Raw genomic sequence first — 227484 nt, 5'->3', positions numbered from 1 at the left:
AGCAACATGGTCGTCTCGACGGCCGAGGACGTGGCGAGCGCGGGCCTGTTGTGGCTCGCCTATGCGCACCCGTATGTGGCGGGGGGCATCGCGCTGGTGCTCCTGGCGCTCACCGCCTGGCTGTTGCTGATCGCGCGGCGGATGCTGCGGCGGCTGCTGGGCCGCCGCAGGTCCGAACCGCTGCCACCGGGCGGCTAGGCCGCCGCGGCCATCCCCGGCTTGAGGACGATCTTGGTGTAGGTGTCCTGCTCGTCGTGGAACTTCTGATAGCCTTCGGGCCCCGCTTCCAGCGGCATCCGGTGACTGATCAGGAAGGTGGTGTCGATCTTGTCCTCGACGATGGCGGCGTAAAGCGGCTCGGTGTATTTCTGGACGTGAGTCTGGCCAGTCTTCACCGTCAGGCCCTTTTCCATCATCGCGCCGAGTGGGAACTTGTCCAGGAACCCGCCATAGACGCCGGGGATCGACACGTTGCCGCCCTTGCGGGTGGCCATGATGATCTGGCGGATCACATGCCCGCGATCGGTGCCAAGGAAGGTCGACACCTTGATCTGATCGAGGACATTGTCGAGGTACAGCCCGTGCGCCTCCAGCCCGACACAGTCGATCGACGCGTCAGGGCCCACCCCGCCGGTCATGTCCTGCAGCGCTTCGTACACCTTGGAATGTTCGAAATTGATCGTCTCGGCGCCGAACTTGGCGGCAAGCTCCAGCCGGGCGGGGAAGTGATCGATCGCGATCACGCGCTTGGCGCCCATCAGGAAGGCCGACTGGACCGCGAATAGCCCGACCGGGCCGCAGCCCCACACCGCGACCGTATCGCCCGGCTCGATGTCGCAGTTTTCCGCCGCCATCCAGCCGGTCGGCAGGATGTCGGTCATGAACAGCACCTTGTCATCGTCGATGCTGTCATCGGGGATCACGAACGGGCCGACATCGCTGTAGGGGACGCGGACGTATTCCGCCTGGCCGCCCGAATAGCCGCCGGTCATGTGGCTGTAGCCGAAGATGCCCGCCATCGGCTGGCCCAGCTGCTCGCGCCCGATGTCCTGCTTGTCGGCCGGGTTGCTGTTGTCGCAGCAGGAGAACTGCTGCTTCTTGCAATGGAAGCACTGCCCGCACGAGATCGGGAACGGCACGATCACGCGCTGCCCTTTCTTGAGCGTGCTCTTGGCGCCGATTTCCACCACTTCGCCCATGAACTCGTGCCCCAGGATGTCGCCCGGCATCATCTGCGGAACGTAGCCATCATAGAGGTGCAGGTCGGAGCCGCAGATCGCGGTCGAGGTGATGCGGATGATCGCATCGCGCGGGTTGAGGATCTCGGGATCGTCGACGGTATCGCAGCGGACGTCATGCTTGCCGTGCCAGGTGATCGCTTTCATGCCTGGTTCTCCTGGTAAACGGGGGTGGTGGCCTCGCGGGTGATGGTCTGGTTTTCGTCACGCTCCTCGCGCTCGCGCTGGTTGCGCGCCGAGGTGCTGATCTCGCCTGTTTCCATCAGTTGCTTGAAACGGTGCAGGTCACGCCGCGACTGGATGCGCGGTTCGCGCTGGAACAGCTTGGCGACCAGCTGGCCGACCACGCCGGCCGGCGGATCGTAGGCGATGGTCGCGCGCACCACGGTGCCGCGTTCGCCCGCATCCTCGAACCGCACGCGGCCTGAATTGTCGATGTCGCCGCCGTCTTCCGACTGCCAGGTCAGTTCGCGGTCGGTCAGATCGTTGGTGATCGCCGCGACCCAGCTCACTTCCTTGCCGCCCGGTGCCTTGACCGTCCAGCGATAGCGCTTGTCGTCGACCTTCTCGATCGAGACGACGTTCTCCATCACCCCGGCCAGGTTTTCCTGCTGGCGCCAGAATTGATAGAGCTCGCTGGGCGGGCGGTTGATGGTAACCGCCTCCTCCACCAGCGCGTGGTCGGACTTCAGGTTCTTGGAATAGGCGATCGGCGCGTCGTCAGCCGGAACGGATGGGTCGGGCAAGGGAGCGGTCCTCGGGTTGCGAAAGGTACGCCCGGCCAATCCCCCGTCGCGGGGTTAAGTTCCTGCTTTGACTTGGGTTAGGCGACCGCTTTCAGGCCGACCCGCCCGTGCGCTGCGACGAACGCTTCGACCACCGGGGCGATCTTGTCGCGCCAGCGGCTGCCATTGAAGATGCCGTAGTGGCCGGCACCTTCAGCAAGGAAGTAAAGCTTCTTCCCGTCGGCCAGCCCGGTCGCGAGATCCAGCGCCGCCCTGGTCTGGCCGAGGCCGGAAATATCGTCGCGCTCACCCTCCACCGCCAGCAGGGCGGTGTCGCGGATTGCGCCCAGGTCGACCGGCTCCCCGCGGTGCATGAACGTGCCGTTGGGCAAGGAATGCTTCTGGAATACCTCTTCGACCGTCTGGAGGTAGAACTCGGCGGTCATGTCGCACACGCTGCGGTAGTCGTCGTAGAACGCCTTGGTCGCATCGGCGCTGGCGTCGTCTCCGGCGGTGAGATGCTTGAACATCTCGTAATGGCTCATCAGGTGATTGCCGAGGTTCATGCTCATGAACCCGGCCAGCTGCAGGAACCCCGGATAGACCTGCCGGCCGTGCCCGCGGTACTGCCCCGGAACGGTGGCGATCACCGACTGCCGGAACCACTCGATCGGGCGCTCCATCGCCAGGTCGTTGACCGTGGTGGGGGAGCAGCGGGTATCGATCGGACCGCCCATCATGGTCAGCGTGGCGGGCCGTGCCGGGTGCAGCCCGGCGTTCATCACCGCGGTCGCCGCCAGCGCGGGGACCGATGGCTGGCACACGGCGATCACGTGCGTATGCGGACCGATGAAGGCGAGGAAGTCGATCAGGTAATCGATGTAATCGTCTAGGTCGAACCGGCCCGCTGCCGCCGGCACGTCGCGCGCATCGGCCCAGTCGGTGATGAACACCTCGGCATTCTCGACCATCCGTTCGACTGTGCCGCGCAGCAGCGTGGCGTAGTGGCCGCTCATCGGCGCGACGATCAACACCTTGGGCGCGTCGGCAGGGAGGCCGTCGCGCGTGAACCGGCGCAAGTCCCCGAATGGCTTGTTGTAGACGATCGCCTCGGTCACCGGGTGCGCGGTTCCGCCGATCGTGACATGGTCGATCTCAAACGCCGGCTTGCCGCGCGACTGGGTCGCGTGCGCGAACACTTCCAGCGCGCTGGCGGCGCTGGGCGCCACGCCGAGGTACGCCGCGGGATAGCTGGGATTGCTCATCAATTCGGCGCCGATCGAGGCCCAGGCGCTTGCTCCGTTGAGCCAGGCGCGCTGCATTTCATAAGCGTGGTAGAGCAATCATATTCCCCTGCTGGGCCCCGCTTTCGAGTGCCGGGTATGGCATCGTGACGCGGTTTGGGTTCTTGTGCAACGCACAAACCAGGGCCGGGGTCCGCCGTGCGGTGGATTTCGCCCGCCACCGGGTTTAAGGGCGCGGCGATGGACGACAGCGAGCAAGCTTCGGGCGAGGCAACTCAGACCGGGGACGGGCAGGGGCGGCGCGGCATGCTGCGCCGCAAGCCCCGCGACCCGCAAGCCGCGCGCAGCGTCCGCCCGCTGCTGATGATCTGGCGCCAGGCGCTGCAGTATCCCGGCCGGGTGGTGCTTGCGCTGATCGCGCTGACGATCACCGCCGGTGCCACGCTGGCGATCCCGTCGGGGTTCAAACTGATCATCGACCGCGGTTTTGCCGCTGGCGGCGATCCTGCGGATATCGCCCGCTGGTTCCGCTATCTGTTCGTGATCGTCGGCGTGCTGGCATTCGGCACCGCGATGCGGTTCTACTTCGTGAGCTGGCTGGGGGAGCGGGTGGTCGCCGATATCCGCCGCAAGGTGCAGGACAACCTGCTGCGCCTGGCGCCGGGCTTTTACGAAGAGAACAGCCCCAAGGAAATCTCCAGCCGGATGACCAGCGACACCACGCTGATCGAACAGGTCGTCGGCACCACCGTCTCGGTCGCCCTGCGCAACCTGCTGATGGGGATCGGCGGGACTGCCTACCTGTTCTACCTGGTTCCGCAGCTGACGATGTGGATGGTGCTGGTGATCCCCGCCGTGGTCATCCCGATCGCGGTGTTCGGGCGGCGTCTGCGCAACGTGTCGCGCACCAGCCAGGACCGGGTGGCCGATATCGGCGCGATGACCTCCGAAGTGCTGGGCGCGATGAAGATCGTCCAGGCGTTCAACCAGGAGGGGCGGGAGCGCGACCGGTTCCACGCCGCGGTGGAAAGCAGCTTCAACACCGCGCGGCGGCGGATCATGATCCGCGCGGCGATGACCGCGCTCATCATCCTGATCGTGTTCGGCGCGATCGTGCTGCTGATGTGGCGCGGTGCGGTCGGCGTCGCGAGCGGCGCGATCTCGGGCGGGACCATCGCCGCGGTGGTGATCACCGCCGGTCTGGTCGCGGGCGCGCTCGGCGCGCTAACCGAGGTCTATGGCGACCTGCTGCGCGGCGCGGGCGCGGCGAGCCGGCTGGCAGAGCTGCTGGAAGAACAGCCGACCATCGCGCCGCCCGCCCGGCCCGAGGCCCTGCCCCAGCCGCCGCGCGGTTCGCTGTCGTTCCGCAACGTCAGTTTCCGCTATCCCACGCGGCTCGACAGCCCGGCGCTCAAGGATTTCACGCTGGAAGTGCAGCCGGGGGAAACGGTCGCGATCGTCGGCCCGTCGGGCGCGGGCAAGAGCACGATCTTCCAGCTGGTCGAACGGTTCTACGATCCGCAGGCCGGCACCATCCGGCTGGACGGCGTGCCGCTGACCAGCGCCGACCCGGCCGAGATCCGCAAGCGGATCGCCTTCGTGCCGCAGGAAGGCGTGCTGTTCAGCGCCAACGCACGCGACAACCTGCGTTATGGCAACTGGGACGCGAGCGACGACGACATCTGGGAAGCCGCCCGCGCCGCCAATGCCGAGGCGTTTCTGCGCGCCCTGCCGCAGGGGCTCGACACCTTCCTGGGGGAGAACGGCACCCAGCTGTCCGGTGGCCAACGCCAGCGCGTCGCCATCGCGCGGGCGATCCTGCGGGCCGCACCCATCCTGCTGCTGGACGAGGCCACCAGCGCGCTCGACGCCGAGAGCGAGCGGCTGGTGCAGGACGCGCTCGACCGGCTGATGCAGGATCGCACCACGCTGGTGATCGCGCACCGCCTCGCCACCGTGCGCGCGGCGGACCGGATCGTCGTGATGGACGATGGCCGCATCGTCGAACAGGGCAGCCACGGGGTGCTGGCCGAAAGCGGCGGGCTGTATGCGCGGCTGGCCCGGCTGCAGTTCGGCGGAGCGGAGGCGGCGTAGACCGCCCCTTCGTTCCAAGCCAATCGACCAACCACATACGCCCGTCTGCCAGCGCGCTTGCGCGCAGCCGCCGCTCCGCGCCACAGGTGCGCCAGCCATCTGATCAAGATGCTCTGGTTTGGGGATGCCTTCATGAATCGTTTGCTTGTCAAGCTGGCCGCGGCCGCTTCGCTCGGTGCCATCGCCATCGCCGCTCCGGCCGCTGCCGAAGATGCGCCCGCCGCCGCCGCCGCAACGCCGGTCGCGGCGCAGGAATACCGCTCGGGTACCTACGGCGGGTGGGGCTTCAACCCCGCCGACCTCGACAAGACCGTCAAGCCGGGGGACGACTTCTTCCGCTACGTCAACGGCAAGTGGGACGCGGCCGAGGTGATCCCGCCGCAGTATCCCTATAGCGGCGTGGCGCTGGGACTGCGGCTGCAGGCCGAGCGCGACGTCAAGGCAATCGTCGACGAGATGGCGGCGGGATCGTATCCCGCAGGCTCGCTCGAGCAGCGCGTGAGCGATCTTTACAAGGCCTACCTCGATACCGCCGCGATCAACGCCGCGGGCCTCGCGCCCGCCAAGCCGTTCCTTGACCGGATCGCCGGGGTCCAGACGCGCGCGGACCTCGCCCATGCGTTCGCCGCCACCGGCATTCCCGCGCCGCTTGGGATGTACGTGTCGATCGACACCGCCAGCCCGAACAACAATGCGCTCTACACCGGCGTTGGCGGGATCGGCCTGCCCGACCGCGATTACTACCTCGTCGACAGCGAAGCGAACCAGGCGATCCGCGCCAAGTACAAGGAATACCTCGCGTTCCTGCTCGGCAAGGCGGGCTATGCCGATCCGGCGGCAACCGCCGAGCGGGTCTACGGTCTCGAAAAGCAGTTCGCCGCGCTCGGCTGGGACCGCGCGCTGTCGCGCAACCCGGAACTCACCACCAACCGCGTGACGATCGACGAATTGAAAGCGATGTCGGGCGGCTTTCCGGTCGAACTGATGCTGCAGGACCGCAAGGTCGCGAACGTGCCCGCGCTGTATGTGGCGCAGCTGCCGCCCACGCCGGAAGAGATCGCGAAGCTCGGCCTGACGCCCGAACAGCTCGGCAAGCTGGGCGGCGGGATGCCGGCGATGCTGTCGCTGCTCAACACCGCGCCGCTCGACGACATCAAGGCGTGGATGGCGGCGCGCTTCCTGTCCGGCGCGTCGCAGGTTCTCCCCAGCGACATCGACGACGCGAACTTCGAATTCTACGGCAAGACCCTGCAGGGCAAGACCCAGCAGCGCGAACGCTGGCAGCGCGGGCTCGACTTCGTGCAGGGCGCGATGGGTGAGGGGCTGGGCAAGATCTACGCCGAGCGGCACTTCCCCGCCTCCAGCAAGGCGGAGATGGAAAAGCTGGTCGGCAACCTGCGCCTGGCGCTGGCGTCCAACCTCAAGGAGCTTGAGTGGATGACCCCCGCCACCCGCGTCGCGGCGCAGCGCAAGCTCGACGCGTTCGGGGTGAAAATCGGCTACCCGGAGAAGTTCGAAACCTATGAGGGCCTGAACGTGGTGCCCGGGCAAGCGCTCGCCAGCGCGATCGCGGTAAGTGACTGGAGCTGGCAGGAACAGCTCGAGGATCTGGCCGAACCCGTCGACAAGACCAAGTGGCTGATGACCCCGCAGACGGTGAACGCATACTACATGCCGCCGGCGAACGAGATCGTGTTCCCCGCGGCCTACCTCCAGCCGCCGTACTTCAACCCCAAGGCGGACGCGGCGGTGAATTATGGCGCGGTGGGCGCGACCATCGGCCACGAGATCGGCCACGGGTTCGACGATTCAGGGGCCAAGTACGGGCCCACCGGCGCGCTCGAAAACTGGTGGACCGACGAGGACCGCAAGACCTTCGAAGCGCTCGGCAACAAGCTCGTCGCGCAATACGACAAGCAGTGCCCGTTCGATGACGGCACGACGTGCCACAACGGCCGGCTGACGCTGGGCGAGAACATCGGCGATCTCGGCGGCCTGTCGATGGCGTACAACGCCTACAAGCTGTCGCTCGGCGGCAAGCCCGCGCCGGTGATCGACGGGCTGACCGGCGACCAGCGGTTCTTCCTCTCCTATGCCCAGGCATGGCGCTGGAAGTACCGCGAGGCGTTCGCCAAGCAGCTGCTCAAGACCGACAGCCACAGCCTGGCCGAAGCGCGGGTCAACGCGGTCCTGCGCAACTTCGACCCGTGGTATGCGGCGTTTGGCGTCAAGCCGGGCGATGCGCTGTACCTCGCCCCGGCGGACCGCGTGCGCATCTGGTGATCCGCGCGAAGGGGGCGCGGGCTTCCGGGCCAATCGCGTCCCCCCGCCTATTCACGGCGCGGTCAGGGCCAAGGACATATAAACGCTGCACTTCATGACCACGGGCGGCTAGTGTCGCCCGCTGCGCATGCCGGTCTCACCGCATGCGCGCTTAATTTCCAGCGGCGGGCCGCACGGGCCGTTCGCTCAACAATCGGGGATCGCATGACCTTAAAGACTATCGCCACGCTGGGCATCAGTGCCTTGGCCTTGACCGTTGCCGCTCCCGCGCTGGCGCAGACCGCGCCCAAGCCCGCGCCGGCCGCCGCGACGCCTGCCGCGCAGGCGGTGCCGCTGCCGACCATGTCCTTCGGCGAATGGGGCTACGATCCCGCCGATCTCGACACCTCGATCGATCCGGGCGACGACTTCTTCGCTTATGCCAACAACAAGTGGCTGCAGGCGAACCCGCTGCCGCCTGAATTCAGCCGCTTCGGCGCGTTCAACCTGCTGCGCGAGAAATCGACCAGCGACGTGAAGGCGCTGGTCGACGAACTGGTCGCCAAGGACGCCGCCACGCTGACCGCCGACGAACGGCGTATCGTGGAAAGCTACAAATCCTATCTCGATACCGCGGCGATCGATGCCGCCGGCATGGCGCCCGCGCAGCCCTACCTCGACAAGATCCGCTCGGCCGATACGCTCGCCAAGATGGCCACGCTGTGGGGCGAAGTCGGCTACCCCTCGCCGATCGGCGGCGGGGTGTCGGTCGATGCCAAGGAGCCGACGCGCTATTCGGTCTATGTCGGGTCGGGCGGGCTGGGCCTGCCGGACCGCGATTACTACCTCGACGAGACCGAGAAGGGTAAGGCGATCCAGGCCAAGTACCGCGATTACCTCGCGTTCCTGCTGGGCAAGGGCGGGTACGCAGACGCCGCCGGCATGGCCGCGCAGGTCTATCAGTTCGAAGAAAGCATCGCCCGCAAGGTCAGCTGGGACCGCGCGACTCGCCGCAACCGCGACCTCACCTACAACGCGCTGACGCCGGCTCAGCTCGCCGCGCTCGACCCGGCGTTCCCGGTGGCGGCGCTGATGGAAGCCTCGGGCTTCGGCGAAACCGACCGGTTCGTCGTCGGCGACTTGCCGCCGACCCCGGAACGCGCGGCGGAACTGAAGCTGGACGCCGCGACCCTCGCCAAGATCGGCGGCGGCACCCCGGCGATGATGAAGCTGGTCGCCGGCACCCCGATCGAGGTGCTGCAGGCGTGGATGGTCAAGAGCTTCCTCAGCTCCAACGCCGCCGTGCTGCCGAGCGACATCGACGCCGCGCAGTTCGCCTTCTACGGCAACACGCTGAACGGCACGCCCGAGCAGCGCCCGCGGTGGAAGCGGTCGATCGACGAGACCGAAGGGCTGCTGGGCGAACTGGTCGGCGCGTCGTACGTGACGCGCTACTTCCCGCCCGCCAACAAGGCCGCGATGGTCGACCTGGTCGAGAACCTGCGCAAGTCGCTGGGCGTCAGCATCCAGGAAAACGACTGGATGAGCGCCGCGACCAAGAAGGAGGCGATGGCCAAGCTCGCCGCGTTCGATCCCAAGATCGGGTACCGCGACGAACTGGAGACCTATCCGGGCCTCGCGATCACCGCCGGCCAGCCGCTCGCCAACCGCATGGCGGCGGGCAAGTGGCAGTACCAGGACATGCTGTCCAAGCTGGGCGGTCCGATCGACCGCACCGAGTGGGGCATGCTGCCGCAGACGGTGAACGCGTATTATAACTCGACCAAGAACGAGATCGTGTTCCCCGCCGGCATCCTGCAGCAGCCGTTCTTCGGGCTGACGGCCGATCCGGCGGTCAATTATGGCGGGATCGGCGCGGTCATCGGTCACGAGATGGGGCACGGGTTCGACGACCAGGGATCGAAGTCCGACGGCACCGGCATGCTGCGCAACTGGTGGACCGACGGTGACCGCGCCGCGTTCGACAAGCTCGGCAACGCGCTGGTGGAACAGTACAACGCGTTCTGCCCACTGGGCGAGACCCAGCCGTGCGTGAACGGCCGGCTGACGCTGGGCGAGAACATCGGCGACCTTGGCGGCCTGTCGATCGCCTACCGCGCGTACAAGATGTCGCTGAACGGCAAGGAAGCGCCGGTGATCGACGGTCTGACCGGCGACCAGCGGTTCTTCCTCGGCTGGGCGCAGGTGTGGCGTTCGCAGCAGCGCGACGAGGCGGCGCTGCAGCGGCTGCGCACCGATCCGCACAGCCCGGAGGAATTCCGGGTGAACGGCGTCGTCCGCAACTTCGACGAATGGTACAAGGCGTTCAACGTCACCGCCGATGACGAGCTGTACCTCGCGCCGGAGCAGCGCATCCGCATCTGGTAAGCAGCTCTCGCATCTGTCTGAAACAAGCCGGGCGGCGCAAGCGATTGACTTGCGCCGCCCGTGCTTCATGAGCGCGACCCGATGGACCTGATCCTTACTGCTATCCTGCTGGGCGTCCTTGAGGGGCTGGCCGAGTTCCTGCCGGTATCCTCCACCGGGCACCTGATCCTGGCGCAGGCGCTGTTCGGTTACGACCCGAAGGAATGGGCCCAGTTCAACGTCGTGATCCAGCTAGGCGCGATCGCCGCGGTGATCGTCACCTATCGCAAACTGTTCTGGTTCACCGCGGTCGGGCTGCTGCGCGGCAAGGGGGAATCGGTCCGGTTCGTGCGCAACGTGGCGCTGGGCTTCATGCCGGCCGCGGTCATTGGCCTGCTGGCCAAGGATGCGATCGACGCCATGCTGGGCAGCCCGATGGTGGTCGCGGTGGCGCTGGTGATCGGCGGAGTGGCGATGCTGGTGCTCGAACGCCGGGTCGCCCCGCGCGAGGATAACGGGGTCGCGGAGCTGCCGATGCGCACCGCGTTCCTGATCGGACTGGCGCAATGCCTGGCCATGATCCCGGGAACCAGCCGGTCCGGCGCGACCATCCTCGGCGGGCTGGCGCTGGGCGTGGGCCGGCGCACGGCGGCCGAATTCTCGTTCTTCCTGGCGGTGCCCACGATGCTGGGCGCGGCCACGGTGAAAATCCTCGATGATCCCTCGGTATTCACCGGCGGAACCACGATCGGCTTGGCGGAGATCGCGGCCGGGTTCCTGTCCTCGTTCGTGGTGGCGATGATCATCATCCGCGCGTTTGTCGCCTATGTCTCCAAGCGGGGGTTCGCGCCGTTCGCCTGGTATCGCATCGTGGTCGGCCTCGCGGCTGTGGCATGGTTGACACTACGCTAACTTAAGTTGGTATTTATGCCGCGGGCGCGGAACCCGCGTTGGGTTCGGCGCTTTCGTTGCCAAAGCTGACATCAGAGTTTGAAATGGGTTTCCTGGTTCTTATCGCGGTAGGCGGCATCCTTGGATGGCTCGCCGCCATCCTCAGCCGCAGCGACGATCGCCGCGACATGATCTTCAATGTCGCCGTCGGAGTGATCGGCGCAGTCGCGGCCGGTGCGCTGGGCAGCAGCGCGCCGCTCGCGGCGGGCCTGTCGGCGACGGCGCTGCTGCTGGGCATCGTGGCCGCAAGCGCGCTGCTGTGTGCGGTCAACGTCGCCTGCTCCTCGCGCGTCAATTAATCCACGATACATTTTCGCTTACCACCGGGCGGCGGGCTTGATATGCAGGCCGCCCATCCAAGAAGGGGATTACTGAAATGAAGAAGATCATTGCTCTCTCGTCGGCGCTCGCGCTGGGCCTCACCGTCGCTGCCTGCGACGGCCCGAAGGAAAACGCGATGGAAGACGCTGGTGAGCAGAACGCCGAAGTCGTGAACGAGCAGGCTGAAGCCATGGAAGACGCCGGCACCATGACCGACGAGCAGGCTGACGCCGTGACCGACCAGGCCGAAGACAAGGCCGATGCGATGGAAGAAGTTGGCGAAGCTGCCGACGAAGGCACCGTCCCGGCTGCGACCGCGACCACCAACTAAGGTCCGCATCGTACCAGATCGACCGGCTCGGGAGCGATCCCGGGCCGGTTTTTCTTTGCCTGCGCGCCGCGCGGGGGCGGCACCGCTGCTAGACCGGAATAGCCCCGCTGCCGCGCCCGCCGCGCAGCAGGTATTCCTGCGTGCCGACGTGCACCGCATGATCGAGATCGATCACCGCGCTGTTGGCGTAGGTGAAGCCGGGGTGGAGGCTGCGATAGAGCCGGTCGAAGTCGCGCTCCACCGTCTGGCGGTACAGGTCCTCGAAGCTCTCGATCACGAAATAGGTCGGCTGCAGGTCGCTGATCACATAATCGGTGCGCATCACCCGATCGACGTTGAGCATGATCCGGTTGGGACTCTGCGCTTCGGTCGCATAGACGATCTCGGTCGGGCCTGAGAGGATGCCCGCGCCGTATGCCTTGATGCCGCCCGCCTCCTCGATCAGCCCGAACTCGACCGTGTACCAGTAGAGCGCGCCCAGCGCCTTCAAGCGGTTGTAGCGCATCGCCTTCCACCCGGCGCGGCCGTATTCCTGCATGTAATCGGCATAGACCGGATCGGTCAGCATCGGCACGTGCCCGAACACGTCGTGAAACACATCGGGTTCTTCGATGTAGTCGAACGTCTCGCGGGTGCGGATGAAGTTGCCGGCCGGAAAGCGGCGATTGGCCAGGTGCCAGAAGAACACGTGGTCCGGGATGAGCATCGGCACCGGCACCACCGACCACCCGGTCAGGGCCGACAGGTCTTCCGACAGCTTGCCGAATTCGGGCACCCCGCCGCGGTTGAGGTTGAGCTTCTGCAAGCCCGCCATGAACGCGCCTGCCGCGCGGCCGGGCAGGACCTCCATCTGGCGCGCGAACAGGTCGTTCCAGATCGCGTCGTCGTCGCTGGAATAATCGGCTTGGCGTGGTTCGAGCCAGTCGTCGCCGACATGCGCCGGCTTTTGCAGCGGCGCGGTGAACACGTCCCCCGGCATGTCGGGCAAGGCGCTGAAATCGCGGTCGGCGGGCGGGAGCGTGGTCATGGTTGCAACTGAAACCGTATCACTCGCGGCACCGGCGGGCAAACGGTCAAACTGCGCCCTCTGCCTGGACGACCTGGCGGCCGTCGCCGGCGAACGCGCCTAGGGTCAGGGTGCTGTCTTCCTGGCGCAGGACCAGGTGCAGCGGTTCCCCGACAATCGCCGGGCTGACCGCGCGGAAGGCGAAGCGCTTCAGCGGTCCCACCCGTTCTTCCGCCAGCTGGAGCAGCAGGCTCGCCATCAGCGGCCCGTGCACCACCAGCCCGCGGTAACGCTCGACATCCCGGGCATACGGCAGGTCGTAGTGGATGCGGTGGCTGTTGAAGGTGAGGGCGGAGAAGCGGAACAGCAGCGATTCGGTCGGGGTCAGCACCCGGTGCGCGTGCCAGGCGGCGGGATCGAAGCGCGCGTCGCCCGCCGCCGCGGGCTGCAGCGGCGCATCGGGCGCGGCGGCTTCGAGGTACACCAGGGCCTGCACCTCGCGCACCGCAAGCACCCCGTCCGCGAACGTGTCGTGTTCGACCGAAGCGAACACCATCGCGCCGCTCTTGCCGGATTTGGGCGTGATCGAGGCGACGCGTGACACCCGCTCCACCGCCGCGCCGATGGAGATGGGCGCATGGAAGGCGATCTCGCTCGCCGCCCACATCCGCCGGGGCAGGGGGACAGGCGGCAGGAAGCTGCCGGCGCTGTCGTCGCGCCGGGGGTGGCCGTCCTCGCCCAATGCGCCCGTCGGCGCGTCGGGGGTGCAGAGGCAGAAGTGAATGCCCTGCGGCATCGCCCCGGCGCCCTGCGCAGGCAGGTCGAAGGTCGCCAACCACCGGCCGGCGAGCGCCTCGTCCAGCCGGTCGATGCGCCGCTCCTCGCGGCCGACCCACGCCGACCAGTCGCCGGCAGTCTCTGGCATCAGGCCGCGCGCTCGAAAATCGCGGCGATGCCCTGCCCGCCGCCGATGCACATCGTTTCAAGGCCATAGCGCGCGCCGCGCCGGTGCATCTCGTGCGCCATGTCGGCGAGAATCCGCCCGCCGGTCGCTCCGATCGGATGGCCCAGGCTGATGCCCGAACCGTTGACATTGAGCAGCTCGCGCCGGCTGTCGTCCGCCGACCAGCCCCAGCCCTTCAGCACGGCGAGCACTTGCGGCGCGAACGCTTCGTTGAGTTCGATCAGGCCGATGTCGTTCCAGCCCATGCCGGTGCGCGCAAACAACCGCTCGACCGCCGGGACCGGGCCAATGCCCATCCGGCTGGGATCGCACCCAGCCGCGGCGTAGCCGGTGAACCACAGCAGCGGTTCGAGGCCGAGTTCTTCCAGCTTGTCCTCCGCCACTACCAGGCACGCGGCGGCGGCATCGTTCTGCTGGCTGGCGTTGCCGGCGGTGACGACACCGTTCTCCAGCGCCCGCAGCTTGCCGAGGCTCTCCATGCTGGCATCGGCGCGGAATCCTTCGTCGCGGTCGAACATCACCGGCTCGCCCTTGCGCTGCGGCACCGGCACCGGGACGAGCTGCGCGTCGAACTTGCCCTCGTCCCACGCGGCAGCCGCGTTCCGGTGGCTGCGAACCGCGAAGGCGTCGGCCTCCTCGCGGGTGATGCCATAGTCCTTGGCCAGGTTCTCGGCGGTCTCGATCATCCCGCTGATGACGCCGAAGCGCTCGACCGGCTGGCTGAGCAGCCGCCCGCGGGTGAGGCGGTCCCACAGCTCGACGTTGCCCGCCTTGACCCCGCCCCTCAGCGCGGTGGTGTAGTGTTCGACGTTGGACATGCTCTCGCACCCGCCGGCGACGACCACGTCGGCATGGCCGCTCTCGACCATCATCGCCGCGTTGACCACCGCCTGCACGCCCGATCCGCAGCGCCGGTCGAGCTGGTAGCCCGGCACCTCGAGCGGGAGGCCAGCGGCCAGCCAGCTCCAGTGGCCGATCGCGGGCGCCTCGGCGTTGCCGTAGCCCTGGCTGAACACCACGTCGTCGACGCGTTCGGGATCGATCCCGCTGCGCTCCACCAGCGCCTTCAGGATCACCGCGCCCAGCGCGCCCGCGTCGAGCGGGGCCAGCGTGCCGAGGAACTTGCCCACCGGGGTGCGCAGGGGGCTGACGATGGCGGCGCGGCGTTTTGTCATGATGTCTTCCTCAATCCGTCCCGGTCACTCGGCGCGACCACGCCGCGGTCGATAAGCGCGTGGATCGCGCCCGACGACAAACCGACTCTTGTGGCGAGCACTTCCTCGCTATGTTGGCCAAGATAGGGCGCAGGCGCCGGATCGGCGGGCGCCGCTCCGCCCAGATGCGCGAAGCTGCGCGGCGCGGGGTAGGCGAACCCGCTGGGGTTGGCGGGCGAGGGGCCGAACAGCGGGTTGTCTGTCACCAGCACCGGATCGTTCGCCGCCTCGAACATCGTGCGGTAACGTTCGAACGTCGCGCCGGCCCGGGTCAGCCGCTCGGCCAGCTCGGCATAGTCCAGCTTGCCCGCGGCTTCCTGCACGATGGCGAACAGCGCTTCGCGGTGGACGAAGCGGTTGTGGTCCGACTTCGCAAACTCCACCCCGGCCTGCGCCTCAAGCGCGGCGATCGGCTCCGCGATCTCCAGCGCGGCCACCATCGCGTTCCACTGGTTGGGGGTGAGCACCGCGACCATGAACCGCTGACCGTCGCGGCTGGCGAAATCGCGCCCCAGCGCGCCCCAGATCGCATTGCCCAGCCGGGGGCGGTCGCCGCCGCGATAGAGCATTTCCGCCAGCGCGCCCGAATTGGCGACGGTACCGATCGCCACGTCGCCCAGCGGCACGCGCACCTCGTTGCCCTCGCCCGTCGCGGCGCGGTGATGCAGCGCGGCCATCAGCGTGAACGCGCAGTACGCGCCGGTGATGAAGTCCCACGCGGGCAGCACCTGGTTGACCGGAGGCGCGGTGTCCTGGTCCCATTCGGCGGGGCCGGTCATCAGCGGATAGCCGCTCGCGGCGTTGACGGTGAAATCCATCGCCTGGCGCCCGTCGTGCCAGCCCATGATGCGGACCGAGATCATGTCCGGCCGCCCCGCGCTGACCGCCGCATGGCTGAGGAAGGACTTCTCGGGCAGGTTGGTGATGAGCTGGCCGGTCTTGCGCGCCAGTTCGACGCACAGCTCACGCCCTTCGGCGGACTTCAGATCGAGCGCGACCGACTTCTTCGCCCGGTTGAGGTTCTCCCATGCCAAGCTCCGGCCCTCGCTCGTTTGCATGTAACGGTCGTAGTCGAGCCCGCCGCCGATCTGGTCGACGCGGATCACCTCCGCCCCCATCTGCGCGCAGTACAAGCCGGCGGTAGGCGAGGCGACGAAGCTGGAGACCTCGACGATCGAGAGGTCGGAGAGGAGCTGGTACATCAGCCGTGCGCGGCGAAATCGCGCAGCATGTGCTTGGCGATCTGCAGCTGGAGGATCTGCGTAGTGCCTTCATAGATGCGGTAGATCCGCGCATCGCGGAAGAACCGCTCGGCGTCGTATTCGGCCAGATAGCCGGCCCCGCCATAGATCTGCACCACCCGGTCGACCACCCGGCCGCACATTTCCGAAGCGAAGACCTTGAACGCCGCCGCTTTGCGCAGGATGTTCTCGCCCGCGTCGGCGCGCGCGGTGACATCCGCCATCATGCACTCGGCGGCGTAGATCTCTGTCTCGCTTTCGGCGAGCATCTGCTGGATCAGCTGGAAGTTGGCGATCGGTTCGCCGAATGCTTTCCGCTCCGTGGCATAGCGCAGCGCGCTGTCGAGCGCGCGGCGGGCATAGCCGGTCGCCGCCGCGCCGACCGAGATGCGCCCGTTGTCGAGGCTGCGCATCGCGAACACGAAGCCCTTGCCGGTCTCCCCGCCGAGCAGCGCCTCGCCCGGAACGTGGACGTCTTCCAGGATCACGTCGGCGATGTGGCTGCCCGACTGGCCCATCTTGTGATCGGGGCTGCCGACGGTGACGCCGGGCGTGTCCATCGGCACGATGAAGGCGGAAACGTGCGCGTTCTTGGGCAACGCCTCCTTTTCGGTGCGCGCCATGATCAGGCCGACCGCGGCGTGCGGGGCGTTGGTGATGTAGCGCTTGGTCCCGTTGAGGATCCACCCGTTGCCGCTGGGGTCGGGGCGGGCGGTGGTCGCCATCGCCGCGCTGTCGGAGCCACTGCCCGGCTCGGTCAGCCCGAAGCAGGCGATCTCGCCCCCGGCGATGCGCGGCCACCATTCGGCCTTTTGCGCGTCCGTGCCGCCGTTCTTGATCGCGCTGTTGAACATGCCGACGTTGATCGAGAAGATCGACCGGTAAGCGGGCGCGGCATAGGCCATCGTCTTGACCACCCGCGCGTATTGCGAGGTGGATAGGCCCGCGCCGCCGTATTTCTCCGGCACGGTCAGCCCGAACAATCCCATGTCGCGCATTTCCTGCACGATTTCGTCGGGGATGCGGTCCGCCTCGATCACTTCGCGTTCGGCGGGGAGCAGCCGTTCGCGCACGTAGCGTTCAAGCTGGTCGATGAACTGTTCGAACAGTTCGGGGTCCATACCGTTCATAGTGCCGCTCATCGTGTTGGCGCCTCGCTGATTGGGGTGGCCGACGGGGCCGGGCTGGGACTGGTGGCGGGGCCGGGGAGGGCTTCGGGCGGCAGGCGCCGCTGTTCGAGCATCTCGGCCGCTTCATCGAGCGCCCTGGCTTCGCCCACCGTCACGCCGCCCGGGCCGGGGTCACTGTCTGACGGACCGCAGGCGGCCAACAGGGGTAGGATAAGGAGGGACATGATCGCGGGAGCGGACAGGCGCATGGCGCATGCCATACCGCGATCGCGCAAAAGGAAAAGCGGGCGAATCGCTGCTGCGATTCGCCCGCTCATCGGGTCACGTGGTTTGCGCCAGGCTGGCGCAAGCCGCAGGTTACTGCGGCGCGGTCTCGGTTGCCGCGTCGGCAGCGGCCGCGGCGGCCTGGGCGCGGGCGGCCACATCGGCGGCATTGGCGCCAGCTTCCTCGGCGGTCGCCGGGGTGGTTGCCTCGGCGGATGCGGCCGGGGTGGCAGCGGCATCGACGGTCGCGTTGGCGCTCGGGTCCACGGCGGGCTCGGCAGTCACGCCGGTCATCGCCGCATCGGCGGGCATTTCCACGGTGTCGGGCTGGGCTTCGGTCGAGGCGTCGTCGGCTCCGCCGCACGCGGCCAGCGCGAAGGTGAGCGGGGCAAGGACGAGGGCGAACTTCTTCATGATGCATATCTCCACAGTTTGGGGTTGCCGCGTCTGTAGCCGTGCCACAATCGCGCCGCAATCTTCGCTGTCCACACTCCGGCATTTTCCTCCGCCGGCCGGCTGTGCCAAGGCGCCCCGCATGGCCACGGTCGCGCCCGCATCCCTCGATCTTCCCGCTGCCCGCGCGCGGTTGCGCGAGCTGTTCGGGTTCGACGATTTTCGCGGGGTGCAGCCCCAGGTGATCGATCGCGTGCTCGGCGGGCGTTCGACGCTTGCGGTCATGCCGACCGGCGCGGGCAAGTCGCTGACTTACCAGCTGCCCGCCACCATGCTGCCGGGCACGTGCGTGGTGGTCAGCCCGCTGATCGCGCTGATGCACGACCAGCTGCGGTCGGCGCGGGCAAATGGCATCGCCGCCGCCACCCTCACCAGCGCCGATGCTGACTGGCGTGAAACGCTGGACGCGTTCCGCGCGGGCACCCTCGACCTGCTGTATGTCGCGCCCGAGCGGGCGAGCCAGCCGGGGTTTCGCGACCTGCTGTCGTCCTCGCAGGTGGCGCTGTTCGCGATCGACGAGGCGCACTGCGTGTCGGAATGGGGGCATGACTTCCGCCCCGACTACCGCCTGTTGCGCCCGCTGATGGACGCCTTCCCGGGCGTGCCGCGCCTGGCGCTGACCGCGACCGCCGATGCGCACACCCGCGGCGACATCCTCCGCCAGCTGGGCATCCCGGAAGAAGGGATGATCGTCGCCGGGTTCGATCGGCCGAACATCCGCTATCGCATCACGCACCGGGACAATCCGGTGCGCCAGGTGGCCGACCTCATGCGCAGCGAACCCGGGCCGGGGATCGTCTACGCCCCGACTCGCGCGAAGGTGGAAAAGCTGGCCGAACAGATCGCCGCCGCCAGCGGGCGCGAGGTGCGCCCCTACCATGCCGGGCTTGAGCCGGACGTGCGCGCCGCCAACCAGGCGGCGTTCGTTGCCTCCGAGGATATGGTGATCGTCGCCACGATCGCGTTCGGCATGGGGATCGACAAGCCCGACGTGCGCTTCGTCGCCCATGCCGGCGTGCCGAAGTCGATCGAGGCGTTCTATCAGGAAACGGGCCGCGCCGGGCGCGACGGCGATCCGGCGCAGACGCTGATGCTGTGGGGCGCGGGCGACTTCGCGCAGGCCCGCCAGCGGCTCTCCGAAGTGCCCGAGGATCGCCGCGCTTCGGAACGCACCCGGCTCGATGCCCTCGCCGGGCTGGTCGAGACCGCCGGCTGCCGCCGCGCCGTGCTGCTGCGCCATTTCGGAGAGGACCCTCCGGCCCAGTGCGGCAACTGCGACAACTGCCTGGAAGCGCCCGGCGTGACCGACGTCACCCAGGTGGCGCAGAAGGTGCTGAGCGCCGCCTACCGCACGGGGCAGAGCTTCGGCTTCGGGCACTTGCAGAAAGTGCTCACCGGGGTGGCCGACGACCGGATCGTGCAGCGCGGTCACGACCGGCTCAGCGTGTTCGGCATTGTCGGGGAGGACGAGGCGCGCCTGCTCCAGCCGGTCGCCCGCGCCCTGCAGGCCCGCGGGACGCTGGTCGCGACCGATCACGGCGGGCTGCAACTCGGCGGCGACGCCAAGGCGATCCTGAAAGGCGATCAGAGCGTCGAGATCGTCGTCCCACCACCCTCCGCCCGCAAGGCCCGCCGCCGCGGCAGCGAATCGAACCCGGTCGGCGATCCTCTGTTCGAGCGTCTGCGCGAAGTGCGCCGCGATCTTGCCCGCACCGCCGGGTTGCCACCCTATGTGATCTTCCACGATGCCACCTTGCGCGAGATGGCGTCCCTGAAGCCGCTGACCTTGTCGCAGCTCGCCGAAATCGGCGGGGTCGGGGCGCGCAAGCTGGAGGCTTACGGCCAGGAGTTCGTCGACGCGATCCGCGCGCACGATCACTGACGGGCAAAGGGGCAGGTTGCACCTGTTGTGCGCCGACTTGGCCCGCCGTTCGCGCTGGGTATTAGGCCGGTATTAACCCTTTTTCCGTACGCCGGATGACATGGACAGCTTCGCCCGCGCCTTGCCCGCCCGCCCTTCGGTCCTGGCGTTGTGCGCCATCGGCGCGCTGGCAGTGACCGCGATCCCCGTTGCCGCCGTGCTGGCGCAGACTGGCGGAGAGGACTTCACCGTCGGGGAGACGGGGCGCAGCTATGCGCGCTTGCAGGATGCGGTGAACGCCATCGGCACCGGGCAGGGCACGATCGCCATCGCGCCCGGCACGTACCGCCAGTGCGCGGTGCAGGAAGGCGGCACGGTGACCTATGCCGCCAGCCAGCCGGGGACCGCGATCTTCGATGGCACGGCCTGCGAAGGCAAGGCGGCGCTGGTGCTGCGCGGTCAGGCGGCGCGCATTTCGGGGCTCACGTTCCGCGGAATCTCCGTGCCCGACCACAACGGCGCCGGCATCCGGCTGGAACAGGGCGACCTGACGGTGGCGCAGTCGTGGTTCACCGACAGCGAGCAGGGCATCCTGACCGCCAACGATCCCGGCGGAACGATCGTGATCGACGAGAGCACCTTCTCAGGCCTGGGCAACTGCGACGATTCGTCCGGGTGCGCGCATTCGGTCTATGTCGGCGACTATGGCCTGCTGCGGGTCACGCGCAGCCGGTTCGAGCGCGGGACCGGCGGGCATTATCTCAAGTCCCGCTCGGGACAGGTGCAGGTGGCGGCCAACAGCTTCGACGATTCGGCGGGCCGGGCGACCAATTACATGATCGACCTGCCCGCAGGCTCACGCGGCCAGATCACCAACAACTGGTTCGTCCAGGGACGCGACAAGGAGAACTATTCCGCCTTCATCGCCGTCGCAGCCGAAGACCAGACGCACCCCGCCGATGGGCTGACCATCGCCGGCAACGACGCGCGGTTCGCACCGGATGTGCGCCGGTCGAGCACTTTCGTGGCCGACTGGTCGGGCGATAAACTGGCCCTTGGCCCCAACGCCCTGGGCGTCGGTCTCAAGCCGTTCGAGAAACGCTGACGGAACCCGCGGTGCGCCTCGCCGGTTTCATGGGCCGAGGAGTATGCGATGGCAGGCGGTTGGACGCGCGATGGCGCGGTGCAGGACCAGATCGACGACACGGTCAAGGATGCGGTGGAGGCTGCCCGGTCCCGCATGGCGCGCGGGCCGAGCGCGGAGTTCTGCGACGATTGCGGAGAGCCGATCCCGCAGCGCCGCCGCGAAGCCCTGTCCGGCGTGCGCACTTGCGTGGCGTGCCAAGCGGAGCGGGACAGCGAAGTGCGCCACTCTGCAATCAACCGCCGGGGCAGCAAGGACAGCCAGTTGCGCTGACCGCGCGCGCGGCATAACCGGCTGGCCTCAGGCAACGGAGTTCGCCCCATCTCCTTCTTCGTCCGCGCGCAGCATCTGGCGCCCCAGCATGGCCTGTCGCGCCTGGCCGGACGGCTGGCCGACAGCACCGTTCCCTGGCTCAAGAACGCGCTGATCCGCCGGTTCATCGCCGCGTACGACGTCGACATGAGCGAAGCGGCCGAGCCCGCCGAGGCCTATCCCAGCTTCAATGCCTTTTTCACCCGGCCCCTGAAACCTGGCGCGCGCCCGCTCGCCGATGCCAATGACCAAGTTCTGAGCCCCGCCGATGGCGCCATCAGCGAGATCGGGGCGATCGCCAACGGGCGGATGGTGCAGGCCAAGGGGCGCGACTACACCGTGGCCGCGTTGCTGGCCGGCAATGCCGAGGCCGCCGACCGTTTCGAAGGCGGGCGGTTTGTGACCATCTACCTCTCGCCCAAGGATTATCACCGCGTCCACATGCCGGCGGACGGCACCTTGTGCAGCGCCCGCTACGTCCCCGGTGACCTGTTCTCGGTCAACGCAGTGACTGCTGGCGGGGTCGACGGGCTGTTCGCGCGCAACGAACGGCTTGCCTGCCTGTTCGACACCCCGCTGGGCACGATGGCGAGCGTCATGGTGGGGGCGATGATCGTGGCCGGGGTGGAAACCGTCTGGAGCGGGCGGGTTGCGCCCCACGGCAGATCGGTCATCGAGGAGGCGATTCCTCAAAACTTGCGGCTATCGGCCGGGGACGAGATGGGCCGGTTCTATCTTGGTTCGACCGTGATACTCTTGTTCGAACCCGGGCGGGTGGAGTGGCTCCCGGACCTTAAGCCGGGCGGCACCGTCCGCATGGGGCAGGCGCTCGCCCGCAGGCTGTGATTTCTCACCCCAACAGGTGACCCGAACGATCGCGCTTCGTCGCAAGGTAACGGGCGTTGTGCGGATTGTCGGGCAGCTGGTGCGGCACCCGCTCGGTTACTGAAACGCCGGCGGCCTCCAGCGCGGCGACCTTGGCCGGATTGTTCGTCATCAGCCGGATCGAGCGCGCGCCGAGCAGGTCGAGCATCCGGGCCGCGACGGGAAAGTCGCGCGCGTCATCCGGCAGGCCGAGCCGCTGATTCGCGTCCACCGTATCGAACCCCTGGTCCTGCAGGCGATAGGCGCGCAGCTTGTTGATGAGGCCGATGCCGCGCCCTTCCTGGCGCAAGTACAGCACCACCCCCCAGCCGCCGCTCCGCGCCTCGCCGGCGGCGGCATGTAGCGCTGCGTCGAGCTGCGGTCCGCAATCGCATTTGAGGCTCCCCAGAACGTCGCCGGTCAGGCATTCGGAATGCAGGCGCACCAGCGGCGCGCGGTCTGACCGGGCCCGGCCGAACACCAGCGCAACGTGCTCGCGCAGATCGTCGGCACTGCGGAACGCGACGATCTCACACTCCTCGCTGGCACTCACGGGAAGACGCGCACGGGCAGCGACGGTCAGCCGGGCCGGATCGGCAAGGGCGCGCAGATCGTCAGGGGCGAACGGCTGCGCTTCGCCGGCATGACGCGGATCGACCAGGAAAGCCGGCAGGATGCCCGCGATCCGCGCGAGTTCCAGGGCGGCGCTTGCGCCGCTTATCCAGTCGAGCGGCTCCGCCTTGAACGGACCTTTCAGCGGGGTGGCGAGGTCGAGCGCGGGATCCGCCAACGCGCGCGCGGCGCTCAGGTCGAACGGTTCGGCGCCGCGCACCAGCACCGGCGCATGGGGTTCGGCCGCCTCGCGCTGGTTGACCAGCTTGAGTGTCTCGGCGCGCGCGGCGGAGATCAGCATCTGCACCGCTGCGGCGTCTGCGGCGACCGCGGTCTCCGCCGGCAGCAGTACCGGGCCACAGGCCAGCGCGATCGGCCAGCCGTGGCGCAGCGCGTCCACCGCCTGTGCCGCCCGGCGTGACGCGCTCGGCTGGCTCAGAGGTCGAACTCCGTGACCAGCGGCACGTGATCGCTGGGCGCGTCCCAATGGCGGGTCTCCTCGACCAGGCGGTGGCTGCGCGCCTGACGCGCCAGGTCGGGGCTGGCCCACATGTGATCGAGCCGCCGTCCCTGGTCGCGCTGCCGCCACCATGAGCGGTAGGACCACCAGGAGTAGTTGCGCTCGGGCGCCGGAATGAACTGGCGTCCGATATCGACCCATCCGTGCGCATCGCCGAAGCGGGTCAGGGCTTCCACCTCGATCGGCGTATGGCTGACCACTTTGATCAATGCTTTGTGATCGTAAACGTCGCAGTCGAGCGGGGCGACGTTGAAATCGCCCACGATCAGCGTCGGCCGATCGAGACCATCCGCCCAGCAGGTCATCCGTTCGAGGAAATCGAGCTTCTGGCCAAACTTCTCGTTCACATCCCGGTCCGGCACATCGCCCCCGGCCGGAATATAGACGTTCTCGATGATCAGGCCCTTGCCCGCGCCGGTCAGTTCGACCCCTACGTGACGCGCCTCGCCATTGTCCTGCCAGTCATGGCGGCCCAGTTCCCGGAGCGGCAGCCTGCTGACTGTGGCGACGCCGTGGTATCCTTTTTGCCCGTGTACCGCCTGGTGGACATAACCGAGGTCGGCGAGCGCTTGCGCAGGAAACTGGTGCTCCTGGCATTTGATCTCCTGCAGGCACAGCACGTCCACGGTCTGCTCGCTCAGCATGCGAATGACCTGATCGATTCGCAGGCGAACCGAATTGATGTTCCAGGTGGCGACGGAGATCATGCAATGCGGGATAGGGAGCGTGCCCGCTCGCTGCAACCGCGGTGCAGGCAAAGAAAAACCCCCGCGCCGGGGGCATTGGCGCGAGGGTCCTCTTGAGCGTTCGTCACGCTGTGCAGTCGGGTCGCTTACGAGGCTGGGGCAACAGGGGGGAAACCCGCCTCCAACCGTCCTGCAAGCACTGGTGTAGTCGGTACCGGCTTTCCGCTCGATGAACGCCGCCTTGCGGCTCGTCGCAGAGCTCCCACGCAGAAAAGCCGAGCCGTTGCCTAGCGACGACCAGTCGAGCGGCGCGGATCCTTGAAGGTGAATGCGCTGTCAGCAACCGCCACTCCGTAACGCTGGTTGGTCAGTCGTACGGTGGTCCGACCGTTCTGCGCATCGAGCGCGACCCAGTTGGTCAGCTGCCAGCCGCCGGGCGCGTTGGCGTTGCGGGTGAAGATCAGGGTGATCACGCCATATTCGGGATGTTTGCTGTCGCGCACCTCGACCGAAAGGACGTTGTCGCTGCCCGACGGAACCAGCTTGCCGTACTTCTTCACGTCACGATTGGGGTCGAGCAATGCGCCAAGCGGCGAATTGCCGATCGGCCAGCGCTGCACCTGGTTGACCTCGTAATCGATCAGGTAGAGCGACTTGCCGTTCGCGACCACCAGCATCTTGGCGCTCTTCTGGTAATCGAAGCGGATCTTGCCCGGGCGCTTCAGCGTCAGCACACCGGACAGGGACTGGCCCTTGCGGTCGGTCTGCGTGAAATTCGCCGTCATCGTCGAGATGCCGCGCAGCGCGGCGACGGCCTGGTCGAGTTGGCCCGCCTGCGCCGCTACAGGGGCGGCCGGCATCGCCAGCATCGCGGCAGGGACAGACAGGGACAGCGCGCCGGCAATCGCGGCGCGCAGGGTGGTGTGGGGAAATCTGTTCAAGGTAATCATGCTCCGGTCGTTAGGCACGGAGCGTTGAACTGCCCGTGAACCTGCGCGGTTCCGGGCGTTCAGGATCACTTGATCTTGGCTTCCTTGAACTCGACGTGCTTGCGCGCGACGGGATCGTACTTACGGAAGGTGAACTTTTCCGAATGGTTGCGCGGATTCTTCTTGGTCACGTAGAAGAAGCCGGTGTCGGCGGTCGACACCAGCCGGATCTTGACGGTTGCGGACTTCGCCATCGCGGTTTCCTGATTCGCTTGCTCGGGCGCTAGGCCCAGAAATACCAAAGGCGGCACACGTGCGCCGCCCGTCGGGCGCGGCCATTGGTGCAAGCGGCGTGCAAAGTCAATCCTTACCAGTCGATCTTGCCGCGGTTCGCCTTGACCGTCCCGCGCGATTTCTTCTCCTTGATGCGCGCCTCCTTGCCCACCCGGTTGAGCCGGCTCTTGGCCCGCGGGCGCGGTGCGTCGTGGGCGTCACGCAACAGTTCGGCCAGGCGCTCGCGCGCATCGGCGCGGTTGGCTTCTTGGGTGCGGAAGCGGCGCGCGGTCAGGACGATCTCCCCCGCCGCCGTCATGCGGCTGCCGGCCAGGGTCTTCAACCGCGTGAACACTGTCGGCGTCAGGCGCAAAGCGAACACGTTGAACCGCAGCTGCACCGCTGTCGCCACCTTGTTGACGTTTTGCCCGCCCGGCCCGCTCGCGGCGATGAAGCTTTCGCTGACCAGCTCGAGCGCCCGCGCCACGACCGCGTCGACTTCAGCCATCGCTGAACCCGAGTTGCGCGAAGTCGGGCGGCAGCGGCGAGCGCGCCTCGATCGGCGTCTTGGCGGCACGCGGGACGATCAGGCCGGCGGCGTGAAGCATCGTGCGCGGACCACTGCGCCGGTCGCCATATACCGGATCGCCGGCGAGCGGTACGCCCAGACCCGCGAGGGCATGGATGCGGATCTGGTGCGTGCGGCCCGTTTCCGGCCGGAATTCGACCAACGTTCGGCCCCCTGCCACCACCAGGCGCCGCCAATGGGTGACCGCCGGCTTGCCCTTCTTCGCCGCGATCATCCGCCAGCCCTTCTCCGCCGAGCTGATCTTGGACAGCGACAGCGCGACCGTGCCTTCATCCTCAGTCACTTCGCCGGCCAGAATACCGAGATAGCGCTTCTCCACGCTGCGTTCCTCGAACGCACGCGAGAAGCGCACCAGTGCCTTGGGATTGCGCGCCAGGAGAAGGCAGCCCGAGGTGTCGGTATCGAGCCGGTGGACCGCCGCCGGATCGCGCTGGAAGCCAAGGCGCAAATCCTCCAGGTGGTCGGCAAGCGACTGCCCGCCAGCTCGCGGCCGATCGACCGGCAGGCCCGCGGGCTTGTCGATCACCAGGGCTTCGCCGTCTTCGAATAGAAGCGGAATCATAGCAGTCTGGCCTCCATCAGGCCGCGCAGCGCGTTGCCGAGCAGAAACCCGCCTTCGAGATCGCTCAAAGTCAGGTCAGCCTCCCTCGCGCGGCCCTCGTCGATCAGTGAGCGGCGCAATACACCCGGCAGCAGACCCGAGGCGAGCGACGGAGTGAGCAGCATCCCGTCGCGCTCGACGAACACGCTGGTGAAACTGCCCCCCGTCACCAGCCCGTCGTCGCGCACCAGCAGTGCCTCTGCCGCCCCCGCCTCGTGCGCTGCGTCGCGCGCGGCGTCGTAGAAATCGCGGTCAGTGGTCTTGTGCCGCAAGCGCCAGTCGCCGGGTTCCACCGGCAGCGGCAGCGCGATGCACGCCAGCGGCTCCGCCAGGTCTGGAGGCAGGGGTGCCGCCTCAAGCGCCAGCTCTCCACCGCGCGACGCCAGCAGCCGCAACCGGGCGGGACCGTCGAGATCGAAGCACAGCGCCTGGATCCGGTTGCGAGCGGCGTGCCGGTCGAATGCGAAACCGAGCTCGGCCGCGCTCGCCTTGATCCGTTCAAGGTGCAGTTCGAGCAGCCGCACACCTTCTTCCGGATGAAAGCGCATCGTTTCGATCAGGTCGCACCCCGGGGCGGCCCGGCGTGCGAAGTCGGCCTTAAGCAGGCTTTCACGCCATTCCGGCAAGGCTTCGCTGTCGGTGACGATGGCCGATCCCACGCCGAGGACCGCCGTGCCCTGACCGTTCTCAATCTCGGTCAGCCGCAGGGTTCGGATCGCTACATTGAACGCCGCGTCCCCGCGCGCGTCGATGCGCCCGATCGCCCCGCAATAGGGGCCGCGGGCGTCCCGCTCGACTTGGCCGATGAGTTCCATCGCGCGAACCTTGGGCGCGCCGGTGATCGATCCGCAGGGAAACAGCGCGCGCACCAGATCCATCGCGCCCTGCCCCTCCGCTAGCCGCGCGCGGACGGTGGTGACCATCTGATGGACCGTTGGATAGCTTTCGACCGCGAACGGCGCGTCGACGTGCACACTGCCCGGTTCGGCCACCCGCGACAGATCGTTGCGCATCAGATCGACGATCATCAGGTTCTCGGCCTTGTCCTTGGCCGAGGTGGCGAGTTCCGCCGCCAGCGCCTGGTCGGCTTGCGGATCGGGCGAGCGCGGCCGCGTACCCTTCATCGGCTTCGCCTTGGCCGCGCCATCGTGAAGGCTGACAAACAGTTCCGGCGAAAGGCTCAGCAGCCAATGCTGGCCGTCGAACACCACACCGCCGTATCCAGCCCGGGCCTGGCTCCGCAGTGCGGCATAGATCGCCAGCGGATCGCCGCGAAAACTGCCCGCGAGCGGAAAGGTGAGGTTCGCCTGATAGATGTCACCCGCGCGGATCGCCTCCTGCAACACGGCAAATGCTGCCCCATAGCCGCCGGCCGACAGCTGCGGCACAAGGGGGCCAAGCGAGGCGGTGCCTTGCGCGCGCTCGGCCAGCCACGCCGGTACCTCTTCGGGGGCCATGCTCTGGGGATCGTCGAACAGTCCCAGCCATACCAGCGGCCCGGCGGCGCCGGTGCGCTTGAGCGCGAGCGCAGCAAGCTTCGGCTCCAGCGCCAGACCAGCTTCGTAGGCAATGGTGCCGGCCAGCGTTCCGCCCTGCCGCCGCGCATGATCGGCGGCTTCGAGAACTGCCGCAACGTCTTCCGGGCGGTGCGCGACGAACACCGCGCGCGGGTTCTCGAACAGTTGTGCGTCGGCCGCGCCGCCGGTCCGTGCGTCATCAAGCAAAACGAAAGGAGCGTGCCCCGCCATGCCATACGCCTTAGCGCGTCGTGCCCGGCTGTCGAGGGAGCTTGACCGCGCCGCGGCGCGCTGCGCAGACAGCGCATGCAGGCATAGCGGGAGTGCAACCGGAGTATGGGCCAGATTTTCCTCGGGCTTGCCGACAACGGTGGACGGCAGGTGCTGGAGCTGTCGCGCGCCAATCGGCACGGGCTGATCGCCGGCGCCACCGGCACTGGCAAGACGGTGACGCTACAGGGATTGGCGGAAAGCTTCTCGGCCGAGGGCGTCCCGGTGTTCCTGGCGGATGTGAAGGGCGATCTGGCGGGCATCGCCCTGCCCGGGTCGCCGAGCTTCAAGAACGCCGCCGTGCTGGAGGGCCGCGCGCGCGACCTGGGCATGAGCGATTATGCCTATGCCGATAATCCGGTGGTGTTCTGGGATCTCTTCGGCCGGCAGGGCCATCCGATCCGCACGACGATCTCGGAAATGGGGCCGCTGCTGCTCGGCCGGCTGCTCGGCCTCAACGACACCCAGCAGGGCGTGCTCGACATCGTCTTTCGGTACGCCGACGAGCAGGGCCTGCTGCTGCTCGACCTGCCCGACCTGCAGGCGATGCTGGCACACACCAGCGAAAATGCCAGCGAGTTGTCCGCGCGATACGGCAACATCACCAAGCCGAGCGTCGGCACGATCCAGCGCCAGGTTCTGAGCCTCGATAGCCAGGGCGGAGCAGAGTTTTTCGGCGAACCGGCGCTGGAGATCGTCGACTTCATCCGCACTGACGACCGCGGTCGGGGGGTCATCAATGTGCTCGCCGCTGACCAACTGATGCAGAGCCCCAAGCTCTACGCCACGTTCCTGCTGTGGCTGCTGGCCGAACTGTTCGAGACACTGCCCGAGGTGGGCGACCTCGAAAAGCCGCGGCTGGTGTTCTTCTTTGACGAGGCGCACCTGCTGTTCGACGAGGCGCCCGCAGCGTTGCAGGACAAGGTCGAACAGGTGGTGCGCCTGGTCCGGTCAAAGGGTGTCGGCGTCTATTTCGTCACTCAGAACCCGGTCGATATTCCAGAGAAAGTCGCCGGGCAGCTGGGCAACCGGGTGCAACATGCCCTGCGCGCCTATACCCCGCGCGACCAGAAGGCGATCCGCGCGGCCGCCGAGACCTTTCGCATCAATCCGGCGCTCGATGTGGCGCAGGCGATCACCGAACTGAAAACGGGCGAGGCGCTAGTTTCCACGCTGCTGGAGGACGGCGCGCCGTCCGTCGTGCAGCGCACGCTGATCAAGCCGCCACACAGCCGGCTGGGGTCCCTGGAGCCGAAAGAGCGGGCGATCATCCAGGCGGTCAGTCCCTTTGCAGGCAAGTACGACGAGCGGGTGGACCGCGAAAGCGCGGCCGAAGTGCTCGCGCAGAAAGCGCAGGATGCCGCCGAAACCGCGCACGAGGTCGATCGGGTCGGCCGCGAAAAAGTCGGCCAGCGCGAACGGCTTCACACAGGCATCTGGGGCAAGGCGGCCAAGCGCGCGGCGGGCGCGGCGATGGGATCGGGCGCGTCGATCGCTGCCGGCGCGATCCTCGGGAAAAAATCGCGCGCCAGCCCTATGAAGACTGCTGCCAGCTCGGCCGCCGGGTCGATCGCGACCGACCTTGCCGGGCCGTACGTCGGACGGTTCGTGCGCAATCTCATCGGCGGGCTGATGCGCTGACGGGACCGATCCCGGCATCGCGGCGTTCCATCCGACACGTGCAGCTGACATTCGCCAGTTACAATATCCACAAGGGCGTGGGGAAGGACGGGCGGCGTGATGCCGACCGCATCCTGGCCGTGCTGCGCGAACTCGATGCTGACGTGATCGCCCTGCAGGAATGTGATCGCCGCTTCGGCGCTCGCACCAGCGTGATCGAACGCACCGCGCTTGACGACACCCCGTGGCAGGCCCTGCCGGTGGCGCAGCGCCCGCAAAGCCTAGGCTGGCACGGCAACGCCTTGCTGGTGCGGCGCAAGTTCCAGGCGCTGGAAGCCCATGCGGTCGAACTGCCGCGGCTCGAGCCGCGCGGTGCCGTGCGCGGCGACTTCATGGTCGAAGGCGTGCGCCTGCGGGCGGTGGGCGTGCACCTCGACCTGTCAGGCCTGCGCCGGCGCGACCAGATTCGCGCGGTGCTGAAGCACGTGGATGGCTGCGCTGAGGCGTGCCCGACAGTGCTGATGGGGGACTTCAATCAGTGGGGTGCAGGCACTGGCGCCATGCGAGAGTTGACGCATGGCTGGCACTCGCTGGTGCCCGGCCGCAGCTTTCCAGCTCATAACCCGGTCGCGCAGCTCGACCGGATCGTCGCCTGCACCCGGTGGCGCGTGATCGCGCAAGGCGTGCATCATAGCGCTTTGGCGGCGAAGGCATCGGACCACTTGCCGGTGTGGGCCACGCTGGAATTGCCCGACAAATAGGCGCCTGCCCGTTTTACGGGCATTTTGGGTGCTGCTGACAACCTTCTCTGTCTAGCTCAGCAAACTGGCACGGCTTTTGCTGAGCTAGCAATGCCGGACTTTCGCGTCCGGCGGCAGCAGGGAGGCAAGGCGTGAAATACATCATCGCCGTGATCAAGCCGTTCAAGCTCGACGAGGTGCGCGAGGCGCTCTCCGCGATCGGGATTGCGGGAATGACCGTGTCGGAGGTCAAGGGCTTCGGCCGGCAAAAGGGGCAGACCGAGATTTACCGGGGCGCCGAATATTCGACCAACATGCTGCCCAAGGTGAAGATCGAGGTCGCGACAAGTGATGCGCTCGCGCCTCAGGTGGTCGAGACCATCCAGCAGGTCGCCCGCACAGAGGCGATCGGCGACGGCAAGATCTTCGTGCTCGACTTGGCCTCCGCCACCCGCATCCGCACCGGCGAAACCGGCGACACCGCGCTGTGACCGGCGCCTCACCCGATCTTTCGACCTGGACCATGAGGGGAACCCAGATGATCCGTAGATTTCTGACCGGCGCGCTCGTGACGGGCGGTTCGCTGGTCGCCGCTACCGCCGCCTTCGCGCAAGACGCGGCGCCCGCCGCTGCGGAAGCGGCCGCCGCAGTGCCCAATCCGGGCAACAATGCCTGGATGATGATTTCCACCGTGCTGGTGCTGATGATGATCCTGCCGGGCCTCGCGCTGTTTTACGGCGGCCTGACGCGGTCGAAGAACATGCTTTCGACGATGACCCAGATCGGCGCGGCAGCCTGTCTGGCGATGCTGATCTGGGTGATGTGGGGCTATGGCATGGCCTTTGGGCCGGAAGGCAACGCGTTCATCTCGTGGGGCAAGTTCTTCCTCGCCGGTGTCACCTCGGACAGCACCGCCGCGACGTTTTCGGACGAGGTGATCAGCGAGTACGTCTTCATCAGTTTCCAGATGACCTTTGCCGCGATCACCGCTGCGCTGGTGCTGGGCGCGACCGTCGAGCGGATCAAGTTTTCGGCGGTGATGGTCTTCACCGCGATCTGGCTCACCATCGTCTATTTCCCGATCGCGCACATGGTGTGGGCGGGCGGCGGCCTGTTCTTCGAGATGGGCGCGCTCGATTTCGCTGGCGGCACCGTGGTGCACATCAACGCCGGCGTCTCGGCGCTGGTGGCCGCGATGATGCTGGGGAAGCGCAAGGGCTATCCGGCCGAGCCTATGCCGCCGCACTCGCTGACCCTTACGATGGTCGGCACCGGGCTGCTGTGGGTGGGCTGGTTCGGCTTCAATGCCGGCTCGGAACTGGAAGCGGACGGCACCGCCGGCCTGGCGATGATCAACACCTTCGTCGCCACCGCTTCGGCCGCGCTGTTCTGGATGCTGACCGAGCGGGCAGTGGGCCACAAGGGATCGACCCTGGGCTTCTGCTCGGGCGTCATCGCCGGGCTGGTCGCAGTCACGCCCGCCGCCGGCAATGTCGGGGTGTTCGGAGCGATCGTGCTCGGCGCCGTCGCCTCGGTGATCTGCTTCTTCGCGGTGTCCAGGCTCAAGCCGATGTTCGGATACGACGACGCGCTGGACGCTTTCGGCATCCATGGGGTCGGCGGGATCATCGGCGCGATCGGCACCGGCATCCTCCACGATCCGCTGTTCGGCGGACCGGGCGACGGTTCGGTCGGCATCGGCGCGCAGACGCTGGTGCAGGTGCAGGCGGTCGGCATGACCATCGTCTGGGCGGCGATTGGCACCGTGATCGCGCTGACCATCGCCAAGCTGGTCACCGGCCTCAGGGTATCGCCCGAAGTCGAATATGACGGCCTCGACATCGGCGAGCATGGAGAGCGCGCCTACAACTAATCCACCAGTTTGGCGAAGCCGGGGCTTCCTCTCCTTTACTCCGGCTTCGCCATCCGATGTTCCTCCTGCGAACACCGCCTTCACACGGGCCGGAGCTTATCCTCCGGCCCATTTTTTGTCCGCGATGCCAGGGGGCGTCGGGCTGGCTTCAGGCTGCGAGCGCGGTCTTCACGAAGTCGGCACAGCGTTCGCCGATCATGATGCTTGGCGCATTGGTGTTGCCCGATACCAGCTGCGGCATGATCGAAGCGTCCGCAATCCACAGCCCGTCGATCCCGCGCGCTTTCAGCGTGGGGTCGACCACCGCCTCGTCGTCGGCACCCATGCGGCAGGTGCCGACCGGGTGATAGACGGTATCGGCGCGATTGCGGATCAGCGTGTCGAGCGCCGCATCATCGTTCAGGTCGATCGGGTAGCGATCGCGCGGCTGGAAAGCCTGCATCGCCGGCGCCTCCACGATGCGGTGCGACACCCGTACGCCTGCCCGCAGCACCTCCATGTCGCGTTCGCTGTCCAGGAAATTCGGATCGATGACCGGCGCCGCGCGCGGATCGCCGCTGCCTAGGCGCACGGTCCCGCGGCTTTCCGGACGCAGGACACAGGCATGCAGCGAAAAGCCGTGTCCCTTGACCTTGGTGCGGCCGTGATCTTCCAGCATGGCCGGGACGAAGTGCCACTGCACGTCGGGCGCGGGCGCGTCGGGCATGACCTTCCAGAATCCGCCGGCTTCCGCGAACGGCGTGGTCAGGATCCCGGTGCGCTTGCGGCGATGTTCGAGCACCGCCTTGGCCATGCGGATAGTGCCTTCGAGGCTGTCGCCGAAGAATCCGCGGTCGTGGCTTTCCCAGCTCGACACGTAGTCGATATGATCCTGCAGGTTGCCGCCCACCGCGGGGCGGTCTGCCACCACCTCGATGCCGTGTTCGGCCAGGTGAGCAGCCGGGCCAATGCCCGAAAGCATCAGGATCTGCGGACTGTTGAACGCGCCGGCAGAGAGCACGACTCCGCCCCGTGCGTGGATCGTGCGCTCCTTGTCTCCGACCAGATAGGTCGCGCCGGTCACCCGGCCGTCGGCGATTTCAAGCCGCTTGACCGTCACCCCGATGCGGACATCCAGATTGCGGTTCTTGCGCAGCGGCTCGACATAGGCGCGGGCGGCCGACCAGCGTTCGCCGTCCTTTTGCGTCACCTGGTAAAGGCCGAACCCTTCCTGCTTCGACCCGTTGAAATCGTCATTGCGCGGCAGCTGCAGTTGCGTGGCAGCCTCGACGAAGGCCACGCTGCCCGCATTGACATGGTGCTGGTCGCTCACGCTAAGCGGTCCGTCCCCGCCGTGGAAAGCATCGGCCCCGCGTTCGTTTTTTTCGGCACGCCGGAAATACGGCAGGACGTCATCGTATGCCCAGCCGGTGCATCCCTGCGCGGCCCAGTTGTCATAGTCCCACGCGTTGCCGCGAACATAGAGCATCGCGTTGATCGCGCTCGACCCGCCGAGCCCGCGCCCGCGCGGCTGGTAGCCCGTCCGCCCGTTGAGCCCCTTTTGCGGCACGGTATCGTAACGGTAGTTCGATCCTTGCGGGATGAACGGCATGAACCCCGGCGTCTTGACGCGCACCGAATTGTTGCGGCCGCCAGCCTCCAGCAAGCACACGGTCTTGCCGCTTTCGGCCAGCCGCCCGGCAACCGCGCTGCCGCCGCTGCCCCCGCCGATCACGATGACGTCGAATTCCTGCATTCACCCTCTCCCTCAAGCGCAAGGGTTAGGCAGCCTCGTGGTGTTCCGCAATCGGGTTTTGGGGCGCAACCGATCGGCGGCGGGATTCCCACCGTGCGCGGATCATGCCGCTGGTCTCGCGGCTGCCATCGTGGCTCCAGCCCGGTTCGCGGATCAGATAAGAGAGCTTGTGCCGCCACGGCGCGCGGCGAACATCGCGGACGATGCCAATCCATTCGTGAAACACGGCGTTCAGCAGATTGAAGCTGCCGAGCTGCCGGACGATGCCGTACCGGATGCGCTCGTCATCGGTTTCGGGCTCGAAAGTGCCGAACAGCTTGTCCCAGACGATGAACACGCCGGCATAGTTGCGGTCGAGATAACGCGGGTTGGTCGCATGGTGCACCCGGTGGTGCGACGGCGTGTTCATCACCGCCTCGAACCAGCGAGGCATCCGGCCGATCGCCTCGGTATGAATCCAGAACTGGTAGATCAGGTTGAACCCTCCGACGATCGCGATCATCCCGGGGTGAAAGCCCAGCAGCACCAGCGGCAGCTTGAAGGCGAAGCCAAGCGTCAGGAACCCGGTCCAGGTCTGCCGGAGCGCGGTCGACAGGTTGTAGTGCTGGCTGGAATGATGGTTCACATGGCTCGCCCAGAACCACCGCACGCGGTGACCCGCGCGGTGGATCCAGTAATAGGCCAGGTCATCGAGCACGAAGCACACCGGCCATGCCCACCACTGCCAGCCGATGTCGAACAGGCGGAACTGCCAGGCCCACAGGAACAGCGCCAGAAACGCGCCGCCGGTCAGCAATCCTGCCACCGTGCTGCCCAGTCCGAAGGCCAGGCTGGTCAGGGTATCGCGCGGTTCGTACGCCTCTCGCCGCAGCCGCCGCGCCCAGATCATCTCGATCACGACCAGCAGGACAAAGCCCGGCACTGCATATTCGGTGGGTGAGAAGTCGGGCATGAGAACGCCCTTATAGCCGCCTCAGGCTCGCAGCCCAAGCCGGAGCCTGATCCCCCAGATTCAGTATCACGCGACCAAAGCGCTGTTCGCCGGTACCGACTTCGAGCAGATGGCGATCAAGCCGGACGTGGAGGTGGTTGTCGAGCAACCGCGAAGCAAAGTGTGCTCCGTGTCGCCGCAGCAGCATGACGCGCCCTTGCGCGTCGCGGGCAAGCCCGCCCACTCCCGCTCGGTCCAGCGCGATCTCGACGGGATCGAAACCACACAGCGCCTCCTCGGCGAGTTCGCGCAAGTGCGCCTCGTCGCGGATACGGGTGTCGCCGCCCAGGCCCAGTCGGTGCGCCAGCCAGGCGAGTGCAAGGATCGCCAGCAGCGAGCCGCCGAACTGCAGCAGCTGGCCGCTCATCGCCGGGCGGTAAGAGCGTCCATTGCGGGGCGCACCGGGGAGACGTCATAGCCGGCTTCGGCGGCTACCGCGGCCAGCGTTTCGGGATCGTCGCCAAGGCTCGCGCGTGCCAGAGCCCACAGCAAGGTGGAGCGGGTGCCCGAACGGCAGTAGCCCAGCACTGGGCCGTCCGCTCGCTCCAGAGCTTCGGCCAGTTGCGCGACCTGCGGATGGCTGAAGCCAGCGTGGGTGATCGGGATTTCCAGGTAATCGATGCCCGCTGCCAGCGCGGCAGCCTTGATCTCGGTTCCAGGAGTCTGGTCATCACCTTCGCCTTCGGGGCGGTTGTTGACGATCAGCTTCACGCCCTGTTCCTTGGCCGCGGCCACATCGGCGACGGTGATCTGGGGGCTGGCGAGCATCGTATCGGACAGGCGGCGGAACTGGTTCATGCCTGTGCCTTCCGCTCACGCCGGCGCCGCTGGAATATGTTGAGCATCTCGACACCGACCGAGAAGCCCATGGCAGCGTAGATGTACCCCTTGGGAACATGGAAGCCGAACCCATCGGCGATCAGCACCAGACCGATCATCACCAGGAACGCGAGCGCCAGCATGACCAGGGTCGGATTGTGTTCGATGAACCGGGCGAGCGGGTCGGCGGCGACCATCATGATGGCGACGGTGATCACTACCGCGGTCACCATGATCGGCACTTCGTCTGTCATGCCCACGGCGGTCAGGATCGAATCGACCGAGAACACGAGGTCGATGGCGATGATCTGGATGATCACGGCACCGAACGTCGCCTTGGCGGCCGTGGCGATCCCCGGCGTCTTGTCGAGGAGGTCGCCCGAGTTGTCTTCCGGCTCCATCGAGTGGTGGATTTCCTTGGTCGCCTTCCACAGCAGGAACAGTCCGCCCGCCAGGAGGATCAGGTCGCGCCCGGAGAACGCGGTTTCGAAGGTCGCCTCGCCGTATTCGTTCGCGGCGCCGACCAGGCCCAGATCGAGCAGTGGCTGGGTGAGCGTCACCAGCCAGCCGATCAGCATCAGCAATCCGATGCGCATGATCAGCGCCAGCGCCAGGCCGATCCGGCGCGCCTTGGACTGCAAATGCTCCGGCAGCTTGTTCGACAGGATCGCGATGAAGATCAGGTTGTCGATCCCGAGCACGACTTCGAGCGCGATCAGGGTCAGCAGGGCCAGCCAAGCGGCCGGGTCGGAGAGTAGTGCCATCAGGTCCATGGATTGGGTTCATGGCGGCAGGCCGGGCTCTGCGCAAGCGTCGCGGTTTGGCCGAATTGACACAATTATGCGGCATCGGGGCGGCGCGCGGTTAAAATGTTCGCGTGAGAGAGACTCTTGCGCTATGCAGACCGCTTGATCGACGGGGAGGTCGGCCGCCTTGGTAGCCGCCCGATCCGGCCCGGCGCGCTCCGTCCGCGCCTGCCGGGTATAGGCGAAACGGGCGGCGAGGCAGGCGAAGGTACGTTTCAAGACATGGGTTATGATAAAGGGCGGCGCCGCGGCAAGGACAAGCGCGACGGGTTTGGCGAAGACAGCTTCGATCCGTTCGGCGGCGGTGGCGGCGGTGATTTCGGCGGCGGAGACCGGGGCGGTTTCGGCGGCGGTGATCGCGGCGGCTTCGGCGGCGGTGGCAGCAGCTATGGCGGCGGAGACCGGGGCGGCTTCGGCGGCGGCCAGCGCAGCGGCGGCTTCGGCGGCGGTGGCGGCGGTGGTCGCAGCTTCGGCGGCGGCGGCGGCGGCGGTGGCGGTGGTGGCGGCTTTGGCGGCGGCAACCGGATGCCTCCGCAGGTCGTCGGCACCGGTAAGGGCACCGTAAAGTTCTTCAACAGCCAGAAAGGCTTCGGCTTCGTGGCCCAGGAAGGCGGTGGCGAGGATGTGTTCGTGCACATCAGCGCAGTCGAGCGGGCCGGGCTTGCCGGTCTTGGCGAGGGCCAGGAACTGGCGTTCAACCTGGTCGATCGCGGCGGCAAGATCTCCGCGCAGGACCTCCAGATCGTCGGCGATGTCGTTCCGGTGACGGACCGTGGTCCGCCGCGCGAAGACCGCGGTGACCGTGGCGGCGACCGGGGCGGCGATCGCGGCGGTTTCGGTGGTGGCGCGGGCGCAGGTGCCCCGCGGCGCGAGTTGACCGGCGAAAAGGCGACCGGCACGGTCAAGTTCTTCAATTCGATGAAGGGCTTCGGCTTCCTGGTGCGCGACGACGGCCAGCCGGACGCGTTCGTGCACATCAGCGCGGTCGAACGTTCGGGCCTCTCGGGCCTTAACGAAGGCGAAAAGTACGAATTCGATCTCGAGGTCGATCGACGAGGCAAGCACTCGGCGGTCAACCTGGTGCCCGTCCAGGGCTGATCGTCGGCGGACCCCTGGTCGTTTGACCAGGATCTCGCCCACCTCTAACGGTGCAAATGGCGGCCCCCACCACAGCGGCGGGGCCGCCATTTGTCGTTTTGCTTGCTTATTCGAAGGAACGCCCACGCGATGTCGATCACCCCGCTGATGCCCGTTTACCCCCGGAGCGGTGTGCGGCCCGTGCGCGGCGAGCACTGCCACCTGATCGACGAGGACGGCACCCGCTATCTCGACTTCGCCAGTGGCATCGCGGTCAACCTGCTGGGCCACAGCCACGAAGGTCTGATCGGCGCGATCCAGCGCCAGGCGGCAACGCTGATGCACGTATCGAACCTCTATGGCAGCCCGCAGGGGGAGGCGCTGGCGCAGCGGCTGGTCGACCTTACCTTTGCCGACACGGTGTTCTTCACCAACTCGGGCGCCGAGGCGGTCGAGTGCGCGATCAAGACCGCGCGCGCGTATCACCAACACGTCGGCAACGATGACAAGTACGAACTCATCACCTTCAAGAACGCGTTCCATGGACGCACGATGGCGACGATCAGTGCGTCCAATCAGGACAAGATGCACAAGGGTTTCCTGCCGCTGCTGGCCGGGTTCAAATATGCGGAGTTCGACGACCTGGAGAGCGCCAAGGCGTTGTTGGGCCCGCACACCGCCGGCTTCCTGGTCGAACCGATCCAGGGCGAGGGCGGCATCCGCCCGGCGTCCGACGCGTTTCTGCGGGGCTTGCGCAAGCTGGCGGACGACAACGATCTGATGCTGGTCCTCGACGAGGTGCAGTGCGGCGTGGCCCGCGCAGGCACGCTCTACGCCTACGAGCAATATGGCATCGAACCCGATATCCTTGCCACCGCGAAGGGCATAGGCGGTGGTTTCCCGCTGGGCGCGTGCCTGGCGACCGAGAAGGCCGCGCGCGGAATGGTCATCGGCAGCCACGGGTCCACCTATGGCGGCAATCCGCTGGCCATGGCGGCAGGCAACGCGGTGCTGGATGTCGTGGGTGACGAGGCGTTCCTCGCCGAGGTACGGGAGAAGGGGGAGCGGCTGCGCGGCCGGCTCGAACAATTCATCGGCAACTATCCTGAACTGTTCGACTGCGTGCGCGGCAGGGGGCTGATGCTCGGCCTGCGGATGAAGGTCGAAAGCCGCCCGTTCTACATGCACCTGCGCGATCGCCACCAATTGCTGACCGTGGCGGCCGGCGACAACACGCTGCGCATTCTCCCGCCGCTGGTGGCAGGGGAAGCGGAGTTCGACGAATTCTTCGACAAGCTCTCTGCCGGCGCGGCGAGCTATCATCCGCCGCAAGCGGCGTGATGACCGTGCGGCACTTGCTCGACCTCGGCGATGCCGGGGCGGATGCGATCGGAACGATGCTGGCCGATGCGCACGCGCGCAAGGCTGCCCGGGCAGGGTGGCCCAAGGGCAGGGCTGACGCCGATGCCCCGCTCGCCGGTCACGTGCTGGCGATGATCTTCGAGAAGAACTCCACCCGCACGCGCGTCAGTTTTGACGTGGCGATGCGCCAGCTGGGCGGCAGCGCGCTGATCCTCGATTCCGGCACGACTCAACTCGGCCGCGGCGAATCGCTGGCGGACACTGCGCGGGTGTTGAGCCGGATGGTCGATGCGATCATGATCCGCACCGATGACCATGCCAAGATCGAGGAGCTGGCCCGCCACGCCTCCGTGCCGGTGATCAACGGGCTCACCGACCGGTCGCACCCATGCCAGATCATGGCCGATCTTCTCACCATCGAGGAGCAGGGCAAGCCACTCCGCGGTCTGGAGCTCGCCTGGCTGGGCGACGGCAACAACGTGCTGCACTCGATACTGGAGGCGGCGGGACTGGTCGGGTTCAACGTCAGGGTGGGTACGCCGGTAGGCTACGACCCGGACAGTGCGTTCATCGAACAGGCTCGCGCGGCAGGCGCGGTGATCACCCTCACGCGCGATCCCGCCGAGGCCGCGCGCGGGGCGGACGTCGTGGTGACCGACACCTGGGTGTCGATGGGACAAAATTCGGCGGCGGACAGGCTGGCCGCGATGACGCCGTATCAGGTCAACTCTGCGCTGATGGCCTGCGCCAAGGCCGATGCGAAATTCCTCCACTGTCTGCCCGCGCATGTCGGCGAGGAAGTGTCAGCCGACGTGTTCGACGGACCCGCTTCGGTGGTGTTCGACGAGGCCGAAAATCGCATCCACGCGCAGAAGTCCGTCCTGCTATGGTGTGCTGGCAAGCTGTAGGGCTACGGATTGCGCCGCGGCTGACCGCCCCCATATGGCGGCGATGACTGAAGCCCCGGAAACGTTCGCCGATCAGCTGCTCGGCTTCTCGCTCCCGTCGCGCCACGCGCGCGGACGGGCGGTGCGGCTCGATGGCGCGCTGCAGGAAATCCTGTCCGCGCACGCCTATCCACCCGCGATCACGCACTTGCTGGCCGAAGCACTGGTGATCACCACGCTCGTCGGAGGCCTGCTCAAGGACGGAGGCGAGGACGGCGACGGCGGCCAGCTGACGATGCAGGCCCAGACCGACGGCGGCGTCGTGCGGCTGCTCGTCTGCGACTGGCAGGGTGGAAGCCTGCGCGGCTATGTCGATTTCGATGCCGAACGCCTGGACGCACTCGGCGCCAACCCGTCGCTCACCGCCCTGTTCGGAAAGGGCTATCTCGCGGTCACGTTCGATTTGCCCAAGGCCGGCGGTCGGTATCAGGGGATCGTTCCGCTTGAAGGAGCGACGCTGGGCGAAGCGGTCGAAAGCTACTTCAGTCAGTCCGAACAATTGCCGACACTGATCCGCACCGCGGTGCGTTCGGGAACCGCGGGCACGGTGGCTGGCGGCCTGCTGGTGCAGCATCTGGCGGAGGGCGAGGAAGGGCGCGAGCGGTTGCACGTGCGCCTGGACCATCCTGAGTGGGAGCACGTCGCTGTACTCGCCGGCAGCACCCGGCACGACGAACTGATCGACCGCGATCTGTCGCTCGAGGCGCTTGTCTGGCGGTTGTTCCATGAAGAGCAGCAGGTGCGCGTCGAGGTGGGCGCGCACGTGTCCCGCGGATGCCGCTGCTCGACCGAACACTATCGCGCCGTCCTTTCGCGCTTTCCCGAGGACGAGCAGCTAGCCATGGGAGACGAGAACGGGGTCATTGTGGTGGACTGCGCGTTCTGCTCGCGTGCGTTTCCGATCGATCTTGCGCCAACGCAGGGCTAACGGTTCGTCGATGCGGCGGAACGTCTTAACGCAGATGCGGTTCTGTGATACAACTGCGCGAGTCGGCAGACTCTCGGGCGCATGATGGAGTTTTTTCAATGCGACTGAAGACCGTGACCGGTCTGCGATCCGCCGCGATCGCCGCGGGGATCGTCTATGCCAGCGGCTTGATCACGCCCGCGATCGCACAAGCGCCGTCCCTGGCGATGTTGAGCGCGCTCAACGACGGGCAGTGGGAAATTCGTTTCCGGGACGGCGCGCCGGCGCGCCGCGTATGCGTGCGCACCGGGCGTGAACTGATCCAGCTTCAGCACGGGCAAAGCGGGTGCAGCCGGTTCGTAGTGGAAGACGGCGCGAAAGTGGTGACGGTGCAATACACCTGCCGCGGGAATGGCTACGGGCGCACCAGCGTGCGGCAGGAAACGACCAGCCTGGTGCAGATCGACAGTCAGGGCATCGCCGATGGGCTGCCGTTCCAGTTTTCTGCCGAGGCGCGCAGGGTCGGCGCCTGCCGTTGAGCGGTTGCAGAGCCGTGCGGCTGCGACTAGCGGCCCGGAATGAACCTGCACAACAAGAACGCGGTGGTCCTGCTGTCGGGCGGGCTCGATTCGATGGTGGCAGCCGGCCTTGCGCGTGAGCAAGGCTTTGCCATCCACGCTCTGACGATCGACTACGGGCAGCGCCACCGGCGCGAACTGTCGTCAGCAGAGGCGATCGCTACCGCGCTCGGCGTGGACGCCCATGTGGTCCTGCCGCTCGATCTGCGCCGGTTCGGGGGTTCGGCGCTGACTGCCGATATCGCCGTGCCCAAGCAGGGCGTGGGTGACGACATTCCGATAACCTATGTGCCTGCCCGGAACCTGGTGTTTCTGGCGCTGACCATCGCCTTTGCCGAAGCAAGCGGTGCGCACGATGTGTTCATCGGGGTCAATGCGCTCGATTACTCGGGATACCCGGACTGTCGCCCCGAATTCATCGCGAGCTTCGCCGAGACCGCTCGACTGGGCACCAAGGAGGGCGTCGAGGGGCGTCCGTTCACCATCCACGCTCCGCTTCAGCACATGAGCAAGGCCGATATCGCGCGTGAGGCCGATCGGCTTGGCCTCGATTGGGGGCTGTCGTGGTCGTGTTATGACCCCACTCCCTCCGGAGACGCCTGCGGCTCATGCGACAGCTGCAGGCTGCGGCGAAAGGGCTTCGCGGACGCGGGTTTGATGGATAGGGTCGATTATGTCGGCGAATAACCGGCCGTGTGGGGGAGAGACATCTTGAGCGAGCCGAACGCAACCGCCGCTGTTGAGGCCGACGACAGCACGGTCCCGGCCTACAGCTGGTACGCGCTCGGCGTGCTGGTGCTGATCTACGTGCTCAATTTCGTGGACCGTCAGATCCTTTCGATCCTGGCCAACGACATCAAGGCCGACCTCGAGGTCGACGACGCGTTTCTGGGCTTCCTCTACGGCACCGCGTTCGCGATCTTTTACGCGCTGTTCGGTATCCCGCTCGGCAAGCTGGCTGACAGCTGGCACCGCGTCCGGTTGATGAGCATCGGCCTCGCCCTTTGGTCGCTGATGACCGCCGTATCGGGGTTTGCGAAAAACGCGGGAGTTCTGACCGGGGCCCGGATCGGGGTCGGCATCGGTGAAGCGACCGCCGGCCCATCGGCCTATTCGCTGATCTCCGACTGGTTTCCCGCTCGCCTGCGCGCCACCGCGCTCGCGATCTACTCTTCGGGCCTGTACATCGGGGGCGGGGTGTCACTGCTCATCGGCGGCCTGATCGTCGAAGGCTGGAACGATGCCTTTCCCGTGGGCAGCCGACCCTTTGGCCTCGCCGGCTGGCAAGCGGCGTTCATTGCCGTTGGTCTTCCCGGCTTGCTGCTGGCCGCGTGGGTGCTGACGTTGCGAGAGCCCGCGCGCGGCGCGATCGATGGCATCCCCACCCCGCCGCACCCCGCGCCGTTCCGCGAGTTCTTCGATGAGCTGGTGCAGATCATCCCGCCGTTCACCTTGGTCGGGGCGTTGCGGCGCGGGCCGGCCGCGCTGGCTCTCAACCTGCTCGCCGCTGCGGGTTTTGCGGTGGCGGCGGTGCTGCTGACGCGGTGGGTCTACGCCGGACCGGGCAAGATCATTCCCGCCGTTTCCGACCAGTGGCTGTTCCTGGGGGTCGGTTATTACGCAGTGTTCAGCTGGGCGAGCGGGCAGCGTGCGCGCGATTTGCCGACCTATCGTCTCACCTGGGGGTCGCCCGCTTTCCTCGCCACGATCCTCGGCTACGGCACGGTATCGTTCGTGTCGTACGCGGCGTCGTTCTTCGCCGCGCCGTATGGGGAGGTCGCTTTCGCGATCCCGAAGACGCAGCTGGGCTGGCTGGTTGGCGCACCTGCGGCGGTTGCCGGGCTGCTCGGGGTCATTCTAGGCGGGCGCATCGCCGATTGGCTCTTCGTGCGCAATCCGGCAGGACGTCTGTACGTGGTCGTGTTCGGCCTGCTGTCGCCCGTTCCCGCGATCTGGATCACGTTCACGACGACCAGCGAGACCGTATTCTACGTCACCGCCGCGTTGTCTCAGTTCTTCGCCGCGAGCGCACTGGGCGCAGCGGCGGCGACCAGCCAGTCACTGGTCCTCCCACGCATGCGGGGAGTGGCGACGGCCACGTTTTTCCTCGCGACTACGCTTGTCGGGCTGGCCTTGGGACCGTTCCTTGCAGGGTGGGTTTCGGCATCGAACGGCGGGAATATCTCGCTCGGGGTGCGCTCGACCTTATGGGCAGTGCCGGTTGGTCTGGCATGCCTGATCGTCGCAATCCGCCTCGTTCCCGCCGCAGCCACCGGCATGCTGGCGCGTGCCGGGGCGGCGGGGGAGAGTACGATCAGCCCGGCGTGACGACGCCGCAGGCGATGCGGCCGCCTGAGTTACCCGACGGGTCTGTGCGATAGTCGTCGGGATCGGCGTGGATCACGACGGCGGTCCCATCGCTGTCGAATAGCCATGCGCGCACCTGATCGGGGGTGCCTGCAAGATCGGCGGTAAGCGTCCCGCTGCCGCCCGCCTGCACGACGATGTTGGGCAAGTCGCCAACATGCTGCCCGCCAGGCGCTAGCGAGCCATGCGCGCGGTTCAGGGGATTGAGATGTCCGCCCGCCGAAGTGAAATCGGGTCCTCGGCACGCGCCGGTGGTGTGCAGGTGGATGCCATGGGTTCCGGGGGAGATTCCGGTCGCTCCTGCCAGCAGTGACACCTGACCCCCGGTGGCTACCACGCGCACGGTTCCGGCGGGGCGGCCATCGGCGGTGGTCAAGGACGCCCGAGCCAACTGCTCCTGCGGGAGGCCAGCCATCGTGCTGCACCCTGCGAGAGCGAGCATACCGGCTCCCGCGACTAGAACCTTGAGCGAGACCATTCGTCCATTCTCCTGCGCTTGTGCTTATGGAACCAACGAAAAAGGGGCCGGATTGCTCCGGCCCCCCAATCTTTTCGGCTGATGCCGAAGCTTACATGCCCGAACCCGGACCGTAGGTGACTTCCACCCGACGGTTCTGAAGCTCGCGCACGCCATCCGCGGTCGGAACGCGCGGCTGCGACTCGCCGAACGCTTCGGTAGCGATCCGCGTGTCGGGAACGCCACGACCCGAAAGATACGACCGGACAGTCGCGGCACGACGCTGCGAAAGGCCGACGTTGTACTGGGCCGAACCCGAACGGTCCGCGTGACCGGCGAGCATGACCGAAGCCGAACCGCAGTTGGCGTACGCCGAAGCAGCGTTGTTCAGGATGGTCGCGGCTTCCGGAGTGATGTCCGAACGGTCCCACTCGAAGAACACGATGTACGGGCCCTTGTTGCAGACCGGCGTAACCACGGCCGGCGGCGGCGGCGGCGGAGGCGTCACGGGCGCCGGGCGAGCCGGGCACGTTGCATCCATCGGCAGCTGCGTGCCATCCCAGCAGGTCTGCATCGGGGCAGGAGCGCCGCCGAAGTTGAACCCGATGGTGCCGAGCAGCGAGTGCGAACGCCACTTGCCGCTTACGTCACGGCCGGCGCTGTCGACCATGTCGAGTTCAGCGGTGTTGAAGAAGCGATACTTCAGACCAACGTCGATGGTTTCGGTCAGCGGAGCGCGAACGCCAGCGAGGAGCTGCCAGGCAAAACCGCTGTCGGAATCGTCGAGGAAGCCGGCGCCGCTGCGCTGGCCCGAGACACCGTCGAACTTGGTGCGAGCAACGCCGACACCGCCGCCGACGAAGCCCTGAAGGCCATCGTCCGGACCGAAATCGGCCAGGGCATTGACCATGAAGCTCAGCGCGCTCGAATCACCATCCGAACCGATGGAGGTGTTGGTGAACGTGCGGCCCGGTCCGGCTGCGATCGGAGTGCTGCCGACGGTCAGAGTCGAAATGTCGGCTGCACGGTAGCTGCCTTCCGCCTCAAGCCGCACGAAGCCGAAATCGTAACCGACGATGCCGCCGAAGTCGTAACCCTTGTGGTGGTCGACGCGAACGGCGTTCGGAGCAGCACCGATGTCGAGATCGATGTCTTCGACGATCATGGGACCGCCGTCGAGTTCGACGTACCACGCACCGTCACGCGCGAGTGAAGGCGACGCAATGGCAGTAGATGCCAGAGCCAAGCCAATGACGAGTTTCCGCATTATGTAATTCCCCTTTTTAGCGAATTTTGAGCCATCGAGCGGCCCGATTTCTAACTTTTCCCCACCGATGAGGCAAGCGGGCATTGAGGCCAAACTGTTGCAGTTGCGCATCGGTTTAGTCTCAACCATCTTAATTATCAGGTGTTCATGCCCTCCTGGTTCCGCCCGAACGCCCCTTTTTGATATCTGTTCCCGTCAGTTTGACGGAAGGATTGCGGACCGTTGCAGCAAGGCAACAATCGCCCCAATCGCCAGGCGCGCCTCGACGTCGATTATCGATCCTCCCGAAGGCAGATCCGGGATCGGCTCGCGGCGCCAGGCGTCGCGGAACAGCAACAGTTGCCCGGTCGATCGGTCGAAGGCGCGCATGCCATCGCGCGGCGCCGCAAATGCCCATGCGCCGCCGGCAAAACAGGCGATGCTTCCCGCGCGTCCTGCAAACGCCCCCTGTGGCGCCGCGCCGACGAGCCAGCAATCCCCGTCCTCCGCGGGTTCCGGGGGCGGGGCTGCGGCTTCCCCCAAGACTGCGCAGTGCATCAGGATATCGATCAACGCATGGGCGGCGTTGACCGATACCTCTCTCTGCGACTGCCCGGCGAACAGAAGAGGCAGCTGGTACCGCGGGGTAAGCGCGGGAAACGCGAGCGGTTCGGTCATGGAATTCTCTCCGGCAACGGGGATGATCAGTTCTGGTGAGTGAGGAGAAGTGATCGAGCAGCGCGCGGTTCCACAGCGCACCGTCGGCCTCCTCCAGCATCTCGCCGTCCAGCTCCTGCCGGCCGAGCGACGAACCGGCGAACTGATCGAGCATCGACGCGAAGTACGCGCCCGGCAGCACGCCGGCGTTGTCCACGGTGCGCCCTTGCGCCACCACCACCGCGCCGCCGCGCGCCTCGGCCAGCAGCCGCAGCATCAGTGGCACCCGGCGCGGGGTGCTGGTGGCGAGCACGCGCGGATGCTCGCCCAGCCGCATGCCGAGCTGCAGGTTGTCCCACGCATCGCGGGCGCGGTCGCCGGCATTGTCCCATTTGGCGATCTCGTCGCACCAGGCGTGCGTATGTTGCGGTCCGCGCAGGCTTTCAGGCTCGCCGGCGGAATAAGATACGCCTGCGCGCCATTGGGCCAGGTCAGCCGCTTGAGCGAGGGTTCGAACTCGGGCGCCAGCGCGCCGGGGGAGGCGGCGAGGATGCCGCTTTCGCCTTCCACCATCACGCTGCGCACTTCGCCCAGCGACGCCCCGACCAACGCGATCCGCGCGGCGGGATCGTGGCGGGCCAGGTTGCGGACCCATTCGGCGCCCGCGCGGGTCTTGCCGAACCCGCGCCCGGCGCAGATCAGCCACACCCGCCACGGCCCCTGCGGCGGCAGTTGTTCGTCGCGCGCCCAGATTTCCCAGTGCCAGCTGCCCAGGGCGGCCAGCTCGTGCGGCTTCAGTTCCTTGTCGAGCACCAGCCGGTCCTGCAGCCCGGCATCGTCCGCCCGCCGGAACCAGGTGCCGCGGCTGGCGCGGGCGTTACTCGCCATCGCTAGCCTGCGCGTCTTCAGGCTGGGGAACGACGATCCCGGCGCGCTTGGCGGCGAGTTCGATGGCATGTTCCTGCCGCGCGCGCATCTTGTCGATCTTGGCGTTGATCGAGGCCATCGTGGTGACCTCGTCCGACAGCGACCGGCGCGCCTTTTCGCGCAGGACAGTGTCGCGGTGAGCGGAAATGCACTTGAACGCGGTGCCGATGTCGAATTTGCGCTTGCTTCCGTCGGGCAGCTCGTCCTCCAGCCGCCCGGTGCGCAGCCGCTCGAGCAGTTCCATCTCCAGCGTGTCGTACCCTTCAGCGAGCGCGGCGTACCACCGCTGGGCGAACTCCGGATCGGCCCGGCGCTTCTTGTACACCATCGTCTGGCTGACGTTGGCGGCATCGGCCGACGCCCTGATGTTCGACGTTTCCGCCAGATGGTTGATGAAAATGTCCGGCCAGTTCTTGGGTGCATTGTAGAGCCGTCTGCCGGTGCTGTCGGTTGCCATGTGCTAAATCCCCGTCCCGCGCGGCAGCGCAACGCGAAACGGGCGGTCTCCTTGGAAAGGGCCGCCCGTTCGAATCACACTATCGCGATGTTCCTTGTCACTAACCAAAGAGCGTAACGATGTCAACAATAAAGTGCCAGATAGGTTCTAATGCCGATGCGATTGTGCCGTCCCGCCGCATGGCCTAGAGGCGCGCGACACTCGGGCAAGAGAGACCCCCATGCTGCGCAGCCTCTATAACTGGACGATGGAAAAGGCCGCGCATCGCCACGCGGTATGGTGGCTGGCGATGTTCGCGTTCGTGGAGGCGAGCTTCTTTCCGATCCCGCCGCATCCGCTGCTGGGGCTGATGTGCCTCGCCGAGCCCAAGAAGGCGCTGCGCTTTGCCGGGGTAGCGACGATCGCCTCGGTGTTGGGGGGCCTGCTCGGTTATGCGATCGGCTGGGGACTGTACGACACGCTGGGCACGCAGATCCTCGACTGGCTGGGCCTCACGGAAAGCTTCCCGGTCGCAGTCTGTTACCTCAACGAATACGGGTTCTGGCTGTTCGTCGCCAAGGGTGCGACGCCGATCCCGTTCAAGCTGCTGACGATCACCGCCGGGTTCATGGGCATGCACCTGGCGCTGTTCCTGGCCGCCAGCCTGGTCAGCCGCGCGATCAGCTTCATGATCGTGGGGGTGCTGTTCCGGTTCTTCGGTGCGCCGATCAAGCGCTTCATCGACAAGTACCTGGGCGCGGTGACCGCCGCGTTCGTGGCGCTGGTGATCGCCGGGTTCCTGGCGGTGACGATGCTGGGGGGCGAGGGCGAGGCGAAGGCCGACAAGTGTTCGGGGGCAGTCACGGTCCCCAACCGCTAGAGCGCCCCGGCCGTGACGAACGCGCCCACTGCGATGACCACCGCGGCGAAGCCTCGATCAAGGAGGTTCTTGCGGGCTGCCAGGCGCTTGCCCGCGATACGCCCGGCGATGGTGCCCGCGATCCCCCCGGCGACCAGCCAGGCGACCAGTATCCAGTCGACATAACCCGACAGGGCATACGATGTGGCGGTCGTCGCGCCGAGCGCGGTGACGACCACCAACGAGGTGCCGACCGCGATCCCGATGGGCATCGCGGTCGCCGCGATCAGGCCCGGGACGATCAGGAATCCGCCGCCGATGCCGAAAAAGCCCGCCAGCAATCCCACCGCCAGGCCGTAACCTGCCAGCCGGGGCATGAGGTGGCCGGCGCTGGCAGCTGACAGCCGGACGTCGGGGTTCGCGCCGCCCTTGCGGCCGCGCAGCATCAACCCGCCGACCACGATCATCAGCGCGCCGAACGTCGCCAGCAGCGCATCGCCGTCGATCGCCTTGCCGAGTTCCGCGCCCAGCGCCGCGCCGATCATGCCCGCACCCGCGAACACGACCGCGCAGGGCCACTTGACGTTGGCCGCGCGTGCGTGACCGGCAAGCCCCGCCGCGGCATTCAGCGCGACCGCGACCGCGGCGGTGCCGATCGCCGCATGAGGGCTGTCCACCCCGACCACGTGGATCAGCAACGGCACCGCGAGGATCGATCCGCCGCCGCCGACCAGCGCCAGGACCAGCCCGATCAGCGCGCCGCTGAGCAGCGCGAGCCCGATGGTCGCCGGGTCCATCGGATCAGGCTTTGACCGGAGAGCGCCGGTTCCACGGCATCATGGCGAGCAGGTTTGCCATGCCGCACCAGCCGGTCAGTCCCGCGAAGGTCAGCCCCGCGCCGACGAAGGCCGACAGGGCCAACCATGCCGGGGCGACGATGAGGCCGAGGATCACGCCGGCCAGCACCAGCAAGCCCGCGGTGATCTGCACCTGGCGCATGATCTCCAGCGGCGCGCCCGCGGTCTCCTCGACCGGAAGCCCGGCCTTGCGCCAGCCATCGAGGCCGCCTTCCACGATGAAGGCTTCGCCCGGTGCCGCGGCCGCCAGCCGGTCGCTGTTGGCCGTCGTGCGCATGCCCGACCGGCAATGGAACACCACCGGTCCATCGTGAGTGACCGTGGTGAGCTGGTCAAGCGGGCGGTTCTCGGCGCCCGGCAGGCGAGCGCGAGCGAACTCGTCGGCACTGCGGATGTCGATCAGCCGCGCGCCGCGTGCCACCGCATCGCGCGCCTGGGCCGGGGTCAAAGTCTGGCAGGTCATGGCATCAATCCTTGTCTGAGCAGTACAGGCGGTACAGCGTCGCCATCAGGTCCTCGCAGCGCGGATCGGCAATGCGGTACCACGCCGCCTGCGCCTCGCGCCGGAACGCCACCAGTCCCTCGTCGCGAAGACGGGCCAGGTGCTGCGACAGCGCCGACTGCGACAGGCCGACCTCTTCCGCCAGCGCGCCGACAGTCATCTCACCGTGTTCGGCAAGCTTGCACATAATCATCAGCCGCCGCCGGTTTCCCAGCGCGCGCAACAGATCGGCAACTCCGGCCGCGTGACGTTCGAAGCTGACGAGATCGAGAGGGGGATGAACGAGCTTTTCCATTAGGACTTGCTAAATAAGCAAATGCTTATATATGTCAAGGGCAATGGGGCCTGCATGACCAAACCCCGGATCGCCGCATTTTTCGATGAACCCACCAACACGGTAAGCTATCTCGTGTCCGACCCCGCGACGGGGCGGGCCGCGGTGATCGATCCCGTGCTCGATTTCGACCTGGCGAGCGGAGAGGCCGACGTGCGTTCGGCCGACGCGATCCTCGCCGCCGCCAGCGAAGGCGGGCTGGCGATCGACTGGGTGCTGGAAACCCACGCCCATGCCGATCACCTGTCGGCCGCACCGTATATCAAGGCCCGCACGGGCGCCGCGATCGGGATCGGCGAGCACATCAAGGACGTGCAGAAGATCTTCCGGCCGATGTTCCAGGCGGATGACCTCAAAACCGATGGATCAGATTTCGACCGCTTGTTCCGCGACGGCGAACGGTTCGCGATCGGCGGCGTGGAGGTGGAGGTGCTGCACGTCCCCGGCCATACGCCCGCCGATGTCGCATACCGGATGGGCGACGCGGTGTTCGTCGGCGATACGCTGTTCATGCCGGACTACGGCACCGCGCGGGCGGACTTCCCCGGCGGGGATGCGCGCCAGCTATACCGCTCGATCCGCCGGCTGCTCGACCTGCCGGGGGACACCCGCCTGTTCCTGTGCCACGACTACAAGGCGCCCGAGCGCGACCAATACGCCTGGGAAACCACCGTCGCCGATCAGCGCGCCCGTTCGGTCCATGTCGGCGAGGCGGTCAGCGAGGACGAGTTCGTCGCGATGCGCGAGGCGCGCGATGCGACGCTCAGCGTGCCGCGCCTCCTGCTTCCGTCGGTGCAGGTCAACATCCGCGCGGGGCGCCTGCCGCCAGCCGAAGACAACGGGGTGAGCTACCTGCGCATCCCGGTCAAACCCGTCAGCCGGTCAATCGCGGACTCGCTGGCGACCGGTGAAGCACCAGCGGCCAGCTAACGCTCCCTTGTCGCTGGCGATCCGGGCTCAGATGATCCCGACCGCCTTGCCCGCGCGCTCGAACATGCCGAGGATCGTCTCGACCTCCTCGGCGGTGTGTTCGGCACACAGCGAACAGCGCAGCAAGGTCATGTTGGCGGGTGTGGCCGGCGGGCGCGCGAGATTGACGTAGAGGCCTTCCTTGAGGAGCGCCTCCCACATCATCGCGCCGCGTTCCAGGTCGGGCATGATGACCGCGACGATCGCGCTCTGCGGCTCCGTGGTGCCGAGCTGGAAGCCGAGCGCGGTCAGCCCGCCGTGGAGGCGCTTGGAGTTCTCCCACAGGTGCGCGCGCTTGTTGCCGCCGTGCATCAGCTTGCGGATCGAAGTGGCGGCGGTCGCCACCACGCTGGGCGGCAGCGAGGCGGTGAACACGTAGGGCCGGCACACCAGCCGCATGATCTCGAACTTGGGGTGATTGGACACGCAGAACCCGCCGACCGTGCCGACACTCTTGGAAAAAGTGCCGATGACGAAATCGACGTCGTCCAGCACGCCTTGCGCTTCGGCCACGCCGCGGCCGTGCTCGCCGATGAAGCCCATCGAATGCGCCTCGTCCACCAGCACCATCGCGCCGTGCTTCCTGGCGACCGCGACCATCTCCTTCAGCGGGGCGATGTCGCCGAGCATCGAATAGACGCCCTCAAGGATCACCAGCTTGCCCGCGCCGGCGGGGATGCGGCCCAGCCGCTTGTCCATCGCCTCGATGTCGTTGTGCTTGAACGGCACCACTTCGGCATCGCCCAGCTTGCACCCGTCCCAGATCGACGCGTGGCTGTCGATGTCGAGGACGATGTAATCGCCCTTGCCCGCGATCGTGCTGATGATGCCCAGGTTCGCCTGGTACCCGGTCGAGAAGACCATCGCGTGGTCCATCCCGTAGAATTCCTTGAGCGCGTCCTCGCACTCGCGGTGGCCGCGATAGGTCCCGTTGAGCACACGGCTACCCGTGGTGCCCGAACCGAATTCGTCGAGCGCCTGCTTGCCCGCGGCGATGACATCCTCGTCGAACGTCATGCCCATGTAGTTGTACGTGCCGAGCAGGATCGTATCGCGCCCGTTGCAGATCGCGCGGGTGGGGGAGAGCACCTGCTCCATCACCAGGTTGAACGGATCTTCCTGACCCGTCGCCAGCAGCCCTTCACGCATCGCGATCAGGGGGTCGAACTTCGAGAACAGGTCGCGCGCGCCCCCGTCCAGCCCGCCGCCCTGAAGCACGCCCGGCTGGTCGGGCTGCGAGACGCCCTCGCTCATCGGTCCTGCATCTCGGCGACGGCATCGACCAGGTTGCCCCAGCTCTCGATCTCGGCCTGCTGGTTCATCGAGATGATGATGTCGAATTCGTCCTCGATCGCGGCGACAAAATCCATCACCGTCAGGCTGTCGAATTCCAGGTCGCCGGCAAAGGTCGTGTCCTCGTCGATCTCGACGTTCTTCTTGTTGAACGGTTCGACAATGGCGCGGATGCGGGCGTCGACTTCGGCTCGGTCCATGGGTGGGGTCATATCCTGTATAACGGCGCGCAGCGCGTGCCACTGCACTGCGGCGGGAAAAAGGCCCCCCGCTACTGCGATATGGGCCACGCTTGTCAAGCTTCGCGGCCCCTGGCGCTCGCTGCCCCGCCGGCTAGCCTGGCGGACGAGAACCCCGGCCTTACAAAAAAAACGGGGCCCCGCAGGGCCCCGCTTCATATCAGTGCGGTCGAAAGCGCTCAGGCGCTGACCGAATCGTCGTCGCCGCCGATCCCGACAATCCCGATGACCACGGCGACCAGCGCAAGGACGACGAACAGTGCGGTCCGGCCTTCGCTGGCGCCTTCGGCCTCGACGGCAGAGTCGGACGACTGGGCCATCACTGGCGCAGCCGAGAGTGAAAGCGCTGCAGCCGCGGCCGCAACTTTAACAAGACGCATTTTTGAATTCTCCGGTTTTTCGAGGGGCCGCGCATAGTCGATTTCCCTCGCAAAGCCAACTCATTAGCGATGCAAATGAGCCACACCTCCCGGCTGACAAGTACCGACGTCCCCGCGCGCCATTTCCGACGTGATGACCAGCACGCGCCGGTCTTGGCGCTCTACCCTTCGACCAGCCCCCGCACCGCCGCCATGAACGGCCCGATCGACACTGGTTTCGACAGGTATCCACTGGCGCCCGCGTCGCGGATGCGGTCCTCGTCACCCTTGCCGGCGTAGGCGGTCACGGCGAGTACCGGCGTGGCGTGCAGCCCGGCATCCCGCCGCATCGCGGTGATCAGGTCGACGCCCGAAACATTGGGCAGCTGGATGTCCATGATGACGAGATCGGGCGCGAATGCGCGCGCGGCGTTCAGCACCAGCTCGCCGTCGGCCACCGGCTCGACCTCGAACCCGCTCGCCCGCAGCACGTCGCAGAACAGCTTCCGGTTGAGGTCGTTGTCCTCGACAACCAGAATTCTCTTTGCCACTGCGGGCGCTCTCCCCATCTACCGGTGCGCGTTGCACGTGCCGCGCTTAGGTCGCATCGAGGATACTGACAATCACCGCCGAAGCTTCGCATCACGCAGGAGACGCCGACACCCTGGCCCTCTCGGCGCTCGCCTGGGTGCTCGCCGACCAGGACCGCGCCGACCGCCTGCTGGCGCTGACCGGCCTCACGCCCGAGGTGCTGCGCGAGCGGCTGACCGATCGCGCGGTGCTGGCCGCGGTGCTCGAATACCTCGCCGGGCACGAACCCGACCTGGTGCTGGCCGCCGACGCGCTCAACGTCACGCCTGACCGGCTGGTGCGCGCGAGCCAGGAACTGTCGGGCCATGGCCTGTCCAATGATGGATTCGCCCGATGAGCCGCCCGCTGGTGATCTCCGACTGCGACGAAGTGCTCCTCTACATGGTGACGCACTTCAAGGACTGGCTGGAGGAAGGGCAGGGCGTCACCTTCGACATGATCGGCAACGATTTCGCCGGCGCGATGCGCTGGCAGAAGACCGGTGAGGTGGTCGAGCCGACCGAGGTGTGGGGTTTCCTGCGCGGGTTCTTCGACACCGAGATGCACCGCCAGAAAGCGATCCCCGGCGCGGTCGAGGGGATCAACGCGCTCAGCCAGCAGGCCGACGTGGTGATCCTGACCAACCTGACCGACCGCCACCGCGAAATGCGCGCCGAGCAGCTCGCCAACGTCGGGATCAACGCCCGGGTGTTCACCAACCAGGGGCCGAAGGGCCCGGCGCTGAAAGCCATCATGGACGAATACGCGCCCAGCCGCGCGGTATTCATCGACGACCTGGCGCAGCACCATAAATCCGCCGCCGACACCGTGCCGCACCTGCGCCGCCTGCACCTGTGCGGGGAGCCGACGCTGGCGGGGCGCATCGCCTGCGCGCATGCAGCCGGCGACGCCCACGCCCGGATCGACACCTGGGACCAGGCGCTGCCTTGGCTGCTGGGCGAACTGACCGATCAAACAACCGAGGAAGCGGAACCCGCATGAGCATTGAAGACCGTCTGGCCGAACTGAAGATCACCCTGCCGCAGGCCGCCGCGCCGGTGGCGGCCTATGTCCCCGTCGTGATCTCCGGCAACGTGGCGTACGTTTCGGGCCAGCTCCCGTTCGTAAATGGCGAACTGGTCAAGGGCCGGCTAGGCGAAAGCGTGCCGTTGGATGATGGGGTCGCGGCGGCGCGCGCCTGCGGGCTGATGATCTTGGCGCAGCTCAAGGCGGCGCTCGGCTCGCTCGACCGGGTGGAACAGGTGATCAAGCTGGGCGCGTTCATCAGCTCCACGGCTGATTTCCAGGACCAGCCGCGCATCGCCAACGGCGCCAGCGAACTGATGGCGGACGTGTTCGGTGACGCCGGCAAGCACGCCCGCAGCGCGGTCGGGGTCCCGGTGCTGCCGCTGGGTGCCGCGGTCGAGGTCGATGCGATTGTCGCTATCCGCGATTGACGCCGTGCTGGCGCCCGCGCCCGATCCGGCGCGGGTCCGCTGGCTGGGCGCACACGAATACGCGCACCGCGGGGTCCACTCCGCGCCGGCGGTGGAGAATTCCCCCTCCGCGTTTGCCGAGGCGATCTGCCGCGGCCTGGGCATCGAGTGCGACGTCCAGGTCAGCCGGGATGGCGAGGCGCTGGTGTTCCACGACTGGGAGCTGGACCGGCTGACCGGCGAAAGCGGGCCGGTCGCCGCGCGCGATGCGGCCGAACTCGAAACCATCGCGCTGCGAGGAAGTCCCGACAGCATCCCCACGCTCACCCGGCTGCTCGCGCAAGTCGGCGGACAGGTGCCGCTGCTGGTCGAGATCAAGTCGAAGCGCAGCCGCGATCCGGTGCCGCTGTGCGCTGCGGTGCGGCGCGCGCTCGATGGGTATCGCGGTGACGTGGCGGTGATGAGCTTCGATCCGCGTGTGCCAAAATGGTTCAAGGATCACGCCCCCCTCACCGTGCGGGGGCTGGTGGTGACGGAGGAGGACAATCGAGGGGTGCGTGGGCGCCTCGGCCGGCACCTGGCCCTGTGGCACTGCCGACCCGATTTCCTCGCCTACGATGTGCGCGATCTGCCCAGCCGCTTTGCCGCCGCCCAGCGCGCCCGCGGCCTGCCGCTGCTCGCCTGGACAGTCCGCTCGCCCGAATTGCGGACGCGGGCCGCGCTTCATGCCGATGCGCCGATCGCCGAAGGCGCGGGGCTGGAATGAGCGAATTGATCGCGCGGATGGCGGGCTCGGTCGGTGAATTGCCGGCCGCCCAGTGGGACGCGCTGACGGATGGCGGCAATCCGTTCATGTCCCACGCCTTCCTCTCCGCGCTCGAGGATTCGGGCAGCGTGGGCGAGGGGACCGGCTGGCTCCCCGCCCCGCTGGTGATCGAGGACGGGGTCCAATTGGTCGCGGCGCTGCCGGCCTATCTCAAGGGGCACAGCCAGGGCGAATACGTGTTCGACCATTCGTGGGCCGATGCGTGGGAGCGCGCCGGCGGGCGCTATTATCCCAAGCTGCAGATCGCCGCGCCCTTCACGCCGGCCACCGGCCCCCGCGTGCTGACGCGCGATCCCGCGCTTGCCGGGCCGCTGCTCGGCTTCGCTGCGAAGTTCATCGAGGGGAACCATCTCTCAACCGGGCACGCTACCTTCATCGAACCGGCGCAGACCGCGCTGTTCGAACAGGCCGGCTGGCTGCTGCGGCGCGATATCCAGTTCCACTGGCACAATCGGGGCTATGCCAGCTTCGACGATTTCCTCGGAGCGCTTGCCAGCCGCAAGCGCAAGGCGATCCGCAAGGAACGCGAAGCGGCGCAGGACGGGGTGACGATCCGCCGCCTGACCGGCAGCGACCTGCGCGCCGAACACTGGGATGCGTTCTGGCTGTTCTATCAGGACACCGGCGCCCGCAAGTGGGGGCAGCCGTACCTGACGCGCGCGGCCTTCGACCTCATCGGCGAACGGATGGCGGACCGGATCCTGCTGGTGCTGGCGTTCGATGGCGACCAGCCGATTGCGGGTGCGCTCAACTTCATCGGTTCAGAGGCGCTCTATGGCCGTTACTGGGGGGCTACCCAGGACCGGCGCTTCCTCCATTTCGAGCTGTGCTATTACCAGGCGATCGACGCCGCGATCGAACTCGGCCTCGCTCGAGTGGAGGCCGGCGCGCAAGGCCAGCACAAGATCGCCCGCGGATATGAGCCTGAGGAAACCACCTCGGCGCACTGGATCGCCGATCCGGGGTTCCGGTCGGCTGTCGCCGATTTCCTCGAACGGGAACGGCAGGGCGTCGCGGTCGATGCCGAATGGCTCGCCGGGACAACGCCGTTCCGCAAGGGTCCCGTGCCCAACCGTTAGGCAGCCCGGCGCTGGCCCGCGCTGAGCCACTGGCGGGCGCGGCGTTGCGCTTCGGCAATTTCGCGAGCGGTCATTTCGTCGGACACGTCGGCCCGGCACCAGGCGGCTTCCTCGTGACCACGCGATGCGGCGAGGTTGAACCACTTGTGCGCCTCGATCAGGTCGCAGGTGACGCCGTGGCTGCCGGTCGAGAACGCGACGCCGAGGTCGTAGTACGCCGACGTGTCGCCCTGTGCCGCGGCAGCCAGGCAGTGTGCCACCAGAGCGTCCACCGGCGGCGCGGCGATGCTGGCGGCACCTTCGATCTTGATCAGTTCCATGATTTCGTCCCCCAAACCGGCAGGCTCCCCAGCCGCCGTGTCCGCAATTTCATCCGCGCATGGTCAACAAATCGTTAACGGCGCGGCGGGAAAAGCGGCCGGTGATGCCCGGGACGTTATGCGCGGCTTAAGCTTGCCCGCATTAGGAGGCATCCATCCGAAAGCGTGCTTGTGCGCGTTCGGACGCATCCCTATAGGCGCGCCAACGCCACGGGGGTGGCTTCTAGCGACCGGCACGTCCGGTGCCTTGCGGAGCAGGACGGCGAACGGAGAGGACATCGATGGCCACTGCGGCGAACGACATCGACGTACTGGAAAAAGCGCGTCGCGCGCTCGCGCCCGACTATGCGCCGTCAGACGACGAACCTTACATGGGGCCCGCGCAGCAGGATTACTTCCGGTTGCTGCTGCTCGAATGGAAACGCTCGATCCTGTCCGCGTCGACTGCGACGCTGCAGTCGCTACAGGATGGCCCTCTGCGCGAGGCCGACCTTAACGACCGGGCCTCCAGCGAAACCGACTGGGGCATCGAGTTGCGCACCCGCGATCGCCAGCGAAAATTGATCGCCAAGATCGATGCCGCGCTGCGCCGGATCGACGAGGGCGAATACGGATACTGCGAGGTCACAGGCGATCCGATCGGTCTCAAGCGACTGATCGCACGTCCGGTCGCGACCATGACGGTCGAAGCACAGGAAGCGCACGAGCGGCGCGAAAAAATCTCGCGCGACGACTGACCTGACCCAGTCGACACGGGCTGCCGCTTAAACTTTCCTTAGCCGGTCGCGGTTAACCCACCGGCAGGACAATGCCGTGGTCGCGGCGGCGCGGCCAACACTTGCGAAGGAAACAGCCCTCCCGATGTCCGGCGTCGACACCCGTCATATCAACCGGGACAGCTTGTTCCTGATGGCCGACGTGCGGGTTGACGGGGACCATGCGAGTCACCGGGTCAAGGTCCGCAACCTGTCCGCTGGCGGCATGATGGCCGAAGGCGAGTTGGCGGTGGTGCGCGGCGCCCGCGTGACGATCGAACTGCGCAACCTGCCGGTGATCGAAGGCAGCATCGCGTGGGTGCAGGACAACCGGTTCGGCATCGCGTTCGCGCACGAGATCGATCCCAAGGCTCCGCGGACCGCGGTGAACGCCAGCGGCGACCTCAGTACGCCGCGCTACGTGCGGCCCGCTTCCATCTTCCCCAACGGGATCCCGATCACCGACCCGGGCCCCTTGCGTAAAATCTGATCCGCCGGCCAACGGCGCTGACGCAGCCGCCCGGACCTGCTACCCCCCCGCCGATGCGTGTTCGGGTGCGATTGGCGATACTTGCGGGGCTTGGGCTGCTCGGCGCTTGCGGGGCGTCCGACGACGGTGAGATGCTGCAGATCGCGTTCATCGGCGAGCCCGGCGATCTGCGCGACACGGGCTTGCGCCTGTCTCCGCCCGCGCAGCAACTCCGCGCCGCCACGGCCGAAGGGCTGGTTTCCCTCGACGCCGCCGGCGAAGTGATCCCCGCGCTCGCGGAGCGCTGGATCGTGACCGAGGACGGGCTCAGTTACATCTTCCGGTTGCGCAATTCCGATTGGCGCGACGGTAGCCCGATCCTTGCCGAGGATGTGCGCGACTCGCTGAACCGGACGATCCGTGCCCTGCGCGGAACCTCGCTCGGGCTCGATCTCGCGCCCGTATCCGAAGTGCGCGCTATGACCGGGCGGGTGATCGAGATCCGGCTGTCCAGTCCGGTGCCTGACTTCCTCCAGCTTCTGGCGCAGCCTGAGCTGGGCGTGCTGCACAAGGGAGCGGGCGCCGGCCCGATGACGCTGGAGCGCAAGGGGGCATTCGCGCAACTGGAATTGCTGCCGCCCGAGGCGCGGGGCCTGCCGATGCGGGAAAACTGGCGTCGCGGTACGCGCGAACTGACCGTGCGGGCGCTGCCCGCCGAAGATGCGGTCGCGGCATTTCGCGACGGCACGGTCGAGCTGGTGCTCGGCGGCCGCCTGGCAACCCTGCCGCTGGCCGATGTCGGGCCACTGTCTCGCGGGACGGTGCGGCTGGATGCGGCGCAGGGCGTCATGGGGCTACAGGTCGTGCGGCCCGCGGGGCTGCTCGCTGACCCCGCCCGCCGCGAGGCGCTGTCGATGGCGCTCGATCGTGAAACCCTGCTGGCGCCGTTCAACGTGGCGGGCTGGCTGTCCAGCACTAGGATTGCGCCGGCGGCGACGGCGGGCAACGCCCCCGAGCGGTGGGCGGGACTGACTCTTGAGCAGCGCCAGGCGATCGCCCGCCAGCGGATCGCCGCCGTCCGCGGATCGGACTCCGCGACCGTTCGCGTCGCCCTGCCGCCGGGACCGGGATCGTGGCTCTTGTTTGGCCAGATCGCCGAGGATTGGGCCGCGATCGGGGTAACGGCGATGCTGGCGCAGGAGGGACAAGCGGCTGACGTCGAGTTCGTCGACACGGTCGCGCGCATGGGCGGGCGCGCCTGGTATCTCAACCAGTTCGCCTGCCGAGTGCGGCGCGCGCTCTGCTCTGCCGAGGCAGACCAGTTGGTCGCCGCCGCCGCGGCAGAGCCCGACCCCGTTGCGCGCGGGACCATGCTGGCCGAGGCGGAGGAGCGGCTGACCGCCCTCAACGCTTTCATCCCACTGGGCGCGCCGGTGCGCTGGTCGCTGGTGCGCGGTGACATCGACGGGTTCGTGGACAACCGCTGGGGCCTGCATCCCTTGTCGCCGCTCGCCTTCGGGGCCACATGATCCAGGCAAAGGAACCGCCGATGGACCAACCGAACCGCACGAAAGCTCGCCCGATGGGCATCGACCTGCCGATCGGCAGCGATCCCGCATCGGTGCGCCGGCGGATCGAGGCGATGGAGCAGTTGCTGGAGAGCAGCTTCGCTCTCCCGGGGGTCGACCGCCGCATCGGGCTCGATTCGCTCGTCGGACTGGTGCCGGTGGTGGGCGATTTCGTGACCGCCGCCATGGGCATGTGGATCGTGTGGGAGGCGAAGAACCTGGGGCTGCCCAAGTGGAAGCTGATGCGGATGACCGGCAACGTCGCGTTCGATACGGCAGTGGGTGCGATCCCGGTGCTGGGGGACGCGTTCGACTTCCTGTTCCGGTCCAACAGTCGCAACCTCAAGATGGTCCGCCGCCATCTGGACAAGCATCACCCGGCGCTGCGCACGATCGACGGGTAGTTCCGCGGCGCGTCGCTTTCGCGTAGGCGGCGTCGATGGCCAGCGAAGTCACGTATTCGAGCTACCTCGACCTCGACCGCATCCTGTCGGCGCAGCATCCCAGCTCGGGCGCGCATGACGAGCTGCTGTTCATCATCGTCCACCAGGCCAGCGAGCTGTGGCTCAAACTGTGCCTGCATGAACTGAACGCCGCCCGGGCGGAGATTGCCGCCGATGACCTGCGGCCGGCGTTCAAGATGCTGTCGCGCGTGGCGCGGGCGCAGAACCAGCTGATCTCGTCGTGGGATGTGCTGAGCACGATGACCCCGGCCGATTACTCCCAGATACGCCCCCACCTCGCAAGCTCCAGCGGGTTCCAGAGCGCGCAGTACCGGCTGATGGAGTTCCTCCTCGGCGGGCGAAACCCCGACATGGTGACGATGCACGAGGCGACGCCGGGCGTTGCGGCAGCCTTGCGAGCCGAACTCGCCCGTCCGAGCCTGTATGACGAGGCCGTCCGCCTGCTCGCCAGGCGCGGCTTCGCTATCCCCGAGCCCGTGCTTGTGCGTGAGCATCAGCGCGGCTGGACGCCGTCGCCCGAAGTCGAGGCGGCCTGGGCGGCGATTTACCGCGATCCGGAACAGTACTGGGATCTCTATGAACTGGCTGAAAAGCTGGTCGACCTGGAATACCACTTTCAGCGCTGGCGCTTCGGGCACCTGAAGACGGTCGAACGGATTATCGGCTTCAAGCGTGGCACCGGCGGGACGGCGGGGGTGGCCTATCTCGAAGGCGTGCTCAAGCAGGTGTTTTTTCCTGAACTGCTGAGCGTGAGAACCGCGATCTGACCGGGCGGCCGCGTGGCAGGGCCGGGCGGAGCGCTGCTCAGCGCTTGGGTTTGCCTTCCTGTTTTTCGTCCTCTCGCGCGTGCATGTCGGCCCACAGCTTGCCGGTGCCGGCCTCCAACGAACGGTTCACGAACTGGGATGCGACCAGCCATCCCTTGATCGGGCGCAAGGGGAGCAAGCATCCCAGACTCATCAGGGGGATCGCGATAGCCGCCAGGATCGGGACGGGAACCTCGTGCGCGACCTGCAGCCAGACGATGAAGAACAGCAGCGGGAACGCGACGAAGGTCAGCGAGAAGAACGCGGGTCCATCGTCGGGTGACGCGAAGCGGTAGTCCAGGCCGCAGACTTCGCACCGGTCGCTGATCTTGAGCCATGACTTGAACATGTGGCCGGTGCCGCATCGCGGGCACAGACCCTTCCAGCCCGACTTGAAAACCCAGGCCCAGTCGACCTTGTCATGTTCATCCAAAACGCGGCTCCGTCATCCTGTCCGCTGCACATGGGCACGGTGTGCTGCGGCTGCCAGTGGACAAATCGTCCATGGCGGCGGCTGATAGGGGGTGAATGAACCGGGGCCGGGCGACAGGCTGGGCAAATACTTGGACCAGCCCGTGCTGCACGTCGCTCAGGCTTCCAGTTCGATGTCCCAGTAAAGCCAGTCGCGCCAGGTTTCGTGCAGGTATCCGGGCGGAAACGCCTTGCCATGCTGGTGGAGTTGCCAGCTGGTCGGGCGGATTGGCGGAACGCGGGGGTGCATCTGCGCCTGGGCGGGGGTGCGGCCGCCCTTGCGCATGTTGCACGGGGCGCAGGCGGTGATGATGTTCTCCCACGTGGTGCGCCCGCCCAGCCGGCGCGGGACTACATGGTCAAAGGTCAGGTCGCGCTCGCTGCCGCAGTATTGGCACGCGAACCGGTCCCGCAGGAACAGATTGAAGCGGGTGAAGGCGGGAAACTCGCTCGGCCGCACGTACTGCCTGAGCGCGATTACACTCGGGATCTGCATGTCCAGGTTGGGTGAGTGGACGCAGCGTTCATAGGCGGCGACGATGTCCACCCGTTCCAGGAACACTGCCTTGATCGCGGTCTGCCACGGCCACAGGCTGAGCGGATAGTACGACAGCGGGGTGTAGTCCGCGTTGAGCACCAGCGCCGGACAGCTATCCAGAGCGCGCGCAGGGTCTTCCTCGACGCTGCGGAAGCGGGCTGCTCGCTCGATCAGTTGGGCATTGAACACGTGGGTGCTGCGCCTCCGATTGACCCATCGGAGCATTTGCCCGCGAATGCGTCAACCCGGTGAAGGTTCGCCCATCCACAAGCACGTCCGCCGGTCGTTGGGCATCGCGCGCCACTGCGCTAACAACGGCCCTACGATGGAGATCACCCGGTTTGCGCCCAGTCCCAATGGCCCGCTGCACCTGGGCCATGCCTATTCGGCGATTGTCGCGCATGATCTCGCGCGGGCGCGCGGCGGGCGGTTCCTGCTGCGGATCGAGGATATCGACGGCGCCCGCAGCCGGCCCGAGCTGGCCGCTGAATTCCGCGCCGATCTCGCCTGGCTGGGGCTGGAATGGGAGGAGACGCCGGCGCAGTCGGCGCGGCTGCCACGCTATGAAGCGGCGGCGGAGCGCTTGCGGGAGATGGGGCTTCTCTATCCCTGCACCTGCACACGAGCCGAGGTTGCGGCTGCGGCCCGCGAGTCCGGGCCGGAGGGGCCGGTCTATCCCGGCACCTGCCGCAACGGCTCGGCCGTTCCGACCGGCGCCGCCTGGCGGCTCGACGTGGCGCGGGCAATGAAGCGGACCGGGCCGCTGGAGTGGGAAGACGAACTCGCCGGCCCGCAGCAGGCGCGGCCCGAATTGCTTGGAGACGTGGTGCTGATGCGCAAGGATGCCCCGGCGAGTTATCACTTGGCGGCGACGGTCGATGATGCGGCCGATGGCGTGACCCTCGTCACCCGGGGGCGGGACCTGTTCGCGGCGACCCATGTCCACCGTTTGCTGCAAGCACTGCTCGGTCTACCGGTGCCGCGGTGGCATCATCACGCCTTGCTGGTGGAGCCGGATGGCCGCAAGCTCGCCAAGCGGCGCGGCTCACCGGGACTTGATCAGCTACGGCGTGCCGGCAGAGATGGCATGGTCCTCGCAAATAGCCTGCGCAATCACCGTTTCCCCGCTGGCATTTCGCTCGATCGCGCCTAGATTGGACCCATGAACACGCTCCTCATCATCATCCTCGTCGTCCTCATGGGTCTGGTGGTGGTTTCGCTGGTGCGGGGGATCGTGGCGTTCCTGCAATCGCACAAGGCGGACATCGACGCAGGCGGGCAGCGGCAGCAGGACATGCAGCTGTTGCAGAACAAGATGATGTTCAACCGGATCAAGTATCAGGCGCTGGCCATCGTCGTGGTGGCGATCATCATCTCAATCGCTCGCTGACCACCCAACTCCGCCGCACATGGTCAAGCTCAACAAGATCTACACCCGCACCGGTGACGATGGGGCGACCGGCCTCGTCGATGGCTCGCGCACGGCCAAGCACTCCGCGCGGATCGAGGCGATCGGCGCTGTGGACGAGGCAAATTCCGCGATCGGTCTTGTCGCGGCTGCCGTGGCGGCAGAGGATCGCGGGGACTTGTCCCGGATTCAGAACGACCTGTTCGATCTCGGCGCGGACCTCGCAACGCCGGGCGACGATTTCACTCCGTCCGATATGGTACTGCGGATCGTGCCCGGCCAGTCCGAATGGCTCGAGACCCGCATCGACGCCGCGACTGAGCGGCTGGCTCCGCTGACCAGTTTCGTCCTGCCTGGCGGTAGCGAGGCGGCAGCGCGGACTCACGTGGCGCGGGCGGCCGTGCGCCGGGCCGAGCGGGCGATGACCGCGCTGGCCGATCATGAGCCGGTGAACCCCGCTGCACTTGCGTACATTAACCGGCTGTCCGATTATCTCTTCCAGTTGGCGCGGCTGTTCAACGATGATGGGCGCGCCGACATCACCTGGATTCCCGGCGCAAACCGCTAGCCAAGCATTCGGGCCGCCGCTAACCCCCCGCCTTTGCTGCAAGTGCGAAGGAGTTTCAGGCGGTGCAAACGATCGGTGTTATCGGCGCGGGGCAGATGGGTTCCGGCATCGCCCAGACGATCGCGCAGCACGGCATGAAGGTGCTGCTATCCGACATTGACCGGCCCGCCGCAGAGCGCGGTAAAGGGGCGATCGACAAGGCCCTGACCCGGCTGGTAGGACGCGGAAAACTTCAGGCGAACGAGGCCGAAGCGATCCTGGCTCGGATCGAGCCCGTTGCCGATCTCGCTCCCATGGCGGCGGCGAGCTTTGTGATCGAAGCGGCCACCGAGAACGAAAGCGTCAAGCAGGCCATCTTCGAACGCGCCGGCAAGATTCTGGGCGCCGATGCGATCATGGCGAGCAACACCAGTTCCATCCCGATCACCCGCATGGCCAACTGGACGCCCGACCCGGCTCGCTTCATCGGTCTGCATTTCTTCAACCCGGTGCCGGTGATGGGCCTGATCGAGGTCATCCCCGGCCTCGCGACCTCCTCCGATACGATCGCCAGGACCCGCGCCCTGGCAGAGGAGCTGGGCAAGGAAGTGGTCGAAGTGCAGGACGAGCCCGGCTTCGTGGTCAATCGGATCCTGGTGCCGATGCTCAACGAGGCGGTCTTTGTCCTGGGGCAGGGCACCGCGAGCATCGAGGACATCGACAAAGGCTGCCGGATCGGCCTCAACCACCCGATGGGGCCACTCGAACTGGCAGACTTCATCGGCCTCGACACCTGCCTCGACATCGTGCGGGTGCTGTACACCACCACCGGCGACAGCAAGTATCGGCCCGCGCCGTTGCTGATGAAATACGTCGAGGCGGGGTGGCTCGGGCGCAAGACGGGCAAGGGGTTCTACGACTATTCGGGTGAAGCGCCGGTACCGACGCGCTGAGCGGGAACGGCGGGGCTTCATCGACGGTTGAACGGCCAAAGGAGTATCACCCAGATGGCCACCGATCCCAACCTCGCCCCCGAAACCCACAATTCCGAACAGGATGACGAACAGGAACAGGCTCAGACCGTTGCCGACCAGGCGAACGCGCTGCGCAAGGGCGATCCCACGTCCAGCATCAAGGTAGGCGGCGGCGACGTCCAGGATCTGGTCGACCACATGCGCGATATGGAAAGCTCGGGCCGAATCGACATGGGCGCCTATGAAGGCGAAGAAAACATGGACGATAACGAGGACAAGTACGGCGAAGACAAGAAGCCTGACCCGGACCTTCCGTCAGACGGCACGTACTAAAAACTTTAATCCCTACGGTTCAGCCGCAGGGACTTCGTTGGAAACGATCACCACCTCGTCAGACGGTTCCTCGGCACTCATGTCGTCGGGGATGAAATCGTCCGCCGGGGTGGGGTCCTCCCCCACGGCGGGGTCGATCAGGTCCTCGTCTGACGCAAGCTCCATCCCGTCCGGTTCGTCCGTAATCTCGGCAGCTGGCTCCTGTGTAGCAGAGGAAAACTGCTCCGCTTGAGCGCGCGTTTCGGCCAGTTGACCGGCCCCTTCCTGGATGGCGCCGCTTTCGCGGTCGGTGCCTACCAGCTTGGTCACGCCCGCCAGGGTCAGGCAGACGAACAGCAAAGCGAACCAACGGTTGCGAAACATGTACCCGCGCATGAACAGTCGGTTACGCGCAACAGGTTAAGCTTCGCTTGCGCCGGCTTCCCGTTTGAGATCGTACAGCAATTCAAGCGCTTCGCGCGGCGTCAGCGCATCGAGGTCGAGGGCCTGAAGTCGATCGCGCAGCGCGTCGCATTGCTCTTCGGCGGCTTCCGCAGCCGCAGCGAACAAGGGCAGGTCTCCCAGCCCGGCGGCGAGGCCCCCGGTCTGCGCACGACCTTTCTCCAGCTTGTCGAGCACCGCCTTGGCCCGTGACACCACCGCCGGCGGCACCCCGGCAAGGCGCGCGACCGCCAGGCCATAGCTGCGATCGGCTGGACCCGTCGACAGCTCATGCAACAACACCAGGTCACCCTTCCACTCGCGCGCGCGGACGTGGTGCAGCGACAGCGCATCGCAGCTGTCAGCGAGGCGCGAAAGTTCGTGATAGTGCGTGGCAAACAGGCAGCGGCTGCGATTGCTCTCATGCACCGCTTCGGCAACCGCCCAGGCGAGGGCGAGTCCATCGTACGTCGAGGTGCCGCGACCGACTTCATCGAGGATCACGAATGACCGCTCGGTCGCTTGGGCAAGAATGGCGGCCGTTTCGACCATTTCGACCATGAAGGTCGATCGTCCGCGCGCGAGGTTGTCGCTCGCCCCCACCCGGCTGAACAGGCGGTCGGTCAGCCCCACGGTCGCACTCGTGGCCGGGACGAAGCTGCCGGCCTGCGCGAGCAGTACGATCAGCGCGTTCTGGCGCAGGAAGGTGGATTTGCCGCCCATGTTCGGCCCGCCGATCAACCAAAGCCGGTCCGACTGCGACATCAGGCAATCGTTCGCGACGAACCGTTCCCCGCGCGCTGCCAGTGCGGCCTCGACAACCGGGTGGCGCCCGCCTTCCACGCGGAGCACCGGCTCATCATCCAGCTGCGGGCGGGCCCAGCCGCCTTCGGCGGCCCGTTCGGCATGGCTCGCCGCCACGTCGATCCGCGCCACCGCAGCGGCGGTGCCGGCGATCGTTTCGCGCGCGGCGGTGACCTCTGCCACCAGTTCCTCGAAGTGCGCGTCTTCCGCAGCCAGCGCATGTCCGCCCGCCTCGGCGATTCGGCTCGCTTCCTCATGAAGGCTCAATGAGTTGAACCGCACCGCGCCCGCCATTGTCTGGCGATGGGTGAACCCGCTGTCGGCCGCCATCAACGCATCTGCGGCGCGCGCGGGCACCTCGATGAAATAGCCGAGCACTCCATTATGCCGGATCTTGAGCGCGGCGATGCCCGTCTCCGCGCGGTACTTGCCTTCCAGCGTGGCGATCGCCCGGCGAGCATTGCCAGAGGTGCGGCGCAGATCGTCGAGCGACGCGTCGTAGCCTTCGGCGATATAGCCGCCTTGGCCACGCTCGGTGGGCGGCGCGGGGACCAGCGCGCGGTCGAGCAGATCCGTCAGCGCGCCGTGCCCACCAAGCTTGGGAAGCAGCGCCTCCAGTAGAGACGGACGGTCGGCCTGGCGCGTGAGATGATCACGGATTCTGCGCGCCTCGTTCAGCCCGTCGCGCACCTGGCCCAGATCGCGAGGGCTGCCCCGGCCGGCGACGACCCGCCCGAGTGCGCGGCCGATGTCGGGCAAGGCCCGCAGGGCGGCACGCAAGTCGGCGCGCAGCAACGGGTCGGCCTGCAGCCATGCGGCGAACGCCAACCGTTCCTCGATCGCATTCCGCGCTGTGAGCGGTGCTGAAAGATCGTCCGCGAGCTGACGGGCGCCGGCTCCGGTGACGCATCGGTCGACCGCGGCTAACAGCGAGCCGGCGCGGCCGCCTTGGGTGCTCTCGGTAATCTCCAGGCTCGCCCGGGTTGCCGCGTCCATCGCCAGGGTGGTGCCGTTCTCGCGCGCGACTGGCGGCAACAGCAGTGGCAACTTTCCGCGACCGGCATGTTCCAAGTAAGCGATTAATCCTCCCGCCGCGGCCAGCATCGCTCGGGAAAACTGGCCGAAACCATCCAGCGTCCCGACGCCGTGCACGCGGCGCAGCGAGGCGGCCCCCCGGTCGCTTGAAAAGCCCTCCCGCGAACACGCGATGACCCCTTCGGGCGGCCCGTCCCACCCTTCGGGCGCGACCGTTTCGCTTGGAGAGAGCCGCGCGAGCGACGCGCCCAGATCGCTCGCCGCGCACTCTTCCAGCGCCATCATGCCGGTGGAGATATCGACGTGCGCGATGCCGCAGGTGCCGCGCAATTCGCACACCGCCGCCAGTACGTTTGCGCGGCGCGGCTCCAGCAGCGCCTCTTCCGTCAGCGTCCCCGCTGTCACGAAGCGAACGATGTCCCGGTTGACCAGCGCCTTCGATCCACGCGCCTTGCGGGCTTCTTCCGGGCTCTCGGTCTGCTCGGCGATGGCAACCCGGCAACCCGCCTTGATCAACCGCGCCAGATAGCCTTCCGCCGCGTGCACCGGCACCCCGCACATCGGGACCGGCGCGCCGTCATGTTCGCCGCGGCTCGTCAACGCGATGTCGAGCACGCCCGCGGCGGTCCGGGCATCGTCGAAAAACAACTCGAAGAAATCGCCCATACGGTAGAACAGCAGGCAGCCGTCCGCCTGCGCCTTCAGCGCCTGGTACTGCGCCATCATCGGAGTTGAACCGCCCGCCACCGGGCCGCGTTAGCCCGAGGCAGCGCGATTCGAAACGGGGCTATCCCCGGTTGCCCCCTGTTGCGGGTGCCCGAGTTCCGTTACGGCGCGGACGAGCGACAATGAAAGGTGCCACCTTGGCCGACGAGAAGCCCACCGCCTTCACCGCGCGCGAGGCGCTGTTCTACCACGAGACGATCCGCCCGGGTAAGATCGAGATCGTCGCGTCGAAGCCGATGGCGACCCAGCGCGACCTCAGTCTGGCATATTCCCCTGGTGTGGCAGCACCCGTGCAGGCGATCGCCGACGATCCGGCGAATGCAGCCAGGTACACCGCGCGATCGAACCTGGTGGCGGTCATCTCCAACGGCACGGCCATCCTGGGCATGGGTAACCTGGGCGCGCTGGCGTCGAAGCCGGTGATGGAAGGCAAGGCGGTGCTGTTCAAGCGCTTCGCCGATGTCGACTCCATCGACATCGAACTCGATACCGAAGACCCCGACAAGTTCATCGAGGCGGTCGCACTGATGGAGCCGACCTTCGGCGGCATCAACCTGGAGGACATCGCCGCCCCCGAATGCTTCATCATCGAGCAGGCCTTGCGCGAACGGATGAACATTCCGGTCATGCACGACGACCAGCACGGCACGGCGATCATCGCCGCCGCCGGCCTGATCAACGCCTGCTACCTGACCGGGCGCGATCTCAAAGACGTACGCATGGTGGTGAACGGCGCCGGCGCGTCCGCGCTTGCTTGCACCGCGCTTATCAAGGCGTTGGGAGTCCCGAGTGATCAGGTGATCGTGTGCGACCGTTCGGGCCCGATCTATCCGGGTCGCGACGGCGTCGATCAATGGAAGAGCGCGCACGCCACGGCGACCGAAGCTCGCAGCCTGGCCGAAGCGCTGGTCGGGGCAGACGTGTTTCTCGGCCTGTCGGCCGCAGGCGCGCTCAAGCCCCAGTGGGTCGAGAAGATGGCCGACCGGCCGATCATCTTCGCCATGGCCAACCCGGATCCCGAGATTCTGCCCGAGGATGCCAAAGCCGTGCGTCCGGACGCGATCATCGCGACCGGGCGGTCGGATTACCCCAATCAGGTCAACAATGTCCTCGGCTTCCCGTTCATCTTCCGCGGCGCGCTCGATGTGCAGGCGACCGCGATCAATGAAGAGATGAAGATCGCCGCCGCCGAAGCGATCGCCAGCCTGGCGCGCGAGCGGGTGCCGGACGAGGTTGCCGCCGCGTACGGGGTGAACCACAAGTTCGGTACCGACTACATCATCCCGGCCCCGTTCGATCCGCGATTGATGGAGGTGGTTTCATCCGCAGTGGCACAAGCGGCGATGGATACCGGCGTTGCCCGGGCCCCGATCACTGACATGGCGGTCTATCGCCAGAGCCTGAAGGCGAGGCTCAACCCGACGACCTCGGTTCTCACGCGGGTGTACGAGAACGCCAAGGCCAATCCCAAACGGGTGGTCTTCGCCGAGGCCGAGGAGGATGTCGTGCTGCGCGCCGCGATCCAGTTCCGCGATTTCGGCTACGGCACCCCGATTCTGGTCGGCCGGACCAAGGCGGTGGTCGACAAGCTGCACATGCTGGGTGCGAGTGATCCCGGAAGTTTCGAGATCCAGAATTCGGCCGACAGTCACCTCGTGCCGCAAATGGTGGATTACCTCTACGAGCGGCTTCAGCGCCGGGGCCGCACGGAGCGCGATGTGCGGCGTCTCGTGAACCAGGAACGCAATGTGTTCGCCGCGCTGTTGGTTGCGCTGGGTCATGGCGATGCGGTGATCACCGGGCTGACCCGCACCTTCGCCCAGAGCATGCGCGAGATCGGCATGGTCCTGAATGCCAAGGAAGGCGCGGTGCCCTTCGGCGTGCATCTGATGATCGGCAAGAGCTACACCGTGTTCCTCGCCGACACGACGATCAACGAACGCCCCAGCGCCCCGCAACTGGCGCAAATCGCGCGCGAAACCGCCGCCGTCGCGCGGCGCCTGGGCCACGAACCCAGGGTCGCTTTCCTCAGCTACTCCACCTTCGGCAACCCCCCGGGACAGTGGCTGGACAATATCCGCGACGCGGTGGCAATCCTCGATGCGGAGCAGCCGGGCTTCGAATACGAAGGCGAAATGGCACCCGACGCCGCGCTCAATCCGAAGGTCATGGCGCTTTATCCGTTCAGCCGCCTGTCGGCGCCGGCCAACGTGCTGATCATGCCCGGTCTGCAATCGGCGAACCTGTCGGCCAAGCTGCTGCGGGAACTTGCCGGGGCAACGACGATCGGACCCATGATGGTGGGCATGGAAAAGCCGGTGCAGATCGCGCCGATGACCGCAATAGCGCCCGATATCCTTACGCTGGCGGTATTGGCGGCGGCGGGCGTGGTCGGCTGATTTATTCGCCGTCTTGAGGCGATCCCTTAACCCTCGTGCGCGAGGGAGGGGAATGGCCAAGCTCAACCGACCCAAGCTCGCGACCCACTATTCCGGCCCCCGCGCCGGGCCGCGCGATTGCGTCAGCCTGGAGGGGCGCTGCCGCGTGGGCGAGGGTGAGGCGACCCGGATCGCGGTGCTGGATCTCGATAGCGGTGGCTGCCGGGCCAAGGGCATCACTGCCGCCGTGACCAAAGTCGATCCACTGCAGCTCTGGCTGGGCGAAATCGGACCGATCGCGGGCCGGCTGCGGTGGGCCAAGCGCGGCAGCGTTGGCATCGCGTTCGACGAACCACTGGACGAGATGACGCTCGCCCGGATCGTGGAAACGGCCGCGCCAGCTCCAGTGGCCGAGGTCATCCCGCTACGGCGGCGCTTGCCGACAGCAGGCTGAAACAGCAACGGCCGCCCCCGACGGGAGCGGCCGTGCCGAAGCTTGCATCAGCGATTATTCGCCGTTTGAGCCGAAGTCAGACTGGCTGCGCTGCGACCGATCGCCTGACGAAGAACGCTCACCGTCGGAGCCGGCATCCCACTCTTCTTGCGAAGCCTGGTCGGCGCGCTGGCTCTCTTCGCCGAAATCACTACCGGCCTGATTTGAACCGCGTTCGCCGGGCTGCTGACCAGACTGCTGGTTCTGCTGCCCCTGCTGGGGAGGCTGCTGGCCGCCGTATCCGGCACCGCCGGACTGCTGCTCCTGCTGATCGGACCGCTGGCTGCCGGACTGCTGGTTTTGCTGTCCGCTCTGCTGCCCGCGACCGTCGCTGCCGCCGGATTGCTGGCCCTGCTGGCCTGATTGCTGGTTCTGCTGACTGTTGTCGTCCCGCTCGTTGTTCATGGCTCTCTCCTGCTCTTATTCTGATGTGTCCGAGTGTGCCGGACATACCAATCGAACGGGCGATGGAGCGGGAAGGTCCGCTGCTTGCGCCAAAAGGTTAACGCCCTGCGCCGGAGCGTTTACGACCTGGCAAAACGAAGGCGGCGCCTCCATCGCTGGAGACGCCGCCCGCAGGTATTCTGATCAGCTCGATCAGGTGATGGCGTGCTTGAGCTGGCTCATCTCGTCATGACCGGCTTTGACCGACTGCCACGCTTCCTCGACCGCGGAACGGGCCTCAACCGGCAAGTCGGCGTTGCGCAGCGCGGTCTCGAACTTCTCTTTCAGATAGTCCTCGCCGCGCTCCACTTCCTTGACGATCGCCTCGTCATCGCGGCCAACAACCGCTTCCTTGAGATTGATCCACCCGCGGTGGATCGCGGCGGTGGTGCTTCCGTCATCTTCCGGGTTTCCGCCGAGGCGAGCGGTCGCCGCCTGCAGCTTGGTCACGGCCTGCTGGCGTTCCTGAGCCCGCGCGTTGAACATCTGGGTATAGCGCTCGTTGGTCGTGTCGGCGGCTGCCTTCTGGTAGCCGTCGACCGAATCGATGAGCGTCGCGGTCAGCGTCTTCAGCACCGTAGTGTCACCGGCATCGTGGCCGTTGTCGTAAAAGTTGCCGCTGCCGCTCTGGCCGGTGCGCGTATAGCTGTCGTTTTCCATCGTCGTGCGATCCTTCTGAACAATTGTTTGGGGGCTTGGTTGATGAAGCGCGCGTCAAGCCGCGTTGTTCCGGCTGGCGTGTCACCGCGCGGCGAGCCGGTGTGGAGGCGCGCCGCGCGGTGCGAAGGGTACGTCCCCCGGCCTTAGGCTCGTGAGCCAGCCTGTTCGTTCTCCACGCTCGTCCCATCGCCGCGACCCGTGCCGAGTTCGGCGTCATTGTTGCTGGCGCCGGGCGCGCGTTGTTCGCGCGACTGGTTCTGCTGCTGCTGCTGCTGCTGCTGTCCGCTAGCGCGGTCCTGGTCCGCGAAGTCACCGTTGGTCCCGGCGCCTTCATTGCCCGCATCCGCAGCACCCGGGACCGATGCGGCGGTGGTGGTGCCGCCCTGCTGGTCCTGAAGCGAGCCCGACTGGCCATCGCCCTGTTCGAACTGCCCGCCGCCCTGGCTGCCGCCCATGCCCACTTGCGCGAACTGGTTGGGGCCTTTGCCGGGAGTCTTTTCGCCTTGATATGGCATGATGTGCGTCCTTTCGTGTCGTGCCCGAGGCTGCGGGCGCATGAGGACAAGGCTTCAGGGCTGAAGGCGGTTCCAATCTTGCGCTGTGGTGCACGACATCGGCTTGCCGGCCACCTGAGCGGTCAGTCGAAGATGTCTTCGAGCCAGCTTTTGCGCTTCTTGTAAGGCTTACCGTACGGCTGCTGGCCATAAGGCTGTGCGTAGTGCTGACCAGTGTGCTGGGTGTGATGCTGGTCATGCGCGGAATACCCCGGCGCGCCGCGCTGCGGCTGCTGAGGCGGTGGGGGAGCGGCATCGGCGGCGCTGCGCTCGATGATCTTGTCGAGTTCCCCCCGGTCCAACCACACGCCGCGGCACTGCGGGCAATAATCGATCTCCACTCCTTGCCGATCGCTCATCGAAAGCGGCACCCGGCAAACCGGGCAGGACATGGCGGCGACTTCGGCTTCGGTGCGCATAGCGTTCCTCTCGCGTTGTTATCACCTACGAGATGGGGGGGTAGCCCGGCGGGATCAAGCAATCCGCCCTGCCGCTGGAAGCGGGGCGACGGCTAAGGCAGGGGCTTCAACCAGTCAGGAACCAAGTCGCGCCGCCGCCGATAGCCGACACCTGCAACACTACGATGGCGAACAGATGGTCGGAGAATGGCTGCTTGCGGGTCTTGTGGCGGAACACATGGCGTCCGGCGTAGGCACCCGGCGTGCCGCCCCAGAACGCCAAGGACAGCAAGGTGCGCTCAGGAATGCGCCGGAGGCCAGCTTCGGCTCGCCGCTTGTCGACCCCGAAGGACGAAAATGCGGCCAGGTTGATCGCCCCCAGCGCAAGAGCGCCGAGGGGCACGAGATAAGGCACGATCGGCGCGTCCATTCGCGCTTTATGGCGTGATGAGCTTGCAAAATGGTTGAGCGTTCCCGACCAACACGCGTGACCAAGGCAACGCACGGGTGTGCAGCGGATTGCAGGGAGTGCGCCGGGGTGCCAAAACTCCGCCCCATGATCCGCTACCTCGCATCGCTGTGCGCCGCCGCTTTGCTCGCCGGGTGCGCCACCACGCCCGCGCCATCCGCTCCCCAAACTGCGTTCTGGAGTGCGCTCGCCAGCCATTGCGGCAAGGCGTATGCCGGGCGCCTGGTGAGCGATGAAGCGCCCGACGCGGCGATGCGCGGGATGGATATGGCGATGCACGTGCGCCGCTGCGAGGACAACCGGATCGAAGTTCCGTTCCACGTTCGCCAGGCTGACGGCAGCTGGGATCGGTCGCGCACCTGGATCTTCACTCGTGCCGGGAATGGGGGCGGGAGCGAGGGCGAGGGCGGCTTGCGCCTCAAGCACGATCACCGGCACCAGGATGGCACCAGTGATGTGCTGACGATGTACGGCGGCGAAACCGCCACCCCGGGTACCGCCCGCGCGCAGGATTTCCCTGTCGATGACGAAAGCATCGCGCTGTTTCGGCGTGAAGACCGCGCGGTATCGGTGACCAATGTCTGGCGAGTGGAGGTTGACGCCGCCGGAACCCCCAACGTTCGCTTCGCCTACCAGCTCGGCCGCGCGGCACCCGACGCGCGGCATTTCCGGGTCGAATTCGACCTCACCCGCCCGATCGCCCCGCCGCCCGCGCCGTGGGGTTGGTGAGGTAAGATTAAAAACTGGTTCGCCGGTTGGGTCTCGAAGTTGATTTATCGCTGAACCCGCTTCCGCCATCGAAACCGAGATTTGAAATCAGCGTGTGCTGCTGGATCTTCCCGGCAATGAGGTGGCGTCAAAAGTCGTAGATCACGGCGACGCGTGTCAGGTGTTACTCCGCCGCCACGGCCCCAGCGTTATCCCCGAACAACCCCGGCTCGCTCGCCAGCTCGGCGACGTCGTTCGCCCCGTCGGCCGCCTTCGCCTTGCGGCGGGAATCGAAGCTCGTCCACACGTCGCCCCAGTTGCCGCGGGTGGCAGCCTTGGAATACTCGGTCGCGCGGGTTTCGAAGAAGTTGGCGTGCTCCACTCCGTTCAGCAGCGGGGCGAGCCAGGGGAGGGGGTGGTCCTCGACCATATAGATCGGCTGGAAGCCCAGCTGCCCCAGCCGCCAATCGGCGATGTAGCGGATGTAGCGCTTGATCTCCTTGGCGCTCATGCCCGGAACCGGACCCGCTTCGAACGCCAGGTCGATGAAGGCGTCTTCCAGCCGCACCGTCTTCTGGCACATGTCCATGATGTCTTCCTTGACCGCCTTGGTCAGGCACTGGCGTTCCTGGGTAAACGCGTGGAACAGGCGGGTGATGCCTTCGCAGTGCAGACTTTCGTCGCGCACGCTCCAGCTGACGATCTGGCCCATGCCCTTCATCTTGTTGAAGCGGGGAAAGTTCATCAGCATGGCGAAGCTGGCGAACAGTTGCAGCCCTTCGGTAAAGCCGCCGAACATCGCCAAAGTGCGGGCGATATCCTCGTCCGTGTCGACCCCGAACTGCGCCAGGTAATCGTGCTTGTCGCGCATTTCCTGGTATTCTAGGAACATGCCGTATTCGCTTTCGGGCATGCCAATGGTGTCGAGCAGGTGGCTGTACGCGGCGATGTGGACCGTCTCCATGTTGGAGAACGCGGTCAGCATCATCTTGACCTCGGTCGGCTTGAACACCCGGCCGTACTTGTCGTGGTAGCAATCCTGCACCTCGATATCGGCCTGGGTGAAGAAGCGGAATATCTGGGTGAGCAGGTTGCGCTCGTGTTCCGACAGCTTTTGCGCCCAGTCGCGGCAATCCTCGCCCAGCGGCACTTCTTCCGGCAGCCAGTGGACCTGCTGCTGGCGCTTCCAGAAGTCATACGCCCACGGATATTCGAAGGGCTTGTAGGTCTTGCGGGCTTCGAGCAACGACATGTTGTGGCTCCGGGGGCTTCTGAGGTGGTCGGGCGTGAGCGGTTAACATAGTCATTTTGGCCGCCGATTCGACAGGTAATCTGAAGATTGATGCGGGGATAACCATCTACTGGAACGCACCCGTGAGGGCGGCGTTAAACGGTTAACGGTCGGCGTGGTTTCGAGCCCACCTGACCGCATGAGGGAAACGCGGCTCGCCTGCTTTCCCCTTTCGCGGGTTGAGTACCGCACCCCTCGCGCTCCCCCGGCCATCCGGGGGAGCGCATTGCATTCGGCCCCGGCTCTCTCCGGCAGAGCGCTTTAAATGTCATTCCGCCATCTCGGGAGCCGAGCGGCGCGGCGCGCGTTGGGCAAGCGAAGGAGAACGAAGTCATGTCCGAACTCGAACCAGACGACTCGCGCGACGTCACCAACACCCAGAACCGCGCTCCCGGTGAACCGCCACGCACCGGCCCGCGCGAAGACCAAGCCCGCGCTGCTGCCGGCCAGCAGACCAGCGAGCAGCGCCAGGACCAGGCAGGCGGCGAACGCGCGATCGAAGGCGACGCCGAAGGGCACCCGGACCGGATGGGCGCGTTTGCCGGCCAGGCAGCCGCAGACCAGTCTGCGGCGCGCGAGCCTGCCGAAAGCGATCGCTGGGCGGACAAAGCCGCCGACAACGCCTCGACCACCGACCAGTAAGGAACATGCTATGACCGACCACAGCAACATTCGCGAACACATGGAAGTCATCGGCGCCGATGGCGTCCACGTCGGCACCGTCGACCGAGTTGAAGGTGATCACATCAAGCTGACGAAGCGCGATTCAGCGGCCGAGATCGAAGGTGCGCAAGGTGGCACACACAGCGGCCATCACCATACGATCCCGCTGGGCCTCGTCGCCGAGGTCGAAGGCGATAAGGTGCGCCTGAGCGCGACCGCCGCCAACGCCGCGAACTTCGTCGAGGAAGCCGGCGAGTAACACGCACGGGCCGGCGCTCCTGCGGGGTGCCGGCTCCCCCGCAGGCGTTCAGTTGACCGACCCGGCCCGCCCGTTACGGGGCCGCCGGCGATAAGTCGCTTCCATTGAAGCGACGCCGCAGTCCCACTACCGTTATTGGCAGGCGAGACACTCGTCGTAGTCGGTGGTCGGCAGTTCGTACTTCGGCGCCTCAGCAGTGTTGTCCGCTTCCACCCCGCCGGCGAATCCGGCGCGTTGGACCGACTTCGACCGCAGGTAATACAGGCTCTTGATGCCGCGCTCCCACGCCTGGAAATGGAGCATCGCCAGGTCCCATTTGTCGACATCAGCCGGGATGAACAGGTTCAGGCTCTGCGCCTGGTCGATGAACGGCGTGCGGTCGGCCGCGAATTCCAACAGCCAGCGCTGATCGATCTCGAAGCTGGTCTTGTAGACCGCCTTTTCCTCAGGCGTCAGGAAGTCGAGGTGCTGGACCGAGCCGGCTTTCTCCAGGATCGAGTTCCACACATTGGTGGAGTTCTTGCTCTTCTTGTCGAGCAGCTTTTCGAGGTACGGGTTCTTCACCACGAAGCTGCCCGACAGCGTCTTGTGGGTATAGATGTTGGCCGGGATCGGCTCGATGCAGGCGCTGGTGCCGCCGCAGATGATCGAAATAGATGCGGTCGGCGCGATCGCCATCTTGCAGCTGAACCGCTCCATCGCGCCGGCGTCGGCCGCATCGGGGCAAGGGCCGCGCTCTTCGGCCAGCACCATGCTCGCTTCTTCGGCCTTGGCGGCGATGTGCTTGAACATTTTCAGGTTCCACACCTTCGCCATCGGGCTTTCGAAGCCGATGTTCTTCATCTGCAGGAACGAGTGGAAGCCCATCACGCCCATGCCGACGCTGCGTTCGCGCATCGCGGAGTACTTGGCCCGCGCCATCTCCTCCGGCGCGCGGTCGATGTAGTCCTGCAGCACGTTGTCGAGGAAACGCATCACATCCTCGATGAACACCTTGTCGCCTTCCCACTGCTCCCATGTTTCCAGGTTGAGTGAGGACAGGCAGCATACCGCAGTCCGATCGTTACCGAGGTGATCGACGCCGGTCGGCAGGGTGATTTCCGAACACAGGTTCGACGTCGAAACCTTCAGCCCCAGCTCGCGGTGGTGGCGCGGCATCGCGCGGTTCACCGTGTCGGAGAACACGATGTACGGCTCCCCGGTGGCGAGGCGGGTTTCGACCAGCTTCTGGAATAGCGAGCGCGCATCGACGGTGGCGCGCACTTCCCCGGTCTTGGGGCTGGTCAGGTTCCATTCGTCACCGGCCCGCACCGCTTCCATGAACGCATCGCTGACCAGCACCCCGTGATGCAGGTTCAGGGCCTTGCGATTGAAGTCGCCGGACGGCTTGCGGATCTCGAGGAACTCCTCGATCTCGGGGTGCGAGACGTCGAGATAGCAGGCCGCGGAACCGCGCCGCAACGAACCTTGGCTGATCGCCAGCGTCAGCGAGTCCATCACGCGGACGAAGGGAATGATGCCGCTGGTCTTGCCATTGAGGCCGACCGGCTCGCCGATCCCACGCACGTTGCCCCAGTAGGTGCCAATCCCGCCGCCCTTGCTGGCGAGCCACACGTTCTCGTTCCAGGTGTTTACGATGCCGTCGAGGCTGTCGCTCACCGAATTGAGATAGCAACTGATCGGCAGCCCGCGATTGGTGCCGCCGTTTGACAGCACCGGGGTGGCCGGCATGAACCACAGCTTCGAAATGTAATCGTACAGGCGCTGCGCGTGATCCTGATCGTCGGCATAGGCATCAGCCACGCGCGCGAACAGATCCTGATAGGTTTCGCCCGGCAGCAGGTAGCGATCGTCCAGCGTTTCCTTGCCGAAATCGGTCAGCAGCGCATCCCGGCTGGCGTCGGTCGCGATGGTGAACCGGCGATCGGCGATCTTCTTGCTGTCGTTGTCGTCCGTTTTGGCCGCAGCCTGCAGCGCCCCGACCATCGCAGAGGCCGCAGCATCGGCGGCTATCCCAGCCACCAGTGCGTCGCTGCCCTTGTCGTGCTTGTCCATCGTCATCGCCGCCTTGCTGGTGGGAGCCGCGTCGGTGCCGGCGGCCGCGTCGACCGAATCGGCAGTCGTTTCATCGAGCCCCATGGCTGCCTCATTCCCAGTCCTGAAATCCATCGCCTGCCCCGCTCGCCGTATGTTGGAAACTTCAGGCACCGGCCCAATGTTCCGTTTGTGTTCGATTCGACGAACGAAGCGTCCGCCTACCATTTCCGGGGGTTCGAAGGGCGAGAAACTTTTCCCCAACTTGTCCCCGGGCAGTCCCGCCGAGAGGCTGCAAGACGCATTGTTCGGTGCAGACGCCATGTGGGGGCGCCGCCGCGAGAAACTAGGTCTTGTGGGTACCCCTCCGGCCCCTACCACTAGATAGTGAATCAACGGGGTCGCGGGCGCAATAGGGTGAAGGACCGGTTTACTCTGTTCGGACCTCAGCAGCCCCGGTGTGTCATTCGACCGTAACGCCGCGACGCGCGGGACTCCGTAGGGTGGCGCGGAGCGCAAGAGCTAAACCGCATTCTCAGAAAAAATTTTTGTCCCCAGCCAGCTTCGAGCGGCAGCGACCGAGGTGACCTCCGCGCAATGTCGCTCTGATAGTGTCCTGCTACCCTTCTTCCGCCAAGTCAGTCGCCCAGACCGGTAAAACTCGCGTTTTATCATCAGCTTAGGAAGATTCCGGCGTGTATTTTCGGGGAACAGAACCGTGATCGGTCTATTTCGCCGGAGCAGCACTCATCAGGGGGCCTATCAAATGGCGCGAGACGATCACCGACAAACAGGCGCACATCACGCGAATGGCGCGCCTAAGGCCACAGCCCCCGCCCACATCTCCCTTGTCGGGTCCGTCGACGAGGTGATGGCGGGGAAGCTGCGAGACATGCTCAATCAGGCCGAAGACGGCGAGGGGCCGCTCATCATCGACATGACCACGCTGGGGGGAGACCCCGAGTTGGCACGGCGCATGATTGCCGAGGTCGACGCGGCGCGGAAACGCTTGAAGAGCCGCCGGCTGGTGTTCGTGGGCAAAACCGTGGTCTATTCGGCCGGCTGTACCTTCATGGCCGCGTTCCCGCCGGAAGATCGTTACCTGACATCCGACACGACGTTGCTGATCCACTGCCGCCAACTTCAGCAGACTATCGAACTCGACGGACCGATCCGGATGCTTCTGCCCAAGCTCGAAGCGATGATCCATCAGCTCGATACGGGCATCGAGCTGGAACGGGACAACTTCCAGCGGTTGATCGACAACACCGATGTGAAGATGGACGAACTGCTCGAGAAGGCGCTCTACAACTGGTATGTCGGCGCCGAGGAAGCCGCCGCGCGCAAGCTGGTGGCGGGTATCGTCTAGCCGCTAGCCTTCAGCCGCGTCTGACAGGCACGCGCGCGGCTCATCAGCCGCTTCCCGGGCCAACGCATTCTGCTGGTCCCCCGGGGCAATACGCGCGGTGACGCACGGCACCGGGAGCAGGCGGACGGCCAGCAGGTACGCGGTTTCCGGCGCCGGATAGGGACGTTCGGCGACCTGGTAGCGGACGATCAACGCGTCAGGCCGGAATTCTCCAGCTGGCGGCGCGCGCCACTCGGCTGCGGAGCCGAACGAGCTGAAGCCGCCACCGCCGATCGCCGCGGTGTCCAGCCGCGTTGCCCGGCCGCCGGGCGCCAACACTTCGAGCGACTGCCGCGCATCGGAGTCGCTGATGCGCAAGCGCCAGCCCGCCGGTCCTTCGCATATCGTTTCGGTGAAGGGCATCTCCTCGCGGCTCGCTCGCGTGACCGGGCAATCCTTGAGCGACGTGTACCGGCTGACGCGCGATGGTGCATCGTCCGCGGCGGTCGTGGCCGATGACGAGACTTGCGGAGAGGCACCCGGGCCCCGCCCCGCCGGTTCAGCGGCCTCCGGCGAGCACCCGGCGAGCATGGCGGCGACCACGACGGGCGATAGCCCAATTCGAAGGCTCACGCCTGCGCCTTAACATGCCCGGCGATGGCGTCGGCGATCTCGTCGACCAGCTCGAGCGGCAGGTCATGGCCCATCCCAGGAATCGTCTTGAGCCGGGAGTCCGCGATATGCGCCGCGGTGTCCTCGCCGCCGGCCAGCGGGACCAGTGGGTCGGCCTCGCCGTGGATCACCAGCGTGGGGGCCTTCACGCTTCGCAAGCGCTCGCGGCGGTCGCCATCGGCGACGATCGCGGCGAACTGGCGGGGCATCCCGGCAGGATAGAAGCTGCGCTTGATCAGTGCGCGCGAGCGTTCGCGCACCGCAGCGGGATCCGCGCGAAAACCAGGGCTGCCGATCGCCTGCGACACCTTCACGCCGTGCTCGACCAGCACGTCCTCATCCATCGATGCGGGACGCTTGGTGAGCGCGGACATCGCCTCCCGGGTAGCCGAGGGCAACTTGCGATGTCCGGTGGTCGACATGATCGAGGTAAGGGTGAGCACGCGTTCAGGATGTGAGAAGGCGATGTGCTGCGCGATCATCCCGCCCATGCTGGCGCCGACGATGTGGGCTTTGGCGATGCCCAGGGCATCGAGCAGCCCGACGCCGTCCCGGGCCATGTCGGCCAGGGTGTACGGCACGCGCGGCGTGAAGCCGAGGCGGCTCAGCAGCATCAGTTTGATCATGCCGGGTGCCTTGGCCCCGTCCATCTTCTGGCTCAGCCCGATGTCGCGATTGTCGTAGCGGATCACGCGAAAGCCGCGCTCCACCAGCGCGTCCACCAGTTCCTGCGGCCACAGGGTCATTTGTGCGCCGAGACCCATCACCAGCAGGATCGGCGGCGCGGCGGGGTCGCCGTGATCGTCGTATTCGATGGTGAGCCCGTTAGCCTGTGCTTGCGCCATTCGTCGCCTCCCTTAAGGTATCAGGACGGTATCGCGCGCCTCCGGCAGCGTCGCCGGATAATCGAGCGTGTAGTGCAATCCGCGGCTCTCGTGGCGCTTCAGCGCGCTGCGCACGATCAGGTCGGCGCACTGGTGGAGGTTCCTCAGTTCGATCAGGTCGGTGGTGACGCGAAAACTGCCATAGTAATCCTCGATCTCCCGGCCTAGCAGGTCGATCCGGTTCTGCGCCCGCTCCAGCCGCTTGGTGGTGCGCACGATGCCGACATAATTCCACATCATCCGGCGGATTTCGGTCCAGTTCTGCTTGATGACCACTTCCTCATCGGAATCGGTCACCCGGCTTTCGTCCCATTCGCGGATCGCTGGCGGGTGATCGAGGGTATCCCACCGCGCCAGGATATCGCTCGCCGCTGCCTCGCCGAACACGAAGCATTCGAGCAGCGAATTGGACGCGAGGCGGTTTGCGCCGTGCAGCCCGCTTTCGGTGCACTCGCCCGCGGCCCACAGCCCCGGCAGGTCGGTGTGCGCGGCAAGATCGATCAGCACCCCGCCGCAGGTATAATGCTGTGCCGGCACCACAGGGATCGGCTCGCGCGTCATGTCGATGCCCAGCGTCAGAAGCTTTTCGTAGATGTTCGGGAAGTGGTGCTTCACGAACTCCGGGCTCTGATGGCTGATGTCGAGGTGGACACAGTCGAGGCCGTCGCGCTTGATCTCGCTGTCGTTGGCGCGGGCGACGATGTCACGCGGCGCCAGCTCCGCACGATCGTCGTAATCGGGCATGTAGCGGTGCCCGGTCCGGGGATTGAGCAGCACCCCGCCTTCGCCGCGGACAGCCTCGGTGATGAGGAAGTTCTTGACCTCGAGATTGTAGAGGCAGGTCGGGTGGAACTGCATCATCTCCATGTTGGAGACGCGGGCGCCCGCCCGCCACGCCATCGCGATCCCGTCGCCGGTTGCGCCCCTTGGCGCGGTGCTGAACTGGTACACCCGCCCCGCGCCGCCCGTCGCCAGGATCGTGGCGCGGGCGACGTGCGCCTCCACCCGCCCGCTCGCCTCGTCGAGCGCGTAGACCCCCCACACCCGGCCCGATCCGGAGAACTGTTCTGCGTTGCGCCCGGTGATGAGGTCTATGCACGCGCGGCCCGGCAGCAGGGTGATGTTGGGATTGGCCTCCGCCGCCCTGAGCAGCGCTTCCTGCACCGCCCAGCCGGTGGCGTCGTTCACGTGCACGATCCGCCGCTGCGAATGCCCGCCCTCGCGGGTCAGGTGCAGTGCGCCGGCTTCCTGGTTGAACGGCACGCCGAGCTCGACCAGCCGGTCGATCGACTGCGGAGCATGCTCGATGACGAATTCGACCGTTTCGCGCCGGTTGAGCCCTGCGCCGGCGATCATGGTGTCGCGGATATGCTCTTCAAACGTATCGCCTGCGTCCAGCACCGCGGCGATCCCGCCTTGTGCCCACGCGGTGCTGCCGCCGGTCAGCGACCCCTTGGCGAGCACCAGCACGCGGCGGCTTTCGGCCAGCGCAAGCGCGGCGGTCAGCCCGGCGGCGCCTGAGCCGATGACGATGACGTCGTGCGAAGCGGTCATGGCTGCGTCATGCCCGCGCGGGGGAGGGGCCGCAAGTGCACGGGGCTTCATCCGATGGCGGCGCAAAATGAACGGTTCGGCGCTAGCCCGTATCGCGGCGCGCGGGTGAGGCTAATCCGGATCGGGCAGGGGATGAGGGACGAGAAGGGTTAGCGAGAATGAAGCTGGCGCATATTTCGTGCGCGTTCGGTCGGCATAGCGTCGATCAGAGCGCGATTCGCCGCGTGCATGGCGGTCATGTGGGCAAATGCAGGACCTGCGCCACGCCGCTGGAAGAAAGTTCGCCGTTCCGGTGGACCAAGCTGCACATCCGCGACGCGGGGCTGGGCGGACGGTTTCTGGGTTAAGGCGCGCTCTGGTCTGGTGCAGAAGTCAGGCTGACGAACACATCTTCGAGGTCAGCTTCGCGGGTGGTCACGTCTTCGATTACGAAGCCCTGGGTCTGCACCAGGCCGAGCACCTGCCCGGCGGTGATGGTGTCCTTGTCATAGGTGATCTCGACCGTCCGGTCGCCCTTCTTCTCGGACTTCTTGAAGGCGGGGTGGACAGGCGGCGCGGCCATGTCGCGATCGACCGTGATCTCGACCACTTTTTCCGCCATCATGCCGACCAGTTCGCGGGTCGGCTTGTCGGTGATCAGTTCACCATGGTTGATGATCGCGATCCGGTCGCACAACTGCTCGGCTTCCTCGAGATAGTGGGTGGTCAGCACCACCGTCACGCCTTCGCGGTTCAGGCGGGTGACCAGTTCCCACAGCTGCCGGCGCAGTTCCACGTCGACGCCGGCGGTCGGTTCGTCCAGCACCAGGATCGGCGGCGCGTGGACCATCGCCTTGGCCACCAGCAGGCGGCGCTTCATTCCGCCTGACAGCGTGCGGGCATAGGCATCGCGCTTGTCCGCCAGACGCACCGCATCCAGCAGCGCTTCGGACTGCCGCTGCGCGCGCGGCACGCCATAGAACCCCGCCTGGTTCTCCAGCACCTCGAACGGAGTGAAGAACGGATCGAACACGATCTCCTGCGGGACGATCCCGATGGAGCGCTTGGCGTTGCGCGGGTGCCGGTCGATGTCGAAACCCCAGATGTCTGCGGTTCCCGACGTCTTCATGACCAATCCGGCGAGGATGTTGATCAGCGTCGATTTGCCCGCCCCGTTGGGGCCGAGAAGGCCGAAAATCTGCCCTTCGGGCACATCGAAGCTGACGCCTTTCAGCGCGAGTTTGCCTTCGTCGCCGTTCACGCCGGCATAGCGCTTGACGAGGTCGCGGATGCGGATCGCAGGTTCGGTGGCCATGACGCGCGGCACTAGGCCCGTTGCCCGCCCCTCGCAATGGCGGTATCGGCGCGTCCCGAAGAGGACTTGGCATGAACATTCCCCCGCCCGAACTGACCCTGGTCGATGACCGCCGCGTAGCCTGCGACGGCGCCGACGCGATCCGCGGCGGGCCCGGCTTTACGCCCACCGCCCTGGGGCATCCGCGCGTGTGGCTGGAAATCGACGAGCATGGCTATGTCGATTGCGGGTATTGCGACCGCCGTTTCGTCCTGCGCGGCGGTCCGGCGGATGGCGCGGCCCAAGCGACCCTCAGCGACATCTCGGAGGGCGCTGCCCTCTAGCGCCAGCCGTTGGACGGGCCCATATCGGGGCCATGACACCTGATCCGCACGCGCTGCTCTACGCTGATGGCAAGCTCACCCCTGATGAGGCGAAGGCGCTTGCCGCCGAGACCTTGCGCGTCTGCGACGACGGCGAACTCTACCTTCAGTTCGCCGCGACCGAAGCATTTGTGTTCGATGACGGCAGGTTGAAGACCGCCAACTATTCGCGCGATGCCGGGTTCGGCCTGCGCGGTGTATCGGGCGAGATGACCGGCTTTGCCCACGCCAACGAGATTTCCGCCGCCGCGATCCGCCGCGCGGGCGAGACGCTGCGGCTGCTCGATCCGGCGAAGGCTGCGCGTCCCGCGCCGCCGGCGCGCAGCAACCGGCATCTCTATACCGACGCCAGCCCGCTCGACGCCGTGCCGTTCGCCGACAAGGTGGCGCTGCTGGAGAAGATCGACGCCGCCGCCCGCGCACGCGATCCGCGCGTGGTGCAAGCGACCGCCAACCTCGCCGCGTCGTGGAGCGTGATCGAGATTGTCCGCCCTGACGGCTTCGTCGCGCGCGACATCCGCCCGCTGGTGCGGCTCAACGTTTCAGTCGTGGCCGAGGCGAACGGCCGGCGGGAGACGGGCAGCTTCGGCATGGGCGGGCGCTATCTCTACGATGCGCTGTTCGACGAGGCGAACTGGTCCCGTGCGATCGACGAAGCGGTTGCGCAGGCGCTGACCAACCTCGACAGCGTGGCGGCGCCCGCCGGCGAGATGACCGTGCTGCTCGGCCCCGGCTGGCCCGGCGTGCTGCTGCACGAGGCGGTCGGCCACGGGCTAGAGGGCGATTTCAACCGCAAGGGCACCAGCGCCTTTTCCGGCCGGATCGGCACGCGCGTGGCCGCTCCGGGCGTGACGATCGTCGACGACGGCAGCATCGTGGACCGGCGCGGCTCGCTGTCGATCGATGACGAAGGCACCCCTACACAGGAAACCGCGCTGATCGAGGATGGCATCCTGAAAGGCTACATGCAGGACCGCCTCAACGCCCGTCTGATGGGCGTGGCCGCAACTGGCAACGGGCGGCGCGAAAGCTATGCCCATGCCCCGATGCCGCGCATGACCAACACCTTCATGCGCGGGGGTAACGACGATCCGGCCGAGCTTTTGAGCCGGGTCAAAAACGGTATCTTCGCAAAGAGCTTCGGCGGGGGGCAGGTAGACATCGTCAGCGGCAAATTCACCTTCAGCTGCACCGAGGCGTACAAGATCGAAAACGGCAAGCTGGGCGCCCCGATCAAGGGCGCGACCTTGATTGGGGATGGCCCAAGCGTGCTCACCAAAGTGCGCGGCATCGGCAACGACATGGCGCTGGACGAAGGCGTCGGGATGTGCGGCAAGGGCGGGCAGAGCCTTCCTGCCGGCGTCGGCCAGCCGACCCTGCTGGTCGAAGGGCTGACCGTTGGCGGCACGGCTTGAGCAAGTCAGCCCCGGTTCAGTCGACACGTGCTATTGGCCGCGTCATACCAAGGAGGTTGTTCGGATGAAGAAGATCGCACTCGCGCTCGCGGCGGCTGCCACCATGGCGCTGGCCGCCGGGCCTTCGACCGCTGGTGAGCGCCTCTCCCGCGATGCCAAGCTGGCCAAGCTGCTCGAAGGTCGGGTCGCCGGTGAGCCGCGCAGCTGCATCAACACTCGGGTCAATCAGAATTCCGAAGTGATCGACGGAACCGCCGTGGTCTATGGCCGCGGTCGGACGATCTGGGTCAATGTGCCGGAGAACGCGCAGGATCTCGACGACAACGATGCGCTGCTGATCCGGCAATTTGGTCCGCAACTGTGCCGGCAGGATATCGTGACGACCTTCAACCCGTTCGGCGGGTTCTACACCGGTAACGTGTTCCTGGGCGATTTCGTCCCCTACACCCGCGTCGACTGACATCACTGGACATCTGCCAGACGGCCGCCCAGTTCTGCTGGGCGGCCGTTTTCGTTCATGCGGCGGATAAATCAGCGGGAGACGGGGGTCATGGTGAGCGCGCAGGAGCCGGTCGGCTCCCCTTTCGGATATCGGTCGACCGCGATGGAGGTGGCCCAAGGGATCGACCCTGCCGGCCGCCACGTGGTGGTCACCGGCGGATACTCGGGGATCGGGACCGAAACCGTGCGGGCGCTGGCTGCTGCCGGGGCCGAGGTGATCGTCGGCGCGCGCCGCAGCGGGCAGGCCGAGGACGTGCTGCGAGAGATGGACAGCGATATCACCATCCTCCCGCTTGATCTCGCCGATCCCGGATCGATCGACGCATTCGCCGCGAGCGTCGCCGAACGGTGGCCGCGGGTCGACATCCTGATCAACAATGCCGCGGTCATGGCAAGTCCGCTGACCCGCGATACGCGCGGCTACGAAGGCCAGTTCGCCACCAATCACCTGGGCCATTTCCAGCTCACTGCGCGATTGTGGCCGCTGCTCAAGGCGGCGGACCGCGCGCGGGTGGTGGCGCTGTCATCGATTGGGCACCGGCTGAACGGCCTCGACCTCGACGATCCGAATTTCGAGCGGCGCGATTACGACAAGTGGCTGGCGTACGGGCAAGCCAAGAGCGCCAACGCCCTGTTCGCGTTGCAGCTCGACAAGCTGGGTGAGCCGTTCAACGTGCGCGCCTTCGCGGTCCATCCCGGCGGGATCATGACCCCGCTACAGCGTCACCTGTCGACCGAGGAACAGGTAGCGATGGGCTGGATCGATGCCGAGGGTAATGTCAACGAGCGCTTCAAGACCGAAGAGCAGGGCGCATCGACCACCGTCTGGGCCGCTACCTCCCCGCTGCTGGAGGGCAAGGGCGGGCTCTACCTCGAAAATTGCGAGGTGGCGGCACCGGCCAGCAAGGACAACCCGGGCGGCGGCGTGTACCCGCACGTACGCGACGAGGCCCTGGCCGAGCGGCTGTGGGCGAAGTCCGAGGAACTGACCGGGGTGCGGTTTAGGTCATAATCCGGTGAAGGGATTTTATTCCCACTCAATCGTGCCGGGGGGCTTGCTGGTGTAATCGTACACCACCCGGTTGACGCCCTTCACCTCGTTGACGATCCGCGTCGCCACGCGGCTGAGGAACGCGGCATCGAACGGATAGATGTCGGCGGTCATCCCGTCGGTGCTGGTCACCGCGCGCAGGGCCAGCACGTGATCGTATGTGCGATAATCGCCCATGACCCCGACCGTGCGCACCGGCAGCAGCACCGCGAACGCCTGCCAGATCGCATCGTACAGACCGGCGGCGCGGATTTCCTCGAGGTAGACGGCATCGGCCTTGCGCAGTATGTCGCACCGCTCTCTCGTGACCTCTCCGGGGATGCGGATGGCGAGGCCGGGGCCCGGGAACGGGTGACGGCCGACGAACACCTCGGGCAGGCCGAGCTCCCGCCCCAGTTCGCGCACCTCGTCCTTGAACAGTTCGCGCAAGGGCTCGACCAGCGCCATGTTCATCCGTTCCGGCAGGCCGCCGACGTTGTGATGGCTTTTGATGGTGACCGAAGGGCCGCCGGTGAAGCTCACGCTCTCGATGACATCGGGATAGAGCGTGCCCTGGGCAAGGAAATCGGCCCCGCCGATCGCCTTGGCCTCGGCCTCGAACAGGTCGATGAACGCCTTGCCGATGAACTTGCGCTTCTTCTCCGGGTCGGTCTCGCCGGCGAGGCCGGAAAGGAACATCTCCTCGGCATTCACGTGGACCAGCGGGATGTTGTAATGATCGCGGAACAGGGTGACCACCTGCTCCGCCTCGTTCAGCCGCATCAGCCCATGATCAACAAACACGCAGGTGAGCTGTTCACCGATCGCCTCATGGATCAGCACCGCCGCAACCGCGCTGTCGACCCCGCCCGACAGACCGCAGATCACCTTGCCGCTGCCGACCTGGGCACGGATCTCGGCGACCTTGGTCTTGCGGAACTCGGCCATCGTCCAGTCCCCGGCCAGGCCGCAGACGTGGCGCACGAAGTTGGCGATCAGTTTGCCGCCGTCGGGCGTGTGGACCACTTCGGGATGGAACTGGGTGCCGTAGTACTTGCGGCGTTCATCGGCGATCACGGCGAAGGGCGCGCCGTCGCTGGTGGCAACGATCTCGAACCCTTCGGCAAAGCGCGTGACCTTGTCGCCGTGGCTCATCCACACCTGATGGCGCTCGCCTTCGCTCCAGAGGCCGTCGAACAGGGCGCAGGGCCTAGTAACGGTGAGGAACGCGCGGCCGAACTCCCCGCCTTCACCTGTCTCGTGCCCGGGCCGTACCTCGCCGCCAAGCTGGTGCGTCATGACCTGCTGGCCATAGCAGATGCCCAGGATCGGCAGGCCGCTGTCGAAGACGATCTGCGGCGCGCGCGGACTGCCTTCTTCGGGCACCCCGGCGGGAGAGCCGGACAGGATGATCCCCTTGGGTTGGAGCCGGTGGAAAGCCTCCTCAGCTGTCGTGAACGGAGCGATTTCCGAATAGACTCCCGCTTCGCGAACCCGCCGGGCGATAAGCTGGGTCACCTGACTGCCGAAATCGACGATCAGGATGGAATCGGGCAGGGCGGAATCGGGACGGGGGTCTGATTTCATGGAGAGCCGATATTCGGTTCGCGGGGGCACTGTCCAGCGCGCCGGGTCCTAGAACGCGCTGAACTTGGAACTCCGGCGAGGTTGCGCAGGACGCAACACCTCACGCAGTTTACTCATTTGTGAAAAGCCGAACGTAACATTATTTCCGGCCGCGAACCGGGTCCGCCAGTCCTCTCCCCCCTAGCGGCGCACCCGGCCAGCGTCCCACGATTCCTCTCCCGGATCCTGGAGGCGCGCTTCGCCCCCGCCCACCCAGTGGCGGCCCGCGATTAGATACGGAGCGGCGGCCTCTCTCTCCCCCTCGCCGCCGCTCCGTTTTCTTCTGCTTCGATTATACAGCCGCAGTGCGCATTCACGCAAAGCCTGGGCGGCGTGGCGCGTGCGTTGCGCCCGGGTCGCGAGCCAGTTGCGCGGAACGCAACAGTTGCCGCGTTCTTCTCATTTGTGGAAAGCGCTGCGAAATATTATTTCGCCGGCAGCGCAGGGCATCGGCAGCGGTTTGAGCTGCGGTGCGCCGGCGATCAAACACTCAACAGGGACATGCAACCATGCGTTTTGCATCGCACATTCTGGCGTTCTTCGCCGCGGCGACCATCAGCGGTCTGACGCTTACCGCCACGATCGTCTGAACGCCCATCTTCGTTTGAAGACAAAGGCCCGGGGTATCCTCGGGCCTTTTGCGTTGGCGGTCAGTCGATCGTCAGTTCCGCCGCCGCGCGCGTCCGTAGTTCGGTTTTCAGCAACTTGCCGATGTGGCTGCGGGGCATCTCGTCGATCGGTAGCAGGGCCGCGAGCCGCTGGGTCTTGCCCAGCTTGCCGTTGGTTTCGGCCATGATCGACTGCACTGCTTCCGCCGGCGTGCCCGGCACCAGTCGCACAAAGCCCACCGGCGTTTCACCCCAGCGGCGGCTCTCCATCCCCACCACCGCGGCCTCCTGCACGCGCGGATCGGTCTCGAGCGCCGCCTCCAGATCGCTGGGGAAGATATTGAACCCGCCCGAGATGATCATGTCCTTGGCGCGCCCGACCAGTTCGACGAAGCCATCCTGATCGATGCGGCCGATGTCGCCCATCCGCTGCCAGGTCTCGCCGGTGTCCGGATCGGTCCAGTAGCCTTCCCGCGTCTTGCCGGGCTGGTTCTTGTAGCCCGACATCATCGTTCCCGATCGCCCGACGAGGTTGCCCGGCGTGCCCGGCAACACGGGCCGATCTTCGTCGTCCAGCACCTTCAACTCGCTTCCCGGAGCGGGGCGGCCCACGGTATGGAGCTTGTCGGGAAATTCGTGCGCCTGCAGCAGGCAGACGACGCCGCCTTCGGTCATCGAATAGATTTCGATCAGGCTGCCCGGCATCCGCCGCAGCACCTCGCGCTTCAATTCGGCCGAGAACGGGGCAGAGGTGCAGTATTTCGCGACCAGGCTGGACAAGTCGAAGGTGTCGAAGCTCGGCTCGTCCATCAGCCGCTGGTACTGGACCGGCACCAGCATGGTGACGTTGGTCCGGTCCGCCTGCGCGTGGGCGAGCCAGCGCTTCGTGTCGAACTTGCCCATGATCCGCACCGTGCCGCCCGCCAGCAGCGGGGGCAGGAACGCGATCATCGTGGTGTTCGAATAGAGGGGGGTCGACGCAAGGCTGATGACCTGTTGCCCGCCGGAGCGGAACGCCTGTGCGGTGCCGGTGAATTGCCGCCAACGCATCTGGTGCGAATGGACGATCCCCTTGGGGATGCCGGTGGTGCCGCTGGAATAGATGATGTTGAACGGGTCGCTTTCAGTCGGCGAGAACGGCTCCGGCCGCGTCTCGGCAGGTGCCATCCAGGCATCCAGCTCCTCGTCCAGCACGATATGCTCGAGATCCGGCATGAAAACGGCGCCCAGCTCGGTCAGCTTGGCGCGGTCGATGAACAGGTGCCGTGCGCCGCTGTCCGCCGCCATGCCCTTGAGCTGATCCGCGCTGGCGCTGGTGGTGAGCGGCGCCGCCACCCCGCCCGCGCGCACCGCGCCCAGGAACGCCAGCGCGTAGGGGATCGTCGAGGTGCCGAGGATCGCCACCGACTGGCCGCGTTCCAGCCCACTCGCCTGGAGCTTGGCGGCAATAAGTTCGATTTTTTCGTTGAGCGCGTGCCAGGTCAGCTCTCCCTGCTCGTCGCGCAGGGCGATCTGGTCCGGTTGGACCGCCGCCCAATCGGCGATGACCTGCGGGAACGAGCCGAACGGTTCGCTCAGTCGGGCGGCGATGTCATTCTCGGTCACTTGCTTGCCAGCGCCTTCACCAGGTCGAACAGATAATCGCGCGCGGTGTAAACCGCCTTCACCTCGACCCGTTCGTTGAGGCCGTGCGTGCCATTGCCGTCAGGATCGGTCCAGATGCTGGGCACGCCATATGTCGGGATGCCCGCTCCGCCGGTGTAGACCCCGTCGGTCGCGCCGGTTGACATCGTGGGGATCACCGGGACGCCGCGGAAGTGCTTGGCGGCGAGTTGCTCCATCGGCCCGATCAGCGCGGGGTCGAGCGGCGGACTCTTGGCAAGCGGCTTGTCATCTCGGCCGTACGCGATGGCAATGCCGGGATTGCCGATCACCGCTGCCAGCTGGTCCTTGATCTCAGCCGGAGTGTGGCCGGGGAAGATACGGCAGTTGACGTTCGCCTCGACCCGCTGGGGCAGGGCGTTAAGCGCGTGTCCGCCGTCGATCATGGTGGCCACGCACGTGGTCCGCAGCATCGAATGAAGCGACTTGTCCCGGTTGACGATCCCCATGGCGGACGCGTCGTTAAGGTCCTTGGTCAGCGCGACCATCGCCTTGCCGATGTCGTCCTGGCGCAGCGCGCCCGCCTTGGCGAAAAACACCCGGGTGGTGTCGTTGAACTCTGCCGGAAACTCGTGCGCTGAAATCTTGTCGAGCGCCCGCGCCATATCATAGATCGCATTGTCCGGGGGCGGCGCTGAACTGTGCCCGCCCGGGTTGGTCGCGGTCAGCTTGTAATCCTGGTACACCTTCTCACCGACCTGGATGGTCTGCACCAATACCTTGCCCTTGCCGTCGGTCCGCCCACCGCCAGCTTCGTTGAGCGCGAAGGCGGCATCGATCAATTCGCGCCTTTCAGTGGCAAGGTACTGCGCCCCGTTGAACGCGGTGTCGGTCTCCTCCCCGCAGGTCAGAGCCAGCTTTATCGTGCGGGCCGGCCTGGTGCCCGCCTCTTTCATCCGGATCAGCGTGTCGGCCCACACCGCGGACTGAAACTTGTCGTCGATGATGCCGCGAGCGTAATAGTAGCCGTTCTCCTCCACCAGTTTGAACGGGTCGCGTTCCCAGTCGGCGCGCTTGGCCGCCACCACGTCGATGTGGGCGAGCAGCAGCATCGGCTTCAGGGTGGCCGACGTGCCGGGCAGGATCGCCACCAGCCCGCCGTCCTGCGGGTGCTCGGGCACGGAAAACGAGATCAGCTGATCGTCGGTGAAGCCGGCGGCTTTCAGGCGGGTGGCGATCTGTGCAGCAGCCTGGGTGCAGCTGCCTTCGCCGACCACGGTGTTGGTCTCCACCAGTTCCTTGTAAAGCTCGAAGAACTTCTGCTGATCCGGGCGCAGCGGGCCCATCGTGCCGGTGGCGACTTGTGCCGCTGCCGGACTTGCCAGCAGCAATACCGCCACCGCCGTCAGAACTGCCTGTTTCATCACCCGTCTCCCCTGCCGATTCGGCCGTGTTTTAGGCAGGAAACGCCTGTGGATGGAAGGGGCCGTCGCGGGTTCCTAAAGCGGCCCCTGATGCCTATATAATCGGCATGGACGACAGCACCCAGAACAATGCCTCCGGCAATACCGGAACCAACGCCTATGGCGCTGACAGCATCAAGGTCCTCAAGGGCCTCGACGCTGTGCGCAAGCGGCCGGGCATGTACATCGGCGACACCGACGACGGATCGGGCCTGCACCACATGGTGTTCGAGGTCAGCGACAACGCGATCGACGAAGCGCTGGCCGGGCATTGCGACCTGGTGCTGATCGAACTCAACCCCGATGGCTCGGTTTCGGTCGAGGACAACGGCCGCGGCATTCCGGTCGACATGCACAAGGAAGAGGGCGTTTCGGCGGCCGAGGTCATCATGACTCAGCTTCACGCCGGCGGTAAGTTCGAGAACACGTCGGACGACAACGCCTACAAGGTGTCGGGCGGTCTCCACGGCGTGGGCGTGTCGGTGGTCAACGCGCTGTCCGAATGGCTGGAGCTGACCATCTGGCGCGACGGCAAGGAGCACTGGATGCGCTTCGAACACGGCAACGCCGTGGGGCCGCTGGTGGTGAAGGGCGAGGGGCGCGACCGCAACGGCACCCGCGTCACCTTCATGCATTCCAACGACACGTTCAAGAACGTGACCGAGTACGATTTCGACAAGCTGGAGCATCGCTATCGCGAGCTCGCGTTCCTCAATTCAGGCGTCCGGATCAAGCTGCGCGACTTGCGGCACGAGGAGCCGGTCGAGCATGATCTGTACTACGAAGGCGGCATCGCGGCGTTCGTGAAGTACCTCGATCGCAACAAGGCGCCGCTGGTGCCCGAACCGATCTCGGTCAGCGCGAACAAGGACGGCATCGGCATCGACGTCGCGCTGGAATGGAACGATTCGTACTACGAAAACGTGCTGTGCTTCACCAACAACATCCCCCAGCGTGACGGCGGCACTCACCTGGCCGCGTTCCGCGCCGCACTGACTCGCACGGTCAATGCCTATGCCGAACGCACCGGACTGCTGAAAAAGGAAAAGGTGAGCCTGACCGGCGAGGACATGCGCGAGGGGCTGACGGCGATCGTCTCGGTCAAGCTGCCCGATCCCAAGTTCGGCTCGCAGACGAAGGACAAGCTGGTCAGTTCCGAAGTGCGCCAGCCTCTCGAAGCGCTGATGAGCGAGAAGATGTCGGAGTGGCTGGAGGAAAACCCCGCCGACGCGAAATCGATCATCCAGAAGATCGTCGACGCTGCCGCCGCGCGCGAGGCGGCCCGCCGCGCGCGCGAGATGAGCCGCAAGGGCGCGATGTCGGTCGCGTCGCTGCCCGGCAAGCTGAGCGACTGCCGCGAGCGCGATCCCGCCAAGTGCGAACTGTTCCTGGTCGAGGGCGACAGCGCCGGCGGATCGGCCAAGTCAGGGCGCGACAGCAAGTACCAGGCGATCCTGCCGCTACGGGGCAAGATTCTCAACGTGGAGCGCGCGCGGTTTGATCGGATCATCAGCTCAAGGGAAGTCGGCACGCTGATCCAGGCGATGGGGACCGGCCTGCGCGACGAGTTCAATCTCGAAAAGCTGCGGTATCACAAGATCGTCATCATGACGGACGCCGACGTCGACGGGGCGCACATCCGCACGCTGCTGCTGACGTTCTTCCACCGCCAGATGCCCGAAATCGTCAAGGCCGGGCACCTGTTCATCGCGCAGCCGCCGCTGTTCAAGGTCAGCAAGGGCCGCAGCGAGGTGTATTTGAAGGATCAGGCCGCGCTCGATCGCTATCTGGTGGATGGCGGGATGCAGGGGCGGGTGCTTGAAACCGCGGAAGGCGCGCGCACTGGCGAGGATCTGCGCAGCCTGGTCGAGTACGCGCTGCGCATCCGCAGCCTGCTGGGTTTCGTGCCGCGCAAGTACGATCCGGCGGTGATCGAGCAGATGGCGCTGGCTGGCGCGTTCGATCCGGAGCTCGATCCGGCAGGCCGGATGGAGGCGCTGGAACGGGCCGCTGCCCGGCTGGGGGCGGGCGATCCCGAAGCGCAGTGGAGCGTGCTGCGGCGCGATGACGGTTCGATCCTGTTCGCGCGCGCCTGGCGCGGGGTCACCGATGCGCACGAGATCGAAGCCAAGTTCATCGACAGCGCCGAGGCGCGCAAGCTGCACCGCCTCGCTGCCGAACACGCCGATGCCTTTGCGAACCCCAGCCGGTTTGCCCGCGCTTCGTCCGAGCCGGAGTCCGAACCCGAGCTGGAAACCGATGCAGAAGTCGGTGCACAAGAGGTTCAACCTGACACCGGCGCCGCTCCCGTGGTTACCGACGGGGCGATCACGCGCCCGTCGCAGCTGCTCGACGCGGTGCTTGCTGCTGGCCGCAAGGGTCTGTCGATCAGCCGCTACAAGGGGCTGGGCGAAATGAACGCCGAGCAGTTGTGGGAAACCACGCTCGATCCCGAAAACCGCGCGCTGTTGCAGGTGAAGGTCGAGGATGCTGACGTGACCGACGAGATTTTCACCCGCCTGATGGGCGATGTCGTCGAACCCCGCCGCGAGTTCATCCAGGATAACGCCTTGAACGTGGCCAATCTCGACGTGTGATCAGGTTGAGACCGGCTCCCGCTCTCGCCCGGCCGGTTCGCTTTCGCTGACGAGTTCGCCGAACAGCGCTTCGTAGTGGATCATCGCCTGGCGCAGGTCCTCGGTGGTGGCCTGGCCAGTGACGGCGCGGTCGGCGATGTCGTGGCCGGCGCGGTAATGACGCGCGATTTCGCCGTGGTCCACCGTCAGGCTTTCATAGCGTGCATCGAAGTCGTCCACCGGGTACCCGCGGGCGCCCATGACCTGCCCGATCACCCGGTCCGCATCGCCGATGGCGGCGGCGGGATCGTCGACGAAGCGTGACTTGGCCGCGTGCCATTCAGCGGTGAAAAGGGTGCGATCGGCATCCGCGATAGGGCGCAGTTCCAGCTTGTGGACGCGTTCCTCGCGCGCGATGAGCGCAGCCTCCGCCTTGCTGCGCGCGCCGTGCTGGTGAAGCGTCCGGTCGTATTCGTCCTTGCCGAAGCGATCGCGCAGCGCCGATGTGCGACGCGAGCGGTACAGCCACCACAGAACGAACGCGGCGACGAGCACCAGTGCCAGCATGGCAACCAGAGCAAGTGGGTCGAGCGACATAGGCGGCTCCTCGGTTCAGCCCTCCCGACCCGGAATCATCTAACTGCCCGGCGCTCGCGGGGTTCCGCTCCGGTCGGCCGCAAACTCGTGAAAAACAAACCGATTTGCCCGGAACGAAATGGCGGCGGGCGATTGCGTCTTGAAGCGGTCACCTTGAGTGTGCAGTCCCGGCGCATGATCCGTCAGCTTCTCGCCATTCCGCTCGCCCTTGGCCTCGCCGCCTGTGCGACCGTTCCGCGCCCCGTGTCCGAGCGGGCGCCGGAACCCGTCACCGTCCGCATCATCGGTCTGAACGACTTCCACGGCGCGCTGGAGCCGGTTCAGCGGCCGATCACCCTGGAAGACGGGCAGGGCGGCCGGCAGGAGGTTTACGCAGGCGGGGCTGCATGGCTCGCCGGTGCGGTGGCCCGGCTCCGCGCGCAGAACCCGTTCAACATGGCGATCGGCGCGGGCGACCTGATCAGCGCCAGCCCGCTCGCGTCCTCGCTGTTCCTCGACGAGCCGACCGTGGGCGTGATGAACCGCGTCCGCCTCGATTTCACCAGCGTCGGCAATCACGAATTCGATCGCGGGTGGCGCGAACTCAAGCGCCTGCGCGAAGGCGGCTGCGAGAAGTTCACCCTTCGCCAGCCGTGCGCGGTGGAGCCGGACTATAAAGGCACCGACTATCCCATCCTGGCTGCCAACGTGCGGATGCCCGACGGCTCCACGCTGTTCCCCGGCTATGGCATCAAGCGGTACGGCTCCGGCGCGGATGCGGTCGCGGTCGGGGTGATCGGACTGACCCTGAAAGGCACCGCGCAGATCGTCGCGCCGGCGGGCATCGAAGGGCTGACTTTCGAGGACGAGGCGCAATCGATCAACGCGCTGGTGCCGCGCGTGCTGGCCGACGGGGCGGATGCGGTGGTGGTGGCGATCCACCAGGGGCTGGTGCCGGAAACGGGCGACAGCTTCACCGGCTGCGGCGCGATGGCTGGCGACTTGCGCGCCATCCTGGAGCAGCTCGATCCCCGGATCGACCTCGTCATCTCGGGCCATACCCACAAGGCGTATGTGTGCGATTTCGCGCAAGTCGATCCGGCTCGCCGGTTCACCGTCACCAGCGCCGGTTCGGCGGGCACGCTGCTGACCGACATCGCGGTGACCATCGACCCGCGCCGCGACGATGTAACCGCGATCAGCGCCCGCAACGTGCCGGTGCAAAGCGCGGGAGGGGGCCGTCCGGTCAATCCGGGCTTCGAAGCGTTCGAACCGAATGCCGAGGTCGCGGCCTATGTCGCCCGGTATGTCGCCGCCGCGGCACAAGTCGCTGACCGCCCGGTGGGGCGCTTATCCGGTCCGGCGCGGCGCGGCGGCGCGGGAAGCAGCCTGGGCAACCTGGTCGCCGATGCGCAACTGGCCGCGACGCGGGGGGCGGGCGCGCAGGTGGCGTTCATGAACCCCGGTGGCATCCGCAGCGACCTGACCGCGCGCGAGGGCGGGGTGGTGACTTTCGGCGATATCTACGCGGTCCAGCCGTTCGGCAACACGCTGGTGACGATGAGCTATACCGGCGCGCAGCTGCTCCAGATCCTCGAACAGCAGTTCGCCAATCCCAACGAGCCCAAGATCCTGGCGGTCAGCGACGGGTTCACGATGACGCTCGATCCGGCGCGGCCGGCAGGGCAACGCGTGGTCAGGGCGGCGCTGAACGGTCAGCCGATCGATCCGGCGGCCACCTACCGGATCACGCTGAACAACTTCATCGCGGCCGGCGGAGACGGGTTTGCAGCCTTCAGGCAAGGCACCGATCCGGTGGTCGGCCCGCTCGATCTCGATGCGATCGAGCAATACCTGCGCGCCGGCGAAGTGATCCAGGTACCCTCGGCCGGGCGAGTGACGGTGGTCGGCGAGTAACGGGGGTCGGCGGGTGACCGCCGCGCCAGAGCTCAGGCGGCGCGCAGCCCGCTGACGCCGCGCGCGCCGCCGTCGGCTGCGGATAGTCCCGCGAACAGCGTGTCGACGATCTGGCCCAGCTTCTCCTCGCTCAGCCGCTCATCCATGAAGATCAGCACCTCGGCCAGGGTGTAGGGCAGCACCATCTGGTTGATCAGGCTCAACGCGCGGTCGATCGCCAGCCCGTCGAACGCGCCCTCGGCCTGCGCCTGCGCGATCAGTTCGCACAGGTAATGGTCGGCCAGGTCGACATAGCCGCGGATGCGTTCGAACTGCGCGGCGCCCAGCTCGCAATAGGCCTTGAACGCGGCCGGATTGGCCCGGTAGCGTTCGCGGTTGAGGCGAAAGCGGAGGGCGAAGAATTCGTACATCTTGCGGTTGGGCGGCAGGTCACTGGCGAGCACGTCTTCCATGATCGCGGTGTGATCGACGAACCAGCGCTCGACGATGGCATCGAACAGCGCGCTTTCATCCGCGAAGATCGCCTCCACCCGCGCGCGGGGCATCCCGGCAAGGGTCGCCAGCGACCCGATGCTGATCGCATCGCCGCGCTCCTCGATCATCCGCTCGGCCACGCGGATGAGCCGTGCCTCGTCGTCGGCGTGATCGGCCCTGATGTTCATGTGAAACGCTCCCGCCTTCTGCGGTGCATCTAGGCGCGGACCCTTGCGAGGTGAAGAGGCGAGCTTAACAAATGGTCGAAGGTTACATCCGGAACACGCCGAACGCTGGCCGCTCCGCGACAGGTGCTTCCAGCGTGGCGGCGAAGGCTAGGCCGAGGACGTCGCGGGTCTGCGCCGGATCGATCACCCCGTCATCCCACAGGCGCGCGGTGGCGTAGTAGGGATTGCCTTCGTCCTCGTATTTCTGGCGGATCGGCGCCTTGAACGCTTCGGCCTGGTCGGGCGTCCAGGTATCGGCGTCACGGTGGACGGTGGCGAGCACCGAAGCCGCCTGCTCGCCGCCCATCACCGAAATGCGCGCGTTGGGCCAGGTAAACAGGAAGCGCGGGGAATAGGCGCGGCCCGCCATGCCGTAATTGCCCGCGCCGAAGCTGCCGCCGATCACCACGGTGATCTTGGGCACGGTGGCGGTGGCGACCGCGGTCACCAGCTTGGCGCCATGCTTGGCGATGCCTTCCGCCTCGTACTTGCCGCCGACCATGAAGCCGGAGATGTTCTGCAGGAACAGCAACGGGATGCGGCGCTGGCAGGCGAGCTCGATGAAGTGCGCGCCTTTGACCGCGCTTTCCGAAAACAGCACCCCGTTGTTGGCGAGGATCGCGACCGGCATCCCCCAGATGTGGGCAAAGCCGCATACCAGGGTGCTGCCGTACAGCGCCTTGAATTCGTGGAATTCCGACCCGTCGACCAGCCGCGCGATCACCTCGTGCACGTCGTAGGGAGCGCGGACATCGTCGGGGATCAGGGCATAGAGGCCTTCGGCATCGAACTTGGGCGGGCGCGGATCCTTCAGCGCGATGTCCCGCGCCGCGCCGGTGTTGGCACCCAGATGGCTGACGATGTCGCGCACGATGGTGAGCGCGTGCTCGTCGCTTTCGGCCAGGTGATCGACCACGCCCGATTTGCGCGCATGAAGGTCGCCGCCCCCCAGATCCTCGGCGCTGATCTCCTCGCCCGTGGCGGCCTTCACCAGTGGCGGGCCGGCGAGAAAGATGGTGCCCTGTTCGCGCACGATCACCGATTCATCGGACATGGCGGGCACATAGGCACCGCCGGCAGTGCAGCTGCCCATCACGCAGGCGATCTGCGGGATGCCGGCCGCGCTCATCTGCGCCTGGTTGAAGAATATCCGCCCGAAGTGGTCGCGGTCGGGAAACACCTCCGCCTGATAGGGCAGGTTCGCGCCGCCGCTGTCCACCAGGTACACGCACGGCAGCCGGTTCTCGAACGCGATCTCCTGTGCGCGGAGGTGCTTCTTGACGGTCATCGGGTAGTAGCTGCCACCCTTCACGGTGGGATCGTTGGCGACGATCATCACCTGGCGGCCCGACACGCGGCCGATCCCGGCGATCATCGAGGCGCCGTTCACGTCGCCTTCGTACATGCCGTTGGCGGCGAGCTGTCCGATCTCGAGAAACGGCGAACCCGGATCGAGCAGCCGCTCGACGCGCTCGCGGGGGAGCAGCTTGCCGCGCGACGTGTGCCGCTCGCGGTGCTTCTCCGGCCCGCCAAGCGCGGCCTCGGCAACCTTGGCGCGCAGCTCGTCCGCGAGACCTTTGTTATGCGCAAAGCGCGCCTTCGCCTCGGCACTCTCGCGGTCGAGCTTGGTGGTCAGGACCGGCGCGGTCACCCCGCCGCCCCGATCAGCTCGCGGCCAATCAGCATGCGGCGGATCTCGTTGGTGCCGGCGCCGATGTCGAGCAGCTTCGCGTCGCGCAGGTAGCGTTCGACCGGCCAGTCCTTGGTGTAGCCCGCGCCGCCCAGCGCCTGCACCGCCTCGCCCGCGACGCGGAAGGCGTTCTCGGATGCGAGCAGGATCGCGCCGGCGGCGTCGAAGCGGGTGGTCTGGCCGGCGTCGCAGCTCTTGGCGACCGCATAGGTATATGCGCGCGCCGACTGCAGCGCGACGTACATGTCGGCGACCTTGGCCTGCATCAGCTGGAACGCACCGATCGGTTTGCCGAACTGTTTGCGTTCGCGCAGATACGGGATGACCGTGTCGAGGCACGCCTGCATGATGCCGAGCTGCAACCCGGCGAGCACCACCCGCTCATAATCCAGCCCGCTCATCAGTACGCCGACCCCGCCGTGCAAGGGGCCCATGATGTTGTCTTCCGGCACCTCGCAGTCGTCGAACACCAGTTCGGCGGTGGGCGAGCCGCGCATGCCCATCTTGTCGATCTTCTGCCCGATGGAGAAGCCGGGCATGTCCTTTTCGATCAGGAACGCGGTGATGCCCTTCGACCCTTCGCCGGTCTTGGCATAGACCACCAGCGTGTCGGCATAAGTCGCGTTGGTGATCCAGAACTTGGTGCCGTTGAGCACGTATCCGCCCTGCACCGCCTCCGCCTTGAGCTTCATCGAGACGACGTCCGACCCGGCGCTCGCCTCGCTCATCGCCAGGCTGCCGACGTGTTCGCCGCTGATCAGCTTGGGGAGGTACTTGGCCTTCTGCTCCGGATTGCCCCAGCGGCGGATCTGGTTGACGCACAGGTTCGAATGCGCGCCGTAGCTGAGCCCCACGCTGGCAGACGCGCGGCTGATCTCCTCCACCGCGATGACATGTTCGAGGTAGCCGAGGCCGAGGCCGCCCCATTCCTCCTCCACCGTGATCCCGTGCAGGCCGAGCGCGCCCATCGCGGGCCACAGTTCGCGCGGAAACCAGTCCTCGCGATCGGCCTTTTCGGCCAGCGGCGCGACCTGTTCGTCGGCAAAGCGCGCGGCGGCCTCGCGGATCATCTCGGCGCTGTCGCCAAGCTGGAAATCGAACTGGGGGGTCGCGCGCAAATGAGGTCTCCGGGAGCTGGTGCCGCGCGCATAGCCGAGCCGCGGGCTCCGGCGCAAATTGTTCAAAAGACGTGACTTGTGCATTGATCAGGTTCGCGGCGCAAAGTCATTGAGTTGCGGGCCTTTTTAGGGTAGAAGCTGTCCAGGATCGCAGCTCAGACATGACCTTGGACGCAACCGCCACTCGCGCCTCGGGCGCCAACCCGGTCGTCGCGCCATGCGGCGAGGACGAGCGCGCCTTCGTGCTGGCTGCCTATGGCCTTGATGCGCTGCAAGACGATCCGGAGTTGTCGGCGATCGCCCATTTCGCCGCCCAGCTGTGCAACGCGCCCACCGGCGTGGTCACCATGGTCGAGAGCGAGCGGCAGCGCTTCATCGCCCGGGCCGGCATCGACGAACGCGAAACGCCGCGCGCGGTCAGCTTCTGCGCCCATGCGATGCTGGGCAGCGAGCCGATGGTGGTGGTCGATGCGCGCAGCGATCCGCGGTTTGCCGATAATGGCCTAGTCAAGGGACCTCCCCACATCCGGTTCTATGCCGGAGCGCCGCTGGTTTCGGGCGAGGGCGTTCCGCTCGGCGCGCTGGCTGTCATCGATAGCGAGCCGCGGCCCGGCGGCCTGACCGAACTGCAGCGGCAGGGGCTGGAAACCATGGCCCAGGCCGTGATGTGCCGCCTCTCCGCCTTGCGGGCTGAGCGCGAATCGCAGGCGCGCGCGTTCGAAAGCGCGCGGGCGATGCGCGAGATCGCCGATCTGGTGCCCGGAGTGGTCTGGTCGGCCGACAGCGCTGGCAAGTTCGATTATTTCAACGTGCGCTGGGAGTTGACCACTGGTGCGCCTCCGCCGACCGACCTCTCGGATTGGCGCCACACGGTGCACGCCGACGATACGGAGCGGACGCTAGCGGCGTGGCAGACCAGTTTTGGCGGCGGCAAGCCATTCGAAAGCGAATACCGGCTGAAGCAGGCGGATGGCAGCTGGCGCTGGACACTGGCGCGCGCCCTGCCGGTGCATGACCGCCAGGGTGAGGTGATCCGCTGGTACGGCACGCTGACCGATGTCGATGACGGCCACCGCCAATCGGAAAATCGCGATCTGCTGGCGCGCGAGCTGTCGCACCGGATCAAGAACATCTTTGCCGTCATCGCCGGGCTGGTGTCGCTGCGCGCACGCCAGGCGCCCGAAGCGGCTGAATTTGCGCAGGGCCTGGTCGGCACGATCCACGCGCTGGGCCGGGCGCACGATTACGTCCGCCCGATGGAAGGCGTAAAGGGCGATAACCTGCGGGGGTTGTTGACCGAGTTGATGGCGCCATACGATGACGGCAACGGGCGGGTGGCAATCGTCGGTGATGACTGCCCGATCGGCCCGCGCGCGGCCACGCCGCTGGCGCTGGCGTTCCATGAACTGGCGACCAATTCGGCCAAGTACGGCGCGCTGTCGGTCGAAGGCGGATCCGTGCGGATCGAGATCGACTGCCCCGATGGCGGCACCGTGGCGCATATCCACTGGCGCGAGAAAGACGGCCCCTCGGCCACTGATCCCGGTGACGAGGGGTTCGGTTCACGCCTGATGAAAAGCGCGATCGAGGGGCAGCTCAGCGGGAAGCTGGAGCGACGGTTCGAAGCAGGCGGGCTCGAGGTCGACCTATCGGTGCCGTTCGCGTCGATGCACCGCTAGACCGCGCAGGTCAGCCGCCGCGGCGCCACACCTGGGTCTGGCAGAACGGGCCGATGCAGCCTTTCACCTCCAGCCGGTTGGCATCGAGCCGGCGCAGAACCGATCGGTACGATTTGCCCGCCTTGGGATCGTAGATCGTGCCCCGCCAGACCGCGCCGTCCTCGCTGAAGCCGGTCAGGATCGGCAGCCCGAGCAGCTTGCGGCTGCGCAGCGCGGCATTCGGATTGTTGACATCGCGCTGGTCCAGGCCCTGCGGCGGCGGGGTCAGGAACCGGTCCAGCCGGCCGCAGAGGGACTTGCCGCACGGGGCGATCCGGACGACCCCGTCCTTCGCGGCCGTGACCCAGGTGCCCGCGATCGGTTCGGCGGCCGCGAGGGGTGTGGCCGTCAGCAACGCCGCGGCCAGGATGGCAAGGCGCATGCCGGTGTCTTTCAAGCCAGCGTCTTTCAAGCCAGTGTCCTTCATGTCTCGTCAAAGCCCGCGCCGCGCGGCCAGCCCGGTGCGGCAAGGCCCATGACCTTGAACAGAGTGCCCATCTGATCGCCGGCGATCAAGCGATCCCGGGACGCGAGCACTTCGCCGCGCAAGTGCGGGGCGCGCACGCAGAGCGCCTCGGCGCGGGTTTCGATGCCAAGCGCGCGCAGCCAGTGCCCTTGCGTGACGGTGCCCATCCACTGGGCCCCCCGCGAGGCGGCCACCCGGGCGAGGGTCGCGAAGTCGACGTGCGCGGTCAGGTCCGCTGCGCCCGGCATCGCCAGCGGGTCGACCTTGCGGTGCCGCGCGACCGCCTGCAGGGTCGATCCACCACGCATGTCGGCATGGCCGTAATCGATCAGGAGCGCGCACCCCCCTTGCGCAGCGAGACGCCCGGCGATTTCATAGACGATCGCCGCCGACGCGGGTGATGTCTCGATGATCGCGCCCTGGCGCGCACCGCTCCATTCCGCGGGCACCGCAGCGTCCATCGGCACGCTGCCGGCGACGTAGACCAGCTTGTCGCCATCCAGCCCGACCGATCGTTCGCGCCAGCCCTCGGCCGCTCGAACCAGTTGACGCACCGGGAGGGCGTCGAGAAATTCGTTGCCGACCACCAGCACCGGGCCGGTCATCGGGACAGTGGTCAGATCGTCGTGGAAATGTGCGTGCGGCACCGCCTCGAGCTGCACTTTCTTGAGCGCGGGCGAGCCTTCGACGAAGTGAACGGCGGGCACCAGACCATAGCGCTTCATCGTGCGCAGCGCGTCCTTCGCCAGCGTGCCGCGCCCGGGGCCGAGTTCGACGTAATGGACCGGCTCTTCCCGGCCGGCGCGGATCCACAGGTCGGCGAGCCACAGCCCGATCAGCTCGCCGAACATCTGGCTGATCTCGGGCGCGGTGACGAAGTCGCCGTCGGCGCCGAGCGGGTCCTTGGCGGCATAATAGCGCGCGTTGGATTCGGCCATGTAGTGCGCCAGGCTGATCGGTCCGTGCGTGCGGATCAGCCGGCGGAACACCTCGGCCAGCGGCATGGAATCATCGGCCATGCAGTGGGTTCAGGCGGCGGCGGGCCGGGTCGCCTGCGTCCCCAGCGGCGGCCGCATCAGCGCGCGCGCGGCGATCACCACGCCCAGCACGATCAGCGGGACGGTCAGCCACTGGCCCATCGACAGCCCCGTCTGCCGCGCGAGTTCGGCCAGCTGGGCATCGGGTTCGCGGTAGAACTCGACCGTGAAGCGGCCCAGCGCGATGCCCGCGGTGAACACGCCCACCAGCAGCCCCGGGCGCCAGCGGGCGCGGGTTTTCCAGAACAGCAGCAGCATGATCACGATCAGCGCTGCCCCTTCCAGCGCCGCTTCGTAGAGCTGGCTGGGGTGGCGCGGCAGGCCGAGGGGGTCGGTCGGAAAGATCATCGCCCACGGCACGTCGGTGGGGCGGCCCCACAGTTCGCCGTTGATGAAGTTGGCCAGCCGCCCGAACATCATCCCGAACGCCACGTTGACCGAAATGTAGTCCGCGGTGCGCAGAAAGCTGATCTGCCCGCGCCAGCAGACCCACGCGATCGCCGCCAGCACGCCGAGCACGCCGCCGTGGAAGCTCATCCCCCCGTCCCACAGCCGCAACAGGTCCCAGCTGGGCGTCTGCCCCGGGGTAAAGTTGGTGAACATGGACGGGATGCCGGTATCGCCGCCGGTATAGAACGCGGCATAGCCCAGCCGTCCGCCGATGATGATGCCAAGGGTGCAATAGAAGAACAGGTCGTCGGCATGGCGCTGCGCCATCGGGCTGCCCGGCGCCTTGATCATTCGGCCAAGGTGCCAGTAGCCCAGCATGATGCCGGCGAGATAAGCCAGGCTGTAGAACCGCAGCTCGAAGAAGCCGAGGTTGATGCCCTTCCTCAGGCCAAGATCCTCGAACCGGATAGCCTGCGAGGCGTCGGCCAGTAGTGACAGCAGCACGTTTGATCCTTAACCCTGGCCGCTTCCCCACGCGGGGCTTCGGCCGTCCGCGCGGGTCTTTGGCATAGCGCGGCGCGCGGTGAAAGCCCGGCGCCAAAACAGCGGAAGAGGAACACCATGCTGACCGAGCTCGATCGAGACATCCAGCGGATCAACACCCAGCTCACCGGGGCAGGGCAGATGTTCGAGACGAAGCAGGTCGAACGGCGCGGGGTGGAGATGCCCGCGTTCGTCAACGCGCCGCCCAGCATCGCGCATTACTTCGCCCACTTTGTGCAGCAGCATAAGGACACGGTGTTCATCGTCGACGGCGACCAGCGGCTGACGTTCGGCGAGATGTATGCCGCCGCGGCCAGCGTGGCGCACGGGCTCGCCACCCGTCACGGGATGAAGCGCGGCGACCGCGTGGGGATCGCGGCGCGCAATTCGGCCAACTGGATCGCCGCCTACATGGGCGTGCTGATGGGCGGCGGGTGCGCCTCGCTGCTCAACGGCTGGTGGACCGGCGAGGAACTCGCGTTCGGGATCGACCTGTGCGAATGCTCGATCGTCCTGGCCGACCGGCAGCGTGCGGAGCGGCTCGCGGGGGTCTCTCACGGCGCGAAGGTGGTGGTGTTCGACCACGACGGGCCGCCGGCGGTGGGGCTGGAGCCGATCTGGGCCGAAGGCGACACCGCGATGCGGATGCTCGGCGCACTGGGGCCGGACGATCTGGCGACGATCCTCTACACCTCAGGCTCGACCGGCTCGCCCAAGGGCGCGTATTCCGACCATCTCGGCAAGGTCAGCGCGGTGATGAACTACATCGCCCAGACCGCCACCATCGTGCAGCTGTTCACCGAAAAGGGCGAGATGCCGAGCGTGCAGCCGAGCGCGCTGGTCAACGTGCCGCTGTTCCACGTGACGGGCGAAGTGCCGGTGTTCCTGCAAAGCTTCGCCATGGGGCGCAAGCTGGTGCTGATGCCCAAGTGGAACGCGACCGAGGCGCTGCGCCTGCTGGAGAAAGAACAGATCACCTACTTCGTCGGCGTCCCGCTGATGAGCTTCGAACTCGCCACTCACCCGGACCGCGACAAGTACGACCTGTCGGCCTGCAAGACCTTTGCCGGCGGCGGCGCCCCGCGCCCGCCGGAACACGTGACCAAGATCAAGGAGGCGTTCTCCGAAGGGTTCCCGGTGCTCGGCTATGGCCTCACCGAAACCAACGGGGTCGGCTGCGGCAATATGAACGAGAACTACCTCGCCAAGCCGGGTTCCACCGGCACCGCGTCGAAGCCGCTGGTGGACCTCGCGATCCTTGACGACGCCGGGCAGCCGGTGCCGCAGGGGCAGGTGGGCGAAGTGTGCATGCGGTCGGCGTGCAACTTCCTTGGCTATTGGCGCAACGAGGAAGCGACGGAAGCCGCGTACACGTCGGACGCGTATTTCCGCACCGGCGACCTCGGCTACGTCGACGAGGACGAGTACCTGTTCATCGTCGACCGCAAGAAGGACATCATCATCCGCGGCGGCGAGAACATCGCCTGCATCGAGGTGGAGCAGGAAATCTACGCTCACCCCAACATCGCCGAATGTTCGGTGTTCGGCCTGCCGGACGAGCGCTTTGGCGAGGTTCCGGCGGCGGTGTACCGATCGAAGGACGGGCGCGATGTCGATCCGGAGGACCTGACCGAGTTCCTTGCCGAGCGGCTGGCGAAGTTCAAGATTCCGCAGCACCTGTGGCAGGTGAACGAAGCCCTGCCCCGGCTCGGCACCGAAAAGATCGACAAGCGCGCGCTGCGCACCCGGTACACGGAGGAGATGGAGGCCGCTTGAGCCAGCTGCGCATCCCCAACCAGCGTGCGGTGGTGGACCGCCGCGCGCTGTCAGGCGCAATCGCCGAGCTGGCGAGCGGGGGCAAGGATGCGCGTCCGCGGATCGTTGCCGTGCTGAAAGCGGCGCTGGAGGCCGGCCGCGCCGAACTCGACCGCCGCCTGACCGAAAAGCCGTCCGCAGGGCACGAGATCACCGGTGGTCACGCGTTCCTGATCGACCAGCTGGTGCGCACGATCCACGATCACGTGATCGCGGACGTCTATCCCGCCAGCAACCGTTCCACCGGGGAGCGGCTGACCCTGATCGCGGTCGGCGGCTATGGCCGGTCGGAAATGGCGCCGCATTCGGACGTCGACATCGCTTTCCTGCATCCCACCCGCAACGCGCCGTGGTGCGAGCAGGTGATCGAGGCGATGCTCTATTACCTGTGGGATCTGGGGTTGAAGGTCGGTCATTCGAGCCGGTCGGTCGACGAGATGATCCGCCTGGCCCGGGCTGACCTCACCATTCGCACCGCGCTGCTCGAAGGCCGCTACGTCTGGGGCGATCAGGACCTGTACGACGAGGCGATGCGCCGCTTCGCCGACGAGGTGGTGAAGGGCACCGAGAAGCAGTTCGTCGCCGAGAAGCTGGAAGAACGCAACGCGCGGCACAAGCGCATGGGCGACAGCCGGTATGTCGTCGAACCCAACGTCAAGGACGGCAAGGGCGGCTTGCGCGATCTACAGACGCTGTACTGGATCGGCAAGTACATCCACAAGGTGCGGGTCGCGGCCGAACTGGTCGACGTCGGGCTGTTCACGCGCGACGAGTACCGCAATTTCCGCCGGGCCGAGGCATTCATGCTGGCGGTGCGCTGCCACCTGCACACCATCACCGGGCGGGCCGAGGACCGGCTGACCTTCGACCTGCAGCGCGCGGTCGCGGCGCGGATGAACTTTGCCGACCGGCCGGGCAAGAGCGCGGTCGAGCGGTTCATGCAATTCTATTTCCTGCAGGCGAAGCGGGTCGGCAGCCTGACCGGCGTGTTCCTGGCGCACATCGACGAGCAGTTCGCCAAAAACCGTGCGCGTAAGGGGTTCCTTGCCAGCTTCACCCCGCGGGCGCGCCTGCTCAAGGGATTCCGCGTGTTCGGCGGCAAGATCGCCGCGCCGTCCGACGACTGGTTCCGCAAGGACCCGGTCCGGCTGATCGAGCTGTTCCAGCTGGCCGAGTCCAACAGCCTTGATATCCATCCCGAAACCATGCGCCAGGCGGCGCGCGATGCCGGGTTGATCAAGCCCGAGGTGCGCGACGATCCGCGCGCCAACGCGCTGTTCCTCGATGTGCTCGCCGGCCGCCACGATCCCGAAGGCGTGCTGCGGTGGATGAACGAGGCGGAGGTGTTCGGCCGGTTCGTGCCCGATTTCGCGCGGGTCAACGCGCAGATGCAGTTCGACATGTACCACCACTACACGGTCGACGAGCACACGATCCGCGCGATCGGCCTGCTCTCCCGGATCGAAAAGGGGGAGCTGCAGGCGGATCATCCGCGCTCGACCCGGCTGATCCACGAAGTCGCCAGCCGCCGCGTCGCGTACGTCGCGGTGCTGCTGCACGATATCGCCAAGGGGCGCGGCGGGGACCATTCGGTGCTCGGCGGCGAAGTGGCCGAGGCGCTGTGTCCCCGCTTTGGCCTCGACGCGGGCGAGACCGACCTCGTCGCCTGGCTGGTGCGCCAGCATCTCCTGATGAGCCGCACCGCCTTCAAGCGCGACCTGACCGATCCCAAGACCATCGAGGATTTCGTGTCCGAGGTGCAGAGCGTGGAGCGGCTGCGGCACCTGATGATCCTGACCGCGGTGGACATCCGCGCGGTGGGGCCGGGCACCTGGAACAGCTGGAAGGGCCAGCTGCTCGGCGAACTCTACGATGCGGCCGAGGAGCGCCTGCGGCTGGGCCACATGAAGCATGGGCGCAAGGACCGGGTGGCGGCCAAGAAAGATCGCGTCGAGGCCTTGCTGGGCGACAAGGCCGGGCTGCTGCGGCTTTATGCCGACCGGTTCGACGACAGCTACTGGATCGCCGAGCCGGAAGACATCGCCGCGCTGAACCTGATCCAGTACGGGGTCAGTCACGAGGATCAGGGCCACCTGTCGATCCAGTGCGAAGTCTATCCCGCCCGGGGCGCCACGCTGGTGACGGTGATCGCGGCCGATCACCCGGGCCTGTTCTACCGCATCGCGGGCGGCATCCACCTGGCGGGCGCGAACATCATCGACGCGCGCATCCATACCACCCGCAGCGGCTGGGCGGTCGACAACTTCCTGGTGCAGGACCCGCAAGGACGCCCGTTCAGCGAGCCCGCGCAGATTGCCCGGATCGAGCAGGCGATCGCCGATGCGCTGGCCAACCGCACCGCGCTGGTGCCCCAGCTTGCCAAGCGTCCGCTGCCGCATAGCCGCGCGCGGGCATTCGATGTGCGCCCGGTGGTCCGGTTCGACAACCAGGCTTCGGGCCGGTTCACGGTGGTCGAAGTCAATGCCCGCGACCGCGCGGCGCTGCTCAACCGGCTCGCCCGCGCCCTGTTCGAAAGCCGCCTGCTGGTGTTCAGCGCGCACATCACCAACTACGGCGAGCGCGCGGCGGATACGTTTTACGTCACCGACCTGACCGGGGGGAAGATCACCGCTCCCGCCCGTCTGAAGGAGGTCGAGGCGGCGCTGCTGGACGCCGCCAGCGACGAGCGGCAGGCCGAACTGGAAAGCGCCTGAAGCGCCGCAATATGCGGGATACAGCTTAGCGAAAGGGCGCTCTTGCTATGCCCCGGTAATGGTCGCAGCCACTCATTCGCTTCAACCGGATCGCCGGAAGTTTCTTGCAGGCGCGGGCATTGCCGCCGCTGGTCTGGCCATTCCGCTGGCATCGAGCGCGTCGCGCTGGACGGCGCCCAGGCCGTTGCCGCGTGTGGCTGCAGCCCCCGTTTCCGCCGCGCCGGACCTCGACATGCCGCGGCTGTTCCCGCGCGCGCTCGCGGCGCTCGATGCGCACGGCGGACGGATCGCGCACCGCGACCGCATCGGCGTGGTCGATTTCGCGCAAGCCTCGCGCGAGCCGCGGTTCCACCTGGTCGATCTCGCCAGCGGGGACGTGTCCAGCCACCTCGTCGCGCACGGCAGCGGGTCCGATCCGGAGCGCAGCGGCTGGCTGCATCGGTTCTCCAACCAGCCCGATTCCAACGCCTCGTCGCGCGGGGCCTTCCTGACCAGCGCGGAGTACGTCGGCAAGCATGGCCGCTCGCGCCGGCTGATCGGGCTCGATCCCGACAACGACATGGCCGAACCGCGCGCGATCGTGATCTATGCGGCGGATTACGTCAGCGAGACGATGGCCGCCGCGCAAGGGCTGATCGGCCGCAGCCAGGGATGCTTCGCGTTCACCGCTGCGGCGCTTGGCGACGTGATGGACCGGCTCGGCCCCGGCCGCCTGATCTTCGCCTGGAAGTAGCGGGCGGCTAGTCGCGCGTTCCGAACAGCGCCGTGCCCACGCGGACGTGCGTCGCGCCCAGCATGATCGCCGTCTCGAAATCGCCGCTCATGCCCATGGAGCGCCCATCCAGTCCGTGATCGCGCGCCAGCTTGTCGAGCAGGGCGAAGAACGGCGCCGGCTCGATCCCTGATGGCGGGACGCACATCAGGCCGATCACCGGCACGTCCGCTGCGCGCGCCTCACTCAGCAGCGCGGGCAGATCCTTCACCGCGCAGCCGCCCTTCTGCGGTTCCTCTCCGGCGTCGACCTGCATGAAGCACGGCACACGCCGCCCGACTCTGTCGAACGCCCTGGCGAGTGCCGTCAGCAGGCTCGGCCGGTCGAGCGAGTGGATGCAATCGAACAGGCGCGCGGCGTCCTCGGCCTTGTTCGACTGAAGCTGACCGACGAGGTGCAGCTGAGCATCGGGCCAGCGTTCGCGCAGGGCGGGCCACTTGGCGGCCGCTTCCTGCACCCGGTTCTCACCGAACACCCGCTGGCCCGCCTCCAGCAGCGGCGCGATCGCTTCGGCAGGGTGAGTCTTGCTCACCGCGACCAGCGTCACTTCGGCAGGTTCCCGCCGCGCCAGCGTGACGGCGTGGGCGATACGGTCGTGGATTTCGCTGAGGCGCAACGCTGCATTCATGGTCCGATGCGCTATAACGGCGGCATGGGCATGCGCCAGTCTCTCCCCGATCTGTGGCTCCTGTCGGATCCGCGCAACGACGAGTTGCTGCCCCGCGCGCTGCGCGCCTTGCCGCGCGGTTCCGCGTTCATCTTCCGCCACTATCACCTCGACCCCCGAAGCCGCCGTGCGCGGTGGGACGAACTGATGCCGCTGGTGCGCGAAGGCGGGTTGCTCGCGCTCCTGTCCGGCAGCGACGATCAGGCGCGCGAGTGGGGCGCGGTCGGCAGCTACGGTCCGCCCGAAGCGGTCGGCGAAGCGCCCGAACTGCTCCGCGTGGCGACCGTGCACGACGCGAACGAGATCGCGCACGCCAACGCTTCTGGCGCAGATGCGGTGATGCTGTCGCCGGTGTTCGCCACCCGCACGCATCCCAACATCACCCCGCTTGGCCCCGAACGGTTCCATGCGCTCGCGGCGCTGGCGGAAATGCCGGTGATCGCGCTGGGCGGCATGACCTTCGAACGTGCCCGCGAGCTGGGGTGGGGTCGCTGGGCGGCGATCGACGGACTTGCGCTCAAACAGGATTCCTGACGCCGCGCACCGCTGACGTCATGGATTCTTGACGCCTGAGTCCCCGACCTGCGATAACCGCCTCAGACGGGTTAGGGGGAAAGCGGCAATGGCGACACGGGCAATCGGGCCAGGAACGGGCAGGACGCCCGTGGCCGATTGGCGCGCGGCGTTTCGCCGCAGCTTGCGCCGGGCCGCGCAGATGACCGGCGCCGCCGCGCTGTTCGGCGCGATGCTGTTCCTCGGCCTCGCGCTCGCCAGCTACACCCAGACCGACCCCAGCGGCTCGACCGCCGCCGCTGGCGATGACGTGCGCAACTGGATGGGCGCGAGCGGGGCGTGGCTTGCCGAACGCGTGTACTTCCTGTTCGGCGCGACCGGGGTCCTGCTGCTGCCGCTGCTCTACGTATTCGCGCGCAAGCTGTGGCACGATATCGAGGACGAGGACGAGGATCTGCGCACCCGCTGGTGGCGGCCGACCCTGCTGCTGCTCGGATCGATGGCGCTGATCGGCACCGTGCTGGCGCTGGCGTTCGACCGGCCCGGCGGGTCGCTGCCCGCCTCGCTCGGCGGGATCACCGGACTGCTCGGCGCCGCGGGGATCGAGGCGGTCGCGAGCCGGCTGGGCGAAGGCATCTCCGGCTGGGTGATCCTGGCACTGGCACTGGTCGCGCTGGCAGGCGGAGTGATCGGCGTGACCCGCGTGTTCGCGCTCGACTGGGTGCAGCTGCTCACCCTGCCGCGCTTCCTGAAGCGCGCGCCGGCGCTGCCCGAGCGGCTGGCGGAGGTGGACCTGCCGTTCATGCCCAAGCCGCGCGCCAAGCGTGAGGCTGCCGCACCCGACGAAGCGCCGCAGTTCACCGAGCGCCGCGCGCCCGAGATTGCCGAGCCGAGCCTGGCCCCGCGCCCGGCCAAGCCCGCCGGCAAGACCGCGCAGAAGGACCTGTTCGCCAGCTATCAGCTGCCCAGCATCGACCTGCTTACCGATCCTCCGTCGCAGGCCGCGCCCAAGCTCGACAAGCTGGCGCTGGAGCGCAACGCGCGGCTGCTGGAAACCGTGCTCGACGACTTCAACGTCAAGGGCGAGATCACCGCGGTCCGCACCGGCCCGGTGGTGACGATGTACGAACTGGAGCCGGCGCCGGGCATCAAGGCCAGCCGCGTGATCGGCCTCGCCGAAGACATTGCCCGCAACATGAGCGCGATCAGCGCGCGCGTGTCCTCTATCCCCGGCAAGACGGTGATGGGCATCGAACTGCCCAATGCCGACCGCCAGACGATCGCGTACAAGGAACTCGCCGGGTGCGAGGCGTTCGTCGATGCCAAGGGCACGCTGCCGATCATCCTGGGCAAGGACATCGCCGGCGAACCGATCGTGGCCGATCTGGCCGCGATGCCGCACCTGCTGGTCGCCGGCACCACCGGGTCGGGCAAGTCGGTCGGGCTCAACTGCATCCTCCTCAGCCTGCTTTACCGCTTCACGCCCGACGATTGCCGGCTGATCCTGATCGACCCCAAGGTGCTGGAGCTGAAAAGCTACGACGACATTCCGCACCTGCTGTCGCCGGTGGTAACCGAGCCGTCGAAGGCGGTCCGCGCGCTGAAATGGGCGGTCGAGGAGATGGAGCGGCGGTATCGCTGGATGAGCAGCATCGGCGCGCGCAACATCGCCGGCTTCAACGAACGGGTCCGCACCGCCAACGCGAAGGGCAAGCCGCTCGGCCGCCGGGTCCAGACCGGGTTCGATCCCGACACCGGCGAGGAACTGTTCGAGGAAGAGCAGCTCGAATACACGGCGCTGCCGCAGATCGTGCTGATCGTCGACGAACTGGCCGACCTGATGGTCACCGTCGGCAAGGAAGTCGAAGTGCTGATCCAGCGGCTCAGCCAGAAAAGCCGCGCGGCGGGCATCCACCTGATCATGGCCACCCAGCGCCCGTCGGTCGATGTCATCACCGGCGTGATCAAGGCCAATCTGCCGACCCGCATCAGCTTCAACGTCACCAGCCGCATCGACAGCCGCACGATCCTGGGTGAGCAGGGCGCCGAACAGCTGCTGGGCAAGGGCGACATGCTCTACAAGCCGGGGTCGGGCGCGCTTCAGCGTGTCCACGGCCCGTTCGTGTCCGACGACGAGGTGGAGCGCGTGGCTGAACACTGGCGCGGCCAGGGCAAGCCCGATTACGTCGACGCTGTGACCGAGGAGCCTGAAGAAGGCATGGGCTTCGGCTTCGATGACGAACTGACCGCGTCCGACAATCCCGAAGAGCGCAAGTATCGCCAGGCCTGCCAGATCGTGTTCGAACATCAGAAGGCGTCGGGTTCGTGGCTCCAGCGCCAGATGGGCGTCGGCTACAACACCGCCGCCAAGTGGATCGAGAAGATGGAGGAGGATGGCTTCGTCGGCCCCGCCAACCATGTCGGCCGGCGCGACATCTACCGCGACAAGGACGGCAATCCGCTGTGACCTGACGCTACGGCGGCCGGAACGTCGCTAGAGAATTGTAACGCAACAGCAACAGTTCGCGCAAAAATCACACACCTGCGCAATTTAGTACGCGTTCCCGCGGCATGAATGTAATTTCCCGTCAAACCAGGGAGGTCATCTATGTCACGTCAATCCTCACGTCTGCTCGCATCGGCCTCGGCGCTGATCGTCGCATCGGTCGCGCTGCCGGTGGCGGCGCAGGATGTGCCCAACGAAACGGCGGCTTCGGCGGCGGGTGAGGCCACCCCGCAGGAACAGATCATCGTCACCGGCACCCGCCGGACGGATCGCACCGTGGCCGACAGCCCGGTGCCGATCGACGTCATCGGCGGCGATCAGCTGACCGACAACGGTTACACCGACACCAACCGCATCCTCAACCAGCTGGTGCCCAGCTTCAACTTCCCCCAGCCCGCCATCACCGACGGCACCGATGCGGTGCGCCCGGCGACGCTGCGCGGCCTGGCGCCGGACCAGACGCTGGTGCTGGTCAACGGCAAGCGGCGCCACACCTCGGCGCTGCTCAATCTCAACGGCTCGGTCGGGCGCGGTTCGGCGGCGGTCGATCTCAACACCATCCCGCCGATCGCGATCGAGCGGATCGAGGTGCTGCGCGATGGTGCCTCGTCGCAGTACGGGTCCGATGCGATCGCCGGCGTGATCAACGTCCAGCTGCGCAAGCGGGAAGGCAACCGGGCGCAGGTCACCTATGGCAAGTACATCACCACGATGGACGATGTGCTGCAGCAGGGCGGACCGGTGCTGGGTGCGAACGGCCAGCCGGTGCTCGACACCACGGCCGGCGCGGGCGGCGTCTACCAGCTGACCGACACCGGCCGCGAACGGAAGCGGCGCGATGGCGGCACGCTGACGCTGGCCACCGCGCTCGGCCTGCCGGTCGGGCCCGGCGGCTATCTCAACGTCGCGCTCCAGTACCAGGACAAGAACCCGACCAACCGCTCGGGCGCCGATCCGCGCCAGCAGTACCCCAGCCTGGCCGGCGGGCTGGCCGATCCGCGCGAGCAGACCATCGACCGTTACACCCACCGGTACGGCGACCCGCAGACGACCGACTTCACGGCGTTCATCAACGCGGGTTACGAACTGTCGCCGGCGGCCGAATTCTACACCTTTGCCAGCTACAACCGGCGCGATTCCGAAAGCGCGGGCTTCTATCGCCGCGCCAACGACGCCCGGAACCGCAATTTCTCGGCCTCCACCACCGCGTTCGTGCCGTATTACGCCGACGGCTTCCTCCCGCTGATCACTGGCGACATCGAGGATATCGCCGCCGCCGCCGGCATCCGGGGGACATTCGGTGACGAATGGAACTACGATGCCAGCGTGGTCTACGGCACCAACCGCTTCCAGTTCGGGGTCGAGAACAGCTTCAACGTCAGCTTCGGCGAAGCGAGCCAGCGGAAGTTCGATGCCGGATCGCTCCGCTTCGGCCAGACGACGGCGAACCTCGATCTGCAACGCACGTTCGATTTCGGCATCGGCAGCGGCGTGTCGGTCGCGTTCGGCGCCGAATACCGCGACGAGAACTTCCGCATCGTGGCCGGCGATTTCCAGAGCTATGCCGGCGGTCCGTTCGCCCCGGCTCCGCTGTTCGCTCCGGCAGGCGCGCAGGTGTTCCCAGGCTTCCGTCCTGCCAACGAGGTGGACGCAAGCCGTAATTCGAAGGCCGCGTATCTTGAGCTTGAGACCGACCTGTCGGACGCGCTGACCATCCAGCTGGCCGGACGGTACGAGAATTTCTCCGACTTCGGCGACACCATCAACGGCAAGGCCGCCGCCCGTTTCGAACCGATCGACGGCATCGCGCTGCGCGGCTCGATTTCGACCGGCTTCCGCGCGCCGTCGCTGCAGCAGCAGTTCTACGCCACCACCTCGACCAACAACGTCAACGGCGTGCTGGTCGACATTCTGACAGTGCCGGTGAACAACCCCGTCGCGGTAGTGCTGGGTTCCCAGCCGCTCCAGCCGGAAAAGTCGCTCAACTGGTCGGGAGGCGCGACGTTCTCGCTGATCCCCGGGTTCAACATCACGGCCGATTACTACAACATCGACATCGATGACCGGATCGTGGTGACCGAAATCCTGCAAGGCGCGGCGGTGGTTTCGCTGCTGCAGCAGAACGGGTTCAACAACGTCAGCTCGGCGCGGTTCTTCGTCAACGGCATCGACACCCGCACCCGCGGTTACGAGATCGTCGGCACCTACCGCGTGCCCGACATGGGCCTCGGCAACCTGTCGCTGACCGCGGGCTTCAGCCACAACAAGACGAAGATCACCGACGCGGCCGTCCTGCCCACCTTGCCGGGGCTGACCCTGTTCGGCCGGCAGGAATCGCTGCGGCTCACGCGCGGCCAGCCACGCACCAAGCTCAACGTCGGGTTCGACTGGGATTCGGGCATCTTCGGCTTCACCGCGCGGGCCAACCGCTTTGGCGAGGTGCTGATCCCCGGCGCGGATGCGGCGCGCGACCAGGTCCTGTCCAAGCAGTGGGTGACCGACGCCGAACTGCGCGCCAAGGTCATGGACCGGCTGGAACTGGCGGTGGGCGCGAACAACCTGTTCGACAGCTACCCCGACCGGGTGCGCTTCGGTCTCGACGGCGGGCAGAACTACGGCCTCAACGGGTACTTCATCCCGTTCAGCCAGTTCTCGCCATCGGGCTTCAACGGCCGCTTCGTGTACGGGCGCGTCAGCCTCGATTTCTAGGCCGCAGGCCAAGTAGCAAAAAAGCCCCGCCGGTCCGTGCCGGCGGGGCTTTTTTTGTGAGGCGCGGGCGACGCTTACTTCAGCCCGTCGGCCGTCATCACCGTGCCCTGAGTGGCGTTCTGGCGTGCGGTGGCCTGCACATCGTCGGGCGCGGCGACGAAGCCGACCTTGGCGAGCGGGCCATCCTTGCCCCAGCTCATGGTCCACTGGGTGATGAATTCGGACAGGCCGGGGATCACGCCCACGTGCTGCTTCTTGTAATAGACATACAGCGGCCGCGCGCCGGGGTACTTGAAGGTCGAGATGTTGTCGTACGTCGCCTCGACCCCGTTCATCGGCTGATCCTGCAGCTTTTCACCGTTCTCCTCGAGATACGAGAAACCGAACACGCCGACCGCGTTGGGATTGCCTTCGATCTTCTGGACAATGAGGTTGTCCTGCTCACCCTGGTCGACAAAGGCGCCGTCCGACCGGACTTCGGTGCAGACCTGTTCGAACTTGTCCTTGTCGCTGTCCTTCAGCGCCTTCATCGCCGGGTCGCTTTCGCAGCCCTTGGTGAGGATCAGTTCCTTCAGCGCGTCGCGGGTGCCGGAGGTGGAGGGCGGGCCGTAGACCAGGATCGGCTTGGCGGGCAGCAACGGGTCGACATCGGCCCAGGTCTTGGCGGTCTGTTCCTTGCCGTACGGCCGGGCAGCGAGTGCCTTGTAGACGATCTCGGGCGTCAGCGGCAGCACGATGCCGCCCTTGGCGGATGCGAACGCGATCCCGTCAAGCCCGACCTGCACCTCGACCACGTCGGTTACGCCGTTCTTCTGGCAGTCGGCGAACTCGCTCGCCTTCATCCGCCGGCTGGCGTTGACCATGTCGGGGGTCGCCTGGCCAAGGCCGGCGCAGAACAGCTTGATGCCCCCGCCGGTACCGGTCGATTCGATCAGCGGGCTCTTCATCCCCTGGTTGGCGGCCACGTAATCTTCGGCGACCTTCTTGGCGAAGGGATAGACGGTGGACGAGCCGACCGCGCGGATCGTGTCACGCGCGCCGCCCGCGCCGCCGGAACTGCCGCAAGCGGCGACAGTGAGCGCCGATACGGCGGCGAAGGCGAAAGTCTTGAGGTGCATGTGTTGGGCCCCTTGGCAATGGATCGACCGCCCCTGTGGGGGCGGCGTGTGACAGGCGGATGACAGCCGCGTGATGATCAGAAGTCGATTTGCGCGCGCATCCCCAGCGCGTCCACCGCGTAATTGCGCTTCCCGCCCGCGGCCGGCAGCGCGGCGCGCGAATAGACCAGGTGGCCATAGCTGGCCATGAACCGGGTATAATCGGTCGGTGTCCACACCAGGCCCAGCTCGTACCCGTCCTGCTTGCCGCCGATCACGCCCGCGTCGACCAGATCGAGATAGTCATAGCGCAGGTTGACCTGCACCGCCCCTAAACCGCCCTTGTCCACCGGGCGCTTGGGCTTCACCCGATCGAACACGCCGCCCTTGTAGCCGCGGCTGTCGCCCCGGGTCAGGAACACGCCGGCTTCCACGTAGCCGCCGAAAAAGGTCGGGTCGGTCAGCGCGCCGGGCCGGTTGACCCGTTGCCAGTGCGCCTCGCTCGCGATGTGGACCGGGCCTTTCAAATATGCCGCTTCCAGCCCGTAGCCCAGCTCGCGGGTGGCGGCGAGGTTGCCGGTGTCGATGAAGCGGATGTCGGTGCTGTGGATCAGCGGCCGCACGCGATAGCGCACGCTGGATGCCGCATCGTTGAGTTCGCGGTAGTGGACCGATCCGCCAAGGTGGAGCTGCGCCCCGCCCAGTTTGGGCATGAATACCGCCCGGCCATCGACCGAAAGCGCGTTGTTTTCGTCGTCTTCGAGATCGGCCACGTTGTCGGTGAACACGCCCCCCTGCAGCAGCACGTCGCCGGCGCTGTAGGAAGCGCTGAGGCCCAGCCGGCGTTCGAAGCCGAACGCGGTGTTGACCGCCGCCCGCTCCGTGAAGCTGGTGAACAGGTCGCTGGTCATTTCCTCCAGACCCCAGAACGGCTTCTGGTGGCCGAGGGTGATGCCAACCTGTTCGGATGCCTGATACGTCAGGTAAAGATCGGTCACCTCGACCGAGCTTGCGGCCACATCGATTTCCGCCCGATAGCCGAAGCCGCCCGGCATTTTGCCCTCGACGCCGAGGTACGCGCGGCGCAGTTCGCTGCTGAAGCCGGTGCTGGCATCGGTGACGCCCGCCGGGCTGCTGACGGTGCCCGCGTCAAGCTGGATCCGGCCGCGCGGCTTGAAGCTCCACCCGCTGGCGGTGCTGACCTCCGGCGCGCCTTTCCACGCGATGTCGGTCGCGGCCGCCGGTTGGGCCGGTGCATTCGCAGCGGCGGTGGCGTCGGCGGGGGCCGGCGGCGCCGCCTTGGCGGAAGCGAGTTCAGCTTCCAGCGAATCGATACGGTCCGCCATCGCCGACATCTGGGCGCGCATCGCGGCAAGCTCGCGCGCGACCGCCGCATCCTGCGCCGCGGCGGGCGCGCTCCATCCGGAAGCGACTGCGAGTGCCGCGGCGGACAGCGAGAGGCGGGTGATCGTCACGTGGGCTGGCTCCTCGATGAAGCTTTTGTGAAGCTTTCCCGACAGCATTACGGCGCATGTGTGACAACTGCATGACGCATGTGCGGGAGATTGGCGGCGCCGGCGCCTCTTGCCGCCCGATGGTTGCAACTGTAACGAGCGCGCGCACAAGAGGAGAGCACGGCGATGCGCATCGGCTGCCCCAAGGAAATCAAGAATCACGAATACCGCGTCGGCCTGACCCCCGAAAGCGTCCGCGAACTGACGGCCCACGGGCACGAGGTGTGGGTGGAGACCGGCGCCGGGCTCGGCATCGGGGCGGATGACGGCCAGTACCGCCAGGCGGGCGCCGTGATCCAGGACGGGCCCGATCCGATCTTCGCGCAGTGCGAGATGGTGGTGAAGGTCAAGGAACCGCAGGCGGTCGAGCGTGCCAAGCTGCGCGCGGACCAGGTGCTATACACCTACCTGCACCTGGCCCCCGATCCGGAGCAGACCGCCGATCTGGTGAAGTCGGGCGTGACCGGCATCGCGTATGAAACGGTGACCGGGCCGGGCAACACCTTGCCGCTGCTCAAGCCGATGAGCCAGGTCGCTGGCCGGATGAGCATCCAGGCGGGCGCGACGGCACTGGAAAAGGCGCACGGCGGGCGCGGTGTGCTGCTGGGCGGCGTGCCGGGCGTGCTGCCGGGCAAGGTGATGGTGATCGGCGGCGGCGTGGTCGGGTTCAACGCCGCGCAGATGGCGGTCGGCCTGGGCGCCGACACCACCATTCTCGACCGCGATCCCGAGGTGCTCGAACGGCTCGGCACCCATTTCGAAAGCCGCGCCAAGACGCGCTTCTCCAACCAGGCGAACATCGAGCAGATGCTGTGCGAGGCGGACCTCGTCATCGGCGCGGTGCTGATCCCCGGAGCGGCCGCGCCCAAGCTGGTCACCCGCGACATGCTGAAGTGCATGAAGCCGGGCGCGGTGCTGGTCGATGTCGCGATCGACCAGGGCGGCTGTTTCGAAACCAGCCATGCCACGACTCACGCCGACCCGACGTATGTGGTCGATGGCATCGTGCATTACTGCGTCGCCAACATGCCGGGCGCGGTGGCGCGGACCAGCACGTACGCGCTCAACAACGTGACCTTGCCGCACGCGCTGAAGATCGCCGAACTCGGCTGGCGTGAGGCGCTGCGGCGCAACCCGCACCTTGGCGCGGGGCTCAACGTCCACGCCGGCAAGGTGACGTATCAGGCGGTGGCCGAGGAACTGGGGTACGAATACGCCTCGGTCGAGGACGTGCTCGCGGGCGCCTGACCGGTCAGGCCGGCTTCCATCCGATCTCGGCAAATTTGGCCGAGCGGGGGACGTCGGCCATCGCCTGCGTGATGGTCATCGTCTCGCCCGGGGCGAGCGACGACTTGGGCGGCGCGATCTCCCAGCTGTAGACGATCCGTTCGCGCGCATCGCGCAGCACCACCAGGATCGACGGCACGGTGCGGGTTTCACGCCCGACGTTTTTCACCGTGCCGCTGGCGCCGAAGTACTCGGTCCCGTTCGGCAGCGTGCGCCGCTCCTGCTTCTGGCGGGGGAAATCGAGCACCAGGTCGGGCTGGCCCAGCGCGAAGGTCGGCCGGCTGACCGGCACCCAGTCGGGCAGGCCCCAGTAGCTGACGGCCGCCACCGTGCCCAGCGCCAGCACCGCGAACAGCGCGGCGGCGGCAGTCCACACCTTCGCCAGATTGCGGCGCGGACGGAACGGCGGGGCATAATCGAACTGCGAGATCTCCTCGCCGTAATCCTGCGCGGCGGGCTCGGGTGCCGGCGTGGTTTCGACCACCGTGGGCGCGGGCGCCTCGGCAGGATCGTCGTAGATCGGCGGCTCTGGCTCCTGTTCTGGCTGAGACCCGGTTTCCGGCGCGGAGACGATGCCGGACCGCGCTGCTGTCGGCGGCACCGCCGAGGCGCGCGGCGCCGGAGCAGCGGCTGGGGGTTCCGGCGACGCTGCGGGGGGAGGCGCGCCCTCCAGCTCGGGGCCATCCTGAAACCAGCTGTGACGGCATTTGGCGCATCGCACCGTCCGCCCTTCCGCGCCGATGGCGCTGTCCGGCACAACGTAGCGCGTCGTGCAGGCGGGGCAGGAGATGATCATGGTAAAGAATCTGACGCAAGCGGGGCGCGTGCACAAGATGCGCCGCCGTGCATCACCCTGCCATACGGCTTTTTTCCACATGGAAGCCGGTCTATAGCCCTTTCGCCGATGATTACCGCGCGATATTCCCCTTTTGTACTTGGTGCCACGCGGTGAATGCCGATGGGGGCGAGGTGGTCACGTTCGACAACGTGGGGCTGCGATACGGCACCGACCGCGAAATCCTGAGCGATGTGTCGTTCACCCTGCACCCCGGCGGCTTCTATTTCCTCACCGGGGCGAGCGGCGCGGGCAAGACCTCGATGCTCAAGCTGCTGTACCTGGCGCAGCGTCCCTCGCGCGGGGCGATCCGCATGTTCGGGACCGATGTCATCACCGTCCCGCGCGAGCGGCTGCCCGCGTTCCGCCGCCGGTTCGGAGTGGTGTTCCAGGACTTCCGGCTGATCCCCCACCTGTCGGCGTTCGACAACGTGGCGCTGCCGCTGCGGGTGTCGGGCGTGCGCGAGGCGGAACTGCGCAAGCCGGTCAGCGACATGCTCGACTGGGTCGGGCTCACCCACCGGGCCGATGCCCGTCCTGCAACCCTGTCGGGCGGCGAGCAACAGCGCGTCGCCATCGCCCGCGCGGTGATCGGCCGCCCCGACATGCTGGTGGCGGACGAGCCGACCGGTAACGTCGATCCCGAAATGGCGCTCAAACTGCTGCGCCTGTTCGAAGCGCTCAATCGGCTCGGCACCACCGTGGTGGTCGCCACCCACGACGTGCACCTGCTGCGCAAGGTGCCGGATTCGCTGATCATGCGGCTCGACAAGGGGCGGCTGTCCGATCCCACCGGGGCGCTGCGCTACCCGCCCCGGCGCGAACCGCGCGTTCAGGCGCTGGCGTGAAGCGGCCGCCGGTGCTTGCCCGCGCGGTGGCGCGCAGCCTCGTGCCGTTCGGCGGCGAACGCGCCGCCGCGCTGGTGCCGCACGCGCGCCTCGCCGGGCCGATGCCGTGGGTGATCGCGATCATGGTCGCGCTGACAGTGATCGCGGGCGCCGGCGGTCTGGCACTGAGCAACCTGGCCGACAGCGCGCGGACCGAGTTATCCGGTGCCGCGACGGTGCAGATCGTCGAGCCGCTCGCCGCCGAGCGTGACCGCCAGACCCGCGCCGCCGCGCGCGCGCTGGCCGGCTCCCGCGATGTCGCCGCCGTGCGGGTGGTGCCGCAAACCGAACTCGACGCGCTGCTCGATCCCTGGCTGGGCGGCGCGGGGGACGAGGCGGTGCCGGTCCCGGCGTTGATCGACGTGGAACTGCGCGGCCCCGCCACCGCGCAGCGCCTGGCCGCGCTGCGCCGGTCGCTGGCGGCGGTTGCCCCCGCCGCGCGGGTGGACGCGCAATCGGCGTGGCTGGGCCCAGTATTTACCGCGATCTCCTCGCTCCAGTGGCTGGCGATCGCGCTGGTCGTGCTGCTGGCGCTGACCAGCGCGGCGGCGGTCTGGCTGGCGGCGCGCAGCGCGCTCGGCGGCAATCGCGGGACTATCGAAATCGTCCACCTGCTGGGCGGCACCGACGCGCAGATCGCCCGCATCTTTCAACGGTCGGTCGCCTTCGACGCCGCCGCGGGCGGGGCGGTCGGGCTGGGACTGGGGCTGGTCGCGGTGGTGGTTCTCGGCCGGCAGTTCGCGGCGCTGGGGTCCGGCATGGTGGCGGGCGGCGGGCTCGGCACGATCGACTGGCTGCTGATCGCGGCCATCCCGGTGATCGGCGTGATGATCGCCATGCTCACCGCGCGGCTGACGGTGCTGGGTGCATTGAGGAGAATGTTGTGATCCGCCGCACGCTGGCCTTTGTCCTGCTACTGTACGCATTCGGCTTCCTGTGGTTCGCCGCCGCGTTGCCGCAGCCGGCGGACGCCGGACGGACCGACGCGATCGTGGTGCCGACAGGCGGGCCGGGGCGGATCGACCGCGGGCTGGAACTGCTGGCAGCGCGCCAGGCGAACGCGATGCTGGTCACCGGGGTCGACCGCGAGGTGCGCCCCGCCGAGTTCGCCGCCGAGTACAAGGTTCGCGCCCAGACCATGGAATGCTGCGTCACCCTGGGCTTCGCCGCCGTCGACACGCGCGGCAATGCGGCGGAAACCGCAGCGTGGATGGACCACCATGAGTACCGCTCCCTGCGGCTTGTCACCACCGACTGGCACATGCGCCGGGCGGCGGGTGAGCTGGAATCGGCGCTGCCCGCCAACATCAGCGTGATCCGCGACGCCGTGCCCTCGCGCCCACGGCTCGGCATCCTGTTCCTGGAATACAACAAGCTGCTGGCGAGCACCGCGGCGCGCCTCTGGCCGCAAGGGACCTGACGATGGCCTTGCTGCGCAGCCTCCTGTTCTACCTGTTCTTCTACGTCGGCTCGATCGGCTACACCTCGGGCTCGCTGCTGATGCTGCTGTTCAGCCAGAAGGCGTTCCGCAAGGTGGTGCGCGGCTGGTCGCAGTATCACCGCTTCTGCGCCCGCGTGTTCCTCGGCATCCGCATCCGGGTCGAGGGCAGGCCGCCGGAAGGGGCCGCGTTCTACGCCATCAAGCACGAAAGCTTTTTCGAAGCGATCGACCAGCCCGCACTGTTCGTGAACCCCTCGGTCTTCGCCAAGGAAGAACTGTTCTCGATCCCCCTGTGGGGACCATCGGCCCGCGCGTTCGGACTGGTGCCAGTGGCGCGCGACCAGGGTCCCAAGGCGCTGCGGGCGATGATTTCGGCCGCCAAGGCGCTGGTGGCCGAAGGGCGTCCGCTGGTGCTGTTTCCTGAAGGCACCCGCGTGCCGCACGGGACCGAGCCGCCGCTGCAATCGGGCTTTGCCGGCTTGTACAAGCTGCTCGGCCTGCCGGTGGTGCCGGTGGCGGTGGACAGCGGGCCGTTGTATCACCGCAAGTGGAAGCGCAGCGGCGTGATCACCTACCGGTTCGGCGAAGCGATACCCGCCGGCCTGCCGCGCGAGGAGGCCGAAGCGCGGGTCCACGCGGCGATCAATGCGCTGAACCGCGAAGGTCAGTGATCGCTGCGGCCGAAGTCGGGCCGCGCATCGTCCTGCCCCTGCTCGACAATCGAGCGGCGGATGTCCCGGGTACGAGTGAACAGGTCGAACAACGCCTCGCCGTCACCCCGCCGGATCGCCCGCTGCAGCGCGGTGAGATCCTCGGTGAAGCGGCCGAGCATCTCCAGCACCGCCTCGCGGTTGGAGAGGAACACGTCGCGCCACATCGTCGGATCGCTCGCCGCGATGCGGGTGAAATCGCGGAAGCCACCGGCGGAATACTTGATCACCTCGCCCCGGGTCACGTCCTCCAAGTCCGACGCGGTGCCGACGATGGTGTAGGCGATCAGGTGCGGGATGTGGCTGGTGACCGCGAGCACCAGGTCGTGGTGCGCGGCGTCCATGATCTCGATGTCCGCGCCCAGCGCCTCCCAGAACGCCGATAGCCGTGCGACGGCGGCGGGTTCGGCGTCGGCGGCAGGCGTAAGGATGCACCAGCGGTGGCGGAACAGGTGCGCAAAGCCCGCATCGGGCCCGCTGCGCTCGGTGCCCGCGACCGGGTGGGCGGGGATCACGCAGACGCCGGGCAGCGCGCGGCGCAGCGCCTCAGCGACCGCCGCTTTCGATGAGCCGACATCGCTGACTATCGCATCGGGCATCAGCGCGCCGGCAAGATCGGCGGCGGCCTGCTCCATCGCGCCGACCGGCACGCAGAAGATCACCAGTTCGGCGCCCGCGACCGCGTCGGAGGCGGTGTCGCACACCCGTGCCACCAGGCCGCGTTCGGCGGCGCGGCGGCGCACGTCCGGATCAGCGTCGAACCCGGTGGTGTCGCAGCCGGGCAAGTTTGCCTGCACCGCCAGCCCGACCGAGCCGCCGAGCAGCCCGAGGCCGATCACCGCAACGCGCGAGAAGCTCATCCCGCGCGCTCGGCGGCTTGGGCGATCGCGGCGACCACCGCGTCCATCTGGTCGGGAAGGCCGATCGTGATGCGCAGCGCATTCGGCAAGCCCTGGCCCGGCAGGTGCCGCACCGCGAAGCCCGCCTCTGCGATTGCCTGCAGCGCGGTTGCGGCGCGCAAGTTTCCGCCAAACGTCACCAGCACGAAGTTGCCCTGGCTCGGCACCGCGCGAACGCCATGGTTGCCCAGCGCTTCGATCGCCGCAACGAACCGCGCCCGCTCGGCGGCGTTGACGGTGCGCGAGCGGCTGACCCACTCGTCATCCGCCAGCGCGGCCAGTGCGGCCGCCTGCCCCTGGTTCGTGACATTGAACGGCCCGCGGATGCGGTTGAGTTCGCCCACCAACTCGGCCGCGCCGGTCGCCCAGCCGATCCGCTCACCCGCAAGGCCGTAGATCTTGGAAAAGGTGCGCGTCACCAGCACGTTTTCGTGCGCGGCCGCGAGCGCGAGCCCGCCGTCATCGTCGTGCGACGCAAGGTATTCGGCATACGCCTGGTCGAGCACGAACAGCACGTCGGCGGGGAGCCCGGCGTGAAGCCGCGCCACTTCGGCGCGCGGCAGGAACGTGCCGGTGGGATTGTTCGGATTGGCCAGCAGCACCACCCGGGTGCGGGGCGTGACCGCGGCGAGCAGCGCGTCGACGTCGCAGCCATAGTCGGCATCGGCGGATTCGACCGGCACGGCCCCGCAGCGGCGGGCGGCGATCTCGTACACCGCGAAGCTGTAGCGCGGGAACAGCACCTCGTCCCCCGGACCCGCGAACGCCTGCACCGCCAGGTTGAGCAATTCGTCGGAGCCGGTTCCGCAGACGATCCGCGCCGGATCGATCCCGTGCCTGGCGCCCAGCGCCTGCCGGAGCGCGGTGGAATCGGGATCGGGATAGCGGCTGGGGGAGGGAGCGCGGGCCATCGCCTCCAGTGCGGCGGGCGGCGTCCCGAGGGGATTCTCGTTGGCCGACAGCTTGACCAGCGGCTGCCCGCCCGCGCCGCTTGCCTTGCCGGGGACATAGGCGTGGATCGCGGAAATCCAGGGCTTGGCGGTGGGCCGGCTGTTCATGCCGGCGCGTCTAGGACAGGCGGGGGCAGGCTGCATCAAAGAAAATGCGGCCCTTCGACAAGCTGGAGGCAAGCGGTTAGAGGCAACGACCTTCCCTCTAACCTGTGATCCCGCTGCGATGGCCCCGACGACCGCTTCCCAAGGCTTCACGTTGCCCCAGCCGTTGCCCCTTGACGGCGGGCAGGCGCTGGACGGCGTCACCATCGCTTACCAGACCTATGGCGAACTGGCGCCGGACCGCGGCAACGCGATCCTCCTGTGCCACGCGCTGACCGGCGACCAGTATGTCGCCAGCGCGCATCCGACCACCGGCAAGCCGGGCTGGTGGGAACGAATGGTGGGCCCGGGCAAGCCGATCGACACCAATCGTTTCCATGTGGTCTGCGCCAACGTGATCGGCGGCTGCATGGGCTCGACCGGCCCCGCCAGCCTGACACTCGACGGCCGGCAGTGGGCCAAGCGCTTTCCGGTGATCACCATCCGCGACATGGTCCGCGCGCAGATCGCCCTCCTTGATGGCCTCGGCATCGAGCGGCTCCACGCGGTCGTCGGCGGGTCGATGGGCGGGATGCAGGCGCTGAGCCTCGCCGCCAATTTTCCCGACCGCGCCGAACGGGTGCTGGCGATCGCCACGACCGCCCGCCATTCGGCACAGAACATCGCTTTCCACGAGGTCGGCCGCCAGGCGGTGATGGCCGATACCGACTGGCAAGACGGGGATTACTACGGCACCGGCCGGGCCCCCGACAAAGGGCTGTCGGTCGCGCGGATGGCGGCGCACATCACCTACCTGTCCGAAGCCGGACTGACCGAGAAATTCGGCCGCAACCTGCAGGACCGTGACGCCAAGACGTTCGGCTTTGACGCCGATTTCCAGATCGAAAGCTACCTGCGCTATCAGGGGACCGGGTTCACCCAGCGGTTCGACGCCAACAGCTATCTCTATATCACCCGCGCGATGGACTATTTCGACATCGCCGAGGAACACGGCGGGATGCTCGCCAGCGCGTTTGCCGGGACGCCGGCGCGGTTCTGCCTGGTCAGCTTCGATTCCGACTGGCTCTACCCCACCGCCGAAAGCCGCCACGTGGTCCACGCGTTGAATGCAGCGGGCGCCGCGGTCAGCTTCGTCGAGCTCAGCGCGCCCTTTGGTCACGACAGCTTCCTGCTCGACGTGCCGGCGCTCGACCGGGTGGTGGCGGGGTTCCTGGGATGAGCGCGCTGCGGCCCGACCTGGCGGTGATCGCCAGCCATGTGCAGCCGGGCACGCGCGTGCTCGACGTGGGGTGCGGCGACGGGGCGCTGATGGCGGCGTTGCAGGACCGGGGCTGCGACGCGCGGGGGATGGAGGTCGATCCCGCGCTGGTCGAACGCTGCGTGGCGCGCGGGCTGAGCGTCATCCAGGGAGACGCCGACCGCGATCTGGCCGACTATCCGGACAAGGCGTTCGACTACGCGGTGCTAAGCCAGACCTTGCAGACCGCCGCGCGGCCCGACCGGATGCTCGACGAACTGCTCAGGGTCGGGCGGCAGGCGTTCGTCAGCTTTCCCAACTTCGCCCACTGGCGCACGCGCGCGGCGCTGGCCTTCCAGGGGCGGATGCCGGTGACGCGCCATTTACCGGTCAGCTGGTACGAGACGCAGAACATCCACCACGTGACCGTGGCCGACTTCCGAGAGCTGATCGCCGTCAAGGGCGTCCGCTGCGAGCGCGCGTGGTACTTCGCCGGCGACCGGGCCATTGGCGCCGCCGCTGCCAACCTGCGCGCAGAGTACGCCCTGTTTGAACTGAGCCGATGACCGAAGACGAACCCAATCCGTTCGACCGCCTGCTGTTCGAAGACGCGCCGCCCCCGCCGCCGCATCTCGCCGCGCTCGGCGAAAGCTTCGTCGCGCGCGCCAACCCGCGCTTCCGCAATTTCCGGGTCGATCTGGAGGCGATCGAGGTCGCCGCCTCCAAGGCCGGCCGGGCGGGGGAAATCTCCCCCGAAGACGGCGCGCAGCTGTTCCTCGATCGCGGTGACAGCCTCTCGCTGCCGCTGGTCCGCCGCTACATCGAAGCGTGCGAGACCGAGCTGGTGGCGCGGTGGTTGATGGCGCTGCCGAGCTTCCATTTCACGGGCTGGGCGACCGTGCGCAATCTCACCGCGCTCGATGGCATGGTCGCGGCGGGCGAGCCGGCGCTGGCGGTCCGCGTGGTGCGCAAGCATCTGGAAAAGACCTTTGCCCGCGCCCGCGATTGCTGGCGGCTCGTCGCCCGCAAGCGCCCTGCCGGGCTGGCGGACGAGGCGGCGGAGCGGTTCGACCGCGCGATCGCCAAGGCCCGTTGGGAACTGCCCGGCCAGATCGAAGGCGCGCGGATCGAGATTGCCGAACTGGCTGCCTATGTGCGCGATCACGGCTCGCTGGAGGACAACCGCGCGATCGATACGATGCTGGCCGATCTGGAAAAGGTGCGCGCGCGCTTCACCCAGGCGTAGGTTCGGCTATGGCACCCGCCATGACCGTCACCCGTTTCGCGCCGTCGCCCACCGGGCACCTCCATGTCGGCAATATCCGCACCGCGCTGCACAACTGGCTGCTGGCGCATAAGTCCGGCGGCAGGTTCCTGTTGCGGATCGACGACACCGACGCGGAGCGCAGCCGCGAGGAGTATGTCGAGGCGATCCGGGCCGACCTCGCGTGGCTGGGGCTGACGATCGACGGCGAACAACGCCAGTCGGCTCGCGCGCCGATCTACCAGGACGCTTTCGAGCGGCTGCGCGCCGCGGGCCGCGTTTATCGCTGCTACGAAACCGCGCAGGAGCTGGAGCTGAAGCGCAAGATCCAGCTCGGGCGGGGGCTGCCGCCGATCTACGACCGCGCAGGGCTGGCGCTGGACGACGCGGATCACGCGCGCTTCGCCTATCAGGGCGTGGCGCCGCACTGGCGCTTCAAGCTGGATCACGGCGAGCCGATCGAGTGGCTCGACGGCATTCGGGGACGCCAGCATTTCGAACCCGCTCAGCTGTCCGACCCGGTGGTCCGGCGGGCCGACGGATCGTGGCTGTACATGCTGCCGAGCGCGATCGACGATATCGAAATGGGCGTGACCGACGTGCTGCGGGGGGAGGATCACGTCAGCAACACCGCCGCGCAGACGCAGATGTTCACCGCGCTTGGCGCCGAGCCGCCGCGCTTCGCGCACGAGGCGCTGCTGGTTGGGCGCGAGGGCAAGCTGTCGAAGCGGCTGGGCTCGCTGTCGGTGGGCGCCTTGCGCGACAGCGGGATCGAGCCGCAGGCGGTGACCGCGCTGCTGGCGCGGCTCGGCACGTCGCTGCCGGTGGAGCCCATCGCCGACATTGCGGTGCTGGCAAACAGCTTCGACTTGTCGACATTCGGCCGCGCGCCCGCGCGGTTTGACGAGGCCAAACTCGAGCGGCTCAACCACGCCATCGTGCACCAGCTAAGCTACGCCGAGGTGGCCGACCGCCTGCCCGCGGGGATGAGCGAGGCCGCGTGGCTGGCGGTGCGCCCGAACCTTGAGACCGTAGCAGACGCAACCGATTGGTGGCAGGTCATCGCCGGACCCGTTGCGGCGCCCGCGCTGAATGAGGATGATCGCCGCTTCCTCGCCGAGGCTGCCGCGCACCTCGCCTGGAGCGACGACCCGTGGGGTGCGCTCACCGGCGCGCTCAAGCAGGCGACCGGCCGCAAGGGCAAGTCGCTGTTCATGCCGCTTCGCCAGGCGCTCACGGGCCGCGACCATGGACCCGACATGCACGCGCTGCTGCCGCTGATCGGCGAGAAGGAAGCGCGCCAGCGGCTGGAGCGCGCGGCAGCCGGCTAGACCGCTGACCGACGGGCGTGCTTCGACAGCTCGTCGCCTGACAGCGTCACCACGTGCAGCAGGTTGGTGCTGCCCGGGGTGCCGAACGGTACGCCGGCGAGCGCGATCAGCTTGCTGCCCGCCTGGCCGATGCCGCTCCGCAGCGCCATCCGCTTGCCCTTGGCGATCATCTCTTCGAAACTGCCGATATCCTTGGTCGAGACCGCCTGCGCCCCCCACAGGAGCGCCATGCGCCGGGCGGTCCGGACCGACGGCGTGAGCACCAGCATCGGCACGCTGGGCCGTTCGCGCGCCACCCGCCGCGCGGTGCTGCCCGAACCGGTGAACACCACGATCGCGGCGATCGACACGGTGTCGGCGATCGTCATGCAGGCATGGCTCAAGGCGTCGGCGGTGGTCCGGTCAGGGGGCGTATCGAGGAACCGCACGCGCGAAAGGTACGCATCGTCCCGCTCCACCTGGGTGGCGATCCGGTCCATGATCCCGACCGCTTCTTCCGGCCATTCGCCCGCCGCCGTCTCGGCCGACAGCATCACCGCGTCGGCCCCGTCATAGACCGCGTTGGCGACGTCGGACACTTCGGCCCGGGTCGGGGTGGGGCTCTCGATCATCGATTCGAGCATCTGCGTCGCGACGATTACCGGCTTGCCGGCGGTGCGGGCGGCGTTGACGATCCGCTTCTGCAGCGGGGGGACTTCCTCGGGATCGAGCTCCACGCCCAGATCGCCGCGCGCGACCATGATCCCGTCGCTGAGCTCGATGATCTCGTCCAGCCGGCGCACGGCAGAGGGCTTCTCGATCTTGGCGCAGAGCGAACCGTAGCCGCCCATCAGCCGCCGCGCCTCTGCCAGGTCCTCCGGCCGCTGGACGAACGACAGGCCGATCCAGTCGCAGCCGTGCGACACGGCGAAAGCAAGATCGCGCCGGTCCTTTTCAGTGAGCGCAGGAATCGGGATTTCCGCATCGGGCACGTTGACGCCCTTGCGGTCGGAGATCACCCCGCCGACCTCCGCCGAACACAGCACGCTGTCAGGTTCCGCCTTGATCACCTTCAGGCGGATCTTGCCATCGTTGATCAGCAGGCGCTGACCCTTTTGCAGGACCGCGAACAGTTCGGGATGCGGCAGCTCGACCCGGGTCTCGTCGCCCGGTTCGGGATTGCGGTCGAGGGTGAAGTGGCCCGAATGGCGGATCACCGCCTGCCCGCCCTTGAACTTGCCGACCCTGAGCTTGGGCCCCTGCAAATCCGCCAGGATCGCGATCGGGCGGCCCGTCGCCTTCTCCAGGTCGCGGATCGCCTTGATCGTCGCCGCGTGATCGGCATGTTCGCCGTGGCTCATGTTGACGCGAAAGGCATCGGCGCCCGCGCGCAGCAGCTTGTGGAGCATCTCGGGCGCACTGCTCGCCGGGCCGACGGTGGCGAGAATCTTGACCTTGCGGTTGCGCGGCTGGAGTTTCTGCATAGGCGTGCGCCTAGGGCAGGCGGCCCGAACAGTTCAAGCGCCAAGACAGGATAGCGATGACCCAGCCCGACCCGCTCGATCAGCTCGATGACGCCCACGCCGCCGCGGCGTTTCGCCGGCTGGTGCGCCACCTGCGCCACCGGACCGATGCGCAGAATATCGACCTGATGGGCCTCGCCGGCTTCTGCCGTAACTGCCTGGCGGACTGGATCGGCGAGGCTGGGTTCCCCGGCGACAAGGCGGCCGCCCGCGCGTTGATCCACGGGATGCCCGCCGATGAGTGGAAAGCGCGCCACCAGTCACCCGCCACGCCCGAACAGCTCGCGCGGATGGAGGCGAGCCTCAAGCTGAACGGGGACGGATAGAGAACTTTTCCACCGCACCTTCAAACCCCCGGGCGGGCTGGCTATCGAGCCGGCAACCGATTCTCACATTCTACCGGAGCCTAAGTGAAATGGCCGATGCCACCGACGACCGCCTGCGCCTGCTGATCGAGCGTATCGAACGCCTCGAGGAAGAGAAGAAAGGCATCGCCGACGACATCCGCGACGTTTACGCCGAGGCGAAGGCGGTCGGCTACGACGCCAAGATCATGCGCCAGGTCGTGCGCCTCAGGAAGATGAAGCCCGACGACCGGGCGGAGATGGAATCGATCCTGGAGGTGTACAAGAACGCGCTCGGCCTGGGCTGAGGCCTGCGCGCGACGAAGCGGCGGAACGCGGGCGGGGGAGCGGCGGTTGGGATGGGTGAAAGGACACTCATCCCGATGACGCAAGATACCCAGGACCTCGAAACCGTCGACGCGGCCCACGTCGAGGAAACCAGCGAAGAACCCCGGATGCCGGGGCACGAAAGCCAGATGGACGACAAGCCCGACTGGCAGCCGCGTTACCCCGGCTCCGGGCGGCTGCAGGGCAAGGTGGCGATCGTCACCGGCGGCGACAGCGGCATCGGCCGCGCGACCGCGATCCTGTTCGCGCGCGAAGGCGCCAAGGTCGCGATCGCCTATCTGGAAGAGGACGACGACGCGCAGTTCGTCGCCGACCGGATTGCGGAAGAGGGCAGCGAGGCGCTGCTCCACCGGGGCGATCTGGGTGACCCGGCGGTTGGGCAGGCGCTGGTCGACAAGGTGATCGAGAAGTGGGGCCGGCTCGATGTGCTGGTCAACAACGCGGGCGAACAGCATCCCGACAAGGACATCCGCGACATCACCGTCGAACAGCTCCAGCGCACGTTCCAGACCAACATCTTTTCGATGTTCTACCTTGTCCAGGCGGCGCGGCCGCACCTCAAGGAAGGGGCATCCATCATCAACTGCACCAGCATCACGATGTACGCGGGCGAGAAGGAACTGCTCGATTATTCCAGCACCAAGGGCGCGATCACCGCGTTCACCCGGTCGCTGTCGGCCAACCTGATCGAGGACGGTATTCGGGTCAACGGCGTGGCGCCGGGGCCGATCTGGACCCCGCTCAATCCTTTCGGCGGTTCCTCGCCGGAAAAAATGAAAACCTTCGGCGAGGACACGCCGATGGGTCGGCCCGGCCAGCCCAACGAAGTTGCCCCTGCGTTCCTGTTCCTGGCGTGCGAGGATTCCAGCTACATGTCGGGGCAGGTGCTGCACCCCAACGGCGGGACGATTGTAAACGGGTAGGCGTCAACGGGTAACGATCACTCCAGTCCAAGCAGCATCAGGGATGCGAACAGGGCGTTGTGCAGCGCGTGCAGGCTGATGTTCGTCAGCAGGCCGCGCTGCACGCGCACGAACCCCAGGATCAGGCCCAGCAGCAACTGGGGCAGGACAAGTGGCAGCATGGCGGCCATCGACGCCGCGCCCGCGCCCGCGAAATTGGACAGGTGGATCGCGGCAAACGCGAGCGTGCTGGCATAAAAGAACCAGGCGAAGTGCCGCTGGAACCAGCGCAGCGCGTCCCGCTTGCGCAGGGCGAACACCGCGAGCGCGGCGAGCAGCAGCACCCCGCCGCCGGCGGCGATCGACCAGCCGGCGATGCTACCGCTGCCGGCCGCTCCCGCCGCGGCGCCGCCCGCCACCAGCGCCGCGCCAAGCACGCACAGCAGGCTGCCGATGATGTGGCCGGGCCGACCCGATAGCCAGCCACGGAACAGTATCTCTTCCCCCACCGGGGCACCCACCAGCATGAACGCGAGCAGCGCCGGGGTCAGCTCCAGCCCGCCGAGCATGTGTTCGGGCAGTTTGAAACCCAGCGCCGTCGCCGCGCCGATCGCGGCCAGCACCAGCGCCATCAGCAGCAGGTCAAGCACGAGCAGGGGCACCAGCGCGCGCAGCGATCCGGCCACCGACAGTTCGGCCCGATCGGGCAGCCGCGGGCGGCGCAGGAAAGCGGCGAACGCTCGCCACTGCGCCGGCACCCAGCCGAGGCCCGAACGCTGGCTGGTTTCTGGCGGCAGGGCGCCTCTTGTGGGTTGCCCGCTCATGCGGCTAATGCGCCCCCGTTCCATCTCACACTGGTCAAGAACGGACTTATGGCAGGCCATTCCAAGTTCAAAAACATCATGCACCGCAAGGGCGCGCAGGACAAGAAGCGCTCCGCGATGTTCTCGAAACTCAGCCGCGAGATCACGGTGGCCGCCAAGATGGGGGCGCCCGATCCGGACATGAATCCCCGGCTGCGGCTGGCGGTGAACAACGCGAAATCGCTGTCGATGCCCAAGGACAACATCCAGCGCGCGATCGACAAGGCGAACGCGAACGAAGGCGATGACTACGAGGAAATCCGCTACGAAGGATACGGCCCCGGCGGCGTCGCCCTGATCGTCGAGGCGCTGACCGACAACCGCAACCGGACCGCGACCAACGTGCGCACCGCGTTCGCCAAGAACGGCGGCAATCTGGGCGCCACTGGCGCGGTGAGCCACGGGTTCGAGCGCAAGGGCATGATCGAGTATCCGGGAAGCGCGGGCGATGAGGAAAAGGTCCTCGAAGCCGCGATCGAGGCGGGCGCGGACGATGTCGAGAGCGGCGAGGACGGGCACACCATCTGGACCGACATGGAAGCGTTGCACGAAGTGGCGGGCAACCTGGAAAAGGTGCTCGGCGAACCGGAATCGGTCAAGCTGGCGTGGAAGCCTAACCTGACGGTCGACGTCGCGGAAGGCGATGCGCCGACGCTGTTCAAGCTGGTCGACGCGCTGGAGGACGATGACGACGTGCAGACCGTGTGGGGCAACTACACCGTCAGCGACGAGATCGCCGAGACGCTTGGCTAGATGTGGGCGCTGGTCGCCAGGGCGCTGCTCGCCGGGGCGATGATCGCGGCCATCTCTGAAATCGGCCGGCGGCTGCCCGCGACCGCGGCGATCGTCGCCTCGCTGCCGCTGGTGTCGGTACTGGGCATGATCTTCCTGTGGCATCAACGGCCGGACGCGGAGAACATGGCGATCCATTCCGCGGCGACCTTCTGGTACGTGCTGCCCAGCTTGCCGATGTTCCTGGTCATTCCGGTACTGTTGCGGGCGGGCGCGGGCTTCTGGGGTTCGCTTCTGGCGGGCTGCCTGCTCACGGTGGTGCTCTACCTCGCGATGATGCATTTCGGCCCGCGGCTCGGGCTGCGGCTCTGATCATCCTCGGCCTCGATCCCTCGCTCAGTTGCACGGGCTGGGGCGTGGTGCGGGTCGAAGGCTCTCGGCTGACGCACGTCGCCAACGGACAGGTGCCGACCGATGCCAAGGCGCCGATGGCCGAGCGGCTGCACCACCTGCATGATGCGGTCGCCGCGCTGATCGCGGTCCACGCCCCCGACCGCGTCGGAATCGAGGAGGTGTTCGTCAACAAGAACCCGCAATCGACGCTCAAGCTCGCGCAGGCGCGGGGCGCGGTTCTCGCCGCCTGCGGGCGGGCGGGAGTGCCGGTGCGCGAGCACGCAGCGCGGCTGGTCAAGAAAGCGGTGGTCGGCACCGGCGCTGCGGAAAAGGCGCAGGTGCAGGCGATGCTCAAGGTGCTGCTGCCTGGCGTCGCAGTCGCCGGGGCCGATGCCGCCGATGCGCTGGCAGTGGCGATTGCCGACGCGCATCTGGGGGGATGATTTTCCTACTCGGCGCTGCTTTGCTAAGCCCGTTTCGATGAGCTTCCCCGCTGCCCTTCCTGCCATTCGAATAAGAGGCACGGGCGAGCCTGAGATTTCTGGTCCAGAACAGTGTGACACGTGTGACACTTCTCGCTCTGGCGGAGGGGGCCGCGGCTGATGTTCCTGGTCGTCTTCCGCAACCGCAAGCGCGCCGACCTGGATGCGGCCGCCTACTCGGCGGACGCCGACGAGATGGCCCGGATGGCGCGCGCCCAGCCCGGCTACCGCAGCTTCAAATCATACACCGCCGACGACGGCGAGGTGGTCGCGATCAGCGAGTGGGACGACGAGGCTTCGGCGCGAAGCTGGGGCCGCCTTGCCGAGCACCGCACAGTGCAGCACAAGGGCCGGACGAGTTACTACGCCAGTTACACGCTGTTCGCCTGCGCCGACCCGCGCATCCACCACTTTACCGGACCAGGATCATGACCATCGACTTCTACGGCATTCCCAACTGCGACACGGTGAAGAAGGCGCGGACCTGGCTCGACGCCAAAGGCACGGCGTATACCTTCCACGACTACAAGAAGGAGGGCGCCCATCAGGACCGCCTGCGGGCGTGGGTCCAGGCGGTGGGCTGGGAAAAGCTGCTCAACCGCGGCGGCACCACCTTTCGCCAGCTGGAGCCGGCGCAGAAGGAGCACCTCGATGCCGAAAAGGCGATTCGCCTGATGGCCGCGCATCCATCGATGATTCGCCGTCCGGTGATCGAATGCGGAGACGGCCTGCTGGTCGGCTTCGACGAGGCGGAATGGTCCGCGAAGCTCGGCTGAGGTTCGTCGCGGCGACAATATGGTAAGCTCGATGCGCATCTTCCTCGCACTCGCCGCCCTGGCGCTCGCCGTGCCGGCGCAGGCGCAGCTGATCATCGCGCATCGCGGCGCGAGCGGCGAGCGGCCGGAGCACACGCTGGCGGCGTACGAGCGCGCGATCGATGCGGGGGCGGACTTCATCGAGCCGGATCTGGTGGTGACCAAGGACCTCGTGCTGGTCGCCCGGCACGAGAACGAGCTGTCGGACACCACCGATGTCGGCTCGCGCGATGAATTCACCGATCGGCGCCGGAACAAGGAGATCGACGGTCGGCTGGTCAACGGCTGGTTTGCCGAGGACTTTACCCTTCCCGAGCTGCGGACGCTGCGGGCCCGCGAACGGCTGCCCGACCTGCGCCGCGCGAACGCCCGGTATGATGGCCTCTATCAGGTGCCGACCTTGGCGGAGATCATCGCGCTGGTCCGCGCCAAGGAGGCCGAGCGGGGGCACCGCATCGGCCTCTATCCCGAACTCAAGCATCCCACGTTTCTGCTTACCCAGGGGATCGACAGCGTCGATCTGTTGGTCACGGCTCTGGGCAAGAAAGGGCTGGATACGGCCGATGCGCCGGTCTTCATCCAGAGCTTCGAGGTGGCCCCGCTCAAACGGCTCGACAAGCTCACCGACGCGCGGCTGGTGCAGCTGGTATCTGCGGAAGGCGGTCCGGCGGACGAGGCGGCGGCTACCTATGCCGAAATGCTCACGGCGACGGGCCTGGGAGAGATCGCGAAGTACGCCGATGCGATCGGCGCGGAGCTGCGCCTGATCGCGGGCACCGACGGCAGGCCGACCGGTCTGGTCGAACAGGCGCACGGCGCCGGCCTGAAAGTCCACGCCTGGACCTTGCGCAAGGAAAACGCCTTTCTCCCCGAATCACTCAGAACAGGCAACGATCCCGCCGTAGCCGGCGATTACGCGGCCGCCTGGGGCGTGCTCGCCGCCGCCGGGGTCGACGGGGTGTTCACCGATGATCCGGCTTTGGCGGCGCCGCTCAGGCGGTCCGCACGGCCGTGACGATGTAGTTCAGTGACAGGTCGGGCGAGAGGTGCAGGCCTTTCCCCGGCGAGAAGGCGATGCCCCGCGGCTCGCCCATCGTTAGCCCGGCGTCCGCCAGCAGCGCGCGCAGTTCGTCAGGCGTGATGAAATCGTCCCACCGGTGCGTGCCGCGCGGGATCATGCCAGCCGCCTCGGCCGCGTCGACCAGCAGCAGCTGCGAACGCCGGGTGCGGTTGGGGGTGGAGAGGATCATCAGGCCGTCCGGCGCGAGCCGCGCGGCCAGATCGGTGACGAACGCCGGCTTGTCGGCGACATGCTCGATCACTTCCATCGCGGTGACGAGATCGAAGGCGCCGTCGACCAACCCCACCTCCCCCCCCAGATAACGGATGGGGAGGCCGACACCCTCGGCATGCGCCTGCGCGACAGCCGCGTTCTCGGGCGCGGCGTCGATCCCGGTCACCGCCGCGCCCAACCGGGCAAGCGGTTCGCACAGCAATCCCGCCCCGCACCCGACATCGAGCGCGGTCCGGCCAGCGAGCGGACGCACGGCGTCCTGCGGGACCTGCCAGTGCCGGTCGATCGCGTCGCGGATGAAGCCCAGCCGCACCGGGTTCAGGCGGTGGAGCATCGCGGACGAACCCCTGGGATCCCACCAGTCGGCCGCCAGCCGCCCGAAATGCGCGGCCTCTTCGGCGCGGATCGTCAGCCCCGCCTGCTTTGGTCGGAGCAAAGAATTGATATCGGCAGGCTCGGTTGCATCGGTCATGCCCACTGCGTAACAGCGCGGCCGAGGCACTTCCAGCAGGGGCGAACACAGCTTGGCGCGGATCGTGATGAAATTCGGCGGCACGTCGATGGCCGGGACCGAGCGCATCCGCCGCGTGGCCAACATCGTGCGCAAGCAGGCGGCGGGCGGCAACGAGGTCGCGGTGGTGGTCTCCGCAATGGCGGGCGAAACCGACCGGCTCGTAAATTTCTGCCGCGAGGCGAACCCGCTTTACGACCCAGCTGAGTATGACGTGGTGGTCGCGAGCGGAGAACAGGTCACCAGCGGCCTCCTCGCCCTGACCCTGCAGGCGCTGGGCTGCCGGGCGCGCTCGTGGTTGGGCTGGCAGGTGCCGATCCGCACGATCGAGGCGCACGCCAAGGCACGGATCGAGGATATCGACAGCGACGCGTTGCTCGCCAGCATGGCCGCGGGCGAGATCGCGGTCATCCCGGGGTTTCAGGGCGTCGGCCACGATGGCCGGGTGACCACGCTCGGGCGCGGCGGTTCCGATACTTCCGCGGTCGCGGTGGCGGCGGCGATCGGGGCCGACCGGTGCGACATCTACACCGATGTCGACGGGGTCTATACCACCGATCCCCGCATCGTCGCCAAGGCGCGCAAGCTGAAAGCGGTGACGTACGAGGAAATGCTCGAACTCGCGAGCGTGGGGGCCAAGGTGCTGCAGACCCGCTCCGTCGGCCTCGCAATGAAGGAGGGCGTGCGGGTGCAGGTCCTCTCGAGCTTCATCGGCGACGACGCGGTGCCCGCCGACGAGATTCCCGGCACGATGATCGTCTCGGAAAGCGAGATGGACGAAATATTGGAGAGAGGCGAAATGGAACGCCAGCACGTCACCGGCATCGCGCACGACAAGAACGAAGCCAAGATCATCCTCACCCGCGTGCCCGACAAGCCCGGCGCGGTGGCGAATATCTTCGAACCGCTCGCCGCAGCGAGCATCAACGTCGACATGATCATTCAGAACGTGGGCCGCGACAAGGGCGAGACCGACGTGACCTTCACCGTACCGATGACCGACCTCGCGCGGGCGCAGGCGCTGCTGGAGGACCGGCGCGACGAGATCGGGTTCAACCGGATCATCACCGACAGCAAGATCGCCAAGATCAGCGTCGTCGGCGTCGGCATGAAGAGCCACGCGGGCGTTGCCGCGACGATGTTCAAGAGCCTGGCCGAGCGGGCGATCAACATCCAGGCGATCTCCACCAGCGAGATCAAGGTCAGCGTCATGATCGACGAGGACGAGACCGAACTTGCCGTGCGCGTCCTTCACACCGCCTATGGCCTCGACGAGAGCGACGACGCAGCCTGAGGAACCGGTAATGAGCCATACGGCCACGATCCTGCTGCTCGGTTCGGGCGAGCTGGGGCGCGAGTTCGTGATCTCCGCCAAGCGGCTTGGCGCGCGCGTGATCGCCTGCGATGCCTACGACAACGCCCCGGCGATGCAGCTCGCCGATGCGCGTGAGGTGTTCTCCATGCTCGACGGCGCGGCCCTGCGCGCCGTGGCGGAGAAACATCGGCCTGACTTCATCGTGCCCGAGATCGAGGCGATCCGCACCGAAGTTCTCGCCGAGCTGGAGCGGGAAGGGCTGACCGTCGTGCCATCGGCCCGCGCGGCGCAGCTGACCATGAACCGGGACGCGATCCGCGATCTGGCGGCGGAGGAGCTGGGCCTTGTCACCTCGCGCTATCGGTATGCCGAAAGCCTGGAACAAGTGCGCGAGGCGGCGGCCTTCACCGGCTTTCCGTGCGTGATCAAGCCGGTCATGTCGTCGAGCGGCAAGGGCCAGTCGACGGTCCGCTCGGCTGATGAGCTTCAGGCCGCCTGGGACACGGCCGTGGCCGGCATGCGCGGCGACCGCGCGCGGGTGATCGTCGAGGCGTTCATCGCGTTCGATTACGAGATCACCCTGCTCACGGTGCGTCATCGCGGCGGGGTCAGCTTCTGCCCGCCCATCGGCCACCGGCAGGAGCGCGGCGATTACATGGAGAGCTGGCAGCCGATTCCGATGTCGGACGCTGCGCTCGCGGAGGCGCAGGATATGGCCCGCAAGGTGGTCGACAATCTCGGTGGCCACGGCTTGTTCGGCGTCGAGTTCTTCGTCGCCGGCGACCGGGTCATCTTTTCGGAGCTCAGCCCGCGTCCGCACGACACCGGCATGGTCACGCTGGCGAGCCAGAACCTGTCCGAATTCGACCTCCACGCCCGCGCGATCCTTGGCTTGCCGATCCCGCAGGAGATCCGCGCGCGTCCTGCCGCCTCGGCGGTGATCCTGGCTGACCGCGACAGCGAGACCCTGTCTTACAGCGGGCTGGCGGAAGCCTTGGCGGAGGACGGCACCGACCTGCGGATATTCGCGAAGCCGACCAGCCGGCCGCATCGGCGCATGGGCGTGGCGCTGGCGACGGCGAACGGCATCGACGAGGCGCGGCGCAAGGCGTGTGATGCCGCTGCCAAGGTCGCGATCCACTACGGCCGGTGATGGTTGCCGCACCGTCTTCGCGCGCCTAAGCGCCTCGCCATGAACAGCTATTCCAGAACGCACGCACTGATGGCGCGCGGCCGTGCGTTCCTTGGCAGCGAACATGCCATCCTGTGCGGCGCGATGAGCTGGGTGTCGGAGCGTAATCTCGTCTCCGCGATCAGCAATGCCGGCGGGTTTGGCGTGATCGCCTGCGGGGCGATGACGCCCGAACTGCTCGACGCGGAGATCGCCGCCACCAGGGCGCTGACCGACAAGCCGTTCGGGGTGAACCTCATCACCATGCACCCGCAACTGACCGACCTGATCGCGGTGTGCGGCAGGCATGGGGTCGGGCACGTGGTGCTGGCCGGCGGCATTCCGCCCAAGGGCAGCGTGGAGGCGATCAAGGCCTTCGATGCCAAAGTGATCGTGTTCGCGCCGACGCTGGCGCTGGCCAAGAAGCTGCTGCGATCAGGCGGTGACGCGCTGGTGATCGAGGGGATGGAGGCCGGCGGCCACATCGGCCCGGTCTCGACCAGCGTGCTGGCGCAGGAATTCCTGCCTGAACTGTCCGAGGATCACCTGGTGTTCGTCGCCGGCGGGATCGGGCGTGGCGAGGCGATCGCCGGATACCTTGAGATGGGCGCGGTCGGGGTCCAGCTCGGCACGCGCTTCGCCTGTGCCACCGAAAGCATCGCTCACCCCGATTTCAAGAAGGCCTTCTTCCGCGCCAGCGCGCGTGAGGCGGTCGCCAGCGTACAGGTCGATCCGCGCCTGCCGGTCATCCCGGTCCGCGCGCTCAAGAACAAGGGCACCGAACTCTTCACCGCCAAACAGCGCGAAGTGGCGCAGGCGCTGGATGGCGAAAGCCTGGAGATGGCCGAAGCCCAGCTGCAGATCGAACATTACTGGGCAGGAGCGCTGCGCCGCGCGGTGATCGACGGCGATATCGAGAACGGCAGCCTGATGGCGGGCCAGTCGGTCGGCATGGTCAAGGCGGAAGAGCCCGTGGCCGACATCATGGCCCAGCTGATGAGCCAGTGCGAGGCCGCGCTCGCCCGCCGCTGAGCTCAGGCCATTGGCTTGGGCTCCCACAATTCGATCTTGCGCCCGTCTAGGTCCATGACGTGCGCGAACCGGCCATTCGGTTCATCCAGGATTTGCATCACCGGTTGCACCCCTTCTCGCGCGCATCGCTCCAGCATCGCCGCCAAATCATCGACCATCAGGTTGATCATGAAGCGTTCTGCAGATGGCGCGAAATACTCTGTCTCGGCCTTGAACGGGCTGAACACGGTGCCGGAGCCCGGATGCGCCGCCGCGGTTTCAGGCAGGAATACCACGCCGCCCCAGTCCTCGAACGGTATGCCCAGCACGCGGCCATACCACTCCCGCGTCGCCGCAGGGTCGTTCGCTTTGAAGAAGATGCCGCCCACCCCGATCACCTGAGCCATCGTCCATTCCCTCCTGAAAGTGCGGCCATCCTACTCGCCTGTGGCGCAGCCGCTAGAGCGCATCGACCAGCATCCAGATACCGACGCCCACGAACAGTGCGGCGGCCGCGATGCGCACGGCATTCAACGACACGCGCCTGATCAGCGCATTGCCCAGCAGCACGGCGGGTACGTTGGCGATCATCATGCCGATCGTGGTTCCTGCCGCGACCGCCAGCACGTCGTGATACCGGGCGCCTAGGGCAACCGTGGCGAGCTGGGTCTTGTCCCCCATCTCGACCAGGAAAAAGGCGACCAGCGTGGTGACGAACGCACCGCGCGCGGTGACTGCTGGCGCATCGCCCTCTTCGAACCTGTCAGGCACAAGCGTCCACAGGCCCATCGCGACAAAGCTGAGCGCCACGATGATGCGGAACGTCTGCCCCGCAAAGAAGTCCGCCGCCAGGCTACCGGCCCAGGCGGCGAGGGCATGGTTGAGAAGTGTCGCCACGAAGATGCCGGCGATGATTGGCAAAGGGCGGCGGAAGCGGGTGGCGAGCACGATAGCCAGCAGCATGGTCTTGTCGCCGATCTCGGCGAGCGCGACCAGGGCCGTGGAGGTGAGCAGGGGTTCCAGCACTGTGGTGTTCCGGCGCCGGGCGGGTGAAACAAGCAACGGCACCGCGGCCCACCCGCCCGGCTTGGCGGGGGCGCGATGCCATTGGTCTTGCCTGGACTGCGCAAGGGCGGCCGTGGCCGCCGTCGCAATCCCCCTGCCGCCATGACCTCTCGGTCAAGTATGTTGACGGCGGGGCGGACACCGCGGGCGATGTCCTTCGGGCTACTCCCCAGATGACGGGGGCGCGATTAGAGCAACCCCCGTCTCCAGTCGAGTCCTGGTTGCATCAGGCGAACGCGTCTTTCTTGACGGTGATCACCTGCGCGTAGGTGAACTCCTTCAATCCCTCCACGCCGTACTCGGCGCCAAAGCCTGACTGCTTGTGCCCGCCGAACGGAGCGAACGGCGACAGGTGCAGGTATTCGTTGACCCAGACGGTGCCGGTTTCCAGCTGTTCGGCTATCTCGACACCCTTGGCCGGATCGGCGGTCCACACCGCGCCGGCGAGGCCGTATTCCGAGTTGTTGGCCCGGGCGATCGCTTCCTCGGTCGTTGCGAACTTCATCAGCGGCATGACCGGGCCGAACTGTTCCTCCGCCACGATCCGCGCGTCCTCGGGCGGATTGTCGAGGATGGTGATAGGCACGTAGTAGCCGGTGCCCGACGGGTCGACATCGCCGCCGGTCAGGAACTTGTAGCCGTTGTCCTTAGCATCCTGGATCAGTTCGCACACGCGGTCGAACTGCTTCTTGTTCTGGATCGGGCCGACGCCGGTGCCCTGCTGCGCCCCGTCGCCGACGGTTACGTTCTTCGCGTAATCGGCGATGGCCTGCGACAGTTCGTCGTAGATGTCCTCGTGGATGTAGATGCGCTTCGCCGCGACGCAGATCTGGCCCGCGTTGGAAAAGCTCGACCAGAACAGCTGTTCGGCGACCTTGGACACATCGGCATCGGGCAGCACGATCGAGGCGTCATTGCCGCCCAGTTCCAGCGTGATGCGCTTCAGATCCTTGGACGCGCCTTCCATGATCTTCTTCCCCGTTGCGGTGGAGCCGGTGAAGGTGATCTTGTCGATGTCCGGGTGCTCGGTGATCAGCGGGCCAAGAGTGTCTTCGCCGGTGATGATGTTGACCGTCCCGGCGGGCACCACGTCCTTGATCAATTCGGCGATGCGCAGCGTGGTCAGCGGCGTAAACGGGCTGGGCTTGAGCACGATGGTGCAGCCCGACAGCAGAGCCGGCGCGATCTTCTGGATCGCCATCATCACGGGGAAGTTCCACGGCACGATCCCGCCGACCACGCCCACCGGCACGCGGCGGGTGCGGCTAAGGCGCTGCTCGTCGTCCTGGTTGATGACTTCATCGAGGTTGAGCGTCGACTGCGCGGCGGCCATGCCGGCGGCACCGAACACCTCCATCTGCGCCTGCGCGTGCGGCTTGCCCTGCTCGGTCGTAAGCAGGCGGAACAGTTCGTCGGCGTTGTCCTTGATCGCGGCGGAGATGCCCTGGATCACCTTGCGGCGCTCGTCGATCGGGGTGGCCTTCCACGTCTTGAATGCCCGGCGGGCAGCGGCCACCGCACGGTCAAGTTCCTCTTTGCCGCACGAGGGTACGAGCGCGATCACCTGCTCGTTGGCGGGATTCAGCACCTCCATCGTCGCGTCGGTGGTGATGAGTTCGCCGTCGATCAGGCAGGGATAGGTCTCGGGCATCGGTCTCTCCGCTAGTCAGTGGAATCGGTTTCGCGCGGCAACCTACCATGCCGATGCACAGCGCCAAGCGGTTATTGGCTGCGGTCATACCGCCTAAAGCCGGTATCGACTTTTCCCGCGATGTCTTGTTGTGGACCCATCGCCGGGCGCTGCTAAGCTGGGCGAAACAGACAGGAGAGACTGGCGATGTGCGACCAAACCGATCTGGAACAGTTTGCCAAGCGGGGCATGACCCGGCGCGGGTTCGCCGCCACCGGCGCGCTGGCCGGCCTGGCCGCCTGCACCTCGCTGGAGAGCGGCACCGGCGGGAGCGGCCTGACCGAAAGCATGGTCACCATCTCCACCGCCGACGGGGCCATGGACGCGTTCTTCGTACATCCGGCTAAAGCGGCACCGGCCGTGATTCTGTGGCCCGACATCGCGGGGGTGCGTGAAGCGAAAAAGGTCATGGCGCGCCGGCTTGCGAGCGAAGGCTACGCGGTGATCGTGCCGAACCCCTATTTCCGCGACGTGACCGCGATGCAGTTCGCCGATTTCGCCGATTTCGTGGCGCAGAAGGGGTTCGAGAAAGTGGCGCCGTGGCGCGCCAAGGTGTCATTCGAAACCATCACCCGCGACGCGCGCGCGCTCACAGCCTGGCTCGACGGGCAAAAGGCCGTGGACCGGACACGAGGCATCGGCAACCAGGGCTACTGCATGACCGGCAGCTACACGATCTACAGCGCGGCAGCGGCGCCGCAGCGGGTCAAGGCGGCGGCGAGTTTCCACGGCGGCGGCCTGGTGTCGGACAAACCGACCAGCCCGCATCGCATGTTGCAGTCCGGTGCCGGCTACCTGATTGCGATCGCGCGCGACGATGATGCCAAGCAGCCGTCCGCGAAGACCGAACTGCGCCAGGCGTTGACCGCCTCCGGCGCGGCGGGAGAGGTCGAGGTGTATCCTGCCGACCACGGTTGGTGCGTGCCCGATAGTCCGGCCTACGACCCGGTCCAGGCCGATCGCGCCTGGGGCCAGCTGCTGGCGCTATACGCGCGCCAGCTTTAGGCAAACTCCTCGGTATCGACCGATGCCTGCGCCGCGGGTGAGTAACGCGGGCCGCTGACGCTATCCTGGTTGATCAGCGTGCCCGCCTGCTCCAGCAGGCCCGCGGGCACGTCGAGCGACAGGGTGGCGAAGTTCTCCTCCAGGTGGGCGCTGCTGGTGGTGCCGGGGATCACGTGCACGTGAGGCCCCTGCGCCAACAGCCAGGCGAGCGCGAGTTGCGCGGGAGTGATGCCCGCTTGCGCTGCCAGCGCATCGAACTGGTCGATCAGCGCCCGGTTTTTCGGCCAGTTGTCCTGGTCGAAGCGGGGCATCGTCCGCCGCAGGTCCTTGTCCCAAAGCGTGCCGGGATCGCGCAATTCGCCGCCCAGCGCGCCGCGCGCCAACGGCGAAAACGCCACGAATGCGATGCCGAGTTCACGCGTAGTCTCGAGCACTGCGATCTCGGGGTTGCGGGTCCACAGCGAGTATTCGGTCTGCACGGCGGCCATCGGGTGCACGGCATGGGCTTCGCGGATGTGATCGGCGCCCCATTCTGAGACGCCATAAGCGCCGATCTTGCCCGCTGCGATGGCTCCCGCCAGCGCCCCGACCATGTCCGCCACCGGCACCTTGCGGTCCAGCCGGTGCATGTAGAACAGGTCGATATGGTCAGTCTTCAGCCGCGCCAGGCTCTCATCGAGCGCGGCGAGCATCGCTTCGGGGCGGCAGTCGATCCCGCGCCCCGCACCCTGCACGACGATGCCGGTCTTGCTGGCGAGCAGGAAGTCGCCGCGCCGGTGCATGATCGCTTCGCCCAGCAGCGTCTCGTTGCGGCCAAGGCCGTAGATGTTTGACGTGTCGAAGTGATCGTAGCCCAGGTCGAGCGCACGCTCCAGCAGGCGGATCTTGTCGGCGTGCGGCGGCGGATCTCCATAAGCCCACGACAGGTTCATGCAGCCGAGGCCCACGGGGTGGACCATGCGACCGGCGAGTGCGCGCTTCTTCATGCGCACGCTCTATCGTGCAGCGTTGGGAGGGGGAAGGACTAGAAGTTGCCGCGCACCGATACGCTGAAGATCGGTCCGATCAGGCGGTCGCGATCCTCGATGAAGGAGATCGGGGTCACCCCGCGAAGGCCCGTGTAGACTTCGCGGTAGCGGCGGGACCGGGCGTTGAGAATGTTATCGACCGCGGCCCTCACGGTCAGCCCGGCCACATCCTTGTTCTCCACGAACACGCCCGCGAACACCGGCCCTTCCCAGGTCCGATCGACCGAATTGCTGCGATAGCGCGGTTCGAAATGGGTATAATTGGCATCGGCGCCGAAGGCCCAGTCGGTTTGCGGCATGTCGTAGCGCAAGGCCACGTTGAGCTGTCGGGTGGCGAAATTGCTCCACTGGCGATTCTCGCCGGTGAACGGATCGCGCAGTCCGGATTCCTGGATCACACCCGTCACATCGAGCTTCAGCCCCTTGAGCCCCATGGGATCAAACTTGATGGTGCTGGTGGAAATGAACGCTGCCGCCCAGCTCTTGGCGATGTTGCCGACCGCTTCGCCCCCGCCAGCGACGGGGATGATGTCCACGTAATCCTCAACATCGCGGTAGATCATGCGGAACTGCTGCGAGCCCCAAGGGCCCAGCTTCTTGTTGAATTCGGCTTCGTAGCTCCAGTCCTGCTGCGGACGCAGGTCGATGTTACCTTCGTTGGCATTCCCGTCGTTGAGGAATGCGCGGGCCAGGAAGTTGTAGAAATTCAGCTGCAGCACGCGGCGGCGGATCTTGAGCGAAGCGTCGAAGTCCTCGCTCGGTTTCCAGGCGAGGGAAAGCGTGCCCTTGGGCCGAAAAAACGAGCGTGTCAGGCCGTTCGCCCCGGTCTGTGCGATCGTCGAAGTCTCCGCGCCGCCGATCAGCTGGAACGACAGCGTGTCGGTCAGCTTGCGGCCGAAACTCAGCAGCGCCTCGTAGCGGTCTTCCTTCACTCCTCCGGTCCCCTCGGGGAACGGGATTTCAGTGAACTCGCCCGAAGGGGCGAGCACGAACAGGCCCGAGACGTTATCCAGCGTGTTGAACGCCGCTTCACCCGAAAGCTGCCAGTCGCCGCCGAACATCTTCCAGCTGTATTCGCCGCGCGCGACGGTCTCAGCGAGGTTGCCGGTCTGCGTGAAGCGATCGCCCACGGCAGCGGTGCCGTCGTCGAATTCGGTCAGGGTCTGCTGCAGGTAAGGCTCGTGACTATAGCTCCGCAGGCCGATCAGCTTGAGCTTGCCGGGGCCAAGGCCGAACTCGTAATCTCCGCCCAGCTCGTAATTCCAGGTGTCGTTGCGCTCGATCAGGGTACGAACCCGGTCCGGTAGCCCCGGCAACTGGCGCAAACCCCGCTCGTCGTAGCGCGAATAGGTGCGCTGGTAGTGCGCGTTCGCGTGCGCCACGCTGCCTCCCGCGCCGTTCCAGGTCACTTTGCCCGAAATCTTGGGTGCATCATAATTGCTCGTCCACGTATCGGACCGCAGTTCGGTAAGTACATTGCCCCGATCGAGGATCCGCGTGGGCCCGCCCGCCGCGCTGCGCCCCGCATCGCTGTTGTCGATGCCGGCTTCGTACTCGAGCGCCCCGCTGCGCCCGCTGACCGACACGCTACCACGGGTAAACAGCGGATCGGCATAATGCGCGCGCACCTGGCCGGTCCAGGCAAACTGCCCCGACAGAGCGTTCGACTGATACACGATGTTGGCGACCTGGCCCGACAAGCCGGGGATGTCGAGCGTGGCGCCATCGACGATCTCGATCCGCTCCACGTTGGTGGCGGGAATGCGGGTAAGCAGGTTGAACAGCGATTCCGATTTGGTCGAGGACCGCTTGCCGTTGAACAGCACGTTGCCGGTCGCCTGGCCCAACCCGCGCAATTGCTCGCTTTCGCGAATATTGAAGCCGGGAATCTGCTGGATCATGTCGGCCGCGGTCTTGGGCGCGTAGCGGGTGAAATCAGCCGGCGTGTAGACCTGCCGGCCCGCGGGCGCCTCGGTGGGCGAGGCGACCTCGGTCGACTGGGGCGGGGCGGCGTCACCGGTCTCCACGTCCTGCGCCGCAGCCGGCGACACGAAGGCTGCGCTGCACAGCAACGTGGCAGCCACGGTCAACTTCATAGATCTGTCTCCATCGTGCGTCGCCGCACTTCTTCCCTGCGATTCAGCTACTTCTCTTGGTGATGGCGCGCGCTACACGCTCGACGAGCGGCACGTTTCGTTCGACGACGGATGTAGTCGATCGACAAGCAACAGGAAGCGTGGGGGCAGCTTGCGGAGGATGTGACGCGCGACGGCCGCGGTCCGGTTTTGCTTGCGGGCAGGCCCCCGGACGCTACGATATCTTTCGCTCAAGGAGGAAATTTTGGCCCTTACTCTTATCCTGATTGTCGCCGTGCTGGTGATCTTCCTGCTCAGTTCGGTGCGAGTGGTGCGGCAGGGGTATGTCTATACGATCGAGCGCTTCGGGCGCTTTACCAAGTCGGCCAATCCCGGACTGCACATCATCACCCCCTTCGTCGACCGCGTCGGGCAGAAGGTGAACATGATGGAGCAGGTGCTCGATATTCCGGGCCAGGAAATCATCACCGCCGACAACGCGATGGTCGGGGTCGATGCGGTCGTGTTCTTTCAGGTGCTCGACGCCGGCAAGGCGGCGTACGAGGTGCACAACCTGTACGGTGCCATCATGGCGATCACGACCACCAACCTGCGCACCGTGATGGGTTCGATGGACCTCGACGAAACGCTGTCCAAGCGCGACGAGATCAACGCTCGCCTGCTGGGCGTGGTCGATCATGCAACCTCCCCCTGGGGCATCAAGATCACCCGCGTGGAGATCAAGGACATTCGCCCGCCGCTCGACATTTCCGAAGCGATGGCCCGGCAGATGAAGGCCGAGCGCCTCAAGCGCGCCGAAATCCTCGAAGCGGAAGGCGAACGCGCCAGCCGCATCCTGCGTGCGGAGGGTGAGAAGCAGTCGGCGATCCTGTCGGCCGAGGGCAAGAAGGAAGCCGCCTTCCGCGACGCCGAAGCGCGCGAGCGTTCGGCCGAGGCGGAGGCGCAGGCTACCCGCGCGGTCTCCGATGCGATCGCCCAAAGCGGCAACCAGGCGATCAACTACTTTATCGCTCAGGAGTATACCAAGGCGGTCGGCAAGTTCGCCACCAGTCCCAACGCCAAGACGATCCTGTTCCCGGTCGAGGCCACCCAGCTGATCGGTTCGCTCGGCGGTATCGGTGAACTGGTGCGAGAAGCGATCAAGCCGGCCGAAGGCGCACAACCCCCCGCTTCGCCGCCAAGCAACGGCGTCCCGCTTCCGCGCCCGCGCGCGGCCGTGCCCCGTACTGGGGACGAAAACCGCTGATGGACTGGCTGACCGATATCGATGCTGCCTGGGCGTGGATTGCCTTCGGCCTCGTCCTCGCAGGTCTCGAGATGATCGTGCCCGGCGTGTACCTGATCTGGCTCGCGCTCGCCGCGCTCGCCACCGGCGCGCTGACGATGGTGTTCGATTTCGGCGTGCCGCTGCAGATTGTCGAGTTCGTTTCCCTGTCGCTGATCGCGGTTTTCACCGCCCGGCGGATTTTCGGCGAGCAGCCGATCGAGAGCAGCGATCCGCTGATGAACGACCGGCTGGGGCGGCTCGTGGGCCAGACCGGCACCGTTGCCCAGGCGATCGAGCATGGCGAAGGCCGCGTGACACAAGGGGACAGTCAGTGGCCCGCGCGCGGCCCTGAGATGGCTGCCGGGACGCGGGTACGGATCGTGGGATCCGATGGCGGCACGCTGATCGTCGAACCGCTCACGCTGCTCGCTGATGAAGGAACGGCCCCGCCCAGCACGAGTGCGGGTTAAGGGACGGTAGCTTGGCGGCGACCGTGGGTTAGCCGACAAGCTTCTCGTTGAAACGTCCGTGCCTGCGATAGCGGGTCATCCAGCGATCCAGAAACAGCCCGAGCGGGCGCGGGACGATACCGAAGGCGTCGATCCCGGGCAGCGCCCCTGACGGGCGATTGCCAGCCTGCAGCAGCGTCCACTGGTCGGTGTTCATTGGCGTCCCCGGAAGCATGGCGAATAGCGCGGATACGCCGTCCGGGAGCGGGATGAAGGTGCGATCGCGCCTCTGGCTGGCGGCGATCCGGCGGTTTAGGTCGAGCATGGTGATGCTCTCGGGGCCGGCGATCTCGTAGATCTTGCCGCCATAGGATTGCGGCGCGCCCAGCGCCACCGCCACCGCCTCGGCCGCGTCATCCACGAACAGCGGCTGCAGCGGCGCATGAGGGGCGAAGACCGGCAGCACTGGCAGCGCACCGATAAGCCGCGCAAACATCTGGACGAAGTTATCGTCTTCACCGAACAGCACGCTCGGCCGCAGGACCGTCGCCTGAGGGAAGGCATCGAGAACGACCGCCTCGCTTTCGGCTTTCGCGCGGGCGTAGCCGGCCGGAGAGCTCGCGTCGGCCCCGATGGCGCTCAAATGCACCATCGCCTCGCAACCAGCCGCCGCTGCCGCCTGCGCGATGTTGCGGGCGCCGCCGCATATCGTGCCCATCACATCGCCCGAAAACGTGCCGACCAGGTTCACCACCGCATCCGCGCCAGCAATCGCCTGCGCAACGCTGTCAGGACGGGTCGCATCGCAGCGCGCAGCCTGGATTTGGCCAAGCTGCGCCAAAGGTTTGAGGCGGCGGGCGGTTTCCGGGTGGCGGCTCGCCACGCGGATCCGGGCGCCACGCCCCAGCAGGGCACCGGCCAGGTGGTTGCCGACAAAGCCGCTCCCGCCGACGATCGTGACCAGTTTGCCATACAGGGGATCGCGTCGTGACATGCTTTCATCGCCTTGGGAGTAATTCGCTCGCGCCCTGCCGCAATCGCTTCCCTGCCGCAACCGGCTTGCAACGCAAAGCACGAGTTGACAACCGCGCCCGCCCCCCGCTATCGGCCCCCGCCTACCCGGCGGCCGGACGCAGTTGACCAGCCGCCACGTGTGCCCAGATGGCGGAATTGGTAGACGCACCGTCTTCAGGTGGCGGCGCTCGCAAGGGCGTGGAGGTTCGAGTCCTCTTCTGGGCACCACTTGTTCTTCCGCCGGGATCCGTCGGCGGTGAGCACACCCTCTCGGTAATAGCACAGAAGTTTAGCCGCCTTGGTCGCTAGTGGGCGGCCCAAAGATACTTTGGCCGAAACGAGCCTTTGTCTGACGCCACTTGGGTGGCGGCTCGCGCTCGGCTGCAATTCCGAACACGGGATCAAGGGGTCGCTTGACCACTTTGTTCTACGTTCCCCTCAGCCATGTATTTTCGCGCAAAGCGCGCTAAAGCCGGCCCTTCACTGCGTGCAGGTCGAAGGGAAGATATGTCCAAAAAGTTCGCACTCGCATCTGTGATGTTGGCAAGCGCTGCAGGCATTCAGGCCCAGGATCCTTCGCCCCCGACAGAGTCGCCGAGTGAAGCGGCCACGCAGCACGCCCCGCCTCCCGCGAGCGTTCTAGAGGCGGTTCGGGACAGTGACGCAGACGCCTGGGATGTCATGGCGCCGCGCGGACTGGAACTGCGCAAAGTGCCCATCAACACCAGCGAAGGCACCTGGATGAATGTGGACGTCTCGCCCGACGGGACACGCGTGGCGTTCGACATGCTGGGCGACATCTACGTCATGCCGATCACGGGCGGTTCTCCGACCCGTATTGCCGAAGGCCTGGCCTACGAGCAGCAGCCGCGCTGGTCGCCCGACGGCAACCGCATCGCGTTCGTTTCAGACACGGCCGGCGGTGACAACATCTGGATCATGCAAGCCGACGGCTCGGACAAGAAGCAGCTGACGAAGGAAGATTTCCGGCTGCTCAATCAGCCAAGCTGGAGCCCTGACGGTCGCTACATCGTGGCCAAGAAGCATTTCACCACCACCCGCTCGCTCGGAACGGGCGAGGTCTGGCTCTATCATGTCGACGGTGGCAGCGGCGTGCTGCTGGTCAAGCGGACCGACGAGAAATTCCAGAAGGAGCTGGGCGAACCGACCTTTTCCGCGGATGGCAAACACGTTTACTTCACCCGCAATATCACCCCGGGCGGGACGTTCGAGTACGCGCAGGATTCCAACCGGGGTCTGTTTGCGATCGAGCGATACGAGCTGGATTCAGGCGAAACCCACCGCGTAACGGGCGGCAACGGGGGCGCGGTCCGCCCGAACCCTTCGCCCGATGGCAAGCACCTCGCGTTTGTTCGGCGAGAGCGCGCCAAATCGAAGCTGTTCGTCCGCGATCTCGCCAGTGGCAATGAACGCAAGCTCATGGACCTGCCCGACCAGGACATGCAGGAGACTTGGGCGGTGACCGGGGTCTATCCGAATATGGACTGGACGGCGGACAGCAAGGACATCGTTCTCTGGTCCTGCGGAAAAATCCGACGTGTGCCGGTCGCAGGCGGACCGCCGCAAGATATTCCCTTCCAGATTGCCGACGACCGCGTGGTTGCGCGGTCGCTGCATCCGCAGGTGGAGGTGGCACCCGATACGTTCGACACCAAGATGATCCGCTGGGCGCAGGTGTCCCCGACGGGCGATCAAGTCGTCTACGAATCGCTCGGGAAGATCTGGTTGCGCCCTGTGACCGGCGGACAGCCGCGCAGGTTGACCCGATCGGCGGCCGACCGGCTGGAAGCGTGGCCGAGCTGGTCGCGCGACGGACGCTCGATCGCATTCGTCGACTGGACCGATCAGGACCTGGGCCGGATCATGGTCGCACCCGTCGCCGGAGGCACCGCGCGCGTGGTGACGAGCGAACCCGGGCATTATGCGCGTCCCGTGTTCTCGTCCGACGGACGGACCATAGCATTCAGTGCCGGGTCCGGTGGTGGCATTACCGCTGACCGCTGGAATCGCGACGAGGGGAGCTACACGGTCCCGACGAGTGGAGGACGCCCGCGCCTCGTGAAGCGGGGGGCGGGGAACCCACAGTTCGGCGCGACCTCCGATCGTTTGTTCATGACCATGCGGGGGAGCGATAAGCTCCAATTCGTGAGCACGGATCTGGCTGGTGAGGTGCAGAGGGTTCATGCCTCGGGCGACCTGACCAGCAGTTTCCAGGTTTCGCCCGACGGCCAGTACGCGGCGTTCCGCCAGAATTACGAAGCGTATCTGATGCCGCTGCTGCCCGGTGCTCAGGACGTGACGGCAGCCACGGAAAAAGGCGCCTTGCCGGCGGTTCGTCTAAGTCAGGGCGGCGGAGACTTCCTTCATTTTTCAGGCGGCGGGCAGCGCGTCCACTGGAGCATCGGACCCAAGGTCTACAGCGCTGATTCCCGGAACATCTTTCGCGGAAGCTACGAGGTTCCCACATCCGCTATCGATCTGTCGCGGACTGTGCGTGCCGCCAAGCCGACCGGCAGCGTGGCCCTGACAGGCGCAAGGATTGTCACCATGCGCGGTGACGATGGAGGCATCATCGAAGATGGCGTAATCCTCGTCCGCGGCGACCGGATCGTGGCGGTCGGACCGCGCGGGCAAGTCACTGTGCCGGCAGACACTCCCACCGTCGATGTGGCCGGCAAGACGATTGTGCCCGGCTTCATCGACGCACATGCCCACGGACCGCAGGGCGAGAACGGCCTCGTGCCCCAACAGAACTGGTCGACCATGGCTAACCTGGCGCTGGGAACGACGACGATTCACGATCCGTCGAATAGCGCAGTCGAGATTTTCGCTGCCAGCGAGATGCAGCGCGCCGGCATGATCCTGGCGCCGCGCATCTTCTCGACCGGAGAGATCATCTACGGCGCAAAGGCGGCCGGGGTTTTCGCCGAGATTGGCAACTTCGAGGATGCGCTCGGACACGTCCGTCGCTTGAAGGCGCAAGGGGCGATGAGCGTCAAGAATTACAACCAGCCGCGCCGCGAGCAGCGCCAGATGGTGGTGGCCGCGGCGCAGGCGGAAAACATGCTGGTCGTTCCCGAAGGGGGATCGTTGTTCAACATGGACATGAGCCTGATCCAGGACGGCAACGCCACAGTCGAGCACAACGTGCCGGGCAGCGTGTTCTATCAGGACGTGCTGCAGATGTGGACGCAGACTGACGTCAACTACACCCCCACGCTGGTGGTGACGTATGGCGGACCCGGCGGCGATCCTTACTGGCGCGCCCGCACCAACCTGTGGGAGCATCCGCTGCTGACCGCGCATATCCCTCCAGGAACGCTCGCTGCCGCCGGCGCGCGCCGCGAGATCGCGCCTGAGGAGGACTATGCCGACACGTGGGCGGCGCGCGAAGCGCGCAAGCTGGCCGACCGGGGGGTCGAGGTGAGCATCGGCGCCCACGGGCAGCAGGACGGCATTGCCGCGCACTGGGAGATCTGGAGCTTCGTCAAGGGCGGGTGGACGCCGCTTCAGGCGCTGCAAGCAGCCACGGTCAATCCGGCCCGCACGCTGGGCATGGAACGCGACCTCGGAACGCTGGAAGCCGGCAAGCTGGCCGACCTGGTGATCCTCGATGCCGATCCGCTCGAGAACATCCGCAACACGGAAAAGGTGCACAGCGTCATGCTGGGCGGGCGGCTGTTCGACTCTAGGACGTTGAACGAGACGATCACCGGTGACCGCCGCCGCCAACCGTACTGGTGGGAGGGCAGCAGCCAACCTCTACCTGGAAAAGAAAGCGCGGCTCAGCACGAGCATTAGAATGCCCCCGGGACACTCGATTTGACCACCTTGTCGCGGGTCACCTACCACCACCTCCGCCAAAGATATTTCGTCAGAAACAGCCAGGAGCCAATCGATGGGCCGCGTCATCCGCCTAGCCGCAATTTCATTAGGTGCGCTCGCCCTGTCCGCTTGCGTTGCGCAGCGCGAGGAAGTTGCGAGTGCACCAGCCGCTACCCCGCCGCAAGTGCAGGACATCGATACGCTGTTCGCCACCTACGACCAACGCCAGCTTGAACTGTCGCCGTTGTCCAAGGCCTATCGCGGTATCCGGGATGACGATTACGGGGACTGGGGCGACTTCTCGGATGCGGGCGAAATAGCGTCGCAGACGCTCCTGCAATCGACCGCTGCGACGATGCGGGGCAACTATTCCCCCGCTACCCTGACGGCAGACGATGCGCTCAGCTATCGGTTGTTCGATGCGATGGCCCAGCGCAGCGCACGCGCATTCCCGTTTCGCGAATATGGCTACATCTTCGATCAGATGAACGGCGCGCAGAGCGATCTGCCCGCTTTCCTCATCAACATTCACTCGGTGGCGAATACGGGTGAGGCCGCCGCCTACATCGAGCGGATCGAGGGAATTGGCCCGGTGCTCGACACGCTCACAGCCGAATCCCGTGAGCGCGCCGGACGCGGCGTCATGCCGCCGAAGTGGGTCTATGCCTACGTGATCTCAGATATCCAGAACCTCCTCCAAGCAGGCGATAGCAACGCAATGCTCGAGGATTTTGCCGGCAAGGTCGGCAAGCTGAGCATCGCGCAAGCGGAGAAGACCGCGCTTGTAAACCGGGCGCAGGCGGCGTGGAACAATTCCACGCGTCCCGCCTACGAGCGTCTGCTGGCGGAGATGAAGCGTCAGGAGGCGATCGCCGGCACGACTGACGGGATCTGGCGGTTCCCGGAAGGCGCAGCTTATTACGACGCGCTGCTGGCTAATTACACCACCACTGATCTGACCGCGGGCCAAATTCACGACATCGGCCTGCGCGAGGTCACGCGCATCCACGGCGAGATGCGCCAGATCATGCGCCAGGTCGAATTCGAAGGCACGCTTCAGCAGTTTTTCGAGCACGCCCGCGCCGACCCGAAATTCTATTTCACCTCGCGCGAGGATTATCTCGCCGCGGTGCAGGCGGTGCAGGACAGGGTTGAACCCGCGTTGCCGCGATACTTTAACACCTTGCCCAAGGCGCCGCTGGTCGTGAAGCCGGTCGAAGCGTTCCGCGAGCAAAGTGCGGGTAAGGCATTCTACCAAAGCCCCGCACCGGACAGTTCACGGCCGGGCACCTATTACGTCAACCTCTACAGTTTGGAGGACATGAGCCGCAACGAGCTCGAGGCGCTCTTTTATCATGAGGGCTTGCCGGGCCACCACCTTCAGCGGGCGGTCCAAACCGAGCTGGGCGACGACATCCCCGCGTTCCGCCGCTTTGGCGGGGTCACTGCATATACCGAAGGTTGGGGTCTCTATGCGGAGGAACTGGGCAAGGACATGGGGTTCTATACCGATCCTTATTCGGACTTCGGACGGCTGGGCATGGAACTGTGGCGAGCAGCACGTCTGGTGGTTGATACCGGCATCCACTCGAAACGCTGGAGCCGTGAGCAGGCGATCGACTATCTGAAGCAGAACACTCCCAATCCCGACGGCGACATCCGCAAGGCGATCGAGCGCTATGTCGTGTATCCGGGACAGGCCACCGCCTACATGATCGGCAAGCTCAAGATCATGGAACTGCGTGAGAAGGCGCGGCGCAAGCTTGGTGCAGGCTTCGATATTCGCGAGTTTCATGATGTCGTGCTGAAGTCCGGCCCGGTGCCGCTCTCGATCTTGGAAGAGAACGTCGACAACTGGATCGCAGGCGAGCGACGCGAGTAAGCGCGCTTTCGCCGCTGCTGTTCGGTATTCAGGGAGAAGTGATCTTCTCGCGCCCGCTGCTCATCGGGCTCATCGCCGTTCCGATCATCGTTCGAAGCTACGGCATATTCTTCAACACCTACGCCGCCGCATGGGCGTGGCGCGTGTCGTATTCGATTGCGGCGCCAAGTGCGCTGATCGGCACCTCGAGCTTCTTCGAACTGGCCGTGGCTGTGGCGATCGGACCGTCCGGATTGGGAAGCGGCGCTGCGCTCGCGACCGTGGTGGGCGTGCTGGTTGAAGTGCCCGTGATGCTGTCTTTGGTCGCGTTCGCCAATCGGACCAAGCGAAGCTTTCCGGGATAGGCCGTACGAGGAGCGGGGCGGCATGACAGCGCTGCGTTGAAACCTATGACGGCAGTTGCGTCCCAAGGTGGAACAGGGACGGCGGGGCGCTTGCGGATCGGCCATGGGCTGGCATTTGGAGGTCGAAGCAACGGGAACGTCCGATGATCCGCAAGTATGCATTTGCCGCCGCCAGCGTGCTGGCACTGAGCGCCGCTCCGGCGCTTGCTGATCCGATCACATTGGATGCGGGGGACGTGGGCACCAGCTTCACGCTGAACTACAACGGTTTCGCGGATGGCACCGTGGTGGACGGCCTGACCGCATCGACCTCGTTCACGCTCAAGAGCGTCACCGATACGTCGTACAGCTTTGACTACTCGGTCGCCAACACCACCAGCGGCGACCTCAGTTCGCGCGTATCGAGCTTCGCGTTCGACACCAATCCCGACATTTCAAGCGCAACCAGCACCGGCACGTACAACTACACCGTTCTGGATTCCAATTACCCGAACGGCATCGGCAACGTTGACGTTTGCTTCAAGGGTGGCGCCAGCAACAGCTGTGCGGGCAACAGCGGCGGTGTGACGGCGGGCGACTCCGGCACGGGCTCGCTGACGCTGAACTTCAGCGATCCGATCAGCGCGCTCACGCTCGACAATTTCTTCGTGCGTTACCAGTCGATCACTGGTGCGGGCAACATCACTTCGGCCAGCGGCGCGGTGACCAGCTCTTCGGGCGGTACTCCGGTGCCGGAGCCGGGCATGCTGGTCCTGTTCGGCATCGGCGCTGCAGCCGTCACCTTTGGTCGCCGGCGCAAGGCGGCACCGGCGCGCGCGTTGCAGCCGTCCTTCGCATAAACACCGGCCGGGCCCATGCGCCCCGACACTCGTTGATTGCGGCTTAGTGCCTAATTTCCAGCGCGATTGGCGGCCGCGAGGTGCCCGGCAATAACCTGATTGCCTGGCGCCAACCGCGCCGCCTTGCGCAGTAGGTCTCGCCCTTCTAAATGAGCGGCACCGCTTTCGACCATCAGCCAGCCGGCTGTGTCGAGCACCGAGGCATTCTGCGGCGCAAGAGCCAGCGCCTTGCGGGCCAGGCGCAGTGCCTGGTCCGCGTTGCCGAGCTTGCTCTCCGCAAAAGCCAGATTGTTCAGCACCATGACGTTGGTGCTGTCGGTGACTTCCAGAATTCGGCGATAAGCCTGGGCTGCCTGGCCCCAGTCTCCTCGCTTTAGTGCAGCATCGGCGATCGCGAGTCTGCCCCCGATCCCGCGCGCCGAGTAATCGCGCGCCTGGGCCGCGTAGCGGCTTGCTTCCGGAAGGCCGGCGTTCTTCGCCGCAATGGCGATGATCGCAAGATCTTCGGCGCCTGCAGTGCCGCGCTCAACGAACGGCTTCAGGGTCGCAACGGCTTTGCCTGCGTTACCCGACTGCAGTTGCGCCATCGCCAACAGACGATTGGCGAGGCGATGGCCCGGATCGTGTCGCAAGAATGCCGCCAGCTGAGTCGAGCCCTGATTATGCAGGCCAAGTTCGATCAAGGCCTGCCCGTAGAGCAGTTGCGCCTGGGGGAGCGCGGCCATCTGCCCTTCCAGCGGCTGGATCATGCGGCGGACGCCGGCCCAATCCTTGTTCGCTGCGGCGAGACGCGCCTGGAGGTAGACCAGCGCGGGATCGCCAGGTGCGCGCTCGGCCGCCTGTTTGAGCGACGGTGCCATGTCGGTGACGCGCCCGAGGTCGCCCAGCGACGCGATGCGTCCGATCAGCGCGGCGCGACTTTCGGGCCAGCGCGTATTGGCGGTTTCGTAAGTCGCCAATGCATCGGCGAACCGTCCTTGCGATCCGGCCACTTGCCCCGCCGCCAGATGGGCTTCGAGCACATCAGAGTCTTCTGCCAGAGCTGCTTCCGCCAGGCGCCGGGCACCGGCGCCGTCACCTCGCAGGAGAAGGAAACGGGCATTCTCCGCCATGAGCCGCGCCTTCGGACCGTTGGTTTCGCTGCCGGCAGTGAAGGCTTCCGCCGCCGCCGTCGCATCCCCATCGCGCATTGCGGCCAAGGCTCGCACGCGCCATGCCTCCGCGGTGGCCTGGCCCTGGACGGCGGCCCGCGCGGCCCGGGTGTTCCCCCGCAACAGCTCCGCCTCGGCCCGCAGGATCGGAGCATCTTGCGGCAGAGCCTTAAGCACAGCCAGACGATGGAGCGCGCTTAAGGCGGCTTCGCCGTCGCCAAGTTCCAATTGCGTGCGGGCCAGCAACGTGAGCGCTTTGGTGTCTTCCGGCGCACCTTCGATCGCCGTGAGCAGGTCCAGCCTTGCTTCGCCGAAACGGTGGTCCGCAAAGCTATCGTCCGCGCGTGCGAGACGTTCGGCGGGGCTGGGGCCGCAACCAGCGAGGAGGGCGATGACGGGCGCGCCGAGCAAATACCAACGGTTTTTCATGCGGCCCGCCTATGCCAACTCCCCAAACATTTCGTGAAACCGGGATCGCGAGATCGTCGGTCGTGCAGCCGGCTCCCGTCGCCGCGCCGCTTGTTGGGGTGATCGGTTGCTTCTACGGAGTGTTCGACATGCCGATCGACGAAGACATCATCGAAACTCCGGATGGGCCGATGACCTGGGGCGAATGGAAGAAGCGCAACCCGGTGCAGATCCCGTCCCGGCGCACCAAGGGCAAGAAGCTCCCCGTGAAGGTCAAGCGCTTCACCGACGACCGTTGAACCGGCAATCGGATCTCACCGCTCTCGGGTGGAATGCGTTCTACGCCGATCAGGTCTCCCCGGAGGAAGCACGTCATTGTGTCCCGGTGCGGGTGATGGCTGTCCATCGTGGAGAGATTGCGGTCGCAGGGGCGGGCCTCGAACGAACCGTTCCCTCGCACCTCGCCAGTTCGCGAGGTGAGGAAGACCGGCCGGCGGTCGGCGACTGGCTCCTAATCGACCATGAAACCCACGAGCCTCAGCGCATTCTTGACCGGGCAAGTCTGTTCAAGAGGCGATCGGCGGGAGCGCATCGCCGCGTTCAACTGATCGCGGCGAATGTCGACACCGTGTTCATCGTCACGTCCTGCGACGAGGATTTCAACGTGGCCCGGCTCGAACGCTTTCTCGTGCTCGCCGGTGAGGTGGGCGTGCGACCGGTGGTGGTTCTGACCAAGATCGATCTGACGGAAAGCGTAAGCGATTATCGGATTGCCGCTGAGAGTCTGCAGGACGGTCTGGAAGTAGTGACCGTCGACGCGCGCAATCCTGACCACGTGGCGCGGCTAGCGGCCCTGTGTGCCAAAGGTGAGACCGTCGCGCTTCTGGGTTCTTCCGGGGTGGGCAAATCCACTCTCGTGAATACGCTGCGGGGGTCGGACGACATCGTTACTCAAGCGGTAAGGGTGCATGACGGCAAGGGGATGCACACCACTACTGTACGGCAAATGCACCGTCTTGCGCACGGCGGGTGGCTGCTCGACACGCCTGGCATGCGGGAGTTCCAGATCGCCGACGCCGCGACGGGTCTGGCTGAGGTATTTGACGACATCGTAAGCTTGGCCCGGCAGTGCCAGTTTCGAAATTGCCGTCACGGAACCGAACCCGGCTGTGCGATCAACTCGGCGGTCAAGGCGGGAAGGCTGACACCCCGCCGCCTGGAGCGGTGGCGCAAGCTAGCGGCCGAAGATGCGGACAACTCCCTGACCAGAAAAGACCGCCCCGGCGGTTACAGGTAAGCGGCAGGCTCCTGTGGGGGGGTGAAGGGGTAAACCGGACGAGATTTCTATTCGGTTGATCGGCCGGAAAATTAGCGCGCGCTTCCGATTTTCAGACACACTTTGCAGGTGCATGATCTGGTATGTCAGGGCGTCAGTGCCGGGACGGATGCTGCTGCCGCCGACCCCTCTCCATCCGTTCCGAGCACGCGGTACAGGGTCACCTTGTTCTGCAGTTCGGCAAACCGGATACCCACCTGCTGTTGGCGCGCAGCGAACAGGCTTCGCTGAGCGATAAGGCTGTCGAGAAAGCTGTCGATCCCGTTGCGATAGCGCGCCTCAGTCAGGCGCGCGGTGGTGGCAGCGGCCGCGACGTTGTCGCTAGCAGCCTTTCCGCGCGCCCGTAGAGTGCCTTGATCGGCGAGTGCGTCGGCGGTTTCCCGGAATGCTGTCTGGATAGCCCGCTCATAGACCGCGATCGCCGCCTCGCGTTGGACTTCGCTGACCGCGACATTGGCGCGGCGGCCGCCGGCGTCGAAGATGGAATAGGCCGCATCCGCACCGCCGGTAAGGTTAAACGCGCCCCCAGTCAGCAGATTTCCCAGTGAACTGCTGGCGAGGCCGAGAAGTCCGGTCAGTGACACGGAGGGGAACAGTTGCGCCCGGGCGACTCCGATATCTGCATTGGCCGCGCGCAGCAGGAATTCCGCCTCGATGACATCGGGACGCCGCAGGAGGACGCGCGAATCGAGCCCCGCCGGGGCCGCGGCGAAGCTGGCGGCGATTTCGTCGACACCCTCCGGCAACAGCGCCGGTTCCACTTCGGCGCCCACCAGAAGTCGCAGCAGGTTCAAGTCCTGCGCCAGTGCTGCCTGCTGCTCGGCGATCGCGAGTTCCGCGCCCGCGAGCACCTGCTGCGCCTGGCTCAAATCGGTTCGCGGAGCCATGCCACCCCGTAAGCGCAGCTCGGTAAGCCGCACGCTCTCGCGGGCATTCGCAGCGGTCGCTTCGGCGATCGCGAGGAGGTCGCGGTCGGCCGCGTACGCCGCCCAGGCTTGCGCGACATCGGCGATCAGGGCGATGCGGACCGTGCGGGACGCCGCCTCGGTGGCGAGAGCGCGGTCGCGCTGCGCCTCGGTCGCGTTGGCAAGCTTGCCGAACAGGTCGAGTTCGAAGGCCGATATGCCTCCCTGGACGGCGTACCGCGCCCGCGTGTCCCCGTCACCATTCTCGTCTCCGCCGGCCGATGCGGAGCCGCTGCGCGAAACGGTGACGCCGGTGTTCAGTCCCACCGAAGGGAACTGTCCGGAACGCACGACGCGCACTCGCGCCCGTGCGGCCGCAAGGTCGGCGAAGGCGATGCGAAGGTCGCGATTCTCGGACAGCGCCACTGAGATCAGTTGCTGCAGCCGCGGGTCGCGAAACACATCGGTGTAGAAGACCGCCGGAAGCGCCGCCTCGCTCTGCGCCAGATACGCGTCACCGATCGGCCAGCTCAATGGGATCGGCGGCTGCGGGACCGACGCAGGCGGGGCGAGCGAACAAGCCGAAGCAAGCAGGCAGGCGCTTGCGGCCAGGGTGCGGATCGACGGGTTCATGTCGCCGGCGCCTCATTGGTCTCGGCCCGGCTTTGCAATCTGGCGCGCGCGGCGGCGATCCCGTCTCGCACGCCGCGCCGCACCATGACGAAGAAGAGCGGAATGTAGAATATCGCCAGCAAAGTTGCCGCCAGCATGCCGCCGATCACCGAAGTTCCGATCGCGATGCGGCTGTTGGCTCCAGCGCCGGTCGACAGCGCCAACGGCAGCACGCCGAAGATAAACGCGAAGCTGGTCATCAGGATCGGACGGAGCCGGATGCGCGCCGCCTCCAGCGCCGCATCGATCACGCGAGCGCCGCGGCGTTCCGCCTGTTCGGCGAACTCGATCATCAAGATGGCATTCTTGGCGGCAAGGCCCATCGTGGTGAGGAGCCCGATTTGCAGATAAACGTCGTTCTCAAGGCCCCGCAACGAGGCGAACAGCACTGCGCCAAGCAGGCCCAGCGGGATCACCAGCAGAACCGCCGCCGGGATCGACCAGCTTTCGTAAAGCGCGGCGAGGCACAGGAACACGACCAGCAACGACAGCGCGTAAAGCAGCGGTGCCTGGCTGGAGGCGTTCCGCTCTTCATAGGATGCGCCCGACCACGCCACGCTGGTGCCGGGGTATTTCCCGGCGAGCGCAGCGATCTCGTCCATCGCCTGGCCGGAACTTGTCCCGGCGCCCGCTTGCCCGGAGAACTCATAAGTCGGCACGCCGTTAAATCGTGAAATGCTGGGAGGAGCGGACGACCAGTCAAGCTCGGCAAAAGCGGAGAACGGAGTCATCTGGCCGGATGCCCCGCGCACGAACCATTGGCCAAGGTCCGACGGCTGCGATCGGTAGGGCGCATCGCCCTGCACATAGACCTGCTTCACGCGGCCCTTGTCGATGAAATCGTTGACGTATCGGCCGCCCCACGCGGTCGATAGCGTGGAATTCACCGAATCCTGCGACAAGCCATAGGCGGCGAGCCGCTGGGCATCGATGTCGACTTTCAGCGTGGCAAGATCGGGCAGGTCGGACAGGCGCACCTGCTCCAACGTACCAGCGCCGTTGGCATCCGCCAGCAGGGCATCGCGTGAGGCCGCGAAGCGGTCGCGCGGCAGCCCGCCGGTATTGGTAAACTGCATCGAGAAACCGTTGGATGAGGACAAGCCGCGGATCGCTCCCGGCACGTTCACGAACACACGCGCATCGCGCAGGCCGCGCATGGCCGCGCTGGTGCGGTCAGCAATCGCCTGGGCAGTGTTTTCTTCGCCCGTCCGCTCGTCCCAGTGCTTCAGCCGCATGAAGCCGAAACCCTGGTTCTGGCCGCCGCCGCCGCGTCCGCCGCCCGCCACCATAAACAGCGTGGAGATGTTCGCGCCCTCAGTCTCCATCAGGTAATTCTCGATCGCCCTCGCGGTTTCCTGAGTCCGCGCGAGTGTGGCGCCCGGGGGGAGCTGGTAATTGATCGACACGCTGCCCTGATCCTCATTGGGCAGAAACCCGCTGGGCAGGCGCAGGAACAGTAAGGCCATGATCGCCACCAGCACCGCATAGATGCCGATGAACAGCCAGCGACGGTCGACGATCACGCTGATCGAATCGCGGTAGCGGTTGGACAGCCGCTCGAATCCGGAGTTGAAGCGCTCCTGAGCCCGCAGCAGCATTGCATGGGCGCGCCGGTGCCGCCGGGCCAGCCAGCCGCTCCGGTCGGTGTCCGCATCCTTGCGCTTCAGCAGATTGGCGGTGAGCGCCGGGCTTAGGATCAGTGCCACGAGCACTGAAAGGACCATGGCCGAAATGACGGTGATGGAGAACTGACGGTAGATCACACCGGTCGACCCGCCGAAAAAAGCCATCGGCAAGAAAACCGCCGAAAGCACGAGCGCGATGGCGATCAGCGCGACCTGAAGGTCCTTCATCGACTGGACGGTGGCCTCACGGGGGGTCATGCCCGGGTTTTCTTCCATCAGCCGCTCGACGTTTTCGACCACGACGATCGCGTCATCGACCAGCAAGCCGATCGCCAACACCAGTCCGAACAGGGTGAGCGTGTTGATTGAAAAACCCGCGATCGAGAATACCGCGAACGTTCCAAGCAGGACGACCGGCACCGCGATCGCGGGGATCAGAGTGGCGCGCCAACTTTGCAGGAACACGAACATCACGATCACAACCAGGAGGATGGCCTCCAGCAGCGCCTTGACGACTTCGTTTACCGACAGGCGGATGAACGCGGTGGAATCGTTGGCGTAACTGATCACCAGCCCGTCGGGCATGCCCTGTTCAAGCCGTGAGACCTCGGCCTTGATCAACTCCGCGGTCTGCAGGGCGTCGGCGCCGGGAGCGAGCGAGATCGCTATGCCCGCACCGGGATGGCCGTTGACGCGGCGGTTCGAACTGTAACTCTGCGAACCCAGCTCGACGCGGGCCACGTCGCCAAGGCGCACGGTCGAGCCATCGGCCTCGGTCTTGAGAATGATGGCGCGAAATTCGTCTGCGGTCTGAAGCTTGGACAACGCCGTCACGGTCGCGGTCAGCATCTGCCGGTCGGGCGCAGGCAGGCCTCCGATCTCGCCGGCCGCGATTTCCGTGTTCTGATCCTGCACGGCGTCAATCACGTCGCTTGGCATCAGCGAAACCGCAGCCAACCGTCCGGGGTTCAGCCAGATGCGCATCGCGTTCGACGCGCCATAGACATTGACGTCGCCAACCCCGTCGATCCGCGACAGCGGGTCCTGAATGGTCGACGTCAGATAGTCCGAAACGGCATCGCTCGAGCGGGTGTCGGTCTCGTCGTAGACCACCACCAGCAGCAACTGATCGGGGCTGGACTTGGTGACCCGCACGCCCTGCTGCTGGACCTGCTGCGGCATGCGCGAGATCGCCGCCTGGACTTTGTTCTGGACTTGCACCTGCGCGATGTCGGGATCGGTGCCCTTGGCGAAGGTAGCGGTGATCGACGCGGCACCGTTGGAGGACGATTGGGAACTGAAGTAGAGCAGCCCGTCGAGACCGGTCAGTTGCTGTTCGATGATCTGCGTGACGCTGTTCTCGACCGTTTCGGCCGACGCGCCAGGGTACGTTGCCCGGATATTCACGTTGGTGGGGGCGATGTCCGGATATTGCTCGATCGGCAGCGTGTAGAGCGCGCCCAGTCCCCCGAGCATGACGATAATCGCCAGAACCCAGGCGAATATGGGCCGTTCGATGAAGATGCGGGACAAGCCGTCAGGTCCCGCGGCGATTGCCGCCGCCAGCCCCGGCGGGAGGCGCGGCGATGCGTTGCGCTGACGTTGCCGCGACAGGCTTGACCTCGGTCCCGGATTTCAGGCCGTTGAGGCCCTGCACGATCACGCGTTCGCCGGCTTTAAGCCCGCCGGTGACGACCCAGTTCTGGCCGGACGTCCGTTCAGTCTGCACCACGCGGCGCATCGCCTTGCCGTCCCGGCCGACCACGAAGACAAAGGCGTCACCGTTGAAATCGCGCTGGAGCGCAGCCTGCTCAACCAGGAATATCCCGGTCTCGACCGCCTGATCGAATTCGGCGGTCACGAACATGCCGGGCAACAGCAGGCCTTGAGGGTTGGGGAACCGCGCGCGCAAGGTGACGGTGCCGGTATCTTCGTTCACCGATACTTCGGAGAACTGCACGGTGCCGCTTGCCGGGTATAACGATCCATCGTCGAACTTCAGGCGCACGGTGGTGCTGCCGGCGGCGGTGCCGCCATCGGCCGCCGCCAGCGCTCGTCGCAGGCGGGTAAGGTCGGCTGCAGACTGCTGCATGTCGACATAGACGCTGTCGGTGCGCTGGATCACGGCCAGGGGTTCGGCCTGGTTGCTGCTGACCAGCGCGCCCTGGGTAACGAGGGGGCGGCCAATGCGTCCGCTGATCGGCGCAGGGACGCTGGTGAAGCGCAGGTTGATTTGCGCGGTATCCACGCTGGCCCGTTGCTGGGCGACCGCGGCACGGGCCGAGCCGGCCGCGGCGGCGGCGTCGTCGTATTCCTGTCTGGAGATCGCCTCCATGTCGGCGAGCGGCTTGAAGCGCGCGGCACGCGCGCTCGCGGCGCGGGCATTGGCTTCGGCGCTGGCAAGGGCGGCGCGCGCTTCGGCGGCGGCGGCACGGTACAGGCTGGCATCGATCTGGAACAACGGCTGGCCCGCGCGAACGAAACCGCCGGGCTGGAAATTGATCTGCCGGACCAGTCCGGTGATCTGCGGGCGAACCTCGCTCGTCTCCTGCGCGACCACGCGGCCTGCCAACGTCGCCGGGATCGCGGCACTGCTGGGTTGAGCCACGATGATCCCCACCGTGGGCGCCGGGCGACCGCCGGCGTCGTCCTTTCCTCCACCCGAACATCCGGCAAGCGCGAGCGTGTAGCCCAGCATCAGCGACATGCGACGGAGGTTCGCCACGAATTCAAACATACTTGCTTCGCACCCGGTTCTTCTGCGCGTTTGCGGATGGCAGTCCTGCTTGCAAGCGTGAAGGTGTATTAAAGTGCATCAGGTGATGTCTGCGGACGATCTTCGGATGCGGGTGCCGGAGAATTGCGCACCCGTGCAAACGACACGCGACCCTGACAAGGCATCCGCTCACCCGGTGGCAGCGCGCCGATGCATCATTGCTTCTTGCGGAAAAGACATGTCAGTGAGGGCGGCGTTTTATTTCAGAACATAGCGCAGTAGGAACCCGACCCTGACAAAGGAGATCACCATTGAAGCGCGCAGCCCTGTACGTTTTTGCATCCATTCTGGCGCTTTCTGCGGCGCCGACCGTTGCGCAGTCTTCGGCAGCTCCCGCCCAGGCGACGCCCGTGCCCGCTGAAGATCCGTTTATCTGGCTTGAGGAAACTCGCAGCGAACCGGCGCTCGCCTGGGTCCGATCGCAAAACGAGCGGGTCGATCAGACGCTGGCGCGCGATCCGCGCTACGCCCAGCTGCAGCGCGAGGCGCTGACGATCCTCGATGCGAAGGATCGTATCCCCGGCGTCAGCTTCACCCCTTATGGCCTGGTCAACTTCTGGCAGGACGCCGCCAACCCGCGCGGTCTGCTCCGGGTGACGACCCTGGAAAGCTATCGCACCGACAATCCATCGTGGGAGACGATCCTCGACGTCGATGCCCTTGCCAAGGCTGAGGGCCGCGAGTGGGTTTACAAGGGCATGACCTGCCTGCCGCCGGCGGGTACCCGCTGTCTGGTCGCGCTGTCGGACAGCGGCAAGGACGCGACCGAGCTGCGTGAATTCGACGTGACGACACGCACTTTCGTCAAGGACGGTTTCTTCCTGCCCGAAAGCCAGGGCGGGGCGCAGTGGGTCGACCAGGACACGTTGCTCGTCAGCCGAGATTTCGGTGGCGGCACCGTGACCGAAAGCCAGTATCCTTTCACCACGCGCGAATGGAAACGCGGCACCCGGATCGAGGATGCACCGGAAATCTATCGCGGCGATGCCAAGGATGTGTCGTCGGGGGCCAGTCTGCTGCGCGATGCGGCCGGCACCGTTCACGGCCGGCTGGCAACCCGCGGCACCTCGTTCTTTGAACGCGAATCCTATCTGTGGAGCGACGGGAAATGGGTGCGCCTCGATCTTCCGCTGAAGGCGGGCCTGGCCGGCATCGTCGATGGACGCGTCCTGTTCTCGACCGATGTGGAGTGGAAGACGGGCGGCAAGACCTTCCCTGCCGATTCCATCGTGTCGGCGGACCTGGAGGCCTTCAAGGCTGATCCGAACGGGGCGCCCAAGACGCTCGTGTGGGCGCCCGGGCCGCGCCAGACACTGCAGGGGAGCGCGATCACCCGCGACGCGCTGTTCGTGAGCTACCTCGACAACGTGCGTGGCCGGGTGATGCGGCTCGATTTCACGGGCGGCAAGTGGAACGCGGCGCCGATCGCCGCGCTGCCGACGAACGCCACAGTCGGCATCGCCAGCGCCTCCGATGAAACCGGCGAGGTGATGTTCTCTTCGACCGACTTCCTCACCCCCTCGCAGCTCTGGTATTCGGACGGCACTGCAGCGCCCACGGTCATCAAGACCAGCCCCTCCCGGTTCGATGCCGCGGGCCTGGAGATCGGCCAGTTCGAAGCGACCAGCAAGGACGGAACCAAGATTCCTTACTTCGTGGTCTCCAAGAAGGGCGTGAAGCTGGACGGCACGACGCCAACGCTGCTGTACGGCTACGGTGGTTTCCAGAACTCCAGCCTGCCGGTCTATTCGGGCACCATCGGCAAGCTGTGGCTCGAAAAGGGCGGCGCTTACGTTCTCGGCAACATGCGCGGCGGCGGTGAGTTCGGGCCGGAGTGGCACCAGACGGCCATGGGGGCGAACAAGCAGCGCACCTGGGACGATTTCATCGCGATCGGCGAGGATGTGGTGAAACGCGGCATCACCAGCCCCCGGCGCCTCGGCATCATGGGCGGCAGCCAGGGCGGCCTGTTGGTGGGAACAGCGTTCACCCAGCGCCCTGACCTGTTCAACGCGGCCATCGTGCAAATCCCCCTGTTCGACATGCTGCGGCTTACGGAAATCGGCCGCGGCGCTTCGTGGGTCGGCGAATACGGCGATCCGCGCATCCCGGAACAGCGCAAGTGGATCGAGGCATACTCGCCCTATCAAAAGCTGGTGAAAGGGGTGGACTTCCCCATGCCGTTCTTCTGGGCCAGCACGGCCGATGATCGCACTCACCCCAGCCACGCGCGCAAGGCGGCAGCCCGGATGAGCGCGAACGGCCAGCCTTATTACTATTATGAGGACATGACCGGTGGGCACTCGGGCGGGGTCGACAATGCGCAGCGCGCCAAGCTGCAGGCGCTGCAGTATGTGTACCTGATGCAGCGGCTGGTCGACTAACCCGAGTAAGGACAGGAGAATTGCGCCGGGAGCCGCCGGGCCTGAATTCGTGAGATCTCTTCGAGGGATCTTGCTCTGCAGGCCGCGGCACTCGCTCCCGGCGCTCGCCGGCCAGGCGCACCGAGGAACTGTGGTGCAGACAGAAGGATGACCGGGTGAACGACGCTGCTCAAAGCCCCGCTAACTTGTTCGAAAGCCTCGGGTTCAAGCGGATCATCAGTAATGCGGATGGACGTGCCGCACTGGAATACCAGGCCGGACTGCACATGTGCCACTCCGGCGGCGTGGTGCAGGGCGGGTTCGTGACCGGCTGGATCGACTCCGCCATGGCGCACGCCATCATCGGTCTGCATGCCGATCGCGGTGAGGATGACATCACCCCCGTGTCGCTGGAACTGAAGATCAGCTTCTTCGCGCCGGCCCGGCCCGGCCCGGTGGTGGCCGAAGCCTGGGTCGAGCGCGAAGGCCGTTCGACCTGTTTCATGGAAGGCCAGCTGACGGATCTGTCCGGGCAAGTCCTCGCCAAGGGAAGCTCAACCGTGCGGCTGCTGTCCAAATCGCGCATCATCGCTGCGTCGGCCGCGGCGATCGGCGGGAAGTAGTCATCGCGATCCGCGCTGTGCGCAATCCACAGCCGACGGGTCGACAACCACGACATTGAGACCTTAGGGCGCGGTCATGGCTGTCATCGCAACGATCATGAACACCCGGACGGGCCGCGCGGTTCAGACCATGAAGTTCGAGCGCATGCCGAAGCCGTGGGCCACGTTCACCCTCGAAAACGGCCGGCAGGTAACGGCCGAGCGCATCGATGTTGGCAAGCCGGCTCCGGGCAAGTTCTCGGCGCCGGTGGATGTGTGGGTGTCGCTCGGTGACGATTGACATGCTGGGCACGCAGCAAGCTCTCGCCGGCTGAAAGCTGCGGAAAACCCCTGATGGCGCGGTGGGCTGCCGGGCAAGCCTGCTAGGACGCGCATGTGCAGAATCAGATCGATCTTGGCGCCGATGCCGCGGGCAAGTCTGTCACCCTCGACGTCGAGGAGCTGCTTGCGACCAGGTTGCTGGTGCAGGGCAACAGCGGCTCGGGCAAATCGCATTTGCTGCGTCGGCTGCTCGAGAAAAGTGCAGGGATCGTCCAGCAGATCGTCATTGATCCCGAAGGCGACTTCGTGAGCCTGGCTGAAGCGTTCGGTCACGTGGTCATCGACGGAGCCGCCTATTCCGATACCGAAGTTGCCCGCCTTGCCGCGCGAGCGCGCGAGCACCGCGCGTCAGTCGTCCTCGCCTTGGATGGGCTGGAAATCGATAACCAAATGCGCTGTGCGGCGGTCTTCCTGAGCGCATTGTTCGACGCTCCCGACAAGCATTGGTATCCAGCGCTCGTGATCGTGGACGAGGCGCAACTGTTTGCCCCGACCGCATCGGGTGACGTCAGTGACGAGGCTCGTCGCAGTTCGCTCGCCGCCATGACCAACCTGATGTGCCGGGGCCGCAAGCGTGGTCTTGCCGGGATCATCGCCACCCAGCGGCTGGCGAAACTGGCGAAAAACGTCGCTGCCGAAGCGTCCAATTTTCTGATGGGCCGGACCTTCCTCGACATCGACATGATCCGGGCGGCAGACCTGCTGGGAATGGAACGGCGGCAGGCGGAGCAGATCCGGGACCTCGACCGCGGCCACTTCGTGGGTCTCGGCCCCGCGATCAGCCGCCGCCCGGTGACCGTGCGAGTCGGTGACGTGCAAACCCGCGCCAAATCCACCGTAGCGGGGCTGACGCCGCCACCACTCGCCACTGGCGCAGACATGGCAAGTCTTCTTCACGCCCCGCCAGAGGTTCCGCCGGCTCAAGCGGAATTGTGGAGCGCGGCTGCGCCAAACCACGCGACGGCCGCTGCGCTTCAGGAGCATATCGCCGACCAGACAGCCCCGGCACCCGGCTATCCGGAAGTGACGCTGTCCGGTGACGAGTGCGCCAGCATCATGCGCGAGGTGTTGTCCGAGATGAGCGGCGAGGATGGCTCGACGTTCCTTCCGTCGGCTACCTTGTTTCAGGACTTCACGGTGCGCTGCCGCATGCGCGGCCTGAAGGATCATGGGCTGGACGCCGCCCAGTTCCGAAAGAGCTTTGCGCAGTCGCTCGCAGGGGTGACCCTGGACGACCCGGATGGACAGGACGCGCGCCTGCTCGCGCTAGCAGAAACAATTCCCGAAGAGCTTCTCACCCCATTCCTCGCGATCGGAAAGGCGGCGATCGACGGCAGGCCGTGTCCGGATGACGAGGCGCTTGCCATTCTCTACGGCACCCGCTCGGTAGGGCGTGCGAGGCGGATGCTGGAGCATCTCGAAAAGACCGATCTCGTGGTCGTGCGAACGGACTACGCAGGGCGGCGGGCGGTCGCGATTCCCCAGCTCAATCTGGCGACCGCGCTGGCTTAGGTGCCGATCCGGGGCGGCTAGGCGCGCCAGACGGACGGGTCTTCCTCCTGTGCGATCAGGGCCAGGCCGTGCGCGATCGAGGTTAGTTCACCTCCCGACATGATCCGGTCCTCCGCGAAACGGCTGGTGAAGATTCGTCGCACCGCGGGCACTAATGAAGTGCCTCCTGTCAGAAACACCCGATCGATTTCGACCGCGCTCACCCCCGCATCGCTCAGCGCATCACTCACCGCGTTCGCCATCCGGGCGATGTCATCGGCAATCCAGCTGTCGAATTCACGACGGGTGACCATTGCCTCGATCTCGACACCGGCGCCGGTGAATTGGAAGGTGGACTGATCGTTCTGGGTCAAGTCCGCTTTCAGGCGCGTCACCGCGTCGTATAGCGGAAAGCCCAGCTCGTTCTCGATCATCGCGATCATCCGTCCGATCGCTGCCGGGTCCAGTGCACTGCGCTGAAGCCGGCCCAGTTCGTTGAGCGTGCGCGGGTTGCGCATGAGCGCCAGCTTCGACCAGTCGGAGAAGTCCGCGAAGAAGCCGGGCGGGATTTCGAGTTCCTTGTCGAACGAGCGATAGCGGCCGCCTTTGCCCAGCAAGGGCAGCACGAGGCGATCGACGATCCGTTGATCGAACCGGTCGCCGGCGATCCCCACGCCTGCGTGCCCCAGTGGCTTGCAGCGCTGCCGAACCCCCGGCTCTTCCACCCGGACGATCGAGAAGTCACTCGTACCCCCACCAAAATCCGCCACCAGAAGGGTCGCAGGCTCGGTCAGGCGGGATGCATAGCTGAAGGCTGCGGCCAGCGGTTCGTAGACATAATGGATCTCGCCCGCGAACCCGGCGAACATCGCATCGTAGCGTTGCCGGGCAAGCACCGGATCGGAACGGGCGCCTGCGTACTGAACCGGACGCCCGACGACGAGACGGTCGAGCCGATCGAGCGAGCCCCCTGCGTGAATGGCCAGCTTCTCAAGGTACAGTTGGCCCAGGTCTTCGAACCGATAGGGGCGACCAAACACGACGGCACGGTCGAACGAGGGCGTGGCGGCAACCGACTTGAACGACTGCAGGAAGCGGCTGTCTGACGGATATTCGAGATACTCGTGAATTGCGAACGGCCCCGCCTCCGCCGCGAATCCTCCGCGCACCGCGGGATCGCGCCAGAAACACAGCGCGGACCTGTAGACTTCCACCGGTCCGCTCGGCCCTGCCAAGGACACGAGACGCGGATCCTCGCCGAATTGGCCAGCCACCGCGGCAACACTGTTGGTGGTGCCGAAGTCGAGGCCAACTGCAGCGCCGGCTTGGGTTAGACTCATGGGGTCGGGTAAGCCTCTGTTGTGCAGGGCGGCACCCGATGCGCCGCGCATGGGCGGCGCATCAGGGCGGCACCCGATGCGCCGCGCATGGGCGGCGCACAAGGGGTGACCTTCGGCTGATGCCAGCAGAGGCACTGCCAGAGGTGGCGCTGCCGCGATTGCGCCGGCCAAACTTTGGTGGCGGCTATCACCATTAATCCTGCCGATTCGAATGAACGGAATGCTGGCCGATGCGTAAGACCAACCGCTACGAAGCATAGATAGCAGGCTTGAGGGACGGACTCGCTCCCAAGGCGTGTGTAGGGGAGGCGATGCGCGAATGCATCACAGCTATCCCGCCTTGCGCCTTGACTTTTGCCCATGCGCAAGGGGCGCCCGGCTCAGTTGCATGCCTGTGCTGCGTCTAAAACCCGGCCGCCATTGCCGTCCTTAGTGGATAGCGTGAAAATAAGATTGACGGACGCTACTCCTAGCATCCACCTTGATGCCCAAGCCGGCGCGGGATTCGTGACACGGCAAGTGGAGGAGATGACGGATGCGCGCGGGACACCTGTTGCTATCGACTTGCGGGATTGCGGCGCTGTCGCTCTCGTCCATGGCTCATGCGCAATCGGCCGAGCCGGGCGCCATCGCTTCCAATCCGAATGTTGGCAACGAAGCGGCCGAGCAGCAGATCGTCGTCACGGGCAGCTATATCCGCGGCTCGGCTGAGGACTCTGCCGTCCCCGTCGATGTCATCACTTCCGAAGAGCTGGTACGGCAAGGCTCACCGACCGTTGTCGAATTGCTGAAGGCGTTGCCTTCGTCAGCCGGCGTGATCGGCGATTCCAATCAATTCGGTGCCGGCCAGACCACCGGTTCGGGAAGCGTTAACCTGCGCGGCCTGGGTGCGCCGCGCACGCTGGTCCTTCTCAATGGCCGCAGGCTCGCGCCGGCACCCACGCTGGTGGGTTCGGTGGATACCAACCTGTTGCCGCTGGCGGCGGTCGGCCGGGTCGAGGTTCTCAAGGACGGCGCTGCGGCGCTGTACGGTTCGGACGCCGTTGCCGGCGTGGTCAACTTCATTACCCGGACGGACCTGGACGGCCTGGAGGCGAGCGCGGGTTATAGCTTCATCGACGGGTCCGACGGAGACTACAACTTCGCGCTCAACTGGGGCGCCCAATTTGATCGTGGCAACGTTCTGTTGTCGGCGGCGTATCGCCACCGCTCGGAACTCAGCGTCCGCGATCGCGACTTCGCGCAGCTGGACTACTTCACCAACCCGCAGGGGGGATTCACGCCCTTCGGCAATCCGGGGACGTATACCCCGATAACTGCAGCGGGAAGCCCGGCGGGCCTGTTCGTCGACCCGGCTTGCACCCTGATTTCCGGCCCTGTGGTGCCCGCTTCGACCGGTGCGCCCCAGTGCGTGTTCCGCTACACCAGCTTCGACAATCTGGTGGAGGATGAAGACCACTATCAGGTGTTCGGCCAGGTCAATTACGAGATCTCCGACGGAATCGATTTTCATCTCGAAGGCCTGTGGGCCAGCCACGACGTGCCACGCGAGAACAGCTCGCCGTCCTATTCGCCCGTGCAGTTTCCTACCGCCGCCATCAACGGTCGCAACCTGGTCAGCGCAGGATTCTTCATTCCCTCGACTAATCCGGGCTTGCGAGCATTGCTGAACAGCTATCCCGCGAGTGCGCTGGGCGGCGCGGTGGCTGCCAACCAGGCCGGGATCAACGGTGTCTCGACCACCATCCTGTGGCGTCCGCTGGGCGTCGGCGGCAATCCGCTGACCGGTGGGGAGGGGAAGGAAGACAAGCGCTATTTCGAAGGGTTCCGCGTTTCGGGCGGAATCACCGCGGAACTGGGCGGATCGCTCAAGCTCGATACCGCCGCGACGTACATGGAGAATTCAAGCGACATCGCGACCCCGGACATCGTGGTTTCGCGCCTGGAATTGGCGCTGCGCGGTCTCGGCGGGTTCGGCTGCAATGTCGCCGCCAATACTCCCGGGGCCAACGGCTGCCTGTACTTCAACCCATTTTCGAGCGGCATCGCGGCAAGCCAGATCGACGGGCGGGTCAATCCCAATTTCGTGCCGTCGACGGCGAACAGCCTAGAAGTGATCGACTACCTGTTCGAGGATTATGCCTATCGAAGCACCAGCAAGCTGTTCGTGATCGATACCGTGCTCAGCGGCGAGGCGGGGATCAATCTGCCCGGCGGGCCGATCGGCTTTGCGGTCGGCGGACAATACCGCCGCAACACCAGCCAGCGTGATGTCGACGCCCTGCTCGATGTCGCCCAGTTCCCTTGTGTGGACAGCGAATTCAACGGCAATCAGATTTGCCCTGGCCGCCAGAACGGCGTTTTCAGTTTCTTCGGTCCGCTCGACAATTACTCGTACTCGAGCGATGTCTATGCGGCATTCGCCGAGCTCCAGCTGCCGGTGACCGATACGATCAATGCGCAGGCGGCCGTCCGCTACGAAAGCTATGGCGGCGATATCGGTTCGACGGTCAATCCGAAGCTGGCGGTGCGCTGGCAGCTGACGGACTGGCTGGCGCTGCGTGGATCCGTCTCGACCACGTTCCGGGCGCCGCCCCAGACGCTGCTGGTCCCCACGCCCACGACCACTTTGGCGTTCACCGCCGCGGTGGGTGGCTATCGCGCTTACGATACCTTCGGCAATCCGGATCTGCAGCCCGAAACGGCCGACGCATACAACGCGGGGATCATCGTCCAGACCGGGGGCTTCAACGCGACCATCGATTACTATCGCTTCGATTTCCAGGGCGGACTCGACAACGAACCCGGCACCGCAATGGTTGCCGCGCTGTTCCCGACCGGGGTGACCGACGCGGCGGCGTGCGCGGCGGCTGCTCAGAACCCCGGTTTCCTGTCGCGGTTTACCTTCAACAACAACGTGTGTTCGCGGGGCAATCTGCTGCGCACACGGCTTAACCAGGTCAACGGACCCGATATCCGCACCTCCGGCATCGACTTCTCCGCGAGCCTGCGTGGTGACCTGCTGGGCGGCCGCGCGGTGATTGGCGTCGATGGTAGCTACGTCATCGAATACCAGGCGGGCGACTTTCTGGTGGAGGGCGTGCTGGTGTCGGAAGGCGATGATTTTGCCGGTCAGCTCGATTACCTTGGCTACGGCTCAATCCCGGATCTGAAGGGTCAGGCATACGTGGAGTACTCCACCGGCCCGCACACCCTGCGCGGGACCGTGCGTTACGTCGGCGGCATGACCGATAGCCGCGGGCCGACGACGTTCACCGCCACCAGCCCGCTGGGCAAGGAGATCGACGAATTCGTCACCGCCGATCTTAGCTACACGCTCGACATCGAACCGCTGGATACGACGCTGTCGCTGACCGTGCAGAACATCACCGACGAGGATCCGCCGTTCGCGCGCCTCGATCTCAACTACGACCCGTTCACCGGCAATCCGCTGGGTCGCGTGATCAAGGTGGGCATCCGGAAGAAGTTCTGAGGCCCGCAGGTGCATAGCTGGAGATAACGATGAGCATTACCCTTGCGCTCGCGCTGATGGCCCCTGCGGCGACTGCTTCCGCCAGTCCCGCTCCGGCCCCCAATTACCGGCAGGATGCCGCCTGGCTGTGCCGCCCGGGTCGGACCGATGCCTGCGCGGACAATCAGGACGTGACGTCCGTGGCCACGGACGGCCGGACCCAGGTTGAGCGCTTCAAACAGGCCAATGAGCCGGCCTACGATTGCTTCTATGTATATCCGACGGTCTCGAATGACCCGACGCCCAATAGCGACATGGAGATCGGGCCCGAGGAACGACGCGTGGCCTACGCGCAGGTTGGCCGCTTCACCGGCCAGTGCCGCGTGTTCGCGCCGATGTATCGACAGGTCACGCTGACCGCCCTGCGCTCGGCGATGCAGGGGCAGGCGCTGGCAGCGGACCGGGCGATGCCGCTGGAGGATGTCACCGCAGCGTGGCAGGACTACCTTGCGCGCGACAACCAAGGGCGGGGTGTGGTCCTGATCGGTCATAGCCAGGGATCCGGAGTGCTCAAGGCCCTGATTGCGAAGTCAATCGAGGGGCAACCAGTGCAAAACCAGATCATCTCGGCGATGCTGATCGGCACCAACGTCTCGGTTCCGAAGGACGCGGTGGTCGGCGGTGATCTGAAGCAGATGCCGATTTGCACCAGCGCCAGCCAAAGCGGCTGCGTGGTGAGCTACGTCACCTTCCGCAAGGACGCGCCGCCGCCCGCGAATAGCCGCTTCGGCAAGAGCCCGGGCGAGGGTCTCAGGGTCGCTTGCACCAACCCCGCCGACCTCACCGGCCAGCGCGCGGTGAGCGATGCGATTTTCACCTCCGGCGGTCCAGGCGATTCCGCACAGCCGATGACGGCCTGGGGCGAGGGGGTGACTGTCGCCACTCCGTTCGTGCGTACGCCGGGGCTCATTGCCACCGAGTGTGTCTCGCGGGATGGGTTCGATTATCTGGCCGTGACGGTCAACGGCGATCCGGCCGACGCGCGAACCGATACTATAACCGGCGACGTCGTGGCGGGCGGATCGGTGCTCAAGGACTGGGGCTTGCATCTGATCGACATGCCGGTGGTGATGGGAGACCTCTTGCGCTTGGCTGATGCCCAAGCGGATGCGTGGCGGAGACAGCAGGGGGGCAAGTGACCGACACGGCGGTGCCGGCAGCCCCGCCGACAGTCGAAGACCCCGCGCGTATCGCCGAGATGGCTGCGCGGGGGATGCTGGTGTCGTATTGGGCGCGCCAGCGGGGCGATGCTCCCGCGGTTCTCTCGCCGCGCGGAAACCGCACGTATGAAGAGTTGAACGCCAACGCCAACCGGCTGGTCCACCTGCTGCGCGGCGCGGGGCTGACCGCGGGATCACCGGTCGCGCTTCTGTGCGGCAACATTCCCCAGTTCATCGAGACGGTGGTCGCCTGCCAACGCGCAGGCTTCCGCTACACTCCGATCAACTGGCACCTCGCGGCCGATGAAGTCGCCTACATCCTTGATGATTGCGATGCCGAAGCGCTGGTGATCGAAGCGCAGTTCCTGGAAAAGGTCGCCGGGGCGCAGACGCTGCTTCTAAAGGCCCGCTTATGCGTCGGAGGGTCAGCTGAAGGCTTCGCGGACTTCGATCATGGGCTACTGTCGCAAAGTGGCGACGATCCCGCCGATCCGGTTCTCGGGAAGTCGATGCTTTATACGTCGGGCACCACGGGCCGTCCCAAGGGCGTGATCAAGGAGGGCGCACCGATCCTTCTGCCACAAGGCGAAGGCACGCGCGCAAATTACCAAGCCGGCGACGTGCAGTTGCTGTGCGGGCCTGCCTATCATGCGGCGCCGCTGGCTTTCGATATCGCCATCCCGCTCGCATCGGGTGCGGCGGTGTCGATGATGGAGCGCTTTGATCCAGCCCAGGCGCTCGCCCTGATTGCCCGCCAGCGCGTGACTCACAGCCACATGGTGCCCACCATGTTCCAGCGCCTGCTCGCGCTGCCGCCTGAGATCAAGCAACGGGCCGACACCTCTAGTCTGCGGCTTGTGATCCATGGCGCGGCGCCGGTGACGCCTGAAGTGAAACGGGCAATGATCGGCTGGTGGGGGCCGATCTTCTACGAATACTATGCCTCGACCGAAGCGAGCGCCAACATCGGCATCACATCGCAAGAATGGCTGGAGCGACCGGGCAGCGTGGGGCGCTTGCTACCCGAATTCGGCGCATGCGTGCTCGACGAGGAAGGCAAGCCATGCGCCCCGGGGGTGCCGGGACAGGTCAGCTTCCGGCAGCCGGCCACGGGCCGGGTCAGCTACTTCAAGGCGGACGAGAAGAACCGGGAAGTGTTCTCGGGCGATTACTACACCGTGGGGGACATTGGTTATGTCGATCAGGACGGCTACCTGTTCCTGACCGGCCGATCTGCGGAGACGATCATTTCGGGCGGGGTGAACATCTATCCGCAGGAGATCGACAACGCGCTCCAGCGCCATCCAGCGGTGCGGCAAAGCTGCACGGTCGGCGTGCCCAGCGTTGACTGGGGCGAGGATGTCCGGGGGGTTGTTTCGCTCAATCCCGGCTACGAGCCGTCGCAGGAACTGACAGACGCACTAATCGCGATGGCAAGAGATACGCTGGCACCTTACAAAGTTCCTAGAGAAATCGACTACTTGGACGATATCCCCGTCAGCCCTGCAGGCAAGACCGAGCGGCGAAAGGTACGTGAACGCTACTGGCAGGGACGCGCCCGCGCGATTTGATTGAATCTGTTGACACGCGCACCACAAGAGTAGAGCATCGCAGCCTGTTCAGACGTCGAGGAGAGTTGCGATGACGTACGCCGCGGGCCGGGTGATCCATGATGCCGACAGCCACACTATGGAAACGGGTGACTGGCTGGCTCCGTACCTCGACGCGGATTTGCTGAAGTCGCTGGGCGCGCTCTACGGCGATCCGGAAAGCGGGTCGCGCATCCTCAGCATCATCGACAGCTCGAAAGCCCGCAAGGCCGATCCGGCTGCCGATGCCGAAGCGCGGGCCAATATCATCTCCGGGGCGAAGGGCTGGGCCGGATATGGTGCCTTCGATACCGAGGAGCGAGTGAAGGCGCTCGACTGGCTTGGTTTTGGCTCGCAGTTGGTCTTCCCGACATTCGGCCTCGGACTCGTCCGCCGCGCCCGTGATCAGGACACGCTGTACAAGGCTGCTTATGCGCTTAACTGCGCTCAAGCCGATTTCTGCGCCGCCGATCCGCGACTGGTGTTTGTGGCCTTCATTCCGCTCGACGATCCAGCCAGGGCGCTGGAACTGCTCGGCTCCGCGATCGAGCGCGGGGCGGGGGCGGTTCTCGTCCCCGCGAATGCTCCGGGGGGAGAGCGTTCGCCGGGTCACCCGGATTACGACCCGTTCTGGTCCGCGCTGGTCGAGAACGACATCCCGTTCACGCTGCACATCGGCCCCGGCACGATGACTCAGCCCAAGGCGTTCCATAACAATGGCCGCGCGCGATCGCCCGACCTCCATGGGGGCGGCGAGAACCTGCGTTTCGCCGACTACACCTGCCTGTGGTACGCGCCGCAGATCTTCCTCACCGCGTTGATCTACGACGGAGTGTTCGAGCGCTTCCCGAAGTTGCGCGGAGCGGTGGTTGAATCCGGAGCAGGGTGGGTACCCGATTTCCTGCGCCAGCTCGACTATGCCTATCGCTCGTTCAAGCGGACCGACCCTTACCTGCAGGAACTGACCATGAAGCCGTCGGAGTACATCCGACGCGCGGTCAAGTTCACGCCTTTTCCCGATGAAGACGTCGGGTTGATGATCCGCGACGCCGGGCCGGACCTCTTCATGTTCTCCAGCGATTATCCTCATCCCGAAGGCACCCGCGATCCGCTGGGTAAGTTCGAGCGGACGATGGAAGGGATCGACGAGGACGCGCGCGACCAGTTCTTCCGTCGCAATTACGAGCAGCTGCTCAACATGCCGGGCCCACCGGCCACGTTGGCGGCCGCCTGAACCCGATCCGGCCCCGCATTGCCCGGTCGATTGACTAGGCGTAACGAGGCCGGGTGACCGGGACGCTTTCATCCCCCGCGGCAGCAGCGCCCGTCGCGCGGCGAAAGTCGGCGGACGATCGCCGTTCGGAGATACTCCGCGCGGCGGTCGACCTCATCGTCGAGACGCGTGCGCTTCCCCTGTCGATGAAGGCAGTAGGAGAGCGCATAGGCGCCAGCCGAGCGCTGGTTTACGCTCACTTCTCCGGACCTGACGCTCTCACCGAAGCGATCCTGGTGGACCATTTGGGGCGCCTTGAGAGGACCGGGATCGTGTGTGCAGCTCAGACCGGCGAAGTCACAGATCGCGGCACCCGTGCCGCCGCGCTATACCTCCAGCACGTCGCCGAGCACGGGCCGGTGATCCACGTGATCCTGCGCGATGCACCGCACGGGGTGACGCTATCGCGGTCTGTGACCGCGCCCCGTAACCGTGCGCTCCGGGCGCTGGCACGGGCGGCGCGTGCGCAGCTTCGTCTGTCCAGCGCCGAAGCCATAGTGCTGGTCGAACTGCTGATCGCTGTGCCTGAAGAACTGGGCCGGCTGGTTCATGGCAGGGAACTCGCGCTCGACGATGCATTGGCCATTTGCCAGCGTCTTGTGCGTAGCGGCATCGAGGCGATGCGACCCGGCTGAAGCCCTGATCAGCCCTCTTCCCAGGCCTCGTTGCTGCGCGCGCCCGCGAGGATGATCGCCAACGAGAGCCGTTCGGCCACCGCAAGATCGGTCCGCCCCGAAGCGACTAGACCGCCGGCACGCAATGATACTGCGGCCAAAGCGGCGGTCGAACCGTTGGCGACCGCACGCTTCATCGCAAACTTGCCCGACAGGACCTGCAGGATGGGTTCACGAGCGCGCGCGGTCGCCGAAGCGCGCTCCGCTCGCAGCGCCTCTCGAACGTCGGAATTGCGCAGCAGCATTTGCAGCAAGGGGCCGCGTTCGACCGCCTCGTGCAGATAGCTTACGGTCGAAATGACGATGCGCGCGATGCGGTCGTCCCCGCGGACTACCCGCGACCGGCGCCGCTCTTCAAGAATGCTCAATTCCCGCCGCGTCAGCGAGAGCAGGAGATCAAGGCGCCCCTGAAAGCAGTTATGCGCCTGGGCCTCGCTGATACCCGCTTCGCGCGCCACTGCTTTCAAGGTGACCTTTTGAACGCCGTCGCGCACGGCGATTGCCGCCGCCGTATCGAGCAATTGATCGTGGCGATCGGCCGGCGCCAGCCGGGTTCTTCGCCTGGGGAGCAAGGTCTCGCCATCGCCGACCGAGCTTTCGTCTGGCGCCGTTTGCTGGGCATCCATCGGGGGCCGGGCGCCGCGCTTTGCGATCGGTGTCGCCCAGTAGGACCGGGAGGGGCGCGGAATTCCTAGCCGATCACACAACTTGGCCAATCCATTGGCCGATAGACCGAACTCCTTTGACGCCATGGCGAGCGGCCGAGACCAGACCGCGTCATATACGGCTTCTCGGGAAATCTCTTCTCTGTCTGCGTGGGTCATCGGGTTTCTCGGTTGACCAACACGCTCTAACAGATTGCCCATCGACGACAATGTCCCGCCCTGCGCGGGCGCGACCCTGTTAAAGTAGGTACAAGGCTAAACGTGCCGAAGGCTGGCAGCTTCCCGGGCGAGCTTTTCGATCACCCCGCGATCGGGCGCCCCGGGTGGGGCAACCCAGCTGCCGCCTACGCACAGCACGGATGAGATGGCCAGCCACTGGTCCGCGCTGTCCGCCGTGATGCCCCCGGTCGGGCAAAAACGGCAGTGGGCGAACGGCGCGGCCAACGCCTTCAGCGCCTGCGGTCCGCCCGCTGCCATGGCGGGGAAAAACTTGAAGTGGGTAAGGCCCAGGTCGAGCCCGCGCATGATGTCGCCGGCCGTGGCGACGCCCGGCAAAAATGGCGCGCGAGCGGCGATGGCAGCCTTTGCGAGAGGCTCGGTCAAACCGGGAGCGACGATGAACTCGCTCCCAGCATCGAGGGCGCGCGCCAGCTGCGCTGCGTCAAGTACGGTTCCCGCGCCGAGCAGCGCGCCCGGCACCGACTTCATGGCGCGGATCGCTTCCAGCGCTACCGGCGTCCGCAACGTGACCTCGATCACGGGCAGCCCGCCAGCCACCAGCGCTTCGGCGAGGGGAACCGCATGCGCAAGGTCGTCAATCACCACCACCGGGATAACCGGGGCAGTCCGCATGATCTGGTCGATGGTCAACATCCGCATTTCGCCAATCGATGATCTGTCCAGCCTGCTTTCGGCTTTGCGTCCGGGGGGCTAAGCAAGGTCTTGCTCACAAGCCGGCCGCCGCCAGCATCGCGCTGGCACCGTGTTCGGCAGAGTCGGCACGATCGCGAAACATCGCGAACAGTTCACGGCCGGTCCCGTGCTGATCCTCTCGCATCGCCGCGGCTTCGCGCTCTGTCAGATCCGCGGTGGTCGAAAGGACGCCGGTCTCTGCGCACAGCCGCACGATGTCACCATCGCGCAGCAGGGCCAGCGGACCGCCTCCCAGCGCTTCGGGCGTGCAATGGATCGCGGCAGGCACCTTGCCGCTCGCCCCGCTCATGCGTCCGTCGGTGAGCAGCGCCACGCGATGGCCGCGGTCCTGCAGCAGGCCGAGGACCGGGGTCAGCTTGTGCAGTTCCGGCATGCCGTTGGCGCGGGGGCCCTGAAAGCGGACGACCACTACCACGTCGTGATCCAGTTCGCCCGCTGCGAACGCCTGCGCGACGGCGACCTGGCTGTCGAACACCCGTGCCGGTGCCTCGATCGTCCACCGCGCCTGATCGACCGCGCTGGTCTTGAAAGTTGCGCGGCCCAGGTTGCCCTGAACTAGCCGCATGCCGCCTTCCGGCGCGAACGGCGCAGTCGCTGGCCGCAGGATTGTCTCGTCCCCGCTGGGCCCCGGGTCGCGCCAGGCAAGTTCCTCGCCATCGAGCCAGGGCTCGAGCGTGTAAGCGCCGAGGTCGTCGCCATGCACGGTCATGATGTCGCGGTGGATCAGCCCGGCATCGAGCAGTTCACGGACCACGAAGCCCAGCCCACCAGCGGCCTGGAAGTGGTTCACGTCGTCGGCGCCATTGGGATAGACCCGGGCGATCAGCGGCACCACCTGGCTGAGTTCCGCCATGTCGCTCCAGTCGATCTGCACGCCTGCCGCGCGCGCGAATGCCGGGATGTGAAGCGCGTGATTAGTTGATCCACCAGTGGCCAGCAGGCCAACGGTCGCATTGACGATCGATCTTGCGTCCACACACCTGTATAGGGGGCGGTAGTCGGTGCCGGTGCGGGCGATCGCCGCCAGCCTATGGACCGCGGAGCGCGTAAGCGCCTGCCGTAGCGGTGTCCCTGGATTGATGAAAGCCGATCCGGGAAGCGCGAGGCCCATCAGGTCGAGCATCATCTGATTGGAGTTCGCGGTGCCATAGAACGTGCACACGCCAGGCGAATGATAGCTCGCCGCCTCGCTCTCCAGCAATTCGGCGCGGGTGGCCTTGCCCTCGGCAAAGAGCTGGCGGACCCGCTGCTTTTCCTTGTTGGAGATGCCGGTCGGCATGGCGCCGGCAGACAGGAACATCGTCGGCAGGTAGCCAAACCGCAGCGCGCCGATCAGCAAGCCGGGGACGATCTTGTCGCACATGCCCAGCATGGCCACGCCATCGTACATCGCATGGCTGAGGCTGACCGCCGTGCTGAGCGCGATCAGGTCGCGGCTGAACAGCGACAGCTCCATGCCATCGGTCCCCTGCGTCACCCCATCGCACATCGCCGGGGTCGCGCCCGCCACCTGACAGGTCGCGCCAACCTCGCGTGCCCACACCTTCATCTGCGGGGGATAGGCGCCGAACGGCTGATGCGCGGAGATGGTATCGTTGTAAGCGGTAACGATGCCGATGTTGGGACCGGCGCGGCTGGCGATCGACGGCTTGTCCTCCCCCGTCGCGGCGAACCCGTGTGCCAGGTTTGAGCATCCGAGGGCCATGTTGCGATCCGCGTGCGCTTCGCCCTCCCTTTCCATCAGGTCGATGTAGCGCCGCCGGCTGTCAGCCGACCGCTCGATGATCCGCTGGGTGACGCGGTGGACCGTGTCGTTCAGGTTATTCATGCCGGTCACTCATGCCACGTCACCCCGTCGCGCTCCGCCAGTGCAATGGCTGCGCTCGGACCCCAGTTGCCCGCGCCATAGCTCCTGGGTTCGAGCCCGCTGTCCGCCCACAGCGCCCGGATCGCGTCGACCCAGCCCCATTGCGCTTCCACTTCATCGCGGCGCACGAACAGCGTCTGATCGCCCTCGATCAGGTCGAGCAACAGACGTTCGTACGCGATCCGGTGCACCGCGCCCGCGAGCGCATCGGGCATCGAGATGTCGAGCGGGACGGGACGCAGGCGAATTCCTTCGCGGTCAAGGCCGGGCACCTTGGCCATCAGCGACATGTGAATGTTCTCTTCCGGTTGGATGCCGATAACGAGCTGGTTGGGCTTGGTCTTCGCGCCGCGGCCGGAGAAGATCGAGAACGGCACACAGCGGAACTGGACCACGATCTCGGTCACCCGTTCCGGCAGGCGTTTACCCGTACGCAGATAGAACGGTACGCCCTTCCAGCGCCAGTTATCGACGTGCGCCTTGATCGCGACGAAAGTTTCGGTCGCGCTGTCCTTGCCCAGTTCTTCGTCGTAGCCCGGCACGGCCTCACCGGAGATAGCGCCTGCGCGGTATTGGCCGGTCACGGTCTCGCCTTCCGCCACCTTGCGCAAGGAACGCAGCACTTTCACCTTTTCATCGCGCACCGCGGTGGCGTCGAAGCTGGTCGGGGGCTCCATCGCCACCAGCGCGAGCAGCTGGAGCATGTGGTTCTGCACCATGTCGCGCAGCGCGCCGCTGTCGTCGTAATACGCGACGCGGCTTTCCAGACCGACAGTTTCTGCCACGGTGATCTGCACGTGATCGATGTAATTGGCGTTCCAGATCGGTTCGAACATGATGTTCGCGAACCGCAACGCGAGCAGGTTCTGGACGGTTTCCTTGCCGAGGTAGTGGTCGATGCGGAAAATTCGGTCTTCAGTGAAGGCGGCCGCCACCGCGTCGTTGATCTCGCGGCTGCTCTCCAGGCTGGTACCGAGCGGCTTTTCCAGCCCGATCCGCACGTTGTCGCCGGTGAGACCGGCCGACTGCAAGCCGGCGATGGTCGCCTCGAACAGGCTGGGAGCGGTCGACAGAAAAATCGCCAGCCCCTGCGCCGGCGTGCCCACCTTCTTGGCCAGCGCATCGAACCCTTCGAGGGTGGACGCGTCGAGCGACTGGTAGCTCAAGCGCTCGAGAAACGCCGCCATGCCCCGTCGTCGCCCCTCGGGCAGGTGTTTTTCCAGCGCGGCCCGTGCAAAATCGCGAAATTCGGCATCGCTCATCTGCGACCGCGCAGTCCCGACAATCGTAAGACCCGGCGCGAGCAGCCCGTCCTGGGCCAGCGCGCACAAGGACGGGAGCAACATGCGCTGTGACAGGTCTCCCGTCGCGCCGAAGAGCAGAAGTCGGTCGGCGGTGAACATCATGTGGTCCGTTTTTCCAGATCCCAGACAGCGCAGTCGCCGTAGGATTTACTTCAGGCAATCATGGAGGTTGCCGGGCGATTCCTGATGATGACCGGTTACGAGCACAGTTGTTCCCTCAACCAGTCCGCACTTTCCTGCAAAGCTTGGTCGGCCAGCGCCGAAATGCTGACTGCTTCAAGGAAACTGTGCGTGGCACCCCGATAGACATTGGACACCACAGGAACCCCGGCAAGTTCGAGCCGTCTGGCCATCTCGTGGTTCTCGTCTGCCAAGATATCGCATTCGGCGATGCACAGGAAAGCGGGGGGCAGGCCGGTCAGATCGGCCAGCAATGGCCTTGCAAGCGGGTCGTCCGATCGGTCTTCGCCGCGATAGTTGCGCCAGAAGGCATCCATTTCGGCGGCTTCGAGCATGTAATTCGCGTTGGAGTAGCGGGCATGGCTGCCGCGTACTTCTTCGTCGAAGGCGCCGTAGTTGAGGACCATGCCGCGCGTGAGCGGTTCGCCGCGGTCGCGGGCGCGGATCATGCTGGCGATCGACAGGTTGGCGCCCGCGCTGTCGCCGCCGATGGCAATGCGAGTGCTGTCGAGGCCAGCTTCGGCACCATCGGACATCAGCCACCCCAGCACTTCGCCAATTTCCTCCAGCGCCCTCGGGAAACGAGCTTCGGGTGAGAGGCTGTAGTCTATGCCGACCACCGCACAGCCCGCCCGGCCAGCGTATTCGCGCATCAGGCGATCGTGGGTGTCGAGGCTGAAAGTCGTCCATCCGCCGCCGTGCAGGTACACCAGCGCAGGCAGCATTTCGGTTGCCGCCGGACGGTGTATCCGCACGCGCACCTTGGAGGGGCCGGCGAGCCGTTGCTCGGTTGCGGCCATCACGGGTCCGCCCTCGCGCCATGGTGCGCGGACGATTTCAGCCGCGGCCCGTTGGCTGGCCAAATCAGTCGCGCCGTCGCCGAGCACTTCGGTATAGCGCTGGCTGACGAGGCGCACGAACTCGCGCACGTCCGGATCGATGTCATCCCCGTTCAAGCTGCAGCCTTTCTGCGATGGGCACGCCGGGCCGCTACTCGCGACTTGCGCTTCTTCCACCAGATGTAGAGTCCGGTCAGCGATTGCAAAAGCGTGGCCAGTCCCAGCACGAACACCAGTGCGACAGTGACCGGTCCGAAAATCTCCCCGCTGTGAAGCGGATAGACCACCCTGATCGCCTTGAGGCCCATCGTGTCGGTGTACGGGTCAACCTCGTGACGGTAAGCGCCGGTGTCGGCGTCGACGTAGTAATCGACCGGTCCCAAGTTCGAGTAATCGAGCACTCCATCGGGTGAGAACTTGACCCCGTAGAAGTTCCAATCTGGCAGATAGAGCATGGTGGCTGGCTGCCACTCCAGTCCGGTCCGATCCGCATGCGCTTGGGCTGCGGCGAGCCCCTCAGCCAGAGTCAGCCTGGGATCGGCGGGGTTCCGCGGCGGAGGGTCGCTGTCGAACAGATCATGTTCGAGTGGCCACATCTTCGTCACCGCCGGCGCGTAGAACTCTCCAAAGAAGTTCAGCGCGGCGGAGGTCGCGGCCAGGATCAGCAGGAAGGGAAACAACCACAGCGCGCTTGCCCGATGCAGATCGAGCAGCAAGCGTGGCAGCTTGCTCGACCGACGGAACTGCCAGTTGCGCCACCACGAGCGCCAGAACCCACCGCGCTCTGGAAACGTGAGGTACAAGCCAGCCAGTGACGACAGCAGCCACGCAACGGCGACGACGCCAAGGAACCACCGCCCCGGTGTTCCGGCCACCAAGTCGAAGTGCAGATCGGCCACCCCTTTGATCAGGTGTCGCCGGTCGATCCCGGCGTCGCTGCTTCGCCCGCCGACAAACGCGCCGCTCGCAGGGTCGACGAACACTTCATCGTAAGTCGTCGCCGGTCGGCCCGGCTTGGCTGCGACCGACAGCGTGATCGTGCGTTGCTCGCCGGGATGAAGGGGGAAGCTGAGAATCTGCAGATCGGGATTGGCAGCGGCCCAGCGCGAGACGGCGCGAACGCTCGCTTCAGCGGTCGCGGCGGTGCTTTGCGCATAAAACAGATCGGGGTTCAGGGCGCGGTCGATCGGTCCGCGGAACACCAGCACGCAGCCGGTGAGCGAGGCGATTACCAGGAACGCCAGCGTGGCTAACCCCGTGTATCGGTGGATCTGCAACAGCGCAGCGCGCAACATGTCCGGGTTCATCCTTGTTCCGCGTTGTCGAGGCGGCTGCCAGTGCTGGAACGCGAATGAAGACCTACAGCGATGGACGGCTATTGCAATCGGTTTGCAATAGCATATCAGGCGAACTGACGAGCGGCGACGAGGACGCGCCGCTGTGTACGCGATTCGGTTCGATGTCGGCAGCGGACGAAGGTTCTGAGCCGATGCGATCTATGGACACACGAAGGGGGCGCTCGATGCGCAAGGTCTCAAGTCTTACCTCGAGCACGGCGCTGGTATCCGTGGCATCGATCCTGTTCGTCTCGGCTCCGGCAAACGCACAGGACGGTCCGAGCGAAACGCCCGGCAACGGGGGCACCGAAACAGTTGCGACCACCGATGCAAACGGTGAGCGGATCATCGTTGTCACCGCGCGGAATTATGTTCCGCAAGGTGCGTCGACCGCTACCAAAAGCGACATTCCGCTAGTCGAAACCCCGCAGTCGATCAGTGTCGTGACCCGTGACCAGATCGATTTGCTGAACTTCATCGATGCGCAGCAGGCGGTGCGTTATATCGCCGGGGCCACCGGCGAAAATTACGGACCCGATCTGCGCTTCGATTTCATCCAGGTCCGCGGCTTTCCGCCCAAGCAGTTCATGGATGGCCTGGCGACCCCGGTCACGACCACGATCTTTTCGAACGGCATCGACCTTTATGCCTTCGAAAGCCTCGACGTCCTCAAGGGACCGGCCTCGGTTCTTTATGGCAGCGCTCCTCCGGGAGGCATCTACAACCAGACCACTCGCCGCCCGTCGAGCGACTTCGGCGGCGAAGTTTCGCTCAAGTATGGGGAGGACGATTACAAGCAGTTCGCCATGACCGCGACCGGCGCGGCGACTGACTGGCTGGACCTGCGCGGCACGGTGATGGTCCGCGATCGCGACGCCGAACGCGATTTCGTGCGCGCCAGGCGGGTCTATGCAGCGCCCGCCGCGACTGTGCATCTGGGACCCGACACCCGGCTGACGGGCCTCGCGTATTATCAGTATGACGAGGTGAACGGCGACACCAATGGCTTCCTGCCGGTCGAAGGGACGCTGCTGCCCAATCCCAACGGCCCGATCCGTCGCGACGTCAATCTGGGTGAGCCCGATTACAACCGGTACGAACGCACCCAGTGGGGCGCGGGATTCGAGCTGGCTCATGATTTCGCTGGCAGCTGGAATGCCACAGTCAATGCGCGCTGGTCGGACTACGCCGAGACGCAGGATGTCATCTACAACGCGTTCCTCAACGCTGATGGCCGCACGGTCACCCGGTCGATCTTCCCTTACGCCGAAGACGTGAACGCGTTCGGGGTCGACGCCCGCGTGGCGGGCAAGTTCGGCACCGGAGGCATTGAGCACAATCTGCTCGCCGGCATCGATCACCGGACAGTCTCCAGCGAAGCCTACTTCGGCTTCCTGTTCGCCGCCGGCGGCACGATCGACATCTACGATCCGGTCTATGGGGCGGAGGCGCCCTATCCGCGGCCCGCAATCGATATTCCGTACACCGACCAGAACCTCAATCAGACGGGCGCCTACATGCAGGACCAGCTCGCGATCGGCGGTCTGCGCCTGTTGCTGTCGGGTCGTTACGATTGGGTCGATCTGGAAACCTTCGGCGCTGCGTCCGACCAGCACAAGTTCACCTGGCGTGCGGGCGCGAGTTACGTGACCGCGTCCGGCCTGGTGCCGTACGTATCGTACGCGACGTCGTTCGAGCCCACACTCGGCGTCAGTGCGAGCGGTGCTGCATTCCGGCCCACCACCGGTGAGCAGATCGAGGGCGGCATCAAGTATGATGGACGCGCCCTGGGTCCGGACGTCGATCTCCTCGTCACGGCGTCGTTGTTTCAGATCAAGCAGCGAAATGTCGCGAGCGCGTTGTATGGCCCCGTCACCGCGCCTCCGCTGGGTTCCACCCAGAGCGGGGAAGTCGAAGTGCAGGGCGCAGAGCTTGAGTTCGTGGCCCGCCTCCGCAACCAGCTCGCGCTCAACGGCTCGCTGTCTTACACCGACAGCGAAGTGACCGAGAGCGAAGTGGCGGTCGAGATCGGCGCGCCGCTGCCGGTCACGCCCAAGTACAAGGCTTCGCTGTTCGCCGATTACACCTTCCAGCGCGGGGCGCTGGGCGGGTTCGGGTTCGGTGCCGGCGTGCGCTATACCAGCAAGAGCGCAGGCAGCCTGCCGGGCCCGTTCAACCCGCTGGTCTACGTGAGTGACAGTTCGACCCTGTTCGACGCGATCGTGCACTACGACTTGCCGGAATGGCGGTTCGCGATCAACGGCTCCAACATCTTCGACAAGCGCTATGTCGCGCGGTGCGCCGGGCCGAATAACTGTACGTTTGGCGCGGGCCGGCAGGTTATCGGAACCGCGACGTACAAGTTCTGACCGCACGGAAGGTTCGCATGATGACAGGCCGGCAACTGGTGCTTTCGGTTGCCGGCCTGGTCTCGGCTGTTTCGCTTTGCGGGAAAGCCGCGGCCCACGGTCCGCCGGGGCTTGAGACCGCGCCGTCTGTGCAGGTGGCCGACAGGCCTGCGCCGGTCGAGCAGGGCGTGTCGGGACTTCCGCCCGTGCCGCCTGCGCAGCCCGGCCAAACGCTGCCCTTGCAGCCGACCCGGACCATCGCGTTCGAGGTGGATGAGGCGACCGGACTGCATCCCGATCTGTCACCCGACGGCCGGACGCTGGCGTTCGCGATCCTGGGCGACATCTACGTGCTCGGCGCCAATGGCGGGCGGGCACGGGCGATTACTCATGGCCTGCCGGTGGACACTCAACCGGCGTTCTCGCCTGATGGCCGCTGGATCGCTTTTCTGTCCGACCGCTCGGGTGCGGAGAACTTGTGGGTCATGCGTCCTGACGGCAAGGATGCGCGCCAGGTCACGCTGCACGATGACGATCCGATCTTCGTCTCGCCTTCCTGGACCGCCGACGGCACCGGGCTGCTGGTCTCGCGGTACTGGCCTGACCGGAACGCGTATGAACTGTGGCGCTATCCCGTGTCCGGGGGCGCGGGCGAAGTGGTGGTGGCAAACCGGACGCAGGGCACCGGCGGGCCGGTCCAGCACGTACTCGGCGCCGTCGCCTCGGCGGACGGCAAGTGGTTCTACTACGCCGCGCGCGGCGGTGATCTCGACTTCGCGGAGCCGGTCGAGTGGCGCATCGCGCGCATGCCTGCCGCTGGCGGCGCGGCCGAGACCCTGGTCAAGGCTGTCGGGGACATCCGCCTTGGCAAGGTGCAGGCCAGCGCCTTCCGCCCCGCCGTCTCGCACGATGGCCGGCTGCTTGCTTACGCCGAACGGCGCACCGGACGAACGTGGCTGCGGCTGCGCGACCTTGCCACGGGCGCCGAGCGCGACCTCACCCAGCTTGACCCGGACTCGCTACAGGCGTCGTACTGGAGCGACATCGCGCCTCGCATGGCGTTCACGCCCAACGACGACGCGGTCGTATTCACGCGAGGCGGCAAGCTGGCCCGTATTTCACTGCGCGATGGCACGGTGGCCCCGATCCCGTTCACCGCGCAAGTCGAGCAGCAGCTCGGACCTTTGACCCGCGCACCGGCCAGAGTCGAAACCGGACCGGTACGGGCGCGTATCGTGCAAACTCCCGCGCTTTCACCCGACGGGCGCACGTTCGCATTATCGGCGCTCGGGCGGGTCTACGCGATGCCGGCGTCAGGCGGGGCTCCAACGCCGGTTGCCGACGGTCTGCCTCCGCAGTTCCATCCCTCGTGGTCCGCCGATGGCAAGCGTCTGCTGTTCGTTACCTGGACCGCGCTTGAAGGGGGCCACGTGTGGGAGGTGCGACCCGGAGAGGGCTCGCCGAAGCGGCTGACCAGCCAGGATGCGTTCTACACGCACCCCGTTTACACGCCGGATGGCGGCGTGGTGGCGGTTCGCTCTCCCAGCGCGGAGCGGCGGGCGCGCTATGTTGAGTTCGGCCAGATCCGTGAAGCAGAGCTGGTCTCGCTGACCACCGGCGAAGTGCTGGCCCGCGGTAACCTGGGCGGTCAGCCGCACTTCCTGGCGGACGGCACGCTGCTGATCAATCGAGCCGACGGGGTCCACGACGCAAAGGACGACCGGCTGGCCGCGCGGGTCGTCGGGCCCAATTGGTATTTTGCCGAGGGTCCGGCACCTGCCGATGACCTTCGCGTCAGCCCTGACGGCCGCCAGGCCTTGGCGCAAATCGCGCAGCAATTGTACCTCGTTCGCCTTCCGGACGATGGTTCACCCGTCGACCTGTCCGACCCGGCCGCATCCACACAGAAGCTGACGAGCGAAGGCGCCGATTATTTCGGTTGGAGCGGCGATGGGCGCGAGATTTTCTGGTCGCTTGGGCCGACCATCTGGCGGCGTCCGGCCGCTGGCGGCGCAGTCACGACCATCGACGCCATCGTCACGATCCCGCGCGACGTTCCCGCAGGGCACCTGCTGCTGCGCGGAGCCACCGTGCTGACGATGGGCGCAGCAGCAGCGGTCGAGAACGCGGACCTGCTGGTCAAAGACAACCGGATCGCGGCCATCGGGCCGCGTGGCTCGTTTCCAGTGCCGCCGGGCACGCAAGTGCGTGACATCGCCGGCCGGTATGTCATTTCGGGTTTGATCGACGTCCACGATCACGTGGCCGACATTCGCCGCGACGTGCTGAACTTTGCGTCCTGGGGTCCAGCGGCGAACCTCGCTTATGGCGTCACCACCGCGTTCGACCCGTCGACGCTCACGATCGACATGCTCGCCTATCAGGATGCGCTGGATGCGGGCCTTGCTGTCGGCTCGCGGATTTTCTCGACCGGGACAGCGATCTTCGGGTTCAACGATTTCCGGTCGCCCGAACAGGTTGACGCTGTCCTGCGGCGGTATCGGGACCGGTATGGCCTGACCAACGTCAAGATGTATCGGTCCGGCAACCGCCGGGTACGTCAATGGATTGCCGAGCGCGCACGGGCGCTGGGATTGCAGCCCACCACCGAAGGGGCGCTGTCGGCCAAGCTCGGTCTCGGTCATATCCTCGACGGGTTTGCGGGCAACGAGCACGCCATCCCGCCGCCGGTGCTGTACGACGATTTCGTGCAACTGCTGGCGCGCAGCGGCACGAGCTATGACCTGACGCTGCAGATCACGCACGGCGGCTACCCTGCGCAGGATTTCTTCATCGCGCGGGACGCACCCCACGGGGATGTGAAGTACGCCCGGTTCGCGCCAGCGTGGTTTCGCGACCAGAAGCTCTGGCAGCGGGAGTGGCGCGACCCGTCCGCCTATCTATTCCCCACGATCGCCGCCAGCGCGCTCGCCGTGAAGCGGGCAGGGGGCCTGGTGTCGATCGGTGCGCACGGAGAGGTGCCGGGCCTGGGCACCCACTGGGAGATGGAAGCGCATCAGATGGGCGGGTGGACCCCGGCGGAAATCCTGCGATCCGCTACTATCGACGGCGCCCGCACTATAGGGAGAGAAGCGGATCTGGGGTCGATCGAACCGGGCAAGCTGGCCGATCTGGTGGTGCTCGACAAGGATCCCCGGACCGACATCACCAACGCGCGCGCGATCGCCTGGGTGATGAAGAACGGGCGGCTTTATCACGGCGATGACCTGGCCGAAGTGTGGCCCGATCCGAAGCCGCCGCCGGTCTTCTGGTTCAGCACTGCCGGAACTTCCGAGGCGACGGAACGATGAACCCGCTCGCATTTTCCTGATAGTGCGGCGACATGGGTAAGCGCGCGCCGTTATCCGCGCGAGCTTGCGAAGCGGGATGCACGATGCGGTTGGCCGATTGCCATAACACGGAGGACTTTCGGCGACTGGCGAAGCGGCGCCTGCCGGGGCCGGTGTTTCATTACATCGACGGGGCCGCCGATGACGAGGTGACGAAGGCCCGCAACACCCAAGCCTTCGATGATTGCGATCTGGTCCCCAGCGTCCTCGCCGGGGTCAAACATGTCGACATGCGCACCACGCTGATGGGCAAGGAGATCGCGCTTCCGCTGTTCTTCTCGCCGACCGCTCTCCAGCGATTGTTCCACTGGCAGGGGGAGCGGGCAGTTGGTGCCGCAGCCGAAAAGTTTGGCACCTGGTTCGGCATCTCAAGCCTGGCGACGGTCAGCATCGAAGAGGTCGGCGCCACCGTGAAGGCACCCAAGCTGTTCCAGCTCTACGTGCACAAGGACGAAGGCCTCAACCGCTCCATGATCGAGCGGTGCCAGGCGGCGGGCTTCGATGCGATCGCGTTGACGGTGGACACGATCGTCGGCGGCAACCGTGAACGGTGTCTCAGGACCGGCTTCACCTCGCCGCCGCGGCTGACGCCCGGGTCTGCTCTCAGCTTTGCCGCTCACCCTCACTGGACAATGGATTACCTGTTGCGCGAGCCGTTCTCGTTGCCGAACCTCGAAACGCACGTCTCGCAAGGAACCAAGGTGGCGACCTCGATCGGCGACTACTTCTCGACGATGCTCGACCAGTCGATGGACTGGAAGGCGGCGGAGCGTATCCGCGATCAATGGGGCGGGCAGTTCTGCCTGAAGGGGATCATGTCGGCCGCCGACGCCCGGCGGGCGGCGGATATCGGCGCGAACGCGATCATGGTATCGAACCACGGCGGCCGGCAACTGGACGGCAGCCGCGCTCCGTTCGATCAACTGGCCGAGATCGTCGATGCCGTAGGCGACCGGATAGAGGTGATTTGCGACGGGGGCATTCGCCGGGGCAGCCACGTGCTGAAGGCGCTGTCGGTCGGCGCCCGCGCCTGCTCCGGGGGAAGGCTCTACCTCTATGCCCTTGCCGCGGCGGGACAGGCGGGTGTCGAGCGGGCGATGGGCAAGCTGCGCGACGAGATCGAACGCGACATGAAGCTGATGGGCGCGCGCGCACTGGCCGATCTCGATCCCTCCAACCTTCGCTGGCGGCGCTAGCCCCAAACAACCTCAGGAGAGCATTTTCATGCCGGCTCTACGCACGGATATCGATCCCGACGGTCTGCTCGAATACTCGGTGGTGTTCACCGACCGATCGCTCAACCACATGAGCACCGCGTTCCAGACGGTGATGCACGACATTCACGAGACTCTGTGCGGTGTTTACCACGCCGATCGCGCGGTCATCGTGCCGGGCGGCGGATCGTACGCGATGGAAGCGGTCGCCCGGCAGTTCGCCACGGATGCCAGCGTGCTCGTCATTCGCAACGGCCTGTTCTCCTACCGCTGGTCGCAGATCTTCGCCAAAGGGTCGATCCCGCGCGACGAGACCGTGATGAGGGCGGTGCGAGTGGGGGACGGCGACCAAGCGCCGTTTGCGCCCTGCCCGATCGAGGATGCGGTGGCCCAGATCGCGGCGGCCAAGCCTGACGTGGTGTTCGCACCGCATGTTGAGACGGCATCCGGCATCCTGCTGCCAGATGACTACATCCGCGCACTTGCGGACGCGGTTCATCGCCATGGCGGCTTGCTGGTGCTCGACTGCGTGGCATCGGGCTGCATCTGGATCGATATGGAGGCGCTGGGCGTCGACGTGCTGATTTCCGCCCCGCAGAAAGGCTGGTCCGCACCGCCGAGTTCCGGACTGGTGATGCTGCGCGAAACGGCCATCGAACGGTGCCGCGCCAGCCAGTCGACGAGCTTCTCGGTGGACCTTGGCCGGTGGCTGGAGATCACCGAGGCCTACCTTGCCGGCGGCTTCGCCTATCATGCGACGATGCCGACCGATGCGTTGCGGACCCTGCGCGACGCGATGGCCGAAGCCAGACGTGTCGGCCTGGATCGTCTTCAGGCGGCGCAGTGGGAACTGGGCATGGATGTCCGCCGGATGTTGGCCGCGCGCGGCTTCCCCTCGGTTGCTGCGGCCGGCTTCGAAGCGCCGGGCGTGATCGTGTCGTACACCTGTGATCCCGACATCCAGAACGGCAGCAAGTTCGTTCGCGCGGGCTTTCAGGTAGCGGCAGGCGTGCCGCTGATGGTCGATGAGGGACCGGATTTCCGGACGTTCCGCATCGGCCTGTTCGGTCTCGACAAACTGACGAACGTTGCCGGCACGCGTGACCGCTTGGCGGCGGCGCTGGCGAAGCTGGGCTAGGAAGGTGGCGCCAACAGGCGAATGCCTGTTCTAGCGGACCTGCCGCTTCTCCAGCTTCCGGGCCAGGGTGCGGCGATGCATCCCCAGGCGCCGGGCGGTCTCGGAAATGTTGAACCCGGTTTCGGCGAGGGTCTCGTTGATCCGCTCCCATTCCCAGGTTTTGATCGACGTGGCTTGGCGGGTAATCGGCGCGTCGATGTCGCCGGCAGTACGGCCGAATGCAGCTTCGATTTCGTCCGTATTCGCGGGTTTGGGGAGGTAATTGGACGCGCCCAGCTTGATCGCCTCGACGGCGGTCGCGATACTGGCATAGCCGGTCAGCACGACGATCCGCATCTCCGGGTCATGCGCCCGCAAGGTGCGCACGCAAAGCAGACCGGATTCGGTCCCCAGCTTGAGGTCGACGACCGCGTAGGCCGGGCGTTCGGTCTGCAGCAATACTTCCAGTTCGCTGCTGCTGTGCGCGCATGACACGGTGTAGCCACGCCGTTCGAAAGAGCGGCTAAGCGTCCGGGCGAAGGTCGCATCGTCCTCGACGATAATCAGGGATCCGGGTTCCATCGCGATCAAAGCTCCTTCTGCGAAGCGGCGGGTAGCATCGGCAGCAACAGGCGGACCACGGCCCCTCCGGCCGCCCGGTTCTCAGCCTCCAGCCGCCCGCCGAGCCGGCGGACGACGTTGACGGTGAGGAACAGGCCAAGGCCGTGTCCGGGTCCCTTGCTCGACTGGTACAGCTTGCCGATGCCGGCGAGTTGCGGCCCGCTGAATCCAGGCCCGGCGTCACTGACGGCGATCACCAGCCAGTCGTCCAGCCGGCTCCCTTCGAGCATCACGCTGCCGGGCGAGGCTTCGCCGGCATTTTCCAGCAAGTTCCAGATCGCCTGCCGCAGCGCCGGTTCCGCCGCGACCCGCACGTCCTGCAGGTCTGCCAGATGATAATCGAACGGAATGGACGGATGCACCGCGCTCCACTCGGCAGCGATTTCGTCAAGCAATGCGCTTACCTCGGCCGCCCCCATCGCCTCGCCGCGCGCCTGTCCGGCGGAATGCAGGATGTTGCTGACAATCTCCTTGCATCGTCCGATCTCCGCCTGCGCTTCTGCCAATTCTTCCCGCAGCGCCGGGTCGGCAGCCAGGCGGGGATCGCGCTGCCAGTCGGCAACCAGGACCGATAGCGACGACAGCGGCGTGCCGAGTTCGTGCGCCGCTCCGCTGGCGAACAGGCCCATGCGGACGATTCCGTCTTCTTCCGCGGCACGCTGGCCGAGTTCCGCTACGAAGGTCTCCCGCGCGCGCAGATTGCGGCTGATGCGGGTGATGAACAGCAACAGCAAGACCGCCACCATGACGAACGCGATCCACTCCCCGAGCAGCCGCAAATCGCCGATGCCGCCGACACTCGCCGGCAAGTTCAGCGGGAGATGGCGCACGCTCAGGAAGGCAAATGCCAGGCAGCAAGCGCCGGCCATGGGCGCGACCATCGCCAGCGGCAGCAGGATCGCGCCAAGCACGACTTGGAGCAAGTACAGCGCGATGAACGGATTGGTCGCGCCGCCGCTGAAATAGAGCTGCGCGGTCAGCGCCGCCATGTCTAGCGCCAGCGCGAACAGGAACTCTCCCGGCACCACCGGCCAGCGACCGAGGCTGAGCGTGAACAGCAGATTGGCGCCGCCAAGCGCGCCCGCCACCGCCAGCATGGGCAGCAACGGCAGGCGGACGCCCAACCCGAAGTGCGCCACCAGGATGGCGATGACCTGCCCCGCCACTGCGATCCATCGCAGCTGGATCAGCTGACGCATGTTTTCCGCCGCAGCGGCTTCGGGCGAGCGACCTCCGGCGTGGCCGCTGCGGCGGAGGGTCAACGCAAGGAGCGGGGTGTCCATCAACGCCCGTCTTCGCGCGAACGCAGCACCAGCGCCAGCCCCACAAGCGACAGGGCGGCCAGAGCGAACCAGGTGAGCGCATAGACCAGATGCGCGTTGCGGAAGCGGACCACGGTCATCCCGCCGACTGGCAGCTGTCCCGGACTCGACCCGGCATCAGCGTCGATAAAGAACGGCGCCACGGGGCCGAGCCCGCGCGCCTTGGCGATCGCTCCCACGTCGCGCGAGAACCAGCGGTCCTGCCGAGGGTCATTGGGTCGCAGAAAACGTCCGTCCGGCTCGGCCATGCGGAGCAAGCCGGTGACCGTGACTTCACCGGTTTGCTGGGATGCAGCCCGGTCCGCGGGAGAGTCAGCCTCACGAGGAACGAAGCCGCGATTGACCAGGATCGTGCCGGTGGCGGTGCGCAGCGGGGTGAGCACCCAGTAACCCGGGCCCCGCTCCGTCAGAGCATCGACCAGTGTTTCGCTTGCGTAATCGAACGTCCCGCGCACAGCCACATGTCGGTACTCGTCACGCTCCTGCGTTATCGATCGCCATGCCTCCGGAGCGGGAGCAGGACCGGGCGGAGCGGACACACGCGCCTCGACCCGCTCGATTAAAGCGAGTTTCCAGGCCAGGCGTTCGATCTGCCAGATACCCAGCCCGCCGAACAGCAGCGCAAGGAACGAGCACAGCGCCAGGAGGAAGCGGCGCTTCCCCCGGTTGGCAGTCACGGTGTGTAGCTCGCCTCGCCAGTGGTCATGCCGGGCATCATGTTGGTGTTGAGGTGGTACATGATCCACACCGACCCGGCGATGACGATGAACAGCAGCACTGCGGTGAAGACATAGGCGATCAGCGTCCACCCGCCCTCTGCCTGGGTGTTGACGTGCAGGAAGCACACCGTGTGCACCAGTATCTGCACCACTGCCATGACAATGACCGCCACTGCTGTCGCGCCCGGGGTCAACACGCCGGTCATCACCAGCCAGAACGGGATCGCCGTGAGAACCGCCGATAGCGCGAAGCCGATCAGATAGCTCTTCCTGCTACCGTGGCCGTAGCTTTCGTCATGAGCGGAGTCATGCCCGTGCGAAGCGTGATCGACCGTGTTCATCGCACCATTCCCAGCAGATAGACAAACGTGAAGACGCCAATCCACACGACGTCGAGGAAGTGCCAGAACATGCTGAGGCACAGCAGCCGGCGCCGGTTTTCAATCGTGACGCCGCGCTGGGCGAGTTGCACCAGCATGACGCCGATCCAGATGATGCCGATCGTCACGTGGAGCCCGTGTGCGCCGACCAGCGTGAAGAATGCCGACAGGAAACCGCTGCGCTGCGGCGTGGCGCCCTCGGCGATCAGCTTGGAGAACTCGTACATCTCGACGCCGACGAACGCGATGCCCAGCAGGCCGGTCACCACCAGCCACAGCTGCACGCTGCGGGTTCTGCCGCTGTCGAGCGCCAGCATGGCAAAGCCATAAGTGATCGAACTCACCAGCAGGATCGCGGTGTTGAGCGCCACCAGCGGCAGTTCGAAAATCTCGCGCGGGACAGGACCGCCGGCATAGCTGGTGCCGATCACGCCATACGTCGCGAACAGGGCCGCGAAGAGGAGCGCGTCACTCATCAGGTAGATCCAGAAGCCCAGTATGGTCGGGCTGCCGGCGTGGACGTGATGATCTTCTTCGGTGACGTAGAACCGGGGCGCGTCGGCCGCTGGATCGTGGGGGATACTCGCCATCGTTCAGGCTCCCGCAGCCAGCAGCGGGCGCTGCCCGCGTTCGGACCGTCCCACCTCGCCCGCCGGAATGTAATAGTCGCGGTCGGTGTTGAAGGTGTGCGCGATGGAGATGATCGCCAGCGCGGCGAATGCCAGTGCCGCCAGCCACCAGATATACCACACCATCGCAAAACCAAGCACCGTCGCGAGGCCGGACAGGATCACGCCCATGCCGGTGTTCTTCGGCATGTGGATCGGCAGGTAGCCGCCTTCGGGCTGCTGACAGCCGCGCCGCTTCATGTCGTACCAGGCGTCGAGGTCATGGACGATGGGCGTGAAGGCGAAATTGTACGCCGGCGGCGGCGAGGCGGTCGACCATTCCAGCGTGCGGCCGTCCCACGGATCGCCGCTGTTGTCGCGCAGCTTCTCGCGGTTCTTGATGCTGACTGCGATCTGGATGACGAACGCCGCGATGCCGATGGCGATGATCACCGCGCCAATGGCCGCGATGACGAACCACGGTTGCAGCGTGGGATCCTCCAGGTAACGCGTGCGGCGGGTCGTGCCCATGAGGCCGACGATGTAGATCGGGGTCCACGCTACCCAGTAGCCGACAACCCACCCCCAGAAGTGGATCTTGCCCCAGAACGGATCGAGCTTGAAGCCGAAGGCCTTGGGCCACCAGTATTCGATCCCGGCAAACAGCCCGAAGACAACGCCGCCGATGATGACGTTGTGAAAGTGCGCCACCAGGAACAGCGAGTTGTGCAGCACGAAATCAGCCGGGGGCACGGCCAGCAGCACGCCGGTCATCCCGCCCACCACGAAGGTCAGCATGAACGCGATGACCCACATCATCGGCAGCTCGAACCGGATGGATCCGCGGTACATCGTGAACAGCCAGTTGAAGATCTTGGCGCCCGTAGGGATCGCGATCACCATCGTCGCGATGCCGAAGAAGCTGTTGACGCTGGCGCCGGAGCCCATCGTGAAGAAGTGGTGCAGCCACACCAGGTAGCTCAGGATCGTGATGACGACCGTGGCGTAAACCATCGATGAATAGCCGAACAGGCGCTTGCCGGTGAAGGTCGAGGTGATCTCCGAATAGATTCCGAACACCGGCAGGATGAGGACGTACACCTCGGGGTGGCCCCACACCCACACCAAGTTCCAGTACATCATCGGATTGCCGCCGAGGTCGTTCGTAAAGAAGTTGGTGCCGAGGTAGCGGTCAAGCATCAGCATCGCGAACGCGCCGGTCAGCACCGGGAAGATCGCGATCGCCAGCACCTGGCTGCACAGCGCGGTCCAGCAGAACACCGGCAGCTTCATCATGCTCATGCCGGGTGCTCGCATCTTGATGATGGTCGTCACCATGTTGATTGCGGACAAGGTCGTACCGACGCCGGCTATCTGCAGCGCCCAGAGGTAGTAGTCCGGCCCCACCCCGGGACTGTTCTGCAGGTTGGCGACCGGCACGTAGTTGAGCCACCCCGCGGTCGAAAACTCCCCGACGAACAGCGACACCATCACTAGCAGCGCACCTGCGACCGTCAGCCAGAAAGAGAGGCTGTTGAGGAATGGAAACGCCACGTCGCGCGCGCCGATCTGCAGCGGCATGACATAGTTGATTATTCCGGAGATCAGAGGGATCGCCACGAAAAAGATCATGATCGTCCCGTGGGCGGTGAACACCTGGTCGAAGTGGTGAGCGGGGAGGTAGCCCTCGTTGCCGCCGAACGCGATCGCCTGCTGCGCCCGCATCATCAGCGCGTCGGCAAAGCCGCGCAGCAGCATGACGACGCCCAGGATGATGTACATGATGCCGATCTTCTTGTGATCGACGGTGGTCAGCCATTCGCGCCAGAGCCAGCCCCACAGCTTGAACCTGGTGACGGCGGCCAGGATGCCCACGCCCAGCACCACCACCACGGCAAAAGTGCCGAGCAGGATCGGCTCGTGAACCGGGAAACTTTCCCAGGTGAGGCGGCCGAAGATGATCTTGGCGAGCGAGGCATCGAACACTGGGCTTGGCTCCAGGAAAATCAGGCGTTGGCGTCAGCGCGGGCGAACGGCGCCGATCGCGGATCGAGAGCGGACATGTCGCGGTTGCGCGGGTCGTTCGGACGGGTCGCGCCACCGGCATCGGCCGGATTTGCCGGCTTGGTGACGTTGGCACCGGAGCCCTTCTCACTTGGCTCTCTGAGCAGCGCGCCCTCCGCCTTGGGACCGTGCATCGGCATCGAATTGCCCCGCTGCGGCATGCCTGCGCCGGGGCGTGTCTCGTGCGGATGGCCGCCGCCCTGCTTCCGGTCGTATTCCATCAGGTCGGTCATGCACGGCGTGCCGGGCTCCACGCAGCGCTCGAGGACGCGGCGGTAGAGGTCCTGGTCCACCGACCCGAAGAACATCGGCGGCACCTTTTCGCTGGGCTTCGCGAGCTGGTAATACGATGCAAGGTCAAGCGTTCGGCCCGATGCTTTGGCCTGCGCGACCCAGTTGTCGAAAGCGGCCTGGTCCATCCCCTTCAGCTGAAAGCGCATGTCGGCAAACCCGTGGCCGCTGTAGTTGGCCGAAAGTCCCTCGTAGCTGCCTGGCCGGTTCAGCACCGCGTGCAGCGTGCTCTGCATCCCCGGCATCACGTAGATCATGCCCGCCATCGTGGGCGCATAGAACGTGTTCATCATATTGGTGGAGGTGAGGTCGAACCGCACTTGCCGGTCGACCGGCAGGGCCAGTTCGTTGACTGTGGCGATCCCCTGTTCGGGGTAGATGAACAGCCACTTCCAGTCGAGAGAGACCACCTGCACGCGCAGCGGATCGGATACCGGAGCGCGCGCTTCCTGTGCGTTCGCTTTCATATCGAGCGGGCGAAACGGATCGAGCAGGTGCGTGCTCGACCAGGTCAGCGCGCCCAGGATGATGATGATCAGCAGAGGGACCGACCAGATGACCAGCTCGAGCGAGGTGGAGTGATCGAAATCGGGATCGTACGTGCCGCCGGCGCCCTTGCGATATCGCCAGGCAAACACGACGATCAGAAGCATCACCGGCACGATGATCAGCAGCATGAGGCCGGTCGAGATATAGATGATATCGCGCTGCTGGCGCGCCACGTCCCCGGCGGGGTTGAGCACCGCGCGATCGCACGCGGCAAGAATCGCGACGAGCGGAATCAGCAGGGCCGCTTTCAGGCGGCGGATCCGGACTGGGATGTGCTGCAGCATGGTCCTCCACTAGCCGGAGAGACATTCCGTCCGACATTGGACATTTTGTCCAATCCCAAAAACCGGCCTGCCGGGTCAATACGCAACCCGCAGTCTTGCGCCCACGCGTTCGCGGCGCAACAAGAGATGCAAGCGAAGGAGAAACCCAAGCGATGACCGCTCCCGCCCCGGCATCCAACTCGGCGCCGCTCGAACGCGATGCCCAGCTTGTGAATGCCCGCCATGGCGACATCCGACCGGGCGATATCGCGATCGGCGTGATCGTCGGCCGCACGAGCGAGTTCTTCGACTTCTTCGTCTACGCGATCGCCTCGGTGCTCGTATTTCCCTCGCTGGTGTTCCCGTACGTCGATCCGCTGACCGGCACCCTCTACTCGTTTCTGATCTTCGCGCTCGCATTCGTCGGCCGCCCGATCGGCACCCTGATCTTCACCGCGATCGACCAGCGGCACGGCCGCGGCGTAAAATTGACCATCGCTCTGTTCCTGCTCGGCGGGTCGACCATGGTGATCGCCTTGCTGCCGGGGTACGAGCGGGTCGGCGCGCTTTCGGTGTGGCTGCTGGCGTTCTTCCGCTTGTGCCAGGGCATCGCGCTCGGCGGCGCCTGGGATGGCCTGCCGTCGCTGCTGCAGCTGAACGCGCCGGAGGACCGCCGCGGATGGTATTCGATGATCCCGCAGCTCGGTGCGCCGCTCGGGTTGGTGGTTGCGAGCGGGTTGTTCGCCTATTTCACGGCACTGCTGACCCCGCAGGATTTTCTTACCTGGGGCTGGCGCTACCCGTTCTTCGTTGCGCTCGCGATCAACGTGGTCGCGCTGTTCGCGCGGCTGCGACTGGTCGCCACGCCCGAATTCAAGCGCCTGTTCGAGACCCGCGATCTGCAACCGTCCCCGCCGTTCCAGACGCTGCGGAGCGAGTGGCGCACGATCACGCTGGGCGCATTCGCCCCGCTGGCAAGCTTTGCGCTGTTCCATCTGGTGACGGTGTTCCCGCTGTCGTGGGTCACCCTCAGCACGGGCGAGGATGTGGTCCGGTTCCTCATCATCGAAGCGGTGGGGGCGATGATCTGTGTCGTTTCGATCCTGGCGTCAGGCGTGATCGCGGACCGGGTGGGCCGGCGGGCGGTGCTGGGCGTGTCCGCGGCGCTGATCGGTGCATACAGCGGCTTCGCGCCGCAGCTGCTCGGCGCCGGCCCGGTGGGGGAAGCTGCCTACATGTTCGGTGGGTTCGTGCTGCTGGGCCTCGCGTTCGGCCAATCAGCGGGTGCGGTGAACGCGAGCTTCCCGGCGGTCCACCGTTATACCGGAGCGGCGATCGTCTCCAACTCGGCGTGGTTCATCGGTGCGGGTTTCGCGCCGTTCGTCGCGCTGTTCCTCGCCAGCCGGTTCGGCTTGTGGTCGGTCGGGTTGTACCTGCTGTCCGGCGTGATCTGCACGCTGGGCGCGTTGTATATTAATCGGGAATGGGCGAACCGGACCGCCTGAGCAGCGCCCCGGTTCGCCTATACACTCAGCCAGCAGGCTTGGGCAGGACCCTCAATTCGACCGACTTGGCGGGGTCGAGATAGCGCTGCGCGGCAGCCTTGATCTCCGCCGCCGTGATCCCTTCGAGCACGCGCGCCCGGTTACGCCGCCGGTCGAGCAGGTCCGACCGGGTCTGCGCCTCGGACACCAGCGCCACCCAGCTGTTGTTCTCCCGCTCCTGCCGCTGCCAGCGCTCGAGAGTGGGCTTGCGCGCCCGCAGCATCTCGTCGGCAGTGGGAGGATTGGTGCGCAGATCGGCCGCGATCTTGCGCACGGCGGCGGCGACTTCATTCATCGAAGCCGGGTCTGCCGGGGCCGAAGCGGTGAGATAGCCAAAGCCCTTGTAGGTCAGCGAATCGACCGACTGGGCGTTCGGCGTGTAGGTCGCGCCCAGTTCCTCGCGGACCACATCGATCAGCCGCAGGCCCATGACGCCGGCCAGCAGATCGCGAGTCAGCGAATCCTTGAGGTTCTTGCCGTCGTTCGTCGGCCATGCGAGCGCGATCGCGCCCTGGTCCGCCGAACCGCCATGATAGATGGTCTGCGGGGTGCGATCGGCGGTGAAGGTGACCGCCTTCACGCCAGCGGGGCTGGCGGCCGGATCGCCGCGCCGGGGAACCGCCCCAAGCGTCTGCGCCACAGCGGCGATCGCGGCGGCCTCGTCGAAGTCGCCCACCAGGCCAATCTCCACTCCGCCGCTTGCCAGTTGCGGCGCCAGTGCGGCCTTGACTTCGTCCAGGCTGCGAGCGGTCAGGTCTTCTGGGTTGCCGAACCCGAAGCGGGCGTCCCCGCCCGTCAACTTGAAGGGCACGGCGATGCCCGCCAGCTGCGACGGATTGGACGCGATGTTCTTGGCAACGACCGGCGCAATGCCGGCCCACTGCGCCTGGGTGGCCGGATCGTACGCGGGATCGGTCAACTGGGCGGCCAGTAGCTTCATCTGCAGGTCGAGATCGGCCGAGGTGGTCGCGCCCGAAGCGACGATGCCATCGGTATCCACGGCCAGACCCACGCCGACCTGGCGACCCGCGGTGATCCGGCGCAGTTCGTCGACGTCGTGCTTGCCCAGGCCATTGAGCGAGGTGAGCACCTGGGTGGCGACGGTCAGGCCCGGCTTGTCCGCCGGAAACACCTGCGCGCCGGGTCCCACCTTGGCGTACCAGGCAATCTTGCCGGGTTCGAACGCGGTCTTCTTGAGGTTGAGCTGCACCCCGTTGGCGAAGCGGACCGAACGGATGCCGAGGTCGGCGATCGCGGTATCCGAGACGACTTTGCCGGCAGGACCGAAGTCATCATAGGCAAAGGCCTTCGTCGCCTGTTCGACCGGAGCGCTGACAGCGACCTGGGTGCTGGTGGCGAGCGCGGTTTCAACCGCGGCGATGCCTCCGCCGACCTCTTGCTTGGTGGCGACGTGCACCAGAGTCGGTCCGCCGTTCCAGGCCGCGCGGAACGCCTTGCCTGCTTCCTCTGCCGTCAGCGTCGGCTCAAGCGCATTGTACAGCGCCAGGGTCTGCTCCGGTGAGAGGTACACGCTGTTGGACAGCGATGCGGTGGCGATCTGATCGGCAATCGCGCCGCTCCGCCGGCCGGCTTCCTGCGCGACCGCGTTCTCCAGCGCAGTGCGGATGTTAGCCCTGGATTCGGCTATCTCGGCCTCGGTGAAGCCGAACTGGATCGCGCGCCGCAACTCCTGCTCGCCAATGGTAAGCGCGGGCTGCCACTGGCCATCCTTGGCGACGACGATCGCGGTTGCGGTCCGGGCGGTGCGGGCGACATCCTGCACCATGGCCTGGCCGCCGATGATCGGACTGTCCGCGCTGCGACTCAAGGTCGCAAGGCGGTTCGACAACGCCACGCTGGCAATCGCTTCGAGCGTCGCGCGGCGCTGTTCCTCGACCGAATTTGCCGGCACCTGATAGCCAGTTACCCGGCTGAACTCGATGATCTCGGGGATCGACGGGTCGGTGAAGGTCGCAACGACCGGCTTGTCGACGGGGGCGATGGTGGGGGTGTAGAGTTCCTTGGCCGGACCCTTTGCCTTCCAGCCCGTGAAGCGCGTGCGGATTTCCTGTTCCATCGCATCGACATCGAAGTCGCCGACCATCACCAGCGTGGCGCGGTCGGGGCGATAGTACCCTTCGTAGAACGCCCGCAGATCGGCGGCCGAGATGTTGCCGATCGTGTCCGGCGTCCCGGTCATGCCCGCCCCGAAGCGCGAGTTGGGGATCTGCTTGCCGAGCGAGTCGAGCAGCCGGCGGATCTGCGGAACGTTGCGCACCCGGTATTCGGACAGGATAATCCCGCGCTCCCGATCGACGGCTGCCTGATCGATGGTCAGTTCAGACGCGAGTTCGCGCATGAAGGTCAGCGCTCCGTCGACCGTCTCCGCATTGGTGTTCGGCAGGTCAAGCTTGTAGGTCGTGTGTTCCAGATCGGTTTCGGCGTTGGTGTCGGCGCCGAACGCAAGGCCGAGCCGCTCGAGCCGCTTGACCAACTCGCCTTCGGGAATGTTGGTCGATCCGTTGAACGCCATGTGCTCCAAGAAGTGCGGCGCACCGAACTGGGCGGCCTCCGCTTCCCGCATCCCGACGTTGAAGGCGAAGCGGATCACCGCTGCGCCCTTGGGGGTTTCGTTGTGCCGGATCGCATAGCGCATGCCGTTGGGCAGGACGCCCCAGCGCACGGTGGGATCGGCCGGCAGTTCAGCGCTGGTAAGGCCCCAGGCAGGAATACCGGTCGTCTGCGACTGAGCGGCGGTCTGCGCCGCGCGATCCGCGTCCTGCGCCGATGCCGGTACCGCAAGACCGGCGGCGGCAATCGCCAGAAGCGATGCGCGCACGGCAAGCGGCAGGCGGCGCGCGCGGTGCGCGGTCGAATTGATGCTGGTCATTTTTGAAATCCTCTGCGTCCCCAATAGTGCGCCACAGATGACAGATGACGCGTCCCTCGGCCACCCCGCTGGTCGGATCGCATCTGCCGTTTGAATAGAACCGGTCCGCTTGGTAGGCGCACAAGAGGTTCAACCTCGATTTTTCGCAAGGCATCCCATGGCTCAATCGCATCCCGCCGGCACCCGCATGACCGGCGGCCAGATCCTGATCCGCGAATTGCTGGAACGGGGGGTCGACACGATCTTCTGCGTGCCGGGCGAAAGCTACCTCGCGGCGCTGGACGCGATCCACGAGGCGGGCGACCGGATCAAGCTGGTGGTCTGCCGGCATGAAGCGGGGGCGGCCAACATGGCGGAGGCCTGGGGCAAGCTGACCAAGCGGCCGGGGGTGTGCTTCGTTACCCGGGGGCCGGGGGCGTGCCATGCCGCGATCGGGGTCCATACCGCGCAACACGACAGCACCCCGATGTTGCTGTTCGTGGGTCAGGTGCCGCGCGACCAGATGGGGCGGGGGGCGTTCCAGGAGGTCGATTACCCCGCGACCTTTGGCGCCCTCGCCAAGTGGGCCTGCCAGATCGACGATGCCGCGCGTATTCCCGAGTTCATCAGCCGGGCTTACGCCACCGCGCTTGGCGGGCGGCCCGGGCCGGTGGTGATCGCGCTGCCCGAAGACATGCTGAGCGAGGCGGTCGAGGCGCCGGGGCAGGGCACCGAGCCGGCCGCTATCCCGGGTGCCCCCGCCCTGAGGGAGTTCCAGGCGCTGCTGGCGACCGCCGAGCGTCCGCTGCTGGTGCTGGGCGGATCGCAGTGGAGCGCGCAAGGGCTCGCGGACCTCACCCGCTTCGTGGAGGCGAGCGGCATCCCGGTGACCTGCGGGTTCCGGCGGCAGGACCTGTTCGACAACCGGCACCCCCAGTACGTCGGCGAGTCAGCGCTCGGCATCAATCCCCGGCTGAAGGCCCGCTGGCGGGAGGCGGACCTGATCGTGGCGGTCGGCACCCGCCTGGGTGAGATCGTCACCGACAGCTACACCAACCTCGACGTGCCACTACCGGGTCCGAAGCTGGTCCACGTCCTGCCCGAAGCAAGCGAGCTTGGGCGGGTGTACCAGCCCACCCTGGCGATCACCGCCGACGTCAACGCCTTTGCGAAGGCTGCCGCGGCGCTGGAACTGGAGCCGCGGTGGGACGAGTGGCGCACCTCCGCCCGCGCCGACTACGAGGCGTGGCAGCAGCCGCCCGCGGTGCATGGCCCGGTCGACATGGCGCGCATCGTCGGCTGGCTGTCGGACACGCTGCCGGACGACGCGATCCTGACCAATGGCGCGGGCAATTACGCGATCTGGCTGCACCGGTTCTTCCGCTACAAACGCAGCGGCACCCAGCTCGCGCCGACCAGCGGGGCGATGGGCTATGGCCTGCCCGCCGCGATCGCCGCCGGCATCCGCCACCCCGACCGGCCGGTCATCTGCTTCGCCGGCGACGGGTGCTTCATGATGGCGAGCACCGAACTGGCGACGATCGTGCGCCACCGGGTGCCGGTGATCGTGGTGGTGGTGAACAACGGCGCGTACGGCACGATCCGGATGCATCAGGAGCGGCGATATCCCGGCCACGTCGTCGGGACCGAGCTGGTCAATCCCGACTTCGCGGCGCTGGCGCAGAGCTATGGTATCGGCGGCTGGCGGGTGGAGCGGACCGAGGATTTCGCTCCCGCCTTCGAAGCTGCGCGCGCCAGTGGCGAGGCGGCGCTGATCGAGATCGTGCTGCCGACCGCCGAACTGTCGCCGACGATGAAGCTGGCCGGCTAGAACGCCAGTGCGCTGACGAGCGTGCCGGCGGGCAGGGCTGCTTGCCCGGCGGGGCAGCGGATCAGCCAGTCGGCCTCTGCCAGCGGACTCTGTGCGCCGCTGTCTTGATTGCCAAGCGGAGTTAGCCCCGCATCGTCCCACCGGGCGCGGGCGAACGTCTCGCGCTCGTCGGTCGCGGGCAGGGGTGCTGCCAGCGGCAGGGTGCGCCAGCGGTGCGCGTCGTCCGCGCCCTGCAGCCGCGCCAGCAGCGGACGCAGGAACAGCGCCGCCGTCACCATCGCCGAAGTCGGGTTGCCCGGCAGCCCGAGCACGAGCGCATCCCCCGCGCGGCCAAACCACACCGGTTTTCCGGGCTTGATCGCCACTTTCTCGAACGCGAGTTCCAGCCCGTGCGCGGCGAAGCTCGCCTTGGCGAAGTCCCGCTCGCCTACTGAGGCGCCGCCGGTGATCACCACCACGTCGGCGATGTCCAGCAATTCGCCGGCGAGCTTCTCCAGCCGGCGCGGCTCGTCGGCGCACAGGTCCATCGCGACCAGATCCGCGCCCGCCTGCTGCGCCAACGCGGCAACGGCAAAGCTGATCGTGTCGGGGATCGCTTCGGGCCGCTCGCTCGCCTGGCCCGGACGGGCGAGTTCATCGCCGGTCGCAAGGATCGCCACCCTGGGCCGGCGGGCCACCGTCACCTCGCCGCAGTCGGCTGCCGCGGCCGCCACCAGTCCGCGCGGGGTAAGGCGGGTGCCCGCGGGCACCAGCACGTCTCCGGCGGCAAAGTCGCCGGCGGCGGCGCGGATATAAGTCGCGGGACCGTAGCCGGGGGTGAAGCGCACGCGGTCTCCGTCGCGCTCCGCATGTTCCTGGATGATCACCCGCGTCGCGCCTTCCGGCACCGCCGCGCCGGTGAGGATCCGCGCCGCCTGGCCCGGGCCGACCGCCCCCGGCCAACCCGCTCCGGGGCGCGATTCGCCGACTACCTGGAGCCACTCACCGGGCGCTGTCGCGGCATCGACCATCGCGTAGCCATCCATGGTGGAGACCGCGGTGCGGGGTGAGGGGGCCTTCGCGATGACGTCTGCGGCAAGTGTGCGGCCGGCGGCGCCGGCCAGCAGCACGGTCTCCGACCCCAGCGGCGTGGCCTGCCCGATCAGCGCCAGCGCCGCGTCGAACGGGATCGGCGCGGTCATCGTCCCGGCCACTTCAGGCAATCAGGCGCGGTCGAGCCGCCGCGCCAGCGTGACGCACAGCGCGATCAGCGGGGGGACCAGCACGATCGACAGCACCACCTTGGCCAGCATCTGACCCACCAGCAGGTCGCCGATGGGAAATTCGCCATAGAACGCCAGGCTGATGAAGATCAGCGTATCGACCACCTGGCTCAGGGCCGAGGCGATCCCGCCGCGCACCATCATGCCCAGGCCGCTGCCCGCACCGTCGCCTTCCGATTCCTTTCCGCGCAGGGCCGAAAACAGCCACACGTTGAGGAACAGCGACACCCCGTACGCCACCGGGCCGGCGGCCATGATCCGGGGCGTGCTGCCCATCATCAGCGAGAACGCCGCCTGCCGGTCGGCGGGCATGTCGGCCGACGCGGGAATCTGCAGCACCAGGAAGATAAGCGCGACCGACAGCGCCAGCGGCAGGAAGCCCCAGAACACCATCCGGTCGGCGGTCTTGCGGCCATAAAGCTGCGCCACCGTGCTCGACAGCACCACCAGCATCAGGAACGCAAAGATCCCCGCCTCGACCGCGAGCGGCCCCAGCGCGACCTGCTTGTTGCCGAGCACCCCGGCAAGCACCGTCATTCCGCCGTAGAGCAGCGCATAGACGAACAGCGGGCGGGGAATGGCGGGCGCGGTGGTGGCGGGTTCGGTCATGCGGGGGACGATTGGCACCGGGCCGGCGAAAAGAAAAGCGGGCTTGTGGGTTTACGGCCGCTGGAGCCCGGAAGCGGGCGGGCGGCGGCCGACCCCGACACGAGCGTGGCCGCGTTGGGGTTAGTTTGCGGGCCCCGTTGCCGTCGTCGACGTTTCCGCACCCAGTTGCGCATCAGGCAAAGCACCGATCTGGGCAGCCGTCATCTTTGTCTGAAGGTCCTTGTCAGCGCCAGCTACGCGGGTCGTAAGGCCCGTCAAAGGCACCACGACATATCGGTCCGGATTGCTGTCCTCGATTTCAACCAGCAGCCCTTCGACGGCTCCGCCTGCTCCCCGCCGCACTTGCTCGACATCGCCCAGCTCCGTGCCGTCCGCGGTGACGAGGTCTGCATCGAGAAGCTGCCTTTCGGTCAGACCGAGGGCGGCCACCGCATCGCCCGACGCGGCAGCGCTGGCCTCTGCCTGCTGCTCAATCCGGTCCTCCGTGGCGTCTGCCTGGCGATCCGCGTCGGACCCGCACGCGGCAAGCGCGCAAACGAAAAGAGGCAAGCTGGCGGCGGTGAGCAGACGCATGGGGGTCTCCTGTGAAAGGTGGGTGTCAATCAACCGTCCGCGCCAACTCGCGTTCCGACAAAGCCAGCCTCGGGCCACCGTTTCACTCTGCTTCGCGCTCCGGGGCCGCAGACGTCCGAGCTTCAATGCAGAGTGACGATTTGCCAAGCGTCAAGGCGCGCGCTTGAATCCGGTTTCCTAGTCAACCGCTTGCCGCTAACGCGAACTTCGATGCCTCCTGTCCTCACCAGCCTGATCGGGATTGTCGCAATCCTGGCGATCGCCTTTGTCCTGTCCAACGCCAAGCGGCGGATCCGCCTGCGGATCGTGGGCGCGGCGTTCCTGTTGCAGGCGGCCATCGCCTTCATCGTCCTGCGCACGCCGTGGGGCGTGGCCGGCATCCAGGGCATGGCGAACGGTGTCGCCGCGCTGCTGAGCTATGCCAACGAAGGCACTGCGTTCCTGTTCGGGCGCGACAACCCGCTGGCGAATACCTTTGCGCTCGGCGCGTTGCCGGTGATCGTGTTCTTCGCCGCGCTGGTGTCCATCCTCTATCACTTGCGGATCATGCAGCAGGTGGTGCGCTGGGTGGGCGGGGCGCTTGGCTGGGTGACCGGGATCAGCCGGGTGGAATCGCTCGGCGCCGCGGCGAACATCTTTGTCGGCCAGAGTGAAAGCCCGCTGGTGGTGCGGCCCTATCTCGCGGCGCTGACGCCGGCTGCGCTGTTCACGCTGATGACCGTCGGCATGGCGGGCGTGGCGGGCACCATCCTGGCGGCCTACGCCGGCCTGCTGGGCGAGGAATACCTGCCGTTCCTGCTCGCCGCCGCGTTCATGTCGGCCCCGGGCGGCATCCTGATGGCCAAGATCATGATGCCCGATCCCGCCGACCCGGCGCCCGAAGCCGAAGGCCGGATCGAGCTGCCCGATGCGCGGATCAGCGCCGAAGGGCCCGCCGCGCTGGTCGAGGGCGGCAAGCCGCACGAGGTCGAGCTCGCCGAAACCTTCGAGGAGGGGCAGAAGCCCGCCAACGTGATCGAGGCCGCCGCGCAAGGGGCGCAGACCGGCGTCAAGCTGGCGGTCGCGGTCGGCGCGATGGTGCTGGCGTTCGTGGCGCTGGTGGCGCTCGCCAATGGGGTGCTCGGCTGGGTCGGATCGCTGTTCGGGTTCGACAACTGGAGCTTCCAGGCGGGGCTGGGCGCGCTGTTCGCCCCGGTCATGTTCCTGATCGGCGTGCCGTGGGACCAGGCGCCGGTCGCCGGCGGACTGTTCGGCACCAAGATCGTGCTCAACGAATTCGTCGCCTTCATCGACCTGGGCCAGATGGACGCCGGCGTGCTGTCCGATCGCAGCCGCGCGATCGTGACGTTCGCGCTGTGCGGGTTCGCCAACTTCTCCTCGATCGCGATCCAGATGGCGGTGACTGGCGGCCTCGCGCCCAACCAGCGGCCCGTGATCGCCCGGCTGGGGCTCAAGGCGCTGGCCGCCGGGTCGCTGTCCAACCTGATGAGCGCCGCGCTCGCCGGCCTGTTCCTCCCCTACTAAGAGACGCCTTCCCCATGTCTGAGATTGCTTCTGTTTCCATCGCCCGCCCGCTCAATGAGGTGGCGGACGAACTGGGCCGTTCTTTCCGCGAATACGGGTTCGCGGTGATCCGCGATCACGGCATCCCCGCCGACCTGATCGCCCGGGCGGAGGAACTCTCGAAAGCGTTCTTCGCGCTGCCGGAGGACGTGAAGAAGGGCTACAAGGTCGAAGGCGGCGGCGGCGCGCGCGGCTATACCCCGTTCGGGGTCGAGCGGGCCAAGGATGCCGAAGTTCACGACCTCAAGGAGTTCTGGCATGTCGGCCGCGAATTGCCGCAGGACCATCCACTCGCGCAGTACATGGCGCCCAACGTCTGGCCGAACGAGGTCGAGGGGTTCCGCGAGACCTTCACGCAGCTTTACGCCGCGTTCGAACAGGCGGGTGAGCGGGTGCTGGAAGCGATCGCGCTGCACCTGGGGCTCGACCGCGGCTACTTCAAGCCGACGGTGGAGGACGGCAATTCGGTGATGCGGCTGCTGCACTACCCGCCGCTCGATGGCCCGCACGCCGAAGGCGCAATTCGCGCGGCCGCCCACGGCGACATCAATACGATCACCCTGCTGCTGGGTGCGGAGGAGGCCGGGCTCGAACTGCTCAACGCCAAGGGCGAGTGGCAAGCGGTCGACACCCCGCCGGGCGCGCTGGTGGTGAACATCGGCGACATGCTCGACCGGCTGACCAACCACCGGCTGCGCTCGACCCAGCACCGGGTGGTGAACCCGCGCGGAGAGGCGGCCTACCGGTCGCGCTACTCGATGCCGTTCTTCCTCCACTTCCGCCCCGATTTCACGATCGAGACGCTGGACAGCTGCATCGATCCGGCGCGGCCCGACGATCACCCGGCGCCGATCTCGAGCCACGAGTTCCTCCAGCAGCGGCTGCGCGAGATCAACCTCGCCTGATTCGCCGCGCGAAAACCCGGCCCGTGAACAGGTTCCCGCGCCCGAGGCACTTTTTGGATGCTTGTTGCATCGCAGCAACACGTAAAAAGTCTCGTTTTCACAAGGGTTTGAGCGAGCGATCGGGGTGTGGTGGATAACTTCCGCCACACTGTCACGAACTGGTAACAGAAGACACCTTTTGGCGGTCGGCGGAACCTCCTAGGGGGCGCGCGCCTCCTTCTCCTCTTCTCAGCGAATGCAAGGGATCGTATTCCATGAAGCTCAAGTACCTGCTGGCCGCCAGCGTCGTCAGCCTGTCCGCCGCAGCCGTCTTGCCCGCCCCGGCATTCGCTCAGCAGATCACCTCGGGCATCGAGGGCACCGTCACTGACGCGGACGGCAACCCGCTGGCCGGCGCCACGGTCACCATCACCGACACCCGCACCGGCGCGACCCGCACGATCACCACGGGCGCCGACGGCCGCTTCGTCGCCTCCGGCCTGGTCACGGGCGGTCCGTACACGGTTTCGGCCAACGTCGGCGGGTTCGAAGGCCAGTCGGTCAGCGACATCCAGACCAGCCTGCAGGGCAACACCGCGCTGACCTTCGCCCTGTCGAGCGGCGGCGGCGAAATCGTCGTCAGCGGCAGCCGGGTGCGGGTCACCCAGCTCGCCGTCGGCCCGGGCACCAGCTTCACCGCCGAAGTGCTGGAGAACGCTCCCAGCTTCAACCGCGACGTGCGCGACATCATCCGCATCGACCCGCGCGTCAGCCTCGACCGTGACGATGGCGGTTCGGGCGTCGATCGCATTTCCTGCCTCGGCGGCAACGACCGCGGCAACGCCTTCACCGTCGACGGCATCAGCCAGGGCGACGTCTACGGCCTGAACGACACGGGCTTCTCGTCCCGTTCGTCGACCCCCGTGCCGTACGACGCGATCCGCGAGACGCAGGTGCAGTTCGCGCCGTTCGATGTCGATTACGGCAACTTCACGGGCTGCGCGATCAACGTGGTCACCAAGTCGGGCACCAACGACTACCAGTTCGGTGGTTTCTTCGAATATTCGAACAGCGACCTGCGCGGCGACGTGATCGCCGATGGTCTGCCGGTCGCGCCGATCGAGCCTGAGAAGCGCTATGGCGTCTATCTTGGCGGGCCGGTGATCCGCGACCGCCTGTTCGTGTTCGGTGCTTACGAGAAGCAGACGGCCGGCCAGTCGCAGGATGACGGTCCGGCTGGTGCTGGCTTCGCCAACGAACTGGCGGGCGTCACCAAGGCGCAGTTCGACGAAATCTCGCAGGTCATCCGCGATGTCTACGGCATCGACACCGGCCCGCTGGTCTACAACCGTCCCTTCAGCAACGAGCGCTGGTTCCTCCGCGGCGATCTTCAGATCAACGACGATCACCGCCTCGAAGCGACGTATCAGCGCCTTGAGGAATCGACGACTCGCGCCGACGATCTGTTCACCGGCCAGTCCTCGCCGCAAGTCGTCGGCCAGAACACGTTCTACCTGAGCGGCACCAAGTCGAACTACTATTCGGCGCGCCTGTTCTCGCAGTGGAGCGACGTCCTCTCCAGCGAATTCCGTTACTCGCGTTCGGAAGTGCAGGATCTGCAGGATCCGATCGGCGGCGGCGAAGCGCAGTCGGACAATCCGATCCCGCGCATCATCGTCGGCATCGACAACACCGGAACCACGCCGGACGGCGCGGTCCTTGCCGGCCCCGGCAGCAACCGTTCCGCGAACGACCTGCAGACCACGATCGAGCAGTACCGCGGCGTCCTCCGCCTCGATGCCGGCGCGCATCAGATCAAGCTGGGCATGGAAGCGAACCGGGCGGACCTGTTCAACCTGTTCGTGGCGAACGCGACCGGAACGCTGGTTTTCCGTAACATCAACGACCTGCGCGCCGGTTTGCTGTCGCCGGGTCTGGGCAACAACTCGACCAGCACCACGCCGATCAACATCGTCAACGGGAACACCGAAGGCGCGTTCGGCAACGTTTCGGCCACCGGCAACGTCACCGACGCAGGTGCCGAGTTCAAGCGGACGATCTATTCGGCCTTCCTCCAGGACGAGTGGCAGGCGACCGACGCCCTTGCGGTGACGGCCGGCGTGCGGCTGGAATGGTATGACGGCGGCCGCCCGGAACGGAACCCGGTGTTCGTGTCGCGTTACGGCATCAACAACAATGCCGGGTTCAGCGATCTCGACCCGATCATCATGCCGCGCGTCGCGTTCACTTATGACGCGGATGACTTCGCCGTGTTCTCGCGCAGCCAGTTCCGTGCCGGCGTGGGCATTTTCTCGGGCGGCGACCCGCTCGTGTGGTTCGGCAACGCGTTCCAGAACGATGGCAGCGCCTTCGCTCTGGCCAGCACGCAGGCTGCCGGTTGCCCGACCGGGCAGATCGATGTCGTCACCAACGGCACGTTCACCGGGGTACCCACCTGCTTCCGCAACGCTGCGATCGCAACGGCATCCGCCGGCCAGGGGTTCACGCAGTCGATCGATCCCGACATCAAGACGCCCAGCGTGCTGCGCGCCAACGTCGGCTTCGCTTCGGAGCTGAACTTCGCGCCCAGCGGCTTCTTCAGCGGATGGAATCTCAACCTCGATTACATCTTCAGCCGTACGCGCGATCCGTACACGGTCGTCGATCTCAGCCAGACGCCGAACCTGGGTGCGGGCCTGAACGGGTTCACGATCGACGGTCGCCCGATCTACGTCACGATCGATCCGCTGCGGGCCGGTTGCAATGCGAAGCTGACCGACATCACGCCGACGCCGATCTTCACCGGCGTCACCGCCGCTTGCGTCACTACGGCGCGTGAGGACGAGCTGATGCTGACCAACGCAGGCGCGTTCAACAGCCACAATGCCTCGGCGATCCTCTCGAAGAACTTCGACGGCGGTGTGTTCACCGACGGCGGCTCCACGTTCTTCAGCTTGGGTTATGCCTTCTCGGCCGCGCAGGACCGGCGGAACATGTACAACTCGACCGCAACGTCGAACTACGACCTGTCCGCAGCGTTCGATCGCCAGAACCCGGCCGCATCGCGCGGCTTCTTCTCGAGCAAGCACAACATCTCGTTGTCGACGAGCTTCGAGGAGCAGTTCTTCAGCGACCTGTCGACCCGGCTGGGCCTTACCTTCGTGGCGCGTTCGGGCCGTCCGTACAGCCTGACCTTCACGGGCAGCGGTGTGTTCAACGATTCGGCATCGGGTGCGGACAACGCGCTGCTGTACATCCCGACCGGCGCGAGCGACCCGAACGTGTCGCCGCTCTCGACGGCGGGCGTGGCGCAGCGGGTGGCTGATTTCGCCAGCGGTCTGAAGTGCGCGCGGGATTACCTCGGCCAGTCGATCGAGCGGAACACCTGCTCCAACGACTGGTACTACGACCTCGACCTGTCGTTCTCGCAGGAGATCCCCGGACCGGGCCGCTTCTTCGGTCGCGAGGACAGCATCAAGCTCTACGCCACGATGGACAACTTCCTGAACTTCCTCGACAATGACTGGAACATCCAGCGGCGCCGGGACTTCGCAGGCCGTCAGGACATCGCGCAGGTCACCGGTGTGGATTCGCAGGGGCGCTATATCTTCGCCAATGCGAACACCATCACGGCGAACGCGACCACCGGAGTGGTGCCGTTCGATGACGACAACGGCATCAACGTGTCGTCGTCGGTGTGGCGCCTGAAGGTCGGCATCAGCTACGACTTCTGATCCGGTCGGCTTTGACTTGAACAGCGGCGGCGCTCCTTCTGCGGGAGCGCCGCCGTTTTCGTGTGCGGGGGGCGGTGCTGGCGGAACGCCCCTGCCGCACTTGTCGTTTCATCACGGAATGGCGACGGAGGCTTCCTTTTCCACCATGCCGCGCCGGCCGCGGCCGGCTGCGCTGGCAGCGATCGTGATGCTGCACCTGCTGGCGATCTATGCGCTCGCGCGCGCGTTCGCCCCGCAGCAGACCGCTTCGGTGGAGCGGGCCGTGCTGTCCGCCGTGACCGTCACGGTCGAGACCAAACAGTACGAGCCCCCGCCCCCGGAACCGGAACCCGACAGCGGGGCTGCGGGGGAAGAAGGGCGCAAAGCGGTCCCCCGCCCGGTCGTGGCGCCCGTGCCCGCCGTCACCGTCAAGCCGGCTCCCCCGGCGCCCCGGGCCAGCTCAACCGGCACCGACAACAGCTCGGGCGCGCGCGATGCCGGGACCGGGACGGGGGCGGGCGGCACCGGCACCGGGACCGGGAGCGGCGCTGGCGGCACGGGCCAGGGCGGCGGGATCGCGACCAAGCCCGAATGGATCGGTGGCGCGATCAACAACGCGCGCGACTACCCCCGTCCGGCCGGCGGGCGGCAGGCACGCATCGGGTCCGAAGTCGTGGTCAAGGTGACGGTGGGGATCGACGGACGCGCATCAGGATGCAGCGTCTACAAGCCAAGCCCGGATCCGGAAGCAGACGCGATCACCTGCCGACTGGTCGAGCAGCGGTTGCGCTTCCGCCCGGCGACGGACGCGTCAGGCAATCCGGTAGCGGCGGACTTCTACTGGCGACAGCGCTGGTTCTGACTGTTCGCAGACGCAGCATTGCAGCGCGGTTCTTGCTCCCGGTCGCTCGCAAATGGTGCAGCGCAATGGAACCATCGCGCGCGTCGTTCATTCAGGCATTTGTCAGTTTCCAATCTCAAGGGAGTCGTCACGCCGTATGGACGCACGCCGCGCCAACGCTCTCTTCCCCATGGGTGCCGAGAGCGCCGAGACAGAACTGGTCGCATTCCGATCCCCGCGCGCCCCGCGCCGCGTTGCGCTGGTCGGCAATTTCCCGCCGCGCAAATGCGGGATCGCGACCTTTACCGCTGACGTGACCGAGCAACTGGCCCGCTTCCGCCCCGAAGTGAGCGTGGACGTGTGGGCACTCGAAGACCGTGACGCGCCGCTGTCCTACGGCCCGATTGCCGGGGCGATCGCGCGCGACGAGCCGGAAGATTATGCCCGCGCCGCGCAGGCGATCGACGCCACCGGAGCCGACGCGGTCTGGCTGCAACACGAATACGGCATCTTCGGCGGACCCGATGGCGAGATGGTCTGCGGTTTCGTGGACCGGGTCGCGGCGCCGCTGATCGTCACGTTCCACACCGTGCTGACCGAACCGTCCGAACGCCAGCGGCGCATCATGGAGCACCTTGTCGGGCGCGCATCCCGGATCATGGTCATGTCGCAGCGCTCGCGCGACCTGCTGGTCGAACTCTATGCCGTCTCAGCCGACCTGATCGAAGTGATCGAGCATGGCGCGCCCGATCGCCCGTTTGGGCGCGAGGACGAGTTCAAGGCCCGGCGCGGACTGGCCGGGCGCACGGTCCTGACCACCTTCGGCCTGCTTGGACCGAGCAAGGGCGTGGAATCGGTCATCGAGGCGCTGCCGGACATCCTCGCTCGGCATCCGAACGTGCTCTATCGCATCGTCGGCGCGACCCACCCCAATCTGGTGGCCCGCGACGGTGAAAGCTATCGCGAAGGGCTGAAGGCGCTCGCCGAACGGCTGGGCGTGGCGCACGCGATCGAATGGTCGGAAACGTTCGTCGATACGCCCGACCTCCTCGACCAGCTCGAGGCGTGCGACATCTACCTGACCCCCTATCCCGGCATGCAGCAGTCGACCAGCGGCACGCTGAGCTATGCGGTCGCGCTGGGCAAGGCGGTCGTCTCGACCCCTTATGTCCATGCGCGCGAGCTGCTGGCGGATGGGGTGGGCGTGCTGATCGAACCGCGTTCGGCGAAGGCGATCGCCGATGCGGTCATTGGCCTGCTCGACGATCCTTACGAACTCGCCGCCCTGAAGGCGCGCGCTTATGCCCGCGGTCGCGAGACCATCTGGCCGCGCTTCGCCGCCGCCTCTGCCGCGCTGATCGAGCGGGCGGTGGCGACCCCTGCGCGAAATGCACCGCGTGCGCGGCCGTCGTTCCACGGCGTCCGCACGATGACCGATGGGACGGGCATGTTTCAGCATTCGATCGGCATCGTGCCCGATCGGCGGCATGGGTACTGCCTGGACGACAACGTCCGCGCGCTGTTGCTGATCAACCAGGCGCAGGGCATCGACCCGCAGGAACGGCAGTCGCTGGCGATGATCTACGCCGCGTTCATCCAGGACGCGTGGAATCCCGACAAGCGGGCCTTCCGCAACTTCATGCGCTTCGACCGCAGCTGGTGCGAGGATCTGGGGTCGGAGGATTCCAACGGCCGCGCGATGTGGACGCTCGGCCGGACGGTCGAGGACAGCAATGATCCCGACATCCAGCGGTGGGCGTCCGATCTGTATGACACCGCGCTGCCGTGCCTCGCGCGGTTTGAAAGCCCCCGCACGGTGGCGTTCATCATGCTCGGCGCGGCGGCGATGCTGCGCGCCCGGCCCGGTCACGCGGCGTCGCTTGAGGCGTTGGAGCAGGGCGCATCGCTGCTGGAACGGTTGCTCGGTGGCGCGCGGCGGCCCGATTGGGCGTGGTTCGAAGCGGTGCTGGGATACGACAATCCGCGCCTGTCGCAGGCGCTGATCGAGGCTGGCGAGGTGCTTGGCCGCCCCGAATGGACCGCCTGCGGGATCGAGACCCTCGCCTGGATCGCGGAACGCCAGACCGCGTCGGACGGGCACTTCCGGGCCATCGGCTCGGAGACGTTCGGCCGGCCATACGCGCAGCTCCCGTTCGATCAGCAGCCGCTGGAGGCGCAAGCCGCGATCGACGCGTCGCTGGCGGCGTGGCGCGCAACCGGCGAACAGCGCTGGCGGACCCATGGTTCGGCGGCATGGCGCTGGTTCTTCGGGGCCAACGATCGCGGTGTGGTGCTGGCCGACATGGCGACCGGCCGCTGCCGGGACGGGCTGACCCCGCGCGGAGCAAACATAAATTGTGGTGCGGAATCAATCCTCGCGTTTCAACTGGGGCACTATTCCATGCTAGCGCTCGCGCCGGACAGCGCGGGCGATTCGAAGCCGCGAACGGCGGGGGATCGCGTTGACTATCGAGCAGAGGACGGTCCACGGCCCCTTGCATATTCTTGAACAACGGCTTCACGCCGACCCGTCACGGGTCGTGCTGCGTCCGTTTCACCTGGGATGGCAGGCCGCCGGCGCGCCGGGCAACCGCGCGCAGAAGCTGGTCAATGACGTCGCCGCGCTAAGCGAGGCGCAGGTGCGCCGCGAATATCGCAAGGTCCTGTCGGACTTCAAAGAACGGCATTGGCAGACCGAGACGATCTTCGAGACGCGGTGGCGCGAGCTGGCGACCAATCTCGGCATTCACGAGTGCGATTTCTCGCCGGTTCGCCGCAAGCTGATCGGGGCGTATTTCTGTCACGAATACACGTATTCGGCGGCCGCCCTGATGAACCCGTCGATCGTCCCGCACCCCGATCAGTCGGGCTGCGAGGATGGCGCGGTGCGCTTCGTCATGTCCCTGCGCGCGGTGGGGGAAGGGCACATCAGCTCCATCGTGTTTCGCGAAGGCATCGCGCACCCCGACGGTCATTTCGAACTGTGGCCGCAGAGTGCGTTCGCCACGTCGGTCGAGCTGGACGATTCCACGCTTTATGACGCCGACCGGGGCGTGACGGTGCACCGCCACCAGGAAAGCTCGCTGTCGAACACGGTCATCTTCCCGATCACCGAGCAGCAGCGCGGGGGGCTGGAGGATCTGCGGTTGACGCGGTTCGACCACGGCGGCGGCGAGTTCGAATGGATCGGCACCTACACCGCCTATTCGGGCAGCACGATCCGGTCCGAGCTGATGCGGACGACCGACTTCCGCCGTTTCCTGCTCGAACCGATCCAGGGCCGCGCCGGACGAAACAAGGGCATGGCGCTGTTCCCGGAAAAGGTCGGCGGCCAATATGCCATGGTCGGGCGGCAGGACGGCAAGAACCTGTTCCTGCTTCGCTCGCGCCGGATCGACCGGTGGGACACCGAAGGCGTCCTGCTGATGGAGCCCAAGTACCCGTGGGAATTCATCCAGATCGGCAATTGCGGCAGTCCGATCAAGACCGATGCCGGCTGGCTGCTGTTCACGCACGGGGTTGGCGCGATGCGCAAGTACACCGTTGGCGCGGCGCTGCTGGACCTCGATGATCCATCAAAGGTGATCGGTCGCACCGCCGAACCGGTGCTGAGCGCCGAGAACGCCGACCGGTCGGGCTATGTCCCGAACGTGGTCTATACGTGCGGCGCGCTGCGCACGGGTTCGCGCCTGTTCGTGCCCTACGGCATCTCCGACAGCTCCGTGGGGTTCGCATCAGTCGAAATCGACGAACTGCTGCAACTTATGGTCTGATCAAATGTTAAGAGGGTGATCATGAACACCGCTCTTATTCATCCCGTCATCCTGTGCGGCGGCAGCGGCACGCGCCTGTGGCCGCGCAGCCGCAAGGCCAAGCCCAAGCCGTTCCTCCCGCTGGTGGGGGAGCGCACCCTGCTCGAGGCAACGCTCGACCGGTGGCACGGCGCCAGCGACTTCGCCGAAACTGTGATCGTGGCGGGCCAGGGGCACTTGTGCCACCTGGCCGAGCAGGCGCCGGCCGAGGCGACGGTGATCGTCGAACCGGCGGCGAAGAACACCGCGCCCGCGATTGCGCTCGCTGCGGCGCTGCTGCCTGACGATGCGATCCTGCTGGTCTGCCCCAGCGACCACCACATCGCCGACATCGCCAGCTTCACCGCCGCCGCGCGCGCAGCGGCCCGGCTGGCGGCGGACGACTGGATGGTAGCGCTGGGCATCGCTCCCGACCGCGCGGAGACCGGCTACGGCTACATCCGCCTGGGCGATGCGATGGAGGGCGGTCACAAGGTCGACCGTTTCGTCGAAAAGCCGGATCGCGAAACGGCCGAGCGCTTCCTGACCGAAGGCAATTACGCATGGAATGGCGGCATCTTCGCGTTTCGTGCAGGCGCCTTCATGGACGAGTTGGAGCAGCATCGGCCCGCCATGGCCGAAGCGGTGCGCCGCGCGGTCGCCGGGGGGCGGTACCAGGGGCAGGAGTTTCATCCGGCGTCGGACGCCTTTGCCGGCATAGAGGGCGAATCGGTCGATTACGCCGTCATGGAAAACACCGCGCGCGCAGCGGTCGTGCCGGCAGACATGGGCTGGTCCGACATCGGCAACTGGGAAGCCTTGCGCGATGCGCGTCCCAGCGACGATGCGGGCAACCGGGTGCATGGGCCCGTCGAACTGGTCGAGTGCCGTAACGTACTGGTGGAAACGGACGGACCGCGGGTGTCGGTGATCGGGCTGGAAGGCATCATCGTGGTGGTGGACGGGGACGAGGTTCTCGTCACCAGCGCCGCCGGAGCGCAACTCGTCGGCAAGCTGACCGGGGCGGCCAACCAATGAGCCGGGTGCTGTCCACCAAATCGGTCGAGAAGCCGTGGGGCCAGGACACGCTCCCGCCGCCGTTCAGCGCGCCCCACGGGAAACGGATCGGGGAGATTTGGTTCGAGCCACCGCCCGAACTGCCAGAACTGCTGGTGAAATACCTGTTCACCAGCGAAAACCTGTCGGTGCAGGTGCACCCGTCCGATGCGCAGGCCCCCGCCGGGAGCCGCGGCAAGGAGGAATGCTGGCTGGTCCTGACCGCCGAACCGGGCGCGAAGCTGGCGATCGGCTTCACCGAATCGGTCTCGCCTGAAAAAATGCGCGCCGCCGCGCTGGACGGATCGATCGAACAACTCCTCGCGTGGCACGAGGTTGGACCTGGCGACTTCGTCTACCTGCCCGCCAACACCGTGCATGCGATCGGCGCCGGACTGTCGCTGATCGAAGTGCAGCAGAATTCCGACATCACCTATCGGCTGTACGACTATGGCCGCCCGCGCGAACTGCACCTCGACAATGGCATCGCGGTTGCCGAGGGCGGGCCGCACGATCCGAAGCTGCGGCGGCACGTGCCCGATCGGGGCGACGTGACGCTGGCTGACGGACCGCATTTCCGGCTGGACCGGATCGATGGAGAGCCTGACGCGGCCACCGCGGCGCGCTATGCCGGCGGGCCGTTGCTGGTGATCCCGGTCGATGCCCCTGTCACGCTGGCCGAACAGGCGGTCGAGCCGGGCGGCTGCGGTATGGCGGAGCGGTTGTCGGACATCGCATTCGGCGGCGGGCGCGCCTTGATCGCGCAGCCGCTCACCCGTTCCGGTTGACCGATCTCGCGTGAGCGACAGAACCCCACCGAGCGATGACGGATGCAGCGGCGCAGGCTCATGATTATCCCTCGCCGACATGACTGATTCCACGTCGGAATGGACCAATCAGCTCCGCAGGTGGCGCCTCCCGTTGCTGGTGTTGGTGCTGGTGTTGCTAGCGGGCGCGGCCATCTTGGCCGCCAGGTCTTGGCGGGCGGCTCCCGGCGATCACTCAAGCCGTTCCATTCACCTGACGCGCAGCGACCAGGCGCAGTTGTCGCGCGAGTTCGCCGACGTCACCGGGCGGCCGCCCACGCAGGCTGAACTCGATACGCTCATCAGTCGCCGGGTGCGCGAGGAAGTGCTCTACCGCGAGGCGCTCCGGCGCGGCCTCGACAAAGGCGATCCGGTGATGCGCAAGCGGCTGGCGCAGAAGATGGATGCGATCGCCGCCAGTGCCGCCGGGACCGGCACGATCGACGATGCCACCTTGAACGGATGGCTGCAGGCCCACCCCGATCGGTTTGCGCAGGAGATGAAGCTGACCTTCGATCAGCTCTATTTCACGAGCCGCAGCCGAGCGGTGGTGGCCCGGACCCTGCTCGAGGGCGGAGCGAACTGGACCAGGGTGGGTGATGCGATTTCGCTGCCGGCGCACTTCAACGGCGCCAGCCGCCAGACGGTCAGCGACGAGCTGGACCAGGAATTCGCGCACGCTCTGGAAGGCCTGGCGCCTGGCGACGCGTGGCACGGGCCGGTCGAAGGTGCGCTTGGCTGGCACCTCGTGCGGCTGACCGCGAAGCAGCCCGGCGTCATTCCGCCGCTCGCCGCGATCCGGTCTCGCGTGGAGGACGACTGGCGCGCCGCGATGGGCCGGCGGCAGCAGGATGAGAGCTACCGGGCCTTGCGCGACGACTACCGCATCAGGATCGATCGCTGAGGCAAGCCAGCTGCACCGCGCTGTGCCGCGAAAATGGTCGTTCATTTCCGGCCGGGGGTTAGCTTGCCATTCACCCGGGCGCGCTTACATTCCCTAGCGAAAGGACGGCGCATCCGATGAACGACGACAAGGACCCGCAAGGCTCAGGCCAGGGAGGCCCCGGCGGCCCCAATCCGTGGATCAAGAGCCTGATGGTGTGGGGCGGTATCTTCCTTGCCCTGCTGCTCGTCGTGTCGATGTTCGGCCAGGCTGCGCAAGCGCCCGGACAGGCGATCCGCTATTCCGAGTTCCGCGAGCGCGTGGTGGCCGGAACGGTCAAGGACGTGTCGATCGCGCCCGAAAAGATCACTGGCACGATGAAGAACGGCGAAACGTTCTCCACCGTGCCGATCACGGGCGATACCGAGCTTCCCCGGCTGCTCGACAGCAGCGGCGTGTCTTACTCAGGCAAGGAAGCCGATCAGCCAAACGTCCTGCTGTACCTGCTGGTCCAGTCGCTCCCGTTCATTCTGATCCTTGGCATCGCGTTCTTCGCGCTGCGCCAGGTGCAGAAGGGCGGCGGCGCGGGCGGCGCGATGGGCTTCGGCAAGTCCAAGGCCAAGATGCTGACCGAAAAGCAGGGCCGCGTGACCTTTG

Annotated in this window: 209 protein-coding genes, 1 tRNA gene, 1 pseudogene and 1 riboswitch (2 of these 212 only partly in view); of the genes and pseudogenes, 115 read left to right on the top strand and 96 right to left on the bottom strand. The window is 66.5% G+C overall.

Annotated elements, in window-relative coordinates:
• Positions 1 to 198, top strand: partial view of a DUF4126 domain-containing protein gene (locus E0504_RS08445; RefSeq protein WP_131622957.1) — the 3' end only. It extends 414 nt beyond the left edge of the window; only the last 198 of its 612 coding nucleotides appear in the window; its start codon lies beyond the left edge, outside the window; its stop codon occupies positions 196 to 198.
• On the opposite strand, the gene E0504_RS08440 is transcribed toward E0504_RS08445, so the two are convergent.
• From E0504_RS08440 to E0504_RS08430, 3 genes are all read right to left on the bottom strand, one after another.
• Positions 195 to 1385, bottom strand: coding sequence for a zinc-dependent alcohol dehydrogenase (locus E0504_RS08440; protein ID WP_131622955.1), 1191 nt, complete (start codon positions 1383 to 1385; stop codon positions 195 to 197). The two genes, E0504_RS08445 and E0504_RS08440, sit on opposite strands and share 4 nt — an antisense overlap.
• On the bottom strand, positions 1382 to 1984 hold the full coding sequence (locus tag E0504_RS08435; protein ID WP_131622953.1) for an SRPBCC family protein: 603 nt from the start codon (positions 1982 to 1984) through the stop codon (positions 1382 to 1384). The genes E0504_RS08440 and E0504_RS08435 overlap by 4 nt, the downstream gene beginning before the upstream one ends.
• Positions 1985 to 2061: 77 nt before the next feature.
• The gene (locus tag E0504_RS08430; RefSeq protein ID WP_131622951.1) at positions 2062 to 3306 is read right to left on the bottom strand and encodes a polyhydroxyalkanoate depolymerase; all 1245 of its coding nucleotides are present in this window, start codon (positions 3304 to 3306) and stop codon (positions 2062 to 2064) included.
• Between the two features lie 207 nt (positions 3307 to 3513).
• Here E0504_RS08430 and E0504_RS08425 point away from each other — a divergent pair, with 207 nt between their 5' ends.
• The 6 genes from E0504_RS08425 (at position 3514) to E0504_RS08400 (ending at position 11533) form a co-directional block, all read left to right on the top strand.
• Positions 3514 to 5301: an ABC transporter transmembrane domain-containing protein gene (locus E0504_RS08425; protein WP_373693878.1), complete on the top strand. Its 1788-nt coding sequence runs from the start codon at positions 3514 to 3516 to the stop codon at positions 5299 to 5301.
• 132 nt (positions 5302 to 5433) lie between these two features.
• Positions 5434 to 7584: a M13 family metallopeptidase gene (locus E0504_RS08420; protein ID WP_131623092.1), complete on the top strand. Its 2151-nt coding sequence runs from the start codon at positions 5434 to 5436 to the stop codon at positions 7582 to 7584.
• Between the two features lie 204 nt (positions 7585 to 7788).
• A complete protein-coding gene (locus E0504_RS08415) occupies positions 7789 to 9951 on the top strand; it encodes a M13 family metallopeptidase (protein ID WP_131622947.1) in 2163 nt (720 codons plus the stop codon).
• An 81-nt stretch (positions 9952 to 10032) separates the two neighbouring features.
• The gene (locus tag E0504_RS08410; RefSeq protein ID WP_131622945.1) at positions 10033 to 10842 is read left to right on the top strand and encodes an undecaprenyl-diphosphate phosphatase; all 810 of its coding nucleotides are present in this window, start codon (positions 10033 to 10035) and stop codon (positions 10840 to 10842) included.
• Between the two features lie 38 nt (positions 10843 to 10880).
• Positions 10881 to 11180 carry a GlsB/YeaQ/YmgE family stress response membrane protein gene (locus E0504_RS08405; protein ID WP_131622943.1) on the top strand — a complete coding sequence of 100 codons (300 nt, stop codon included), beginning with the start codon at positions 10881 to 10883 and terminating at the stop codon, positions 11178 to 11180.
• A 77-nt stretch (positions 11181 to 11257) separates the two neighbouring features.
• On the top strand, positions 11258 to 11533 hold the full coding sequence (locus E0504_RS08400) for a hypothetical protein (protein ID WP_131622941.1): 276 nt from the start codon (positions 11258 to 11260) through the stop codon (positions 11531 to 11533).
• 88 nt (positions 11534 to 11621) lie between these two features.
• Here the strand turns inward: E0504_RS08400 and phhA are convergent, their stop codons facing one another.
• The 6 genes from phhA to E0504_RS53405 form a co-directional block, all read right to left on the bottom strand.
• The gene (gene phhA, locus E0504_RS08395; RefSeq protein WP_131623090.1) at positions 11622 to 12512 is read right to left on the bottom strand and encodes a phenylalanine 4-monooxygenase; all 891 of its coding nucleotides are present in this window, start codon (positions 12510 to 12512) and stop codon (positions 11622 to 11624) included.
• A gap of 94 nt (positions 12513 to 12606) precedes the next feature.
• Positions 12607 to 13464 carry a MaoC family dehydratase N-terminal domain-containing protein gene (locus E0504_RS08390; protein WP_131622939.1) on the bottom strand — a complete coding sequence of 286 codons (858 nt, stop codon included), beginning with the start codon at positions 13462 to 13464 and terminating at the stop codon, positions 12607 to 12609.
• Positions 13464 to 14678 (bottom strand): acetyl-CoA C-acetyltransferase, encoded by a 1215-nt coding sequence (locus E0504_RS08385; protein WP_131622937.1) that lies wholly within the window; start codon positions 14676 to 14678, stop codon positions 13464 to 13466. The genes E0504_RS08390 and E0504_RS08385 overlap by 1 nt, the downstream gene beginning before the upstream one ends.
• Positions 14675 to 15919: a CoA transferase gene (locus E0504_RS08380; protein WP_131622935.1), complete on the bottom strand. Its 1245-nt coding sequence runs from the start codon at positions 15917 to 15919 to the stop codon at positions 14675 to 14677. The genes E0504_RS08385 and E0504_RS08380 overlap by 4 nt, the downstream gene beginning before the upstream one ends.
• Entirely contained in the window at positions 15919 to 17079 is a 1161-nt protein-coding gene (locus E0504_RS08375) for an acyl-CoA dehydrogenase family protein (protein WP_131622933.1), read from the bottom strand. Before E0504_RS08375 ends, E0504_RS08380 begins: the two co-directional genes overlap by 1 nt.
• A 366-nt stretch (positions 17080 to 17445) precedes the next feature.
• Positions 17446 to 17766, bottom strand: coding sequence for a hypothetical protein (locus E0504_RS53405; protein ID WP_143252227.1), 321 nt, complete (start codon positions 17764 to 17766; stop codon positions 17446 to 17448).
• Between the two features lie 121 nt (positions 17767 to 17887).
• Here E0504_RS53405 and recQ point away from each other — a divergent pair, with 121 nt between their 5' ends.
• The 4 genes from recQ to asd all read left to right on the top strand — a co-directional run bounded on the left by recQ (position 17888) and on the right by asd (position 21968).
• Positions 17888 to 19687, top strand: coding sequence for a DNA helicase RecQ (recQ, locus tag E0504_RS08360; protein ID WP_131622929.1), 1800 nt, complete (start codon positions 17888 to 17890; stop codon positions 19685 to 19687).
• Positions 19688 to 19787: 100 nt separating this feature from the next.
• Positions 19788 to 20771, top strand: coding sequence for a right-handed parallel beta-helix repeat-containing protein (locus tag E0504_RS08355; protein ID WP_131622927.1), 984 nt, complete (start codon positions 19788 to 19790; stop codon positions 20769 to 20771).
• A 48-nt stretch (positions 20772 to 20819) separates the two neighbouring features.
• Positions 20820 to 21083, top strand: coding sequence for a DksA/TraR family C4-type zinc finger protein (locus E0504_RS08350; RefSeq protein ID WP_131622925.1), 264 nt, complete (start codon positions 20820 to 20822; stop codon positions 21081 to 21083).
• Between the two features lie 186 nt (positions 21084 to 21269).
• Positions 21270 to 21968 carry an archaetidylserine decarboxylase gene (asd, locus tag E0504_RS08345; RefSeq protein ID WP_207912349.1) on the top strand — a complete coding sequence of 233 codons (699 nt, stop codon included), beginning with the start codon at positions 21270 to 21272 and terminating at the stop codon, positions 21966 to 21968.
• A 4-nt stretch (positions 21969 to 21972) separates the two neighbouring features.
• Here the strand turns inward: asd and ribA are convergent, their stop codons facing one another.
• From ribA to pabB, 7 genes are all read right to left on the bottom strand, one after another.
• On the bottom strand, positions 21973 to 22998 hold the full coding sequence (gene ribA / locus E0504_RS08340; RefSeq protein ID WP_243657460.1) for a GTP cyclohydrolase II: 1026 nt from the start codon (positions 22996 to 22998) through the stop codon (positions 21973 to 21975).
• A 35-nt stretch (positions 22999 to 23033) separates the two neighbouring features.
• Positions 23034 to 23825, bottom strand: a complete 792-nt coding sequence (locus E0504_RS51240; protein ID WP_131622919.1) for an exodeoxyribonuclease III — start codon at positions 23823 to 23825, stop codon at positions 23034 to 23036.
• A gap of 266 nt (positions 23826 to 24091) precedes the next feature.
• A complete protein-coding gene (locus E0504_RS08330; protein WP_131622918.1) occupies positions 24092 to 24754 on the bottom strand; it encodes an outer membrane lipoprotein carrier protein LolA in 663 nt (220 codons plus the stop codon).
• Positions 24755 to 24819: 65 nt separating this feature from the next.
• A complete protein-coding gene (rpmG, locus tag E0504_RS08325) occupies positions 24820 to 24987 on the bottom strand; it encodes a 50S ribosomal protein L33 (protein WP_131622917.1) in 168 nt (55 codons plus the stop codon).
• Between the two features lie 113 nt (positions 24988 to 25100).
• On the bottom strand, positions 25101 to 25514 hold the full coding sequence (gene arfB, locus E0504_RS08320; protein ID WP_131622916.1) for an alternative ribosome rescue aminoacyl-tRNA hydrolase ArfB: 414 nt from the start codon (positions 25512 to 25514) through the stop codon (positions 25101 to 25103).
• The gene (locus tag E0504_RS08315) at positions 25507 to 26157 is read right to left on the bottom strand and encodes an RluA family pseudouridine synthase (protein WP_131622915.1); all 651 of its coding nucleotides are present in this window, start codon (positions 26155 to 26157) and stop codon (positions 25507 to 25509) included. The genes arfB and E0504_RS08315 overlap by 8 nt, the downstream gene beginning before the upstream one ends.
• Complete coding sequence (gene pabB / locus E0504_RS08310; protein ID WP_131622914.1) at positions 26154 to 27944, bottom strand: aminodeoxychorismate synthase component I; 1791 nt, start codon at positions 27942 to 27944, stop codon at positions 26154 to 26156. Before pabB ends, E0504_RS08315 begins: the two co-directional genes overlap by 4 nt.
• A 105-nt stretch (positions 27945 to 28049) precedes the next feature.
• Here pabB and E0504_RS08305 point away from each other — a divergent pair, with 105 nt between their 5' ends.
• From E0504_RS08305 to E0504_RS08290, 4 genes are all read left to right on the top strand, one after another.
• Positions 28050 to 29624: a helicase HerA-like domain-containing protein gene (locus tag E0504_RS08305; protein WP_131622913.1), complete on the top strand. Its 1575-nt coding sequence runs from the start codon at positions 28050 to 28052 to the stop codon at positions 29622 to 29624.
• Between the two features lie 38 nt (positions 29625 to 29662).
• Entirely contained in the window at positions 29663 to 30364 is a 702-nt protein-coding gene (locus E0504_RS08300) for an endonuclease/exonuclease/phosphatase family protein (RefSeq protein ID WP_131622912.1), read from the top strand.
• A 131-nt stretch (positions 30365 to 30495) separates the two neighbouring features.
• Entirely contained in the window at positions 30496 to 30834 is a 339-nt protein-coding gene (locus E0504_RS08295) for a P-II family nitrogen regulator (RefSeq protein ID WP_131622911.1), read from the top strand.
• A gap of 47 nt (positions 30835 to 30881) precedes the next feature.
• Positions 30882 to 32216, top strand: coding sequence for an ammonium transporter (locus E0504_RS08290; protein WP_131622910.1), 1335 nt, complete (start codon positions 30882 to 30884; stop codon positions 32214 to 32216).
• 148 nt (positions 32217 to 32364) lie between these two features.
• On the opposite strand, the gene E0504_RS08285 is transcribed toward E0504_RS08290, so the two are convergent.
• From E0504_RS08285 to E0504_RS08265, 5 genes are read right to left on the bottom strand one after another with little or no spacing between them, the layout of a single operon-like run.
• Positions 32365 to 33951, bottom strand: a complete 1587-nt coding sequence (locus tag E0504_RS08285; protein WP_131622909.1) for a GMC family oxidoreductase — start codon at positions 33949 to 33951, stop codon at positions 32365 to 32367.
• A gap of 25 nt (positions 33952 to 33976) precedes the next feature.
• The gene (locus E0504_RS08280) at positions 33977 to 34903 is read right to left on the bottom strand and encodes a sterol desaturase family protein (RefSeq protein WP_131622908.1); all 927 of its coding nucleotides are present in this window, start codon (positions 34901 to 34903) and stop codon (positions 33977 to 33979) included.
• A gap of 10 nt (positions 34904 to 34913) precedes the next feature.
• On the bottom strand, positions 34914 to 35309 hold the full coding sequence (locus E0504_RS08275) for a hypothetical protein (protein ID WP_131622906.1): 396 nt from the start codon (positions 35307 to 35309) through the stop codon (positions 34914 to 34916).
• Entirely contained in the window at positions 35306 to 35740 is a 435-nt protein-coding gene (locus E0504_RS08270) for a TIGR01244 family sulfur transferase (protein ID WP_131622904.1), read from the bottom strand. Before E0504_RS08270 ends, E0504_RS08275 begins: the two co-directional genes overlap by 4 nt.
• Positions 35737 to 36534, bottom strand: coding sequence for a TerC family protein (locus E0504_RS08265; protein ID WP_131622902.1), 798 nt, complete (start codon positions 36532 to 36534; stop codon positions 35737 to 35739). The genes E0504_RS08270 and E0504_RS08265 overlap by 4 nt, the downstream gene beginning before the upstream one ends.
• 255 nt (positions 36535 to 36789) lie before the next feature.
• Here E0504_RS08265 and E0504_RS54075 point away from each other — a divergent pair, with 255 nt between their 5' ends.
• From E0504_RS54075 to E0504_RS08230, 7 genes are all read left to right on the top strand, one after another.
• Positions 36790 to 37665, top strand: a complete 876-nt coding sequence (locus E0504_RS54075; RefSeq protein ID WP_131623089.1) for a cold-shock protein — start codon at positions 36790 to 36792, stop codon at positions 37663 to 37665.
• A gap of 129 nt (positions 37666 to 37794) precedes the next feature.
• A complete protein-coding gene (locus E0504_RS08255) occupies positions 37795 to 38985 on the top strand; it encodes an aspartate aminotransferase family protein (protein WP_131622900.1) in 1191 nt (396 codons plus the stop codon).
• A complete protein-coding gene (argF, locus tag E0504_RS08250; RefSeq protein ID WP_131622898.1) occupies positions 38985 to 39914 on the top strand; it encodes an ornithine carbamoyltransferase in 930 nt (309 codons plus the stop codon). The genes E0504_RS08255 and argF overlap by 1 nt, the downstream gene beginning before the upstream one ends.
• 43 nt (positions 39915 to 39957) lie before the next feature.
• On the top strand, positions 39958 to 40881 hold the full coding sequence (locus E0504_RS08245) for an Hsp33 family molecular chaperone HslO (protein WP_131622896.1): 924 nt from the start codon (positions 39958 to 39960) through the stop codon (positions 40879 to 40881).
• Positions 40882 to 40979: 98 nt separating this feature from the next.
• Positions 40980 to 41399, top strand: coding sequence for a DUF3617 family protein (locus E0504_RS08240; RefSeq protein ID WP_165938444.1), 420 nt, complete (start codon positions 40980 to 40982; stop codon positions 41397 to 41399).
• A 39-nt stretch (positions 41400 to 41438) separates the two neighbouring features.
• Entirely contained in the window at positions 41439 to 42125 is a 687-nt protein-coding gene (gene queC, locus E0504_RS08235) for a 7-cyano-7-deazaguanine synthase QueC (RefSeq protein WP_131622894.1), read from the top strand.
• Between the two features lie 24 nt (positions 42126 to 42149).
• Positions 42150 to 43766: an MFS transporter gene (locus E0504_RS08230; RefSeq protein ID WP_131622892.1), complete on the top strand. Its 1617-nt coding sequence runs from the start codon at positions 42150 to 42152 to the stop codon at positions 43764 to 43766.
• Here E0504_RS08230 and E0504_RS08225 read toward each other — a convergent pair.
• From E0504_RS08225 to E0504_RS08205, 5 genes are all read right to left on the bottom strand, one after another.
• Positions 43753 to 44283: a superoxide dismutase family protein gene (locus E0504_RS08225; protein WP_131622890.1), complete on the bottom strand. Its 531-nt coding sequence runs from the start codon at positions 44281 to 44283 to the stop codon at positions 43753 to 43755. The two genes, E0504_RS08230 and E0504_RS08225, sit on opposite strands and share 14 nt — an antisense overlap.
• A 91-nt stretch (positions 44284 to 44374) precedes the next feature.
• On the bottom strand, positions 44375 to 45529 hold the full coding sequence (locus E0504_RS08220; RefSeq protein WP_131622888.1) for an OmpA family protein: 1155 nt from the start codon (positions 45527 to 45529) through the stop codon (positions 44375 to 44377).
• 195 nt (positions 45530 to 45724) lie between these two features.
• Positions 45725 to 46186 (bottom strand): DUF2793 domain-containing protein, encoded by a 462-nt coding sequence (locus E0504_RS08215; RefSeq protein ID WP_131623086.1) that lies wholly within the window; start codon positions 46184 to 46186, stop codon positions 45725 to 45727.
• Between the two features lie 255 nt (positions 46187 to 46441).
• Positions 46442 to 47053, bottom strand: coding sequence for a terminase large subunit domain-containing protein (locus E0504_RS08210; protein WP_207912345.1), 612 nt, complete (start codon positions 47051 to 47053; stop codon positions 46442 to 46444).
• Positions 47043 to 47549, bottom strand: a complete 507-nt coding sequence (locus E0504_RS08205) for a hypothetical protein (RefSeq protein WP_131622886.1) — start codon at positions 47547 to 47549, stop codon at positions 47043 to 47045. The genes E0504_RS08210 and E0504_RS08205 overlap by 11 nt, the downstream gene beginning before the upstream one ends.
• Before the next feature lie 220 nt (positions 47550 to 47769).
• Here E0504_RS08205 and E0504_RS08200 point away from each other — a divergent pair, with 220 nt between their 5' ends.
• The gene (locus E0504_RS08200; RefSeq protein ID WP_131622884.1) at positions 47770 to 48408 is read left to right on the top strand and encodes a YqaA family protein; all 639 of its coding nucleotides are present in this window, start codon (positions 47770 to 47772) and stop codon (positions 48406 to 48408) included.
• Here the strand turns inward: E0504_RS08200 and E0504_RS08195 are convergent.
• The 3 genes from E0504_RS08195 to E0504_RS08185 are packed head-to-tail and all read right to left on the bottom strand — an operon-like array spanning position 48405 to position 50041.
• Complete coding sequence (locus E0504_RS08195; protein ID WP_131622882.1) at positions 48405 to 49184, bottom strand: sulfite exporter TauE/SafE family protein; 780 nt, start codon at positions 49182 to 49184, stop codon at positions 48405 to 48407. The genes E0504_RS08200 and E0504_RS08195 overlap by 4 nt on opposite strands.
• Before the next feature lie 4 nt (positions 49185 to 49188).
• Positions 49189 to 49707 (bottom strand): rhodanese family protein, encoded by a 519-nt coding sequence (locus tag E0504_RS08190; protein WP_131622880.1) that lies wholly within the window; start codon positions 49705 to 49707, stop codon positions 49189 to 49191.
• Positions 49708 to 49711: 4 nt separating this feature from the next.
• Positions 49712 to 50041, bottom strand: coding sequence for a helix-turn-helix transcriptional regulator (locus E0504_RS08185; RefSeq protein WP_131622878.1), 330 nt, complete (start codon positions 50039 to 50041; stop codon positions 49712 to 49714).
• Positions 50042 to 50095: 54 nt separating this feature from the next.
• Here E0504_RS08185 and E0504_RS08180 point away from each other — a divergent pair, with 54 nt between their 5' ends.
• Positions 50096 to 51010: an MBL fold metallo-hydrolase gene (locus E0504_RS08180; protein ID WP_131622876.1), complete on the top strand. Its 915-nt coding sequence runs from the start codon at positions 50096 to 50098 to the stop codon at positions 51008 to 51010.
• A gap of 27 nt (positions 51011 to 51037) precedes the next feature.
• Here E0504_RS08180 and E0504_RS08175 read toward each other — a convergent pair whose 3' ends face one another.
• The 4 genes from E0504_RS08175 to E0504_RS08165 all read right to left on the bottom strand — a co-directional run bounded on the left by E0504_RS08175 (position 51038) and on the right by E0504_RS08165 (position 53491).
• A complete protein-coding gene (locus E0504_RS08175; RefSeq protein WP_131622874.1) occupies positions 51038 to 52303 on the bottom strand; it encodes an aminotransferase class I/II-fold pyridoxal phosphate-dependent enzyme in 1266 nt (421 codons plus the stop codon).
• Positions 52300 to 52542: an acyl carrier protein gene (locus E0504_RS08170; RefSeq protein WP_131623084.1), complete on the bottom strand. Its 243-nt coding sequence runs from the start codon at positions 52540 to 52542 to the stop codon at positions 52300 to 52302. Before E0504_RS08170 ends, E0504_RS08175 begins: the two co-directional genes overlap by 4 nt.
• A 218-nt stretch (positions 52543 to 52760) precedes the next feature.
• Entirely contained in the window at positions 52761 to 52961 is a 201-nt protein-coding gene (locus E0504_RS50270) for a hypothetical protein (RefSeq protein ID WP_165938443.1), read from the bottom strand.
• Positions 52962 to 53122: 161 nt separating this feature from the next.
• Positions 53123 to 53491, bottom strand: coding sequence for a response regulator (locus tag E0504_RS08165; protein ID WP_131622872.1), 369 nt, complete (start codon positions 53489 to 53491; stop codon positions 53123 to 53125).
• Positions 53492 to 53553: 62 nt separating this feature from the next.
• On the opposite strand from E0504_RS08165, the gene E0504_RS08160 reads away from it, so the two are divergent.
• The 5 genes from E0504_RS08160 to E0504_RS08140 are packed head-to-tail and all read left to right on the top strand — an operon-like array spanning position 53554 to position 56851.
• Positions 53554 to 53868, top strand: a complete 315-nt coding sequence (locus E0504_RS08160; RefSeq protein WP_306769225.1) for a DUF3572 domain-containing protein — start codon at positions 53554 to 53556, stop codon at positions 53866 to 53868.
• On the top strand, positions 53865 to 54512 hold the full coding sequence (locus tag E0504_RS08155) for an HAD family hydrolase (RefSeq protein ID WP_131622868.1): 648 nt from the start codon (positions 53865 to 53867) through the stop codon (positions 54510 to 54512). Before E0504_RS08160 ends, E0504_RS08155 begins: the two co-directional genes overlap by 4 nt.
• A complete protein-coding gene (locus tag E0504_RS08150; protein WP_131622866.1) occupies positions 54509 to 54967 on the top strand; it encodes a RidA family protein in 459 nt (152 codons plus the stop codon). The genes E0504_RS08155 and E0504_RS08150 overlap by 4 nt, the downstream gene beginning before the upstream one ends.
• Positions 54942 to 55712, top strand: coding sequence for a glycerophosphodiester phosphodiesterase family protein (locus tag E0504_RS08145; RefSeq protein WP_131622864.1), 771 nt, complete (start codon positions 54942 to 54944; stop codon positions 55710 to 55712). The genes E0504_RS08150 and E0504_RS08145 overlap by 26 nt, the downstream gene beginning before the upstream one ends.
• On the top strand, positions 55709 to 56851 hold the full coding sequence (locus E0504_RS08140; protein ID WP_131622862.1) for a GNAT family N-acetyltransferase: 1143 nt from the start codon (positions 55709 to 55711) through the stop codon (positions 56849 to 56851). The genes E0504_RS08145 and E0504_RS08140 overlap by 4 nt, the downstream gene beginning before the upstream one ends.
• On the opposite strand, the gene E0504_RS08135 is transcribed toward E0504_RS08140, so the two are convergent.
• The gene (locus E0504_RS08135) at positions 56848 to 57171 is read right to left on the bottom strand and encodes a sel1 repeat family protein (RefSeq protein WP_131622860.1); all 324 of its coding nucleotides are present in this window, start codon (positions 57169 to 57171) and stop codon (positions 56848 to 56850) included. The genes E0504_RS08140 and E0504_RS08135 overlap by 4 nt on opposite strands.
• A gap of 281 nt (positions 57172 to 57452) precedes the next feature.
• Between E0504_RS08135 and dksA the strand changes: the two genes are divergently transcribed.
• The 5 genes from dksA to E0504_RS08110 all read left to right on the top strand — a co-directional run bounded on the left by dksA (position 57453) and on the right by E0504_RS08110 (position 61194).
• The gene (dksA, locus tag E0504_RS08130) at positions 57453 to 57908 is read left to right on the top strand and encodes an RNA polymerase-binding protein DksA (protein ID WP_131622858.1); all 456 of its coding nucleotides are present in this window, start codon (positions 57453 to 57455) and stop codon (positions 57906 to 57908) included.
• A 76-nt stretch (positions 57909 to 57984) separates the two neighbouring features.
• Complete coding sequence (locus tag E0504_RS08125) at positions 57985 to 58416, top strand: PilZ domain-containing protein (RefSeq protein ID WP_207912335.1); 432 nt, start codon at positions 57985 to 57987, stop codon at positions 58414 to 58416.
• A 131-nt stretch (positions 58417 to 58547) separates the two neighbouring features.
• Complete coding sequence (locus E0504_RS08120; protein WP_207912333.1) at positions 58548 to 59924, top strand: ABC transporter substrate-binding protein; 1377 nt, start codon at positions 58548 to 58550, stop codon at positions 59922 to 59924.
• A 53-nt stretch (positions 59925 to 59977) separates the two neighbouring features.
• Positions 59978 to 60367, top strand: coding sequence for a DUF4112 domain-containing protein (locus tag E0504_RS08115; RefSeq protein WP_207912331.1), 390 nt, complete (start codon positions 59978 to 59980; stop codon positions 60365 to 60367).
• A 35-nt stretch (positions 60368 to 60402) separates the two neighbouring features.
• A complete protein-coding gene (locus E0504_RS08110) occupies positions 60403 to 61194 on the top strand; it encodes a tryptophan 2,3-dioxygenase (protein ID WP_131622852.1) in 792 nt (263 codons plus the stop codon).
• A gap of 37 nt (positions 61195 to 61231) precedes the next feature.
• On the opposite strand, the gene E0504_RS08105 is transcribed toward E0504_RS08110, so the two are convergent.
• Both E0504_RS08105 and E0504_RS08100 read right to left on the bottom strand, forming a co-directional pair.
• Positions 61232 to 61666, bottom strand: a complete 435-nt coding sequence (locus E0504_RS08105; protein WP_243657459.1) for a DUF983 domain-containing protein — start codon at positions 61664 to 61666, stop codon at positions 61232 to 61234.
• Positions 61667 to 61822: 156 nt separating this feature from the next.
• Complete coding sequence (locus E0504_RS08100) at positions 61823 to 62431, bottom strand: HNH endonuclease (protein WP_207912329.1); 609 nt, start codon at positions 62429 to 62431, stop codon at positions 61823 to 61825.
• Between the two features lie 136 nt (positions 62432 to 62567).
• Between E0504_RS08100 and gluQRS the strand changes: the two genes are divergently transcribed.
• The 5 genes from gluQRS (at position 62568) to E0504_RS08075 (ending at position 65504) form a co-directional block, all read left to right on the top strand.
• Positions 62568 to 63395 carry a tRNA glutamyl-Q(34) synthetase GluQRS gene (gene gluQRS, locus E0504_RS08095; protein WP_131622848.1) on the top strand — a complete coding sequence of 276 codons (828 nt, stop codon included), beginning with the start codon at positions 62568 to 62570 and terminating at the stop codon, positions 63393 to 63395.
• A gap of 9 nt (positions 63396 to 63404) precedes the next feature.
• Positions 63405 to 63632: an HIG1 domain-containing protein gene (locus tag E0504_RS08090; RefSeq protein ID WP_131622846.1), complete on the top strand. Its 228-nt coding sequence runs from the start codon at positions 63405 to 63407 to the stop codon at positions 63630 to 63632.
• Between the two features lie 19 nt (positions 63633 to 63651).
• Positions 63652 to 64218: a cob(I)yrinic acid a,c-diamide adenosyltransferase gene (locus E0504_RS08085; RefSeq protein WP_131622844.1), complete on the top strand. Its 567-nt coding sequence runs from the start codon at positions 63652 to 63654 to the stop codon at positions 64216 to 64218.
• A 62-nt stretch (positions 64219 to 64280) separates the two neighbouring features.
• On the top strand, positions 64281 to 65150 hold the full coding sequence (locus E0504_RS08080) for a 3-hydroxyacyl-CoA dehydrogenase family protein (protein WP_131622842.1): 870 nt from the start codon (positions 64281 to 64283) through the stop codon (positions 65148 to 65150).
• Between the two features lie 54 nt (positions 65151 to 65204).
• Complete coding sequence (locus E0504_RS08075; protein ID WP_131622840.1) at positions 65205 to 65504, top strand: hypothetical protein; 300 nt, start codon at positions 65205 to 65207, stop codon at positions 65502 to 65504.
• Between the two features lie 12 nt (positions 65505 to 65516).
• Here E0504_RS08075 and E0504_RS08070 read toward each other — a convergent pair whose 3' ends face one another.
• Both E0504_RS08070 and mutS read right to left on the bottom strand, forming a co-directional pair.
• Positions 65517 to 65879: a hypothetical protein gene (locus E0504_RS08070; protein ID WP_207912327.1), complete on the bottom strand. Its 363-nt coding sequence runs from the start codon at positions 65877 to 65879 to the stop codon at positions 65517 to 65519.
• A 24-nt stretch (positions 65880 to 65903) separates the two neighbouring features.
• On the bottom strand, positions 65904 to 68489 hold the full coding sequence (gene mutS, locus E0504_RS08065) for a DNA mismatch repair protein MutS (RefSeq protein WP_131622836.1): 2586 nt from the start codon (positions 68487 to 68489) through the stop codon (positions 65904 to 65906).
• Between the two features lie 122 nt (positions 68490 to 68611).
• Here mutS and E0504_RS08060 point away from each other — a divergent pair, with 122 nt between their 5' ends.
• Together E0504_RS08060 and E0504_RS08055 are read left to right on the top strand one after the other, a co-directional pair.
• Positions 68612 to 70888, top strand: coding sequence for an NADP-dependent malic enzyme (locus tag E0504_RS08060; protein WP_207912325.1), 2277 nt, complete (start codon positions 68612 to 68614; stop codon positions 70886 to 70888).
• 52 nt (positions 70889 to 70940) lie between these two features.
• Positions 70941 to 71321, top strand: coding sequence for a hypothetical protein (locus E0504_RS08055; protein ID WP_131622832.1), 381 nt, complete (start codon positions 70941 to 70943; stop codon positions 71319 to 71321).
• Between the two features lie 54 nt (positions 71322 to 71375).
• Here the strand turns inward: E0504_RS08055 and E0504_RS51225 are convergent, their stop codons facing one another.
• The 5 genes from E0504_RS51225 to E0504_RS08030 all read right to left on the bottom strand — a co-directional run bounded on the left by E0504_RS51225 (position 71376) and on the right by E0504_RS08030 (position 73846).
• Positions 71376 to 71765, bottom strand: coding sequence for a hypothetical protein (locus E0504_RS51225; RefSeq protein WP_207912323.1), 390 nt, complete (start codon positions 71763 to 71765; stop codon positions 71376 to 71378).
• Positions 71766 to 71957: 192 nt separating this feature from the next.
• Positions 71958 to 72464 carry a PA2169 family four-helix-bundle protein gene (locus E0504_RS08045; protein WP_131622830.1) on the bottom strand — a complete coding sequence of 169 codons (507 nt, stop codon included), beginning with the start codon at positions 72462 to 72464 and terminating at the stop codon, positions 71958 to 71960.
• A gap of 143 nt (positions 72465 to 72607) precedes the next feature.
• Entirely contained in the window at positions 72608 to 72979 is a 372-nt protein-coding gene (locus E0504_RS08040) for a hypothetical protein (RefSeq protein WP_131622828.1), read from the bottom strand.
• 122 nt (positions 72980 to 73101) lie between these two features.
• A complete protein-coding gene (locus E0504_RS08035) occupies positions 73102 to 73437 on the bottom strand; it encodes a zf-TFIIB domain-containing protein (protein ID WP_207912321.1) in 336 nt (111 codons plus the stop codon).
• A 106-nt stretch (positions 73438 to 73543) separates the two neighbouring features.
• Entirely contained in the window at positions 73544 to 73846 is a 303-nt protein-coding gene (locus E0504_RS08030) for a DUF1294 domain-containing protein (RefSeq protein ID WP_131622826.1), read from the bottom strand.
• 126 nt (positions 73847 to 73972) lie between these two features.
• On the opposite strand from E0504_RS08030, the gene E0504_RS08025 reads away from it, so the two are divergent.
• The gene (locus E0504_RS08025; protein WP_131622824.1) at positions 73973 to 74614 is read left to right on the top strand and encodes a hypothetical protein; all 642 of its coding nucleotides are present in this window, start codon (positions 73973 to 73975) and stop codon (positions 74612 to 74614) included.
• A gap of 163 nt (positions 74615 to 74777) precedes the next feature.
• Here the strand turns inward: E0504_RS08025 and E0504_RS08020 are convergent, their stop codons facing one another.
• A complete protein-coding gene (locus tag E0504_RS08020; protein ID WP_131622822.1) occupies positions 74778 to 75845 on the bottom strand; it encodes a ribonucleotide-diphosphate reductase subunit beta in 1068 nt (355 codons plus the stop codon).
• A 372-nt stretch (positions 75846 to 76217) separates the two neighbouring features.
• Here E0504_RS08020 and E0504_RS08015 point away from each other — a divergent pair, with 372 nt between their 5' ends.
• Together E0504_RS08015 and E0504_RS08010 are read left to right on the top strand one after the other, a co-directional pair.
• Positions 76218 to 76526 carry a hypothetical protein gene (locus E0504_RS08015; protein WP_131622820.1) on the top strand — a complete coding sequence of 103 codons (309 nt, stop codon included), beginning with the start codon at positions 76218 to 76220 and terminating at the stop codon, positions 76524 to 76526.
• A gap of 10 nt (positions 76527 to 76536) precedes the next feature.
• Positions 76537 to 76806 (top strand): DUF2171 domain-containing protein, encoded by a 270-nt coding sequence (locus tag E0504_RS08010; RefSeq protein WP_131622818.1) that lies wholly within the window; start codon positions 76537 to 76539, stop codon positions 76804 to 76806.
• 132 nt (positions 76807 to 76938) lie between these two features.
• Here the strand turns inward: E0504_RS08010 and E0504_RS08005 are convergent, their stop codons facing one another.
• Positions 76939 to 78867: a ribonucleoside-diphosphate reductase subunit alpha gene (locus tag E0504_RS08005; RefSeq protein ID WP_373693877.1), complete on the bottom strand. Its 1929-nt coding sequence runs from the start codon at positions 78865 to 78867 to the stop codon at positions 76939 to 76941.
• 865 nt (positions 78868 to 79732) lie between these two features.
• Between E0504_RS08005 and E0504_RS08000 the strand changes: the two genes are divergently transcribed.
• Positions 79733 to 80209: a peptidase S14 gene (locus tag E0504_RS08000; protein WP_131622814.1), complete on the top strand. Its 477-nt coding sequence runs from the start codon at positions 79733 to 79735 to the stop codon at positions 80207 to 80209.
• Positions 80210 to 80212: 3 nt separating this feature from the next.
• Here E0504_RS08000 and E0504_RS07995 read toward each other — a convergent pair whose 3' ends face one another.
• The 3 genes from E0504_RS07995 to nadB form a co-directional block, all read right to left on the bottom strand.
• Entirely contained in the window at positions 80213 to 80611 is a 399-nt protein-coding gene (locus E0504_RS07995; RefSeq protein WP_131622812.1) for a hypothetical protein, read from the bottom strand.
• Between the two features lie 206 nt (positions 80612 to 80817).
• Positions 80818 to 81705 (bottom strand): alpha/beta fold hydrolase, encoded by an 888-nt coding sequence (locus E0504_RS07990; RefSeq protein ID WP_131622810.1) that lies wholly within the window; start codon positions 81703 to 81705, stop codon positions 80818 to 80820.
• A 12-nt stretch (positions 81706 to 81717) separates the two neighbouring features.
• A complete protein-coding gene (nadB, locus tag E0504_RS07985; RefSeq protein ID WP_131623076.1) occupies positions 81718 to 83298 on the bottom strand; it encodes an L-aspartate oxidase in 1581 nt (526 codons plus the stop codon).
• 158 nt (positions 83299 to 83456) lie between these two features.
• Here nadB and E0504_RS07980 point away from each other — a divergent pair, with 158 nt between their 5' ends.
• Positions 83457 to 83645 carry a hypothetical protein gene (locus E0504_RS07980; RefSeq protein ID WP_131622807.1) on the top strand — a complete coding sequence of 63 codons (189 nt, stop codon included), beginning with the start codon at positions 83457 to 83459 and terminating at the stop codon, positions 83643 to 83645.
• On the opposite strand, the gene E0504_RS07975 is transcribed toward E0504_RS07980, so the two are convergent.
• On the bottom strand, positions 83642 to 84592 hold the full coding sequence (locus E0504_RS07975; RefSeq protein ID WP_131622804.1) for an ABC transporter ATP-binding protein: 951 nt from the start codon (positions 84590 to 84592) through the stop codon (positions 83642 to 83644). The two genes, E0504_RS07980 and E0504_RS07975, sit on opposite strands and share 4 nt — an antisense overlap.
• Positions 84593 to 84663: 71 nt before the next feature.
• On the opposite strand from E0504_RS07975, the gene E0504_RS07970 reads away from it, so the two are divergent.
• The 4 genes from E0504_RS07970 to E0504_RS07955 all read left to right on the top strand — a co-directional run bounded on the left by E0504_RS07970 (position 84664) and on the right by E0504_RS07955 (position 87882).
• On the top strand, positions 84664 to 84915 hold the full coding sequence (locus tag E0504_RS07970) for a zinc-finger domain-containing protein (protein ID WP_131622802.1): 252 nt from the start codon (positions 84664 to 84666) through the stop codon (positions 84913 to 84915).
• 32 nt (positions 84916 to 84947) lie between these two features.
• Entirely contained in the window at positions 84948 to 86369 is a 1422-nt protein-coding gene (tldD, locus tag E0504_RS07965; RefSeq protein WP_131622799.1) for a metalloprotease TldD, read from the top strand.
• 64 nt (positions 86370 to 86433) lie between these two features.
• Positions 86434 to 86829 (top strand): hypothetical protein, encoded by a 396-nt coding sequence (locus E0504_RS07960; protein ID WP_131622797.1) that lies wholly within the window; start codon positions 86434 to 86436, stop codon positions 86827 to 86829.
• Positions 86830 to 86919: 90 nt separating this feature from the next.
• Positions 86920 to 87882, top strand: coding sequence for an oxidoreductase (locus E0504_RS07955; protein WP_131622794.1), 963 nt, complete (start codon positions 86920 to 86922; stop codon positions 87880 to 87882).
• Between the two features lie 15 nt (positions 87883 to 87897).
• Here the strand turns inward: E0504_RS07955 and guaA are convergent, their stop codons facing one another.
• From guaA to E0504_RS07940, 3 genes are all read right to left on the bottom strand, one after another.
• Positions 87898 to 89487 (bottom strand): glutamine-hydrolyzing GMP synthase, encoded by a 1590-nt coding sequence (gene guaA / locus E0504_RS07950; protein ID WP_131622791.1) that lies wholly within the window; start codon positions 89485 to 89487, stop codon positions 87898 to 87900.
• Positions 89488 to 90176: 689 nt separating this feature from the next.
• The gene (locus E0504_RS07945; protein WP_207912316.1) at positions 90177 to 91739 is read right to left on the bottom strand and encodes a class I adenylate-forming enzyme family protein; all 1563 of its coding nucleotides are present in this window, start codon (positions 91737 to 91739) and stop codon (positions 90177 to 90179) included.
• A complete protein-coding gene (locus E0504_RS07940; RefSeq protein ID WP_131622789.1) occupies positions 91736 to 93160 on the bottom strand; it encodes a M20/M25/M40 family metallo-hydrolase in 1425 nt (474 codons plus the stop codon). Before E0504_RS07940 ends, E0504_RS07945 begins: the two co-directional genes overlap by 4 nt.
• A 107-nt stretch (positions 93161 to 93267) precedes the next feature.
• Here E0504_RS07940 and gyrB point away from each other — a divergent pair, with 107 nt between their 5' ends.
• A complete protein-coding gene (gene gyrB / locus E0504_RS07935) occupies positions 93268 to 95796 on the top strand; it encodes a DNA topoisomerase (ATP-hydrolyzing) subunit B (RefSeq protein WP_131622788.1) in 2529 nt (842 codons plus the stop codon).
• On the opposite strand, the gene E0504_RS07930 is transcribed toward gyrB, so the two are convergent.
• A complete protein-coding gene (locus tag E0504_RS07930; protein ID WP_131622786.1) occupies positions 95797 to 96372 on the bottom strand; it encodes a hypothetical protein in 576 nt (191 codons plus the stop codon).
• Positions 96373 to 96459: 87 nt separating this feature from the next.
• On the opposite strand from E0504_RS07930, the gene E0504_RS07925 reads away from it, so the two are divergent.
• Positions 96460 to 98268 (top strand): bifunctional UDP-sugar hydrolase/5'-nucleotidase, encoded by a 1809-nt coding sequence (locus E0504_RS07925; RefSeq protein ID WP_207912315.1) that lies wholly within the window; start codon positions 96460 to 96462, stop codon positions 98266 to 98268.
• A gap of 32 nt (positions 98269 to 98300) precedes the next feature.
• Here E0504_RS07925 and E0504_RS07920 read toward each other — a convergent pair whose 3' ends face one another.
• The 3 genes from E0504_RS07920 to E0504_RS07910 form a co-directional block, all read right to left on the bottom strand.
• On the bottom strand, positions 98301 to 98930 hold the full coding sequence (locus E0504_RS07920) for a TetR/AcrR family transcriptional regulator (RefSeq protein ID WP_131622783.1): 630 nt from the start codon (positions 98928 to 98930) through the stop codon (positions 98301 to 98303).
• Between the two features lie 82 nt (positions 98931 to 99012).
• Positions 99013 to 100620: a carboxyl transferase domain-containing protein gene (locus tag E0504_RS07915; protein WP_131622781.1), complete on the bottom strand. Its 1608-nt coding sequence runs from the start codon at positions 100618 to 100620 to the stop codon at positions 99013 to 99015.
• Positions 100617 to 101777 (bottom strand): isovaleryl-CoA dehydrogenase, encoded by a 1161-nt coding sequence (locus E0504_RS07910; RefSeq protein WP_131622779.1) that lies wholly within the window; start codon positions 101775 to 101777, stop codon positions 100617 to 100619. The genes E0504_RS07915 and E0504_RS07910 overlap by 4 nt, the downstream gene beginning before the upstream one ends.
• A gap of 161 nt (positions 101778 to 101938) precedes the next feature.
• Here E0504_RS07910 and E0504_RS07905 point away from each other — a divergent pair, with 161 nt between their 5' ends.
• Entirely contained in the window at positions 101939 to 103456 is a 1518-nt protein-coding gene (locus tag E0504_RS07905; protein ID WP_131622777.1) for a sensor histidine kinase, read from the top strand.
• Between the two features lie 10 nt (positions 103457 to 103466).
• Here the strand turns inward: E0504_RS07905 and E0504_RS07900 are convergent, their stop codons facing one another.
• The 3 genes from E0504_RS07900 to lgt are packed head-to-tail and all read right to left on the bottom strand — an operon-like array spanning position 103467 to position 105889.
• The gene (locus E0504_RS07900; RefSeq protein WP_131623070.1) at positions 103467 to 103877 is read right to left on the bottom strand and encodes a DUF2147 domain-containing protein; all 411 of its coding nucleotides are present in this window, start codon (positions 103875 to 103877) and stop codon (positions 103467 to 103469) included.
• A 41-nt stretch (positions 103878 to 103918) separates the two neighbouring features.
• Positions 103919 to 104980 (bottom strand): class I SAM-dependent methyltransferase, encoded by a 1062-nt coding sequence (locus E0504_RS07895; RefSeq protein ID WP_131622774.1) that lies wholly within the window; start codon positions 104978 to 104980, stop codon positions 103919 to 103921.
• A gap of 9 nt (positions 104981 to 104989) precedes the next feature.
• Positions 104990 to 105889, bottom strand: coding sequence for a prolipoprotein diacylglyceryl transferase (gene lgt, locus E0504_RS07890; RefSeq protein ID WP_131623068.1), 900 nt, complete (start codon positions 105887 to 105889; stop codon positions 104990 to 104992).
• 120 nt (positions 105890 to 106009) lie between these two features.
• Between lgt and E0504_RS07885 the strand changes: the two genes are divergently transcribed.
• Genes E0504_RS07885 through E0504_RS07875 form a run of 3 tightly spaced genes read left to right on the top strand, consistent with a single transcriptional unit; the run spans position 106010 to position 111193 of the window.
• The gene (locus E0504_RS07885) at positions 106010 to 107707 is read left to right on the top strand and encodes a class I adenylate-forming enzyme family protein (RefSeq protein ID WP_131622772.1); all 1698 of its coding nucleotides are present in this window, start codon (positions 106010 to 106012) and stop codon (positions 107705 to 107707) included.
• Positions 107704 to 110460 (top strand): [protein-PII] uridylyltransferase, encoded by a 2757-nt coding sequence (locus E0504_RS07880; RefSeq protein WP_131622770.1) that lies wholly within the window; start codon positions 107704 to 107706, stop codon positions 110458 to 110460. Before E0504_RS07885 ends, E0504_RS07880 begins: the two co-directional genes overlap by 4 nt.
• 58 nt (positions 110461 to 110518) lie before the next feature.
• Positions 110519 to 111193, top strand: a complete 675-nt coding sequence (locus tag E0504_RS07875; protein WP_131622768.1) for a murein L,D-transpeptidase catalytic domain family protein — start codon at positions 110519 to 110521, stop codon at positions 111191 to 111193.
• Positions 111194 to 111200: 7 nt separating this feature from the next.
• Here the strand turns inward: E0504_RS07875 and E0504_RS07870 are convergent, their stop codons facing one another.
• Complete coding sequence (locus tag E0504_RS07870) at positions 111201 to 111860, bottom strand: YggS family pyridoxal phosphate-dependent enzyme (RefSeq protein ID WP_131622767.1); 660 nt, start codon at positions 111858 to 111860, stop codon at positions 111201 to 111203.
• Here E0504_RS07870 and E0504_RS07865 point away from each other — a divergent pair.
• The 3 genes from E0504_RS07865 (at position 111828) to E0504_RS07855 (ending at position 117627) form a co-directional block, all read left to right on the top strand.
• Entirely contained in the window at positions 111828 to 112433 is a 606-nt protein-coding gene (locus E0504_RS07865; RefSeq protein WP_207912306.1) for a thiamine phosphate synthase, read from the top strand. The two genes, E0504_RS07870 and E0504_RS07865, sit on opposite strands and share 33 nt — an antisense overlap.
• 88 nt (positions 112434 to 112521) lie before the next feature.
• Entirely contained in the window at positions 112522 to 114879 is a 2358-nt protein-coding gene (locus E0504_RS07860; RefSeq protein WP_131622765.1) for a DNA translocase FtsK 4TM domain-containing protein, read from the top strand.
• Between the two features lie 141 nt (positions 114880 to 115020).
• Positions 115021 to 117627, top strand: coding sequence for a TonB-dependent siderophore receptor (locus E0504_RS07855; protein WP_131622762.1), 2607 nt, complete (start codon positions 115021 to 115023; stop codon positions 117625 to 117627).
• Between the two features lie 74 nt (positions 117628 to 117701).
• Here the strand turns inward: E0504_RS07855 and E0504_RS07850 are convergent, their stop codons facing one another.
• Together E0504_RS07850 and E0504_RS07845 are read right to left on the bottom strand one after the other, a co-directional pair.
• On the bottom strand, positions 117702 to 118745 hold the full coding sequence (locus tag E0504_RS07850) for a substrate-binding domain-containing protein (RefSeq protein ID WP_131622760.1): 1044 nt from the start codon (positions 118743 to 118745) through the stop codon (positions 117702 to 117704).
• A 77-nt stretch (positions 118746 to 118822) separates the two neighbouring features.
• Positions 118823 to 120199 (bottom strand): OprO/OprP family phosphate-selective porin, encoded by a 1377-nt coding sequence (locus E0504_RS07845; RefSeq protein WP_207912302.1) that lies wholly within the window; start codon positions 120197 to 120199, stop codon positions 118823 to 118825.
• A gap of 165 nt (positions 120200 to 120364) precedes the next feature.
• Between E0504_RS07845 and ald the strand changes: the two genes are divergently transcribed.
• Entirely contained in the window at positions 120365 to 121486 is a 1122-nt protein-coding gene (ald, locus tag E0504_RS07840; protein ID WP_131622758.1) for an alanine dehydrogenase, read from the top strand.
• Positions 121487 to 121490: 4 nt separating this feature from the next.
• On the opposite strand, the gene E0504_RS07835 is transcribed toward ald, so the two are convergent.
• A complete protein-coding gene (locus E0504_RS07835; protein ID WP_131622756.1) occupies positions 121491 to 122321 on the bottom strand; it encodes a zinc-ribbon domain-containing protein in 831 nt (276 codons plus the stop codon).
• A 152-nt stretch (positions 122322 to 122473) separates the two neighbouring features.
• On the opposite strand from E0504_RS07835, the gene ftsE reads away from it, so the two are divergent.
• Genes ftsE through E0504_RS07815 form a run of 4 tightly spaced genes read left to right on the top strand, consistent with a single transcriptional unit; the run spans position 122474 to position 125359 of the window.
• Positions 122474 to 123208: a cell division ATP-binding protein FtsE gene (ftsE, locus tag E0504_RS07830; RefSeq protein ID WP_131623062.1), complete on the top strand. Its 735-nt coding sequence runs from the start codon at positions 122474 to 122476 to the stop codon at positions 123206 to 123208.
• Entirely contained in the window at positions 123205 to 124134 is a 930-nt protein-coding gene (locus tag E0504_RS07825; RefSeq protein WP_131622754.1) for an ABC transporter permease, read from the top strand. Before ftsE ends, E0504_RS07825 begins: the two co-directional genes overlap by 4 nt.
• Positions 124131 to 124667 carry a YdcF family protein gene (locus tag E0504_RS07820; protein WP_131622752.1) on the top strand — a complete coding sequence of 179 codons (537 nt, stop codon included), beginning with the start codon at positions 124131 to 124133 and terminating at the stop codon, positions 124665 to 124667. Before E0504_RS07825 ends, E0504_RS07820 begins: the two co-directional genes overlap by 4 nt.
• A gap of 2 nt (positions 124668 to 124669) precedes the next feature.
• Positions 124670 to 125359 (top strand): 1-acyl-sn-glycerol-3-phosphate acyltransferase, encoded by a 690-nt coding sequence (locus E0504_RS07815; protein ID WP_131622750.1) that lies wholly within the window; start codon positions 124670 to 124672, stop codon positions 125357 to 125359.
• Here E0504_RS07815 and E0504_RS07810 read toward each other — a convergent pair.
• Positions 125353 to 126258 carry a prephenate/arogenate dehydrogenase family protein gene (locus tag E0504_RS07810; RefSeq protein ID WP_131622748.1) on the bottom strand — a complete coding sequence of 302 codons (906 nt, stop codon included), beginning with the start codon at positions 126256 to 126258 and terminating at the stop codon, positions 125353 to 125355. The two genes, E0504_RS07815 and E0504_RS07810, sit on opposite strands and share 7 nt — an antisense overlap.
• Complete coding sequence (gene hisC / locus E0504_RS07805; RefSeq protein WP_131622746.1) at positions 126255 to 127355, bottom strand: histidinol-phosphate transaminase; 1101 nt, start codon at positions 127353 to 127355, stop codon at positions 126255 to 126257. Before hisC ends, E0504_RS07810 begins: the two co-directional genes overlap by 4 nt.
• A gap of 118 nt (positions 127356 to 127473) precedes the next feature.
• On the opposite strand from hisC, the gene E0504_RS07800 reads away from it, so the two are divergent.
• From E0504_RS07800 to gltX, 4 genes are read left to right on the top strand one after another with little or no spacing between them, the layout of a single operon-like run.
• The gene (locus E0504_RS07800; protein ID WP_131622744.1) at positions 127474 to 128571 is read left to right on the top strand and encodes a homoserine O-acetyltransferase; all 1098 of its coding nucleotides are present in this window, start codon (positions 127474 to 127476) and stop codon (positions 128569 to 128571) included.
• Positions 128568 to 129155 (top strand): methionine biosynthesis protein MetW, encoded by a 588-nt coding sequence (metW, locus tag E0504_RS07795; protein ID WP_131622742.1) that lies wholly within the window; start codon positions 128568 to 128570, stop codon positions 129153 to 129155. The genes E0504_RS07800 and metW overlap by 4 nt, the downstream gene beginning before the upstream one ends.
• A complete protein-coding gene (locus E0504_RS07790) occupies positions 129152 to 129835 on the top strand; it encodes a hypothetical protein (protein ID WP_131622740.1) in 684 nt (227 codons plus the stop codon). Before metW ends, E0504_RS07790 begins: the two co-directional genes overlap by 4 nt.
• A gap of 20 nt (positions 129836 to 129855) precedes the next feature.
• A complete protein-coding gene (gltX, locus tag E0504_RS07785; protein ID WP_131622738.1) occupies positions 129856 to 131184 on the top strand; it encodes a glutamate--tRNA ligase in 1329 nt (442 codons plus the stop codon).
• On the opposite strand, the gene pyk is transcribed toward gltX, so the two are convergent.
• Positions 131181 to 132647, bottom strand: a complete 1467-nt coding sequence (gene pyk / locus E0504_RS07780; protein WP_131622736.1) for a pyruvate kinase — start codon at positions 132645 to 132647, stop codon at positions 131181 to 131183. The two genes, gltX and pyk, sit on opposite strands and share 4 nt — an antisense overlap.
• Before the next feature lie 56 nt (positions 132648 to 132703).
• Between pyk and E0504_RS07775 the strand changes: the two genes are divergently transcribed.
• The 3 genes from E0504_RS07775 (at position 132704) to E0504_RS07765 (ending at position 134301) form a co-directional block, all read left to right on the top strand.
• The gene (locus E0504_RS07775) at positions 132704 to 133012 is read left to right on the top strand and encodes a DUF1244 domain-containing protein (protein WP_131622734.1); all 309 of its coding nucleotides are present in this window, start codon (positions 132704 to 132706) and stop codon (positions 133010 to 133012) included.
• An 89-nt stretch (positions 133013 to 133101) separates the two neighbouring features.
• Entirely contained in the window at positions 133102 to 133338 is a 237-nt protein-coding gene (locus E0504_RS07770; RefSeq protein ID WP_131622732.1) for a DUF2312 domain-containing protein, read from the top strand.
• A 75-nt stretch (positions 133339 to 133413) separates the two neighbouring features.
• Complete coding sequence (locus E0504_RS07765; RefSeq protein WP_207912298.1) at positions 133414 to 134301, top strand: SDR family oxidoreductase; 888 nt, start codon at positions 133414 to 133416, stop codon at positions 134299 to 134301.
• Between the two features lie 17 nt (positions 134302 to 134318).
• Here E0504_RS07765 and E0504_RS07760 read toward each other — a convergent pair whose 3' ends face one another.
• On the bottom strand, positions 134319 to 135128 hold the full coding sequence (locus tag E0504_RS07760; RefSeq protein WP_165938442.1) for a type II CAAX prenyl endopeptidase Rce1 family protein: 810 nt from the start codon (positions 135126 to 135128) through the stop codon (positions 134319 to 134321).
• 24 nt (positions 135129 to 135152) lie between these two features.
• Between E0504_RS07760 and E0504_RS07755 the strand changes: the two genes are divergently transcribed.
• The 6 genes from E0504_RS07755 to E0504_RS07730 all read left to right on the top strand — a co-directional run bounded on the left by E0504_RS07755 (position 135153) and on the right by E0504_RS07730 (position 138580).
• Positions 135153 to 135896, top strand: a complete 744-nt coding sequence (locus E0504_RS07755; RefSeq protein ID WP_131622728.1) for a YebC/PmpR family DNA-binding transcriptional regulator — start codon at positions 135153 to 135155, stop codon at positions 135894 to 135896.
• A complete protein-coding gene (locus E0504_RS52010) occupies positions 135897 to 136247 on the top strand; it encodes a DUF3147 family protein (protein ID WP_131622726.1) in 351 nt (116 codons plus the stop codon). It abuts the gene before it with no gap.
• Entirely contained in the window at positions 136244 to 136711 is a 468-nt protein-coding gene (gene ruvC, locus E0504_RS52005; protein WP_131623058.1) for a crossover junction endodeoxyribonuclease RuvC, read from the top strand. Before E0504_RS52010 ends, ruvC begins: the two co-directional genes overlap by 4 nt.
• Before the next feature lie 159 nt (positions 136712 to 136870).
• On the top strand, positions 136871 to 137182 hold the full coding sequence (locus E0504_RS07740; protein WP_131622724.1) for an antibiotic biosynthesis monooxygenase: 312 nt from the start codon (positions 136871 to 136873) through the stop codon (positions 137180 to 137182).
• Positions 137179 to 137526 carry an arsenate reductase gene (locus E0504_RS07735; protein WP_131622722.1) on the top strand — a complete coding sequence of 116 codons (348 nt, stop codon included), beginning with the start codon at positions 137179 to 137181 and terminating at the stop codon, positions 137524 to 137526. Before E0504_RS07740 ends, E0504_RS07735 begins: the two co-directional genes overlap by 4 nt.
• Positions 137527 to 137557: 31 nt before the next feature.
• The gene (locus E0504_RS07730; protein WP_207912294.1) at positions 137558 to 138580 is read left to right on the top strand and encodes a glycerophosphodiester phosphodiesterase family protein; all 1023 of its coding nucleotides are present in this window, start codon (positions 137558 to 137560) and stop codon (positions 138578 to 138580) included.
• Here E0504_RS07730 and ubiG read toward each other — a convergent pair.
• Complete coding sequence (ubiG, locus tag E0504_RS07725; RefSeq protein ID WP_131623056.1) at positions 138558 to 139331, bottom strand: bifunctional 2-polyprenyl-6-hydroxyphenol methylase/3-demethylubiquinol 3-O-methyltransferase UbiG; 774 nt, start codon at positions 139329 to 139331, stop codon at positions 138558 to 138560. The two genes, E0504_RS07730 and ubiG, sit on opposite strands and share 23 nt — an antisense overlap.
• A gap of 67 nt (positions 139332 to 139398) precedes the next feature.
• Here ubiG and E0504_RS07720 point away from each other — a divergent pair, with 67 nt between their 5' ends.
• From E0504_RS07720 to E0504_RS07710, 3 genes are read left to right on the top strand one after another with little or no spacing between them, the layout of a single operon-like run.
• Positions 139399 to 140664: an aspartate kinase gene (locus E0504_RS07720; protein ID WP_243657456.1), complete on the top strand. Its 1266-nt coding sequence runs from the start codon at positions 139399 to 139401 to the stop codon at positions 140662 to 140664.
• 10 nt (positions 140665 to 140674) lie between these two features.
• Entirely contained in the window at positions 140675 to 141838 is a 1164-nt protein-coding gene (gene purT, locus E0504_RS07715; RefSeq protein WP_131622716.1) for a formate-dependent phosphoribosylglycinamide formyltransferase, read from the top strand.
• 39 nt (positions 141839 to 141877) lie between these two features.
• The gene (locus tag E0504_RS07710) at positions 141878 to 142888 is read left to right on the top strand and encodes a nitronate monooxygenase family protein (protein ID WP_131622714.1); all 1011 of its coding nucleotides are present in this window, start codon (positions 141878 to 141880) and stop codon (positions 142886 to 142888) included.
• Positions 142889 to 142890: 2 nt separating this feature from the next.
• Here E0504_RS07710 and E0504_RS07705 read toward each other — a convergent pair whose 3' ends face one another.
• From E0504_RS07705 to E0504_RS07695, 3 genes are all read right to left on the bottom strand, one after another.
• On the bottom strand, positions 142891 to 143274 hold the full coding sequence (locus E0504_RS07705; RefSeq protein WP_131622712.1) for a VOC family protein: 384 nt from the start codon (positions 143272 to 143274) through the stop codon (positions 142891 to 142893).
• A gap of 52 nt (positions 143275 to 143326) precedes the next feature.
• Entirely contained in the window at positions 143327 to 143890 is a 564-nt protein-coding gene (locus E0504_RS07700; RefSeq protein WP_131623054.1) for a TMEM165/GDT1 family protein, read from the bottom strand.
• 96 nt (positions 143891 to 143986) lie between these two features.
• A riboswitch (yybP-ykoY riboswitch) is annotated at positions 143987 to 144116 on the bottom strand.
• A 42-nt stretch (positions 144117 to 144158) separates the two neighbouring features.
• Positions 144159 to 145583 (bottom strand): aldehyde dehydrogenase family protein, encoded by a 1425-nt coding sequence (locus E0504_RS07695; protein WP_131622710.1) that lies wholly within the window; start codon positions 145581 to 145583, stop codon positions 144159 to 144161.
• Positions 145584 to 145769: 186 nt separating this feature from the next.
• Between E0504_RS07695 and E0504_RS07690 the strand changes: the two genes are divergently transcribed.
• Positions 145770 to 146627: a dienelactone hydrolase family protein gene (locus tag E0504_RS07690; protein ID WP_131622708.1), complete on the top strand. Its 858-nt coding sequence runs from the start codon at positions 145770 to 145772 to the stop codon at positions 146625 to 146627.
• Here the strand turns inward: E0504_RS07690 and E0504_RS07685 are convergent.
• Positions 146624 to 147613, bottom strand: a complete 990-nt coding sequence (locus E0504_RS07685) for an aldo/keto reductase (RefSeq protein WP_131623052.1) — start codon at positions 147611 to 147613, stop codon at positions 146624 to 146626. The genes E0504_RS07690 and E0504_RS07685 overlap by 4 nt on opposite strands.
• A gap of 38 nt (positions 147614 to 147651) precedes the next feature.
• Entirely contained in the window at positions 147652 to 149751 is a 2100-nt protein-coding gene (locus tag E0504_RS07680; protein ID WP_131622706.1) for a TonB-dependent siderophore receptor, read from the bottom strand.
• A gap of 244 nt (positions 149752 to 149995) precedes the next feature.
• On the opposite strand from E0504_RS07680, the gene E0504_RS07675 reads away from it, so the two are divergent.
• Together E0504_RS07675 and E0504_RS07670 are read left to right on the top strand one after the other, a co-directional pair.
• Positions 149996 to 150997: an SPFH domain-containing protein gene (locus tag E0504_RS07675; RefSeq protein WP_131622704.1), complete on the top strand. Its 1002-nt coding sequence runs from the start codon at positions 149996 to 149998 to the stop codon at positions 150995 to 150997.
• A complete protein-coding gene (locus tag E0504_RS07670; protein WP_131622702.1) occupies positions 150997 to 151488 on the top strand; it encodes an NfeD family protein in 492 nt (163 codons plus the stop codon). Before E0504_RS07675 ends, E0504_RS07670 begins: the two co-directional genes overlap by 1 nt.
• Before the next feature lie 28 nt (positions 151489 to 151516).
• Here E0504_RS07670 and E0504_RS07665 read toward each other — a convergent pair whose 3' ends face one another.
• The gene (locus E0504_RS07665) at positions 151517 to 152461 is read right to left on the bottom strand and encodes an NAD(P)H-binding protein (protein WP_131622700.1); all 945 of its coding nucleotides are present in this window, start codon (positions 152459 to 152461) and stop codon (positions 151517 to 151519) included.
• A gap of 161 nt (positions 152462 to 152622) precedes the next feature.
• On the opposite strand from E0504_RS07665, the gene E0504_RS07660 reads away from it, so the two are divergent.
• The 5 genes and pseudogenes from E0504_RS07660 (at position 152623) to E0504_RS07640 (ending at position 159392) form a co-directional block, all read left to right on the top strand.
• Positions 152623 to 152709: transfer RNA gene (locus tag E0504_RS07660), tRNA-Leu, on the top strand.
• Between the two features lie 279 nt (positions 152710 to 152988).
• Positions 152989 to 156303: an amidohydrolase family protein gene (locus E0504_RS07655; protein WP_131622698.1), complete on the top strand. Its 3315-nt coding sequence runs from the start codon at positions 152989 to 152991 to the stop codon at positions 156301 to 156303.
• Positions 156304 to 156400: 97 nt separating this feature from the next.
• Positions 156401 to 158209 carry a DUF885 family protein gene (locus E0504_RS07650; RefSeq protein WP_131622696.1) on the top strand — a complete coding sequence of 603 codons (1809 nt, stop codon included), beginning with the start codon at positions 156401 to 156403 and terminating at the stop codon, positions 158207 to 158209.
• A 14-nt stretch (positions 158210 to 158223) separates the two neighbouring features.
• A pseudogene (locus E0504_RS07645) lies at positions 158224 to 158553 on the top strand (arsenic resistance protein); the annotation flags it as partial.
• A gap of 143 nt (positions 158554 to 158696) precedes the next feature.
• On the top strand, positions 158697 to 159392 hold the full coding sequence (locus E0504_RS07640; RefSeq protein WP_131622694.1) for a cistern family PEP-CTERM protein: 696 nt from the start codon (positions 158697 to 158699) through the stop codon (positions 159390 to 159392).
• A gap of 50 nt (positions 159393 to 159442) precedes the next feature.
• On the opposite strand, the gene E0504_RS07635 is transcribed toward E0504_RS07640, so the two are convergent.
• Positions 159443 to 160972: a tetratricopeptide repeat protein gene (locus tag E0504_RS07635; protein ID WP_131622692.1), complete on the bottom strand. Its 1530-nt coding sequence runs from the start codon at positions 160970 to 160972 to the stop codon at positions 159443 to 159445.
• A 62-nt stretch (positions 160973 to 161034) separates the two neighbouring features.
• Here E0504_RS07635 and E0504_RS07630 point away from each other — a divergent pair, with 62 nt between their 5' ends.
• Together E0504_RS07630 and rsgA are read left to right on the top strand one after the other, a co-directional pair.
• Positions 161035 to 161250, top strand: a complete 216-nt coding sequence (locus E0504_RS07630) for a hypothetical protein (RefSeq protein WP_131622690.1) — start codon at positions 161035 to 161037, stop codon at positions 161248 to 161250.
• On the top strand, positions 161247 to 162248 hold the full coding sequence (gene rsgA, locus E0504_RS07625; RefSeq protein ID WP_207912282.1) for a ribosome small subunit-dependent GTPase A: 1002 nt from the start codon (positions 161247 to 161249) through the stop codon (positions 162246 to 162248). The genes E0504_RS07630 and rsgA overlap by 4 nt, the downstream gene beginning before the upstream one ends.
• A 125-nt stretch (positions 162249 to 162373) precedes the next feature.
• Here rsgA and E0504_RS07620 read toward each other — a convergent pair whose 3' ends face one another.
• Genes E0504_RS07620 through E0504_RS07610 form a run of 3 tightly spaced genes read right to left on the bottom strand, consistent with a single transcriptional unit; the run spans position 162374 to position 168226 of the window.
• Positions 162374 to 163825 (bottom strand): efflux transporter outer membrane subunit, encoded by a 1452-nt coding sequence (locus tag E0504_RS07620; protein WP_131622688.1) that lies wholly within the window; start codon positions 163823 to 163825, stop codon positions 162374 to 162376.
• Complete coding sequence (locus E0504_RS07615) at positions 163822 to 167022, bottom strand: multidrug efflux RND transporter permease subunit (protein ID WP_131622686.1); 3201 nt, start codon at positions 167020 to 167022, stop codon at positions 163822 to 163824. The genes E0504_RS07620 and E0504_RS07615 overlap by 4 nt, the downstream gene beginning before the upstream one ends.
• Positions 167023 to 167026: 4 nt before the next feature.
• Positions 167027 to 168226 carry an efflux RND transporter periplasmic adaptor subunit gene (locus E0504_RS07610; RefSeq protein ID WP_207912280.1) on the bottom strand — a complete coding sequence of 400 codons (1200 nt, stop codon included), beginning with the start codon at positions 168224 to 168226 and terminating at the stop codon, positions 167027 to 167029.
• A 290-nt stretch (positions 168227 to 168516) separates the two neighbouring features.
• On the opposite strand from E0504_RS07610, the gene E0504_RS07605 reads away from it, so the two are divergent.
• From E0504_RS07605 to E0504_RS07590, 4 genes are all read left to right on the top strand, one after another.
• Positions 168517 to 170649: a prolyl oligopeptidase family protein gene (locus tag E0504_RS07605; protein WP_131622685.1), complete on the top strand. Its 2133-nt coding sequence runs from the start codon at positions 168517 to 168519 to the stop codon at positions 170647 to 170649.
• Positions 170650 to 170804: 155 nt separating this feature from the next.
• Positions 170805 to 171251: a PaaI family thioesterase gene (locus E0504_RS07600; protein ID WP_207912278.1), complete on the top strand. Its 447-nt coding sequence runs from the start codon at positions 170805 to 170807 to the stop codon at positions 171249 to 171251.
• Positions 171252 to 171327: 76 nt separating this feature from the next.
• Positions 171328 to 171531 carry a hypothetical protein gene (locus E0504_RS07595; protein WP_131622683.1) on the top strand — a complete coding sequence of 68 codons (204 nt, stop codon included), beginning with the start codon at positions 171328 to 171330 and terminating at the stop codon, positions 171529 to 171531.
• 95 nt (positions 171532 to 171626) lie between these two features.
• Complete coding sequence (locus tag E0504_RS07590) at positions 171627 to 173084, top strand: helicase HerA domain-containing protein (protein ID WP_131622681.1); 1458 nt, start codon at positions 171627 to 171629, stop codon at positions 173082 to 173084.
• Positions 173085 to 173101: 17 nt separating this feature from the next.
• On the opposite strand, the gene E0504_RS07585 is transcribed toward E0504_RS07590, so the two are convergent.
• Complete coding sequence (locus tag E0504_RS07585) at positions 173102 to 174403, bottom strand: Hsp70 family protein (protein ID WP_131622679.1); 1302 nt, start codon at positions 174401 to 174403, stop codon at positions 173102 to 173104.
• A 535-nt stretch (positions 174404 to 174938) separates the two neighbouring features.
• On the opposite strand from E0504_RS07585, the gene E0504_RS07580 reads away from it, so the two are divergent.
• The 5 genes from E0504_RS07580 to E0504_RS07560 all read left to right on the top strand — a co-directional run bounded on the left by E0504_RS07580 (position 174939) and on the right by E0504_RS07560 (position 182592).
• A complete protein-coding gene (locus E0504_RS07580) occupies positions 174939 to 177896 on the top strand; it encodes a TonB-dependent receptor domain-containing protein (RefSeq protein WP_131622677.1) in 2958 nt (985 codons plus the stop codon).
• Between the two features lie 29 nt (positions 177897 to 177925).
• Complete coding sequence (locus tag E0504_RS07575; protein WP_131622675.1) at positions 177926 to 179074, top strand: DUF3089 domain-containing protein; 1149 nt, start codon at positions 177926 to 177928, stop codon at positions 179072 to 179074.
• Positions 179071 to 180666 (top strand): AMP-binding protein, encoded by a 1596-nt coding sequence (locus tag E0504_RS07570; RefSeq protein WP_207912274.1) that lies wholly within the window; start codon positions 179071 to 179073, stop codon positions 180664 to 180666. Before E0504_RS07575 ends, E0504_RS07570 begins: the two co-directional genes overlap by 4 nt.
• Before the next feature lie 70 nt (positions 180667 to 180736).
• Positions 180737 to 181918, top strand: a complete 1182-nt coding sequence (locus E0504_RS07565) for an amidohydrolase family protein (protein WP_131622673.1) — start codon at positions 180737 to 180739, stop codon at positions 181916 to 181918.
• A gap of 53 nt (positions 181919 to 181971) precedes the next feature.
• A complete protein-coding gene (locus tag E0504_RS07560) occupies positions 181972 to 182592 on the top strand; it encodes a TetR/AcrR family transcriptional regulator (RefSeq protein ID WP_131622671.1) in 621 nt (206 codons plus the stop codon).
• A gap of 8 nt (positions 182593 to 182600) precedes the next feature.
• Here the strand turns inward: E0504_RS07560 and E0504_RS07555 are convergent, their stop codons facing one another.
• The 6 genes from E0504_RS07555 to E0504_RS07530 form a co-directional block, all read right to left on the bottom strand.
• Positions 182601 to 183455 carry a TetR family transcriptional regulator gene (locus tag E0504_RS07555; RefSeq protein WP_165938441.1) on the bottom strand — a complete coding sequence of 285 codons (855 nt, stop codon included), beginning with the start codon at positions 183453 to 183455 and terminating at the stop codon, positions 182601 to 182603.
• A gap of 96 nt (positions 183456 to 183551) precedes the next feature.
• On the bottom strand, positions 183552 to 184169 hold the full coding sequence (eda, locus tag E0504_RS07550; protein ID WP_131622667.1) for a bifunctional 4-hydroxy-2-oxoglutarate aldolase/2-dehydro-3-deoxy-phosphogluconate aldolase: 618 nt from the start codon (positions 184167 to 184169) through the stop codon (positions 183552 to 183554).
• 73 nt (positions 184170 to 184242) lie between these two features.
• Positions 184243 to 186057, bottom strand: coding sequence for a phosphogluconate dehydratase (gene edd, locus E0504_RS07545; protein ID WP_131623042.1), 1815 nt, complete (start codon positions 186055 to 186057; stop codon positions 184243 to 184245).
• 5 nt (positions 186058 to 186062) lie between these two features.
• Positions 186063 to 187502, bottom strand: coding sequence for a glucose-6-phosphate dehydrogenase (gene zwf, locus E0504_RS07540; RefSeq protein WP_131622666.1), 1440 nt, complete (start codon positions 187500 to 187502; stop codon positions 186063 to 186065).
• Positions 187503 to 187597: 95 nt separating this feature from the next.
• A complete protein-coding gene (locus tag E0504_RS07535; protein ID WP_207912272.1) occupies positions 187598 to 188536 on the bottom strand; it encodes an alpha/beta hydrolase in 939 nt (312 codons plus the stop codon).
• Positions 188533 to 189726 (bottom strand): PepSY domain-containing protein, encoded by a 1194-nt coding sequence (locus E0504_RS07530; RefSeq protein ID WP_131622664.1) that lies wholly within the window; start codon positions 189724 to 189726, stop codon positions 188533 to 188535. The genes E0504_RS07535 and E0504_RS07530 overlap by 4 nt, the downstream gene beginning before the upstream one ends.
• A 44-nt stretch (positions 189727 to 189770) precedes the next feature.
• Between E0504_RS07530 and E0504_RS07525 the strand changes: the two genes are divergently transcribed.
• The 4 genes from E0504_RS07525 (at position 189771) to E0504_RS07510 (ending at position 197806) form a co-directional block, all read left to right on the top strand.
• Positions 189771 to 192125 carry a TonB-dependent siderophore receptor gene (locus tag E0504_RS07525; RefSeq protein ID WP_207912270.1) on the top strand — a complete coding sequence of 785 codons (2355 nt, stop codon included), beginning with the start codon at positions 189771 to 189773 and terminating at the stop codon, positions 192123 to 192125.
• Between the two features lie 17 nt (positions 192126 to 192142).
• The gene (locus tag E0504_RS07520) at positions 192143 to 195415 is read left to right on the top strand and encodes an amidohydrolase family protein (RefSeq protein ID WP_131622662.1); all 3273 of its coding nucleotides are present in this window, start codon (positions 192143 to 192145) and stop codon (positions 195413 to 195415) included.
• 83 nt (positions 195416 to 195498) lie between these two features.
• Positions 195499 to 196650: an alpha-hydroxy acid oxidase gene (locus tag E0504_RS07515; protein ID WP_131622660.1), complete on the top strand. Its 1152-nt coding sequence runs from the start codon at positions 195499 to 195501 to the stop codon at positions 196648 to 196650.
• A 28-nt stretch (positions 196651 to 196678) separates the two neighbouring features.
• Positions 196679 to 197806 (top strand): aminotransferase class V-fold PLP-dependent enzyme, encoded by a 1128-nt coding sequence (locus tag E0504_RS07510; RefSeq protein WP_131622658.1) that lies wholly within the window; start codon positions 196679 to 196681, stop codon positions 197804 to 197806.
• Positions 197807 to 197836: 30 nt separating this feature from the next.
• On the opposite strand, the gene E0504_RS07505 is transcribed toward E0504_RS07510, so the two are convergent.
• Genes E0504_RS07505 through cyoA form a run of 7 tightly spaced genes read right to left on the bottom strand, consistent with a single transcriptional unit; the run spans position 197837 to position 204623 of the window.
• On the bottom strand, positions 197837 to 198367 hold the full coding sequence (locus E0504_RS07505) for a response regulator transcription factor (RefSeq protein ID WP_131622656.1): 531 nt from the start codon (positions 198365 to 198367) through the stop codon (positions 197837 to 197839).
• Between the two features lie 5 nt (positions 198368 to 198372).
• Entirely contained in the window at positions 198373 to 199689 is a 1317-nt protein-coding gene (locus E0504_RS07500) for an ATP-binding protein (RefSeq protein WP_207912269.1), read from the bottom strand.
• On the bottom strand, positions 199689 to 200405 hold the full coding sequence (locus E0504_RS07495) for an SURF1 family protein (RefSeq protein WP_131622654.1): 717 nt from the start codon (positions 200403 to 200405) through the stop codon (positions 199689 to 199691). Before E0504_RS07495 ends, E0504_RS07500 begins: the two co-directional genes overlap by 1 nt.
• Entirely contained in the window at positions 200402 to 200788 is a 387-nt protein-coding gene (gene cyoD / locus E0504_RS07490; protein ID WP_131622652.1) for a cytochrome o ubiquinol oxidase subunit IV, read from the bottom strand. The genes E0504_RS07495 and cyoD overlap by 4 nt, the downstream gene beginning before the upstream one ends.
• A complete protein-coding gene (gene cyoC, locus E0504_RS07485) occupies positions 200785 to 201417 on the bottom strand; it encodes a cytochrome o ubiquinol oxidase subunit III (protein ID WP_131622650.1) in 633 nt (210 codons plus the stop codon). The genes cyoD and cyoC overlap by 4 nt, the downstream gene beginning before the upstream one ends.
• Before the next feature lie 3 nt (positions 201418 to 201420).
• A complete protein-coding gene (cyoB, locus tag E0504_RS07480; protein WP_131622648.1) occupies positions 201421 to 203421 on the bottom strand; it encodes a cytochrome o ubiquinol oxidase subunit I in 2001 nt (666 codons plus the stop codon).
• A gap of 20 nt (positions 203422 to 203441) precedes the next feature.
• Positions 203442 to 204623, bottom strand: coding sequence for a ubiquinol oxidase subunit II (cyoA, locus tag E0504_RS07475; RefSeq protein ID WP_131622646.1), 1182 nt, complete (start codon positions 204621 to 204623; stop codon positions 203442 to 203444).
• 152 nt (positions 204624 to 204775) lie between these two features.
• Here cyoA and E0504_RS07470 point away from each other — a divergent pair, with 152 nt between their 5' ends.
• Entirely contained in the window at positions 204776 to 206107 is a 1332-nt protein-coding gene (locus E0504_RS07470; RefSeq protein WP_131622644.1) for an MFS transporter, read from the top strand.
• 25 nt (positions 206108 to 206132) lie between these two features.
• On the opposite strand, the gene E0504_RS07465 is transcribed toward E0504_RS07470, so the two are convergent.
• On the bottom strand, positions 206133 to 209036 hold the full coding sequence (locus tag E0504_RS07465; protein ID WP_131622642.1) for a pitrilysin family protein: 2904 nt from the start codon (positions 209034 to 209036) through the stop codon (positions 206133 to 206135).
• Between the two features lie 157 nt (positions 209037 to 209193).
• On the opposite strand from E0504_RS07465, the gene E0504_RS07460 reads away from it, so the two are divergent.
• Positions 209194 to 210846 (top strand): thiamine pyrophosphate-binding protein, encoded by a 1653-nt coding sequence (locus E0504_RS07460; protein WP_131622640.1) that lies wholly within the window; start codon positions 209194 to 209196, stop codon positions 210844 to 210846.
• Here E0504_RS07460 and E0504_RS07455 read toward each other — a convergent pair.
• The 3 genes from E0504_RS07455 to E0504_RS07445 all read right to left on the bottom strand — a co-directional run bounded on the left by E0504_RS07455 (position 210843) and on the right by E0504_RS07445 (position 213290).
• The gene (locus E0504_RS07455) at positions 210843 to 212027 is read right to left on the bottom strand and encodes a molybdopterin molybdotransferase MoeA (protein ID WP_131622638.1); all 1185 of its coding nucleotides are present in this window, start codon (positions 212025 to 212027) and stop codon (positions 210843 to 210845) included. The two genes, E0504_RS07460 and E0504_RS07455, sit on opposite strands and share 4 nt — an antisense overlap.
• A 21-nt stretch (positions 212028 to 212048) precedes the next feature.
• The gene (locus tag E0504_RS07450; protein WP_131622636.1) at positions 212049 to 212717 is read right to left on the bottom strand and encodes a queuosine precursor transporter; all 669 of its coding nucleotides are present in this window, start codon (positions 212715 to 212717) and stop codon (positions 212049 to 212051) included.
• A gap of 120 nt (positions 212718 to 212837) precedes the next feature.
• Positions 212838 to 213290: a PRC-barrel domain containing protein gene (locus tag E0504_RS07445; RefSeq protein ID WP_131622634.1), complete on the bottom strand. Its 453-nt coding sequence runs from the start codon at positions 213288 to 213290 to the stop codon at positions 212838 to 212840.
• Positions 213291 to 213500: 210 nt separating this feature from the next.
• On the opposite strand from E0504_RS07445, the gene E0504_RS07440 reads away from it, so the two are divergent.
• The 10 genes from E0504_RS07440 to ftsH all read left to right on the top strand — a co-directional run.
• The gene (locus E0504_RS07440) at positions 213501 to 214814 is read left to right on the top strand and encodes a NupC/NupG family nucleoside CNT transporter (RefSeq protein WP_131622632.1); all 1314 of its coding nucleotides are present in this window, start codon (positions 213501 to 213503) and stop codon (positions 214812 to 214814) included.
• A 14-nt stretch (positions 214815 to 214828) separates the two neighbouring features.
• Entirely contained in the window at positions 214829 to 215758 is a 930-nt protein-coding gene (locus E0504_RS07435; RefSeq protein ID WP_131622630.1) for an isopenicillin N synthase family oxygenase, read from the top strand.
• 254 nt (positions 215759 to 216012) lie between these two features.
• The gene (locus E0504_RS07430; protein ID WP_131622628.1) at positions 216013 to 219471 is read left to right on the top strand and encodes a TonB-dependent receptor; all 3459 of its coding nucleotides are present in this window, start codon (positions 216013 to 216015) and stop codon (positions 219469 to 219471) included.
• Between the two features lie 145 nt (positions 219472 to 219616).
• The gene (locus tag E0504_RS07425) at positions 219617 to 220312 is read left to right on the top strand and encodes an energy transducer TonB (protein ID WP_207912268.1); all 696 of its coding nucleotides are present in this window, start codon (positions 219617 to 219619) and stop codon (positions 220310 to 220312) included.
• A 136-nt stretch (positions 220313 to 220448) separates the two neighbouring features.
• Entirely contained in the window at positions 220449 to 222800 is a 2352-nt protein-coding gene (locus E0504_RS07420; protein ID WP_207912267.1) for a glycosyltransferase family 4 protein, read from the top strand.
• Positions 222754 to 224064 carry a glycoside hydrolase family 130 protein gene (locus E0504_RS07415; protein ID WP_207912265.1) on the top strand — a complete coding sequence of 437 codons (1311 nt, stop codon included), beginning with the start codon at positions 222754 to 222756 and terminating at the stop codon, positions 224062 to 224064. The genes E0504_RS07420 and E0504_RS07415 overlap by 47 nt, the downstream gene beginning before the upstream one ends.
• Before the next feature lie 21 nt (positions 224065 to 224085).
• Positions 224086 to 225120, top strand: coding sequence for a mannose-1-phosphate guanylyltransferase (locus tag E0504_RS07410; RefSeq protein ID WP_131622624.1), 1035 nt, complete (start codon positions 224086 to 224088; stop codon positions 225118 to 225120).
• Positions 225117 to 225926: a class I mannose-6-phosphate isomerase gene (locus tag E0504_RS07405; protein ID WP_131622622.1), complete on the top strand. Its 810-nt coding sequence runs from the start codon at positions 225117 to 225119 to the stop codon at positions 225924 to 225926. Before E0504_RS07410 ends, E0504_RS07405 begins: the two co-directional genes overlap by 4 nt.
• Positions 225927 to 226065: 139 nt before the next feature.
• Positions 226066 to 226848 carry a peptidyl-prolyl cis-trans isomerase gene (locus E0504_RS07400; RefSeq protein WP_243657465.1) on the top strand — a complete coding sequence of 261 codons (783 nt, stop codon included), beginning with the start codon at positions 226066 to 226068 and terminating at the stop codon, positions 226846 to 226848.
• A gap of 116 nt (positions 226849 to 226964) precedes the next feature.
• On the top strand, positions 226965 to 227484 hold the 5' end (the start) of the coding sequence (gene ftsH, locus E0504_RS07395; protein WP_131622618.1) for an ATP-dependent zinc metalloprotease FtsH. Its footprint extends 1442 nt past the window's final position; 520 of the gene's 1962 nt are visible here — the first part of the coding sequence; it begins with the start codon at positions 226965 to 226967; the stop codon falls past the right edge of the window.

Source organism: Parafrankia sp. BMG5.11, from assembly GCF_004337455.1.
This window is presented reverse-complemented; position numbering and strand designations above follow the sequence as displayed.

What these genes read in the sequence shown, in the direction of transcription:
- E0504_RS08440 (WP_131622955.1), bottom strand. Translation starts at nt 1,385, where the DNA reads ATGAAAGCGATCACCTGGCACGGCAAGCATGACGTCCGCTGCGATACC.
- E0504_RS08425 (WP_373693878.1), top strand. Translation starts at nt 3,514, where the DNA reads ATGCTGCGCCGCAAGCCCCGCGACCCGCAAGCCGCGCGCAGCGTCCGC.
- E0504_RS08420 (WP_131623092.1), top strand. Translation starts at nt 5,434, where the DNA reads ATGAATCGTTTGCTTGTCAAGCTGGCCGCGGCCGCTTCGCTCGGTGCC.
- E0504_RS08415 (WP_131622947.1), top strand. Translation starts at nt 7,789, where the DNA reads ATGACCTTAAAGACTATCGCCACGCTGGGCATCAGTGCCTTGGCCTTG.
- E0504_RS08410 (WP_131622945.1), top strand. Translation starts at nt 10,033, where the DNA reads ATGGACCTGATCCTTACTGCTATCCTGCTGGGCGTCCTTGAGGGGCTG.
- E0504_RS08400 (WP_131622941.1), top strand. Translation starts at nt 11,258, where the DNA reads ATGAAGAAGATCATTGCTCTCTCGTCGGCGCTCGCGCTGGGCCTCACC.
- phhA (WP_131623090.1), bottom strand. Translation starts at nt 12,512, where the DNA reads ATGCCGGGGGACGTGTTCACCGCGCCGCTGCAAAAGCCGGCGCATGTC.
- E0504_RS08390 (WP_131622939.1), bottom strand. Translation starts at nt 13,464, where the DNA reads ATGCCAGAGACTGCCGGCGACTGGTCGGCGTGGGTCGGCCGCGAGGAG.
- E0504_RS08385 (WP_131622937.1), bottom strand. Translation starts at nt 14,678, where the DNA reads ATGACAAAACGCCGCGCCGCCATCGTCAGCCCCCTGCGCACCCCGGTG.
- E0504_RS08380 (WP_131622935.1), bottom strand. Translation starts at nt 15,919, where the DNA reads ATGTACCAGCTCCTCTCCGACCTCTCGATCGTCGAGGTCTCCAGCTTC.
- E0504_RS08375 (WP_131622933.1), bottom strand. Translation starts at nt 17,079, where the DNA reads ATGGACCCCGAACTGTTCGAACAGTTCATCGACCAGCTTGAACGCTAC.
- E0504_RS53405 (WP_143252227.1), bottom strand. Translation starts at nt 17,766, where the DNA reads ATGAAGAAGTTCGCCCTCGTCCTTGCCCCGCTCACCTTCGCGCTGGCC.
- recQ (WP_131622929.1), top strand. Translation starts at nt 17,888, where the DNA reads ATGGCCACGGTCGCGCCCGCATCCCTCGATCTTCCCGCTGCCCGCGCG.
- E0504_RS08355 (WP_131622927.1), top strand. Translation starts at nt 19,788, where the DNA reads ATGGACAGCTTCGCCCGCGCCTTGCCCGCCCGCCCTTCGGTCCTGGCG.
- E0504_RS08350 (WP_131622925.1), top strand. Translation starts at nt 20,820, where the DNA reads ATGGCAGGCGGTTGGACGCGCGATGGCGCGGTGCAGGACCAGATCGAC.
- asd (WP_207912349.1), top strand. Translation starts at nt 21,270, where the DNA reads ATGAGCGAAGCGGCCGAGCCCGCCGAGGCCTATCCCAGCTTCAATGCC.
- E0504_RS51240 (WP_131622919.1), bottom strand. Translation starts at nt 23,825, where the DNA reads ATGATCTCCGTCGCCACCTGGAACATCAATTCGGTTCGCCTGCGAATC.
- E0504_RS08330 (WP_131622918.1), bottom strand. Translation starts at nt 24,754, where the DNA reads ATGATTACCTTGAACAGATTTCCCCACACCACCCTGCGCGCCGCGATT.
- rpmG (WP_131622917.1), bottom strand. Translation starts at nt 24,987, where the DNA reads ATGGCGAAGTCCGCAACCGTCAAGATCCGGCTGGTGTCGACCGCCGAC.
- arfB (WP_131622916.1), bottom strand. Translation starts at nt 25,514, where the DNA reads ATGGCTGAAGTCGACGCGGTCGTGGCGCGGGCGCTCGAGCTGGTCAGC.
- E0504_RS08315 (WP_131622915.1), bottom strand. Translation starts at nt 26,157, where the DNA reads ATGATTCCGCTTCTATTCGAAGACGGCGAAGCCCTGGTGATCGACAAG.
- pabB (WP_131622914.1), bottom strand. Translation starts at nt 27,944, where the DNA reads ATGGCGGGGCACGCTCCTTTCGTTTTGCTTGATGACGCACGGACCGGC.
- E0504_RS08305 (WP_131622913.1), top strand. Translation starts at nt 28,050, where the DNA reads ATGGGCCAGATTTTCCTCGGGCTTGCCGACAACGGTGGACGGCAGGTG.
- E0504_RS08290 (WP_131622910.1), top strand. Translation starts at nt 30,882, where the DNA reads ATGATCCGTAGATTTCTGACCGGCGCGCTCGTGACGGGCGGTTCGCTG.
- E0504_RS08285 (WP_131622909.1), bottom strand. Translation starts at nt 33,951, where the DNA reads ATGCAGGAATTCGACGTCATCGTGATCGGCGGGGGCAGCGGCGGCAGC.
- E0504_RS08280 (WP_131622908.1), bottom strand. Translation starts at nt 34,903, where the DNA reads ATGCCCGACTTCTCACCCACCGAATATGCAGTGCCGGGCTTTGTCCTG.
- E0504_RS08275 (WP_131622906.1), bottom strand. Translation starts at nt 35,309, where the DNA reads ATGAGCGGCCAGCTGCTGCAGTTCGGCGGCTCGCTGCTGGCGATCCTT.
- E0504_RS08270 (WP_131622904.1), bottom strand. Translation starts at nt 35,740, where the DNA reads ATGAACCAGTTCCGCCGCCTGTCCGATACGATGCTCGCCAGCCCCCAG.
- E0504_RS08265 (WP_131622902.1), bottom strand. Translation starts at nt 36,534, where the DNA reads ATGGACCTGATGGCACTACTCTCCGACCCGGCCGCTTGGCTGGCCCTG.
- E0504_RS54075 (WP_131623089.1), top strand. Translation starts at nt 36,790, where the DNA reads ATGGGTTATGATAAAGGGCGGCGCCGCGGCAAGGACAAGCGCGACGGG.
- E0504_RS08255 (WP_131622900.1), top strand. Translation starts at nt 37,795, where the DNA reads ATGTCGATCACCCCGCTGATGCCCGTTTACCCCCGGAGCGGTGTGCGG.
- argF (WP_131622898.1), top strand. Translation starts at nt 38,985, where the DNA reads ATGACCGTGCGGCACTTGCTCGACCTCGGCGATGCCGGGGCGGATGCG.
- E0504_RS08245 (WP_131622896.1), top strand. Translation starts at nt 39,958, where the DNA reads ATGACTGAAGCCCCGGAAACGTTCGCCGATCAGCTGCTCGGCTTCTCG.
- E0504_RS08240 (WP_165938444.1), top strand. Translation starts at nt 40,980, where the DNA reads ATGCGACTGAAGACCGTGACCGGTCTGCGATCCGCCGCGATCGCCGCG.
- queC (WP_131622894.1), top strand. Translation starts at nt 41,439, where the DNA reads ATGAACCTGCACAACAAGAACGCGGTGGTCCTGCTGTCGGGCGGGCTC.
- E0504_RS08225 (WP_131622890.1), bottom strand. Translation starts at nt 44,283, where the DNA reads ATGGTCTCGCTCAAGGTTCTAGTCGCGGGAGCCGGTATGCTCGCTCTC.
- E0504_RS08220 (WP_131622888.1), bottom strand. Translation starts at nt 45,529, where the DNA reads ATGCGGAAACTCGTCATTGGCTTGGCTCTGGCATCTACTGCCATTGCG.
- E0504_RS08215 (WP_131623086.1), bottom strand. Translation starts at nt 46,186, where the DNA reads ATGACCGAACCGCTCGCGTTTCCCGCGCTTACCCCGCGGTACCAGCTG.
- E0504_RS08210 (WP_207912345.1), bottom strand. Translation starts at nt 47,053, where the DNA reads ATGGCGAGTAACGCCCGCGCCAGCCGCGGCACCTGGTTCCGGCGGGCG.
- E0504_RS08205 (WP_131622886.1), bottom strand. Translation starts at nt 47,549, where the DNA reads ATGGCAACCGACAGCACCGGCAGACGGCTCTACAATGCACCCAAGAAC.
- E0504_RS08200 (WP_131622884.1), top strand. Translation starts at nt 47,770, where the DNA reads ATGCTGCGCAGCCTCTATAACTGGACGATGGAAAAGGCCGCGCATCGC.
- E0504_RS08195 (WP_131622882.1), bottom strand. Translation starts at nt 49,184, where the DNA reads ATGGACCCGGCGACCATCGGGCTCGCGCTGCTCAGCGGCGCGCTGATC.
- E0504_RS08190 (WP_131622880.1), bottom strand. Translation starts at nt 49,707, where the DNA reads ATGACCTGCCAGACTTTGACCCCGGCCCAGGCGCGCGATGCGGTGGCA.
- E0504_RS08185 (WP_131622878.1), bottom strand. Translation starts at nt 50,041, where the DNA reads ATGGAAAAGCTCGTTCATCCCCCTCTCGATCTCGTCAGCTTCGAACGT.
- E0504_RS08180 (WP_131622876.1), top strand. Translation starts at nt 50,096, where the DNA reads ATGACCAAACCCCGGATCGCCGCATTTTTCGATGAACCCACCAACACG.
- E0504_RS08175 (WP_131622874.1), bottom strand. Translation starts at nt 52,303, where the DNA reads ATGAGCGAGGGCGTCTCGCAGCCCGACCAGCCGGGCGTGCTTCAGGGC.
- E0504_RS08170 (WP_131623084.1), bottom strand. Translation starts at nt 52,542, where the DNA reads ATGGACCGAGCCGAAGTCGACGCCCGCATCCGCGCCATTGTCGAACCG.
- E0504_RS50270 (WP_165938443.1), bottom strand. Translation starts at nt 52,961, where the DNA reads ATGCGTCTTGTTAAAGTTGCGGCCGCGGCTGCAGCGCTTTCACTCTCG.
- E0504_RS08155 (WP_131622868.1), top strand. Translation starts at nt 53,865, where the DNA reads ATGAGCCGCCCGCTGGTGATCTCCGACTGCGACGAAGTGCTCCTCTAC.
- E0504_RS08150 (WP_131622866.1), top strand. Translation starts at nt 54,509, where the DNA reads ATGAGCATTGAAGACCGTCTGGCCGAACTGAAGATCACCCTGCCGCAG.
- E0504_RS08145 (WP_131622864.1), top strand. Translation starts at nt 54,942, where the DNA reads ATGCGATTGTCGCTATCCGCGATTGACGCCGTGCTGGCGCCCGCGCCC.
- E0504_RS08140 (WP_131622862.1), top strand. Translation starts at nt 55,709, where the DNA reads ATGAGCGAATTGATCGCGCGGATGGCGGGCTCGGTCGGTGAATTGCCG.
- E0504_RS08135 (WP_131622860.1), bottom strand. Translation starts at nt 57,171, where the DNA reads ATGGAACTGATCAAGATCGAAGGTGCCGCCAGCATCGCCGCGCCGCCG.
- dksA (WP_131622858.1), top strand. Translation starts at nt 57,453, where the DNA reads ATGGCCACTGCGGCGAACGACATCGACGTACTGGAAAAAGCGCGTCGC.
- E0504_RS08120 (WP_207912333.1), top strand. Translation starts at nt 58,548, where the DNA reads ATGCTGCAGATCGCGTTCATCGGCGAGCCCGGCGATCTGCGCGACACG.
- E0504_RS08115 (WP_207912331.1), top strand. Translation starts at nt 59,978, where the DNA reads ATGGGCATCGACCTGCCGATCGGCAGCGATCCCGCATCGGTGCGCCGG.
- E0504_RS08110 (WP_131622852.1), top strand. Translation starts at nt 60,403, where the DNA reads ATGGCCAGCGAAGTCACGTATTCGAGCTACCTCGACCTCGACCGCATC.
- gluQRS (WP_131622848.1), top strand. Translation starts at nt 62,568, where the DNA reads ATGGAGATCACCCGGTTTGCGCCCAGTCCCAATGGCCCGCTGCACCTG.
- E0504_RS08090 (WP_131622846.1), top strand. Translation starts at nt 63,405, where the DNA reads ATGAACACGCTCCTCATCATCATCCTCGTCGTCCTCATGGGTCTGGTG.
- E0504_RS08085 (WP_131622844.1), top strand. Translation starts at nt 63,652, where the DNA reads ATGGTCAAGCTCAACAAGATCTACACCCGCACCGGTGACGATGGGGCG.
- E0504_RS08075 (WP_131622840.1), top strand. Translation starts at nt 65,205, where the DNA reads ATGGCCACCGATCCCAACCTCGCCCCCGAAACCCACAATTCCGAACAG.
- E0504_RS08070 (WP_207912327.1), bottom strand. Translation starts at nt 65,879, where the DNA reads ATGCGCGGGTACATGTTTCGCAACCGTTGGTTCGCTTTGCTGTTCGTC.
- mutS (WP_131622836.1), bottom strand. Translation starts at nt 68,489, where the DNA reads ATGATGGCGCAGTACCAGGCGCTGAAGGCGCAGGCGGACGGCTGCCTG.
- E0504_RS08060 (WP_207912325.1), top strand. Translation starts at nt 68,612, where the DNA reads ATGAAAGGTGCCACCTTGGCCGACGAGAAGCCCACCGCCTTCACCGCG.
- E0504_RS08055 (WP_131622832.1), top strand. Translation starts at nt 70,941, where the DNA reads ATGGCCAAGCTCAACCGACCCAAGCTCGCGACCCACTATTCCGGCCCC.
- E0504_RS51225 (WP_207912323.1), bottom strand. Translation starts at nt 71,765, where the DNA reads ATGAACAACGAGCGGGACGACAACAGTCAGCAGAACCAGCAATCAGGC.
- E0504_RS08045 (WP_131622830.1), bottom strand. Translation starts at nt 72,464, where the DNA reads ATGGAAAACGACAGCTATACGCGCACCGGCCAGAGCGGCAGCGGCAAC.
- E0504_RS08040 (WP_131622828.1), bottom strand. Translation starts at nt 72,979, where the DNA reads ATGCCATATCAAGGCGAAAAGACTCCCGGCAAAGGCCCCAACCAGTTC.
- E0504_RS08035 (WP_207912321.1), bottom strand. Translation starts at nt 73,437, where the DNA reads ATGCGCACCGAAGCCGAAGTCGCCGCCATGTCCTGCCCGGTTTGCCGG.
- E0504_RS08030 (WP_131622826.1), bottom strand. Translation starts at nt 73,846, where the DNA reads ATGGACGCGCCGATCGTGCCTTATCTCGTGCCCCTCGGCGCTCTTGCG.
- E0504_RS08025 (WP_131622824.1), top strand. Translation starts at nt 73,973, where the DNA reads ATGATCCGCTACCTCGCATCGCTGTGCGCCGCCGCTTTGCTCGCCGGG.
- E0504_RS08020 (WP_131622822.1), bottom strand. Translation starts at nt 75,845, where the DNA reads ATGTCGTTGCTCGAAGCCCGCAAGACCTACAAGCCCTTCGAATATCCG.
- E0504_RS08015 (WP_131622820.1), top strand. Translation starts at nt 76,218, where the DNA reads ATGTCCGAACTCGAACCAGACGACTCGCGCGACGTCACCAACACCCAG.
- E0504_RS08010 (WP_131622818.1), top strand. Translation starts at nt 76,537, where the DNA reads ATGACCGACCACAGCAACATTCGCGAACACATGGAAGTCATCGGCGCC.
- E0504_RS08005 (WP_373693877.1), bottom strand. Translation starts at nt 78,867, where the DNA reads ATGACGATGGACAAGCACGACAAGGGCAGCGACGCACTGGTGGCTGGG.
- E0504_RS08000 (WP_131622814.1), top strand. Translation starts at nt 79,733, where the DNA reads ATGCTCAATCAGGCCGAAGACGGCGAGGGGCCGCTCATCATCGACATG.
- E0504_RS07995 (WP_131622812.1), bottom strand. Translation starts at nt 80,611, where the DNA reads ATGCCCTTCACCGAAACGATATGCGAAGGACCGGCGGGCTGGCGCTTG.
- E0504_RS07990 (WP_131622810.1), bottom strand. Translation starts at nt 81,705, where the DNA reads ATGGCGCAAGCACAGGCTAACGGGCTCACCATCGAATACGACGATCAC.
- nadB (WP_131623076.1), bottom strand. Translation starts at nt 83,298, where the DNA reads ATGACCGCTTCGCACGACGTCATCGTCATCGGCTCAGGCGCCGCCGGG.
- E0504_RS07980 (WP_131622807.1), top strand. Translation starts at nt 83,457, where the DNA reads ATGAAGCTGGCGCATATTTCGTGCGCGTTCGGTCGGCATAGCGTCGAT.
- E0504_RS07975 (WP_131622804.1), bottom strand. Translation starts at nt 84,592, where the DNA reads ATGGCCACCGAACCTGCGATCCGCATCCGCGACCTCGTCAAGCGCTAT.
- E0504_RS07970 (WP_131622802.1), top strand. Translation starts at nt 84,664, where the DNA reads ATGAACATTCCCCCGCCCGAACTGACCCTGGTCGATGACCGCCGCGTA.
- tldD (WP_131622799.1), top strand. Translation starts at nt 84,948, where the DNA reads ATGACACCTGATCCGCACGCGCTGCTCTACGCTGATGGCAAGCTCACC.
- E0504_RS07960 (WP_131622797.1), top strand. Translation starts at nt 86,434, where the DNA reads ATGAAGAAGATCGCACTCGCGCTCGCGGCGGCTGCCACCATGGCGCTG.
- E0504_RS07955 (WP_131622794.1), top strand. Translation starts at nt 86,920, where the DNA reads ATGGTGAGCGCGCAGGAGCCGGTCGGCTCCCCTTTCGGATATCGGTCG.
- guaA (WP_131622791.1), bottom strand. Translation starts at nt 89,487, where the DNA reads ATGAAATCAGACCCCCGTCCCGATTCCGCCCTGCCCGATTCCATCCTG.
- E0504_RS07940 (WP_131622789.1), bottom strand. Translation starts at nt 93,160, where the DNA reads ATGAAACAGGCAGTTCTGACGGCGGTGGCGGTATTGCTGCTGGCAAGT.
- gyrB (WP_131622788.1), top strand. Translation starts at nt 93,268, where the DNA reads ATGGACGACAGCACCCAGAACAATGCCTCCGGCAATACCGGAACCAAC.
- E0504_RS07930 (WP_131622786.1), bottom strand. Translation starts at nt 96,372, where the DNA reads ATGTCGCTCGACCCACTTGCTCTGGTTGCCATGCTGGCACTGGTGCTC.
- E0504_RS07920 (WP_131622783.1), bottom strand. Translation starts at nt 98,930, where the DNA reads ATGAACATCAGGGCCGATCACGCCGACGACGAGGCACGGCTCATCCGC.
- E0504_RS07905 (WP_131622777.1), top strand. Translation starts at nt 101,939, where the DNA reads ATGACCTTGGACGCAACCGCCACTCGCGCCTCGGGCGCCAACCCGGTC.
- E0504_RS07900 (WP_131623070.1), bottom strand. Translation starts at nt 103,877, where the DNA reads ATGCGCCTTGCCATCCTGGCCGCGGCGTTGCTGACGGCCACACCCCTC.
- E0504_RS07895 (WP_131622774.1), bottom strand. Translation starts at nt 104,980, where the DNA reads ATGGCCGATGATTCCATGCCGCTGGCCGAGGTGTTCCGCCGGCTGATC.
- E0504_RS07885 (WP_131622772.1), top strand. Translation starts at nt 106,010, where the DNA reads ATGCTGACCGAGCTCGATCGAGACATCCAGCGGATCAACACCCAGCTC.
- E0504_RS07875 (WP_131622768.1), top strand. Translation starts at nt 110,519, where the DNA reads ATGGTCGCAGCCACTCATTCGCTTCAACCGGATCGCCGGAAGTTTCTT.
- E0504_RS07870 (WP_131622767.1), bottom strand. Translation starts at nt 111,860, where the DNA reads ATGAATGCAGCGTTGCGCCTCAGCGAAATCCACGACCGTATCGCCCAC.
- E0504_RS07860 (WP_131622765.1), top strand. Translation starts at nt 112,522, where the DNA reads ATGGCGACACGGGCAATCGGGCCAGGAACGGGCAGGACGCCCGTGGCC.
- E0504_RS07855 (WP_131622762.1), top strand. Translation starts at nt 115,021, where the DNA reads ATGTCACGTCAATCCTCACGTCTGCTCGCATCGGCCTCGGCGCTGATC.
- E0504_RS07850 (WP_131622760.1), bottom strand. Translation starts at nt 118,745, where the DNA reads ATGCACCTCAAGACTTTCGCCTTCGCCGCCGTATCGGCGCTCACTGTC.
- ald (WP_131622758.1), top strand. Translation starts at nt 120,365, where the DNA reads ATGCGCATCGGCTGCCCCAAGGAAATCAAGAATCACGAATACCGCGTC.
- E0504_RS07835 (WP_131622756.1), bottom strand. Translation starts at nt 122,321, where the DNA reads ATGATCATCTCCTGCCCCGCCTGCACGACGCGCTACGTTGTGCCGGAC.
- E0504_RS07815 (WP_131622750.1), top strand. Translation starts at nt 124,670, where the DNA reads ATGGCCTTGCTGCGCAGCCTCCTGTTCTACCTGTTCTTCTACGTCGGC.
- E0504_RS07810 (WP_131622748.1), bottom strand. Translation starts at nt 126,258, where the DNA reads ATGAGCTTCTCGCGCGTTGCGGTGATCGGCCTCGGGCTGCTCGGCGGC.
- hisC (WP_131622746.1), bottom strand. Translation starts at nt 127,355, where the DNA reads ATGAACAGCCGGCCCACCGCCAAGCCCTGGATTTCCGCGATCCACGCC.
- E0504_RS07800 (WP_131622744.1), top strand. Translation starts at nt 127,474, where the DNA reads ATGGCCCCGACGACCGCTTCCCAAGGCTTCACGTTGCCCCAGCCGTTG.
- metW (WP_131622742.1), top strand. Translation starts at nt 128,568, where the DNA reads ATGAGCGCGCTGCGGCCCGACCTGGCGGTGATCGCCAGCCATGTGCAG.
- E0504_RS07790 (WP_131622740.1), top strand. Translation starts at nt 129,152, where the DNA reads ATGACCGAAGACGAACCCAATCCGTTCGACCGCCTGCTGTTCGAAGAC.
- gltX (WP_131622738.1), top strand. Translation starts at nt 129,856, where the DNA reads ATGACCGTCACCCGTTTCGCGCCGTCGCCCACCGGGCACCTCCATGTC.
- pyk (WP_131622736.1), bottom strand. Translation starts at nt 132,647, where the DNA reads ATGCAGAAACTCCAGCCGCGCAACCGCAAGGTCAAGATTCTCGCCACC.
- E0504_RS07775 (WP_131622734.1), top strand. Translation starts at nt 132,704, where the DNA reads ATGACCCAGCCCGACCCGCTCGATCAGCTCGATGACGCCCACGCCGCC.
- E0504_RS07770 (WP_131622732.1), top strand. Translation starts at nt 133,102, where the DNA reads ATGGCCGATGCCACCGACGACCGCCTGCGCCTGCTGATCGAGCGTATC.
- E0504_RS07765 (WP_207912298.1), top strand. Translation starts at nt 133,414, where the DNA reads ATGACGCAAGATACCCAGGACCTCGAAACCGTCGACGCGGCCCACGTC.
- E0504_RS07760 (WP_165938442.1), bottom strand. Translation starts at nt 135,128, where the DNA reads ATGGAACGGGGGCGCATTAGCCGCATGAGCGGGCAACCCACAAGAGGC.
- E0504_RS07755 (WP_131622728.1), top strand. Translation starts at nt 135,153, where the DNA reads ATGGCAGGCCATTCCAAGTTCAAAAACATCATGCACCGCAAGGGCGCG.
- E0504_RS52010 (WP_131622726.1), top strand. Translation starts at nt 135,897, where the DNA reads ATGTGGGCGCTGGTCGCCAGGGCGCTGCTCGCCGGGGCGATGATCGCG.
- E0504_RS07740 (WP_131622724.1), top strand. Translation starts at nt 136,871, where the DNA reads ATGTTCCTGGTCGTCTTCCGCAACCGCAAGCGCGCCGACCTGGATGCG.
- E0504_RS07735 (WP_131622722.1), top strand. Translation starts at nt 137,179, where the DNA reads ATGACCATCGACTTCTACGGCATTCCCAACTGCGACACGGTGAAGAAG.
- E0504_RS07730 (WP_207912294.1), top strand. Translation starts at nt 137,558, where the DNA reads ATGCGCATCTTCCTCGCACTCGCCGCCCTGGCGCTCGCCGTGCCGGCG.
- ubiG (WP_131623056.1), bottom strand. Translation starts at nt 139,331, where the DNA reads ATGACCGATGCAACCGAGCCTGCCGATATCAATTCTTTGCTCCGACCA.
- E0504_RS07720 (WP_243657456.1), top strand. Translation starts at nt 139,399, where the DNA reads ATGAAATTCGGCGGCACGTCGATGGCCGGGACCGAGCGCATCCGCCGC.
- purT (WP_131622716.1), top strand. Translation starts at nt 140,675, where the DNA reads ATGAGCCATACGGCCACGATCCTGCTGCTCGGTTCGGGCGAGCTGGGG.
- E0504_RS07710 (WP_131622714.1), top strand. Translation starts at nt 141,878, where the DNA reads ATGAACAGCTATTCCAGAACGCACGCACTGATGGCGCGCGGCCGTGCG.
- E0504_RS07705 (WP_131622712.1), bottom strand. Translation starts at nt 143,274, where the DNA reads ATGGCTCAGGTGATCGGGGTGGGCGGCATCTTCTTCAAAGCGAACGAC.
- E0504_RS07695 (WP_131622710.1), bottom strand. Translation starts at nt 145,583, where the DNA reads ATGCCCGAGACCTATCCCTGCCTGATCGACGGCGAACTCATCACCACC.
- E0504_RS07690 (WP_131622708.1), top strand. Translation starts at nt 145,770, where the DNA reads ATGTGCGACCAAACCGATCTGGAACAGTTTGCCAAGCGGGGCATGACC.
- E0504_RS07685 (WP_131623052.1), bottom strand. Translation starts at nt 147,613, where the DNA reads ATGAAGAAGCGCGCACTCGCCGGTCGCATGGTCCACCCCGTGGGCCTC.
- E0504_RS07680 (WP_131622706.1), bottom strand. Translation starts at nt 149,751, where the DNA reads ATGAAGTTGACCGTGGCTGCCACGTTGCTGTGCAGCGCAGCCTTCGTG.
- E0504_RS07670 (WP_131622702.1), top strand. Translation starts at nt 150,997, where the DNA reads ATGGACTGGCTGACCGATATCGATGCTGCCTGGGCGTGGATTGCCTTC.
- E0504_RS07665 (WP_131622700.1), bottom strand. Translation starts at nt 152,461, where the DNA reads ATGTCACGACGCGATCCCCTGTATGGCAAACTGGTCACGATCGTCGGC.
- E0504_RS07655 (WP_131622698.1), top strand. Translation starts at nt 152,989, where the DNA reads ATGTCCAAAAAGTTCGCACTCGCATCTGTGATGTTGGCAAGCGCTGCA.
- E0504_RS07650 (WP_131622696.1), top strand. Translation starts at nt 156,401, where the DNA reads ATGGGCCGCGTCATCCGCCTAGCCGCAATTTCATTAGGTGCGCTCGCC.
- E0504_RS07640 (WP_131622694.1), top strand. Translation starts at nt 158,697, where the DNA reads ATGATCCGCAAGTATGCATTTGCCGCCGCCAGCGTGCTGGCACTGAGC.
- E0504_RS07635 (WP_131622692.1), bottom strand. Translation starts at nt 160,972, where the DNA reads ATGAAAAACCGTTGGTATTTGCTCGGCGCGCCCGTCATCGCCCTCCTC.
- E0504_RS07620 (WP_131622688.1), bottom strand. Translation starts at nt 163,825, where the DNA reads ATGAACCCGTCGATCCGCACCCTGGCCGCAAGCGCCTGCCTGCTTGCT.
- E0504_RS07610 (WP_207912280.1), bottom strand. Translation starts at nt 168,226, where the DNA reads ATGTTTGAATTCGTGGCGAACCTCCGTCGCATGTCGCTGATGCTGGGC.
- E0504_RS07595 (WP_131622683.1), top strand. Translation starts at nt 171,328, where the DNA reads ATGGCTGTCATCGCAACGATCATGAACACCCGGACGGGCCGCGCGGTT.
- E0504_RS07585 (WP_131622679.1), bottom strand. Translation starts at nt 174,403, where the DNA reads ATGAGTCTAACCCAAGCCGGCGCTGCAGTTGGCCTCGACTTCGGCACC.
- E0504_RS07580 (WP_131622677.1), top strand. Translation starts at nt 174,939, where the DNA reads ATGCGCGCGGGACACCTGTTGCTATCGACTTGCGGGATTGCGGCGCTG.
- E0504_RS07575 (WP_131622675.1), top strand. Translation starts at nt 177,926, where the DNA reads ATGAGCATTACCCTTGCGCTCGCGCTGATGGCCCCTGCGGCGACTGCT.
- E0504_RS07565 (WP_131622673.1), top strand. Translation starts at nt 180,737, where the DNA reads ATGACGTACGCCGCGGGCCGGGTGATCCATGATGCCGACAGCCACACT.
- E0504_RS07555 (WP_165938441.1), bottom strand. Translation starts at nt 183,455, where the DNA reads ATGACCCACGCAGACAGAGAAGAGATTTCCCGAGAAGCCGTATATGAC.
- eda (WP_131622667.1), bottom strand. Translation starts at nt 184,169, where the DNA reads ATGTTGACCATCGACCAGATCATGCGGACTGCCCCGGTTATCCCGGTG.
- edd (WP_131623042.1), bottom strand. Translation starts at nt 186,057, where the DNA reads ATGAATAACCTGAACGACACGGTCCACCGCGTCACCCAGCGGATCATC.
- zwf (WP_131622666.1), bottom strand. Translation starts at nt 187,502, where the DNA reads ATGATGTTCACCGCCGACCGACTTCTGCTCTTCGGCGCGACGGGAGAC.
- E0504_RS07530 (WP_131622664.1), bottom strand. Translation starts at nt 189,726, where the DNA reads ATGAACCCGGACATGTTGCGCGCTGCGCTGTTGCAGATCCACCGATAC.
- E0504_RS07525 (WP_207912270.1), top strand. Translation starts at nt 189,771, where the DNA reads ATGAAGACCTACAGCGATGGACGGCTATTGCAATCGGTTTGCAATAGC.
- E0504_RS07520 (WP_131622662.1), top strand. Translation starts at nt 192,143, where the DNA reads ATGATGACAGGCCGGCAACTGGTGCTTTCGGTTGCCGGCCTGGTCTCG.
- E0504_RS07515 (WP_131622660.1), top strand. Translation starts at nt 195,499, where the DNA reads ATGCGGTTGGCCGATTGCCATAACACGGAGGACTTTCGGCGACTGGCG.
- E0504_RS07510 (WP_131622658.1), top strand. Translation starts at nt 196,679, where the DNA reads ATGCCGGCTCTACGCACGGATATCGATCCCGACGGTCTGCTCGAATAC.
- E0504_RS07505 (WP_131622656.1), bottom strand. Translation starts at nt 198,367, where the DNA reads ATGGAACCCGGATCCCTGATTATCGTCGAGGACGATGCGACCTTCGCC.
- E0504_RS07500 (WP_207912269.1), bottom strand. Translation starts at nt 199,689, where the DNA reads ATGGACACCCCGCTCCTTGCGTTGACCCTCCGCCGCAGCGGCCACGCC.
- cyoD (WP_131622652.1), bottom strand. Translation starts at nt 200,788, where the DNA reads ATGAACACGGTCGATCACGCTTCGCACGGGCATGACTCCGCTCATGAC.
- cyoC (WP_131622650.1), bottom strand. Translation starts at nt 201,417, where the DNA reads ATGGCGAGTATCCCCCACGATCCAGCGGCCGACGCGCCCCGGTTCTAC.
- cyoA (WP_131622646.1), bottom strand. Translation starts at nt 204,623, where the DNA reads ATGCTGCAGCACATCCCAGTCCGGATCCGCCGCCTGAAAGCGGCCCTG.
- E0504_RS07470 (WP_131622644.1), top strand. Translation starts at nt 204,776, where the DNA reads ATGACCGCTCCCGCCCCGGCATCCAACTCGGCGCCGCTCGAACGCGAT.
- E0504_RS07465 (WP_131622642.1), bottom strand. Translation starts at nt 209,036, where the DNA reads ATGACCAGCATCAATTCGACCGCGCACCGCGCGCGCCGCCTGCCGCTT.
- E0504_RS07460 (WP_131622640.1), top strand. Translation starts at nt 209,194, where the DNA reads ATGGCTCAATCGCATCCCGCCGGCACCCGCATGACCGGCGGCCAGATC.
- E0504_RS07455 (WP_131622638.1), bottom strand. Translation starts at nt 212,027, where the DNA reads ATGACCGCGCCGATCCCGTTCGACGCGGCGCTGGCGCTGATCGGGCAG.
- E0504_RS07450 (WP_131622636.1), bottom strand. Translation starts at nt 212,717, where the DNA reads ATGACCGAACCCGCCACCACCGCGCCCGCCATTCCCCGCCCGCTGTTC.
- E0504_RS07445 (WP_131622634.1), bottom strand. Translation starts at nt 213,290, where the DNA reads ATGCGTCTGCTCACCGCCGCCAGCTTGCCTCTTTTCGTTTGCGCGCTT.
- E0504_RS07440 (WP_131622632.1), top strand. Translation starts at nt 213,501, where the DNA reads ATGCCTCCTGTCCTCACCAGCCTGATCGGGATTGTCGCAATCCTGGCG.
- E0504_RS07435 (WP_131622630.1), top strand. Translation starts at nt 214,829, where the DNA reads ATGTCTGAGATTGCTTCTGTTTCCATCGCCCGCCCGCTCAATGAGGTG.
- E0504_RS07430 (WP_131622628.1), top strand. Translation starts at nt 216,013, where the DNA reads ATGAAGCTCAAGTACCTGCTGGCCGCCAGCGTCGTCAGCCTGTCCGCC.
- E0504_RS07425 (WP_207912268.1), top strand. Translation starts at nt 219,617, where the DNA reads ATGCCGCGCCGGCCGCGGCCGGCTGCGCTGGCAGCGATCGTGATGCTG.
- E0504_RS07420 (WP_207912267.1), top strand. Translation starts at nt 220,449, where the DNA reads ATGGACGCACGCCGCGCCAACGCTCTCTTCCCCATGGGTGCCGAGAGC.
- E0504_RS07410 (WP_131622624.1), top strand. Translation starts at nt 224,086, where the DNA reads ATGAACACCGCTCTTATTCATCCCGTCATCCTGTGCGGCGGCAGCGGC.
- E0504_RS07405 (WP_131622622.1), top strand. Translation starts at nt 225,117, where the DNA reads ATGAGCCGGGTGCTGTCCACCAAATCGGTCGAGAAGCCGTGGGGCCAG.